Origin of the sequence: Sinobacterium caligoides (assembly GCF_003752585.1) — a bacterium.
In the GTDB taxonomy this organism is placed as follows: domain Bacteria; phylum Pseudomonadota; class Gammaproteobacteria; order Pseudomonadales; family Sinobacteriaceae; genus Sinobacterium; species Sinobacterium caligoides.
Map to the genome: position 1 here is coordinate 1,095,759 of NZ_RKHR01000004.1, position 230,686 is coordinate 1,326,444.

General features: G+C 53.9%; 181 protein-coding genes and 1 tRNA gene (2 of these 182 only partly in view). 88 read left to right on the forward strand and 94 right to left on the reverse strand.

Going from position 1 to position 230,686, the window contains the following annotated elements; translation table 11 throughout:
* On the reverse strand, positions 1 to 325 hold the start of the coding sequence (mtgA, locus tag EDC56_RS11490) for a monofunctional biosynthetic peptidoglycan transglycosylase (RefSeq protein WP_211333660.1). The gene continues 368 nt to the left of window position 1, outside the view; 325 of the gene's 693 nt are visible here — the first part of the coding sequence; its start codon is at positions 323 to 325; its stop codon lies off the left edge, out of view.
* 358 nt (positions 326 to 683) lie between these two features.
* Between mtgA and EDC56_RS11495 the strand changes: the two genes are divergently transcribed.
* On the forward strand, positions 684 to 902 hold the full coding sequence (locus tag EDC56_RS11495) for a hypothetical protein (RefSeq protein WP_123712647.1): 219 nt from the start codon (positions 684 to 686) through the stop codon (positions 900 to 902).
* A 15-nt stretch (positions 903 to 917) separates the two neighbouring features.
* Here the strand turns inward: EDC56_RS11495 and EDC56_RS11500 are convergent, their stop codons facing one another.
* From EDC56_RS11500 to EDC56_RS11510, 3 genes are all read right to left on the reverse strand, one after another.
* Positions 918 to 1,283, reverse strand: coding sequence for a hypothetical protein (locus EDC56_RS11500; protein ID WP_123712648.1), 366 nt, complete (start codon positions 1,281 to 1,283; stop codon positions 918 to 920).
* A 66-nt stretch (positions 1,284 to 1,349) separates the two neighbouring features.
* Positions 1,350 to 3,155 carry a long-chain-acyl-CoA synthetase gene (locus tag EDC56_RS11505; protein WP_123712649.1) on the reverse strand — a complete coding sequence of 602 codons (1,806 nt, stop codon included), beginning with the start codon at positions 3,153 to 3,155 and terminating at the stop codon, positions 1,350 to 1,352.
* 210 nt (positions 3,156 to 3,365) lie between these two features.
* Positions 3,366 to 3,752, reverse strand: coding sequence for a desulfoferrodoxin family protein (locus tag EDC56_RS11510; protein WP_123712650.1), 387 nt, complete (start codon positions 3,750 to 3,752; stop codon positions 3,366 to 3,368).
* A gap of 877 nt (positions 3,753 to 4,629) precedes the next feature.
* On the opposite strand from EDC56_RS11510, the gene EDC56_RS11515 reads away from it, so the two are divergent.
* Positions 4,630 to 5,334, forward strand: a complete 705-nt coding sequence (locus tag EDC56_RS11515; protein ID WP_123712651.1) for a fimbrial biogenesis chaperone — start codon at positions 4,630 to 4,632, stop codon at positions 5,332 to 5,334.
* Here the strand turns inward: EDC56_RS11515 and EDC56_RS11520 are convergent.
* The 7 genes from EDC56_RS11520 to EDC56_RS11555 all read right to left on the reverse strand — a co-directional run bounded on the left by EDC56_RS11520 (position 5,331) and on the right by EDC56_RS11555 (position 13,719).
* Positions 5,331 to 6,233 (reverse strand): hypothetical protein, encoded by a 903-nt coding sequence (locus EDC56_RS11520; RefSeq protein ID WP_123712652.1) that lies wholly within the window; start codon positions 6,231 to 6,233, stop codon positions 5,331 to 5,333. The genes EDC56_RS11515 and EDC56_RS11520 overlap by 4 nt on opposite strands.
* Positions 6,234 to 6,235: 2 nt before the next feature.
* Entirely contained in the window at positions 6,236 to 9,031 is a 2,796-nt protein-coding gene (locus EDC56_RS11525; RefSeq protein ID WP_148059394.1) for a TcfC E-set like domain-containing protein, read from the reverse strand.
* A gap of 30 nt (positions 9,032 to 9,061) precedes the next feature.
* The gene (locus EDC56_RS11535) at positions 9,062 to 9,610 is read right to left on the reverse strand and encodes a hypothetical protein (protein WP_123712655.1); all 549 of its coding nucleotides are present in this window, start codon (positions 9,608 to 9,610) and stop codon (positions 9,062 to 9,064) included.
* 472 nt (positions 9,611 to 10,082) lie between these two features.
* Entirely contained in the window at positions 10,083 to 11,024 is a 942-nt protein-coding gene (locus EDC56_RS11540; protein ID WP_123712656.1) for a hypothetical protein, read from the reverse strand.
* Positions 11,025 to 11,180: 156 nt separating this feature from the next.
* Complete coding sequence (locus EDC56_RS11545; protein WP_123712657.1) at positions 11,181 to 11,459, reverse strand: hypothetical protein; 279 nt, start codon at positions 11,457 to 11,459, stop codon at positions 11,181 to 11,183.
* A gap of 161 nt (positions 11,460 to 11,620) precedes the next feature.
* Positions 11,621 to 12,760: an acyl-CoA dehydrogenase family protein gene (locus EDC56_RS11550; RefSeq protein WP_123712658.1), complete on the reverse strand. Its 1,140-nt coding sequence runs from the start codon at positions 12,758 to 12,760 to the stop codon at positions 11,621 to 11,623.
* A 236-nt stretch (positions 12,761 to 12,996) separates the two neighbouring features.
* On the reverse strand, positions 12,997 to 13,719 hold the full coding sequence (locus EDC56_RS11555; RefSeq protein ID WP_162844167.1) for a TetR/AcrR family transcriptional regulator: 723 nt from the start codon (positions 13,717 to 13,719) through the stop codon (positions 12,997 to 12,999).
* Between the two features lie 238 nt (positions 13,720 to 13,957).
* On the opposite strand from EDC56_RS11555, the gene EDC56_RS11560 reads away from it, so the two are divergent.
* The 5 genes from EDC56_RS11560 to EDC56_RS11580 all read left to right on the forward strand — a co-directional run bounded on the left by EDC56_RS11560 (position 13,958) and on the right by EDC56_RS11580 (position 18,639).
* Complete coding sequence (locus tag EDC56_RS11560) at positions 13,958 to 15,124, forward strand: acyl-CoA dehydrogenase family protein (protein WP_123712900.1); 1,167 nt, start codon at positions 13,958 to 13,960, stop codon at positions 15,122 to 15,124.
* 49 nt (positions 15,125 to 15,173) lie between these two features.
* Positions 15,174 to 16,139 carry a bifunctional MaoC family dehydratase N-terminal/OB-fold nucleic acid binding domain-containing protein gene (locus EDC56_RS11565; RefSeq protein WP_123712660.1) on the forward strand — a complete coding sequence of 322 codons (966 nt, stop codon included), beginning with the start codon at positions 15,174 to 15,176 and terminating at the stop codon, positions 16,137 to 16,139.
* Positions 16,140 to 16,152: 13 nt separating this feature from the next.
* A complete protein-coding gene (locus EDC56_RS11570; RefSeq protein ID WP_123712661.1) occupies positions 16,153 to 16,575 on the forward strand; it encodes a MaoC/PaaZ C-terminal domain-containing protein in 423 nt (140 codons plus the stop codon).
* Positions 16,576 to 16,587: 12 nt separating this feature from the next.
* Positions 16,588 to 17,760, forward strand: coding sequence for a lipid-transfer protein (locus tag EDC56_RS11575; RefSeq protein ID WP_123712662.1), 1,173 nt, complete (start codon positions 16,588 to 16,590; stop codon positions 17,758 to 17,760).
* Between the two features lie 186 nt (positions 17,761 to 17,946).
* On the forward strand, positions 17,947 to 18,639 hold the full coding sequence (locus EDC56_RS11580) for a PaaI family thioesterase (RefSeq protein ID WP_123712663.1): 693 nt from the start codon (positions 17,947 to 17,949) through the stop codon (positions 18,637 to 18,639).
* Between the two features lie 3 nt (positions 18,640 to 18,642).
* On the opposite strand, the gene EDC56_RS11585 is transcribed toward EDC56_RS11580, so the two are convergent.
* Together EDC56_RS11585 and EDC56_RS11590 are read right to left on the reverse strand one after the other, a co-directional pair.
* Positions 18,643 to 20,196, reverse strand: coding sequence for an acyl-CoA synthetase (locus EDC56_RS11585; protein ID WP_123712664.1), 1,554 nt, complete (start codon positions 20,194 to 20,196; stop codon positions 18,643 to 18,645).
* Between the two features lie 156 nt (positions 20,197 to 20,352).
* Positions 20,353 to 20,625 carry a hypothetical protein gene (locus tag EDC56_RS11590; RefSeq protein ID WP_123712665.1) on the reverse strand — a complete coding sequence of 91 codons (273 nt, stop codon included), beginning with the start codon at positions 20,623 to 20,625 and terminating at the stop codon, positions 20,353 to 20,355.
* A gap of 226 nt (positions 20,626 to 20,851) precedes the next feature.
* On the opposite strand from EDC56_RS11590, the gene lnt reads away from it, so the two are divergent.
* A complete protein-coding gene (gene lnt / locus EDC56_RS11595; RefSeq protein ID WP_123712666.1) occupies positions 20,852 to 22,402 on the forward strand; it encodes an apolipoprotein N-acyltransferase in 1,551 nt (516 codons plus the stop codon).
* Here lnt and EDC56_RS11600 read toward each other — a convergent pair.
* On the reverse strand, positions 22,391 to 23,821 hold the full coding sequence (locus EDC56_RS11600; RefSeq protein ID WP_162844168.1) for an ankyrin repeat domain-containing protein: 1,431 nt from the start codon (positions 23,819 to 23,821) through the stop codon (positions 22,391 to 22,393). The genes lnt and EDC56_RS11600 overlap by 12 nt on opposite strands.
* Before the next feature lie 300 nt (positions 23,822 to 24,121).
* On the opposite strand from EDC56_RS11600, the gene EDC56_RS11605 reads away from it, so the two are divergent.
* The gene (locus EDC56_RS11605; protein ID WP_123712668.1) at positions 24,122 to 25,324 is read left to right on the forward strand and encodes a 3-phenylpropionate MFS transporter; all 1,203 of its coding nucleotides are present in this window, start codon (positions 24,122 to 24,124) and stop codon (positions 25,322 to 25,324) included.
* Between the two features lie 133 nt (positions 25,325 to 25,457).
* Here EDC56_RS11605 and EDC56_RS11610 read toward each other — a convergent pair whose 3' ends face one another.
* The 3 genes from EDC56_RS11610 to cbiB all read right to left on the reverse strand — a co-directional run bounded on the left by EDC56_RS11610 (position 25,458) and on the right by cbiB (position 30,145).
* The gene (locus EDC56_RS11610) at positions 25,458 to 27,635 is read right to left on the reverse strand and encodes an FAD-binding protein (RefSeq protein WP_123712669.1); all 2,178 of its coding nucleotides are present in this window, start codon (positions 27,633 to 27,635) and stop codon (positions 25,458 to 25,460) included.
* A 474-nt stretch (positions 27,636 to 28,109) separates the two neighbouring features.
* Positions 28,110 to 29,126 carry a threonine-phosphate decarboxylase CobD gene (cobD, locus tag EDC56_RS11615; RefSeq protein WP_123712670.1) on the reverse strand — a complete coding sequence of 339 codons (1,017 nt, stop codon included), beginning with the start codon at positions 29,124 to 29,126 and terminating at the stop codon, positions 28,110 to 28,112.
* Positions 29,127 to 29,173: 47 nt separating this feature from the next.
* Positions 29,174 to 30,145, reverse strand: coding sequence for an adenosylcobinamide-phosphate synthase CbiB (gene cbiB / locus EDC56_RS11620; protein ID WP_211333661.1), 972 nt, complete (start codon positions 30,143 to 30,145; stop codon positions 29,174 to 29,176).
* Positions 30,146 to 30,376: 231 nt separating this feature from the next.
* On the opposite strand from cbiB, the gene EDC56_RS11625 reads away from it, so the two are divergent.
* Positions 30,377 to 31,636 (forward strand): cytochrome P450, encoded by a 1,260-nt coding sequence (locus tag EDC56_RS11625; protein WP_123712671.1) that lies wholly within the window; start codon positions 30,377 to 30,379, stop codon positions 31,634 to 31,636.
* A 31-nt stretch (positions 31,637 to 31,667) separates the two neighbouring features.
* Here the strand turns inward: EDC56_RS11625 and EDC56_RS11630 are convergent, their stop codons facing one another.
* Positions 31,668 to 32,282 (reverse strand): DsbA family protein, encoded by a 615-nt coding sequence (locus tag EDC56_RS11630; RefSeq protein ID WP_123712902.1) that lies wholly within the window; start codon positions 32,280 to 32,282, stop codon positions 31,668 to 31,670.
* A 182-nt stretch (positions 32,283 to 32,464) separates the two neighbouring features.
* Between EDC56_RS11630 and EDC56_RS11635 the strand changes: the two genes are divergently transcribed.
* The gene (locus EDC56_RS11635; RefSeq protein WP_123712672.1) at positions 32,465 to 32,911 is read left to right on the forward strand and encodes a hypothetical protein; all 447 of its coding nucleotides are present in this window, start codon (positions 32,465 to 32,467) and stop codon (positions 32,909 to 32,911) included.
* 107 nt (positions 32,912 to 33,018) lie between these two features.
* On the opposite strand, the gene EDC56_RS11640 is transcribed toward EDC56_RS11635, so the two are convergent.
* Together EDC56_RS11640 and EDC56_RS11645 are read right to left on the reverse strand one after the other, a co-directional pair.
* Positions 33,019 to 34,098: an NAD-dependent epimerase/dehydratase family protein gene (locus tag EDC56_RS11640; protein ID WP_123712673.1), complete on the reverse strand. Its 1,080-nt coding sequence runs from the start codon at positions 34,096 to 34,098 to the stop codon at positions 33,019 to 33,021.
* Between the two features lie 156 nt (positions 34,099 to 34,254).
* Positions 34,255 to 35,013, reverse strand: coding sequence for a sulfite exporter TauE/SafE family protein (locus EDC56_RS11645; RefSeq protein WP_123712674.1), 759 nt, complete (start codon positions 35,011 to 35,013; stop codon positions 34,255 to 34,257).
* A 189-nt stretch (positions 35,014 to 35,202) separates the two neighbouring features.
* On the opposite strand from EDC56_RS11645, the gene EDC56_RS11650 reads away from it, so the two are divergent.
* Positions 35,203 to 35,538 (forward strand): hypothetical protein, encoded by a 336-nt coding sequence (locus EDC56_RS11650; RefSeq protein WP_123712675.1) that lies wholly within the window; start codon positions 35,203 to 35,205, stop codon positions 35,536 to 35,538.
* A 17-nt stretch (positions 35,539 to 35,555) separates the two neighbouring features.
* Here EDC56_RS11650 and EDC56_RS11655 read toward each other — a convergent pair whose 3' ends face one another.
* The 8 genes from EDC56_RS11655 to bioB all read right to left on the reverse strand — a co-directional run bounded on the left by EDC56_RS11655 (position 35,556) and on the right by bioB (position 44,315).
* Positions 35,556 to 35,738 carry a DUF3094 family protein gene (locus tag EDC56_RS11655; protein ID WP_123712676.1) on the reverse strand — a complete coding sequence of 61 codons (183 nt, stop codon included), beginning with the start codon at positions 35,736 to 35,738 and terminating at the stop codon, positions 35,556 to 35,558.
* A gap of 209 nt (positions 35,739 to 35,947) precedes the next feature.
* On the reverse strand, positions 35,948 to 37,747 hold the full coding sequence (locus EDC56_RS11660; protein WP_123712677.1) for an acyl-CoA dehydrogenase C-terminal domain-containing protein: 1,800 nt from the start codon (positions 37,745 to 37,747) through the stop codon (positions 35,948 to 35,950).
* 359 nt (positions 37,748 to 38,106) lie between these two features.
* Positions 38,107 to 38,352 carry a DUF1145 domain-containing protein gene (locus tag EDC56_RS11665; protein WP_123712678.1) on the reverse strand — a complete coding sequence of 82 codons (246 nt, stop codon included), beginning with the start codon at positions 38,350 to 38,352 and terminating at the stop codon, positions 38,107 to 38,109.
* Between the two features lie 268 nt (positions 38,353 to 38,620).
* Complete coding sequence (locus EDC56_RS11670; RefSeq protein ID WP_123712679.1) at positions 38,621 to 39,655, reverse strand: type I asparaginase; 1,035 nt, start codon at positions 39,653 to 39,655, stop codon at positions 38,621 to 38,623.
* A 124-nt stretch (positions 39,656 to 39,779) separates the two neighbouring features.
* Complete coding sequence (bioD, locus tag EDC56_RS11675; RefSeq protein WP_123712680.1) at positions 39,780 to 40,475, reverse strand: dethiobiotin synthase; 696 nt, start codon at positions 40,473 to 40,475, stop codon at positions 39,780 to 39,782.
* A gap of 12 nt (positions 40,476 to 40,487) precedes the next feature.
* Complete coding sequence (gene bioC, locus EDC56_RS11680) at positions 40,488 to 42,059, reverse strand: malonyl-ACP O-methyltransferase BioC (protein WP_162844169.1); 1,572 nt, start codon at positions 42,057 to 42,059, stop codon at positions 40,488 to 40,490.
* Complete coding sequence (gene bioF, locus EDC56_RS11685; RefSeq protein ID WP_123712682.1) at positions 42,052 to 43,251, reverse strand: 8-amino-7-oxononanoate synthase; 1,200 nt, start codon at positions 43,249 to 43,251, stop codon at positions 42,052 to 42,054. The genes bioC and bioF overlap by 8 nt, the downstream gene beginning before the upstream one ends.
* Positions 43,252 to 43,259: 8 nt before the next feature.
* Positions 43,260 to 44,315, reverse strand: a complete 1,056-nt coding sequence (gene bioB / locus EDC56_RS11690) for a biotin synthase BioB (RefSeq protein WP_123712903.1) — start codon at positions 44,313 to 44,315, stop codon at positions 43,260 to 43,262.
* 110 nt (positions 44,316 to 44,425) lie between these two features.
* On the opposite strand from bioB, the gene EDC56_RS11695 reads away from it, so the two are divergent.
* Positions 44,426 to 45,253: a ComF family protein gene (locus EDC56_RS11695; RefSeq protein WP_148059395.1), complete on the forward strand. Its 828-nt coding sequence runs from the start codon at positions 44,426 to 44,428 to the stop codon at positions 45,251 to 45,253.
* Here EDC56_RS11695 and EDC56_RS11700 read toward each other — a convergent pair.
* Positions 45,250 to 45,675, reverse strand: a complete 426-nt coding sequence (locus EDC56_RS11700) for a hotdog fold thioesterase (protein WP_123712684.1) — start codon at positions 45,673 to 45,675, stop codon at positions 45,250 to 45,252. The two genes, EDC56_RS11695 and EDC56_RS11700, sit on opposite strands and share 4 nt — an antisense overlap.
* Positions 45,676 to 45,805: 130 nt before the next feature.
* Between EDC56_RS11700 and modA the strand changes: the two genes are divergently transcribed.
* The 4 genes from modA to EDC56_RS11720 are packed head-to-tail and all read left to right on the forward strand — an operon-like array spanning position 45,806 to position 49,456.
* Positions 45,806 to 46,558, forward strand: coding sequence for a molybdate ABC transporter substrate-binding protein (gene modA, locus EDC56_RS11705; protein ID WP_123712685.1), 753 nt, complete (start codon positions 45,806 to 45,808; stop codon positions 46,556 to 46,558).
* 26 nt (positions 46,559 to 46,584) lie between these two features.
* Positions 46,585 to 47,268 (forward strand): molybdate ABC transporter permease subunit, encoded by a 684-nt coding sequence (modB, locus tag EDC56_RS11710; RefSeq protein ID WP_425452465.1) that lies wholly within the window; start codon positions 46,585 to 46,587, stop codon positions 47,266 to 47,268.
* Entirely contained in the window at positions 47,259 to 48,374 is a 1,116-nt protein-coding gene (gene modC / locus EDC56_RS11715; RefSeq protein ID WP_123712687.1) for a molybdenum ABC transporter ATP-binding protein, read from the forward strand. Before modB ends, modC begins: the two co-directional genes overlap by 10 nt.
* The gene (locus tag EDC56_RS11720; protein ID WP_123712688.1) at positions 48,371 to 49,456 is read left to right on the forward strand and encodes a serine/threonine protein kinase; all 1,086 of its coding nucleotides are present in this window, start codon (positions 48,371 to 48,373) and stop codon (positions 49,454 to 49,456) included. Before modC ends, EDC56_RS11720 begins: the two co-directional genes overlap by 4 nt.
* Before the next feature lie 456 nt (positions 49,457 to 49,912).
* Here EDC56_RS11720 and EDC56_RS11725 read toward each other — a convergent pair whose 3' ends face one another.
* The gene (locus EDC56_RS11725; protein ID WP_148059396.1) at positions 49,913 to 50,713 is read right to left on the reverse strand and encodes a DapH/DapD/GlmU-related protein; all 801 of its coding nucleotides are present in this window, start codon (positions 50,711 to 50,713) and stop codon (positions 49,913 to 49,915) included.
* An 84-nt stretch (positions 50,714 to 50,797) separates the two neighbouring features.
* On the opposite strand from EDC56_RS11725, the gene trmB reads away from it, so the two are divergent.
* Positions 50,798 to 51,487, forward strand: a complete 690-nt coding sequence (gene trmB / locus EDC56_RS11730; protein ID WP_123712689.1) for a tRNA (guanine(46)-N(7))-methyltransferase TrmB — start codon at positions 50,798 to 50,800, stop codon at positions 51,485 to 51,487.
* Positions 51,488 to 51,565: 78 nt separating this feature from the next.
* Positions 51,566 to 52,351: a serine O-acetyltransferase gene (gene cysE, locus EDC56_RS11735; RefSeq protein WP_211333681.1), complete on the forward strand. Its 786-nt coding sequence runs from the start codon at positions 51,566 to 51,568 to the stop codon at positions 52,349 to 52,351.
* Between the two features lie 23 nt (positions 52,352 to 52,374).
* Here the strand turns inward: cysE and hemE are convergent, their stop codons facing one another.
* Positions 52,375 to 53,442 carry a uroporphyrinogen decarboxylase gene (gene hemE / locus EDC56_RS11740; RefSeq protein ID WP_123712691.1) on the reverse strand — a complete coding sequence of 356 codons (1,068 nt, stop codon included), beginning with the start codon at positions 53,440 to 53,442 and terminating at the stop codon, positions 52,375 to 52,377.
* Positions 53,443 to 53,671: 229 nt separating this feature from the next.
* Between hemE and EDC56_RS11745 the strand changes: the two genes are divergently transcribed.
* On the forward strand, positions 53,672 to 54,031 hold the full coding sequence (locus EDC56_RS11745; protein ID WP_162844170.1) for a YacL family protein: 360 nt from the start codon (positions 53,672 to 53,674) through the stop codon (positions 54,029 to 54,031).
* Positions 54,032 to 54,267: 236 nt separating this feature from the next.
* On the opposite strand, the gene putP is transcribed toward EDC56_RS11745, so the two are convergent.
* The 12 genes from putP to EDC56_RS11805 all read right to left on the reverse strand — a co-directional run bounded on the left by putP (position 54,268) and on the right by EDC56_RS11805 (position 70,631).
* Entirely contained in the window at positions 54,268 to 55,797 is a 1,530-nt protein-coding gene (putP, locus tag EDC56_RS11750; RefSeq protein WP_123712693.1) for a sodium/proline symporter PutP, read from the reverse strand.
* A gap of 147 nt (positions 55,798 to 55,944) precedes the next feature.
* Positions 55,945 to 56,325 (reverse strand): DUF1294 domain-containing protein, encoded by a 381-nt coding sequence (locus EDC56_RS11755; RefSeq protein ID WP_123712694.1) that lies wholly within the window; start codon positions 56,323 to 56,325, stop codon positions 55,945 to 55,947.
* A gap of 145 nt (positions 56,326 to 56,470) precedes the next feature.
* Entirely contained in the window at positions 56,471 to 57,889 is a 1,419-nt protein-coding gene (locus EDC56_RS11760; RefSeq protein ID WP_123712695.1) for an FAD-dependent oxidoreductase, read from the reverse strand.
* Between the two features lie 86 nt (positions 57,890 to 57,975).
* Positions 57,976 to 62,409 carry a glutamate synthase large subunit gene (gene gltB / locus EDC56_RS11765; RefSeq protein WP_123712696.1) on the reverse strand — a complete coding sequence of 1,478 codons (4,434 nt, stop codon included), beginning with the start codon at positions 62,407 to 62,409 and terminating at the stop codon, positions 57,976 to 57,978.
* Between the two features lie 213 nt (positions 62,410 to 62,622).
* Positions 62,623 to 64,050: an SPOR domain-containing protein gene (locus tag EDC56_RS11770; RefSeq protein WP_148059397.1), complete on the reverse strand. Its 1,428-nt coding sequence runs from the start codon at positions 64,048 to 64,050 to the stop codon at positions 62,623 to 62,625.
* 60 nt (positions 64,051 to 64,110) lie between these two features.
* Complete coding sequence (gene aroB / locus EDC56_RS11775) at positions 64,111 to 65,196, reverse strand: 3-dehydroquinate synthase (protein ID WP_123712698.1); 1,086 nt, start codon at positions 65,194 to 65,196, stop codon at positions 64,111 to 64,113.
* Positions 65,197 to 65,232: 36 nt separating this feature from the next.
* Positions 65,233 to 65,742 carry a shikimate kinase AroK gene (aroK, locus tag EDC56_RS19865; protein WP_245980685.1) on the reverse strand — a complete coding sequence of 170 codons (510 nt, stop codon included), beginning with the start codon at positions 65,740 to 65,742 and terminating at the stop codon, positions 65,233 to 65,235.
* A gap of 12 nt (positions 65,743 to 65,754) precedes the next feature.
* Positions 65,755 to 67,848, reverse strand: coding sequence for a type IV pilus secretin PilQ (locus tag EDC56_RS11785; RefSeq protein WP_245980686.1), 2,094 nt, complete (start codon positions 67,846 to 67,848; stop codon positions 65,755 to 65,757).
* Positions 67,849 to 67,861: 13 nt separating this feature from the next.
* Complete coding sequence (locus EDC56_RS11790) at positions 67,862 to 68,386, reverse strand: pilus assembly protein PilP (protein ID WP_123712700.1); 525 nt, start codon at positions 68,384 to 68,386, stop codon at positions 67,862 to 67,864.
* A 12-nt stretch (positions 68,387 to 68,398) separates the two neighbouring features.
* Positions 68,399 to 69,001: a type IV pilus inner membrane component PilO gene (locus EDC56_RS11795; RefSeq protein ID WP_123712701.1), complete on the reverse strand. Its 603-nt coding sequence runs from the start codon at positions 68,999 to 69,001 to the stop codon at positions 68,399 to 68,401.
* On the reverse strand, positions 69,001 to 69,567 hold the full coding sequence (locus EDC56_RS11800) for a PilN domain-containing protein (RefSeq protein ID WP_123712702.1): 567 nt from the start codon (positions 69,565 to 69,567) through the stop codon (positions 69,001 to 69,003). The genes EDC56_RS11795 and EDC56_RS11800 overlap by 1 nt, the downstream gene beginning before the upstream one ends.
* Positions 69,567 to 70,631: a pilus assembly protein PilM gene (locus EDC56_RS11805; protein WP_123712703.1), complete on the reverse strand. Its 1,065-nt coding sequence runs from the start codon at positions 70,629 to 70,631 to the stop codon at positions 69,567 to 69,569. Before EDC56_RS11805 ends, EDC56_RS11800 begins: the two co-directional genes overlap by 1 nt.
* Before the next feature lie 172 nt (positions 70,632 to 70,803).
* On the opposite strand from EDC56_RS11805, the gene EDC56_RS11810 reads away from it, so the two are divergent.
* Both EDC56_RS11810 and EDC56_RS11815 read left to right on the forward strand, forming a co-directional pair.
* Positions 70,804 to 73,269 (forward strand): penicillin-binding protein 1A, encoded by a 2,466-nt coding sequence (locus EDC56_RS11810; RefSeq protein ID WP_123712704.1) that lies wholly within the window; start codon positions 70,804 to 70,806, stop codon positions 73,267 to 73,269.
* 88 nt (positions 73,270 to 73,357) lie between these two features.
* Positions 73,358 to 73,924, forward strand: coding sequence for a hypothetical protein (locus tag EDC56_RS11815; protein ID WP_148059398.1), 567 nt, complete (start codon positions 73,358 to 73,360; stop codon positions 73,922 to 73,924).
* Between the two features lie 15 nt (positions 73,925 to 73,939).
* Here EDC56_RS11815 and ubiD read toward each other — a convergent pair whose 3' ends face one another.
* From ubiD to trxA, 3 genes are all read right to left on the reverse strand, one after another.
* The gene (gene ubiD / locus EDC56_RS11820) at positions 73,940 to 75,403 is read right to left on the reverse strand and encodes a 4-hydroxy-3-polyprenylbenzoate decarboxylase (protein ID WP_123712906.1); all 1,464 of its coding nucleotides are present in this window, start codon (positions 75,401 to 75,403) and stop codon (positions 73,940 to 73,942) included.
* Between the two features lie 109 nt (positions 75,404 to 75,512).
* Positions 75,513 to 76,775, reverse strand: a complete 1,263-nt coding sequence (gene rho, locus EDC56_RS11825) for a transcription termination factor Rho (RefSeq protein WP_123712706.1) — start codon at positions 76,773 to 76,775, stop codon at positions 75,513 to 75,515.
* A 241-nt stretch (positions 76,776 to 77,016) separates the two neighbouring features.
* Positions 77,017 to 77,343, reverse strand: coding sequence for a thioredoxin TrxA (gene trxA, locus EDC56_RS11830; protein ID WP_123712707.1), 327 nt, complete (start codon positions 77,341 to 77,343; stop codon positions 77,017 to 77,019).
* A gap of 162 nt (positions 77,344 to 77,505) precedes the next feature.
* On the opposite strand from trxA, the gene EDC56_RS11835 reads away from it, so the two are divergent.
* Complete coding sequence (locus EDC56_RS11835; RefSeq protein ID WP_123712708.1) at positions 77,506 to 78,405, forward strand: Ppx/GppA phosphatase family protein; 900 nt, start codon at positions 77,506 to 77,508, stop codon at positions 78,403 to 78,405.
* Between the two features lie 12 nt (positions 78,406 to 78,417).
* Here the strand turns inward: EDC56_RS11835 and EDC56_RS11840 are convergent, their stop codons facing one another.
* A complete protein-coding gene (locus EDC56_RS11840; protein ID WP_148059399.1) occupies positions 78,418 to 78,969 on the reverse strand; it encodes a hypothetical protein in 552 nt (183 codons plus the stop codon).
* Positions 78,970 to 79,048: 79 nt separating this feature from the next.
* Positions 79,049 to 80,956, reverse strand: coding sequence for an ABC-F family ATP-binding cassette domain-containing protein (locus EDC56_RS11845; RefSeq protein WP_123712710.1), 1,908 nt, complete (start codon positions 80,954 to 80,956; stop codon positions 79,049 to 79,051).
* Positions 80,957 to 81,031: 75 nt separating this feature from the next.
* On the opposite strand from EDC56_RS11845, the gene EDC56_RS11850 reads away from it, so the two are divergent.
* Positions 81,032 to 81,547, forward strand: coding sequence for a TIGR02444 family protein (locus tag EDC56_RS11850; RefSeq protein WP_123712711.1), 516 nt, complete (start codon positions 81,032 to 81,034; stop codon positions 81,545 to 81,547).
* On the opposite strand, the gene EDC56_RS11855 is transcribed toward EDC56_RS11850, so the two are convergent.
* Complete coding sequence (locus tag EDC56_RS11855; protein ID WP_148059400.1) at positions 81,540 to 82,439, reverse strand: hypothetical protein; 900 nt, start codon at positions 82,437 to 82,439, stop codon at positions 81,540 to 81,542. The genes EDC56_RS11850 and EDC56_RS11855 overlap by 8 nt on opposite strands.
* A 342-nt stretch (positions 82,440 to 82,781) precedes the next feature.
* On the opposite strand from EDC56_RS11855, the gene bamJ reads away from it, so the two are divergent.
* Positions 82,782 to 83,519 carry a BamJ family beta-barrel-assembly machinery protein gene (gene bamJ / locus EDC56_RS11860; protein ID WP_123712713.1) on the forward strand — a complete coding sequence of 246 codons (738 nt, stop codon included), beginning with the start codon at positions 82,782 to 82,784 and terminating at the stop codon, positions 83,517 to 83,519.
* A gap of 75 nt (positions 83,520 to 83,594) precedes the next feature.
* Here bamJ and rsd read toward each other — a convergent pair whose 3' ends face one another.
* The 6 genes from rsd to EDC56_RS11890 all read right to left on the reverse strand — a co-directional run bounded on the left by rsd (position 83,595) and on the right by EDC56_RS11890 (position 88,132).
* The gene (gene rsd / locus EDC56_RS11865; protein ID WP_123712714.1) at positions 83,595 to 84,092 is read right to left on the reverse strand and encodes a sigma D regulator; all 498 of its coding nucleotides are present in this window, start codon (positions 84,090 to 84,092) and stop codon (positions 83,595 to 83,597) included.
* Between the two features lie 302 nt (positions 84,093 to 84,394).
* Positions 84,395 to 85,105, reverse strand: a complete 711-nt coding sequence (locus EDC56_RS11870) for an LrgB family protein (RefSeq protein WP_123712715.1) — start codon at positions 85,103 to 85,105, stop codon at positions 84,395 to 84,397.
* Entirely contained in the window at positions 85,098 to 85,454 is a 357-nt protein-coding gene (locus EDC56_RS11875; protein WP_123712716.1) for a CidA/LrgA family protein, read from the reverse strand. Before EDC56_RS11875 ends, EDC56_RS11870 begins: the two co-directional genes overlap by 8 nt.
* Before the next feature lie 26 nt (positions 85,455 to 85,480).
* Positions 85,481 to 85,990: a disulfide bond formation protein B gene (locus EDC56_RS11880; protein WP_123712717.1), complete on the reverse strand. Its 510-nt coding sequence runs from the start codon at positions 85,988 to 85,990 to the stop codon at positions 85,481 to 85,483.
* Positions 85,991 to 86,113: 123 nt separating this feature from the next.
* Positions 86,114 to 87,709: a glutamate--cysteine ligase gene (gshA, locus tag EDC56_RS11885; protein WP_245980687.1), complete on the reverse strand. Its 1,596-nt coding sequence runs from the start codon at positions 87,707 to 87,709 to the stop codon at positions 86,114 to 86,116.
* A 120-nt stretch (positions 87,710 to 87,829) separates the two neighbouring features.
* Entirely contained in the window at positions 87,830 to 88,132 is a 303-nt protein-coding gene (locus tag EDC56_RS11890; protein ID WP_148059401.1) for a PA3694 family proteiin, read from the reverse strand.
* Between the two features lie 259 nt (positions 88,133 to 88,391).
* Here EDC56_RS11890 and EDC56_RS11895 point away from each other — a divergent pair, with 259 nt between their 5' ends.
* On the forward strand, positions 88,392 to 89,195 hold the full coding sequence (locus EDC56_RS11895) for a universal stress protein (protein WP_123712720.1): 804 nt from the start codon (positions 88,392 to 88,394) through the stop codon (positions 89,193 to 89,195).
* 356 nt (positions 89,196 to 89,551) lie between these two features.
* Here the strand turns inward: EDC56_RS11895 and dtd are convergent, their stop codons facing one another.
* The 4 genes from dtd to typA all read right to left on the reverse strand — a co-directional run bounded on the left by dtd (position 89,552) and on the right by typA (position 94,415).
* On the reverse strand, positions 89,552 to 89,992 hold the full coding sequence (gene dtd, locus EDC56_RS11900; protein WP_123712721.1) for a D-aminoacyl-tRNA deacylase: 441 nt from the start codon (positions 89,990 to 89,992) through the stop codon (positions 89,552 to 89,554).
* Between the two features lie 111 nt (positions 89,993 to 90,103).
* Complete coding sequence (gene pip, locus EDC56_RS11905; RefSeq protein ID WP_123712722.1) at positions 90,104 to 91,072, reverse strand: prolyl aminopeptidase; 969 nt, start codon at positions 91,070 to 91,072, stop codon at positions 90,104 to 90,106.
* Between the two features lie 474 nt (positions 91,073 to 91,546).
* On the reverse strand, positions 91,547 to 92,443 hold the full coding sequence (locus tag EDC56_RS11910) for a Tim44 domain-containing protein (RefSeq protein ID WP_123712723.1): 897 nt from the start codon (positions 92,441 to 92,443) through the stop codon (positions 91,547 to 91,549).
* Positions 92,444 to 92,600: 157 nt separating this feature from the next.
* Positions 92,601 to 94,415: a translational GTPase TypA gene (typA, locus tag EDC56_RS11915; protein ID WP_123712724.1), complete on the reverse strand. Its 1,815-nt coding sequence runs from the start codon at positions 94,413 to 94,415 to the stop codon at positions 92,601 to 92,603.
* A gap of 193 nt (positions 94,416 to 94,608) precedes the next feature.
* On the opposite strand from typA, the gene EDC56_RS11920 reads away from it, so the two are divergent.
* A complete protein-coding gene (locus tag EDC56_RS11920; RefSeq protein WP_211333662.1) occupies positions 94,609 to 95,961 on the forward strand; it encodes a sodium-dependent transporter in 1,353 nt (450 codons plus the stop codon).
* A gap of 189 nt (positions 95,962 to 96,150) precedes the next feature.
* On the opposite strand, the gene EDC56_RS11925 is transcribed toward EDC56_RS11920, so the two are convergent.
* The gene (locus EDC56_RS11925) at positions 96,151 to 97,485 is read right to left on the reverse strand and encodes a BamA/TamA family outer membrane protein (RefSeq protein ID WP_123712725.1); all 1,335 of its coding nucleotides are present in this window, start codon (positions 97,483 to 97,485) and stop codon (positions 96,151 to 96,153) included.
* 153 nt (positions 97,486 to 97,638) lie between these two features.
* The gene (locus tag EDC56_RS11930) at positions 97,639 to 99,231 is read right to left on the reverse strand and encodes a class I adenylate-forming enzyme family protein (protein WP_123712726.1); all 1,593 of its coding nucleotides are present in this window, start codon (positions 99,229 to 99,231) and stop codon (positions 97,639 to 97,641) included.
* Positions 99,232 to 99,525: 294 nt separating this feature from the next.
* Between EDC56_RS11930 and EDC56_RS11935 the strand changes: the two genes are divergently transcribed.
* Positions 99,526 to 100,065 carry a cytochrome b gene (locus EDC56_RS11935; protein WP_123712727.1) on the forward strand — a complete coding sequence of 180 codons (540 nt, stop codon included), beginning with the start codon at positions 99,526 to 99,528 and terminating at the stop codon, positions 100,063 to 100,065.
* Between the two features lie 82 nt (positions 100,066 to 100,147).
* Complete coding sequence (locus EDC56_RS11940; protein ID WP_123712728.1) at positions 100,148 to 100,333, forward strand: hypothetical protein; 186 nt, start codon at positions 100,148 to 100,150, stop codon at positions 100,331 to 100,333.
* A 19-nt stretch (positions 100,334 to 100,352) separates the two neighbouring features.
* Here the strand turns inward: EDC56_RS11940 and EDC56_RS11945 are convergent, their stop codons facing one another.
* Positions 100,353 to 103,469 (reverse strand): efflux RND transporter permease subunit, encoded by a 3,117-nt coding sequence (locus EDC56_RS11945; protein WP_245980688.1) that lies wholly within the window; start codon positions 103,467 to 103,469, stop codon positions 100,353 to 100,355.
* Between the two features lie 39 nt (positions 103,470 to 103,508).
* Positions 103,509 to 104,693 (reverse strand): efflux RND transporter periplasmic adaptor subunit, encoded by a 1,185-nt coding sequence (locus EDC56_RS11950; protein WP_123712729.1) that lies wholly within the window; start codon positions 104,691 to 104,693, stop codon positions 103,509 to 103,511.
* Between the two features lie 275 nt (positions 104,694 to 104,968).
* On the opposite strand from EDC56_RS11950, the gene EDC56_RS11955 reads away from it, so the two are divergent.
* Entirely contained in the window at positions 104,969 to 107,305 is a 2,337-nt protein-coding gene (locus EDC56_RS11955) for a Tex family protein (protein ID WP_123712730.1), read from the forward strand.
* A 60-nt stretch (positions 107,306 to 107,365) separates the two neighbouring features.
* Here EDC56_RS11955 and EDC56_RS11960 read toward each other — a convergent pair whose 3' ends face one another.
* The 6 genes from EDC56_RS11960 to EDC56_RS11985 form a co-directional block, all read right to left on the reverse strand.
* A complete protein-coding gene (locus tag EDC56_RS11960; protein ID WP_123712731.1) occupies positions 107,366 to 108,592 on the reverse strand; it encodes a heme biosynthesis HemY N-terminal domain-containing protein in 1,227 nt (408 codons plus the stop codon).
* Positions 108,589 to 109,833, reverse strand: coding sequence for a uroporphyrinogen-III C-methyltransferase (locus tag EDC56_RS11965; RefSeq protein ID WP_123712732.1), 1,245 nt, complete (start codon positions 109,831 to 109,833; stop codon positions 108,589 to 108,591). Before EDC56_RS11965 ends, EDC56_RS11960 begins: the two co-directional genes overlap by 4 nt.
* 72 nt (positions 109,834 to 109,905) lie before the next feature.
* A complete protein-coding gene (locus EDC56_RS11970; RefSeq protein ID WP_123712733.1) occupies positions 109,906 to 110,658 on the reverse strand; it encodes a uroporphyrinogen-III synthase in 753 nt (250 codons plus the stop codon).
* Positions 110,659 to 110,661: 3 nt separating this feature from the next.
* Entirely contained in the window at positions 110,662 to 111,597 is a 936-nt protein-coding gene (hemC, locus tag EDC56_RS11975) for a hydroxymethylbilane synthase (protein ID WP_123712734.1), read from the reverse strand.
* A gap of 174 nt (positions 111,598 to 111,771) precedes the next feature.
* Complete coding sequence (locus EDC56_RS11980; protein WP_123712735.1) at positions 111,772 to 112,503, reverse strand: LytR/AlgR family response regulator transcription factor; 732 nt, start codon at positions 112,501 to 112,503, stop codon at positions 111,772 to 111,774.
* Positions 112,504 to 112,537: 34 nt separating this feature from the next.
* A complete protein-coding gene (locus EDC56_RS11985; protein WP_123712736.1) occupies positions 112,538 to 113,584 on the reverse strand; it encodes a sensor histidine kinase in 1,047 nt (348 codons plus the stop codon).
* Positions 113,585 to 113,728: 144 nt separating this feature from the next.
* Between EDC56_RS11985 and argH the strand changes: the two genes are divergently transcribed.
* Both argH and EDC56_RS11995 read left to right on the forward strand, forming a co-directional pair.
* Positions 113,729 to 115,123: an argininosuccinate lyase gene (argH, locus tag EDC56_RS11990; RefSeq protein WP_211333663.1), complete on the forward strand. Its 1,395-nt coding sequence runs from the start codon at positions 113,729 to 113,731 to the stop codon at positions 115,121 to 115,123.
* Between the two features lie 206 nt (positions 115,124 to 115,329).
* Positions 115,330 to 116,310 carry a tyrosine-protein phosphatase gene (locus EDC56_RS11995; RefSeq protein ID WP_162844172.1) on the forward strand — a complete coding sequence of 327 codons (981 nt, stop codon included), beginning with the start codon at positions 115,330 to 115,332 and terminating at the stop codon, positions 116,308 to 116,310.
* Here EDC56_RS11995 and EDC56_RS12000 read toward each other — a convergent pair.
* Both EDC56_RS12000 and cyaY read right to left on the reverse strand, forming a co-directional pair.
* Positions 116,295 to 117,320, reverse strand: coding sequence for a DUF3187 family protein (locus EDC56_RS12000; protein WP_123712738.1), 1,026 nt, complete (start codon positions 117,318 to 117,320; stop codon positions 116,295 to 116,297). The genes EDC56_RS11995 and EDC56_RS12000 overlap by 16 nt on opposite strands.
* Before the next feature lie 109 nt (positions 117,321 to 117,429).
* Complete coding sequence (gene cyaY, locus EDC56_RS12005) at positions 117,430 to 117,753, reverse strand: iron donor protein CyaY (protein ID WP_123712739.1); 324 nt, start codon at positions 117,751 to 117,753, stop codon at positions 117,430 to 117,432.
* A gap of 262 nt (positions 117,754 to 118,015) precedes the next feature.
* Between cyaY and lptM the strand changes: the two genes are divergently transcribed.
* The 6 genes from lptM to EDC56_RS12035 all read left to right on the forward strand — a co-directional run bounded on the left by lptM (position 118,016) and on the right by EDC56_RS12035 (position 122,937).
* Positions 118,016 to 118,165, forward strand: a complete 150-nt coding sequence (gene lptM / locus EDC56_RS12010; RefSeq protein ID WP_123712740.1) for an LPS translocon maturation chaperone LptM — start codon at positions 118,016 to 118,018, stop codon at positions 118,163 to 118,165.
* Between the two features lie 64 nt (positions 118,166 to 118,229).
* Positions 118,230 to 119,474: a diaminopimelate decarboxylase gene (gene lysA / locus EDC56_RS12015; RefSeq protein WP_123712741.1), complete on the forward strand. Its 1,245-nt coding sequence runs from the start codon at positions 118,230 to 118,232 to the stop codon at positions 119,472 to 119,474.
* A gap of 15 nt (positions 119,475 to 119,489) precedes the next feature.
* Positions 119,490 to 120,320, forward strand: coding sequence for a diaminopimelate epimerase (dapF, locus tag EDC56_RS12020; RefSeq protein WP_123712742.1), 831 nt, complete (start codon positions 119,490 to 119,492; stop codon positions 120,318 to 120,320).
* 166 nt (positions 120,321 to 120,486) lie between these two features.
* Complete coding sequence (locus tag EDC56_RS12025) at positions 120,487 to 121,194, forward strand: DUF484 family protein (protein ID WP_123712743.1); 708 nt, start codon at positions 120,487 to 120,489, stop codon at positions 121,192 to 121,194.
* 9 nt (positions 121,195 to 121,203) lie between these two features.
* Positions 121,204 to 122,181: a tyrosine recombinase XerC gene (gene xerC, locus EDC56_RS12030; protein WP_123712744.1), complete on the forward strand. Its 978-nt coding sequence runs from the start codon at positions 121,204 to 121,206 to the stop codon at positions 122,179 to 122,181.
* Between the two features lie 36 nt (positions 122,182 to 122,217).
* Entirely contained in the window at positions 122,218 to 122,937 is a 720-nt protein-coding gene (locus tag EDC56_RS12035) for an HAD family hydrolase (protein ID WP_123712745.1), read from the forward strand.
* A 6-nt stretch (positions 122,938 to 122,943) separates the two neighbouring features.
* Here the strand turns inward: EDC56_RS12035 and EDC56_RS19870 are convergent, their stop codons facing one another.
* From EDC56_RS19870 to glnK, 3 genes are all read right to left on the reverse strand, one after another.
* Entirely contained in the window at positions 122,944 to 123,288 is a 345-nt protein-coding gene (locus tag EDC56_RS19870) for a hypothetical protein (RefSeq protein WP_245980689.1), read from the reverse strand.
* A 280-nt stretch (positions 123,289 to 123,568) separates the two neighbouring features.
* Positions 123,569 to 124,804 carry an ammonium transporter gene (locus tag EDC56_RS12045; protein ID WP_123712910.1) on the reverse strand — a complete coding sequence of 412 codons (1,236 nt, stop codon included), beginning with the start codon at positions 124,802 to 124,804 and terminating at the stop codon, positions 123,569 to 123,571.
* Positions 124,805 to 124,915: 111 nt separating this feature from the next.
* The gene (glnK, locus tag EDC56_RS12050; protein ID WP_123712746.1) at positions 124,916 to 125,254 is read right to left on the reverse strand and encodes a P-II family nitrogen regulator; all 339 of its coding nucleotides are present in this window, start codon (positions 125,252 to 125,254) and stop codon (positions 124,916 to 124,918) included.
* 741 nt (positions 125,255 to 125,995) lie between these two features.
* On the opposite strand from glnK, the gene EDC56_RS12055 reads away from it, so the two are divergent.
* The 5 genes from EDC56_RS12055 (at position 125,996) to EDC56_RS12075 (ending at position 132,208) form a co-directional block, all read left to right on the forward strand.
* The gene (locus tag EDC56_RS12055) at positions 125,996 to 126,235 is read left to right on the forward strand and encodes an accessory factor UbiK family protein (RefSeq protein ID WP_123712747.1); all 240 of its coding nucleotides are present in this window, start codon (positions 125,996 to 125,998) and stop codon (positions 126,233 to 126,235) included.
* A 111-nt stretch (positions 126,236 to 126,346) separates the two neighbouring features.
* Complete coding sequence (locus EDC56_RS12060) at positions 126,347 to 127,843, forward strand: YifB family Mg chelatase-like AAA ATPase (protein WP_123712748.1); 1,497 nt, start codon at positions 126,347 to 126,349, stop codon at positions 127,841 to 127,843.
* A 112-nt stretch (positions 127,844 to 127,955) separates the two neighbouring features.
* Positions 127,956 to 129,977 carry a DNA helicase Rep gene (gene rep / locus EDC56_RS12065; RefSeq protein ID WP_123712749.1) on the forward strand — a complete coding sequence of 674 codons (2,022 nt, stop codon included), beginning with the start codon at positions 127,956 to 127,958 and terminating at the stop codon, positions 129,975 to 129,977.
* A 101-nt stretch (positions 129,978 to 130,078) separates the two neighbouring features.
* Entirely contained in the window at positions 130,079 to 130,993 is a 915-nt protein-coding gene (locus EDC56_RS12070) for a LysR family transcriptional regulator (RefSeq protein ID WP_123712750.1), read from the forward strand.
* A 201-nt stretch (positions 130,994 to 131,194) separates the two neighbouring features.
* On the forward strand, positions 131,195 to 132,208 hold the full coding sequence (locus EDC56_RS12075; RefSeq protein ID WP_123712751.1) for a cyclic nucleotide-binding domain-containing protein: 1,014 nt from the start codon (positions 131,195 to 131,197) through the stop codon (positions 132,206 to 132,208).
* A 64-nt stretch (positions 132,209 to 132,272) separates the two neighbouring features.
* Here EDC56_RS12075 and EDC56_RS12080 read toward each other — a convergent pair whose 3' ends face one another.
* Positions 132,273 to 132,698 (reverse strand): c-type cytochrome, encoded by a 426-nt coding sequence (locus EDC56_RS12080; RefSeq protein WP_245980690.1) that lies wholly within the window; start codon positions 132,696 to 132,698, stop codon positions 132,273 to 132,275.
* Positions 132,699 to 132,870: 172 nt separating this feature from the next.
* Positions 132,871 to 133,677 carry an AraC family transcriptional regulator gene (locus EDC56_RS12085; protein ID WP_123712753.1) on the reverse strand — a complete coding sequence of 269 codons (807 nt, stop codon included), beginning with the start codon at positions 133,675 to 133,677 and terminating at the stop codon, positions 132,871 to 132,873.
* A 284-nt stretch (positions 133,678 to 133,961) separates the two neighbouring features.
* Here EDC56_RS12085 and EDC56_RS12095 point away from each other — a divergent pair, with 284 nt between their 5' ends.
* From EDC56_RS12095 to EDC56_RS12130, 7 genes are all read left to right on the forward strand, one after another.
* Positions 133,962 to 134,900, forward strand: a complete 939-nt coding sequence (locus EDC56_RS12095; protein WP_123712755.1) for a lipase family alpha/beta hydrolase — start codon at positions 133,962 to 133,964, stop codon at positions 134,898 to 134,900.
* 1 nt (position 134,901) lies between these two features.
* Positions 134,902 to 135,912, forward strand: coding sequence for a lipase secretion chaperone (locus EDC56_RS12100; RefSeq protein WP_123712756.1), 1,011 nt, complete (start codon positions 134,902 to 134,904; stop codon positions 135,910 to 135,912).
* Between the two features lie 106 nt (positions 135,913 to 136,018).
* Positions 136,019 to 136,095: transfer RNA gene (locus EDC56_RS12105), tRNA-Arg, on the forward strand.
* 216 nt (positions 136,096 to 136,311) lie between these two features.
* Complete coding sequence (locus EDC56_RS12110) at positions 136,312 to 137,565, forward strand: cytochrome P450 (protein WP_123712757.1); 1,254 nt, start codon at positions 136,312 to 136,314, stop codon at positions 137,563 to 137,565.
* A gap of 89 nt (positions 137,566 to 137,654) precedes the next feature.
* On the forward strand, positions 137,655 to 138,503 hold the full coding sequence (locus EDC56_RS12115) for a methylated-DNA--[protein]-cysteine S-methyltransferase (protein ID WP_123712758.1): 849 nt from the start codon (positions 137,655 to 137,657) through the stop codon (positions 138,501 to 138,503).
* Positions 138,504 to 138,963: 460 nt separating this feature from the next.
* The gene (locus EDC56_RS12125; RefSeq protein WP_123712760.1) at positions 138,964 to 141,594 is read left to right on the forward strand and encodes a YncE family protein; all 2,631 of its coding nucleotides are present in this window, start codon (positions 138,964 to 138,966) and stop codon (positions 141,592 to 141,594) included.
* A 576-nt stretch (positions 141,595 to 142,170) separates the two neighbouring features.
* The gene (locus EDC56_RS12130; RefSeq protein ID WP_123712761.1) at positions 142,171 to 144,789 is read left to right on the forward strand and encodes a beta-propeller fold lactonase family protein; all 2,619 of its coding nucleotides are present in this window, start codon (positions 142,171 to 142,173) and stop codon (positions 144,787 to 144,789) included.
* A 94-nt stretch (positions 144,790 to 144,883) separates the two neighbouring features.
* On the opposite strand, the gene EDC56_RS12135 is transcribed toward EDC56_RS12130, so the two are convergent.
* On the reverse strand, positions 144,884 to 145,540 hold the full coding sequence (locus EDC56_RS12135) for an outer membrane beta-barrel protein (protein WP_123712762.1): 657 nt from the start codon (positions 145,538 to 145,540) through the stop codon (positions 144,884 to 144,886).
* 405 nt (positions 145,541 to 145,945) lie between these two features.
* Between EDC56_RS12135 and EDC56_RS12140 the strand changes: the two genes are divergently transcribed.
* Positions 145,946 to 146,374: a glycoside hydrolase family protein gene (locus EDC56_RS12140; RefSeq protein WP_123712763.1), complete on the forward strand. Its 429-nt coding sequence runs from the start codon at positions 145,946 to 145,948 to the stop codon at positions 146,372 to 146,374.
* A gap of 99 nt (positions 146,375 to 146,473) precedes the next feature.
* Here EDC56_RS12140 and EDC56_RS12145 read toward each other — a convergent pair whose 3' ends face one another.
* A complete protein-coding gene (locus EDC56_RS12145) occupies positions 146,474 to 147,097 on the reverse strand; it encodes a LysE family translocator (RefSeq protein ID WP_123712764.1) in 624 nt (207 codons plus the stop codon).
* Between the two features lie 106 nt (positions 147,098 to 147,203).
* On the opposite strand from EDC56_RS12145, the gene EDC56_RS12150 reads away from it, so the two are divergent.
* The 7 genes from EDC56_RS12150 (at position 147,204) to EDC56_RS12180 (ending at position 154,747) form a co-directional block, all read left to right on the forward strand.
* Positions 147,204 to 148,115 (forward strand): LysR family transcriptional regulator, encoded by a 912-nt coding sequence (locus EDC56_RS12150; protein WP_123712765.1) that lies wholly within the window; start codon positions 147,204 to 147,206, stop codon positions 148,113 to 148,115.
* A 604-nt stretch (positions 148,116 to 148,719) separates the two neighbouring features.
* Positions 148,720 to 149,187, forward strand: a complete 468-nt coding sequence (locus tag EDC56_RS12155; RefSeq protein ID WP_123712766.1) for a hypothetical protein — start codon at positions 148,720 to 148,722, stop codon at positions 149,185 to 149,187.
* Positions 149,188 to 149,417: 230 nt separating this feature from the next.
* Positions 149,418 to 149,882, forward strand: a complete 465-nt coding sequence (locus tag EDC56_RS12160; RefSeq protein WP_123712767.1) for a DUF4402 domain-containing protein — start codon at positions 149,418 to 149,420, stop codon at positions 149,880 to 149,882.
* Between the two features lie 58 nt (positions 149,883 to 149,940).
* Positions 149,941 to 150,720 carry a fimbrial biogenesis chaperone gene (locus EDC56_RS12165; RefSeq protein ID WP_123712768.1) on the forward strand — a complete coding sequence of 260 codons (780 nt, stop codon included), beginning with the start codon at positions 149,941 to 149,943 and terminating at the stop codon, positions 150,718 to 150,720.
* A gap of 173 nt (positions 150,721 to 150,893) precedes the next feature.
* Positions 150,894 to 153,425, forward strand: coding sequence for a hypothetical protein (locus EDC56_RS12170; protein ID WP_148059402.1), 2,532 nt, complete (start codon positions 150,894 to 150,896; stop codon positions 153,423 to 153,425).
* Positions 153,426 to 153,553: 128 nt separating this feature from the next.
* Entirely contained in the window at positions 153,554 to 154,105 is a 552-nt protein-coding gene (locus EDC56_RS12175; protein WP_123712770.1) for a GNAT family N-acetyltransferase, read from the forward strand.
* A gap of 78 nt (positions 154,106 to 154,183) precedes the next feature.
* Positions 154,184 to 154,747, forward strand: a complete 564-nt coding sequence (locus EDC56_RS12180) for a dihydrofolate reductase family protein (protein WP_123712771.1) — start codon at positions 154,184 to 154,186, stop codon at positions 154,745 to 154,747.
* 212 nt (positions 154,748 to 154,959) lie between these two features.
* Here the strand turns inward: EDC56_RS12180 and EDC56_RS12185 are convergent, their stop codons facing one another.
* From EDC56_RS12185 to EDC56_RS12220, 8 genes are all read right to left on the reverse strand, one after another.
* The gene (locus EDC56_RS12185) at positions 154,960 to 155,571 is read right to left on the reverse strand and encodes a DUF2238 domain-containing protein (RefSeq protein ID WP_211333664.1); all 612 of its coding nucleotides are present in this window, start codon (positions 155,569 to 155,571) and stop codon (positions 154,960 to 154,962) included.
* Positions 155,572 to 155,724: 153 nt separating this feature from the next.
* Entirely contained in the window at positions 155,725 to 156,858 is a 1,134-nt protein-coding gene (locus EDC56_RS12190) for an acyltransferase family protein (RefSeq protein WP_162844174.1), read from the reverse strand.
* Between the two features lie 23 nt (positions 156,859 to 156,881).
* Complete coding sequence (locus EDC56_RS12195) at positions 156,882 to 184,865, reverse strand: tandem-95 repeat protein (protein WP_123712773.1); 27,984 nt, start codon at positions 184,863 to 184,865, stop codon at positions 156,882 to 156,884.
* Between the two features lie 12 nt (positions 184,866 to 184,877).
* Complete coding sequence (locus tag EDC56_RS12200; protein ID WP_162844175.1) at positions 184,878 to 186,218, reverse strand: HlyD family type I secretion periplasmic adaptor subunit; 1,341 nt, start codon at positions 186,216 to 186,218, stop codon at positions 184,878 to 184,880.
* Between the two features lie 10 nt (positions 186,219 to 186,228).
* A complete protein-coding gene (locus EDC56_RS12205; protein WP_123712775.1) occupies positions 186,229 to 188,367 on the reverse strand; it encodes a peptidase domain-containing ABC transporter in 2,139 nt (712 codons plus the stop codon).
* A gap of 25 nt (positions 188,368 to 188,392) precedes the next feature.
* The gene (locus tag EDC56_RS12210; RefSeq protein ID WP_123712776.1) at positions 188,393 to 189,988 is read right to left on the reverse strand and encodes an ATP-binding cassette domain-containing protein; all 1,596 of its coding nucleotides are present in this window, start codon (positions 189,986 to 189,988) and stop codon (positions 188,393 to 188,395) included.
* Positions 189,989 to 190,141: 153 nt separating this feature from the next.
* Complete coding sequence (locus EDC56_RS12215) at positions 190,142 to 191,440, reverse strand: sigma-54-dependent transcriptional regulator (RefSeq protein ID WP_123712777.1); 1,299 nt, start codon at positions 191,438 to 191,440, stop codon at positions 190,142 to 190,144.
* Positions 191,441 to 191,603: 163 nt separating this feature from the next.
* On the reverse strand, positions 191,604 to 192,344 hold the full coding sequence (locus EDC56_RS12220) for a protein-L-isoaspartate(D-aspartate) O-methyltransferase (protein ID WP_211333665.1): 741 nt from the start codon (positions 192,342 to 192,344) through the stop codon (positions 191,604 to 191,606).
* A gap of 437 nt (positions 192,345 to 192,781) precedes the next feature.
* Here EDC56_RS12220 and EDC56_RS12225 point away from each other — a divergent pair, with 437 nt between their 5' ends.
* Genes EDC56_RS12225 through EDC56_RS12245 form a run of 5 tightly spaced genes read left to right on the forward strand, consistent with a single transcriptional unit; the run spans position 192,782 to position 198,976 of the window.
* Complete coding sequence (locus EDC56_RS12225; RefSeq protein ID WP_123712778.1) at positions 192,782 to 194,368, forward strand: cytochrome ubiquinol oxidase subunit I; 1,587 nt, start codon at positions 192,782 to 192,784, stop codon at positions 194,366 to 194,368.
* A gap of 1 nt (position 194,369) precedes the next feature.
* Complete coding sequence (gene cydB / locus EDC56_RS12230; protein WP_123712779.1) at positions 194,370 to 195,506, forward strand: cytochrome d ubiquinol oxidase subunit II; 1,137 nt, start codon at positions 194,370 to 194,372, stop codon at positions 195,504 to 195,506.
* A gap of 12 nt (positions 195,507 to 195,518) precedes the next feature.
* The gene (gene cydX / locus EDC56_RS12235) at positions 195,519 to 195,629 is read left to right on the forward strand and encodes a cytochrome bd-I oxidase subunit CydX (protein WP_123712780.1); all 111 of its coding nucleotides are present in this window, start codon (positions 195,519 to 195,521) and stop codon (positions 195,627 to 195,629) included.
* 3 nt (positions 195,630 to 195,632) lie between these two features.
* Positions 195,633 to 197,315, forward strand: a complete 1,683-nt coding sequence (gene cydD, locus EDC56_RS12240) for a thiol reductant ABC exporter subunit CydD (protein WP_123712781.1) — start codon at positions 195,633 to 195,635, stop codon at positions 197,313 to 197,315.
* Entirely contained in the window at positions 197,312 to 198,976 is a 1,665-nt protein-coding gene (locus EDC56_RS12245; protein WP_123712782.1) for an amino acid ABC transporter ATP-binding/permease protein, read from the forward strand. The genes cydD and EDC56_RS12245 overlap by 4 nt, the downstream gene beginning before the upstream one ends.
* On the opposite strand, the gene EDC56_RS12250 is transcribed toward EDC56_RS12245, so the two are convergent.
* Positions 198,971 to 201,214, reverse strand: a complete 2,244-nt coding sequence (locus EDC56_RS12250) for a peptidase U32 family protein (RefSeq protein ID WP_123712783.1) — start codon at positions 201,212 to 201,214, stop codon at positions 198,971 to 198,973. The two genes, EDC56_RS12245 and EDC56_RS12250, sit on opposite strands and share 6 nt — an antisense overlap.
* Before the next feature lie 192 nt (positions 201,215 to 201,406).
* On the opposite strand from EDC56_RS12250, the gene EDC56_RS12255 reads away from it, so the two are divergent.
* Positions 201,407 to 202,066 carry a glutathione S-transferase gene (locus EDC56_RS12255; protein WP_123712784.1) on the forward strand — a complete coding sequence of 220 codons (660 nt, stop codon included), beginning with the start codon at positions 201,407 to 201,409 and terminating at the stop codon, positions 202,064 to 202,066.
* A 300-nt stretch (positions 202,067 to 202,366) separates the two neighbouring features.
* Positions 202,367 to 202,852, forward strand: a complete 486-nt coding sequence (locus EDC56_RS12260) for a hypothetical protein (protein WP_148059403.1) — start codon at positions 202,367 to 202,369, stop codon at positions 202,850 to 202,852.
* 115 nt (positions 202,853 to 202,967) lie between these two features.
* Here the strand turns inward: EDC56_RS12260 and EDC56_RS12265 are convergent, their stop codons facing one another.
* Positions 202,968 to 203,318, reverse strand: a complete 351-nt coding sequence (locus EDC56_RS12265; RefSeq protein WP_123712786.1) for a hypothetical protein — start codon at positions 203,316 to 203,318, stop codon at positions 202,968 to 202,970.
* 204 nt (positions 203,319 to 203,522) lie between these two features.
* Positions 203,523 to 205,376, reverse strand: a complete 1,854-nt coding sequence (locus EDC56_RS12270; protein WP_211333666.1) for a PhoX family protein — start codon at positions 205,374 to 205,376, stop codon at positions 203,523 to 203,525.
* Positions 205,377 to 205,663: 287 nt separating this feature from the next.
* Between EDC56_RS12270 and EDC56_RS12275 the strand changes: the two genes are divergently transcribed.
* The 10 genes from EDC56_RS12275 (at position 205,664) to EDC56_RS12320 (ending at position 213,685) form a co-directional block, all read left to right on the forward strand.
* Positions 205,664 to 206,797 (forward strand): saccharopine dehydrogenase family protein, encoded by a 1,134-nt coding sequence (locus tag EDC56_RS12275; protein WP_123712788.1) that lies wholly within the window; start codon positions 205,664 to 205,666, stop codon positions 206,795 to 206,797.
* Positions 206,790 to 207,263, forward strand: coding sequence for a DUF2269 family protein (locus tag EDC56_RS12280; protein WP_123712789.1), 474 nt, complete (start codon positions 206,790 to 206,792; stop codon positions 207,261 to 207,263). The genes EDC56_RS12275 and EDC56_RS12280 overlap by 8 nt, the downstream gene beginning before the upstream one ends.
* An 11-nt stretch (positions 207,264 to 207,274) precedes the next feature.
* Positions 207,275 to 207,658, forward strand: a complete 384-nt coding sequence (locus EDC56_RS12285; RefSeq protein WP_162844176.1) for a DoxX-like family protein — start codon at positions 207,275 to 207,277, stop codon at positions 207,656 to 207,658.
* A 215-nt stretch (positions 207,659 to 207,873) separates the two neighbouring features.
* On the forward strand, positions 207,874 to 208,938 hold the full coding sequence (locus EDC56_RS12290) for a hypothetical protein (RefSeq protein WP_123712790.1): 1,065 nt from the start codon (positions 207,874 to 207,876) through the stop codon (positions 208,936 to 208,938).
* Between the two features lie 106 nt (positions 208,939 to 209,044).
* Positions 209,045 to 209,971, forward strand: a complete 927-nt coding sequence (locus EDC56_RS12295) for a LysR family transcriptional regulator (protein ID WP_123712791.1) — start codon at positions 209,045 to 209,047, stop codon at positions 209,969 to 209,971.
* Between the two features lie 84 nt (positions 209,972 to 210,055).
* Positions 210,056 to 210,670: a LysE family translocator gene (locus tag EDC56_RS12300; protein WP_123712792.1), complete on the forward strand. Its 615-nt coding sequence runs from the start codon at positions 210,056 to 210,058 to the stop codon at positions 210,668 to 210,670.
* Positions 210,671 to 210,828: 158 nt separating this feature from the next.
* Complete coding sequence (locus EDC56_RS12305) at positions 210,829 to 211,707, forward strand: TraB/GumN family protein (protein WP_162844177.1); 879 nt, start codon at positions 210,829 to 210,831, stop codon at positions 211,705 to 211,707.
* A 55-nt stretch (positions 211,708 to 211,762) separates the two neighbouring features.
* The gene (locus tag EDC56_RS12310) at positions 211,763 to 212,242 is read left to right on the forward strand and encodes a GNAT family N-acetyltransferase (protein WP_123712794.1); all 480 of its coding nucleotides are present in this window, start codon (positions 211,763 to 211,765) and stop codon (positions 212,240 to 212,242) included.
* Positions 212,243 to 212,505: 263 nt separating this feature from the next.
* Positions 212,506 to 213,012, forward strand: coding sequence for a hypothetical protein (locus EDC56_RS12315; protein WP_123712795.1), 507 nt, complete (start codon positions 212,506 to 212,508; stop codon positions 213,010 to 213,012).
* Between the two features lie 97 nt (positions 213,013 to 213,109).
* Positions 213,110 to 213,685 carry a GNAT family N-acetyltransferase gene (locus EDC56_RS12320; RefSeq protein WP_123712796.1) on the forward strand — a complete coding sequence of 192 codons (576 nt, stop codon included), beginning with the start codon at positions 213,110 to 213,112 and terminating at the stop codon, positions 213,683 to 213,685.
* 130 nt (positions 213,686 to 213,815) lie between these two features.
* Here EDC56_RS12320 and EDC56_RS12325 read toward each other — a convergent pair whose 3' ends face one another.
* Both EDC56_RS12325 and EDC56_RS12330 read right to left on the reverse strand, forming a co-directional pair.
* The gene (locus EDC56_RS12325; protein ID WP_123712797.1) at positions 213,816 to 214,232 is read right to left on the reverse strand and encodes a hypothetical protein; all 417 of its coding nucleotides are present in this window, start codon (positions 214,230 to 214,232) and stop codon (positions 213,816 to 213,818) included.
* On the reverse strand, positions 214,232 to 214,696 hold the full coding sequence (locus EDC56_RS12330; RefSeq protein WP_123712798.1) for a hypothetical protein: 465 nt from the start codon (positions 214,694 to 214,696) through the stop codon (positions 214,232 to 214,234). The genes EDC56_RS12325 and EDC56_RS12330 overlap by 1 nt, the downstream gene beginning before the upstream one ends.
* Positions 214,697 to 214,865: 169 nt before the next feature.
* Here EDC56_RS12330 and EDC56_RS12335 point away from each other — a divergent pair, with 169 nt between their 5' ends.
* The 8 genes from EDC56_RS12335 (at position 214,866) to EDC56_RS12370 (ending at position 222,893) form a co-directional block, all read left to right on the forward strand.
* A complete protein-coding gene (locus EDC56_RS12335) occupies positions 214,866 to 215,363 on the forward strand; it encodes a DUF3592 domain-containing protein (protein ID WP_123712799.1) in 498 nt (165 codons plus the stop codon).
* A gap of 84 nt (positions 215,364 to 215,447) precedes the next feature.
* The gene (locus EDC56_RS12340; RefSeq protein WP_123712800.1) at positions 215,448 to 216,116 is read left to right on the forward strand and encodes a DUF3313 family protein; all 669 of its coding nucleotides are present in this window, start codon (positions 215,448 to 215,450) and stop codon (positions 216,114 to 216,116) included.
* A 639-nt stretch (positions 216,117 to 216,755) separates the two neighbouring features.
* Positions 216,756 to 217,868 carry an OprO/OprP family phosphate-selective porin gene (locus tag EDC56_RS12345; RefSeq protein WP_123712801.1) on the forward strand — a complete coding sequence of 371 codons (1,113 nt, stop codon included), beginning with the start codon at positions 216,756 to 216,758 and terminating at the stop codon, positions 217,866 to 217,868.
* A gap of 148 nt (positions 217,869 to 218,016) precedes the next feature.
* On the forward strand, positions 218,017 to 218,865 hold the full coding sequence (gene phnD / locus EDC56_RS12350; protein ID WP_123712802.1) for a phosphonate ABC transporter substrate-binding protein: 849 nt from the start codon (positions 218,017 to 218,019) through the stop codon (positions 218,863 to 218,865).
* A 35-nt stretch (positions 218,866 to 218,900) separates the two neighbouring features.
* Positions 218,901 to 219,743, forward strand: coding sequence for a phosphonate ABC transporter ATP-binding protein (gene phnC / locus EDC56_RS12355; RefSeq protein WP_123712803.1), 843 nt, complete (start codon positions 218,901 to 218,903; stop codon positions 219,741 to 219,743).
* Positions 219,736 to 220,536, forward strand: a complete 801-nt coding sequence (gene phnE / locus EDC56_RS12360; RefSeq protein WP_123712913.1) for a phosphonate ABC transporter, permease protein PhnE — start codon at positions 219,736 to 219,738, stop codon at positions 220,534 to 220,536. Before phnC ends, phnE begins: the two co-directional genes overlap by 8 nt.
* A gap of 70 nt (positions 220,537 to 220,606) precedes the next feature.
* A complete protein-coding gene (locus tag EDC56_RS12365) occupies positions 220,607 to 221,734 on the forward strand; it encodes a phosphonoacetaldehyde reductase (protein ID WP_123712804.1) in 1,128 nt (375 codons plus the stop codon).
* Positions 221,735 to 222,005: 271 nt separating this feature from the next.
* Entirely contained in the window at positions 222,006 to 222,893 is an 888-nt protein-coding gene (locus EDC56_RS12370) for a LysR family transcriptional regulator (protein ID WP_148059404.1), read from the forward strand.
* Positions 222,894 to 223,020: 127 nt separating this feature from the next.
* On the opposite strand, the gene EDC56_RS12375 is transcribed toward EDC56_RS12370, so the two are convergent.
* Positions 223,021 to 224,688: a PAN domain-containing protein gene (locus EDC56_RS12375; RefSeq protein ID WP_162844178.1), complete on the reverse strand. Its 1,668-nt coding sequence runs from the start codon at positions 224,686 to 224,688 to the stop codon at positions 223,021 to 223,023.
* A gap of 254 nt (positions 224,689 to 224,942) precedes the next feature.
* On the opposite strand from EDC56_RS12375, the gene EDC56_RS12380 reads away from it, so the two are divergent.
* The 3 genes from EDC56_RS12380 (at position 224,943) to EDC56_RS12390 (ending at position 227,695) form a co-directional block, all read left to right on the forward strand.
* Positions 224,943 to 225,518: an HD domain-containing protein gene (locus EDC56_RS12380; protein ID WP_123712807.1), complete on the forward strand. Its 576-nt coding sequence runs from the start codon at positions 224,943 to 224,945 to the stop codon at positions 225,516 to 225,518.
* Positions 225,519 to 225,693: 175 nt separating this feature from the next.
* Positions 225,694 to 226,128: a GNAT family N-acetyltransferase gene (locus tag EDC56_RS12385; protein ID WP_123712808.1), complete on the forward strand. Its 435-nt coding sequence runs from the start codon at positions 225,694 to 225,696 to the stop codon at positions 226,126 to 226,128.
* A gap of 163 nt (positions 226,129 to 226,291) precedes the next feature.
* Positions 226,292 to 227,695 (forward strand): BspA family leucine-rich repeat surface protein, encoded by a 1,404-nt coding sequence (locus EDC56_RS12390; protein ID WP_123712809.1) that lies wholly within the window; start codon positions 226,292 to 226,294, stop codon positions 227,693 to 227,695.
* Between the two features lie 180 nt (positions 227,696 to 227,875).
* Here the strand turns inward: EDC56_RS12390 and EDC56_RS12395 are convergent, their stop codons facing one another.
* Together EDC56_RS12395 and EDC56_RS12400 are read right to left on the reverse strand one after the other, a co-directional pair.
* A complete protein-coding gene (locus EDC56_RS12395; protein WP_123712810.1) occupies positions 227,876 to 228,265 on the reverse strand; it encodes a MerC domain-containing protein in 390 nt (129 codons plus the stop codon).
* Positions 228,266 to 228,427: 162 nt separating this feature from the next.
* Complete coding sequence (locus tag EDC56_RS12400) at positions 228,428 to 229,156, reverse strand: UTRA domain-containing protein (RefSeq protein ID WP_123712811.1); 729 nt, start codon at positions 229,154 to 229,156, stop codon at positions 228,428 to 228,430.
* A 211-nt stretch (positions 229,157 to 229,367) separates the two neighbouring features.
* On the opposite strand from EDC56_RS12400, the gene EDC56_RS12405 reads away from it, so the two are divergent.
* Complete coding sequence (locus EDC56_RS12405) at positions 229,368 to 230,435, forward strand: ABC transporter substrate-binding protein (protein ID WP_123712812.1); 1,068 nt, start codon at positions 229,368 to 229,370, stop codon at positions 230,433 to 230,435.
* A 109-nt stretch (positions 230,436 to 230,544) separates the two neighbouring features.
* Positions 230,545 to 230,686: the beginning of an alkaline phosphatase family protein gene (locus EDC56_RS12410; protein ID WP_245980699.1), read on the forward strand. It continues 599 nt past the right edge of the window; the window shows 142 of its 741 coding nt (coding positions 1–142); its start codon is at positions 230,545 to 230,547; its stop codon lies beyond the right edge, outside the window.

Consider the following 230,686-nt stretch of genomic DNA (forward strand, 5'->3'; position numbering starts at 1 on the left):
ACGTACTGGCTCCGCGAAAGCGCTCACCGCTCACTACATCCGCCAGCGCCTGCTTGGTCGAAGCAATGTCGATGCCAAAATGATCGGGAAAGGTCTGGTCCTCACCGGCGATCACTGCCAACTGCATCGCCGTGGATATCTGCGACAGCTCCACCCAGCGGTGTTGCACCGTCGCCGGATAACCTGCCGGCGGCGACACGTCGCGCTGTATCTTCCAGGCCCAGGTAGGCGGGTCAACAAAACGCGTAAAGACCACCAATAACAACGAAAACAACAGACAAAACAACACCAAAAGCGCGATCCAACGCACGAGTTTCCCAATCACAACACCCACCTATTTTAAACAGCTTATGTATGCAAGATTAGCAAATCGCCAAGCCGCACAACAACGACCGAGATCAGCAGAACGAATAGATGCTGGGAGGAGCCGCCGTATTAACATGCTAAAATGTGCTTTGTTTATCCTAATATTCAGCACACAGCCTCGCCTTCCAGTCGTTAGCGCTTTAAGATGCTGTGTTATAGATCCGTCTATTCAATGCCGTTTCTCGTGATACGATTTATTTCAATACAACCTAGTTCAATGAAACTTAGCTCAATGAAACTTAGCTCAATGAAACTTATTTGAATACAGCATATCCAATACCACTTATCTCAATACAATGTTTGTAGGAGCATCTGCCATGACGAACAAGAAAACCCTAGTCGCCGCCTGCGCCATCATCATCGGCCTTGCCGGTTGTGCGGAATTCAAAGATGCTGGCCGCTCTATCGGCCATGGTACTCGTGATGCCGCCAAGTCCGTTGGCCATGGTACCCGCGATGCCGCCAAGGCAGTAGGCCATGGCACCGCTAGAGTCTGGGATGAGGCTACCGCTGACGGCGAGGGCGGCGGCGAATAGGCGTCACCCTCGCGGCTAGTACTGGCCGGGCTTCACATAGCCCGAGTTATGGTCGCGAATATTCTCCTCGCCCTCCGTGCCCCAGCGCACACGCTGCGCTTTCTGCTCTCTCTCCACAATCTGCTCCGCATGGTCCAGGCAATATTGCCTGGCCGCGGACTCGTTGCGAAAGCGTTCAGCGAGGGCCACTTCATAGAAGTCATGCCACTCGGCCTGCTCACCTCGCTCTGAGCGGTTGTAGCCATCGCAAACCTGGGCATTAGTCATGCGATTAATTTCACTGCGCTTGGCCTCGATACGCTGCAACTCCGTTGTCGCACAAGCACTCAGCAATAGAGCTAACGATACGACGGCAGAACGCTTAAGAGATGACGGCAACATATTAAGACCTGTGCGATAGAAATTGAGGCCGCTATCATACGACAATCGAAAGACCGTTGCCCGCGATCAATTGGCGCTCTCTGCGATACCGAGCTCTTGCAACAACACGCTGTCCAACGGTCGGTAACAGCCTCGCCGCTCATCGCGAACATAGAGAGGATCCGTCGTCTGCTTGGGGTCGTAGGCCTGCCGCTGCAGGTCGACTTTACGCAGCTTAAACGTCGCCGTCAGATCAGCGCTATCGCTCAGACGCAGAAATAAGGGCGCCGCATAGCGCGGCAGGCGCTGCTCGGTCAATCGGTAGAAGCTTTGCGGGTCAAAGGTTTCTGCTGGCTGCATGACAATGGCCGCCATGCCCGCACGCCCCTCCTGCCCCGGCACTGTCACGCCATAAACATTGATGAGCTCCATGCCCGGATAATCCGCCAACGCCTGCGACACCTCTTGAGTCGAGACATTCTCACTCTTCCAGCGGTAGGTATCACCGATGCGGTCGACGAAGTAGAAGTAGCCCTCTTCATCGCAGCGCATCAGATCACCGCTTGCCCACCAGCTGTCACCCTCACTAAACACACCGCGGTATATTTTCTGCTCCGTCGCTTGCGGATCGGTATAGCCCTCGAAACGCCCCGCGCCAACATCTGGCAGATCCAAGATCATGCCCACCACCTCGCCGACCTCCCCTGGCTGGCAGCAGATCATCTTGCCCTGCTCATCCAAGACATGGCAGCCGCGCTCGATGTCATATTTCACCAACCGCAGATTGGTTTTCTCGGCATAGGCAATACGACCACAAGAGCCTGGCTTATTATCGATATTAATCAACGAGCAATTAGCCTCCGTCGCACTCCAGCCCTCGAAGATATGAGCAATCGCAAAGCGCTGCTGGAACGCCTGCCAAATGTCCGCGCCGAGTCCCGCCCCCATCATCTTACGCAAGCCATGACGACGATCATCTGGCGAGGCTGGCTGATTATTCAGATAGCGACAAACCTCGCCGATATACTGGCAGACCGTCACTCCGTATCGTCTGACCTCCGGCCAAAACTGCGAGGCACTAAAGCGCCGGCGTAACACGATTGAGGCGCCACTGGCGAGCGCCGAAGAGGTCAGCGACATCCCCGCGGCACCATGGTAGAGCGGTAGTACGCAATAAAAAACGTCTCCACTGCTGTATTCCAGCATGTCACGCATGCCATCACCCACACCGAGCCACTTCATATGACTGATTCGCGCCGCCTTCGGCAGGCCGGTGGTGCCGGAGGTAAAGACATAGAGCAAGCTATCCTCACCGACCAAGCCCTGCCGCCATGACCGAGGCGGATTATAATCGGGGGCCTCTGTCAGTTGTAGCTGCAAGCTCTGCAATGTCTTCTGCAGTACCTGCTGCCGCGGCTCCACATCCTCGACCCGATAGCAATCAACGGCCAGCGCCGCCTGCTCCCGACTCGTCAGCGCTGACAAGCATTCATCACCGATAAATAACAGCTTTGCCGAGGCAGCGCTGAGCGCATGGGTCAGCGCCTCCCCACGAGCGTGGATATTGAGCAATGCCGAAGTGACACCAAGCTTAGCGAAAGCGAATAGGATGGCGAAAAAATCTGCACGATTATCCATCATCAAAGCACAGACATCACCACGCACCACCCCCAGATCACGCAGTACATGGGCGAAGCGATTGGCGCGAGCATTCAACTCGCCATAGCTGATCACCGTGTCGTCGGCCAATAAAAAGGCATGCTGGTGGTAGGTTTCTGCCTGCTGCTCTAAGCGATCGGCGACGGTATAGTCCTGCCTCGGCGTATGCGCCATGGTTGCCGCAGACAACTTATCTAACTTCGCCTGGGTTTGCTCTCGACTTACGCTACTCATACTCCGTGTCCTTTCACTGCTAATTAGAGTCTGTGGCCATTAAAACGTGGCACGACTCAAAAACCAATCGAGCAGATGCCGATTATTAGCAAAAACGCCATTAGAGTCTGGAAGATAACAACAAAAGGGGATGCGGCAAGCTGGAGGGGTGAAGCAAGAAAGAAGAGAGGAGAGAGGAAAACGCTACCGCGAGGCGGTAGCGCCAGACGATTACGCTACCTTAACGGCAACAGCATCGCTTTCCCAAAGGCCGTGCTTGGTGCAGTATGCGTGAGCTACGAGCTCAGCATCTTTCTCAAGGACAACATTGAAGGTAACAGTGGTGTTGCCTTTCTTGCCCTGGCCACCCAAAGTACCGGCGAAGAATGTTGCTTCCGCTAGCTTAGTGTCTTTGTTGTAGAGCGCAACAGAAGCAATATAGTGATCAAAATCATCAGGGTGGGTGTAAGCTTCACCGACCTTAACTGTAACGGCAAACATCTCACCTGCAGTCGCAGTAGACTCACAATGTACAAACGCTGAATGACGATCGATGAAGTCTTTCTTTGCTTCGCGTTCTACTTCGTTGATATCGATGTAACGATTAATCTTTGGCACGTTTATATTCTCCCAAGAAACAATATTTATTAACCGTGCGAACTGTACTCTACAGCCCTGCCTTAATCAATAATTGCGCACAACTGAGCCCAATAAGTCGCACGTTAGAGTGATTTTATAGCCTATATGCAGCGTAATGATAATCATTATCATTACAATCCCTTATTAAAAAAACGGGTATTCGCTGTTTTATAAAAATTTAAATAGCGTGATTCACGCTAAACTATCAGCGACTAAAATACCCTATAACGACACCCCATATTAGCGATTGATTCGCCAACCTGAAACAACGAATGCACCACCCACCTCAGGCAGTAAAAGCTTACTGAGGCACCCCGCCGCTGGTAGTCACTCAAACCTACGCCCTAGCACCAACCATTTCGCTGACATTAAAAACTTTAATTTGTCATAGCCCAGCAAAAAGGCAACAAAAAAATTTACAAAATAAACAAGAAATCTCGTCTTCAATTAGAAAAAAATAACACCATCAAGACAGCAAACAAAACAATAGCCAACAAAAAACAACGTAAATATCTCGATATAACTAAAAACAAATACAAAACCAATTATTCCACTATCAGTCGACAGAGATCATAAAAACAAGTATCACAAAGATAGAGGAGAACATTAAAATATGAGAGGATACCTAAGTGGCGAGAAGTCGTCACAACAAAAAAAGATAATAGACTAACTGTATTTTAGTCTTAATAAGACCTAAAGCGAGGCGATAACAAACAGCCTACGATAAGAAACTCAAGCCCGTGTCGCTTTAGCTGCACGGGCTTTGTTATAGCTACGCGACAACGGTGCCGAATACTTCACCCCGAAAGCGCAAACAAGGTATAATTACCGGCAATCATTCAGCGAGCTGCTCCCTATGCGTCTACTCGACAAAGCACCAGCCCTTATTTTCCCCCTGCTATTAGCGTCTCAGCTGAGCTTTGCCGGCATCGCACTCAGCAGTATCATCATCGATATGCCGCCTAGCAGTAAGCCTTATACCGACATTACGGTATTCAATGACGACAAGGCAGCGAACGCCTATGTTATCGTTGAGTTGTATGAGGTGATCAACCCCGGCACAGATCACGAGCAGCGCCGCTTTGTGCAAGACCCGAAATCGGTCAGCCTATTAATTAGCCCGAACAAATTCGTCATCTTACCCGGCGGCCGTAAGCAGGTTCGCATCGTCGATATCAAGGGCCCCGGCGATAGCGACAGAATCTATCGTGCCATTTTCAAGCCCGTCGTTGGCGATACAGAAGCGGCCTCCACTGGCGTCAAGATCATGATTGCTTATGAGACGCTTATTCTGCGTCGGCCAAAGCAGCCTGACTATACCGTTCAGGCTAAGCGCCAAGGCAGGCAGCTGACCTTTACCCACACCGGCAATAGCGCCACTAAACTCGAGTCTGTCTACCACTGCGCCCAGGGGCAAAGCCTAAAGCAACAGAACTGTACCGAGCTAAAAGGTGCCCGACTCTACGCCGACAATAAGCTCACCCTCACCACGCCTGCCGGCGGCGAGGTATTTTACGAATTGGTCACCGCAGACAAACGACTGAAGAATAGCCTACGCTAGTCCGGCCTAACGGTTAATAACAGCGTGCCACGATAGACGCCTGCCTTCGGCGCTATCGGTGTCGTCTCGACCCGCAGGCGCATATTCTCACCACCGCTATTCGCGCAGCCTCTACTGTAATCTCCCTGCCAACCCGGAGACCGCTGCTCATAAGCTAAACTAGCGGCACTAGAGCCACCTGCCGGGGAGTCATCAACGTAGACCTGATAAGGCAAGCTCGCCGCACCGTCCAACAGTTCAAATCCCCCCTCCAGCGAGCTAGCCGTAATGGCGAACTGACTGCCACGGGTCACATAGACGCAGAAGTCATCGCTAGCCGACAGCGTCGGACCACCTCCGGTCAACACCATATCCTCCAGGCCGCTGACCTGCACCAGCTCCGGTATCTCCAGAGTGAAGCGCATTTCCGCCTTATCGTGTCGCGGCCCGCCAACGGCAGGTTTAACCTTAAACACTAACCGACCGACATAGCTTCCCGCCGTCGCAAACTCCAAATCATCGCTGGCGAAACTGACTTGCAAGCTCACATTAGCGCAACCAGAGGCTGCGACCCAATAATTACTGTCTCGATGCCAGACGCCCTCCGCAAGCTCGAAATAGGGATCACTCTGACGAAATGACAGCGTGTAAGGCAGCGCCACCCCCGCCTGTCTCAACTCAAAACGATTGCTGGTCTGCCGCGAGTCACTGCGCACCTGGTAATTCACACTGCCGAAGAGGCTATCCGAGGCGATACAAAAGTCGACTACTACATCATTGCCACTAAAACCACCATCCCAGCTCACACTCTGCTCTGCGGGGTAGCCCTCAATAGACAGCCTGGCGACACAGGGCGAGGCGATCAGACTGCTGAGAAGCAGCCAGCACAGTCGTGGCACAGTCACTAGAGTACAGCTCATCACTAACGCTCCACCGCTGACGGCAGGCACTGTAAATCACCCAGGAAACCCACACCGTTGTTAATCACATAATCGGCGGGCACCTGTACTGAACACCTGCCCGTCGCATAGCGCAACTGTAAAGACTGCTCACCTTGCGGTAACTCTGCCTGAAACAAGCCGTAGCCATCACTCTGTGCCATGCCTACTGCGCCGTGAATAATCGCATTGGCGATAGGTTCGCCCGAGCCATCCAACACCCGACCAAAAACAATATTTAACGTCTGTGCCTGCCACTTCAACTGCACAACATTACCCGGATAAACCGTTACCGTCTCGACCTTGTCGCGGAAGCCTATCGGGTTTTCGCCGCGCGCCTCTAACCTGACATCGTAGGTCTCATAAGGCGTCACCGAGATAACCGCACGCTCACCCACTCGGGTATAACCGCGGCGCTGACCATTGACCATGATATCGAGATAACTATCACCGCTATCTTCGCCCTCAACGTCGACCACGATCGCCGACTCTCTGCCACCATTACCACCGACAGTCGGACGATAGTCACCGCCGATGACGAAGCCGCTGCGTACCGTACCGCTATAACTAGCATCACGATCGCCGTTGGCCTGTCGAGTATTCAGCAGCTGCGCATCAACATCGACGAGGCGCTGTCTATAGCTCAGCGAGTTAGTCAGACTATCGCTACCGTGACCGACATCGAGTTCGTTGCTAATATCTAGATCACCCGGCAACAACTCACGATCGAACCACTGTGAGCGCAGCTTCACCCGCTCATCATAGTCCCGGCGCGTCCCCGCCTGCCCCTCATCGATGCGTCGGGCCTCCACACTCGGCCTAACACTATTAGAGAAGTGCGTGGTGTTATATTGATAAGTAATGCTCAACAGCGCCGAATAATCATCATTCTCACGACTCAGCGTCACGTTCGCACTCACACTGTTGCGACCATCATTAAACACCGAACCATTCCAGGCGACACTATCGAGGCGGTGGCGGTAACCGCCACGCTCCGACACGCTGGCGTTATAAGACAGGCTACCACGAGGTATTTGGTAGCTTAGATTCAGGCTGTGCTGCGTATAGGCGTCGCCCAACAAGGGCTGCGGCGCATCGTAAGTCTCGTCGATATTCAGCGGTTGCGCTGTATCGTAAAAATCATCGATATTCAGTGGTTGAACATTGCGCGTCTCTTCCGTGTATAGCCGACGACTATCGCCATTCAACGAGAACCTTCCACTAACCCACTGCAGGTTTGCCGCGTAGCCATAGTCCTTTTCCTGGCTGGCCAAGAGCGAGCCACTAAAGCGCAGGCCGCGCGAGATCCAAACCATGTTTGGCTCGATCAACGCATTCTCGTTATCCGCCGCCAGCCCCAATCCCATCGCCATTGAGTCTGCCACCCGATAATCGAAGCCGCTGCGCAGCTGCCAGTACTTCGACGAAGCCGTAGGTAGCGTCGAATCAACATCACGACTATCGACCACCTGCCCCATCTCGACATAGTATTCAGGCGCTCCTACTGCAGGCAGACGATAGTCCTTGACGAAATAGCGTCTCTCACGGCTGAGCTCATTGTCACCATCTTTGATCACAATCTCTATGTCATAGCCACCGGAAGGAAAGTCACGAGTATCCAGCAGGTGATTACCCACATCGAGAATTTGCGAGGCGATCAAGCGGTTATCACGGTAGACTTCGACACGGCCCCGCACCGGCATGAACAGCTGGATATCATTACTGCCCTGTGCCTCGTAATCAATGCGGGTCTGACGCGAACTGCCAAAGTGCGCTCCCAGCAGCTGTGGGCTGGAGCTAAAGGTCAAACCATCATTACTGCCGCGTAAAAAGCCGGTACGAGCGACCTTGCCGTCCTTGTCACGCTCCCAGTAGAGGGTATCGACTTTAAAGCTATCCTCATCAGTACTATTCCAGCTACTGCGTATCGACTGCTCACGATAGCTGAGCACACTGCCACCGCTGAGGTTGTAGCTATCATCCCCACCCTCGCTCCCCGAATAACTCAGGCCGAGCTGCTGAACAAAGGTGGGCTTGGTCGAGCTCGACGACGGCAGATAGGTCAAGAAATCCCCGCCGGTCGTCGTCAGCAAGGTGGGACTAACGAACAATTGCAGGCGAAAGGTATCCGGGTTAAAAATGACGGCCAGCGTCTCCGGGTCTAAGCGGCCGCAATCACGCTGTTGCTCAGTGTGGCAGATCTGCTCTAGATTGTTATCCAGCTGCGCCGCCAGTAGCGTCTGCAGCAGCGCCGGTTCACGCACATTTGGAATATGTGATAACAGCGCCGCGGGATCTTCGATACGCACGTGAGCCGGGGTATAGCTCACCAGCGCCTGAGTCACTAAGCGGCCACCATAATAGACGTCGGCCACCGTCGTCTGCTCATCCAAGAGAAATTCGAAACCGGCAGGAACGTCGCTAACAGGTCGCCCCTTCGCGTTCGCGGACGGCACTGTACGACGAAACTTACCGGCAGCATCGCTCGCCGAGATCTTCGGTAAAGGCTGGGGAGTAGTTGCGGGTATCGTCGAGGCGGGTAGCGCCTTGACCGGCGGCAGATCGCCGGGCAGCGTTGCCATCGGTTCAATAGCCATAGAAGGAGATGATTCGATGGCAGGTGCCATCGAATCCGACGACGGCAAGATATGCCGAGCGTCAGTTATAGCGGGGGCAACAACCGGTATCGACACCGGCGAGGACGCTAAATCATGTCCTCCTGTCGCGAGGGAGGCTAGCAGCAGCACTGCTAGCACTGTTGCGACCCGTGAAAACAACACAGCTCACACTCCCCAATCGATAAAGCGGTCTTAAGGTGTTACGACCAAGTACGAGACACCCTGATAAGTGCCTGGCTTCGCAGCCTGCAACTCGGCGGCCGATAAGCTGTACTTAATAGGCGTCGCCGGCGCACAAGGTGTTGCCGACATCTGCTCCGGCGTAATAAGCGTTGATGCACCCGAGGTTACCGTTGCGTTGTCAACCGTCACAGTATATGCCATGGTCTCGGCTAAGCTGTCATGCTTCAGATCAAAGGCGCCACTGGATACCGGCGCGCTTGCCACAGGTGCTGTGCTGCCGTAAACCTGCAGAGTAACATCATCGCTAATGTCGTTGCTCTCGATACAGAAATTGGTCGTTACAGAGTTACCGTTATTCAGATCCAGGCCAGAGGTGAAGTCGAGCTCCTCATCCTGAACCATGACACGAACAACCTCTGGGATAGTCGCCTTCAGCTCGATCGCCGCCTGGCTAGTCGTCCCTACATCGCCGTCATAGCCTGCCGCCATTACAGCACCAGTCATTGATAAAGAGCCTACGACAACGGCCGAACGTACAATTGATAGTTTATTTCTCATTATTAAGACTCCACGTGTTACTAAAATTACACATTATCAGCTTCATTCTTGTCAGCTTCGCTAGCTTCCCCTCACCGAGGTGAGCAAAAGCAAAAACTTGACACTCTGTAAGTATTTATTTGCAAGCCTGATGCCAAGAGCGTGAACTGCCTCACAAAAAATATAAGCCATTGTATTCGTTGGGTCGGACCTAAAGCAGATCGTTTTGATTACAAATCAGACTAAGTACTTATGCCTACAAGTTTAACAAAGTGACAACTTTTGTCACTCTTTAATGACCTTTTATCACAAAATATTCAACCTCAAGCCAACAAGACAACCCTTTGTAATTAAACGATTAATCAAAAACCAAGAAGAATAGATTACGCTTCATTAACACAGCGCAAGGGAATAGGCATATTTACGCATAAGCCCGGCTAAAGCGAGCAATTAGTGAGCCAATCGAGGGTTTTCTATTACTCGGCACGGCGCGCTAGTCCGGCCGCACCGTTAGCGTCAAGGTATCCGTATAATTACCAGCACTGGCATCCAGCACATCGGCACTGACCAATAGATGCATATTATTGCCCTGCTGACAGAGCTTGCTGGTCTCGCCACGCCAGCGCTGGGACGAGACCAGCCCGTCGGTCAGCTGCTCGCTCTGCGAACCATCTTGTCTCGACACCTGCACCCGATAGGGGAGACAGTTACCTGCACCACAGCTGGCCTGACCACTGCGCAGCAGCTTAAAGCCATTCTGCTGACTGGACGCCGTAATCGAGAAATTATTGGCGCCGGTGGCGTAGACACAGAAGTCCTGCTGGTCCGCCAGCATCGTACCGCCGGCGGGCGACAGCGTCATATCCTGCAGGCCGCTGATCTGCACCAGCTTGGGGATTTCGATGCTCAGGTTAATGCTGACCGGGGGATTAGCAAACCACAAAAAATAATTCGTTGCCTCCAACGTCAGCGTGCCGGTATAGAGCCCGGCACTAACTGAGGCGATATCACTCTGCGCAATACCGACACGTAACTCCACCTGACCCACACTACAGTTTTCCGCCTCCTGAAACCTACTGCTATCTTGAGCGTAGTTCAACTGCACGAAGCTGTTGCTGCCTGGATTGCGATTAAAGTAGAGCTTGAACGGCAGCCGATCATCGCCATTATAGAGAAAAAAGCTCCCCCCCAGCATATTACCGGACATCACTGCATTTAAAGTATAATCCGCGTTTGTAGACCACCATCTATCATCTTTCGAGATAAGACAGAACTGCTCCTGTCCAATGATGTCACTGTTGAGGCTGGTATCCTCCCAGGCCGAGAGCCTGATCGCCGAGGGCAGCTGCTCAAAGCGTATTTCCGCAAACACCTGCGCCGACTGCAGGGACAGCCCACAGATCAGCAAACAGCGAAGAACATCCTTTTGTGTCATAAGCTAACTCTAAATAACAACACCAATACATCCCCACACTCTACCGCATCGGCATAATGATGTCTTAATCTTACTCACTGTTAGCACAAACAATAGCGCTCTGATGCTAGTCGGTCCGGCCATCGCACAGGTATACAAGGGCCATGCGGCAGCAACCTAGTGCGCGGCGTCGCGCAAGCCTCGCCCTTGATCGACAAGCCGTACCGGGGAGGCGACAGTGCTGGCGGCGCAGTGCTCGGCATAGTCACAGCCCGGACAGTTCCCCATCGCACTGGCGCACGACGCTAGACACAGGCGCCAGATCTGCTGTTTCGAAGCGGAATTAAGGCAGCGGACATCGGCAGCACACAACAGCCCGCTCTCGAACAGCTGCTGCAACTTATCACTGCCAATTTCCAGCTGAACCGTCGCCAGGCCTCGCTCTCGTTCACTCATATAGCTCACCCTTCATCATCGTCTCAGCTACAAATATAAATGAGAATGATTCTCATCGCAAGATGGCAAGCATGGCGACAGAGACAAAAAAGGCGCCGCCGACCCCGTCGACAACGCCCTCACACAGTAGAAAGACCGAGCCAGTCGGCCTGTTACTGAAGCTATACCGCCAACCAGGTCGCCCCTGTCTGATCGCTACTGGCTAAGAGTTCACCGATAGCGCTGAGCTGAGTCTGCGCCCCACCCAACAAGAATTCATTATTCTTGGCGTGCAGGAAATAACGGTGGATAGGGAACTCGACATCAGAGCCCATGCCGCCGTGTAGGTGCTGACAGGCATGCACGACGCGATGCCCCCCCATACAGGCCCAGTACTTAGCGGCGCGAACTTCGGTCGTCGCCTCCAGCTGCTCAGACAGCCGCCAGGCCGCCTGCCAGAAGGTCGAGCGCATGGCCTCGATATCGATATAGGCATCGGCCGCTCGCATCGCCACCGCCTGAAAAGCCCCTATCGGCGCGCCAAACTGTTTGCGCTCACAGGTGAACTCGGCGGTGCGTTTTAGCGCCTCGTCACACAAACCAACCTGCATCGCGGAAATTGCCGCGTTAGCATATTGCTCAATCCAGCTGACAATCTGCTCACCCTCGCCCTCGTTGCCTAAGAGTTCCGCGACCACGTTCTCTAGACGAACCGTCGCTAAGGTATTGCCGAAGGCCGTCTGCTGGGCCGTCACGCTGACGCCCTCCGCGGCCGTATCGACGAGGAAGACACTGGTGGCACCATTGCCATCAACGGCAGGCACTAAGATGGTATTGGCTTGCGCGCCATAGGGTACCGCCTGTTTTTCACCACTGAGTGTAAACGCAGCGCCGCTCTTGGCAACACTGACCACACTCGCCACCGCATCACTGATCGCCACCTCGGCAATCGCCGCCGTCAGCTGCTTTTCCCCTGAGGCCATCGCCGATAGGTACTGCTGCTGTTGCGCCGAGCTACCAAACTCTGTAATCGGCAGCCCCGCCAACACCAAGTTGCTCAGTAATGGCAGCGGTGCGACCCGACGCCCCCCCTCCTGCAACACCAGCGCCAACTCCATGAAGCCGAGCCCGGAGCCGCCACAACTCTCCGGCACTGCCAAGCCTAACAACCCCTGCTCAGCCAACAACGCCCACAACTTGGTGTCGTAATCATTGTCACCTCGATCATATTCCAGCAGGTACTCATCGGTGAGTTGATCGGTAAAAATTTGATGCGCTAAATCTTGAATCGCTGTTTGGTCTTCGCTAAAAGAGAATTCCATCGTTTCGTCCTCACTGCCGAAAGGCAGTTGCTCAAGCTTGCTTTGCTCCCACGGCTAAACCCGCACCAAGAAAGCATTATTATCATTTTATGCGGCTAGACCGCGGCTCATCGCTTGCTCAAACTCGCTTTATTTTTTAAGTGCGCTCTCTTACCTTCGCACCGTCTTGCCATATCTCAATTAACCGTTTCTCAAAATATTGTCTTTTTTCGACGCTCCTTGCCCGGCTCTATTTTTCAGCTCCGCACCATCGCACGTAGGTTCGCCGTGTAAACTAACTTCTCCGCCGGTGGGTTTTCCAGAAACAGACCGCGGTAAAACGTCACGGTCAGCAGCTCCGCCATCTCCTCAACGCTGAGCGGCTGTTGCACCAACTCATCGTCCTCGTTGATGTAGTAGTCACGCAGTATCGTTTCGCCACTGCCCCCGAGGGTATACACCACCATCAGCGCCTGGTGCTCGCTAAAGCCTGCCTCGGGAAACAGCTTCGGCATCAGCGCCGCCAACCATTTCAATTGCTCGCGCTTAGAGGCACGCCAGCGCCCGGCAAATCCCTCATCCTCATCGGCCATCTGCTGCATGCAGCGCATAATACCGGGATGCTCCGCGTAACTGCGCACCGATAGCAGGTGATGCGCATACATGCGCGCATACCAATCGCCCTTCGGCACCTCACGCTCAATCGTCGCGACATCTTCAAAGCGCGCCAGGAAATCATCCAGCACCTCAAGGGTCAACGACTTCAGGTCGCTGAAGTAGTGATAGAACAAGCCGGCGGCAACACCCGCCTGCTTAGTCACATCGCTGATGCGCATCTTATGAAAGCCCTCGCGCTCTAACACCACCATCGCCGCCAGCTTCAACTTCTCGCGCGCCTTGGCCCCCTTCGCGGTCTTCGCCTTGGCCGTTTTCGTCGGTGCTTTCTTCGCCGCCTTCGCGACCGTCGCTATCTTGGTCATAATCCCCGTTCTAGAGCCTTTGAGCCCGTCATCTACACCCAGAGTTATTACAATATTTATTACAATAGTTGTAAATATACACAGAAAAACTTTGAAATTGAAACCAAATTCAATATTATTATTAACCATAGCTTGGGGCAGCTCGCTTTCACACTCTCTTACATAACGAGGCAGCCCCGCCTATCTAACGATGTGGTTTGCCAAAGATAATAACGATTATAGAACTACGGATAACGCTATGTTTGTTGATTACAGCGAAGATCAAAAGGCTCTCCGCAAAGAGCTACGTGAATATTTTTCTCAGTTGATCACGCCAGAAGTGCGCGAGCAGATTCGCGGCAAGGAGAGCGGTGAACTCTATGACCACCTCATTTCCTCGATGGGACGTGACGGCTGGCTAGCGATCGGCTGGCCCGAGCAGTACGGTGGCCAGGGGCGCTCCGCCGCCGACCAGCTCACCTTCTTCGAGGAGGCCATCCTCGCCGGCGCACCAATCCCCTTCGTCACGCTAAACACCGTCGGCCCGGCGCTGATGGACTACGGTAGTGAAGAGCACAAGCAGAAGTTCCTCCCCGGTATCGCCGCTGGCACCACCCACTTCGCCATCGGCTATACCGAGCCCAATGCCGGTACCGATCTGGCGACCCTAGGCACCAGTGCCGTGAAGGATGGCGAATACTACGTCATCAACGGCACCAAGGTGTTCACCTCCGGCGCCGAGGGTGCCGATTACGTCTGGCTGGCCGCCCGCACCGATAACGATGCCCCCAAGCACAAGGGCATCACCATGTTTATCCTCGACACCAAGAGCGAAGGCTTCAGCTACGCGCCGATCCATACCGTCGGCGGCTTCCGTACTAACATGACTTACTACGAGAACGTTCGCGTCCACGAATCGATGGTCGTCGGCAAGCTCAATCAGGGTTGGCGACTGATTACCGCCCAGCTCAACCACGAGCGTATCGGCCTCGCCGCCTGGGGTATCAACGGCTGGAAACTGTTTCAACGAACCCTCGACTGGGCACGCGAGGACCACAACGGTCGACGCGTCATCGATGATCCCGCGGTACAAAGCAACCTTGCCGAGGTCTACAGCCGCCTCGAGGCGATGCGCCTGATGAACTCACGGATGTCTTGGGATCTCAGCGAAGACCGCTTGCAGCCTGCCCTCGCCTCCGCGGTAAAGGTCTACTCAACCGAGTCTATGATCGAGGTCTGCCGCCAGCTGATGGAGGTGATCGGCCCCAATACCCTCGTACGCTCTGGCTCAGAGGCTACTCAACTACTCGGTGATCTCGAGCACGAGTACCGTCGCTGTCAGATCAACACCTACGGCGGTGGTGTCAACGAGATCCAGCGCGGCCTGGTCGCCAACTTCGGTCTCGGCATGCCGCGTCACCGCTAGTGAACAACCCATTTAACATGCTCAAAAAATAACACGAAGGAAGTGAGAGATGACTCCTGAAGAAACAAAAGCGTTTGAAGAACAAGTACGCGCCTATGTCGGCTTAGAAAACGGCCCACCAAAGCGCGGTAACGACGACGTCAACGAGGCGATGATCCGCCACTGGGCCGAGGTGATGGGCGACGAGCTCACCACTTATACACAGGCAGACGAAGCCGCCAAGACCAGCAAGGAAGGCATCATTGCCCCGCCTGCTATGCTGCAGGCGTGGAGCATGGAAGGCTACCCGATGGCCGGCAACCCCGCCCAGGATGTTCAGCGCCAGCTGCACAACCTCTTCGATCAGCACGGCTATACTGGTGTGTTAGGCACCAACACCTCAACCGAGTTCTTCCGTGACCTACGCCCCGGCGATCAAGTCACCGCCCATACCGTCATCGACAGCATCAGCGAGCAGAAGGCTACCGCGCGTGGCATCGGCTACTTCATCGAAACGGTCACCCGTTTCACCGACCAGCACGGTGAAGACATTGGCCGCCAGGTGTTCCGTGTATTGAAGTTCATCCCCGCCGATGGCGCCAACAGCACCAGCGAAACGAAAGATGATGACACCCCCGAACTACCAACACGTATTACCTCTCCACGCGGCCACGATAACGGCTGGTGGTGGAACGCCTGTGACGAGGGTAAAGTGCTCATTCAGCGCTGCACGGATTGCCAGACCCTTCGTCATCCTCCGCGCCCGATGTGCGGTGAGTGTCAATCAACTGAATGGGATTCGATCGAATCGACGCTAGAAGGTGAGATATACAGTTTCACCACGCTGCACTACCCAAAGATCCCTGGCTACGACTACCCCAATACCATCGGTGTCATCCAGCTATCTGAAGGGACACGCCTCGTCGCCAACATCGTCGACATCGACTATGAAGCGGTCAAGATTGGCCAGAAGGTACAGGGCGCAGTCGAGCAAGTCGACGAGAAGACCATGCTACCTGTATTCCGTGTCGTGTAAGGGAGAGAGAATAATGACAACTGAAACTCTATCGTTCGCCAACGTTAACATCGGCGACAAGCTAGACAGCAAAGAATTACCCATCACCTCCGGCCTTGTCGTCGGCGGCGCTCTCGCTTCTCGTGACTTCACCGCGGTGCACCACGACAAGAAGGCCGCGCAAGCTGCCGGGCTGCCTGACGTATTTATGAACATCCTCACCAGCAACGGCTTGATGGCGAGCTACGTGACCAATTGGGCCGGACCAGACGCCACCGTTAAGAAGATTGACCTCAAGCTCGGCGCACCGAACCTACCCGGTTTCGTGATGACGCTGGTTGGTGAGATCAAGGCCAAGGACGACGCTAACGGCATTATCGATGTCGAAGTAGTCGGCGAAAATAACGTCTGGGGCATGCACATGGCAGGCACCGTCAAAATTCAACTTCCGCAATAAGGAACGCTAACAATGATTAAAGATAAAGCGGCTATTGTCGGTGTTGGTAATACCGAATTCTCAAAAAACTCAGGTCGTTCTGAGCTGCAACTGTCCTGCGAGGCGGTTCGCGCCGCCCTCGACGACGCTGGCCTCAAGCCCTCAGATGTCGACGGCATGACCACCTTTACCATGGACTCCACCGACGAGATAGAACTGGCTCGCGCCGTCGGCATCGGCGACATCAACTTCTACTCACGCGTGCCCCACGGTGGTGGTGCTGCCACCGGCCTGATTCACCAGGCAGTGATGGCTATCGCCTCCGGTATGTGCGAGACCGTGGTCTGTTATCGCGGCCTTAATGGCCGCTCTGGCCACCGTTTCTCCGGCGGCGTCTCAGGTGACATCGTCACTGCCGATGCGATGCACTGGGGCTGGTATATGCCTTCAGGATTGATGACGCCAGCGTCTTGGGTGGCGATGTATACCGAGCGCTATATGCACCTCAACGACGCCGATGCGATCCGCAACGCCCTGTTCGAGGTCGCCTACGCCACGCGCCAACACGGCGCCGCCAACCCCGCAGCGATGTTTGCCGGCCACCCCTTCGACCGTGAAGAGTACGAGGCACAGAAGAAGATTGTCGGTGCATTGAAGCTCTACGATTGCTGCCTAGAGTCAGACGGCGCCTCTGCTGTCGTCATCACCAGCGCCGAGAAGGCCCGTGACGGTAAACACGGCGGTGTTGCCATCAAGGGCGTCGGCCAGGCTGCAGCCAAAAACATGGAATCAATGACCTCGTTTTACCGCGACGAAATTGCTGCAATTCCTTCGATGGATATCGCTGCCCAGACGGCCTACAAACAGTCAGGGCTCACTCCTGATGATATTGATGCCGCCGTTATCTACGATGCCTTCACCCCTATCGTGCTCTGGCAGTTAGAGAGCTGGGGCTTTGCCGATAAGGGCAAGGCGTGTGACTTCGTCAACGCTGGTAGTCTGCGTCTCGACGGCCGTCTCCCCACCAATACCCATGGCGGGCAACTGTCCGAGGCCTATATCCACGGCGTTAACGGTATCGTCGAGGCGACCCGTCTGGTGCGCGGCAGCTCAGTTAATCAGCCCGCCAAAGACGTTAACAACGTCCTCGTCACCTCCGGCGTTGGCATCCCAACCGGTGGCGCCCTGCTCGGCAAGCTCGACTAAAAATAAAAACGGCTCCATGTAAAAAACGCGCCATTACTGGCGCGTTTTTTGTTTGCTGATTTTCTTTCTCCACACTCATTAACGCTATAATATTCTCGCGACTCACGCCCCACCACCTGAACAGATGGTTACTTTCCCCTTCTAATCAATAATAATAAAATAAATTCTCTACACAAGAATGATAAAATGAGCGAGAAATACTTCCCCTTCGATAGCCCTGACCTATACCCTCCCCTCAACGACGAATGGGCCGCCAAACGAAAGCTGGCCGACGCTACCCGTGCGCTGATCGCCAACTTGGTGACCTGCACGAATGACACCGAGGAGATTCTAGCAATCAGCGAGGTGGTGCAGGCGCAGGCCGATAAGTTAGCCAGCAGTCGGCAAATTCTCGGCAGAGCCGAATACGAGGCGCAGGACGAACAACGCTATGGCACGCTCTCCACTATCGCCTACGAACTCAACCCCCTCGACGGAAAGTGTAACCCACTGGCGCCGCCGATCATGGTATGGATGGATGACGAGGCGATTTACGGCAGCGTCAACATGGGCTGGCACTATGAAGGCCCCCCCAATAGCGTGCACGGCGGTTTTGTCGCCGCTCTCTTCGATCAATTCCTCGGCCTTGGCCAAAAAATTACCGGCCAACCCGGCGTCACCGGCTCGCTAACCACACGCTACCATAAGCCCACACCGCTCAATACTGAGCTGAAACTCACTGGCAAGGTCGTCAGCATCGAGGGACGTAAGAATACTTTGCGCGCCGAAATCTGGGCCAATGGCAGCATGACTGCCAGCTGTGAGGGGCTGTTCATCAGTATCGATCGCGAGACCTACATGCGCATGAAACGCATGCAGGAATCTACCCAGAGCCGCTAAAGTTTAGAAGGGCGCCGGGCTGTTATATTGCTGGCGCAACTGTGGCTTCAACAACTTCCCCGAGGCGTTACGTGGCAGCGTCGTCACAAAGGCATAACACTGCGGCACCTTGTATCCCGCCAGATGCTCTCGGCAGTGGCCAATCAGCTCTTCCTCTTCAGCCTCTTCGCCGGGCATCAGTACTACAATCGCCAGCGGTGTCTCGCCCCATTTCTCAGAGGCAATACCGATAACTGCAACTTCCTGTACCTTGCCGTGCCCCGCTAACACATTCTCTAGCTCGGCCGGATAGATGTTTTCCCCCCCCGAGATCAGCATGTCCTTCTTGCGATCGCAGATCGTCACGCAGCCCTCCGCATCGATACGGCAAAGATCACCGGTGTGTAGCCAGCCATCGCGCAGCGCCTCTGCCGTCGCCTCCGGGTTATTCCAATAGCCCAGCATAATATGGTTGCCGGCGAGACATAGCTCGCCAACTTCGTCGCTGCCGGCCGCGATGCGCTTGCCCTGTTCATCGACCACCTTCAATTCGGTGTGCATCTGCGGCCGCCCACACGAGCCCACTTTATCAATCGCATCCTGCGGCAGCAGCAACGTCCCAGGCCCACAGGACTCAGTTAGACCATAAGCCTGATAAATCGCCACTCCCAACGCCTGCCACTGCTCGATCATCGCCACCGGCACCGGCGCCGCCCCCGTAGCAATCCAACGCACCGTCTCCATGCTGTATTGCTCGCGCTCAGGGGTCATCAACATAAACTGCAGTATCATCGGCACCGCCATAAAGATGGTTACCCGCTCCTGCTCGATCGCGCGGAACATTGCCGCCATGTCAAGATCACGGAGAATAATGCCGGTCGCGCCGCGGTGTACCAGCTGCGATACCGGCACTAAGCAGCCGACGTGAAACATCGGCAGCGGCAGCAAGAAGCGATCTCCTGCGCGCATGTCTGCCGTCGTCAAACTGGTCAGCTGAGCCCACATCATATTGTTATGACTGTGCATCGCGCCCTTAGGGCTTCCCGTTGTGCCCGAGGTGTACATAATAAACAGCAAGTCGTCATCGAAGGCGCCGATCGTCGGCTCAGTATTCGCCGACGACGTCACCATCGCCTCGTAATCGAGGCTGTAAGGCGTCGCTGGCAGCTCTGGCACGTTGACCCGCAGCCAGTTTTTTATCGCCGTGGTCTCGCCCCGCACCACCTCATCGATGACACCGTCAAACTCGGCATCGTAGAGCAGCGTCTCAGCACCGCTATCGGCAAAGATATAAGCGACCTCCGCTGCGACTAGCCGCCAATTAACCGGCACCATCACTGCGCCGATCTTGGCGATGGCATAATAGGTCTCGATAAACTCACTGCCATTTTTTAGCAGCGTCGCCACTCGATCGCCAGCCTTGACTCCCTGCGCCAAAAGCATCTGCGCCACTCGATTTGAGCGTTCGTTAAGCTCGGCAAAGGTATAGCGACGCTGCCTTTCGACCTCGACAAAGGCTTCCACCTCCGCACTAATTTCCGCTCTCTTTTTCAGCAGTAAGCCAATATTATTTTTCATCCGTCGCTACTCTTTTATTGTTGTTCATCGATGCAAACCGCAGCATCAGCTCAGCACTTCATCGCATCTATTCATAGTTAATTATAATAAGCTGATTAGCCGTGATAACAATTGACAATCAGGCTCTACAATACTGACAAATTCGCTCACGAAAGGTTATCGGCTCGCGTCGGGATCTTGTTCCCGCAGCAACTTCAAGCGCTGCTCATCAAATTGCAGTGCCGGCTCGACAAACTCTTGCGGCACCACTCGCTGACCGTGCGCATCAGTCTCTAGCAAGCCCTCATTAACGGCCTCGTTAAAGTCGCCCATATCGTCGTCAAGCCATAGCCACTGATCCTGCAGCAGCGGCATACAGAACAAAACGATCAAGACCAGCCAGACGACGACAAGAAAAATTTTCACCGGTAACTTCAACCAAAACATCATCGCCCCTCCGCCACAACTCACTAGAAATCCACGCAGTTGAGTTTTAGCAAATAACGGGCCAGCCTCACTAAACAGCGTAAACTCGATGGACGCTATGCCTCATCGAGATTGCCGTGGCATACTGCGTCTATAAATGCGAATAATAACAATGCTAGAACGGTTCCTGCCTACGAGCCTCGATTACAGGCTGACGCAACCGTAACCTGGCCAAGAGAAGATAACGCCAATGCTGGTCAGCGGAACAAACCTAGTGCGCCTCGGCCTTGTTAGCCTATCAATACTGCTAAGTTGTTTAAGCAACCCAGGAGGACTCGCCGATCTCTCATGGCTCGCCTGGATTAGCCTCGCGCCATTATTTATCGCCGTACGCGGCAGCAGTGCCAAAAGCTGCGCCGGACTGTTCTTTTTCTGGGGTTTCTGTTGGTGGGCCTGGTCAATCGACTGGCTAACGCCTGCGATCGCCGCCTTTACCGGCAGTCAAGCGCTCACCGCCACCGTCGCCTGGCTGTGCCTATCCGCGCTGCTGGCGCTACCTTACGCCGTCATTGGGATCTTCTGGTCGCTAATACAGTTCACCGCTCACAGCGTGATCAACGCCCTGCTAAGCGCCCTGCTGTTCAGCAGTAGCTATATCGCCTTCGCGACGCTAATACCCGGTTCAATCGCCCAGACGCAGTTCGAAAACCTAGCTGTCATTCAACTGGTCGACATCGGCGGTGTCGGTTTACTGTTATTTACGATGGTACTTTTCAATAAAATCATTGCCAATATCTGCTCCACAAACAAACGTAAAAATAACCGCTTACACAACATAGCAGCCGCACTACTACTGACGGGTGGCGTCTTCAGCTACGGTTACTACAGTATCGACAAGTACCGCGCTGAAAATACCACGCAGCAGCTACGCGTAGGCCTCATACAGCCCAATCTGTCCCCACAAGACAATACACTCGCACTGTTTGACCTCAGTAAACAGCTGAGCCAACAACACTCTGGCACTGGTCCAGAGCTGATCGTCTGGCCCGAGTTTCCGCCAGCGTTTTCTTGGCAGGAGAGCCACAATGATCGCCAGAGAGTCACACAACTAATCGAGCAGATTGAAACACCTATCCTGCTCAACTCCGGCTATGTCTATCCAACGAGCAACAGCGCGGGAAACCGCGACGGCTACTACAATGCCAACCAACTCATCTCTGCCGACGGCAAGCTAATCGCCAGCTACCATAAACAGCAGCTAGTGCCGTTTTTCGAGTTTCTGCCGCTACAAAAACAACTACCGATACTATCACGTTGGTTCCCCGAGACACTGAATTACAAGACCGGACCCGCCGCAGACGCCGTCGAAATCACCCCCACAATCCATGCCGCCACACCAATCTGTTATGAAATATTATTTTCCGAGCGCCTGCGCCTGCAAGACTTTAATATTATCATCAACCCCAGTAACGATAGCTGGTTTGACCACCGCAGTAGAGCCTCTATCAGCCACCTCGCACTCGGTACTTTTCGCGCCATCGAATACCGCAGCCCCTGGCTAAGAGTATCTAACGGCGGCATTAGCTTAGCGCTCGACAGCCGTGGAGACGTCGTCGATGGCAGCAGATTAAACGCCAATAGCGTCGCGACAGGAATCGCAACACTGCCAATATTTAACACGCAGACACTGTATCAACGTTACGGCCTGGTACTAAACTATGGCGGCAGCGCGCTGACAATCTTCTGCTTAATTATTGGCTACAACCGCCAGCGAAAATATCTCGAAAAGCTAATCCATTAACATATCGGTGAGCAACGCTAGGCGTTGAGTCTCCTGCAGCTCACCCTGCTGCTGACGCAATTGTTGCAGTACCTGTAACGCCGGCGCTTTCTCTGCGCCGGCGACGATCAGTCGACGCACAATTTGCAGCGGCACATAATCTACCTGCACTGCCTGCGCCAACACCGTCCGCCCAGCCGCGTTGGTCGCATCAAGGTCTGCGCCGGCGGCGAGTAATGCCTCAACCACGCGCAGCTTAGAGGGCCTCGCCATTACCGCCATCATCAACGCCGTCTCGCCATTGTTATCACGCTGATTGATTGCCACCCCATGACGATCGAGCAGTTGCTCAACCAACACATGATGACGTAGAGCAGCTGCCAACATCAGCGCTGTACGCCCATCGGCATCGACGCTATTCACCGCCACTCCCGACGCCAGCAGCTCAACTACAACCTGGGTAACGCCCGATGTTGCCGCAGCGAACAGTGCCGCCTGCTTTTCCTCATCTGATGCCTCATGCAAAAGTCGCTGGAAACTGGGTAATTGACCACTATTAGCGGCAAGAATTAGCGCACTTTCTCCGCGTTGGTTACGCAGCCCTGGCACTACCCCCTTAGCCAACAGATAATCAATCGTCGAGACATCAGCGTTCAACACCAGCCGGTGCAGCAAGCTATTACCATGTCGATCTCGCCAGTGAATATTAGCCTTAGCGGCAAGCAGAAGTTCGGCGATCTCTAGACGATTATCAAGCAGCGCATAATATAGTGGCGGAGCCGCCCCAGGCCTGCCATTTGGCTTCGCGCCTGCCTGCAACAATAGCTCAACCTGATTGAGATGGTTAGCTGAGATCGCAATAGCTAGTACACTCAGGCCGCCACCTTGCAACGCTACCGTCGCGTTCTCGCCCACTACCGCCATGACATTCGCTTTGGCTGCCAACAGCTGTTCTACCGCTTGCTGCTGGTTTTCTGCGACAGCATACATCAGTGCACTACGGCCATCGACATTCTGCCGCTCTAGGTCGGCGCCGCCTGCCAGCAATAGAGCGATATTGTCCTGATGCCCATGTAACGCTGCAACCATTAGCGGTGTCCAACCACCACGACCGGGCTGGTTTACATCGGCACCTTGATCAATAAGCGCCTGTAAAATATGCCGGTAGCCCTTACCACTGGCATAAAAGATCGCCGGGTATTTATTCCCCTGCATTACATTTACATCAATACCGGCCGATAGGAATTGCTTAACTCGATCAAGCTGCCGCAACTTTACCGCGGCAATAAACCCCTGATTATCCTCTGCAGATACTGTCTCAGAGAGCTGAGAGGACACCTTTACTGGCACATCGCGCTTTTCTATAGCGTGAGAGACAGGGCTCGCCAACACATTGAATGCTAGTAAGGCGAAAAGAAAACTCACAGTATTTTTTTTCACAAACCTAAGGTTAACCTGAAGCATAAATATCACTCACCTTTATTTATAAATTATTTTTATTTGTAAACTTTTTTTATTTTCGAGTTTTACTTTATTACAAACCCATTAAAGCTCTAGAAAAAAAATATTATTAGGTAATGACAAGCTACCATAACGGTCCTTAAAAAATATTAACCCCTTAATATCCTCCTATAATAATAGTGCGCCAGATCAGCCTAAAACGAAGTATTCAGAGACGAGCTTGCAATCGAGAATGATTCTCGTTAGCTTTAGCGCCCTCGTCCTCAGAGCTTTCATAAAATGCTTAATTGCCGACCCTCCCTATGGATGTCAACGTATCAGTTTACCTTCTGGTTTGCCTACGGGGTCTATCTACCCTTTCGTGGCTTATGGTTGGAGAAACTAGGCGTCACCGATGCCGATATAGGAATGCTAGTAGGTTTTGGCCTAACCGCACGCTGTATTATCAATATTACTTTCACCCCTCTTTTCCACAAAGTAGAGCATCTAATACCCTTTCTACGTTACTCAATGTTTTTTAGTCTGCTCGGTTTTATTGCCTTTATATGGGTCGGCACAATTGAATCAAACTTTTGGGTTTTAGCCTTTTTACTTATTTTATTTAATTTAGCCATTGGTCCAGCAGTAGCCGTCTCTGATGCAATATCAAACTACTACGCTCGAGATAAACAGCTCGATTATGGTTACACCCGTTTGTGGGGAGCCGTTGCACTAACGCTTGCCTCCTCATGCATGGGCTGGGTCATTAAAAACTATGGCGTTGATATCGTTCCTATTATGGGCGCCGTTGGCTTAGGCGTAACCTTGCTTAGCACGCTAATGAAACCCACTGTTGCTATGACCTATAAACACAACCAAGCCACGACAGGAAAAATCAATATTCTTAAGGTGTTGCGTTGTAAAGATACACTCCTCTTTATAACAATTGCCTCTCTACTTGAGGGCAGTCACGGTGGCTACTACTTCTTTAGTGCCATCTATTGGCAAGACGCCGGCATCGATTCAGATACCATTGGTTACCTCTGGAGCCTATCAACAATATCGGTCATCGTGTTTTACTTTATTAGCCGTAAGGCTTTTTCTAACTGGTCTGTAAAAAATCTGTTTAAGCTTGCCGCCGCTACGGTCGTTGTTCGCTGGGGGCTAATGGCAGTATCAACAGATTTACCGGTATTAATTATTTGTCAAATTCTGCACGGCATTACTTTCTCCGGCACCATTCTCTCTTCAGTACGCTATGTTGAGGAGAATAGGAAGCACAATTACATGGCCTTGCAATCACTTTACCATGCAATTCCTGCAGGCTTTGCATTAGCTCTGGTATCCGCAGCATGTGGTTGGTTAATGCACCACTCTGACATTAATATTTTCTGGTTTATGGCTGCTATGGGTGTACCTTGCTTGTTTCTTAGCGTCAGAACTCCTAACCCTAACAACAACAAACCTGTGCGTTACAGCCCCGAGTCACCAACGACGATTTAGTCGCGAAGCTGGGAGAAATAATAGCGTTCCAATAAATAGCCAAGAATAAAGTGCCGGCAACATGCTGGCACTTTAGAACGCGCTATATCGCTTTCGGTATCGAGGAATATAATTCCACGATCTTAACTAATGATCACCAGTCAGCGGGGTAGTTATACTCAGGGTATTCTATACCGAGGGTCTTCGCTGCACGGTTGGCAAACATACCCTTCGGGTCAAATCGCCCCACTTGCTCACTGAAACGCTGAAAGCGGCTATCATAATCGTAAGAGCCGACTTCCTGTTGCAGCTCAAACAGCCAAGGATCCATCGAGTGCATGTTCTTACCCCAGTGTCCTCGTGCACCATATTTCACCACCAGATTCTCCATAATTTCCTCATAAGGACCCATATAGTTATCAAACTCTTCTGGCGTCAGATTCACCGGCACAAAGATAGGTGTCTCGATATGGGCAGTAATGGTGCCATCTTTAAAGGGGCCACCTGTTCCTGTATAGGCCATCAGCGTCTTATCCTCACTTTTCGAGAAGCGGATAAACATGCCAATCAACGACACAGGAATCTCTCTGCCGCTAATGTTGTCACCGTTGGTCGCATCTTTAAGATATTCCATCGCCGCTTGCAAGTTTTCAGCAGGCACAGATACCTCCCAATCCATTTGAAAAACCTCACGCGGCACAGTATCGATTAGCTTAGCTGAGATCATTCGGTGTACTGGGCCAATGGCATCACTCGTATAGCGCGTCTTGCCACCGATAGTTTTCACCAGTGGCGGCGTCAGATGCCAACCGTTCATCCGCATCTTTGACATCATCTGATGAGCACCACTCTCCGGCTGACAGGCGCCAAGCTGGTATATCTGCATGGTCTGCTGGGCAGACAGCTGCGACAAGTCAATATAGGGGAATAACAGGCGATTTTCCGCTCCATCTTCAGCCTCTTTCGTAGTAAGCTTACCGCAGGTTTTCATGTATTTATTGAGTGTAGGAAACCAATTATAAGTACCGTAATCACAGTCTTTTATATCGTCAAAGATGCTGCCTGCTTTATTCTCAGAAAACAGCTCTCGCTGATTATGAAAAGTGACTTTGACCTGAAGATTCTTTGCGTCCTCTACTGCCACACGCACACCGGTAATGACGCCAAAGAATCCTAAGTGTGTCGTCATCGCCTTCCATAGGTCCGGATCAGTAACGCCTGTGGTACCCGCCGAGAATGTCTCTAACTCGCCCTCAGGATTAACAATATCCATCGCCACAACCCGGTGCGAAACAATACCGTTATGACGTGGTGAGCTACCATGAGCCGAGGTACCAATAGCGCCTGCAATAGACGGGTGGCGCCACCCCAAATGAGTGAAGCCGATGCCACGACCACGCTCATAGAGCCATTCGCCCACCTCATGAAGATTGGTGCCCGCAGGAATATTCACTACCTCCTGCTCCTCATATGTCTCCAATGCCATCTCAAGGCCTGCAGCGTGATGATCGAACTTATCCATACTGATAACTACGCCATCGGTACAAACGATATCACTCGCTGAGCCCGTCGTACCCTTATAGCCGGCACCACCGTTAACCTTTACATGCTGCCCGTTGGCCGCAGCATTTTTTATAATATCCTGAACATCCGCGACACTCTCTGGGTGGTAGACATTCTTAACTTCGTCGCAGAGAGTCTGATAATTAAATGACGACAATCCATAGCTCGAGCAATCAGAAGGACAGCTTTGTTCTGTCTCAATACCATTACACTCAAGGTCGCCACAGGTCGCCATAACCTCTAAGCCAGAGCACGACTGTTCATTGTTATCTTTAATCAACTTTTTAATTGAGTTAAGCGTGAGGAAAGTGCCGATTAAATCATCCGTTACCTTTTCCATATTTTTTTCTTTGCCGCAGAATTCTTTGCCATTATTCTCGGTGCAGACTAAGACCCAAATGGCGCCGGCCTCCATTTTCAAAGCAGATTTAAAGTCATAGGAAATCACCTCGCCATCTCCGCGCACAGGGATATGAGCAAGTTTAGGTGCAAGTGCTATTCCTAACTTATTTCTTTCCGAGTCGCCCCAGTAAACATTGTAATGCGTCACATTACTCTCATCTTCCGCCGGCCAGATTTCAATGCCCTCAAGAATACGTATCGGCATCAACTTCGCGGGATTGGTGTCTGCAGTAAACGTGATATGAACGCGCTCTGCAGAAACCGTTGGTTTAGGTGGCCCACCACCGCCGGCAAAAGTAGCGGCACACAGTGTCGCTGTAATAAAAGCGATCGCCGCTTTTAAAACTCCTTTATTTATCCCCATCATAATTCCCTCTAATATTTTTATTATGTTTTTTATAAAACTGATTATTATTTACAAATACTGAAAGAGCATAAAACTGACAAAAGACTACCCCAGCGAAAAACTGAAATATTGAAAATACTCGACCAAAAAATTGTCGCTTTTATATCTACAAGCAATATTTTTTCATTAGAAAAACAAAAAAACAAAAAACAAAAAAATATCAGCACTCAACATATCGTCACGCATTATGCCAGGCAGCTTATAAAACAACGCTCTTAAGGTAAGCGAACGCAAACACCGCCAACATTATTGGCGATGATCTCAATCTAGCAACTGACTGGAGGAAAAAATGTTAAGTGACGCGAAAGATTAAAAGAATATCGGCAACTTTCTAGTACTGACGTGCAACACCACCCGATCAGGTGTCACTAGTACGAAAAGAAAAACACTCAACAATAACCCGCCAAAATAGGCATGACGATTGCCGGTCAACAGTTAACTCGCTAAGGCTTGGCTCAAACGCAGAAAGTTAGCGCCGTCTTCTCGACGAATAAGGCCAAACCGAACGAAGGCCCAGCGCTTATTATAAACCCCCCAGCGAATAGCAATGCCCCGACGAGCCAGCTTCTCATACAGCGATAGGGCGGCATCATGCTCGAGCCGACACGACAAGAACAACCCGCCATCATCAATCCGCGAAACTAGGTGTTGCCGCAACAAGGCTGCCAACATTTCCTTGGACTCATTAATAGCTTGGCTATTTGCATGCTGCCAGGGCGTATCGGATAGTGCTTCGATCATCAGATACTCCGCCGGGCCACTCACCTGCCACGGCGATAGCTCCTGCTCAACACGACGAAGTAGCGCAGTTTCCGCCAAGACAAAGCCAACACGAATCCCCGCCAAACCAAAGAATTTACCGACGGAACGCAACACCATCAAACCCGCCCTATCGGCGAACGGTGCAACACTCTGCACCGGTGTTAAATCTATAAAAGCTTCGTCGACAATAAGTAGGCCTCCCCGCTCAGCCATTACCCCCGCCCACTGTAAAATTTTCTCAACTGAAATCAGTGCCGTCGTAGGGTTGTTCGGATTGATAATGACAGCTACCTCGACCCCTTCGTCGACAATCAATGCTTCGAGGGTCTCGGGACTATAACCGTCATACCAGCATGGTGTATGCCCCGCCAATTGCCAACGATAGGCATGTTCTTGGTAGCCACTGTCAGGTAAGGCAACCCTTATTGGAGCAATGAGCCGTGGCATTATCTGAATAACCTGCTGCGAGCCACTGCATGCCAGTAAACTCTGGCAACCATAATAACGTCGAGCAGCCTGTAGAAGTGCCTCCTGGCTATCGGGTAGATGCTGAAAGAATACCGCGGGGATATCGCCAATAGGGTAATGGTAAGGGTTAACACCGGTAGACAGGTCTAACCATTGTCCGTGATCGATCTGATAGCGCTCGGCCATCTGGCGAAGATTACCGCCATGCTTTAACTTCTTCATTATCTATCTAAAACCTACTCGCAACAGCAAACACCCAGCCAAAAACCTTAGAGCAGAGCGAAAGGAGCTAATAATAACAGCCAAACAGCAATCGAGCGCAACAGTAAATCGACACTGGCATCAATATCTTGTGCTATCGCCGGTCGCCCCTCGCCCAGCGAAGTGCGCGTCAGGGTGCTACCAAAGTAGGTCGCCTCGCCTCCTACCACAACCCCTATAGCACCAGCACCCGATGCCATCACGGGCCCACCGTTAGGGCTTTTATAATGCTTCGCCTGACGCCACCAACAACGCAGCGCCACCCTCGTCTGCCCGCAAAGGGCATAAGCCAGGGCGCAAAGCCTTGCCGGCAGCAAGTTTGCCACGTCATCTAAGCGTGCTGCGCACCAACCAAAATGACAGTAGCGGTCGTTCTTATAGCCCCACATCGCATCGAGCGTATTAATGACTCGGTAACCCAGCACCCCTGGGATACCCAGCAACAAAAACCAACACAGCGGTGCAATCACTGCATCACTACCATTCTCCAGTACCGATTCAACCGTCCCCGCCGCCACCTCTCGTTCATCGCACTCCGAGGTATCACGGCTGACAATCATCGATAACGCCACTCTCGATGCCTCAAGGTCGCCGACAAGCAACGGCTTAGAGATGGCCTGTGCGTGCTCAACCAGTGAACGACAGCCAACGGCAAAATACACGGCCACAGCGGCGACTAACAGCGAGCACAGTCCATTGCTCGGCAGCAGGTATTGTAGTGCTACAGCCAATGTAATGACGGGCAATAACACGAGCAACACCGCCAGTACCCCACAAGCACGCTGCCAATACTTCGAGGGAGCGACGTAACTGTCTTCGCCACCACGCTGCACCGGTTGCGACCGGCACAGTAAGTGCTCAATCGCACGCACCACGATGCCCAACCCGACGAGAGGATGGTAGCGACGCACCTCACCGAACAGGTAATCCAGTAACAGACCCATTACTACTGCCCATAGTGCCATCGAAAATTCAAACATCACCTGCCCTCAGCGTTCTTATCCGCAAAGATGCTAGCAGATACACGTAACGGATTCGCCCTATATCAACCAGATGACTGACTCTCGCGTGTCGAAAGGTGCTTCGACAGGCCATGACCATACTTTTTGTCCGTGTTTTTATTGACGCAATAAATAAGCTGTGGCAAATTAACTAACAACTAATAGTCTTTAGTTTGAATAATAAACCACGCCATCAAGGAGTCAGATCAGATGAATACATGCCCTTTCTCGAACGCCCTAGACCCCGAAACTTTTGCCGAAGGTATGCCTTACCAAGAGCTAAAAGAGATCCGTGCCGCAGGGCCAATCCTCCGCATGGAAGATCCGATCACCGATATACCCTACTGGCTTGTCACTCAGCGAAAAGAGCTCGACTTTGTCTCGAAAAATCCGAAGCTGTTCTCCTCCGCTGAGAACCTTGCCTTCCCCATGGAGATGGATGACGACATTAAGTTCATGCTGCAGCAGCAGATCATCAACATGGACCCACCCAACCATCAGAAGTATCGCAAGATTATTCGTCGCGCCTTCACCCCCGCCGCCGTTGACTCCTATGAGCCTGCCTTCCGCGCCCACGCCGAGCGCATCCTCGATGCCGTTACCAACAACGGCGAATGTGAGTTCGTCGAAGATGTCGCCGCAGAGCTTCCCCTGATCGCCATACTCGACCTATTAGGCGTACCTGCAGACGACAGGGAGGACTTCTTTCACTGGACCAATACGATGATTTTCGCCGACGATCCTGATATGTCCACCTCGCGCGAAGAGGGTCAAATCGCCGCCTTCGAGGTCATTACCTACGCCAATAACCTCGCCGAACAGCACAAGATCAACCCGAAGAATGATCTTGTCGGCGCACTACTAGACGGTGCCGTGGCAGGCGAAGCACTCAGCCAAGAAGAGTTTTGCTGGTTCTTCGTGCTATTGCTCGTCGGTGGCAATGAATCGACTCGTACCGTCACCGCCCAGGGGATGCGCCTACTGATGGAAAACCCTCTACAATTACAGTACCTCGTCGACAACCCCGACAAAATTGCCGGGGCAACCGAGGAGATACTGCGCTATAGCACCGCCTTCATCACCATGCGTCGCACCGCCATGGAAGACATCGAGCTCGGCGGCCAGCTTATCAAGCAAGGCGACAAGGTGATCTTGCACTATCACAGCGTCAACCATGACGAGAATATATTTGGTAGCGATGCCTGCGAGTTCGACGTCACCCGGCCGGAACGTATGCCCGATCTCTACAACCAGCACCGATCTTTCGGCATCGGTCAACATTTCTGCATCGGTTCACACCTTGCCCGCCTAGAGCTGAGGGTGATGTTCGAAGCCATCATCCCGCGCTTGCGCAACCCAAGGCTCAAGTCAAAGCCGAAGTTTGTTCGCTCCTACTTCGTCAACGCGATGAAGGAGATGCAGATCAGTTTCGATACAAACGGATCTGCAAAGCTACGGGCAGACACCTAATCATCGCTGTAAGCAGCCGGCTTTGCTCGCCCTAATCATCTAGCAACGCTGTAATCTGCTGTAGCGTTAGCTGAGGGTCCTGATAGTTAACCTCGATGTGGTGCAATTGATCGCCAACGAGCAAGACAAGAGAGGGGAAGCCCGGCACCTTCCAGCGTCGCGCCATCGCAATATCATCGAGCAGCCTTATTTCGGTGTCTGCTTCGTCGAGATCTGCGAGAAAAACTGCGACATCGAGCTCCTGCTCTTTCGCCATAGCGACCAACACATCACGATCAGAGGGGTTCCTTGCCTGCAGATAGTAACCACGCTGAATAGCCTCGATCATCGCCTCTGCATAGCCCTGCTTATCGGCGGCAATAACCGCCCTACAAGCTTCGTAAGTCGAGCGACGAGGCGTATTTTTACTCCAAAAGTCGAAATTGAACTCGGTCCCCAGTTGCTGTTGAATTTTACGCCAATAGCCCTGAATATCTTCTTGCAGGTCAACCGGCATAGGCTCATCACTATCCGGCGCCAAGCCGCCCACAACATATTCAACAAGCAGTTCACTCGGTAACAGCTGTTTCAGTTGCTGCCAGGCCGGCCGATAGGCCCAGCACCATGAGCACATCGGGTCGTGTACATAAAATAGCGTCGCCGCCATAGGAGGTTCCTCAATCAACAACATAGAATATGTGGGCAAGTATCGCGTAAAAAAACGAAATAAAACATCAGAAATAATCGTCTTTTCTACGGACATGTCCTTACGGCGCTATTTTTCTCCACTCCTATATTTATCTCAGGAACAGAAAAGATACTTTTTACCGCAAACTAGGGAGTCAATTCATGAGAGCCGCCAACGAACGACTAAAGACAAAGCTGATCGACAAGCTATTAACTTCCACCAACTCTCGTCTGCATAAAAGTATCGCGACACTTCGTCAATCACTCTGCGATCTGCATCTATCCTATGATGACTTACTGCTGATGAGGAGCAACCGACAGCTCGCTGAATCGATGCTGATCATCGTCAGATTGCGCGAGCTACTCGGCGATGAGTTTGATCAACGAGAACCACTGCGTCAGCTCAATGAGGCACTACTCGCCGTTGACGAACTGTTACTCAAATACGCCATCATCGGCGACGCAGATGCTCTGGCGACAGCGTCATTGAAACTTAGTCGCCACCTAGAACTGGGCGATACCCCGCTCGTGGCTGGCTCAGCAGCAGTTTGCACTCAGCTGGAGTGTGAGCTTTGTGAGTCGCAGCAATACTGTTCGGTTAACGCTTAAAAGAACCTGATTTAGCTGCCGAAAATGAGCGATACCCTCACGTAGCAAGCCCCATCGGTGAGAACAAAAAGGGCATCAGCCCTTTTTGTTAGCGCCGTCGTCGGTCATTACTTTCTCAGCGCCGCAAGCATTTGTTGATGAAGCTGATGATAATACGGTAGACACTCTTTCATCGCTTCCTCCGTATTGTATAGTGGCTCATAGCCAAGTTGGTCACGCGCCTTCTCGATACTAAAGTAGTTATCGATACAAATACGTTCGACCGCCAACGGCGGTTGTGGCGGCTCTGGCAGTTTGAACCATTCATGACCCTTCTGCCAGACCGTCAAGATAGCCACAAGAAACTTAAAGGGAATCGTCCGCTTCGGGAACGGGTGGCCCAGCGCCTCGATCACCGGTCGAGAGAAGTCCATCATATTGACCGGCTCGTTATCATTGATAAAGTAGGCCTCGCCAGGTGAGCTGCCACCGTCTTTCAACTGCAGCGCCGCCAACAACTTGCCGTGAATCAAGTTGTGCACATAAGAGTTATCCAGTTTGGCAGAGCCATCCCCCGGCCGCACCTTCAACACCCCTTTAATCAGCTGCTCAATTAACAGTTTAAACATCGTCTGATCGCCCGGCCCCCAGATACCACTCGGTCGAATGGCGCAGGTATACAAACCGTTCTTGCCGTTATTCGCCAACACGAAGCGCTCTGCCTTAGTCTTCGTCTCTGTGTAGAGGTCTCGGTAGTCCTCCACATAGGCCATCGTCTCGTCGCCGTGACTAATCGGCTGACCATTGATCACCACACTGTTCGAACTGGTATAGATAAGGCGCTGCACACCTTGTTGTAGACAACCTGCGACGATATTCTTCGTCCCCCCGAGATTAATATCGTAGGAGAGCTTTCGTACTGACTCAGGCACAGCCTTGGAGGAACGTATTTCGATGATTGCGGCGGTATGAAACACCGTATCGATATCTTTACAGGCTTCGGCGACCAGGGCCTCATCACAGATATTACCCTGAATCTTCTCGAGGTTTTCATGCTCCAGTGGGCAGAGGGCTAAATCGAAGACTCTAACCTTACAGCCGCTATCCAATAATGTTCTCGCGAGGTTCTGCCCGACAAAACCAGCTCCCCCCGTCACCAATACTCGGCCTAACGCTGCGGCATCAGCCACTGTCTTCTGCTTATTCATCTGGCTCACCTTTCACAATAATCATTATTATTTCTGGAGGAAAATCCGCTATCCCTGCCCAGCAATCGCCCCCATTATCACTCCATTGTTACCACATCCGGCTATCGAGACAATCTCTTCAACAGCCTTTTATCATTAACACACCACATCAGGTGACTAGGCAAAAACGGTTCCTATTACACCCTCGTAAAAGAGCTTACCCCCCGCCACCATGAGAAAGAAATAACACAGCCGGTAGACCCATTGCTCATCCACCTTGTGTAACAGGTAGTAGCCAAGCCTAACACCAAGCGGGGCCAGCGGCAGCAGAACCAATGACGTCCATAAATTAGTACTACTGAACTCCCCGAGCCAAGTATAGGGTATCAATTTAACGAAATTCACCACGGCAAAGAATATTGCCATGGTCCCCATCAAACGCCTCTTCTCAAGCTGTAACGGTAACAGGTAAATACTCACAGGCGGCGCTCCCGCATGAATACCGAAGCTCGTGAAACCAGCGACCATGCCCCAAAAACCACCTCGTAGAGCACTGGGTGAACGCTGCTCCGTCGCCGCCCTCGCAAGATAGTAGTTCGCACAGAAACCCAGAGAGATAACTCCAATTAATAGCCGTATCGCCGCCTCCGACAGGTAGTGAAAGCCAAAGCTACCGATCACCACACCCACGATCGCCCCTGGCAATAAGATACGCAGGTTAGTCCGGCTAAATTGCCCACGAAAACTCCACAGCGCCACAATATCCATTGCCACTAGCAAAGGCAGAAGAATCGCCGCGGCGGTCACGGGATCGGTCGCCATTGCCAATAACGGCACCGCGATGACTGAGATACCGCCACCAAAGCCCCCTTTTGCCATGCCGAAGATCAACACTGCCGGAATCGCGTATAGATAAAAAACAGGATCACTAATCATTTATTCCACCGAAGGCTTAATCTGCGACGCAGCCTACCTAATTTGATCGACAACAAATAGTTAACTAAATCACAGTTCGGCCATCTGTAAGATTAATCGACAAGAAAATCAGTTATGCTAAAATAAAACTCGAATAGATTACCTAGAGTCGATAATAGTTAGAATAGTTAGTAAGCGAGTCGAGCAATAATGATAACAACATATAAGCCGAAACGACTTTTACACAGTATTACAGCCTGCCTATTGATGACGCTATCATGGCAATGCTTGGCGGGTGAATCTATAGATAACAAACGGCCAGCTGCACAAGCACTGGATAAAAGATTTAACCATCTTCTGCGTAGCCAACATGTTGACCCTCGTATAGAAGGGCAAGAGCCGATCGCAATTCCCGTGGTCGCACTGATCAAAAGCCTGCAAGATCTCTCATACAGCGGTGAATCACTCTATGTCCCTGAGGCAGAGAATATTAATATCCTGGCAAATGACGAAAGTGTAGAGTTCGGCATTCACTGGGAGTTTTGAACGCACTAACAATGCGCTCAAAAAACACCGCTCCAACGAGCAATCACTATACTCGCGACACTCAGCCCCGTCATCACGATCAGCAAGACAGCCAATAACCGCCACGGGCGGAACGGTTTCCGCTGTGTTCGATTGAAGCCAGAACTCAGATAAACCTCGACGCGACGCTTGTCCCCTGCCGATAATTTATTATCTTCCATTATATTACCCCGCAATCAAACTCTATAGCACTCTTCTTCCTGCCTTCTACCCTATGAACTCGCTAGAGAAAACTCAAGCAATATAACGCGGCGTGATTATTGTGGGCATAAAAAAACGACTGATCACATCGTGATCAGTCGCTGCTATTCACTCTCTGTTGCACGAGGGGCTGAGCAACAGAAGAGCTCTCGGCCATCGTCCCCTAGAACTATAGGCTGAACTCGTCTTCATCCATTTGCATCAGCCACTTAGAGCCTGACAACATGGTTGTCGCCAATGACTCTGTGCGCGGCAAGATACGGTTATAGTAGAACTGAGCCGTCTTGATCTTTGCCTCGTAGTAACGCTGATCGCCCTCTCCCGCTGCCAGCTTGTCCTGCGACACCTTGACCATACGCGCCCAGAAGTAGGCCAACACGGCATAACCAGAGTACATCAGATAATCAACCGAGGCTGAACCGACCTCATCGGCATTCTGTGCGCCTGCCTCACCAATTTTCAGCGTCAGCTCGCCCCACTCTTTGTTGATTGCCTTCAACGGTGCAACAAATTCGGCCATCTGCTCGCCATCGTTCTCCTTACAGAACTGATGCACCACTTTGGTGAAATTCATCAACGACTTACCGCCGGTACCCAATACCTTACGACCGATCAGATCGAGAGCCTGAATGCCGGTAGTGCCTTCATAGAGAGTAGAGATACGGGCATCTCGAGCGATTTGCTCCATGCCGTGCTCACGAATAAAGCCGTGACCACCAAACATCTGAATGCCGATATTGGCATTTTCCAAGCCCGTCTCCGTGGTAAAGGCCTTGGCGATTGGCGTCAAGAAGGCCAGCATACCTTCAGCCTCTTCCTTCACCTCATCGCTGCCGTGCTCAGTCTTATCAACCAATACTGCACAGTAGTAGATTAAGGCGCGCGAGGCCTCGACCAAAGACTTCTGGGTCAGCAACATACGTCGCACATCAGGGTGCACGATAATCGCGTCCGCAGGCCCCTCTGGGTTCTTAGGGCCCGTCAGCGAACGCATCTGCAAACGCTCTTTAGCATAGGCGAGCGAGCCCTGAAAGGCTGCTTCACCATGCGAAAGCCCCTGCGTCGCAGTACCGAGACGAGCCGCATTCATAAAGGTAAACATCTGATGCAGACCAACATTCTCCGGCCCTTCACCGACCAAGAAGCCCTTGGCGCTGTCAAAGTTCATCACGCAGGTAGAGTTACCATGGATGCCCATTTTATGCTCAATAGAGCCACAGCTCACACCGTTACGGTCGAGAAGATTACCCTCTGCATCAACATTAAACTTAGGAACAATAAACAGCGAGATGCCCTTCGTGCCCTTCGGCGCGCCCTCTACCCTCGCAATAACCATATGGACGATGTTCTCGGCCATATCGTGCTCACCACTAGAGATAAAGATCTTGGTACCACTGATTGCATAGCTGCCATCGTCACTTTTGACTGCTTTCGTCCGTAGCAAACCAAGATCCGAGCCACAGTGAGGCTCTGTCAGACACATGGTACCAGTCCAGCTGCCCTCGAGTAGCTTAGGTAGATAAGCAGCCTTCTGTGCATCACTACCGTGATGATCAACGGTAGCAACTGCGCCGTGGCTTAAGCCAGGATACATGGACCAAGCCCAGTTGGCTGAACCGTTCATCTCGTTGATAAAGACAGCAACCGAGCTCGGCAAGCCTTGACCGCCAAACTCTGGGTCACCAGATAGCGAGGGCCAACCGCTTTCAACATACTGCTGATACGCTTCTTTATAACCGGGAGGCGTAGTTACACCCTCAGCCGACCACTGACAACCAATCTCGTCGCCATCGCGATTACAGGGTGCCGCAACACCTTCGGCAAACTGCGCGCCGCCTTCCAAGATAGCACTCAGCAAATCCGGCGTTAATTCCTGCACTCCCTGCAATGACTCATAGTGCTCGTTCACATTGAGCAACTCATTAAGAACAAAGTCAATTTCGCGTAACGGAGCTTTATATTCTGGCATTATTAATCCTCGGTTCAACGGGGCTCAGACTTCGCGCTAAGCCCTTATATAGTCGACTGTTCGCCGGGCAGTAATGCCGCTCAACAATCAATCAGTGTTTATACCGATTACATTAGGTAAAAAGCAATAGGGCTGCAATTACCTCTGAGGTAAGCTCGGCGTACATACAGTATGATCGCGTAGCAAAACAGTCCGTTGATTCCATCTTAGCCCCAAGAAGGCGCTTTCTGCCAGCTAAAACCAAGCCTATCAGCCGTACGCCACAGACCGCATGAAGTAGCTAAATTATAGTCGCTCTACAACAGAAGACAGCTTCAACGCTATGCTGCAGTTACGAGGGAAAGCGAGCTAACGATAAATCATGATACCTTTAGATCCTTAGCGTGGAAATAACCGTACAGTAAAACCAATAGACCATCTTGTAACGGTCTGCCATTGCTGAGGATTCGCTTCGAAAAGACCAGCACCTCTAGGACATGAGCAGCGACTAAGGCTAGCCCTGTATAATGTAGTCCCAGCGCGATATCTTCCGGCAATAACGCAGGTACCAACCAGTTAACAGCAATGGCAATCCAAACCAACAGCGTGAACACTTTAGCGAACATAAAAACTCTCCAACTCGTTTATTATTTTTTTCGATATCGACATCCTCCGAAATGACGCCTTGGGAAAGCAGTATAAGCAAGGCAGGCAGATTTTTTAAGCAAAAAAAACCCCGGCATTGCTGCTGGGGCTCAAATAACCAAACCAAAACAAGACATGAATGTCTCGATCTTCAAAGCCGGTAAGTCTTATCAGATGGCGCTATTATCTCGCCAAGAAATACCCTTGTCGCCCCCTAAAACAGGGGGGGGGAAGACCTACCAGTACAGCCTAGCGCGTCAATTCACCCGCAAGGCTAACGGTGATCTGATGTTTGACCGTCTCAATATCATCGTATTTGGAGAGCAAGTAATACAGCTTAGTCAGCGCCGCCTCTGTGGTCATATCGAAGCCACTGACCACGCCAACATCGCGCAGCGCTACACCGGCCGCATAAAGATCAAGGTTGATATTGCCGATCTGCGGCTGTGTGACTGCAACAAGGACTACCCCCCGGTCTGCCGCCGCCTTAATCTCCGCCATGATTTCCGCATTGCCATCGGGGCCATTACCCGCGCCGTAACACTCTAGCACCATGCCCTGCATCGGTGCCGCTAGCACGGCTCTAACGAAGGCCGGTGTCATACCGGGGTACAGCTTAAACACACCGACCTGTACCGGCCGGGCAATAATATCAGGTAATTCATCGCTGTGATTTTCAACGCGCGACACAAGACTCCACTCTAGGCCTAGGTCACAACCAATCCCCGCCTCACCGACAGGCGACAAGTTTGGCGAGGCAAAGCCCTCGTAGGTCTTAGCACTGACCTTCGTGACACGGTTACCACGCATCAACTTACCGGCAAAACAAAGAAAGACGCCGCTCAGATAGAAACAATACTGCTGCAAGTACAACAGCGTTGCCAATAAGTTTTCGACGCCATCATTGCGGAACTCCTGCATCGGGATCTGCGAGCCGGTGAAGATGACCGGCTTATCCAGCTGCTCCAACAAAAAGGAAGCTGCCGAGCTACTGTAGGCCATCGTATCCGTGCCGTGAATCACCAAGAAACCATCGTAGTCCGCGTAGTTATCATGCACCGTCTGGGCGATTTTCACCCAGTCAGAGGGAGCCATATTGGAACTGTCGAGCAATGGTTTCAGCTCGATGACGGTATATTTTGGCAGATGCTCACCGTTGAGCTCACGTTGATTGGCCATCAGTGATTGCAGGTAGCCAGACTCAGGCATATAGCCCTTCGGCGTCTTCTTCATACCGATGGTGCCACCGGTATAGATCATCAAAATATTGGCTCGCTTAGGCATAATTCACTCTGTCTTCAAATAACAACCGGCCGATATTACCATGGCTTTGTGCCTGCGGTTATCCCTATCTAGCGTCAGACGACAAAGTATGGGCCTCGTTTGATGTTGCGCCGGTTAATTTAGCCTAGCTAACATCAGCGGAAGGCTGATCTGTGGGCAACGTAAGATACTCTGCGACTCGCGGCGCAGAACAATCCGCTAGATGAGGCACGACACCGAGACAGGGCGCCTGCAGCAGTGCATTCAAGGTCATTAAGTTCTCATCCAAACACTCAGTATCGGCATCGATCACATTGCCAACCCAGCCTGCCAACTCGACGCCATCGGCTCTGATCGACTCCGCCGCCAGTAGCGCATGATTGATGCAACCGAGCTTCACCCCCACCACCAGTATGGCAGGTACCTCTAGCTCCTTCGCCAACGCCGACAACATTTCTCGACGATTCAATGGCACCCGCCAGCCGCCTGCTCCCTCAACCAACACCAAATCCGCCGGCGTCATCATCGCCCCACGTACATAGCCTGCCAGCTGGCTGACACTGACATGACGGTTCTGCTTCATCAGCACGATATGCGGGGCAATAGCAGGCTCAAGCGCAACGGGGTTAACAACCTCGTAAGCGAGCACCTCTGTCGACGCTGCCATCAACGCTAGCGCGTCATCATTACGCAAACCCTGTTCCGTCAGTTCACAGCCCGCCGCAATAGGCTTGAGCCCAACACTACGCAAGCCTTGTTGTGCCGCTCGAGCCAACAAACCCGCTGCGACCACCGTCTTGCCGGCATCGGTATCGGTGCCGGTAATAAAATATTTGCTCATGTTACTATCCGCTTACGCCTCGAGGACGCCATAGAGAACTTGATAAGTCGCCGGCAGTAACCCCGCCGCATTACGATGTAGCTCGTAGCCTGCACGCAGCGCCTTGACCCTCGCTCGCCCAGTCAGCCCGCCCGGGCGACCACCGTTAACGTTGTGCGCGCCGATCGCCTTCAACTCCCCCGTCAGCTGTTTGAGCTGAGAGTATTGCAGAACGATCGCGGGCTGCTGCCACTGTACGACAGATAAATCACTGGCAGTGGCGCAGTCACGCCAATGGCGCTCACTGGCGAAGCTATTGACGTGCACATAGTCATCGACCGTCGCCCAGGCCTGCTGCAACTCCGTCAGCGTTCCGTCCACTAACGTAGAGAAATAACAGCGCCCCCCCGGCTTTAGCACACGCTTGAGTTCGGCAAACAGGCTGGGCTGATGCTCACACCACTGCACCGCGAGGCTGCTATAGATAACATCGATACTGTGATCCGCCAATGGCAAGGCCTCCGCATCGGCCGCTAGCCAGCTCATCGGCAGCACTTGCCCAGACTGTTGCCGAGCAAACGTCAGCATGCCTTCCGCAATATCCAAACCGACAAACTTTGCCTGTGGATATCTCCGCGCTAGACGAGCACTGCTGTAGCCAGTACCACAGCCAAGATCGACAACAACCGCCTGCTCGCCCAATGAGTCGACATCGACAAGATTAAATAACTGGTCGGCAATATCCCGCTGCAACTGCGCCGCGCCATCGTAACTCTCGGCGGCACGGCTAAAGGAATCTGCCACCTGTTGCTTACTGCGACTGCAAGGTAGCGACTGAACAAAGTCATTAATCAACGCCTGCAATTCATCTAAACGCCGAAGAAACGGCCGATGACCAGAGCCAATGCGCTTGCACTGCACGTTTGCCCCCAATTGATCCGCCACCGCCACCGGCACCAGCGCATCATGCTCGGCAAAAACGGCCAAGGTAGGCATCAATAACGACGATAGAGCCGCCCCTTGATCGAAGCGCCCGAGCATCGCTAGGCTAGCGCCCAGCGTCTGCTCACTCGCGGGTAATATATGTGCATTCTGGCGGAGCAACTTTAATAACGAGCGCTCATCGTCCTCTCCTTTGAGCTGCAGGGCGAGAAAGCGTCTCAACGTCAATGGGGCATTGGTAGCCAGGGCCGCCTCGAAGTCCGTGAAGACCTCGCTCTCCATCCCCCCTTTACCGTCTCGCGCAACAAAACTCGGATTGGTCGCCACCGTTGCCACCGCCAAGACACGGTGTGGTGCATATTGTGCTAACGAGAGAGCTATATTGCCGCCAAACGACCAACCAATATAAACCGCCTGTTCGGGCAGCACCGCCAATAGCTGCTGACAGAGGGACTGCTCGCTGCGATAATCTGCAGTCCAGTGAACATTACTGCCGTAGCCCGGTAAGTCCAATAGCGAAACACAGTAATGCTCGGCAAGGCACTCCGCGAGAGGCAGGAGATCAGCCTTCAGACAGCCCCACCCCGGCAGTAACACGACCTTAGGCCGGTGTTGCGCCCCTAATATATCGATGACGGGCGTTAAATTCAGCGCATTAGTCATAGGACAACCCTCCCCGTCTATCCAACAGAGAAACATCGGCCAACACCGACAACAAGCGATCGACCTGCTCGGTACTGTGTGAGGCACTGAGCGTAATACGCAACCGCGCACTGCCCGCTGCTACCGTCGGCGGCCGAATCGCCCCCACCCAGATGCCACGCTCCATCAATGCACCGCTATACGCCATAGCGCGTCCAGCATCGCCGATTAACAGCGGCTGAATCGGTGTCGATGAAGCCATCAAGGGCAAACCGAGCTGCTCGGCACCGTGACGAAAACGCTCAATCATAGAATTTAGATGCTGACGCCGCCAAGCCTCACTGGCCAATAACGCAATACTCGCGCGCGATGCGGCGGCCACCATCGGCGGCATCGCCGTGGTATAGATATAGCTGCGCGCAAACTGCACAAGAGTTTCAATTAACGCCTCACTGCCGGCAATAAAGGCGCCGCTGCTGCCCAGTCCCTTACCCAGACCGCCCATCAGAATAGGTAGTTGTGCAGTATTGAGTTCAAAATGTTCCGCACAGCCACCGCCTCGCTCACCCAACACACCCAAGCCATGTGCATCATCGACCATCAAACAGGCGTCGTGACGTGCACAGAGCTCGGTCAGCTCGGTCAGCGGCGCGATATCACCGTCCATGCTGAAGACGCCATCGACGGCCACCAGCTTACGACCTTCGTCGTCACTGCGTGCAAGACGTCGCTCCAGTGCGGCAACATCGTTGTGAAGAAAGCGCTGAAAACGCGCGCCACTGAGCAAACCGCCATCAATCAGCGAGGCATGATTCAACTTATCTTCGAAAACGAAGTCACCCTTGGTGAGCAGGGCGCTGATGGCACCGAGGTTGGCCATATAACCGGTGGAGAATAGTAATGCCCGTGGCCTTCCGGTCAGCGCCGCGAGTTCCTCTTCCAGCGCATGATGCTCACTGGAGTGGCCGCAGACAAGATGGGAGGCACCGCTGCCGACCCCGAAACGCTTAGCCGCAAGTGTCGCCGCCTCCGCAAGTTTGGGGTGACTTGCATGCCCCAAGTAATCATTGCTGCAGAAGTTAATACAGCGACGGCCATCAACATCTACCTCTGCCCCCGGGGCCGAGGTCACCGTAAGACGTCGACGATAGAGCTGCTGCTCCGCCCGCTGCTGTAAGCCCGCCGCTAATGCTCGCTCGAAACTCGCTACCACGAAGCCCCCTAGCTCGCGCTTGCGTCGTAGAACACCTTATCCATGGCTACATCGTTAATCTTCTGCGTCAAACTAGCCGCCACATCTTCTTCGGTATGGTGAGTCGCCTGCTTATCACTATTGATACCCAGGCGATCAAACAGCTGGTGATCATGGTTTTCTGAGGGGTTCTTGCAGGTCAGCAGCTTCTCTCCGTAGAAAATTGAGTTGGCACCGGCCATAAACGTCATCGCCTGCATCTCGTCACTCATGTCTTCGCGGCCCGCCGATAAACGTACCGCCGACTTCGGCATCATGATACGCGCCACGGCGATGGTACGGATAAAATCGAAGGGGTCGAGCTTATCCACCTCGCCAAGATCCGCCAACGGTGTGCCTTCAACCTGCACCAACATATTAATCGGCACGCTATCGGGGTGTTGTGGCAGATTGGCGAGAGACTTCAGCAGGCCACAGCGATCCTTGGCTTCCTCCCCCATACCAACAATGCCACCTGAGCAGACTTTAATTCCCGCACCACGCACATTCGACAGGGTACTTAAACGATCACCATAGGTGCGTGTGGTGATGATGTCCTCATAATATTCTTCAGAAGTATCGAGGTTGTGATTGTAATAATCTAATCCCGCCTCATTAAGCTCTTCAGCCTGTTCGCTGGTCAGCATCCCCAGCGTCATACAAGTCTCTAACTCAAGCTCCTTAACTCCCCGTACCATTGCCGTCACATAGGGCATATCTTTCTTTTTCGGCGAACGCCACGCCGCCCCCATACAGAAACGTGTCGCACCGCTTTCCTTCGCCTTTCGCGCCTCGTTGATGACCAGCTCAACCTCCATCAACTTTTCTTTCTCGAGACCAGTATCGTAACGATTACTCTGTGGACAGTATTTGCAATCTTCAGGACAAGCCCCTGTCTTAATCGACAGCAGCTGGCTAATTTGTACCTGGTTGGGATCAAAGTTTTGTCGATGCACCTGTTGCGCCTGAAACATCAAGTCATTAAAGGGCAGATCAAAAAGCGCCTGAATCTCAGCCAGCGTCCAATCGTGGCGAATGTCTGTCATCGGTGGTACCCCAAGTAGATTGATCAAACTGATATATACATACATTTATAGGGGCCATATTAACGGTCACAGCCGAGTAGTCAACCTGGAGACCTTAATATGGTTGACTGATGAACAAACTATCACCTAGACCGGCTATCACCATCGTTGCCAACAGGGTAAATCGCTGCCAAACTTCCTCCATCAACGCAGCCAAGGATGGCCGTAGAATGGGTAAAAATTGGTGCGACAAGCTCAGCTTCAGTATCTTCCCTGCACGCTGCCTACTCTGCGAGGCAAGCTCGGCACTGTCGGTTGAGTTATGTTATAACTGCCTATCGCTGCTGCGTCGTCAGAGCCCGTACTGCCGCCACTGCGGCCTCAATCTACCCGATACTCACAACGACTGTGGCCGCTGCCTACAGCAACCGCCAGCCTTCGATCGCTGCATCAGTGGCTGTGACTTCCATCGGCTGAGCGCCGCCCTGATCCATCGTTTCAAAGATCACAAGCAACTGCCTCCGCTACGCATCCTCAGCACACTGCTGGCCGATGAAATCTTACAAAGCTATTGCGACGAGACACTACCACAGCTCATCATTCCCGTTCCGCTACACTGGCAGCGGCTGTGGACTAGAGGCTTCAACCAATCGCAATGGATCGCCCACGCGCTATCGCAACAATTAAACATCCCCATTAGCAACCATGGTGTAAAGCGCCTGTATGCCACCCCCCAGCAGCGCAAGCTCAACAAACGCCAACGCCTCGGCAACCTAAAAGACGCCTTCCAAGTCACTGCCGATTACTCTCGCTATCAGCACATTGCCATCGTCGACGACGTCATTACCACAGGCAGCACCGCACAGGGCATGGCCTTACAGCTTAAACAACACGGGGTACCGGTCGTCGACTGCTGGTCACTTGCTCGTACGCCGGAGCCCGGCAGCAGAGACGGCTAATTATCCCCCTTCAGCACCGACATGGTGAGGCGCGATTCACATACCGGCTTGCCCTGCTCGTTGCTAATAGCAATATTCCACACATGCGTCGTACGACCAATATGCACCGGTGTCGCCTTCGCCGTTACGACGCCACTGTGCACCGCGCGAATATGGTTGGCGTTCACATCGAGGCCCACACTGTAATAACCTGGACGATTAGCCATCGCCGAGGCGATACTACCAACACTCTCCGCCAGTACCACTGAGGCACCGCCGTGTAAAATTCCCATAGGCTGGTGATGACGAGCATCGACCGGCATGGTGGCAACAAGGTAGTCCTCACCGATCTCCGTGATCTCAATATCTAACAACCGGCACAGGGTCTTTTCTGTGAGCTGATGTATCTCACTTAACGTAAAAGGGCTTTTCCATAACGGCATAATGATGCACCTAAGGCTGACTGAGTAGCGGGTAATTAGTTGCTATTAATGAGACAATTATCGCCGCATTGCAATACCCCTCATCAGTAGCGGTTACCGATGCCATCAATAATCATCCGAGTAACAGATTATGCGCCCATTTTTAGCTGCGATCATCATCAGCCTTAGCCTCTCGAGCACCCTGGCCAGCGCCGAGCAAATCACCGTCGCTGTTGCTGCCAACTTTAAACCTGCCTTAGCCTCTCTTCTGCCCGCCTTCGAGCAAGAGACCGGACATCAGGTCAAGCTTTCCTCGGCCTCTACCGGCATACTCTATGCACAAATCACCAAGGGCGCGCCTTTTGCGATTTTCTTTGCCGCCGATAGTAAGCGGCCGCTGCGGTTAGAGCAGCAACAACTGATCCGCCCCGGTAGCCGAGCCACCTATGCCTTCGGTCAGATTGCCGTCATCAGCCAACAACCACAGATGAGCCAAGCACAATTAATCGAACAGATGAGGAGCGCTACGCTCGCCATCGCCAACGCCCAGACTGCCCCCTACGGTGTCGCCGCCGAGCAGCTGCTGCATTGCTGGGGCCTAGACGCACGTTTATCTGATGCTGTACGCGCCAACAACATCGCCCAAGTCCTACATTACGCCGCCAGCAAGACCGTCGACGTCGCAGTGATTAGCCAATCACAATGGCCACAGCTACAGGCCAGCGGCAAAGATAATGGCTGGTACCACTACGACGTGCCACACTCTTGTTACCAGCCGATTGAGCAGCAAATGGCCGTACTCGACAGTCAATCAGCCGCCGCTCAAGCCCTCCATGATTACTTGCTGCGCCCGAGCACACAGCAGCAGCTGCGTCACTGGGGCTATCGCGCAGCCAGTAACTAAACCACTCCTACGACCATAGACAGGACATCGCCTTGCTCGCGCTTGCAGACTTTCAGGCCATAGTACTCACCCTTCAACTGGCCATCACCACGACGCTAATCTTGCTGCTTGTCTGCATACCCACGAGCTGGTGGCTGGCCAACAGCAAGAGCCGTTTCAAACCTTTATTTGAAGCCCTTGTGGCGCTACCTCTGGTACTGCCACCGACAGTCATCGGCTTTTATCTGTTGCTGCTGCTAGCACCCGATGGAATCGTCGGCCGTGTCTGGGGCCAGCTCTTCGGCGATACCCTACCGTTTAGCTTTACCGGCCTGTTGATCGGCTCCATGATCTATTCATTGCCCTTTGTCATGCAGCCACTACAAAACGGCTTCGAGCGTCTCCCCAAAGGCCTACTTGACTACGCAAGCACACTCGCTTCCCCCGTCGACCGCTTCACCTCTGTCATTCTACCGCTGTCCAAGACCAGCCTAATTACCGCCGCCTGCATGGGCTTTGCCCATACCATCGGCGAGTTCGGTGTCGTACTGATGATCGGCGGCAATATCCCCGGTGAAACCCAGCTACTCTCTATCGCCCTATTCGACAGAGTCGAGAACCTACAGTACCAACAGGCGCATATCCTCGCAGCGGGACTACTGATTTTTTCTATCAGCATGCTCGCCCTACTTTATAGTCTCAATCGTCGAGGAAATAAGCTGTGGTCATAGCCAATCAACAGCCGCTACTGAGCGCCAAAATCGATTACCCATTAGCATCCTTTCGCCTGCAGGCCGAATTTGATATCGGCCAACGCGGCATCACCGCGCTGTTTGGCCGCTCCGGCTCAGGCAAGAGCAGTCTACTTCGCGTGCTCGCGGGGCTCACCAAGGACAGCCGCAGCGATATCCGTTTCAACGGCCGAGTCTGGCAGGATAAACACGCTTTTCTTGCTAGTCATAAGCGCCACATCGGCTTTGTCTGTCAGCAGCCGCAGCTGCTACCGCACCTAAACGTCAGAGCCAACATAAGCTTCGCCTATCAGCGCCGCTTTAATCAGCACGGCCCTAGCCTCGACGAGCTCAGCCAGTGGCTCGGACTGAGCCAGCTGCTCGATAAATGGCCTCAACAACTCTCCGGTGGTCAGCAACAACGCGTCGCCATCGCTCGCTCGCTGGCTTGCCACCCTGATCTACTGTTAATGGACGAGCCTCTCTCTGCGCTCGACGTCGACAGCCGCGAGGAAATTCTTCACCACCTTGAGCAACTACACCGCAAGCTACCGACACCGATCATCTACGTCAGCCACAACGTCGAAGAGATTCATCGTCTCGCCGATGAGGTGATCGTACTCGATAACGGCCAAATTCGTCAGCGTGGCAGCCTGCTCGAGTTAGCCAACCAACTACATTCACCACTGCACGGCGACCAGCACAGCACTTTGCTCGAGGCATCTGTCAGTCATTACGATCCCCGCTGGCAGCTAACGACGGTCACCTTGGCGGATAAACAAAAGTTACAGCTGGCAGGTCAACCGGGGATGATTGGCAGCCCCTTGCGCATTCGCATCCCCGCTCGTGATGTCAGTCTCACTCTTAGTAAGGCAGATGACACCAGCATCCTCAACTGCCTGCGTGCCACCATCCATCACATCGAGAACGATGCCGGCGCCGGCGCTCTGATACAGATGCATATTGGTCAAGGTAAGCAACCGTTACTAGCCAAGCTCACTCAAAAATCCGTACACCAATTACAATTAACCGTAGGCTGTCAGGTTATCGCCCAGATCAAGGGCGTAGCTATGCTTAGCGACCAACCGAGTAAGACCACCACATGAATAACGACTACGACGACGAGCACGATGCCAACGACGTCAACGGCAACCTAGCCGCCAGTGAAGATGAGTCCATCGAGACGCCCGACACCTTGATCAACAATGATCACCACCCGTTCTACTCGCTGACCCCAGACACCGTCATCGACGCTGTCGAAAGTACCGGTGTGTTCAGCGACTTTCGCATCATCGCCTTGAATAGTTATGAAAATCGCGTCTACCAAGTCGGCATTGAAGATGCTGAGCCGATCATTGCCAAGTTCTATCGTCCCAATCGCTGGAGCGATCCACAAATACTCGAAGAGCATCAATTCACCCAAGAGCTGTTCGATGCAGAACTCCCCGTCGTACCCGCCAACATCGAGCTAAAACAACAAACCACGCTACTCACTCACGGCGATTTCCGTTTCAGCCTCTTCCCTCGCCGCGGTGGTTACGCTCCTGAGCTCGACAACCTCGACCATTTATATCAGCTCGGCCAAAACATCGGACGTATACACGCCATCGCCAGCACTCGAGATTTTCAGCATCGCATCAAGATAGACTTCCCCTTCTATGCCGAAGACAGCGTCACCTTGATCAAAAATCATTTCATTCCCCGCGACCTTAAACCCGCTTACGAGGGAGTAACAGAATTACTACTGGCCGAGCTGAAGCAACAGTGGCGACTCAACGAGGAACTCCGCCAGATCCGTCTACACGGCGACTGCCACCCCGGCAATATTCTCTGGCGCGATGACAGCCCACACTTCGTCGACTTCGACGACTGCTTGATGGGGCCCGCGATCCAAGACCTATGGATGATGCTCAACGGTGATCGCAACAACCAGACCGTACAGCTCTCCGAGATTGTCGACGGTTATAACGAGTTCCATCACTTTGACCCGCGCGAGATTAGGTTGATCGAAGTATTGCGCACCTTCCGTATGCTCTACTACTGCGCCTGGCTGGCCAGGCGCTGGCGTGATCCAGCCTTTCCCATGCACTTCCCCTGGTTCAACACCGAGCGCTACTGGTCACAACACATACTCGAACTGAAGGAACAGCTATCGACACTACAAGAGGAACCACTGCAACTATTCTAACTGACGAGAAGCATGCTGAGCAGTGCGATGGTCCTGCTCCTCTCAAGCAGAAAAGCGACAGAGGTGACACCCAGCTGTTACCTCCCCCCCCTTCCGAACACACCAAAAGTAACAGAACCACAACACCAACTAAATTTTTGCTGATTTACTCAAATAAAGTTTGCACGCTATCATAATCCGTATATAGTCGACAGCAAGTCACCTAAGTACTTACCCTTACAAAGGTCCTAGAGACCACTAATAATAAGCCGAATAAAAACAATAATACGGCAACACTGGGGTAAGTTACTTAACGCGACGCTGAGAGGCACGCGCTTGGCACACAAAATTATCCGCAGAGATAATGGTCCAAACGCGTAAAGCAGCCAAGACAATAACAATAAAAACTGGCCGGCCTCTCTATTGTTTTTTCTTTCCGCACTTCTACCATAGATGCAGCAAGCCAGAGAGAGAGAACTAGTCTCTTACGCTCGGCTTAATTAAAGCGCGCAACCAATTCCACGTGCCATTTTCCTTCAGCACCATCTTATCTACCGCGTCGAAAAATTGCGCCTGCCCGACTGGGTCAGCAAAGTACTCGGCACGTGTCTTAATCACTCTAGCGGGGTCCAGCTGCTTGACCACTTTAGCGGGGTTGCCTGCCACCACGACATTGTCGGGAACATCTCTGGTCACCACACTGCCTGCACCCACCACACTGTTCTCACCAATCGTAACTCCCTTGAGTACCGAGGCGTGGTCCCCTAACCAGACATTATCTTTAATCACCACCGGATAAACCTCGGCATCACGCTCGGTACGATCATAGAGTCCATGCCAATCGCAGTCGGTAATATAGACACCATTAGCCATCATCACACTATCGCCAATACTGATACGATCACTGGCCGAGATCCTACAGCCAGGACTGATCAACACATAGTCACCAATTGTGATCTCACCGGCCATTGGCTCCCGCCCCCAGACCCCAATCTTTACCGGTGCCTGAGGCTCACCAATGATCGTCGCACAACGACCAATAGTAATGTTTGGGCCATCGATACCAACGTACCAAGGCTTCATGATGGTATGATGCGGGCCCAGCTCATCACAGGCCGGTCGCAGAAAATGCTCGGCATACCAATGACGAAAACGCAGATAAAACTTCTTCACCCAGTAGGGCCGACGATCTTGGCGCACGTAGATACTCTCGCTGTTAATTCTTATATGCGTCTCATCATCGCCGCTTAATGAAAGACTGTAAAGACCTGAACACATTAGGCCACGCAAGAGGCTAACTATTGCTGTGCATAAGACGCTATAATCAACCGTTATCCCTTCTTTGCTAAAGAGCTCCAATCAATGGCTACTCCCGCCAACTCCAAGATTGTCACCAGTAATCGCGACAAACTGCATGAAAACCTCGATAAGGTCGTCCGCAAGCACCTCGCCCATCCCTTTCGTAAGCCCTATGCACAACACAGCCAAGATGCCTTTGACGCCATTCGCCAGCAGGTCGAGCAGCACAGCGGCCCCATCGTGCTCGACTCCTGCTGCGGTATTGGTGAAAGCAGCCACAAGCTTGCCGAACAACATGCCGACGCCTTAGTGATTGGGATCGATCAATCCGCGCACCGACTCGATAAGCATGACACGCACTTCCTACCTCGGGATAATTGCTTACTGGTGCGAGCCGATGTCGTCGACTTCTGGCGACTCGCGCTGGAGGCCGGTTGGCGCCCCAGTCACCACTACTTACTCTACCCAAACCCTTGGCCCAAGGCTCATCACTTACAGCGTCGCTGGTATGCACACAGTGTCTTCCCCAGCCTACTTGCTCTCGGTGGGCAACTAGAGTGCCGCAGCAACTGGCCCCTCTACCTGCAGGAGTTCCAGCACAGCCTAGCGGTCGTCGAGACTAGGTCGAGCATTCAATCACTGGTAGCGACCTCGCCGCTCACCCCTTTTGAGCGAAAATACAGCCAGAGCGGACAGACTATCTGGCAGCTCACCGCCTCTCTGCACGATGATTATTCTGATCTTTTAGGGTAGAGTGCCCACTACTATGGAGAGGCAGCTACCGCTGCAATCAGGCCGGCATCGGCTTCACAACCTATAAAAAGAGATTCTATTGTGAGTCAACACGACCCCATATGGGACAATATCCTGACAGAGGCTGCACACGAGGCGGAGCTTGAGCCCATTCTCGCCAGCTTCCTGCACGCCACCATACTGAATCACAAGAGCCTAGAGTCAGCACTCAGCTTCCATCTAGCCAGCAAGCTCGATAGCCCCGCAGCCCCGGCACTGTTAATACGCGAAGTCATCGAACAAGCGCTTAATAATGATGCCGCTCTTCGCAAGGCCATTCGCGCCGACATTGCCGCCTACCGTCAACGCGATTCTGCCTGCCAATCCTGCGCCACCCCCCTGCTCTACTATAAAGGCTATCACGCCTTACAGGCACACCGTATCGCACACTGGCTGTGGCAGCAGAAGCGCAAGCCATTAGCGTTATTTTTCCAGAACCGTATCTCAATTGCCTTTGGCGTCGACATTCATCCCGCCGCAAAGATCGGCTATGGCATCATGCTCGATCACGCCACCGGCATCGTCATCGGCGAGACAGCAACAGTCGGCAACAACGTCTCGATCATGCAGTCGGTGACTCTCGGCGGCACCGGCAAAGACTCCGGCGACCGGCACCCTAAAGTAGCCGACGGTGTATTGATCTCCGCCGGCGCCAAGATATTGGGCAATATCGTGGTCGGTGAAGGTGCGCAGGTTGCTGCAGGCAGTGTCGTGCTAAAGGAAGTTGCGCCACACACGATCGTGTCAGGCATCCCCGCCAAAGTCATCGGCCAGCCCTCCTGCGCCGAGCCGGCCCTCACCATGAACCACTGCCTAGACCGCTAGCTTATAGCGCTAACCAAAGATGGTTAGCCGCGATGGTACTGCGCAGAGAACTCGTGTACCGCTTCAATAAAGACACCGGCATTTTCCGGAGACACCTCTGGAGTGATGCCGTGCCCCAAGTTAAAGACATGACCCTCACCAGTACCGAACTCACTCAAGATAGTCTCAACCTCTTGACGAATTCGCTTCGGTGACGCGTAGAGCATGGTCGGATCCATATTGCCCTGTAGGGCCACTTTCGCACCAACACGCTGTCGTGCCTGGGCAATATTTGTCGTCCAATCCAAGCCTAGTGCATCACAACCTGTATCGGCCATTGCCTCCAACCACTGCCCGCCGTTCTTGGTAAAGAGAATCACCGGCACCCGGCGACCTTCACGCTCACGTATTAAGCCATTGACAATCTTCTGCATATAACTCAATGAGAACTCTTGGTAGGCACGACCACTCAGCGCCCCGCCCCAAGTATCAAAGATTTGTACCGCCTGTGCGCCCGCTTCAATTTGCGCATTCAAGTAGGCAATAACAGAGTCCGCTAGCTTAGTCAGCAGCATGTGCATTACTTCTGGTTCGTTAAAGGCCATAGTCTTGGCGCGACGAAAATCTTTCGAAGATCCGCCTTCAACCATGTAAGTCGCCAACGTCCAAGGACTACCGGAGAAGCCAATCAGCGGCACCGAGCCATTGAGCTCGCGACGAATAGTCTTCACCGCATCGACGACATAAGGTAGATCGGCATGTGGATCAACCACCTCTAGCGCCTCGACCGCCGCGGCATCTTGCACCGGCTTGCGGAAACGTGGCCCTTCGCCCGTCTCAAAGTAAAGCCCCAAGCCCATTGCGTCGGGAATCGTCAATATATCAGAAAACAGGATCGCAGCATCGAGAGGGTAGCGACGCAGCGGCTGCAACGTCACCTCACAGGCAAGCTCGGGGTTCATGCACAGCGACATGAAGTCACCAGCCTGCCCGCGCGACGCACGATATTCGGGTAAGTAGCGTCCAGCTTGGCGCATCATCCATACCGGTGTCACATCAACAGGCTCGCGCAACAAAGCACGCAGGAAACGATCATTTTTAAGTTCTGACATAGTTACTCAACTGTAGGCTGCAAACCACCATACACATTGCATGGCCGCTAGAAAATTATTGCCGCATGATAACGCAAAGCGGAGCGGTTTTCACGAGCAACCTCGCCTCACGCCCCCGATTAACCGCCTCTTCAACCATAATCATGAGGATTTCTACCTAGCGGTAATTGCGCATGGGCCAATAGCGTATGATGCAATAAAATCACCGTATAGTGTCAAAAGGCCCAACATGGATTACAGCTTTAAAAAAGACTTCTATGGCCAATATAGTATCGAACTACCGTCAGAGCAGCAGGCCTTCGGCCCCTGGCTCACTGAAGAGATCGGTACTAACCGTGCGACCCTCGATAAGATTATCGCCGCTACCCAGCAACTACTGAATAAGTGCGGCTGGGATTATCATCACCCCGGCGTTAATTTACGGCTAACCCTCAACAGAGAACAAGCCAGTATTCGCAGCGGTGACGACCTTGGTCAAGACGACGTCGAAGACGGCATGAGCTATTGCGACAACCTACACAGCGCCGACTGCGGCCTGGAGGACTTCGCCCTACTCATCCAAGCATGGCGAGCATTCATCGACGGCTAAAGGACACTTAGCACACCTCCCTAAGACTGGCTTAGCCGTCAGCAAAAGCGAGGTGATTTCATTCACTTGCTCATCAGGAGTACGACATGACTGTATCTGTCATCGCACTATCTATCGTGACCATCGCCCTCGGCATCACCGCCGCTATTCGCGATCAGTAACACATTTTTTTAGCGTTATTTGTTAGGCTTTACAATTTACGGCCAAATAGGAGTGAGCCAGAGTAAGTATTCAGCCTACCCCAGCTGACTGTCCACAACAGAGTCAGCCTGCAACCGCAGCAAACCCTTCACCTCATCAAACTTTGCCCTCACACTCTGACTCGGCCTCCCGCCTAACAGACTCCCGAAAACGATGGCAACAGTCGCGAACACGACTCCCGGAACAATCTCATAGAGTTCAAAAATCCCCCCACTGCCCTGCTTCCAGAACACCACGGTTAAACCACCGACGACAATACCTGCGACGGCACCCAAACGATTCATACGCCGCCAGTACAAACTAAGCAGCACCACCGGTCCAAAGGCCGCACCAAAACCCGCCCAGGCATAAGACACCAAACCCAACACTGTGGAATGCGGGTTCATCGCTAACATCAACGCGATCAACGATAACACCACGACAGCCACACGCCCCACTTTCACCACTTCTTCCGAATTTGCTCCAGGCTTTATAAGGTGACAGTAGAAATCCTCAGCCAACGCCGAGCTAGAGACCAGCAGTTGCGAGTCAGCCGTACTCATGATCGCCGCGAGAATCGCCGCTAATAAGATTCCGGCAATGACCGGGTGAAATAAAGCGCTCACCAGCAGCATAAAAATACGCTCCACATCATCGATTTCGCCGCCCAACTGCTGATCTACATAGACTATCCCCACAAAGCCAACCAGCAGTGCGCCCAGCAGACAAGCCGCCGTCCACAGCAAGGCAATACGGCGTGCACGCGCTACGCCGGCACCGTTTTTAATGGCAGCGAAACGCACCAATATATGCGGCTGACCAAAGTAACCGAGCCCCCAACCCAATAGCGACGCGATAGCCACCCATGACAACGCCTCCCCTTGAGCATTGGTCCAAAGGTTCAGTAACTGTGGGTTATTTGCCTCTATATCGCTCAACACCTGAGCCCCACCACCTGCAACCTGCATTGCCGCAATAGGAACGATCAATAGCGCCGCCGCCATCAGTAAACCCTGCACTAGATCGGTCCATGCCACAGCCAAGAAACCACCCAACAGCGTGTAGGAGATGACACAGGCGGTACCGACAATCACCGCCATGTTGTAGTCTAAACCGAATACCGTCTCAAACAACTTGCCGCCCGCTACCAGGCCTGAACTCGTATAGAAAAGAAAAAATAACAAGATGAAGAAAGCAGAAATCGACTGCATAAGCTTCGAGTTATCGGCAAAGCGCCTAGCAAGAAACTCCGGCAGGGTCAGCGCATCATCGAGCGAGATACTGTAAAGGCGTAACCGCGTTGCCACCAACGTCCAATTCAAATAGGTTCCCAATAGCAGACCTGCAGCCAGCCACAAAGATTCTGCACCCGCAACAAAAGCAAAACCGGGTAACCCCAACAACAACCAGCCACTCATATCGGAGGCCCCAGCCGACAGCGCCGCCGACCAAGGGCCAAGCGCTCGACCACCGAGAAAGTAATCACTTGGAGTTGCCGTGCGGCGATAGGCGAATAGACCAATAGCAAGCATCAGCGCTAAGTAGGCAAAAAACGTCAACATTACAGCCGCATTACTCGCCAGCATAGCTTGAACCCTTTGGTCTGTTTAGCCCGCCACCCCAGCAACACCTGACGATAAAGCAGAGTGGCAACTGACGGCTAACTTAATTGTATAAAAAATAGCCGCGAATCCTAGCACAAAAAATCCCTGTCGTGCAGACAATAGAAACAACTAAGCGGAACCTAAGTATGACAACAGCTTATCAAATAGGGGCAAACGATAGAGCACCAGCCCCCAGGCAAGAGCGTGTAACAGAACGATAGCGCGAACCACCCAGCGATAAGTTTTCTTACGTGTCTTATGGCGAAATCGTCGCTGCGCTAGCAGCGCACCAGGCCAACCTCCTAACAACTCAACAAAATGCAAGCTCCTCTCAGAGAGCCGAGACTGCCTACGCTCCGCCCGGCGCTTATCAAGCCAACACTGCACATAGGCGCAAACGCTCATCACAACATACAAGACTAAGGGGAGACTGTGCTGATCATAGATTATCATCGACAACACAAACGGCAGCAACACCAGAGCATAATGGTTGATCGTCGGCCGCCTCATGCCTGCAGCACCGTTATAGCCCTAAGCCATATGGCTTTTATCATCAACACCGCTACCTTCCTCAAACAATAATCCACACTGATAAAAACAAAAAAGCGAGGCAAATGCCTCGCTTTCTCTACAGTAACCTCAATCACACAAGGCTCTAAACCTCGAGATAGTCGAGAATACCTTCTGCGGCCTGACGTCCTTCCCAAATAGCCGTGACCACCAAGTCTGAGCCTCGCACCATGTCACCGCCGGCAAAGATCTTAGGGTTGCTCGTTTGAAACTTACAGGCCTGCTGCTCTTCCGCGATCACGCCGCCCCAGCTGTTTATCTCGACACCGAAGTCGGCCAACCATGTCGGCGGGTTCGGCTGGAAGCCAAAAGCGACCAGCACAGCATCAGCAGGCAAGATCTCCTCGCTACCCTCAATCACCACAGGACGACGACGACCATTCTCATCCGCCTCACCCAACTCTGTTGAGACAACCTTAATTCCCTCCACCTTTCCGTCACCGACAATCTCAATCGGCTGACGATTAAATAGGAATTCGACGCCCTCTTCCTTGGCGTTTTGCACCTCTTTACGCGAGCCAGGCATATTCTCCTCGTCACGACGATAGGCACACTGCACACTCGCAGCCCCCTGGCGAATAGCGGTTCGATTACAGTCCATAGCGGTATCACCACCACCGAGGACAATAACACGCTGACCACTCAAACCGATGAAGTCTTCTGCCGACTGCTCGAAGCCTAGGTTACGATTAACGTTGGCGATCAGGTAAGGCAAGGCATCGTAGACACCCGATAGGTCCTCACCGGGGAAGCCCCCCTTCATATATTTGTAGGTGCCCATGCCGAGGAATACCGCGTCGTATTCTTCGATCAACTCACTCATCTGTACGTCTTTACCCACTTCGGTACTCAAGACGAATTCAACACCCATCCCTTCGAGAACCTCACGTCGACGCTCCATCACCTCTTTCTCGAGCTTAAACTCGGGAATACCAAACGTGAGCAGGCCGCCAATTTGCGGATGACGGTCATAGACGACAGGGCTGACACCGGCACGCACAAGAATATCAGCACAGCCAATACCCGCCGGGCCAGCACCGATGATCGCGACCTTCTTCCCCGTCGGCTTGACCTTCGACATATCTGGCCGCCAGCCCATCGCCAACGCGGTATCGGTAATATACTTTTCAGTCGCACCGATAGTTACGGCACCAAAACCATCATTTAATGTACAGGCGCCTTCACATAAGCGGTCCTGCGGACACACTCGGCCACAGACCTCAGGTAGGCTATTGGTCTGATGCGACAGCTCCGCCGCCTCAATGATGTTGCCCTCGCTAACCAGCTTTAACCAGTTGGGAATGTAGTTATGTACTGGGCACTTCCACTCACAGTACGGATTGCCACACTCCAAGCAGCGGTGCGACTGATTTTCTACCTCAACTTTTTCAAAGCTCTGATAGATTTCGGCAAACTGTTGCTTACGATCCTCGGCTGCTATTTTTTCAGGGTCTTGTCGCCCTACATCAATAAACTGAAAATCGTTGTTCTTACGTTCTGTCATAATTCTTTCTCGTATCCGGTTACCGCTTGCGCGAACCAAACCGCATTTCTAGTTGAAGCCAAGGGCCGAACTACGGCCCCTTGCTCTTAGAAATCGCGCTTCATCAAGGTATCCAGCATGGACTCTAGCTTTGCCGCCTTCGGCTTCACCAGCCAGAACCTGGTAATATAACTATCGAGGTTGTTGAGGATATCAGCAGCATAGGCGCTGTTAGTATCTTCGATATACTCTCTCAATACATTGCGCAAATGCTCACGATAGGGGCGATGCTCCAGCTCGCTCAGGCGCACCAACTCAATCAACTCTGGGTTGATTTTAGTTTCGAAGTTGTTTGCCTTATCGAGCACATAAGCAAAACCACCAGTCATACCCGCACCGAAGTTATGCCCTGTTTCGCCCAGCACGGTGACGCAACCACCCGTCATATATTCGCAACAGTGGTCGCCCGCACCGGTAATTACGGCGCGCGCGCCGGAGTTACGCACAGCAAAACGCTCACCCGCTTGACCGTGGGCAAACAAGCGCCCGCCCGTAGCACCATAGAGACAAGTATTACCTACAATGGTGGTGTTCTGTGGCTCAAAAACGCTGCCTTTGGGCGGATAGACGACCAGCTTACCGCCAGCCATGCCTTTACCGACATAATCATTAGCATCTCCTTCGAGATACATGTGTAAACCTGCCGCATTCCACACGCCCCAACTCTGACCGGCAGTACCGGTCAAACTCAGTTTCAGCGGGCTTTCTGCCATGCCGTAATTACCGTGTTGTCTCGCGATCTCACCCGATAGACGAGCGCCGATAGAGCGATCACAGTTGGTCAGGTGGTAACTAAACTCGCCGCCCGTCGACTCAGCGATCGCCGTGCTAGTCTCATCGAACATCTGCTCGGCCAAGGCCCCTTCGTCATAGGGGTCGTTCTGCGCGACCTGACAGGTGCGCGGCAGATCATCGCTGGCGCCAGCGTTGGAAAGCATCGCCGATAGATCGAGGTTAGCCGTCTTGTCACTGTGTCCCGACACTTGCACGAGACGCTCGGTACGACCGATCAACTCTTCCAAGCTACGCACACCGATAGAGGCCATGATCTCACGCACCTCTTCTGCGACGAAGGTAAAGAAGTTCATCGCCATCTCGACGGTGCCTATATAGTGCTTATCCCGCAGCTGCTCATTCTGTGTCGCCACACCGGTCGCACAGTTGTTGAGGTGACAGATACGCAAGAATTTACAGCCCAATGCGACCATCGGCGTAGTACCGAAGGCATAACTCTCCGCACCGAGTAGCGCCGCCTTAATGACATCTAGACCGGTTTTCAAACCGCCATCGGTTTGCACTCGTACCTGACCGCGTAAACCGTTGGTGCGCAACGCCTGCTGTGCCTCACTAAGGCCCAACTCCCATGGTGATCCGGCATACTTAATAGAGGTGAGCGGGCTCGCCGCAGTACCACCATCGTAGCCAGAAATAGTCACCAGATCGGCATAAGCCTTCGCCACACCCGCGGCAATGGTGCCAACACCGGGCTCAGATACCAACTTAACCGAGACCAATGCATCAGGGTTCACCTGCTTCAAGTCGTAGATCAGCTGCGCCAAGTCCTCGATTGAGTAGATATCGTGATGCGGCGGCGGTGAAATCAGTGTTACCCCAGGCACCGAGAAGCGCAAGTTGGCAATCAACTCATTCACTTTACCGCCCGGAAGCTGGCCACCTTCGCCGGGCTTCGCTCCCTGGGCGACTTTAATCTGTAGGACCTCTGCATTCACGAGGTAATGTGGAGTTACGCCGAAGCGGCCGGAGGCGATTTGCTTAATCTTTGACACCTTATTGGTGCCGAAGCGCGCGGCATCCTCACCACCCTCGCCAGAGTTTGAGCGTCCACCCAGAGTATTCATCGCCTGAGCGAGGGCTTCGTGCGCCTCCGGGCTCAGGGCACCCAGACTCATCGCTGCCGAATCGAAACGGCGCACGATTGCACTCACCGGCTCAACCTCATCGATACTGATCGGCTCTGCAGCTGTCAGCTCAAGTAGGTCGCGCAACGTCGCTGCGGGGCGCTCATTAACGAGTTTGCTGTACTGTTTATAGGTGCTATAACTTCCCGTCTGTACCGCGTCCTGGATAGTACGTACCACATCGGGGTTAAAGGCATGGTACTCCTCGCCATGCACGTATTTAAGTAAACCGCCCTGCTTAATCGCCTTACGTTCGGTATAGGCGGTACGAGCCAATACCACCAGCTCTGCTTCAAGGTCGGCGAAAGTCGCCCCCTTAATTCGGCTAGCGACACCACGGAAGCAAAGCTCAGTAATCTCATCGGCAAGCCCCACCGCCTCGAACAACTGAGAGCCTCGGTAAGAGGCAATAGTAGAAATCCCCATCTTCGAAAGGATTTTCATCAAGCCCTTATCGATACCCTTGCGGTAATTTATCCGTGCCGTCAGCATATCGACCAATAGTTCGTCGGTAGCAATAAGGTCGTTCAATACACTAAATGCAAGATAGGGGTAGACCGCTGTCGCGCCGAAACCTAACAGGCAGGCGAAGTGATGAGAGTCACGTGCAGTCGCCGTCTCTACCACGATATTAGTGCCACAACGTAGACCTTTACGTACAAGGCGATGATGCGCTGCACCCGTCGCCGCCACCGCTGGCACAGGGAGTAAGCCCTGATCAATACCTCGGTCACTCAACACGATAATAACAGCACCGTCGCGTGAAGCCTGCTCCGCCTGCTCTGCAATATCTCTGACAGCCTGCTCCAGCGTCTTCTCCGCGGGATCAAACAACAAACTGATAACCTGCTGCTTATAACTCGCCTCCGGAAGCTTCTTCATCGCGAGGAATACCGATGGCAACAATACCGGCGACTGCAGAATCGCACGCTTAGCATGCAACGGAGAATCTTCAAAGACATTGCGTTCAGAACCAAGGCAGGTCTCAAGCGACATCACGATGGCTTCGCGCAACGGGTCGATTGGCGGATTGGTCACCTGCGCAAACTTCTGGCGGAAATAGTCAAACATAGAGCGCTGCTGTAACGACAAGACCGCCATGGGAGTGTCATCCCCCATCGAGCCAATCGCCTCCATCGCCGACTCCGCTACTGGTCGAAGTACTTGATCACGCTCCTCGAAGGAGACACCAAATTGCTTCTGATATGGGTCTAACTCTGCCGTTGTGAGTAAGTCGGCATCGACATCATGATCGAGGTTTTCGTCAAGGCGTGTCGCACAACCATCTAACCATTCCTTATAAGGGAAGGCGGTCTTCAGGCGATTATCGATCTCATCGCTAAACTCAATCTTACCTAACGTCGTATCAATCGAGAGCATCTCACCCGGCCCGACACGCCCTTTAGCAATAACAGTCTCCGGCGCATAATCATAGGTGCCGGTCTCTGAGGCGATAGTGATAAAGCCATCGTTAGTCATCACCCAACGTGCAGGCCGTAAACCGTTACGATCCAGCATACAGATGGCCTGACGACCATTAGTCATCACTAGGCCGGCAGGGCCATCCCAAGGCTCCATGTGCATCGAGTTAAACTCGTAGAATGCCTTGAGGTTGTCATCCATGTTGTCATCGTTCTGCCAGGCAGGCGGCACTAGCATACGCATAGCACGATGCAAATCCATTCCGCCTGCGAGCAACAACTCAAGCATGTTGTCTAAACTAGAGGAGTCTGAACCTGTGCGGTTTACCAGCGGCGTCAACTCCTCCATCTGTGGAATCAACGCGGTGTTAAACAGCTTAGTTCGAGCCTCTGCCCAATTACGGTTACCTTCGATGGTGTTAATCTCACCATTGTGCGCCAAGTAACGGAATGGCTGAGCCAGCGGCCACCTCGGTAGGGTGTTAGTCGAAAAACGCTGGTGAAAAACAACGATAGAGGTTTCGAAGCGCTCGTCGGCCAAGTCCAAATAAAAGTTGGACAGATCCACCGGCATCACGAGCCCCTTATAAGAGAGCACGGTGCTACACAGGCTACAAATGTAGAAGTCTTCGTCATCGACGGCCTTCTCGGCGAGACGGCGAGCAGTATATAGCGCCACCTCTGATTCGTAGAAGCTACGACTGAAAGCATCCTCGACAAACACTTGCTCGATTCGAGGAAGCGAGGCATCGGCTATCGGACCACAGTATGAGCGATCAACAGGCACTTCGCGCCACGCCAACACTCGCAACCCCTGGCTGTCCAAGCTCTCTTCTAATGTCCGACGCGCCTTAGCCGCCCTCTCTTCATCTTGGCTGAGGAAAATCTGTCCAACGGCATATTCCTCTGGCAGTTCGACACCCGCAACCGCACGCAAAAATGCATCGGGCTTCCTAAGCAATAGACCACAGCCGTCACCGGTGCGACCATCCGCTGCAATGCCACCACGGTGGGTCATGCAGGTCAGAGATTCAATTGCGGTAGTCAATAAGCGGTGACTCATAGCGCCCTGTACGTGGGCAATAAGTCCAAATCCGCAGTTGTCTCTGAACTCGTCAGGAGTATAAAGACCTGTCTTCATAAAAGCTACCTGCTAAAACTATAATTATATCAGTACGTTACGGCCATGTTGTGTAGTTGTTGGCCATCCACTTATAAGAAGCGGGAGGCCATTTTACACAGAGAAGCCTTCACTCACAAACACAATCAAACAGGTATTCTGCCGATATCAGCATTGAAAAAAACGTCTTTTTATCGATATATCCTGCCAAAACAGGGGTATAGGTACTTTTACCTAGTATTGTTTACGCAGTTGCTGCTGCACTCCCTCCATCCTTCGCAACCAAGGCTTCATATCAACCAGTGATTGCGGCAAGCGACTACGCGCTAATTCAGCCTCGCGACGATTACGATAATTACCACTCACCAATACATACCATGGCCGTCCATTCACCATCGCCTGGACTAAGCGAATATCAAGCGCCTTAGGTAGGCCTCGCCTAAAGCGCTCTATCGCTTCTTTAGAAGACAAGCCCATGATCTGAATAGTATAATTATCTACAGGCTGAGCGAGAAGGAAACGCTCTTCTACCGAGTAACCAGCGCCCTCATCAATCGCTGGCGAGACTTTCTTGGCAACTTTAGCCGTCTCAGCTTTTTCCGCCACAGCAGGTTGTGAGGGCTGCACTGTCGATACGCTAGTTTGCTGCTTGCTCACGGCGACGGCCTCGGGCATAACCACTTCAGCCTCGTGCTGCGGAATTGGCTCCTTACTGGCTTTTTCTCCGACCACCGGTGATACCGGCTCGACAATCGACCGCCCAACAGCAGGCTCAGCCGCCCCTTCTGCCCGCTCTAGCTTCGCTAGTTCCTCATTAACCGTTAGTGACGACGATGGGGCCTCCTCCTCACCCAAGTGCCAGAGGATAAACAGACCAAACACAATGACTACCACGGCCAACAAATGAAATATTGGGAGCTTCTTCTTTTCAGCACTATCAGCAGCGGCAGGGCTCATCAGCCGCTCAAGCAGACCGTTAATTCTTGTGGGAGAACCCTCGCCAGCCTGCAATAGCTTTGCCAGCATAGGCTCGTCAAGCAACCCTTCATCCGCCTCTAAAATTGCCAAGCGATGATACAGGTAGCCACGGCTTGCCCGCTTATCAAACGCAGCCAAAACCGCGGACTGCAGACTAATCACAGCGGGTAATAATTCACTAAGCCGAAGCTCTAAGCCGTCGTCAGAGCTCGAGAGCAGTAACTGCAAGCCGCCAATCGTCGGCAGCTCAAGCAGCTCCCTCTGCAACTCATCTTCGAGCTCATCGGCATCGTCGACCACAACCACAAGAGAGCGGCCATCGATGGCCGCCTCATCACAACAAGAGGCAAGCGTCTCTCGCTTCAAATACTCATCGGTCTCACCAAAAATTGCCGCCTCAGGGTCGAGCTGATCCAACAGACAATCCATCACACCACGCTGCCGCAACGAAGTGACGGACAGGCAGACGACTATCGTCGCATCATCCCTTAACTGGCGTCCCAGCTCCTCTAACAACGCACTTCGCCCAAGGCCCGGGGCGGCAGTCAACAGCATCGCAGAGCCATCACCGCTATAACGACAGAAATACAGCAGCTCATCAATTAAAAGCTGGCGCCCACCTCCAGCGAAAAAGCTGGATTCAGCCGAGAGAAATTGCCCTTCATCACCTGTCGAGTCACTCACCACGCTATCCACAACTACGCTCTCCAGCCCTATTTAGAGTCTTGCCAGCTTACTGACGCGTTAACTCGCGCTATACTGCGCTATTATCGCGCGAATGTCCTCAACCGCTAACGCAGATGTGACGTAAGCATCACCGAGTTGGCGCAATAACACTAAGCGCAAGCTACCATCTAAGACTTTCTTATCGACGGCCATCAACTCTAAGTAGCGCTCCGGCAACATCTTTGCTGGCCCCTGCAATGGGAGATTCGCTCGGCGATGTAGGTCGACAACGAAAGCAACATCATCATCACTAATCATGCCCATCGAGGCTGACAGCGCCGATGCCATGATAGTCCCTGCGGCCACTGCCTCTCCATGTAGCCAGACACCATAACCTTGCTCAGTCTCGATCGCATGACCAAAGGTATGACCTAGGTTCAATATTGCCCGAATGCCACCTTCATGCTCATCCCTTGCGACGACTTGCGCCTTATTACTGCACGAGCGGGTAATCGCCTCCACTAACAGCGCTTTATCTCTCGCCATCAACGCCGACATGTTTTCATCTAACCATTGCAAAAAATCAGTGTCACCAATCAAGCCGTACTTGATCACCTCCGCCATGCCCGCACTAAACTCCCTTGCCGGCAAGGTATCAAGACTATCTGTATCAATAATAACGGCATTCGGCTGGTGGAAGGCACCAATCATATTCTTACCGAGGGCATGGTTAACGCCAGTCTTGCCGCCTACAGAAGAGTCTACCTGTGACAATACCGTCGTGGGAATCTGCATGAAGGCGACACCACGCTGATAGCTCGCGGCGGCAAAACCAGTCATATCGCCGACGACACCACCGCCCAAGGCAATCAAGGTCGTCTTGCGATTATGCTTGCCAGCCAATAAGGCGCTATAGATCATATCGAGGGTAGTCAGGTTTTTATAACACTCACCGTCAGGGAGGATCACCGTATCAACCTGGTAGTCACCGGAGAGTGCATTCACTACCTGCTGCAAATACAGTGGCGCAATGGTTTCATTGGTGACAATCATCACCTGCTTCGCCACGACATGAGGACTGTACAGCTCTTTTTTAGCCAATAACCCACTACCGATGTAGATGGGGTAGCTTCTGTCACCAAGATCAACCACTAACTCTTTCATGTTACCACCGAAAATAACAACTCTGTTAGATCACAATTATTTTAACAAGTCCGCTATGTAAGCAGCCACCACCCTTGGCGGGCGCGAATCCGTTTCCACGATGAAGTCTGCGATCTCATTATAGAGGGGGGCACGTATCGCCATCAGTCGCCTCAGCACACCCTCTGGGTCCTGATCACGTAACAATGGCCGCTTTCTATCCTTAGCCGTGCGCTGCACCTGTTGTTCGACGGAAGTCGACAGGTAAATAACTGTACCTCGCGAAGCCAACATCGTCCTATTCTCGGCCCGCATCACAATACCGCCACCGGTAGCCAATAAAATCTGCGACTCCTGCGACAACACATCTAGAGCCGCCGTTTCACGTATGCGAAACCCCTCCTCACCTTCGACATCGAAGATCCAGGGAATATCGGCACCGCTGCGCTCTTCAATCTCTCGGTCGGAATCCTTAAAGGGCAGTTGCAACTCCTGCGCTAACAGCCGCCCGATCGTTGTCTTGCCAGCCCCCATGGGGCCGACAAGAAACACTCTCTTTGCTTGCATTATTTATCCGAATTAGTCCAACAAATCATCGGATAGTATACGTGGCGTAATAAATATCAACAGTTCTTCTTTGCTATTTTCTTGTACTTGATTGCGGAACAGGCGCCCAATATAGGGAATATCGCCGAAGAATGGCGTCTTCTGAATCGTCGTTTTATCGACCGTTTTGAAGACACCGCCAAGCACTACAGTCTCGCCGTTTTTCACTAAAACTTTCGTCTTAATCTGTCGTGTGTTGATAATCGGAATTAGCGCACCAAACTCACCCTGAATAGAAGACGTCGAGTCATCTTGATTGATTTCAAGCTCCATCAACACCCTGTTATCGGGAGTAATGTACGGCGTCACCTCCAACTTCAGCACAGCTTCCTTGAACGTGACCGTCGTTTCACCGCTCGCCGAGGATTCAAGATAAGGAAGCTCCCTACCCGCCTTGATGACCGCCCTCTGCTTATCGCCGGTGATCACCTTCGGCTCTGCCACCAGCTCACCCCGCCCATTACTTTCCATAGCGCTAATTTCGGCAGAAAGATTCACACTACCGTTGGTATAGCCAACGTTGAAGCCAGATGTCGCCCCCCCAACACCAAGATCTACAACCAGGGGTGTAGTACCATCAGCGCCTTCCCTACCTCCAATATTGAAGTGATCCCACTTCCCCTCCTCAGAGCCTCCCCAGCTAATACCAAGCTCTTCCCTAAAGCTCTTGTCTGCAGCAACAAGCCTCGCTTCAATCAACACCTGACGCACGGGAATGTCGATGGCCGCTAACAACGACCTAAATTCCTCTAGACGCATTGCGGTTTCAGTGATGATCAGCGAGTTAGTTCTCGGGTCAACAATGGCGCGACCACGTGGCGAAAGAATGCTCTTACTACCATCGTCGCCATCATCTTTAAACAACTCAAAGATACCTTCGGCGCTGTGGTAACGAATGCGGAATAACTCCGTACTTAACGGCGCTAGTTCTTCGATCTGTTTGTTGGCCTCGATGCGTTGACGCTCCTGATTAGCCAACTCCTCAGCTGGAGCGATCATCAAGACATTTCCAATCTGACGCTTACCCAGCGCCTTGGTCTTGAGCACTAGATCCAGCGCCTGATCCCAGGGAACGTTTTGCAGGCGCAAAGTTATTTTGCCTGTTACATTATCACTGGCAACGAGATTCAAGCCGGTAAAGTCGGCAATGAGCTGCAGTACCGCCCTGACTTCAATATCCTGAAAGTTCAACGATAGACGGTCTCCGGTATACTGGAACTCCGAACTCTTTGCCTGTACCTCTTCAGGAGTTAAGGGACGCACACTGATGACATAGGTATCCTCGACCTGATAGGCAAGATAATCATACTCCCCCATTGGCTCAAGCGTTACGACTGCCGACTTACCATCACGAGACTCCTTCGCCACTACAGTCTTCACCGGGGTTGCAAAATCAAGTACATCAAAGGTTCGCTCTAGTCCATCTTCGATGCCGGTATTGGCGAAGGTTAGCTTAATCAGCCCCCCTTCTTTCGCCATATCGACATTGACATCCGACGAGCTCAAGCCAAGCAATAGCTTACCTTCGCCATCCTCTCCGCGCTGAAAGTCGAGGCTATTTATCTGCGAAGCCGAGGAGGTTTGGTGATTAAACTTCTTCGTCAGCTGATCGGTAGACTTCTTGATGTAGCTCTGCTGAACCTCGTTGCCGATCTCTAATACCAGCTCCTGGCCCTCTACCCTGCTACTATAATTCGCCAGACGAGACATCCCCACGACCACTCGCGTACGGTCATTCGCACCAAGCACAGTAACGGTATCAGTGACGCCGACATTCAGCAGGTATTTCTTTTTCTCTAAGGCGCTGGTAACACCGGTTAGATCCAGGGAGATCCGCGCAGGACTTTCAATGGTATAAACCTTCGGCTCCGGCGGCACACCATCAAAGCTCATACGAATCTCAACTCGCTCACCCGGCAGAGAGTTAAAATGGATGCCATCCATTACCACTGCCGCCGCCAACGTACTGTATAGCGATACCGCCAACAGCACTAGAGCTCCCAATACCTTTCTCATCACTCGCACACCTTGTTGAATACTTCGAACACCATTCATTACTGTTTTCATTGCGCCGCCCTAATTATTCTTCTTTTAGGTTAATCGTTCGGGGGCGCTCGGCCCATCCATTATTACCGTTAGCAACAATTTCCATCACCGCTATCTGATTCACAGTAATGTCTACCACTCGACCGTGATTCCTGCCCATGTAGCCACCCGCTTTAATATGTGTAACCCCACCGCTACCATCATCTACCAGAGCCCATAACACATCTTTATAGGTCATTGTTCCGACCATCTTTAGGTCGTCAATTGAAAACGACTCAAGCGGCTCCTTCTGACGATTAAAGTCAGGGGCGACATTTTGTCTAGGCAGAGACAAGCGTGCGATGTCTTGTACCGAAACAGGCTTGACGAAAGGGGAGCGTCGTGCCGCAGAACTGTATGTATAGGTCTTATAAGGAGGATAAACGGGTATCGCCTCTATCGCTCCCAACGGTTTGTTTTTTACCTCGGTCATATAAGACTGCAGGTCTGAAAAGTCATCGTTAGCACAGCCACTGATTACGAGTAAAGCTGAAGCTACTGTCAATAATCTTCGTGTCATTACTTCAGCTCCCTATTCCTTGTAGCGGTAAGTTTCCGCCATGATGCTCATCAGCAAGGCGCCACTATCGTTTAGCGGAGTTATTGTGAAGTCCTTCAGTTTGACGATACGCGGTAGGCTTGCCACGCTACCTACAAAGGTACCAAAGTCGTGGTAACTCCCCGTCACCTCGATCTTTATCGGCTGCAGGATATAGAACTCGACCGGTACCTCTGGCTGCAGCTCGATCTTGTTAAACGCTAAGCCATTCTTAATACCCACGCGGGTAATATCCTCAAGCAAGCCTGGTACCTCAGCATCCTTGGGCAGCTGCCCAAGCAAGACGCCAAAGTTTTCTTCAATTTCGACCATTTGAGCCTTGTAGGCCTCAAGGTTTGCGGCCTCATATGCCCGTTTTGCGTAAGTTTTTTTCAGCTCTTGTTCTTTCTTTTCATAACCGGCTAGCTGCGTTTTCATGTCGCTAATGATATAGACATAGCCTACACCCAGTACTAACGCGAAACAGATTGCCCAAGCGATGACTTTAACCGCCGTAGGCCAGCTGCCAATGTTTTCAAAGTCAAGATCATTAAAATCGATATCACGAAACGACTCTAAACTACTCTGTAAAGACATTATGTATCCTCCCCATCTTCTTGGCCGGGGAGCTCGAGCCTAAAAGTCATTTTGAAGTTACTGCCCTGCTCACCAAATGCGCGGTTAGCCTGCACCTCTGTAAGGTTAGGATCCTTAAACCACTCGGACTTCTCCAGCGCCCTCATTAGCGAAGAAACTCGTTGGCTCGACTCCGCAACGCCCTCGACAGAGATAAGCTCGCCCTTGGCAGTCACCTCGCCAAAGTACAAGCCATCAGGAGTACTGCGAACAAGCTCATCAAAGACATGCACGATATATGGACGCGTCCCCTGCAGGTCTTGTACCACCTTCATTCGATCGAGCATTTGCTGACGTTTCTTTTTCAGTTCCTTTATTTCCTTCACCTGCACGTCTAAATCGGAAATATGTCGCTCAATATAACCATTGCGCGCTTGCTGACTCGTTAGTGCATTATTGACGAAGCTATAATAAACCGTCAGAAGCAACCCGGCAGCGACAATACTTAAAACACAGCAAACTAAAAACTCTTTCTTTAACTCTTCACGTCGCTCTTCACGCCAAGGTAATAAATTAATTGTCGCCATTACTCAAACCCCCTCATCGCCAAACCACACGCAACCATCAATGCTGGAGCGTCGGCACTGAGGGCCAACGCGTCGACCCGAGAAGCGACTGCCATTTCTGCGAAAGGGTTTGCTGTCGTGACGCTAACACCGAGACCTTCTTGAACCTTCTCAGCCAAGCCGTCCATTGCAGCCACACCACCCGCCAAAATTGCACAGTCGATATCGTTATATTGGCTGGCAGAGAAGAAGAACTGCAACGCACGAGTGATCTGCTGCACCACAGCCTCACGAAACGGCGCGAGCACTTCGCTCTCGTAATCATCCGGCAGTCCGCCCTGCTTCTTCGCCAGCCCCGCTTCTGCCATCGTCATACTGTAACGACGCTGAATATCCTCCGTTAGCTGCTTGCCGCCGAAGAGTTGTTCTCGCGTATAAACCGATTGACCACGATGAAAGATATTCAGCGTGGTCATTGTCGCGCCGATATCAACAACCGCGACAACCTGCTCGTCACTCAAGTTCTGATTGCTGCGAACCAGTTGATAGCTTCGCTCCATCGCAAAGGCCTCAATATCGACGACTTTAGGCTGTAAACCTGCGCGCTCTAATGCTGACACCCTATTATCAACGTTCTCTTTACGGCAGGCCGCCAACAAAACACTAGCCAAATCCTCATTGCCCTCCACCGTGCCAAGGACATCAAAGTCAATGGCAACTTCGTCGAGCGCATAGGGGATGTATTGATCAGCCTCATGAATAATCTGCTGCTCCATATCATCATCGTTAAGGGCCGCATCCATTTCGATATTTTTCAATATCACCGCAGAGCCGGCAACCGCTACAGCTGCCTGCTTTACTTTCGTTTTGGATAGCTGAGTAGCTTTATCTATTGCAGCGCTTACACCATCGATATCGGTAATATTCTTCTCAACCACAGCCCCCGGCGGAAGTGCTGCCACAGCATAGGACTCGATTTTATACCGTCCCCCGCTACAGCTTACCTCTAACAGTTTTACTGAGGTGGAGCTAATATCAATACCTAACAGCGTCGCTGTCTTATTCTTTCCAAATAGGCCTATCAATTTTTTTTCCCTATTCGTACCGTAACTTACGCATTCTTATAATATTCTTCATTAAATAACAGGTTTCGTGATCAAGCAAATATAACTGAGCATTAAAACACTCTATAATAGCTGATCGCTCCACACCAAGAACCGAAAGTTTAAGTTAAGCTATTAATTTAAAGAGATTTTTATGGTTAGCACACGTTCAATAGCCCGCCTTTTCAGCGGACTCTTTATTACCGCATTCTTTGGTTTAGGCCTTGTGCTGTCTGCCGCATTCATATATTTGTCGCCGCAGCTGCCTTCCCCCGACTCATTAAGAGACGTCGAGTTAAAAACACCACTCCGAGTATACACGATTGACAATAAACTCATCGGGGAATTTGGTGAAGAACGTAGAATGCCCATAAATTATCAACAAATTCCTCCACTTTTCACTAAGGCACTACTTGCCGCAGAAGATGACGGTTTCTACCAACATCATGGCGTAGATGTCAAAGGACTGCTGAGAGCCGCATCACAACTATTGATGACTGGCCACATCCAGTCAGGCGGATCCACTATCACCATGCAGGTCGCCAAGAACTACTTTTTAACGCACAAAAGAACCTTTTCTCGCAAATTCCGTGAGATTTTACTCGCCCTACAAATAGAGCGAGAACTCAGCAAAGATGAGATCCTCGAACTTTACGTCAACAAAATATTCCTCGGCAATAGAGCCTATGGCATCGCCGCAGCGGCACAAGTATATTATGGAAAATCAATAGACGAGCTCAGTATTGCTCAACTCGCCATGATCGCCGGGCTCCCCAAAGCGCCTTCGGCTTACAACCCACTCGCCAACGCCAAGAGAGCACTAAGTCGCCGTAACTGGATTCTTGGACGCATGCACTCTCTTGGCTATATTGATAACGAGCAGTTCGAAGAGGCAAGCAGCGCCCCCATCACTGCGAAATTCCATGGCTCAACGGTAGAGGTTGATAGCCCTTACATTGCCGAAATGGCCCGCCACGAGATGATCAAGCGCTACGGTAAAGAAGCTTACAGCAAGGGGCTGCGAGTTTTCACCACCGTCTCCAGCAAACTACAACTCAAGGCACAGAAAGCACTCGTTAAGGGACTAAAAGCCTACGACCACCGTCACGGCTATCGTGGCCCAGAGGCACACATCGACGTCGATGACATCAACGACATAGAGACATCAATCTCCGCACTCTCCTCCTACCGCACGGTAGCCGGCATGCAAGCCGCACTAGTCACCCACCTCGACGGAGAGCACGCCACAATACTACTCAAAGACCACAGCGAGCACCCTCTGGACTGGGACGACAGTTTTTCATCTCTGCGCCCCCACCTTAGCGCCGATAGCGTCGGGGCAAAACCCAGGAAACTAGCCGACATTATTAGTGAGGGCGATATCATTCGCGTAGCGCGAGACAATGTCGACAGCCCTTACCGCATCAGCCAAATCCCTAAGGTAGAAGGGGCCATCGTCGCCATCTCTCCTCGAAATGGCGCCATCCAGGCCCTCGTTGGCGGCTTCGATTTTCGACAAAGTAACTTTAACCGTGTATTGCAGGCTAAGCGCCAACCCGGATCCAACTTTAAGCCGTTCATCTATTCCGCTGCGCTGAACGCAGGCTACACCCCCGCAACCATCATTAACGACGCCCCTGTTGTTTTTGAGGGCACCAAGCTCGAGGACTCCTGGCGCCCCGTCAACTCTAGCGGTAATTTCTATGGCCCCACACGGCTGCGCAGAGCCCTCTTTACTTCGCGCAACTTGGTCTCTATTCGCCTGCTTCGTAAAATGGGTATCAGTAACGCCATCAACTACATGGGGCGTTTTGGTTTCGACACCAAGAAAATGCCACACGACCTATCCCTCGCCTTAGGCAGCTACGCACTGACGCCACTAAAACTCGTTACCGCCTACGCGACACTGGCCAACGGAGGCTATCGCGTCCATCCCTACCTCATCCAGCGCATCGAGAGTAGCGATGGCAGCGAACTCTTCACCGCCACCCCCGACACCGTTTGCCAAAACTGCGAGCAAATAGCAGCAAAAGCTCACGCCACAAACGACACCTCAACTGTAAAAGAGGAGGCCGCGACCTTGGAAGAGCTTATAGGAGACAAGGAGACCGCCAAGCCTGCCGAACTCATCATGGATCCTAGGGTCGCCTATCTCATCGACTCCATTCTAAAAGATGTCATCAAGCGCGGCACCGGCCGCCGCGCCCTCAGCCTTAAGCGTAACGACATTGCCGGCAAAACCGGCACAACTAACGGCCCTACCGACGCGTGGTTTTCGGGCTACAACGACGACATTGTTACCACCACCTGGGTAGGCTTCGACCGCTACAACAAACTTGGTCGCAGAGAGTACGGCGGCACCGCCGCCCTACCTATCTGGATCGACTTTATGGAAACAGCACTCGAAGATAGTCCCGCACGAATGCGCCAACAACCACCCGGTCTCATCTCTGTACGCATCGATCCCGAGACCGGCGAGCTGGCCTACCCTCAACAATCCAACGCTATCTTCGAGACATTCCGCGCCGAAAACGTCCCAGCCCGTCGCTCACGCTCAGCCGGGCCAAACTCCCAGCAACAAATAGAAAACGACCTGATGCTTGAAGATGAGCTTTTCTAGGCTAGCGACCAGACATCGCGCCCTAACCCTCGGCGCTCTGCTCACCCTCCTTAGTGCTAACGCTTACACCGGGGAGGCTTTCAATGATATGGACCCACGAAACAACTGTGGCTGCAGCTGGCAAGGACCGTTCAGCTGGATAGCCGATAATGTCGACACCATCGCAGTTGTCAGCATCGCCTCACACAGCGGCAACTCCATGGACGTCAATGTTGAACAGCTTCTCAAGGGCAAAACCTACGACAAGGTCGTTCGTATCTGGGGAGACCGCGGCTACGAATGCCGCCCACCAGTAGAGCTGTTTCCTCGCAATAGCCGCTGGCTACTCGCCCTACAAACAATCGATAAACTACCAGCCGATAGCTTTGATCCATTCCACCCTGATAGGAGTTTCGGCCGCATCGGCGACTACCAATTACCAGCCTGCGGCGCATACTGGCTCGCCGTTGAGGGAGACCGTGTCTCCGGCAACATCACCTCGATACTAGACTGGGACTACACGCCCGAGATGGATCCCGTACCCATCGCCGTGATAAAAGCCTTCATCGAGGGAAAGGCCGGCTATGCCGACATTATTGGCTACAGCAACGAGATCACAAGCCCCGAGGCGATGATGCGAAAGTCAAAACTCTGGCTAAAAAATCAGCAAGATTGAGCCCCAACAACCCTTCTATATACCCAGCGTCGACCACAACTCATCGACACGCTCGACGACCTCCTGCTTCATCTCAATCGGCTCACCCCACTCGCGCGTGGTCTCCCCCTCCCACTTATTAGTCGCATCAAAACCCATTTTCGACCCCAAGCCAGAGACCGGCGAGGCAAAATCAAGATAATCAATAGGAGTATTCTCAATCATCACCGTGTCACGCGCAGGATCCATACGGGTCGTCATAGCCCAAATCACATCATTCCAGTCTCGCGCATTCACATCATCATCGGTAACAACAACAAATTTTGTGTACATAAATTGACGCAAAAACGACCACACGCCCAGCATCACACGCTTAGCATGCCCCGGGTACTCCTTCTTAATCGTCACTACCGCCATCCGGTAAGAGCAACCCTCTGGCGGCAAGTAGAAGTCGACCACCTCAGGAAACTGCTTCTGAAAAATAGGTACAAAGACCTCATTCAAAGCCAAGCCAAGAATCGCCGGCTCATCCGGTGGCCTACCGGTATAGGTGCTGTGATAGATCGGCTCCTTCCTATGACTGATCACTTCGACAGTAAAGACAGGGAAGGACTCAACCTCGTTGTAGTAGCCGGTATGATCCCCAAAGGGCCCCTCTTCGGCCAGCTCACCTGGCTCTAAATAACCCTCTAATATAATCTCGGCCGTCGCAGGCACATCAAGATCATTGCTCAGGCTTTTTATCAGCTCCGTCTTCGAACCTCGCAATAGGCCCGCAAAACCGTACTCCGACACATTGTCAGGAACCGGAGTCACAGCCCCCAGTGTTGTTGCTGGATCTGCCCCCAGAGCAATAGAGACAGGGTAGCGTTCACCAGGGTGACGCTGTTGGAATTCCCGGTAATCCAATGCTCCACCACGATGGGACAACCAACGCATAATCAGCTTATTCTTCGCAATTTTCTGCATGCGATAGATGCCTAAGTTTTGCCGCTCCTTATTCGGCCCCCGCGTTATAACTAATGGCCACGTCACTAGCGGCCCTACATCACCAGGCCAGCAAGTCATAATGGGTAAACTGTCGAGATCCACCTCATCACCACGTAGGACAACCTCTTGGCACGGTGCCTTGCGAACCATCTTTGGCGCCATGTTGAGCACCTGTTTAAAGATAGGCGCCTTTGACCAGGCATCGCGCAAACCTTTTGGCGGTTCCGGCTGACGCAGGAAAGCAAGTAATTCACCGACCTCGCGCAGGGCGCTTATATCACGCTCCCCCATCCCCAGCGCGACTCGCCGCTCGGTGCCGAATAAGTTGGCCAATACCGGCATAGAGTGCCCTTTGACATTCTCGAACAACAACGCGGGACCGCCTGCTTTTAAAGTACGATCACAGATTTCTGTGATCTCTAAGTTGGCATCGACTTCGACCTTGACTCGCTTTAACTCACCCTCTTTCTCAAGCTGCGCAATGAACTCTCGAAGATCTGTATACTTCATCATCATACCCAATCACTTAGTCGACCAAGACCACACTAAGCGGCCATAAAAAAAGCCGCTAGAGCACACTCTAGCAGCTTCTTAAGTGCAATCTCTAGCCACTAGAAAGCTATTTACCACCCTTCATCGAAAGGAAGAACTCTTCATTCGTCTTTGTTGTCTTCATACGGTCGAGTAAGAACTCTAACGCAGGCAGATCTTCCATAGAATGCAATAACTTACGCAAAATCCACATACGCTGCAGTTCATCTTCACTGGTCAATAACTCTTCACGACGCGTACCAGAACGACGAATGTTAATCGCCGGGTAAACTCGCTTCTCAGCAATACGGCGATCGAGATGCAGCTCTTGATTACCCGTACCCTTGAACTCCTCATAGATGACCTCATCCATTTTAGAGCCGGTATCAACAAGAGCAGTAGCAATAATGGAGAGGCTACCGCCTTCCTCAATATTACGTGCAGCACCAAAGAAACGCTTTGGGCGCTCTAACGCGTGAGCATCAACACCACCGGTCAGAACCTTGCCCGACGAGGGTACAATCGTGTTATACGCGCGCGCCAATCGAGTAATCGAATCCAACAAGATGATCACATCCTTCTTGTGCTCAACAAGACGCTTGGCCTTCTCGATAACCATCTCTGCTACCTGAACATGGCGAGCAGGCGGCTCATCGAAGGTGGAAGCAACTACTTCGGCGCGCACTGAGCGCTGCATCTCGGTCACTTCCTCTGGACGCTCATCGATCAGCAACACAATGACGTAACACTCAGGATTGTTGCGAATGATAGACTGAGCAATATGCTGCATCATTAATGTCTTACCCGCTTTTGGCGGAGCAACAATCAAGCTGCGCTGCCCCTTACCAATGGGGGCAGCAAGATCAATAATCCGACCCGTAAGGTCTTCTGTAGAGCCATTACCAGCCTCAAGCGCCAAACGGTCATTGGGAAACAGAGGTGTTAAGTTCTCAAACAAGACCTTGTTACGCGACTGCTCAGGCGTACTGAAGTTGATCTCAGAAACTTTTAACAGGGCAAAGTAGCGCTCGCCATCCTTAGGGGGACGAATCTTGCCTGACACCGAATCGCCAGTACGAAGGTTGAATCGGCGAATCTGGCTCGGCGAAACATAAATATCATCAGGGCCAGCAAGGTAAGAGCTATCTGCAGAGCGCAAAAAGCCGAAGCCATCCTGCAATATCTCTAATACGCCATCACCATAAATGTCTTCACCGCTCTTGGCGTGACGCTTCAATATGGCAAAGATAATATCCTGCTTGCGCGAGCGACCGATGTTTTCCAGCCCCTGCTCCTTAGCAATATCCATCAGAGCGGGAATAGGTTGTGTTTTAAGTTCAGTAAGATTCATAGACGTAAGAGTTACAAATAGATTTATTCAGAAGGGGCGCGTGAATCGACCGGACACATCAAAGCGAAAGCTTTCATAGGTGGATCAAAAAATGAATTCAGGAGATACGCGATTGGGGATCGTTAATTTTGTAAATTTCTACAAGTATAAGGCAGTTCAATTACCACGTCCAGTGTGGCCAGCAGCCCCTCTTATTCGAGGGGGCTGATCACCGCTGCCTTAAACAAAGACAGCAGGCTTTTTATAGCGAGCCGTCAATAAATTCTTTTAGCTGCGTCTTGGACAGTGCACCAACCTTAGTCGCATCGGCGTTTCCAGCCTTAAACATAATCAAGGTAGGAATACCACGAACACCAAATTTTGTCGGCGTCTCATTGTTGGCATCAACATCAACCTTCACTATCTTAACCTTGCCAGCATACTCATCCGCCAAGTCCTCTAAAACAGGGGCAATCATCTTACACGGCCCACACCATTCAGCCCAAAAATCAACCAATACTGGGATCTCAGAATTTAGTACATCAGCCTCAAAGCTCGCATCCGTAGCCTGAACTATGTTGTCGCTCATTGATAATCTCTCCGATCATTGTTGTGCACTACAGTGAGTACAAATATAAAAGACGGGTAGTGTACCACCCCTACACAATTAACAAAAACTCCTATGGAGCAAGATAAGCACTCCTGCTAGCATTAGCCCACTATTAGCAAGCTAAACCGACTTAGTAACCACATGCAGACCATCGCCGCCCTTGACCTCGGCTCCAACAGCTTCCACCTCCTTATCGCCACCGTTGACGACGGTGTAGTTACCCCTGCTTATCAATGCGGTAAACGCACACAGCTCGGCCTGGGAATGGTGAATCGAAAAATCCACCCTGACGCCATTACTCGCGGCCTTACTTGTATCCACGAGTATATGTCCATCATCCAGCAATACCGTACTGACATCATTCTCACGGCCGCAACATCCGCACTCAGAATCGCCGACAATAGCGACCATTTCTGCCACGAGGCGGCCAAAATATTACAGTGCGATGTTGATATCATCAGCGGCAAACGGGAAGCCGAGCTGATTTATCAGGGCGTACGATCCACAACGCAGGCATCAGGGCAACAGATGGTAGTAGATATAGGCGGCGGTAGCACTGAATTCATTTTGGGCTACAACCACAAGATTCAACAGGCCCATAGCTTAAACGTCGGTTGCCTCAGCCACTTTCAGGCCTTCTACCCAACCTCTGAGCTTAATCGCAGCATCTTCGAGGCTTCCGTCACTAGCGCCAGACAACAAATCAAAACAATCGCCCACCATTATCAGAGCGCAATAGAGCACAACAGCCTTGGCTGCTCCGGCGTCATCGAAGCTGTTGCAGGCGTACTAAAATATCAACACTGGGGGAGAAATATTACCCTCCCTGGTCTCTATCAGGCGAGAGAATCATTACTCAGGGAGTTCAATAATGTAAACGATGTGCGCTATCCGGGCTTAAACAGTGATAGGCGAGCACTCTACGTTGCAGGCCTAGCTATCACTATTGCCATCTTTGAGGAACTAAAGCTCAGTACAATCACTCATACTCAGTCCGCACTCAAAGAGGGGCTAATTTCAGCCTACCTCCTATCTCACTAACTCATTGAGATACTAAGCTTCGCTCTCCGCGGTAGGTACTACGCGAGGGCGGCGCTTATAAGTAATGACCGCAGCCTTAGCCTGCTTACGCGGCTCTTGCAATACGTCGCTACCACCAGGCGCAGCTCCCCCTACAGGCTGACCAAACTGATTGTGGCGAGGCTGCATATTATACTCGTTACGTGTACGACCACTATTGTAACGATTACCCGAAGCACTGTTGCCATGCTCAGAAAAGCTATTACCACTAGGGCGACCGCTCGACTTAGGTTTGTAATCATAGCTGTTAGGGTGCGCCTGCGTGGCATTGCCTTCCGATCGACGCTGGTCGTGCTGGCGCAGGCCGTGCTGACTGCGACGCTGTCTCGGCTGATAGGAGCCGCCCCCACCCAGACCACCTTGATCCGCGCGACTATCGCGCTGAGGGCGTCCATGATTTTCACGCTGCGGCTGCACATCAACAACAATGGGGCCGTTGTGAGGGTTTCGCTGAAAACCGCATTGGGGGCACTTAACAAGCTGATGCTTCTGTGCATTACATTCTGGGCAAGATTCAAATGCCATATTTTTCACACCATTCATTGGGCTTACTTAATAATTTTATTTAACTAAGCTCGGTCAAACAATAAGTGATTACCGAAGACTAACCTCGGCGTAACTCGCCTTCCTTTTCTTCAAGCTCCTCCTGAGCTTCGAGCCACTCCCCCTCCAACGCCTCAACAGCCTGGGTTAGCTCTGCCTGTCGAAGCAGGCTCGTCTGTAACGAGACTTTATTTACATCCTCATAGATTGCCACGTCCGCAAGGGCCGTCTCAACCCCAACAAGCTCTTGCTGCAAACCATCAAGCTTCTTCTCTAAGCTCTGTGCTTTTTTTCGCAGCGGCGCCAACTGACGACGAAGCTCCGCCTCATACTGTCGCTGCGCTTTTCTATCAACACTTCGCCCAACAGTCTCTTGCTCTGGCGACTGCTTGGCCTGCTGTTTCAACTGCTGCAGCAAGCCATGATAGTCATCAAGCGAGCCATCAAACTCACTCACTCCACCCTCTGCTAGCAACCAGAACTGCTCGACACTATTCTTTAATAGGTGCCGGTCGTGCGAGACAACGATTACCGCACCCTCAAACTGCTGTATCGCCACCGTCAGGGCGTGACACATTTCCAAGTCCAGATGGTTTGTCGGCTCATCCAATATCAATAGATTGGGCTTGCTCCAGGCAACAATAGCGAGGGCGAGACGTGCTTTCTCCCCCCCCGAAAAATTAACAATAGAACCTGTCGCGTCCTCACCATGAAAGTTAAAGCCACCTAGAAAATTCCGTATCTCCTGCTCTCTAGCTTTCGGCGTCAAACGCTGTAAGTGCAATAGCGGACTCGCCGACATGTCGAGCGCTTCAAGCTGGTGCTGAGCAAAATAACCGATATGTAAATGCTCACCAGTCAATCGCTCTCCACCCAGCAGCGCCAAGTCACCAACGAGGCTCTTTAACAGTGTAGATTTACCCGCACCGTTGGCCCCCAAGAGACCAATACGTGAACCGGGATGAAGGCGTAAGCTCTGCGTTTCGACGACAACCTTATCACCATAACCTAAACGCGCATCGGTCAATCCCAACAGAGGGTCCGATGTTTTCCCATGAACTAAAAAATGGAATTTAAAGGGGGAGTCGGCATGTGCAGGAGCAATCAGCTCCATTCGCTCCAATTCTTTAATGCGGCTCTGGGCCTGCTTCGCCTTCGTCGCCTTAGCACGAAAACGTCGCACAAAGTCTTGAATTTCCTCAACTCTACGCTGCTGCTTCTCGAAAGCAGACTGCTGTAGCGCCAAGCGCTCTGCACGCTGGCGCTCATAGGCTGAATAATGCCCTCGATAGAGGTGTAATTGCCGCTGCTCTAACGCCACAATTTCATCGACAACGCTATCGAGAAAGTCACGATCATGCGAAACCAAAACCAGTGTACCATCGTAACGCTTCAACCAGTTTTCCAGCCAAAAGCAAGCATCTAGATCAAGATGGTTAGTAGGCTCATCAAGCAACAATAAATCTGACGGGCACATTAACGCCTGCGCCAAGTTGAGCCTAATACGCCAACCACCTGAAAAATCGGCAACAGAGCGCTCTACTTCATGAGAAGAAAACCCCAGACCGTGTAATAGTCGCTGACCACGGAGCTCGGCATTAAAACCATCGACAGCCTCCATCTGCTCTAGCAAACTAGCGTGCGCCTGATGATCTTCTCGAGCCTGAGCGCTTTCGATCTCACACTGCAGATAGCGTAGCTTCGTATCACCATCCAATACGTAATCTATGGCGCGGCGATTCGAGCTTGCCACTTCTTGAGCCATATGCGCGATACGCCACTGCGGGTTAATAGCGAGCTCGCCTGCATCCAACTCCAGCTCACCTTGCAGCAACTTAAATAATGAACTCTTTCCAGAACCGTTGGCACCGATAAGCCCTACTCGCCGTCCTGGGTGAATAGTTAAGTTGGCTTCGCTCAATAGTGGGCGACCACCGCGCAATAGGCTAACATCTGTCAATCGTATCATGGCGGCGCATTCTAACAGGCCGCAGAATACTTGCCACCCCCCCAACGACAACTAACAGAGTGTTACCTACTTTTAATGCCTACAACTCAATATTCTACCCCGAACTGGTTAAGCAGAGACGAGCTATGGCGATACTCGCTTAAGCTCTACTCAAAAGAGGCGGTACGCGATGCATGCCTGCAGCTACAAGAGTACCGACAGCTCAACATCAACGCACTTTTAACATGTTGTTTTCTCGGAGGAAAAGACCTAAAGCTGACCACCAAGGCAGCTAAGGAACTAAGTTTTAACAGACAGTTTCGCCGATGGAATCAAGAAACCACTCAACCACTTCGAGATATCCGCCGGAGGCTAAAGCAAGCGGGGCCAGCATGCCCAGAACAACTAGAGCTATACCGACAGATCACAATAGCAGAGCTCTCCGCAGAGAGAGTAGAGCAGGCCATTATCGCCGCCATACTTAATCAGCACACACTACCCAACGCCGCCGCCCCCTGCTTAACTAACCTCTCACTTTACTGGCAGAACTATCACCCAATGGCAGCCGACACAGAGCTTTTAACCCTCGCACAACAAGCGAGCACTATTTAACCGGATCAAAAATACTTTTAACCAGCTTACGCTTCGGTTTTGGTTTTGGTTCGCTAGCGCCCATTGGCACCGAAATCACCCGTGCTTTTGACGCCTGCTCAGACTTTTTATCACCTTTCTCCGCCATCATCACATCACTCTTCGTTGTACAAGTTAGCTCAGCCTGCGGCACCACTAACTCCAATGACACCTGTTCAGGCTCAGCAGCACTGCCGATCTCCTTGACTTTCGCCTCTACAGCCTTCGCGCTAGCCTTCGCATCAACAGGCTCCTTGCGAGGACGGCCACGACGCTTTACAGCACCACTCGGGCTCTCGGCGCGTACTGTCAAGGTCTCTGCTGGCTTCGCTTTAAGCGACGCTACTGTCGCGTCGCTACTCTCGGATTGAACCGGTGGCGCTAATTTCTTCACCACGCTTCCCGGAACCGATACAACCGCAGCATTTAGCTTCTCCGAAGGTGACGATTTGCGCACCACAAGGTCCAGGTCAGTAGATACGCGATCGACAATTGCTTGCCGCGCCTTATCGCACTTCTGCTGCCGTTTAGCATCTACCAAGGCAGCCTGAAGCTGTTTTAGCTCAGCTTTCAAGCCCACGATCAAGTCATTTTGCTCACCGAGATTAAGCACTGCCCTCTCCAGCTGTCGCTCAGTCGCCGCCGTAGACTTAAGTTTTTTCTTAGCTTTAACCTCCACCAACTTATTCGCCAGCAATTTCTTTTTCGCTGTTGCCGCTAACTGCTTTTTCTTAAGCTTATCGATATCTTTTTGCAGCTTTATCAATCGCTGCGCCTTCGCTTTTGCCAGCTTCAGCTGTAAGGCCACAAGCTCACCTTCCATTACAGCTAGGTTATCTAACTCTGCTAGGGCCGACCTTTTCTTTAACGCCATAATCCAATCAACCTAAGTAAAAACTCTAAGAAATGCCGGCATTATATATGGCTCGCCTACGTTATACATTAGCCTTTAATGCTTTATTAACCGTTTCTAGTCTCCTATAAAAAATCAATCGATCTCCCGCCCCCTCATGGAACCATCTCTCACAGACATAGTCGAAGGTTATTGTATTAGTACCCAGCCTATATTATCTGCTGCGAGTGATACGCACGACCTTTTCATTAACTGTCTGTTTGTTATCGTTTTCAATCCGTGCATAATACAGACGTCACGCAGCTGTAAGGCTGCAACTACAAATCCTAAAACATTTGACCGTTGTTACCACAGGAATACAACATGAAAAAAAGACTCTTATGTCTCGCCATTGCCGGCATCGTTCTTGTCGGCTGCAAAGAAGAAGCTGCTACAGACGTCGCCACAGCCACACCAACATTTGAAAGTAGCACCAATCAAGCTTCCTACGGCATGGGTCTGCGCGTAGGACAACAGGTTAAAGAGACCAGTATGCCCTTCGATAGCGACAGTTTTGTCGCTGGTTTAACAGACGGTATTAGCGGTGCCGAGCCCAAGGTTCAAGAGGAGCAAATCATCGCCGCAATGCAAAAGCTCGGCGAAGATATGCAGAAAAAGCTGCAGGCTGAGAAGACCGCCGCTGCCGAGAACAACAAAACAGAGGGAGCAACCTTCCTCGCTGCCAACGGCGCTAAAGACGGCGTTGTCACCACCGACAGCGGACTTCAATACAAGGTACTTACCAAGGGCGAAGGCACTAAGCCTAGTGCCACTTCAGTGGTCGAAGTCAACTATCGCGGCACACTAATCGACGGCACTGAGTTTGACAGCTCATACACTCGCGGTGAAACAGCTAAGTTCCCGGTCAACGCCGTTATTGCTGGCTGGACAGAAGCATTGCAACTCATGCCTGTCGGCTCTAAATGGGAACTCTACATTCCATCCGAGCTTGCCTACGGCCCCGCAGGCAGCCCACCTATCGGCCCTAACGCCACCCTTATCTTTGAAGTCGACCTCATCGGCATCGAAGGCGAGAAAGCCGCGACCGACGCAGAGAAATAACCCTCTACTCGCTAATATCTAAAGCGCGAGAAAACAGCCCTAGCCGGGTAGCCTGCTAGGGCTACCCCCTAGTTATTAGGCCACTTGTGATTGATGCCTGTAATGTAACTGCTCCAACAAATTATCCTCTAGGTCAAAGCGAGTAGACATTATTTCACCCAAGGCAGACAGGTCATCCTGCAGCCCCTGCGAACGCAAGCTCCCGCCTGCGCATCCATCATACTGATCGTTAAACGATAAGGCCTTCACCGTGGTACCCTCAAGTTGCGGATAAATATTGGCCGCAAACTCTACGCCACCATCGGCAAACTCCTCCGCTTCACCGAGCAACAGGTCAAACACTTCAAAATGCCCGGCACAAATATAATCCATCAATATCTGACAGAACTGCTCGAGCTCTTTTGCCGCTGGTTTAAGTTTTTTGCCTCCCGAAGCAGAGCCAAGCCCCTCGCTTAAAGTTGCACTAAGGTTGCAGTATTTGACAAGTAACTGGCTCCTCTCTAGCAACCAGTCCGCCACAACAACTTCCACCCCTCCCCAGCGCTCTTGCCTGCTCTTACATTTTTCCAACATAACGCCCCTCCCTATATTAGCTAATGCTCACTCTTTGATGAGCGTTTTATATGCCACCCCTCTCCATCTGTACCTCCCTACTACTCTCACACGTACGGTAAGAACAACGAGAGCGCACTATCAGAAGAGCCTCCTCCATGAGAGGGCTACTAACTATATCTACCCGCAACGAGTTAATAGTTATTATTATTAGAAGACGTTTACGATCTCCAATAGCTTTTTGTTATTAACTTTCCGCTGCTAACAACTATCAGAATGGATGAGGTACGAAAAATAACTAGACAACGACAAAACCAACACCGTTAAGCTAAAAACCATACCGCGACCAACGGCAATACCAACGCAGTAAACAAGCCCGTTAGACCTAACGCCAAACTACTGAAGGCACCCGCTGTCTGCGACAACTCAAAGGCCCTGGCAGTACCAACGCCGTGCGCACTGAGGCCATAGATCACGCCCTTAATACGATCATCGTCGATACCAAACAGTCGAAAGACAAGAGGTGCCGTCACAATGCCCGCTATACCCGTTACGATTACCGCTCCGGCCGCCAACTGTACAACCCCTCCCAACTCATCAGCCAAGCCCATCGCAATAGGTGTCGTAACTGATTTGGGGGCCAACGATATCAACGTCTCAAGCGAGCCCCCTAGGAACCAGGCAATAGCCACTGCAAAACCTGCCGCAACACTTGCCCCGAGCACAATCACGATTGCCAGACGCCACCACAGACTACGAATATGCCGAAACTGCAAATATAACGGCAGAGCCAAGGCAACAGTGGCAGGCCCCAACATATAATACAGCAAGGTATTAGCAGTAAAGTACTGACGGTAGGGGATATCAAGCAGCGAAATAACCAAAGCCACTAATGCCACAGAGACCAGCATCGGGTGCAAGAACAGTAGTTTTCCTGCTCGGTTATAGAGACTTTGACTCAACTGAAAAGCCGCCAGCGTCAACACCAAGGCAAACAGCGGTGAATGCAATAACGAATAACCATCACTAGACATCGGCCACCTCGCTACGAGGCTTCAACAGAGCTTTAAGCAGCACCGCCAAAACCACTTGCGTCAACAAAGTACCAAGCACACAGGCACCGATGATGGCCGGCCACTGATCATCGAAGCGGGACGCCAAGAAAAAGATACCCACTGAGGACGGAAGAAACATCAGCGTCAAGTGACTAATCAATCCCTGACAGACCACCGACACATCATTATCCGCACCTTTAAACAACAGCAATCCAGCAAAGAAAATTATCATGCCGAATACAGGCGCAGGTACCGGCAATGACAGCGCCTCTTTTACGACCTCGCCTATTAGCAAACAACCAAAAACAACCAACAAACCTTTTAACATCAACGCCTACTCACTCAATCACCACACTATAATACCGTGACGGGCTTGTAGCCACGCAGTAGCTGCCATAGCCCCAACATAAACAAACCGGCAAAGGCCACCAACGTCCAACCAGGAATGCTAATCCCCATAAACGTCCAAACCACCTCAGCACAGTTACCATCCCCCTTCAGCATAACCTCCAAAGCTTTCGTGAAGGGAAACGTCTCGAACATATAGTCAATGCTGGGACCACAAGTCGGAGCCAGCTCAGCAGGAAGGCTTTGCAGGTGAAGCTGTCGCATACTAAAGCCACCGCCAATTAAAGCGCTGAGCGCCACCAAGAAAGCGTAAACACGTGTACCAATAAGCGCCGGGCTGTGCAGGTAAGCTAACAGTGCCCAGACCCCCGTTAAGATAATAAACACACGTTGTGTCATACATAACGGACAGGGCTCTAACCCCAACATGTACTGCATAAAATAGCCCACAGCCATGAGGCCACAGCAACCTAAAAAGATCACTAAGTTGGTCTGACGAATCGAAGGGAGCTGCATTGAAAATTCCTCTATTTGGCCTCTGCCGTTTATGGGAGCTCTATTAAGCCCAAAAAGTTTACTGTATGAGAAAGACAACACACTCTACCGCGACGTTCCCTAGGTAGAGTTGCTGTCAGTCAGTTAAATGTCCGCCAAGCTATCATATTGACGGTAATAATCGCTCAGAAAGTCTTTAAACGGCAACTCTTGCTCGCTCTCCACTGTCTGCAAACGCTCGATCGACTGCGTCGCCTGCCGGGCACAAAGATCGGCATCCTTAGCCGCCATAGGCTGCTGGAGGTAGAGTTGTTGCTGACGTTTTGACTGATCCATCGCAAAGTGAAAGTAACCAACTCCAGCCTTAGTCATATCGGCCAAGATTCTCGCCGATGGCGTCTTCTCCGGGTCCTCCAGCTTCTCTCTCTGCTGCTGTAGAGCCTGGCGGTAATCATCACCGTCGAACACTTGATCAAACTGTTCGGCAATGCCGGCCATCTTATCAAGCATCTCCAGCCCCCAGTCTGTAAGCACCTTACACTCACCACAAAAATTTAGCTGCAACCCTGGTCGTCGCCCCTCGTTAACGACCAACTTTAGGTTGGCTGCCGAGGTATGAAACTCACGTTCCGACATCTCTGCATCACTTCCCAGCAGACAGGCTAACAAAAACTGATCGATGAACTTTAATTGGGCAGAATCCATCCCCAATGGCGAATAAGGATCTAGATCAAGACAACGCACCTCAATGTATTCGATACCTCGCTCATAGAGTGCGTTAATAGGGGTCTCACCAGGCTTTGTCACACGCTTGGGGCGAATACTCGAATAAAACTCGTTCTCTATCTGCAATAAGTGTGTCGACAACTGACGGTACTCACCATCATCACCGACGACACCAATCGCCTGATACTCAAGATGCGGTGTCGTTAAGGCCTGGTGCAGCGGCCGAATATAATCTTCTAAGGTGTTATAACTAACAGTCAAATCTTCCTGCGCACTGCTTTGATAACCAAGGTCGCCCATACGCAGCGAAGTACCGAAGGGCGCATAGAAGGTCCCTTGATTAAACTCCTCCAAGCTACCTGCCACCCCTCCAACAAAGCTCTTGCAAAGCGCAGGTGAGGCACCAAACAGATAAACTAACAGCCAACTATAGCGATGGAAATTCCTAATAATGCGCAGGTAGTTCGCATCCTTAAACGCTTGCAGCGTCCTCTTATCACCTTCGGCCTCCTGCAGCGCCAACCAAAAACTATCGGGTAACGAAAAATTATAGTGGATGCCTGCAATAGTTTGCATCGCCTTACCGTAACGGTGTGCCAACCCCTGCCGATAGACAGTCTTCATCTTACCGTTATTACTCGAGCCGTATTGACCTATAGGGATACTATCATCACCTTTCAACACGCAGGGCATACTCGCCACCCACAACAACTCACCCTCCTCTTGGAGCACTTGATAGGTATATTGGTGCAACCTTTCGAGGTCTGCCAGAGCGCTATCCACATCGTGATAGACGGGAGTGATAAATTCGAGTAAAGCTTCACTATAATCAGTAGTGATCGCCTCGTGCGTCAGAGCCGCCCCTAACTCCAGCGGGTGTGGACGCTCAGATAGCCGCCCCTGAGGCGTTACCCGCAGACACTCTTTCTCAATGCCACGACCTATATCCGCTAGTGTTTGCTGGATCTTAGGTTGCGCTAACGTCGCCAGGCGCTGTTGATATTGACTAGACAAACTCATCACTCCTGCCCGCCGAAGGCGAACTTCCTACTATGTTATCGATAGTTAAACTATGCGAAACAAGCTACATTACGAATGTTGTTTTAATTATAAGTCAGATAAAGACACGTGATATTAATTGCTACAAGGTAGACCACGCTTCTTACTGTCCATTAACAAGCTACGTATCTGCTTACCGTCCGGCGTCGTAGTATCAACAACAATAAAATCTTTGATGCACAGCGCGCGATGCTGAGATTTCTTCGGCGACATACGAAACTCCTCGCCCGGCTCCAATATCAATGAACTGTACTCAGCAACTACAGCACCATCCCTACTGTCCGAATGACGAATATAACCATAAAAATCTAGGACAAATACTGTCACTAACACAGTCAATATAGCGGTGAGCACATAATATTTAGGGTCCGACTTCATCGGCATATCTCCTTAACGAATAAGTGCCCTGCATTGTACGAGCCGAACCAAAAATAAGCACCCTAAATCCCCTCCCGCCGATAGATTAATGCACACAATCATTGCGTTATACCAAGCTCTTTGACGCAACCAAAACTATAACGATGCGTAACTACCATCACGAGCCGCAGTCGGCACTAGCAAGTATCAAACGCTGTGGTAACATAACTGAAAATATTAATAATTAGCCTATAAGGCCAAGTCACTGAGGACTCCTAGGATGAACCCTGAAAAAGAGAACAAGATCTTCGTCGTTGTCGATCCCAGCCAGGAGCGGCACTTCGCCCTCGAACGAGCCATTATTACAGCAAGCTTTCGCGAGCCCCGCGCAGCCCTTCACATACTTGTTGCCGTCGACGCAGAACATACCGACACCACTATAAAAAACAACAACCTCTTTCGCACCACAGACTGGTTCTACCAACTAGCCAAGCCTGTTGAGGAAGCTGGTATCGAGTTTGATGTCGAGTTCTGTTGGAGCGGTGATTGGTACGGCTCAATTATCAAGGCCTCAGAAAGCAGCAACAGCAACCTTATCCTTCTGCCTTTAATGCATCGTCCAAGCGACAGCCTTTGGGTTAACGAATCGATCTGGAAACTGCTACGCACCTCAGCCCTGCCAGTACTCATGGTACAGCCTGGGGCAGAAATGCGTCGCAAGACCATTCTTGCAGCTGTCAACTTTCAGGGCAGAAAAGAAAAATACCGATCCCTCAACGATGACATCATCTATCGAGGGCGCTGGATGGCAGAAAAGTATGACGCAGAACTGCATATCGTCAACGCGTACAAAGACTCACTAAGCTACCCAGACCGCTCGGCGCTGGCGCGTGAAACCGGTGTTAACAGCAACCACATTCACGTCGTCAATGGCACTCCCGAAGACGTCATCGCAACAATGTCGAAAGAGCTACAAGCAGACGTCACCATAGTCGGCACACTCAAGCGTAGCAATAGCTGGCGCGGCAACACCTCTGAGAAGGTTATTTCCCGTCTACAAGGCGACATCCTCACGCTCAACTAAAGACCTCCCCTACCCCTCAAAAGCACCTGCCCTTAGATAGGTGCTTTTCCGTACCCGCTCATAATTTACACAGCTGCATTTAATACTTTCACTGCCCCACCCGCCTGGGTGGTTTTTTTTTGACTCACAACAATAGACAGCTCATGCAATATCGTTAGAATGCGCAGCTTCTCGACAAGGATGCGTCGAAGCATGATTGTGACTTGTTGTCTTTTGATAAAGCACAATCTATTTAATAGAGGGTTAATACTTGGTTGAGTTTACTCTCGAGTATTATTACGACCTTCGGCCAGCTTAACAGCTGGCTTTTTTTTACAAAAAATTTAACAAGTCAAAAAAGTACTTGGTAACCCGGCCTATACTTCCAGCAAAAAAGTAACCGGACCATCGTTTAATAACGACACCTGCATATCAGCACCAAACTCGCCCGTCGCCACGCCAGCCGTATGTAAGCAGCCACACTGCGCCACCACATAATCATAAAGCTGCTTCGCCAATTCTGGTGTCGCCGCTGTAGAGAACCCCGGCCGCAAGCCCTTGCGCGTATCCGCGGCGAGGGTAAACTGCGAAACCAACAACACACCTCCGGCTATATCAGTCACACTCAGATTCATTTTGCCTTCTGCATCGGCAAACATACGATAAGCCAACAACTTCTTCAGCAGCTTGTCCGCTTTTGCTTGATCATCTTCACGCTCGACACCCAGCAATACCAACATACCCGAGCCGATCTCACCAATAACATCACCAGCCACTTCAACACGCGCATGGCTCACACGCTGTACCAGCGCTCGCATACTTTACCTCCTGCTATCATCAAGGAAGCGAAAACAACGGGTTCTCGCCTACCTGGGCATACTACACAACTAATCTGCAGAAAAGTAATCGACCGCTAAAGCAAGATAGCCTCAATAATCTTCTTCATCGAGAAAGCGCTGCGAAAGATCCCTACTGGCACGAATCATCGCATCAATAATGCTCGCCTCCCCTCCCGCATGACCAGCATCACGAATTATATTCAGCTGCGACTCAGGCCAAGCACGATGCAGCTCCACCGCAGATTCAAGCGGTGAAACCATATCGTAGCGGCCATGAATAATGATGCCCGGCACGCCGTGTAATTTCTTCGCCGCCTCAATAATTTCATTGTCGGCCAGAAAACCATTATTGAGGAAGTAGTGGGTCTGAATTAACGCTAACGCCATCGCTCTATGTGGCTCAACATATTGCTCTACCACCTTAAGACTTGGCCTCAAGGTAGCGCAACGAGCCAACCACAACGCCCACGACTTGGCGGCAGACATCCTCACCAAATCATTTTCACTATTCATTAGCTGATGGTACGACTGTACACAGTTCTGTTGCTGCGAGGCGCTAAGAGGTTGCAGATAGTCCTCCCAGTAATCAGGGAAAATACGACTTGCCCCTCCTTCCTGATAGAGCCATGCAATGTCTCTCCGACGACAAAGAAACACCCCCCGTAATAGCAACGCCATAACACGAGAGGTAAATTTCTGAGCATATAGCAAGGCTAACGTAGCCCCCCAAGCCCCGCCGCAGACCACCCATCGCTCAATGGCAAAAAAGCATCGAATCGCCTCCATATCTTCGATCAAAGCCTGGGTTGTATTGCCTTCAAGCTCGGCATAGGGGGTGCTACGACCACAACCGCGCTGGTCGAATAAGATAATGCGATATTTATCCGGATCAAACAGCGTACGGTTCTTAGCCACACCCGTCACACCAGGGCCGCCGTGCACAACGAGCACAGGTAGTCCATCGGGGTTACCACATTCTTCTACGTAGAGCTCATGGGGGGCGTCGACCATGACACGGTGGCGGGCGTAGGGCTTAATATCAGGGTAGTGAACTAACATAGGCTGGCCATTGATCAGAGGTTATAAAAAGTGAGTGGCCGATAGGACGCACCAAGTTCACTTCCGATTATAATAGATGATGAGCCAAGAAAACCAATGGATATTTTATATCTTTTTGAAAATACTACTATTTACAACAAAAAACTATAATAGAAGACTCAACCATTCCTGTGTTGATATTGAACCATCGAATTGCAGTAATAGAAGTAACGCAAGCACCGACAAATAAACCAGATACTCAACAGAGCCGCCAACGAGACGTGAGCAACGTCGTGATAAATTCGAAAACTGCGATCTTTTAAAAAGCTTATTCATAATAATCACTTGTCCGGCCCGTTTTAATTTTTGTTCAGACGAATTATTACAAAATGTTATTATTTCCTTAATTGGTAAATATACCTACACGTAAGACAGTTAAAACAAAAAAGGAGGCTAAGCCCCCTTTTTTATTAGAAATTTTACCCCAAAAAAAACTTACTCATTACTGATACCAACGATTATCCATGGCGCGCTCGGGTCACTTAGCTTACGCTCCAAATGCCAGACATCGTTGATCGCCTCCTCCGAGCCGTCACTCAACTCACGGCAACGCCCCGTATATTTCACGCTCAGACAGGCCTCACCAAACACTTGGTCCGCACGCACCAGCTCTGCATTCACGTACAACACCTGAGTCTGCGGATCATCTCCCAAGCTCTTACGTTCACTGACCAAACTCTGGTAAAGCTCCGCACTGACATACTCCTGCACCATCTTGAGGTTATTTTCATTCCACGCTTTCTGAAGTACATTGTAGTGGCCGCGTGCACCCTCGAGAAAAGCCTCTACGTCAAACCCCTGCGGGACATTAAAGGGGATCTCTTCCGCCGCCTGCTCCGCCGTCGACGAGAAACCATGGTTAGAGGTGCCACTCTGCTGCCCAAAAGGCTGCTGTGCCTGACGCTGCTGACCACTAGCAGAGGCCGCTGCAGCAGGCTCTCGCTCAAACGCCGAAAACGGCCCCGCTTGAGCCTGTGGCTGACGACGACGACGACGCAGAAACCAAACAATAGCAAAGGCAATGGCGGCAATAATTAATATATCGCCCATCTGTAGCCCCTCAAAAGCACCGCCAGCAAACAAAGAGGCTAACAACCCTCCGGCCAACAAGCCACCCAACAACCCACCCATCATGCCACGCTTACTAGAGCGCTGCTGTTTCGATGCATCCTGCTGTTTGCGCTGCTGACTCTGCGCACTACTGGGCTGCTTTGGCGCCGTCTTGTATTGCTTACCAAACGAGCCGCCACCAAACCTTTTCTTTGCAAACGCCTCCGGTGCCTGCATGGCTAACACGAGGAACATCGCCATAAAAATCGCTAAATAACGCATCAAATCCCTACCTGATCTCTGTGAATATCGGGTCATCTTAGAGCACCTTTGCGGCAAGTCAATATAAGTTACCCGGCTTAGCGCGATAAATCGCCAGCAACAAAAAAGGCGCCCTAAGGCGCCTTTTTATCTAGCGGTATTATCGATCGCCAGAAAGTTACTTCTTCTTGTTGCGACGACGCTCGTTCTCAGTAAGGAACTTCTTACGAATACGAATCGACTCAGGCGTCACCTCAACCAACTCATCATCTTCGATGAATTCTAGCGCCTGCTCCAATGTCTGCTTGATATAAGGCACCAGGGTAAGCGCCTCGTCAGTACCAGAGGCACGTACGTTAGTCAGCTGCTTCGCCTTAGTAGGGTTTACCGCAAGGTCGTTAGAGCGCGTGTGAATACCAACGATCTGACCTTCATATACTTCAGTATTGGCCGTCACCAGTAGGCGCCCACGATCCTGAAGGAAGTACAAACCATAGGCCAAAGTCTTACCTTTCGCCATTGAGACAAGAACACCGTTCTGACGCTCACCAGCCTCACCACCCTTAACAGGACCGTAGTGATCGAAGATGCTATTCATGATGCCCGAACCAGAGGTCAGCGTCATAAACAAGGTGCGGAAGCCGATCAATCCACGCGCAGGGATAATGTACTCAAGACGAATACGACCCTTGCCGTCTGGCTCCATGTTGGTCAACTCACCTTTACGGTTACCCATTTCCTCCATGATAGAACCCTGATGCGGCTCCTCAACGTCGATGGTAACGTGCTCAAAGGGCTCGCTAAGAACGCCGTCGATAGTCTTCTGAATCACTTCTGGACGAGAGACACCCATCTCGAAGCCTTCACGACGCATAGACTCGATTAGTACCGATAGATGAAGCTCGCCACGACCCGAGACAATAAACTTATCCGGAGTATCACCCTCTTGTACGCGCAGCGCAACATTGTGGATAAGCTCTTGATCCAAGCGGTCTTTGATGTTTCGCGTAGTAACAAACTTACCTTCTTTACCAGCAAAGGGCGAATCGTTTACCTGGAAAGTCATGGTTACCGTCGGCTCATCAACACTCAGCGCCGGCATAGCAACAACATGCTCTGGGTCACAGATAGTATCGGAGATTTTCAGTTCACCAAGACCGGTGATACAAACGATATCACCAGCACTAGCTTCCTGTACCTCAACTCGATCCAGCCCTTGATAACCCATCACGCCGAGCACCTTACCCTTGCGCTGCTTTCCGGGTTCGTTGGCGTTCTCAATTACGACCTGTTGATTAGGCTTAACACGACCGCTGGTAATACGACCAACACCGATAACACCAACATAACTGGAGTAATCTAGGGCAGATATCTGCATCTGTAGCGGGCCTTCAATATCAACCTTAGGCGCCGGCACGTTATCGACAATCATCTGCATCAGCGGCGTCATATCATCAGCCAGGTCGTCAGCTTCCAGGCCAGCAACACCGTTCAGTGCCGAAGCGTAGATAACAGGGAAGTCTAACTGCTCATCTGTCGCACCAAGTTTGTCGAACAGCTCGAACACTTGATCCATGGCGTAATCTGGACGAGCACCTGGACGGTCAACCTTGTTGACAACAACAATTGGGTTCAAGCCCTGCTCGAACGCTTTCTGCGTCACAAAGCGGGTCTGTGGCATCGGTCCATCAACGGCGTCAACCAACAATAGAACAGAATCAACCATCGACATGACGCGCTCAACCTCACCACCGAAGTCGGCGTGGCCCGGTGTGTCGACAATATTGATGCGATAGCCATTCCAGTTGATAGCAGTATTCTTTGCTAAGATGGTAATGCCACGCTCTTTCTCTTGGTCGTTACTATCCATGACGCGCTCGCCGCCCTGGTTACGCTCTAGCGTACCAGATTGCTCGAGTAGCTTGTCTACAAGCGTAGTCTTACCATGGTCAACGTGGGCTATGATGGCGATATTTCTAAGTTTATCTGTCACTACACTGTATTCCTAGCTAGGCGGCCGACGAGAAGTTAGGCTGCGAAAAAAAGTGAGAAATTATACACATTTTTGGCTGAAATCAACACAAGTAGTTACACCTATTTGCCTAAGTAGAGAGTTCATGTTTTATTGTCTGACATGTTGGCCCCTAACTAACTAATAAAATACCATTCATACTCGAGGATCTATCGTGAGCAACAGCGAACAACGCAGCCAGTGGTCTGGCCGATTTGCCTTCATCATGGCTGCCACCGGCTCTGCCGTCGGCCTTGGTAACATCTGGAAATTCCCCTATATCACCGGTGAAAACGGTGGCGGCGCCTTCGTGTTGATGTACCTCGTCTGCATCGCCCTGGTAGGAATCCCCATACTCATGGCCGAAATCATGATCGGCCGTCGCGGACAAAAAAGCCCTGGTGAGTGCTTCGGCGATATTGCCGACAAGGAAAAATCCAGCAAAGCCTGGCGCATCGTCGGCGGCGCCGGCTCATTAACCGCCTACCTCATTCTCACCTTTTATTCCGTCATCGGTGGCTGGACTCTCAACTACCTATCCATGGCAATAAGTAATACCTTTGCCGGCTTACCCCCCGCCTCTATCGAGAACATCTTCGGTGAGATGCTAGCCAATCCACTCGAGATGCTGGCTTGGCACAGCGTATTTATGGTTTCTATTGCCGTCGTGGTTATGCGCGGGCTTAATAAGGGCATCGAACGAGCTGTCGTCGTGCTCATGCCTGCAATGATGATTCTTATCGTCGGCTTAGTGCTCTATGGCGCCTTCGGCACCACCGGCTTCAACCAGAGCATGGACTTCCTCTTTAGCGTCGACTTCAGCAAGATCACCGGTGAAGCCTTCCTTACCGCACTCGGCCACAGCTTCTTCACCCTGAGTCTCGGTATGTCGGTAATGATCGCCTACGGCTCACATCTACCGAAGAACATCTCCATAGCGCGTGCTGCGATTAGCATTAGCGCACTCGACACCATCATTGCACTGCTTGCAGGCCTGGCGATTTTTGCCATCGTCTTCGATAATGGCCAAGACGTCTCTGCCGGCCCTGGCCTCATTTTCCAGAGCCTACCTATCGCCTTCTCTGAGATGAACGGCGGCTTCATTGTCTCCATCGCCTTCTTCTTCCTACTGCTGTTTGCCGCTTGGTCTTCCGCCGTCTCACTTCTCGTCCCACCTGTCGAGCGCATGGAAAGTAAGGGCATCAGCTTGGGCAAATCCACTTGGCTGGTCGCTGGCACCGCCTGGGCTATCGGTATCCTCGCGCTACTATCGTTTAATGTCCTCGGCGACTTCAAACTATTTGGCATGGGCATCTTTGACCTGCTCGACTACCTCACCGGCAAGTTGTTATTACCGCTAGTCGGCCTCATGGTAGCAATCTTTGCGGGCTGGGTGATGTCGTACAACACCACGACCAAAGAGCTTGGCCTGAACGGTCTCGGCTATATCGCTTGGCGCGTACTGACCCGCTTTGTCGCCCCAGCGCTCGTCGTCGTCGTCTTTATCTACGGCCTCGGTATCTTCTAAAGCTACCTCCAAGTAGCCCGGTGAGCGCGTTCGCTTACCGGGTTTTACCACGGTCTGACGACAACAGCCTTCAGCTATTTCTGCGCTACCTCTATCAGCCTCTATCCAGTCAAGCTTGCCCTACTATCTCAAGCCCCACAGACTAGGTTATCAGTGACAAGAAAGGCACTACGCTAAATAGAGGCCGCCCTAAAAGGGATGATTGACCATCACCCAGAGGTTCGTCCCCTCTTCCGAGTGCGCAACATCAGTACGCACCACAATACCGGCCATCATCGCCCGTAAAGAAAAGCCAAAGTCGGTTTTAACCTCTTGTAGCAACTCATCAGCACGATACTCCGCCCCCACTCGCCCCGCCTCAACAAAGGCCACGAGCTGAAACCAATCTATCTTAGCAAACTGCAACCACCGCACATCGGTCGCAGGGTTATAGCGCAGCGTATAGCGATACTCGGCGGTACCGTAGATCGCCGCCTTGTCGTGAAAGCGGTGCTGATCATAACCCCGCATGCGGTAGAAGCCCCCCAGGTTAGCCCCCTCATTAAAAGGCGCACCGCCGGCCACTCGACTGGCCCCAGAGGCATCGTAGTCCAGCTGCCACGAAGGCGAGTAACCCGTCCAAAAGTTCAGCGCGACAATGCGCTGATGTGCATAGCGCGAGCTGCCTAGAGAGAAATATTTACTGGCTTCAAGTTCAACAAAGCTCCAGGAGTGATCAGACTCCAGCCAACCGTAGTCGCGGCTGATGGCAATGTATTGCCGACTCCCCTTTGAAGGGTTGAGCGGAAAATCAGTGTTGTCATAAAGTAAACCTAACTCAACACCGTGCACCGCCCCATCAATTTTGCCGCTCTCCTGCTCATAGCTCTGGTAGCGATTAAACTGGCGCAACATCAGCACGCTAGCACCACTACTCAGCGGGTCCCAACGCTCCCCGCCACTAGGCTCAGAGACCAGTAAACCCTCTCGAGTGTGGTAGTTGACCAGGCCGCGCTCTCGCGTCGCACCGATAGGCAACGCCAACTCCAGCTTCATCTCCCACCAATTCGATGCTCCATCGGCCTGAACATACTGCTGGTCAGTGGAGCTATTAGCACCTGGGCGCGGCATACCGGCAGGAGTATAACTATTGCGGGTGCTCGCATAGGCTCTCTGATCCGGGTAATACCCCTGCATGCCGATTGCACTGAAATACAGTCGATTGGTACCTGGCAGCCGATAGTTCCACACTCCTAAGGCAACAGCCTGACTAACGTCGCCAGCAAAAGCGGTGGCACCTATCGACATCTGCTCCTGATAGTAACCACTGCGCATACCCCCAAGCCCAAGGTTAAGGCCCATCGTATCGGTAGAGAAGGCATAGGGAAGCAGCAAGCTCTCAGCCGCATCGTCGGGCGTCTCCTGCCGATCGATCGAGCTTTTCACGCTGGCGGCTGGCAACGCCTCAACGCTGGCACTAACGAACAGCACAAGCAGAGGAGCAATAAAAAGAGATCTTGAAAAATCAGTGACAAAACAGCCCATAGCACTCTCGTTATGTTTATTAACACAATCGATTGTAATGCCGATGCCGCGATAAAGATATCCTCTCGCTGCTGGTACTGCCCCCCCTAAAAAAGAAAGCCCCGCATATGCGGGGCCTCAGTCAGCAGCAGACATTTCGCTCAGGCTATCTGGCTAAGCCAGCTCGTCTGCCATCTCACGTAGCTTATTCTTAGCGACTTTCTCCAGCGCCGCCCGCGGGAAATCTTCGACTATGTGGATCGCTCGGGGCACTTTGAAGTCGGCGAGATTCGCGGCACAGTGAGCAATGATCTGCTCACAAAATTCTGCATCGCTTTCCGGCGCCCCGAAGCCCTTGATCACAAAGCCTACGGGCACCATATCCAGCATCTCATCGCGACGGGCAACGATGGCGATCTCACCGATGCCCGGCACCTGCATGCAGACCTCTTCGACCTGACGTGCGGAAACATTTTCCCCCCCAACCTTTAACGCGTCCTTATCGCGATCACAGAAGAAGAAGTCCCCCTCCTCGCCGAGACGTACCCTGTCGCCAGTCTTAAACCAACCGTCATCGGTGAATGCCTTATTATTGGCCTCCTCGTTATCGTAATACTCGAGGAATATCTGCACACCGCGCGTCGCCTTCACCCACAACTCGCCGATCTCTCCCTGCTCGCAGATGGCTCCGGTTTCCTCGTTGACGATGGCCAACTGATAGCCCGGAGTGGGCTTGCCAATAGAGTGCTGCGGCCAATCATGAACAAAGTCGGAACGAGTCGCATGAGTCACCGTCTCCGTCATCCCCCAGCTCGCAAAAGGCTCACAACCCAGCCAGCCGCCGATTTCCTTCCAGATGATACCCATCGGAATCACTCGCAGCGTATGCTGCTCAGGCACCGCCTGTGCGCCAATCGCCTTAAACACGAAGGGAATCATCGAGCAGTGGGTGACTTGATGCTTTTCAATCACCTGCCAAAAACGGCTAGCCGAGAACTTCGGCTGCAATATTGCCGTCGCACCGACCCCCATCGCCCCCCAGAAGGCCCAGCTCTGCGCGTTGACATGAAAAAACGGCAGGAAGGCGAGGTACTTGTCATCCTGACGAAGATCCATCGAAGACGCCCCCATCTTACCCGACCACAGCGCGTTAGCATGGGTGTGCACTACCGCCTTCGGCAAACTGGTCGTGCCGGAGGTAAACATGATGCCTGCGGGCAGCATCGGTTCAGCAGGACGCTCAGGGACGACACTCGCATCACCATACAAGGTGTCGAAGAGTGGTAAATCACTCACCTGCTCGGCGCTGGCCGGCTCACCAGAGTTGTCCTCCGTCACCACTAGCCAGCCAATATGCTTGGCATTATCCGCCACCTGTTGCGCATACTGTGGCTGAGTGATGGCACCGACCGCCTTAGTGTGATCCGCAAAGTAGGCTATTTCGCCACCGACACTGCGGGTATTAGTGGTAACACCGATCGCCCCTAACTTGGCGCAGGCATACCAGGCCAGCACCATTTCGGGACAGTTATCGCAGTGCAACAACACTTTGTCGCCCTTCTTAACACCCTTGGCATAAAGGCCGCCCGCTAACTTCGCCACCTCCTCGTCAAAACGCTTGTAGGTCCAGGTCTGATCGTTACCGCTACGCGGCTCCCAGACCAAAAAGGGATGATCAGGCCGGTGCGTCGCCCAGTGCTTAAGTTTCCACGGAATGTCTTGGCCTGCATACTCGAACAATTCGGCCGCTCGGGAGAGATCGGTCATACCTTTGCTCCATCTGAAAATTTCTATTATTTGTTTGCTCATCGCGGCATGGGCTTGCACAGGTCGAGGCAGTCGACGGCGCGGAGCTTAACACTGATTATATTTAGGCGGCATAACAGCGGCTAGGTGATTACCTGCCGCTAGGGGCTGACATTCCTGCTCATTACGATATGAAGAAACCCCCCTTTTCCTTGTCCAGCATCAACAAAGCCGGTTGCAGACGCAAGTCAGTACAGTAGAATCCCCTCCCTCACAAATTGATCATCTCTCAACAGTCTTCGAAGGACCTGTTTTATGGCACTGAAAAATACCCATAGTAGCTTCGGCCTCACCACTAAAATGATCCACTGGGCGATGTTTATCCTCATCCTAATGACGATCGTCGGCGGTTATCAGCTAGATGGCATGCCTGACGGTGACGCAAAGTGGGCCGCCTTCGACGAACACAAGAGCTTTGGTGCCCTCATACTCATCCTCGCACTGGCTCGCCTGGTATGGCGCTTCATCAACGTCGTACCGACCTTTGATAGCTTGACCGCCAGCGAACACCGTAAGGCCGTCGCCATGCAATGGTTGCTATATCTGCTATTCATCGCCCAGCCACTCAGCGGCGTCATCATGAGCCAGGCTGGCGGTCGCCCGGTCAGCTTCTTCGGTCTGTTCAACCTGCCGACTATCGTAGCGGAAAGCAAGGCTATCGGCAGCTTTGCCCACAGCCTTCACCTGTGGGTCTGGATCGCGCTGAGCGTCGCCATCGGTCTACACATCTTGGCAGCGTTACGCCATCAGTTCATCCTCAAGAATGATGTACTAAGCAAGATCACCCACGGTTAATCAAGCCCCGCGGATCAGAGCGCGCAGCGCACGCTTGGATCCGCTATGCTATGACCCTATTCCAAACGAGGAAAGCGTCATCATGAGTAACGTCATTCCCTTCAAGCGCCCCAGCCTCAAAGAACGACACAAGGGTAATACCTTATGTCGTAACAATCACCACAAGTGGCTCGTCGTCAAAGAAAACCAGTTCGATAGCCAGCAGGGAAAGCTCGTCACCTGCTACCGCTGTGAACGCTGCGGCAAGCGCAAGAACAAAGCCCTATAGCTCCCGCACGACTCACCTGTCAGGCCAACCGCCAGCGCTGTCGCCAGCCTCGCAGCAACAGCGCCAGACGCTCACCGGCCAGCAACAGACAGGGGACGAACAGCAGCGTCACCGTACTGGCAAAAAGCACGCCGAACGCCAGGGAAACCACCATCGGAATAAGAAACTGTGCCTGTGAGCTAGTCTCGGTCATGATCGGTAGCAGACCAATAAACGTTGTCACCGACGTCAGCACAATCGCCCTAAAACGATCCACCGCACCCTCGGCAATCGACTCAGCCAACGGCTTGCCCTGCTGATGGAGAGCGTTAACCCGGTCGATCAACACCAGGTTATCGTTGACCACGACACCAGCACAGGCAATGATACCCATCAGCGAAAACATCGAGATATCTATGCCCATGAGCAGGTGACCAATAATCGCCCCCATGAAACCAAACGGCACGGCACTCAACACCACCACCGGCTGCCAATACGATTTAAAGACCACCGACATTAGGCCATAGATAACCAGCATCGACAGCGCCATCAATTTCATCGTCGCACCGACAAACTCCGCCTGCTCCGCCTGCTCACCCTCCAAGCTGAAGCTAACGTCAGGATAGAGGCGCTTCCACTCCGCAAGCTTATCGCCTTCGATCGCCGCGATGATCTCACCCGCGCTGGCGAAACCGTGTTGTAGCTCCGCCGTTACCGTCACACTGCGCTTGCGATCGACGCGCTCAATGGTCTTATAACTCGGTTGATAGTCAATCTGCGCCACCTCTTCGAACGGCACCTCGATTCCCTGACGCGTCCGAATACGCATGTCGCGCAGGTAGTCCTCACTATCTTGTAGGGCCCGCGGATAGCGCAGCATTACCTTGGCGTCCTCGTGACTCAATGGAATCCGCTGCACCTCCTCGCCATAAAAGCCTCGCCGCACCTGACGCGCGATATCGTTTAAGGTGAGCCCCAAGCTCTCGGCCCGCGGTCGCAGACTCAAGACGATCTCCGGCTTGGCGTCTTCCAGCGTTGTACGCACATTGTAGACCCCCTCATACTTGCCCAACTCGGCCTGCAAAGCCTCGCTAACCGCGGCCAAAGAGGTCATCGTCCGAGCCGCAATCTGCATCTCAATCGGCTTACCTAGGTCCTTAAAAGTAAAGCGGATATTATAATCTTTAGCGCGTGAAATAGTGCCGATATAACGCTTCCATTCCGCCACTAGATCCTCCGTGGCAATATTTCTGCCGTCATCGGCGGCCAAGCCCACCACCACTTTCACGCTGCTACCGTAGGCGACACTCTCAATGTGGCGCACCAGCTCTCCCTCTTCGCTTGAGTAAGCCTGCTTCAGGCGATAAGCCGCCTCCTCCAGCTGCCGCATGATCTTCTCGCTGTTAGCGAAGGCCGTGCCATCGGCCAGCTCGACGCTGGCAATGATATAATCGACCGGCACCCGCGGGAAAAAACTAGTCTTTAACCAGCCGCCACTGAGCACCGCCACCGTCATCATGAAAACGACAAGAAAGCAGGACAACGTCAGCCCCTTCCAGCGCATAGTCAAGGCCAAGAAGGGCCGGTAGAGCGCGGTGGCAAAATGCTCCATCCCCCTCGCACAGCGTTGACGCAAACGGCCCAACCACTGACCAAAGCGGCTGCGAGCCGCCTTCTCCGGCTTCATATGGGCAAGGTGCGCCGGCAAAATAAACATGCTCTCGAGCAAGGAAAAAGCCAGCGCTAACAACACGACCTTGGGTATCTCTCGCGGCTCTGGGCTATCGCCCGGCAAAAAGAAGAATGGCAAAAAGAAGATCATCGTACTGATGACGGCAAACCACACCGGAGTAATCACCGCCCGCGTGCCGGCAATGGCGCCCAGCATTCCCGGCTGCCCCCTCGACTGCGCCGCATAGATCGATTCACCGACGATAATCGCATCATCCACCACAATGCCTAAGATCATCAGGAAGGCAAACAACGACACCATGTTAATGCTGGCACCCGTCGCCGGCAGCAACCAAAAAGCACCGAGAAAGGCCACGCCAATACCGGCCGCAACCCAGAAGGCCAGCAGGGGGCGCAGGAACAGCAACAACACGATATAGACGAGGGCCAGACCACCGAGGCCGTTAGTCACCAGAGTATGCACCCGCCCCTTGAACGCCACCGACATGTCGCGCCACACCACCAGCTCCGCACCCTCGGGTAGACGGTCTTGCGCTGCCTCGACAAAGGCGTAGACGCTGGCGCTGGTCTTCAAAACATTCGGGCTGCTGGTCGAGTAGATCTCTAACGACAGCGACGGCTTACCATCGAAACGCGTCAGGCTATCGCTGTCGGCAAAATCTGCCCGTACCTGAGCCACATCACCGACACGCAACACCGTGCCGTCGCTACTGCTACGCACCACCACCGCCTCGAAGTCGGCCGCACTATAACCTTGGCCTCGCGTCTGCAGCTGAATATCGCCGTCGACTGTTTTCAACTTACCGGCGGGGAGGTTCAGCGACGAGCCACGAATGGCCTCGGCAATCTGTTCGAAACGCAAACCGTAACGACGCAGGTCTGCCTCGCTAACCTCGATCAACATCTCGTAGTCTCGCGGCTTACGCAGCTCAACCAGTGAGACGTTAGCGAGCTCTGAGAGTTCGTCGCGCAGCTGAACCCCCAACTCCTTCAAATTAGCCTCGCCAATATCACCGGACAGCGCCAGGCTGATCATTCGCGTCTTCCACTGAATGATGTTGATCTGCGGCTTTTCTGCCTCCACAGGGAAGCTAACAATCGCATCGACCCGCGACTTCACATCGCTCAGCAACGCCTGACCATCATAACCGGGCAGCGCCTCAACGGTGATCGTCGCCATCCCCTCTCGACAGACAGTGCGAATTTTATCGACTCCCGAAAGATCGTGAATCGCCTCCTCAATGCGCTTGCCGAGCTGTTGCTCGACTTCCTTCGGGCTCGCTCCCGGGTAGACCATCGAGATATTGATATCGTTGATCTTACGACTGGGAAAAAACTCCTTATCCAGGCTTTGTAACGTACTCAAGCCGGCGACGACAATCAGTACCATCATTAAGTTTGCGGCAATACTATTACGGATAAACCATTCCGTTAGGCGAGCCATCAGCGGCACCTCCGCAAGCATACGCAGCTACTCGGAAGAACAGCCTCGATACACTGTGTCTTACTCATCGCCAGCCTCCTGCATCGGCTGCGGTAAGACCTCGAGACCTTCGACATAGAAATCCAGTGCAGACACCAACACCCGCACCGCCCCCTCAACGGTCGCACGCACCGCCACCTGTTGACGGGTCGCCTGCAATAACTCGACCGTCAACGCCTGTAAACGATTATCGTCATCGACTAGCCATAGCTTATTACCCGGCTGCAGCGCTCGACGCGGCAGCAGCAACACGTTATCCAGCTCTCGCCCCTCGATCGAGGCTTGGACAAACTGCCCCACCATCAACGGCGGCCGGCGTGTGGCCAGATCACGAGCGAAGGGGTTGGCAACCTCCGCTACCGCATAGACGACGCGGTTTTGCACATCGATACTGGCATCGGTGCGACGAACCTCTGCCCTCCATTGCCACTGCCGAGCCGCGAACTGTGCCGACAGCGTCACCGCCAACGGTGCTGGCTGCTGCCCGATCGACTCTCCCTGATAATGTAACGGCAGGTCCAACAGCGCCACCTGCCGGTCAGTCAGTGGCAGCTTCACCTCCACCCTATCGGTGGCGTATATCCTCGCCACAGGCGTGCCCGGTGCGACATACTGCCCAAGATTGACAAGAGTCTGCTGAATTCTCCCGGCAAAGGGCGTGCTGATGATCGTCCGCGCTAACGCCAACTCGGCCTGCTGCTGCTCAGACTTCGCTGCCTCGAGCCTCGCCTCGGCGGCGCGCAACTGAGGCTCCTTAAGAAACAGTGCGTTAGCCTCCGCATTGCCTAAGTCCCGCCACTCTCTCTTCGCCTGCAACACCATCCCCTTGGTTGTCGCCAGCGCCTCCTGCGCCTCAAAAACCTTGGCGCGCGCCTTCACCAGTGCAAAACGATAATCGGCCTGTTCAATCATCAACAGCTGCTGGCCGACGGGGAAAAACGCCCCATCGAGAAAGTCGGCATCGACCTCAACAACCTTGCCACCAACCTGAGCAACCAGATCAATCTGGCGATGCGGACGAATGCTGCCCTGGCTCTCCACCTGCAGCTGTACTGTCTGTGGCGTGGCAACAAAAGTCTGTACCACAGGGGGCGGACTCACCAGCACCTGCTGTGGCGTAGGTGTTGGTCGGCCGAACATCAAGCCGTAGACGGCGGCGGCACCCAACAATAGGGTCAGCGACGGCAATACAATTTTTTTATTCATCTGTGCAGCATCCAAACTTCGTTATCCACCCACCTCTGACGAGTTCCTGCGGGTGCTTTATCCCACTATCTTACTATGGAATAGTGTTCTCAACAGCCCCCGACAACGGTTTGTTGATCCCGCCCTAGGGGCACCCCTCGCGCGGCCGTGACAATTACTGCATAATGCCAAACCTTAAGCGGAACCGGCCCCACGGAGCTTACTGTTAATCGCTTCACCGGGGCCGCAGCAGCAACCCCGCCATCCTTATCATCGTCAGTCATAAAGCGTTAATTATGAAGAATATTGTTCAACAGATTGCCAGCGAACTCAACATCCAACAGCAGCAGGTCAGCGCCGCTATCGATCTGCTCGACGAGGGCGCCACCGTGCCCTTCATCTCCCGCTATCGCAAAGAGGTCACCGGCGGCCTCGACGACAGCCAGATGCGCTCGCTAGAAGATAGGCTGCGCTACCTACGCGAGCTAGAGGAACGTCGCACCAGCATCATCGCCAGCATCGAAGAGCAAGGCAAGATGACCGCACAATTGCAAAATGCCATCGATAATGCCGACACCAAGAACCGGCTCGAGGATCTTTACCTCCCCTACAAGAAAAAGCGTCGCACCAAGGGCCAGATCGCCATCGAGGCCGGCCTGCTGCCGCTGGCAGAGAGTCTCTATGACGACCCGAACCAGTCACCCGAGCTGCTGGCGATGGACTACCTCGACGCCGACAAAGGCGTCGCCGATATCAAGGCCGCCCTCGATGGCGCCAAGTACATTTTGATGGAGCGTTTCGCCGAAGATGCCGATTTACTGGCCAAATTGCGCGACTTCCTCTATCAGGAGGCCAACATCAGCGCACGCCTAATCGCCGGCAAAGAACAGGAAGGCGCCAAGTTTAGCGACTACTTCGAACACGACGAGCCGCTAAAGAGCGCGCCATCACACCGTGCTCTCGCACTGTTCCGCGCCCGCAACGAAGGCATCGTTTCCCTCGCCCTTGTCGTCGGTGACCCGGACGACAAAACCGCCGCACACCCCTGCGAGGCGATCGTCAGCGGCCACCACCGCATTGAAGATCAGGGCCGCGCCGCCGACCGCTGGCTGCGTGAAGTGGTCAAGTGGACCTGGCGCATTAAGTTGCTCACCCACCTAGAGACCGACCTGATGGGGCAGCTGCGCGAGCGGGCCGAGGTCGACGCCATCGGCGTCTTCGCCTCCAACCTAAAAGATCTGCTACTCGCCGCTCCGGCGGGACAAAAAGCCACCATCGGCCTCGACCCCGGCATGCGTACCGGCGTCAAAGTTGCCGTCGTCGATGCCCAGGGCAAGGTACTGGACCACTGCGCCATCTATCCCACGCCGCCGCGTAACGACATCATCAACTCGGCCAAGGTGATCGTCGAGCTGGCGAAACGTCACAACGCCGAGCTCGTCGCCATCGGCAACGGTACCGCCTCCCGCGAGACCGAGAAATTTATCAAGGATATCATCAAGGCCAAGCCTGAGCTGGGGCTGAAAAGCGTCGTCGTCAACGAGGCCGGCGCCTCCATCTATTCCGCCTCAGAATACGCCTCACAAGAGTACCCCGAGCTCGATGTCACCATTCGTGGCGCCGTCTCTATTGCCCACCGTTTACAGGACCCGTTAGCAGAGCTGGTGAAGATAGACCCCAAGTCGATCGGTGTGGGCCAATACCAACACGATGTCAGCCAAGTCGCCCTAGCTCGTCAACTCGACAGCGTCGTCGAGGACTGCGTTAACGCCGTCGGCGTCGACGTCAACACCGCCTCTAGCGCGCTGCTAGTCAGGGTCTCAGGCCTCAACAAGACCCTCGCCAGCAATATTGTTGCCTTCCGCGATAGTCACGGCGCTTTTAAGAGCCGCAAGCAGCTCAAAGAGGTCCCTCGCTTCGGCGCCAAGACCTTCGAGCAAGCCGCAGGCTTCCTGCGTATTGTCGGTGGCGACAACCCCCTCGACAGCTCGGCGGTACACCCCGAGTCCTACAGCGTGGTAGAAAAGATTGTCACCCGCAGCGAGCGCAAGATCGAGTTGCTACTCGGTGATAGCCGCTTATTACGCTCGCTCAACCCGAGTGACTTCACCAGCGACAGTATCGGTGTCCCCACCGTCACCGATATCATCCACGAGCTCGACAAACCCGGCCGCGACCCACGCCCCGAGTTCAAGACTGCCAGCTTTAAAGAGGGTGTCGAGAAAATCAGCGATCTCAAAGAAGACATGATTCTCGAGGGCACCGTCACCAACGTCACCAACTTTGGTGCCTTTGTCGACGTCGGCGTGCATCAAGACGGCCTGGTACATATCTCGGCCCTCTCTAACAGCTATGTCAGCGATCCCCGCGAAGTCGTCAAGGCCGGCGACATCGTCAAGGTCAAGGTGATGGAGGTCGACGCACCACGACAACGGATCGGCCTCTCGATGCGACTCACCGACAGTGCCAGCGAAGCAGCGGAGAACAAGCGCGGTGGCGGTGAGCGACGCGGCGGGAAAAACAGCGGTAAACGCGGCAATGCCGCCCCCCAGAAGCGGAGTTTCGGCAACGACAAGCCTGCTAAGCAGGGCACCATGGCCGACCTGTTCAATAAGGCGATGCAGAAGAAGTAAACTCGTGAGACAAAAAAAGCCGCGACAGCTAAGCTGTGGCGGCTTTTTTTTGCCTACGCTCTAACGCAGCGATTTGCTCGGCAGCGGCAGCTCTAGCACACTCCCCTGCATGGCGAGACTCTGCAGGTAATAGTCACGACTCTTGTCGGACTCCCCAAGTGCCTCGCTCAGACGAGCCAACTCGACAAAGGCCGCCGAGGTACGCGCGAAACCGAGACTGCGCTGATAATACTCCCTCGCCTTGCCCCAGAGTTCTAGGCGCATGCAGAGCCGCGCCAGAGCCAATAACAAGGTGGCGTTATTATTACGCTCCTTCAACCAACCCTCAGCAACCATCAGCTGCTGTTTCAGATCCGTCGAGACCAACTGCCCATAGACCTCGAGCAGGCGGTCATCCCAGTACTTGCGTAAATGCCCCTGGATCAGCTTAACCGCCCGTTGATCCAGCTTCGCCGACGCCAGCAGAGTGGCATAGCGATAGACCAAATCATTATCATGCTGCCATTTACGCGGCACCTTTTCCCACACCTCCGTCAGCGCCTGTTCGGCCTCCTCCTTGTTTGACGCCGCCACTAACAGCTCTTGATAAGCCAGTACCAACAACTCCTTATAGCGCTCATCAGAGAAGGCCGCGCTACGCTTAATCTCAGGCAACAACTTTTCAATATGACGATAATCCTTCAAGCCGAGATAGATCTTCACCAGTAGGCGCAGCACGTAGGGATGCTGTTTACCGAGACTCTTGCGCAGCCGCAAGATCGTCGCCAACGCCTGCTCGTAGCGACCGGTGCCCAGCTGCATCTCAGCCTGAGTGATGTCGATGGCGACATAGGCATTAGGTGCCTCCTGGTGCGCCATCTGCAGGTATTTCTCAATCCCCTTATCATCGTCCAAGTGATGGCTCGCGCGAGCGCAAACCAGGTAGTGAATCAAGCTATTTTCGCTGCGTCGAGCGGAGCGCTCTAAGGCCTTGCGCGACTTCTCCCAGTGTCCCTCGGCGAAGGCGATTAGGCCCCGGTTAAACAACCCGTTAGCGTTGCGCCCGCCAAAGCGACTAAACCAACGCCGAGTCGCGAAAGGCAGCCTCAGGCTACGGCCAACCAACCAAACAACGGCTAATATTGTCACCAGAGCGAGAAGCTGTAGAAAACCCGCCACCCACAGCGTCATCTCAAACGTCGTCTTCCCGACCGCAATCAACACATAGCCCGGGTAGTTGTGAATCCCCCAGGCGATGGCGAAGGCGGCCAATAGGGCAATCAACACCGCGATCAACAGAGCTCTCATTGAGCCTCTCCTTTCGGCACAGACGGTACATCAGCTGCCGGATCTTGCTTGTTTTCAACCGTCGCAGGCAACTCAGCCTTATCTTTCTTTAAGCCATGTTCCAATTCGATATAGTCTGCGACTGCGCGCTGCGAACGGCTGATATCCGGCAGCTCTGGCGCGATATCCAAGCCCTTGAGCTTCGCCAGCGCCGCTAAAATAGCCGTTGTCTTGGCGTCATGCTCAAGGTAGTTGCGTTCGATGTGCCAACTCAGCCGTTCGATGCTGTGACTAAAAATCTGTTGCTGGCCCAATAGCAGCGAGGATTTGGCCTGCTCGACTAACAACAGCAGGCGCTGTCGCAACAGAATCGCGTCAGCCTCTGAAGGCAGCGGCTTAATCTCGATGTCTCGACTGCGTACCTGCACCAACGAAAAGAGTTTGTCGAAGGCGTTAGAGAAGCGCAGCTTCAGCGTTGCCCACCAGCTCTTCTCAACGGTATCGACAACTTCAGGCTCGGAGATCTCTTTGAAGCGTGGGTCAGCATACAGACGCAGGCCACCAATCTGTTCACTCATCGCCACCAGATCTTGGAAACTTCCCTCAAGATCAAAACGCGGCATCGCCTGTAGGCTAGCGATATCGCGGCGAAAGCTCTGTCGTACGCTATACAGCCCGGCATCATTGAGTTGATACAAGATCTTGTCACCCGCCTGCAGCATCGCCATCGCGCCTGGGACATCGCGCCCCATGTGCAGGCGCTGGTTCGCCAAACGAGCGAGGTATTCTACCTCCGCCATCTTCCAATCACGTGGGTCGGTGGTCGATACCTCACGCAGACGGCGCCCTTGGCTCTGCAGCTGCTCATCAAAACGATCCAACCGCGTCATATTATCGCGACTGGCCTGCGCCTCCGCCGCCGCCTGTTGCTGTAAGCGCTGTGACAGTACATCGGCACGGTTAAAGGCAGACTGCAACTGCTCATCCATACCGGTCAAACGCTGCTCCAGTAACTGCTGCTGATCGGCACTCTGCATGACCACATAACCGCTGCCCACTAGTGCACAGACAGCCAACAGCAACGCCACGAACGGCAAGACACGAGAGGGCTTCGCCGCCTTTTGCTTACTCGCTAGCGGCTGCGATTTATTAGGCTTAAAGTTAGGCTTCTTCGCCTTGTCGCTGACGGCGGCCTGCTGGCCTTTATCAACATCTGGCGCCGCCTCTTGGCTTTGCTTCGGTGTATCGTTCGCATCACTCACTCACATACTCCCACTTTTCCATCAGACCACCCGCCATCAATACTGGGCAGTGAATAATCACAATGTTAGTCTTTAAAATCTTTGTTGTAACGTTTTCAACACCGCATCGGCACTGGCATTTTCCGCTATTAGTACATCGCGAAAACCCGCCTCACGGGCCAGTGCAGCCACCCTCTCACCCGGCACCACCAGCGGCAACGTCAATAAGAAGGCGCGTTTCGAAACGGCCAGATGCAATAGATTGGCCAGCGTCTCACCACTCAACGCCACCGCCGCCGCCAGTTGCGTGGTCAGTAGCGATTGTAACTGCGCGCCGTTTTCATCAGCGCAACGGCGCTGATAGACCTCGGCATAATCCACTTCGGCACCGCGCTGACGCAGCTGTTCAGCAAGGTGCTCTCGACCGCCACAACCGCGAAAGATCAACACCTTCTGGCCGCTCATCTGTTGTAATTCTTCGTTGTTGAGTAGCGCTTCACTGTTGCTAGCGGTAGCGCTCGAAGCCGTGTCGATATCGAAGGCTGCCAGCGCTAGCGCCGTAGCACGACCGATGGCATGCCAGTGAATGCGCACGGGCCACTGCGGCCAGTATTGATCCACCAACGCCATCCCATAGCGAACCGCATTCGTGCTGATAAAGATCACCTGCTGATAATTGTCCAGCGCCAACACCGCATTAGTCGCGGGCCGCAACAAGCGAGCGTCCGTGATCGGTTCGATTGCAAGCGTGGGGACAGCTTCCACGCTAAAACCATTCCCCACCAACGCCTTTTCTAAGCCGTCGCTCTGGCCGCTGGGGCGTGTGATCAGAATACGCGCAGTCATCACTTAATGGTCGTCGTGAACAGCTTGCAGAATATCACCGGCACCACGCGCTAATAGCGCCTCCGCTAGGGCGATACCTAGGGCCTCGGGATCTTTACCGCGCAACTCTTCATAGAGGTATTGCTCACCATCGGGCGAACCCACTAGGCCACGCATCCACAACTGCTCAGTATCAGCCTCATCGGCAATGGCGTAGCAGGCAATAGGCACCTGACAACCGCCGTGTAGATGCTTATTCATCGCCCGCTCCGCCATCACGCAGGCAGCCGTGTAATCGTGCTGCAAAGGCGCCAATAAGGCCAAGGTCTCCGCATCGTCGAGGCGTGCCTCGACGCCCACCGCGCCCTGGCCACCCGCCGGCAAGCTCAACTCTGCTGGTAACGATTGGCGGATGCGAGCCGCCATTTCAAGGCGCTTAAGGCCGGCGCTAGCAAGAATAATCGCGTCATAATCACCCGCGTCAAGTTTGGCCAGTCGTGTGTTGACGTTGCCGCGCAAATCAATGATTTCCAGGTCGGGGCGCTGCCGACGTAGCTGGCACTGACGACGTAAGCTGGAGGTGCCAACGCGAGCCCCTTGTGGCAGCTCTGCAAAGCTAGCGTAGTGGTTCGAAACGAAGGCGTCGGTAGGATCCTCGCGCTCACAGATAACCGCCAGCCCCAGCCCTTCGGGGAACTCCATTGGCACATCTTTCATCGAGTGCACGGCAATATCGGCACGCCCCTCAAGCATGGCGATCTCGAGCTCTTTAACAAATAAGCCCTTGCCACCGACCTTCGCCAGCGGCGTATCGAGGATTTTGTCGCCACGTGTGCTCATCGCCAATAATTCGACTTGCAGGGTCGGGTGAAGAGCCTCAAGCTCGGCCTTAATAAACTCGGCCTGCCACATCGCCAGAGGACTTTTGCGAGTGGCTATACGTAGGGTTTTTGTGCTCATATTTATCTACCGAGATAAGCTGCATGCTGCTGCAGGCGCATAGTAAAATTTTATTGGCCCGTATGATAAGCCAGTCACCGACAAAAGTCGCCGTCTACGCCGCACAACAAGCGGCTTATCAGACACGCATCAACTTAGCAAAAGCCATTACCAACACTGACTTAACGATATAGCTCACAGTGTTTGTAGCAGTTTACGCAAGCTGGCAAGATGACGACGACTGACTTGCGGCCTGAGTTCGACGCCCCTCAGACGCAGCTGATACTGCCCCTGCTCACTGCGTTCAAGGGCATCGATATGCGCCAGCGAAACTAGAGCGTTGCGATGAACGCGATGAAACAAATCGCCAAACTCCGCCTCCAGCTCTTTCAGGGAACCATCGATGAGCGCCTCGCCATGCTCATAGCCCAGCGTCACATATTTTTGATCCGCCACGAAATAACAAATATCAGTCACTGCCACCAGCTCGACGCCATGTGCACGCTTAACACTGATATGACGGCGACACTCCTCTTGCCCAAGACTGTTCAGCTGCGCCTTAGTCAGTTTACAGGCACGCGACAACACATCATGTAAACGCTCGAGCTTCACCGGCTTGAGCAGGTAAGCCGTCGCATTAAAGTCAAAAGCCTCGAGAGCGTGTTCGCCATAGGCGGTACAGAAGATCACTGCTGGCGGCGACGCCTGCTGGCTGAGGTGACGTGCAACAGTGAGACCACAGATACCCGGCATACGGATGTCCAGCAGTACAATGTCAGGGTTATGCCTTTCCACCTGCTCTATCGCTAGGCGACCATTCTCAGCTTCGGCACAAACAGTAAAGCCCTCGCATTTTTCCAGCAACCTGAGTAGCCGCAAACGTGCCAGCGGCTCATCGTCCACGACTAGAATAGATTTATCTACCATCTAAGCACTCTCTCCCACAAACAGCCTCACACCTCTAGAAATCATTCGGCAACACCATCAAGACACTGAAGCGGTCTTTGCCAGAGTTGAGTACGAGTCGTCCTCGCTCACCATAGATAGCCCATAGCCGGCTGCGAATATTCTCTAGCGCCAACTGATTCCCCGAGTGACTGCTGGTACTTTCCCTCGCGACGGGGTTAATCACCTCAATATGGCAACAATCATCCCGGTAATATACCTTGATACGAATACAGCCCCCTTCGGCTATTGGTGCAATGCCATGATATAAGGCGTTTTCAATCAGTGGTTGCAGACTCAGCGACGGCAGCATCGTCGAGGATAGATCCCCCTCCAACTGCCAATCAACCTGTAATCGTTCCCCCATCCTAAATTTTTCGATGCGCAAGTAACCCTGGCACAGTGCAATCTCATCCTGCAACGCGACCCGTACCGACGAGGTATTAAGACTCGCGCGAAAGAGGTCAGATAGGTCTTCTATTGCCTGTTCCGCCGCCGCAGGATCGATGCTAATCAGCGAGGCGATACTGTTCATACTGTTAAATAAAAAGTGCGGACGAATACGCGCCTGCAGCGCCTCGATTTTCGCCAACAACTGTGCCTGCTGCTGTTTTTGTAGTAAAAATTGTAAGTAAAAGTAACGCCAGGCAATCCCCAGCATGACCGCAGCGACTAGCTGATGCTGAAATAATCGCCAATGCGAATCGACATCGGTCAAAAACCCCGTACCAATCCAGACACTCTGTCCCAACACGCTAACCAGCGCGGTCACCAACAACACCAATAGGTAACTCAATATCGCCGCCGACGCCAACGGTAGCCGACAGAGCCACGGCCTGAGCCACTGCAATAAAACCGCCGACAGCAATACCACCCACTGCACAAAAAATGAGATCAGTCCCAGCCACTCCCAGTTAAACTGCTGTAGGCCAGAGTTCAACACCGCCAACACTAGTGCAAATAACTCTGCAACCAGGATCAGTACGGCGACACTAGAGTGGGACTCGAAACTGGGCAGGAAAAAACCGTCGTCTTTTTCTGTATTGCTGCTTACTTTGTTCATCCCGCCAGTTTGCCTCGTTGCCTTGTCCACAGCAAGTTTATTGCCGCCACCAGCGCGCTAATCCCAGCCCTAGCCGGTAGCGTCGACACACTGTTATACTCAAGCAATAACAGTCTTCAGTATATTAATCAGGTCCTAGCTATCATGACAGAACAAAAAACCAATCAGCAGTGGGGTGGCCGTTTCACAGAAGCTACCGATGCCTTTGTAGAACGCTTTACCGCCTCCGTAAGCTTCGATCGACGCCTCTATAACCACGACATCAACGGCTCTCTGGCGCACGCAAAAATGCTCGCCAAGGTCGGCGTCTTAAATGCTGAAGAGCTAGAACAAATTGAAAGCGGTCTCGAGCAGATTCGCAGCGATATCCAGTCCGGCAATTTTAACTGGTCGGTACAACTCGAAGACGTCCACATGAACATCGAGTCGGCACTGACCGCCAAGATCGGCATCACCGGCAAGAAACTACACACCGGTCGCTCGCGCAACGACCAGGTTGCCACCGACATCCGCCTCTACCTACGCGATGAGATCGACCTGATCGCCGCCGAGCTGACTCGTCTGCAGGAAGGACTAATCTTCGTCGCCGAACGCGAGGCTGACACCATTATGCCCGGCTTTACCCATCTACAAACCGCCCAGCCGGTAACCTTTGGTCATCATCTACTGGCATGGTCAGAGATGCTCAGCCGCGACTATAGCCGCCTGCTGGACTGCCGCAAGCGCGTCAATCAATCGCCACTGGGGGCCGCCGCGTTAGCAGGCACCACTTACCCGATCGATCGCGCCTACAGCGCCGAGCTGCTTGGTTTCGAGGCTCCCACCGAAAACTCTCTCGACTCGGTATCAGATCGTGACTTCGCCATTGAATTTAGTGCCTTCAGCGCTCTGTTGATGACCCACCTGTCTCGCTTCAGCGAGGAGCTTGTGCTGTGGACCAGTGCCCAGTTCAACTTCATCGACCTGCCCGATCGTTTCTGCACCGGCTCCAGCATCATGCCACAGAAGAAAAACCCCGACGTACCAGAGCTAGTGCGCGGCAAGAGTGGTCGCGTCACCGGTCACCTGATTAGCCTACTGACCTTAATGAAGTCGCAGCCGCTGGCCTATAACAAGGATAACCAGGAAGACAAGGAACCCCTGTTTGACACTGTTGACACCATCAAGGACTGCCTCAAGGCTTATGCCGATATGATCCCGGCAATTACCGCTAAGAAAGAGAGCATGCGCGAAGCAGCGCGCCGCGGCTTCTCTACCGCCACCGACCTGGCCGACTACCTCGTCCGTGCTGGCATGCCCTTCCGCGATGCCCATGAGGTGGTCGGCAAGTCCGTCGCCTACGGCATCGATACCGGCAAAGACCTCTCCGATATGACGCTAGAGGAGCTACAGCAGTTCTCTGACACCATCGAACAAGATGTCTTTGAGGTGTTGACACTCGAGGGCTCCGTCGCCGCTCGTGACCACATCGGTGGTACCGCCCCCCGCCAGGTCCGCGCCGCGGCACAGCGCGCCAAGCAACTGCTCGCCTCACGCTAATAGAGGCGCTTACGGCTAGCCAAGCGAGTCAATCACTCGACCGGCTAGCCCACCGCACCGCCACAAATGACTCCTCGGTTGTTTTAGCTGTGACCAAAGTTTCACTTGCCGATTATAACTTTCATGCTAAAAATGGTAGATGTATAAAGGCTTTTACCATGGATAGAGTTTTTCACGCCTCGTTAAACTGGACAAGAACTATAACAATGTCTCATACCATTTTTAGTAAGTTATGTAGTGTTGCCGTTATCAGCTGCAGCCTAATCATCGCCAGTAGTCTCAGCGGTTGTAACCATCGAGAAGCTGACCAAGCTCCCATGGAGCGTGTCGTGCCGGCCGAGCTCAACCCCGTAGAGCGCGAGCGTTTTCGTCTGCTGCCCCTGCAGGGCGCCGATAATTTCCGCGATCTCGGCGGCTACCAGACCCGTGACGGTCGCACGGTCAAATGGGGCGTGCTCTATCGCTCAGATGCCCTCAGCGACCTTACCGACGACGACCTTACCTACCTAGGCCGCCTCAAACTGCAACAGATTATCGACTTTCGCTCCGAAGAAGAGCGCCAAGCCGACCCGGATCGTATCCCTGACGGCGCAAAGCTCGAGTTTCTGCCGATTGTCGTCAAGGGTACGGCCATCAAGGAACTGAAAAAGAAGCTACTCAGCGGCAAGCATCAGAGCGAGGACTTCGCACAACTATTACTCGATGCAAATACCGCCTTCGTGAAAGAAAACAGCCCTGTATTTAAGGACTACCTTCACCGCCTCAGCGACAGCGACAACCTGCCTCTCCTCTTCCACTGTACCGCCGGTAAAGATCGCACTGGCTTTGCCGCCGCTATCGCGCTATTAGCCGTCGGCGTACCCGAAGAGACCATCAGGCGTGACTACATGCTCACCAATGTTTATACCGAAGATAAAGTCGACCGTCAGATACTCGGCATTCGTCTCGCCAGCCTACTGCGCACCGATGATGAAGATGTTCGGCCACTGCTCAGTGTCGATCAAAGTTATATAGAGACCGCTCTCACCACGATGAAGATGACCTACGGCAGCGTCGATAACTATCTTGTCGAAGCCCTGGGGATCACCCCGACCATACGTGAGAAGTTGCGCAACAACCTGCTACAGCCAACCAAAGAGCGGCGTCATGCCAACTTAACGCAGCAGCCCGCTCAATCCTGGCGGTAACGTAGCCCCAACTGAAAAACGACATCACTGGCCGAGTCGACGACAATATCCTCGATGACGGCCAGGTCAAGCGCCCAATGGCGGTCGAGGCCCACACTTCCCCCTAGGCTTAACTGCACCGACTCCTGTAACGGTGTCAACTCGCTGTCATAAAGAGCACCATGCGCGTCCAGCTGTAGCTTCAATGCCAACCGCGAAAGACATTGCCAGCTCAAGCTGGCACCACCGTAGGGCACCACCGCCTTGCGTCGCGTCGCCAGCACATCGCCATCGTTAGAAAATAATAGCCCCGCAGAAAGGTGGTAATTAAAGGCATCATCTGTCGGCGACAGCGCGCCACTAAATAGCACGCTCGTAGCCAGCTCGGTGGCGCCGTTACCGGTCAATCGTCGCTCATCACCGGTGGGTAATTTCAGACTCAACGACAGCGCTGCAGCATGCCGCTCACTGCGCAACAGCTGCTTCCCTAAGCTGAGGCGAAGATCGCCAATCCCTGCCGCGTTATCCACTATCGCCACGCTATTGTCGACATCGTCATAGCGATAAGCCAGCTGATCTTGAGCGAAGTCTTCTCGGTCAGCGTTAGGCAGCCCAAAGCTATCGTGCCAGTCCTCAATGAAACTATCGAGGCTGCCGCCACGATGCTGAATGTAAGGGATATCGAGTCCCAACTGCCAGCCCCTGCTGCCCCGTATATCAAAGCCCGTTTGCAGGCTCAATACCGTCCTCGTGGTTTCGCCATCCAGCCACACCGACTCATCCTTCGCTTCATCGTGCGCAAAATTATTACTCAGGGCTGCGCTCAGCGACCACTGGTTTTGGCCCGCCCTGAGTAGCTTGCCCGATGACATCGTCGGCAGACCGCTAATCAGCGCGAAGGGCGAGCCATTCGATTGACTGATCGGCTGGTTCAGCAGTTCATCGCCAACCGCCGAATCAGCCAGCAGTAACAACAGCAGCCCTCGCAGAGCGTTTGACTGCGCAGTACGCACAGGTTGAGTTAGCAACATACTTCACCTTTTATTATCATTATTTATCTTGTCTGGCCGTAATCCTGACGCCAGTTTCTAGCAAACGCTGAAGACAGTTTTACCCCTGCCTAACTAGCTCCTAGGTGCCCTATGAGGGTAGCATCACCGCCGCCCCAGCCTGCTCTGTCGTTACCTTCGCTAGTAATGCCGACAGGCTCTCACCGCTGCGGCTGCAGCACCACTGCCCTACCTTCTCATCGTAAAAAAAGTGATAGCCGCCACTTTTCGCCGCCATCCATAACTCCTTCGTAGCAATCTGGCGCGAAAAGATAATAACGCTACTATTGGCACAGGTTAGCGTCAGCACGCCACCGTTGAGCTCGCAATCAATGTCTTGGCCGCTCTCGTCCACAGCGTCCTCGATCGCCTCGATCGTAGACTCTACGCACTCTTGGTATTCAATCTCATTCATCAACACTCTTCCTCATCGCTTATCCTGACGCCCTGCGCCATCACGCCCCTATATTATACTGCTTACAACTATTTCTACATGCCTGAGCGACAGCGTTCGGTAGCTTGTCATGCCCAGTAAGAAAAATTTACCTCGCTAAGATTAATTTTTATCCTTCTAAGGGTTGGGTTGCGGTTCATCTCACCGCTATAATGAGCCCAACTATGACAAAACGATAACATTGGGCTCGCTCGCTGTTATCCTCAATATGGGAATATGACCGATGCGCACCTTACTCGCGGTAGCCATCCTTAGCCTGTTTATCTCCGGCTGCGGCCAGAAGGGGCCACTGACCCTACCTAGCGACACACCGGCAAAAGATGGTGAACAGCAGGCTCCAAAGCCTCACGTCCCCGACATCTTTGAGTCCTAACCGGAACGTGCCTTAGCACGACAGAGAAGTACAATAATTAACTGTTTAACACTAGAGTAGTACCATGAATTTTTTCGAGCTTCGCACAGGTGAACTTTTCGCCGAAGGTTGTACCGTACAAACCCTCGCCGAGACCTATGGCACACCGCTGTATATATACTCACGCAGCGCCTTAGAAACTGCTTACCAGGCTTATGCCCACGCTCTTGGTGATGACGGCATGATCTGCTACGCCGTCAAAGCCAACTCTAATATCGCCGTGTTAAACGTTCTCGCACGCATGGGCGCCGGCTTCGATATCGTCTCCAAGGGAGAACTGCAGCGTGTTCTAGCTGCCGGCGGCGACCCTCGTCGAGTGGTTTTTTCCGGTCTCGGCAAGACCCGCGATGAGCTGTTGTTCGCCCTGCAATCTGGTGTGCACTGTATCAACCTAGAGTCCGCCGCCGAACTTGAGGCCCTCGCCGAAGTCTGCCTGGAGCATGGTTTCAAGGCCAAAGTGTCGCTGAGGGTAAACCCCGACGTCGACGCCAAGACCCACCCTTATATTTCCACCGGCCTGAAAGAAAATAAGTTTGGTATCGATATCCTGCAGGCCCCTGCGGTCTATCGTCGCGCCAGCAGCTTCGAACAGATAGAAGTCGTTGGCATCGATTGCCATATCGGCTCACAGCTCACCGAGACACGCCCCTTTCTCGACGCCATCGATCGCCTACTCGTACTCATCGACCAACTGGCCGAGGATGGAATCAGCATCCAGCACCTCGACCTGGGCGGCGGCTTGGGCGTGCGCTATCAAGACGAAACCCCACCAACACCGGCCGCCTATATCCAGGCAATCAAGCAGCATCTTGGCGAGCGTAAGCTCAAGTTAATCTTCGAGCCCGGCCGCTCCATCGCCGCCAACGCTGGCATCCTAGTCAGCAAGGTCGAATACCTAAAGCCTAGCGAGCACAAGAACTTTGCCATCATCGATGCCGCCATGAACGATATGATCCGCCCCAGCTTGTATAGCGCTTGGATGGACCTGCAACCCGTTAAGCCTCGCAGCGATGTCGATAGCAAGCTCTGGGACGCCGTCGGACCGGTATGTGAAACCGGCGACTTCCTCGCCAAGGACCGCCAGCTGGCCCTCGCCGCCGGTGACTACTTAGCGCTATTCGGTGCCGGTGCCTATGGTTTCACCATGGCCTCCAATTACAATAGCCGTGGTCGTGCCGCCGAAGTCATGGTCGACGGCGACAGCAGCCACCTCATTCGTCAGCGTGAAGACTTTGAGGACATGATCCGCGGCGAGCAGCTGCTGCCTTAATACGATAGGAACAAGATGTTATTACGTTTTACCAAAATGCACGGCTGTGGCAACGACTTCGTTGTGCTCGACCTCATCACGCAACGCTTCAATATTAGCGAAGAGTTCGTTCGCAACATTGCCGACCGACGTTTCGGTATCGGCTGCGACCAAGTGCTGGTAGTCGAACCGCCGCAACAACCGGAGATCGATTTCCGTTATCGCATCTTTAACTGCGACGGTTCCGAAGTCGAACAGTGCGGTAATGGCGCGCGCTGCTTTGCACGTTTTGTCCTCGATAAGCGCCTCACCGCCAAGAAACGCGTCAGCGTCGAGACCAAGTCCGGCATCATCGAGCTTAGCATCACCGACCACAATCAAGTCGTCGTCGATATGGGCGTGCCGATTCTCAACCCTGCCGAGATCCCCTTCCAGGCGGAGGCACAAGCTGTCGCCTACTCCCTCGATATTGCCGACCACACGATTCAGATCGGTGCTATCTCCATGGGTAACCCACACGCCGTCTTACAAGTGGAAGACATCGACACCGAGCTCGTCGATCACCTTGGCCCTATGCTTGAGATCCACCCTCGCTTTCCAAAGAAGGTGAATGTCGGCTTTATGGAGGTTGTCGATCGCGGACAAATCAATCTGCGCGTCTATGAACGTGGCGTCGGCGAAACACTCGCCTGCGGCACCGGTGCCTGCGCCGCCGTCGTCAGCGGCATCTTACGTGGTCTACTCGATCACCAAGTCACCGTTAACCTACCCGGTGGTAGCTTACATATAGAGTGGTTCGGCGGTGAGGAGTCGGTTTATATGACCGGGCCCGCGGAGACAGTATTTGACGGCCAGATACATCTCTGACAATCTAGTTTCAACAATATCGAGCTGTGCCGTTAACGCTTTCAACGACACAGCGCACAGACATCAGCCTGCTATTAAGCGATGCTAGTGCTAGCAGCGGTGTCATGCGAAACCATCTGGGCCCGCCAGCCACTGGCCTAACGACTCAAGCGGAGAACAGCGACCGATGCAAAAGAACCCTACTGAGTCTCTTTCTGAGGAGCAGGTTGCCAAGTATTTGCAGCAACACCCCGAGTTTTTTACCCAGCGTGACGACTTGCTCAGTCAGCTCACTCTCCCTCACGACAGCGGCGAAGCGAGCTCACTGCTGGAGCGACAGATCGCCCATCAGCGCCAACTCAACAACGACCTACGCAGCCGCCTTAACAACCTACTGGGCGTCGCTCGCGATAACGATCAGCTCTTCAACAAGACTAAGAATTTAGTGCTCTCGTTACTCGACTGCCAGGACCTTGATCACGCCGTCGACATTATCAACTTCAGCCTCACCAAAGATTTCAACGCCGACTATTGTTCACTCACCCTGTTCGGCAACAGCAGCCAATACAGCCACAGTAAAGCGAGGGTCGTCGGCGCCTTTGAGGCACAACAGACTGTCGGCCATCTATTGCGCAGCAGCCGAGCAGTGTGTGGCGTGCTACGACCACAAGAGCTGGAGTTCTTATTTGCTGAGGATGCAGACGCCATCGGTTCTGCGGCCGTCAGCCCGCTCAGCTACGGCCAATTAATCGGTGTACTCGCCATCGGTAGCGCAGACGAAACATACTTCCGTTCCAGTATGGGCACGCTATTCTTAAGCTACGTCAGCGAGGTGCTCAACCGCACCCTGCCTCGTCTGATGACACAGTGCCAAGCCAAAGTTGCCTCCGCCTAAAGGTCAGCCATGCCAGAACAAGCAGATCACTGCACTACGATTGCAGCCATTGTCGAGCGCTATCTCGACTATCTTGCTCATGTTCGGCGCGCCTCACTCCACACTCTTGCCGCCTACCGCCGCGATCTCAGCAAGCTGATTGCGCACTGCCAACAACAGGAAATTAATAGCATCACAGCTATCGATGCAGAGCAATTGCGCCGACTGATCGCCCACCGCCACCGCTTGGGAACCAGCGCCAGCTCCATTCAGCGGATGTTATCGAGCTACCGCAGCTTCTTTAAATACCTCATTCGCAATGAGCTCTGCCAAATCAACCCAGCGCAACTGGTACAGGCACCGAAGGTCGAGCGTAAATTACCTAAACTACTCGATGTCGACGACAGCCAGCGACTGCTGGACAGCCACGAAGAGGACGACCCCCTGCTGATCCGCGACCTCGCCATCGCCGAGCTCCTCTATAGTAGCGGCCTCCGCCTCTCCGAACTCACCCAGCTCAACATCGGCGACCTCGATATCAACAGTAAATTAGTCACGGTTCTCGGCAAGGGGCAAAAAAGCCGCCAGGTACCGGTCGGCAGACTCGCCTGCAAAGCAATTCAACGCTGGCTACAGCACCATCCTCAGGCGGCTATGGAGACTGCTAACACACGGCCCTTGCCACTCTTTACCAGCCGCCGTAATCAACGCATCTCCGCCCGCAGCGTGCAGAGCCGTATTAAGCTATTAGCCGCCAGCCAACACCTGCCCCAGCATCTGCACCCTCATATGCTACGTCACTCTTTCGCGACCCACTTACTTGAATCAAGTGGCGACCTGCGGGCAGTACAAGAGATGCTCGGCCACGCTAACTTAAGTAGCACGCAAATCTATACCCACGTTGACTTTCAACAACTGGCGAAGGTCTACGACCAGGCTCACCCCCGCGCCGAACGGCAGGGCGGCGGCACCACAGCACCGCTTGAAAAGTACAAAAGCGACAAGTAAGCTCAGTTACCCCTCGATCAGTGGATTTTGCTCATTATGCCGACAGCCAATACTCCAACAACCATCAAGGTCATCAGCTTTGACCTCGACGACACCCTCTGGCCGCTCGCAGACACCCTAGCCAAGGCGGAAGAGGCCTACTATCAGTGGCTGTGTGAGCGCTGCCCAGAGGTAGCTGAGCATACTATCGAGAGCCTGCGTCAGCAGCGCCGTGAATACCTTCTCGATCACCCGCAACACCAGCACCAGATCAGCCAGCTACGTGTAGAAGCGACTCAACAACTGCTGCACGGTTATGGTTATGACGATGCCAAGGCGATCAGCGAGGAAGGCTTCAAGCACTTCATTCAGTGGCGTAACGCCGTCACTCCTTACCCCGATACAAAAACCGTATTAGCGCAGCTCAGCGAGACTTATCGCCTCATCGCAATCACTAACGGCAACGTCGATCTACAACAAACCGAGCTCGCCGGCTACTTCGATTTTTGCCTCTCTGCCGAACAGCTCAACGCCAGTAAGCCGATGCCAGAACCCTTTCAAATCGCCCGCCATCGCTGTGCCGTTAACGACAATGAGATTGCTCACGTCGGCGATCATATCGAGCACGATATCAAGGGGGCTAGCAACCAGGGCTGGCGCACTATCTGGCTCGATCACGGCCACTGCGAGCAGGGCGACATCCAACCCGACGCTATCATTAACGATATTGCTCAGCTACCCGCCGCAATTAGCGCCCTCAATAACACCGCTATCTAACAGACGTTAAATTGCTCGCCCACCGTAGTTGCTGCTCGGCTTCTTCGGCGGATCGGCGGTCACATTGGCCGCCACCTGATCGATCGCACCACCGGCAGTAATAAACGCCTCAATATCCTCTTTCACCTTATTACGAATACGCCTTCGTGACTCAATAGTCCGAGCATCTGCCGCCTCATCGCGGCTCCCCATATACTCAAGGTCGGCCTTCGATTCGCCAAGACTACTTTCCTTCGCACTGGCAGCCTCCTGTTTCGCTGTTTGCCCCCGCGGTCTACCGATCTTTCTCTTCTTGGGGACCTCAATCGCATCATCATCTAAGCTCACATCATTCATATTCACATCAACCATGTTTACCCCCCTTTATTGCGCCCCTCGCAACAACACCTCCTGCGTAACGCTAATAACGACTCCAACATTAAGCGACGGCGCACCCACTCCCCACTATTTATAGACCAAGCAGATAGAGCCACACTGCTTCTTTTATATCTTTTTTATATTACCGAGTGACGCATAACTCCTTTATCCACGGCACGAGACTGCCAGTCTTCGGCCAAAAAAAAACCGCAGCCCCGAAAAGGGCTGCGGCTTTTTTTCGAGGCCCCCACCAAGGGCCCCGTGCAACGGCTATTTACTTGCCGGTAAACTCAGGATAAGCCTCCATGCCACACTCGGAGAGATCAACACCTTCGTACTCTTCCTCTTCGCTGACACGCAGACCGATGATCAGCTTGAGCAAGACCCAGACCACGGAAGAGGTAACGAAAACCCAGCCGAAAATGGTCGCAGCACCGATCAACTGACCACTGATTGATGAGTCACTGTTAGTCAGCGGTACCACTAACAGGCCGAATAAACCAACGACACCGTGTACCGAGATCGCACCAACGGGGTCATCAATCTTTAACTTGTCGAGGGTAAGGATCGAGAAGACCACGAGAAGACCACCCACCGCACCGATCAAACTTGCCTGTGCTGCACTCGGCGTGTCGGGGCCGGCAGTAATCGCCACTAAGCCTGCTAACGCGCCGTTAAGCGCCATGGTCAAATCAGCCTTACCAAACAACAAACGCGCCAGAATCAAAGCGGCAACGAGACCGCCGGCGGCGGCGGCGTTAGTGTTAAGAAAGACCATCGCAACAGAATTAGCACTGTCGACAGAAGCCGTCGCTAACACCGAGCCACCGTTGAAGCCGAACCAACCCATCCACAGGATGAAGGTACCGAGCGTCGCCATCGGCAGGTTGGCACCTGGGATCGCGTTGATCGAGCCGTTAGCACCATACTTACCCTTACGCGCACCGAGGAATATGACACCAGAGAGCGCCGCAGCCGCACCGGCCATGTGGACGATACCGGAGCCAGCAAAATCGAGGAAGCCAAGATCACCCAGGTTATAAAGGCCGAAAACATCGTTACCGCCCCAGGTCCAGCTGCCTTCCATGGGGTAGATAAAGCCGGTCATCACCACGGCAAAGGCGAGGAATGCCCATAACTTCATACGCTCGGCAACGGCACCGGAAACGATTGACATCGCCGTCGCGACGAAGACGACCTGGAAGAAGAAGTCGGCAGAGGGCGCGTAAGTCGCGTTCTCTTCTCCGCCCGGCGTATAACCACTGCCTTCAATACCGCTAAGGAAATACTCGCCGCCATACATCAACGCATAGCCACAGACAAAGTACATGATGGAGGAGATCGCGTAGAGCGCGACATTCTTGGTTAAAATTTCAGTCGTATTCTTAGAGCGGACGAGACCGGCCTCGAGCATTGCGAAGCCCGCCGCCATCCACATAACTAGGGCGCCACAAACTAGGAAATAAAAAGTATCCAGCGCATATTGCAATTCTATTAGTGTGTTTTCCATATCTAAGCCTCCACAGCTCAGCAACTTCTCATCAAGGTTATTCAGTTATGAATTCGTACCTGCGAGTGCTCGCCAAGCGGCTGGCACCCCCCCAGGTCAGGCTCGCGCGGATTAAACCGCGTCGTCGCCGGTCTCGCCGGTACGAATTCGAATAGTTTGCTCTAACGAGGTAACAAAGATCTTACCGTCGCCAATCTTGCCGGTATTGGCCGCCTTCGTGATCGCTTCAATGGTCTGCTCTACAACATCGTCGCCTACAGCCACTTCAATTTTCACTTTCGGCAAAAAGTCGACCACATACTCGGCACCGCGATAGAGCTCGGTGTGACCTTTCTGACGTCCAAAACCTTTTACCTCAGTGACGGTAATACCCTGCACACCGATCTCCGATAACGCTTCACGCACGTCATCTAATTTAAAAGGTTTTACAATCGCGGTGATCATTTTCATAACATCGCTTCCTCGGTTAATTAATATTATTGATAAGCCGACTCGCCCCTAATATGACGAGCCTGCACAACAGTTTAACAGCTTTTTACAACTTGGAGGCCAGATCGTAGTTAACGACAAAGGCGCCGCATCTTTCCCCACATCGGCCTCATCAGTGACCGAGATGCCGTTGTCGCCCAAGCTTGGCAACACCAAGGGCACTGACTGCAAGCAAGGGCTTCTCTTAGCACTAGCTCTCCAAAACTCTATTTTGTATTCATATGTTTATATTTATAGTGTTTGGCATTAAAAAAGGCGCAATACACAATGTTATTGTTTGTGATTGCACACTGTGTGCCAATACCAACCATTCAAATGATAACAACAGCTTACGGACACTCAATAGTACTACCCAGCCAGCATAGTGCGGGCTTGCGCACCAAAATAATCCTCACCCAAGAGGTGCGCACCAATATAGGGCAATCTGGTTCTATATTTTTTTTAACACTGCAGAGCCCGGTGCTAACTCACTTTAATAATAGGGTTTTTCAATGCCGTCGACTGAAGAAAGGCGACGCCCCAAAATGGGTATCCTCTTTGTCTACGCCGACACACTGATGCCGCGATGAAGCGGCAAGCAGAGACAATATTCCCCCTGCGAACAGCCATGACAGCTTTGCTTGCCGGCCCACACCCGCTACACTAGCCCCCTTTGAAATACTGCGCACTACGCCCCGGCCGTGCACACCCTCGGAATACATCATGTCGAAAGATCAGTTCATCGAAGAGCTCAGCCAGCAAGTCAGCAAGCTCATCAGCGCCGCGCCACAGCGCGACGACCTTGAAAAAGCTGTCAAAGCCATCAGCCAGTCCGCCTTCAGTAAACTCGAGCTCGTCAGCCGCGATGAGTTCGACGCACAGACTGCCGTCCTACAGCGTAGTCGACAACAACTCGAAGCGCTGGAAAAACAGCTCGCCGAACTCAGCAAGCGCCTGCCCTAACACATTCGCTATTCAGCGCTGACAAGCTATTCTTGAGGTCTGTTAAGTCGATTCCTCTCGCGCCGCCATGGATGGCAGTGCGCATTAACGACGCTCAAGGATGCCGCTATTATGTCACTCGCTATTGTCTACTCTCGCGCCAAATACGGTGTCGAGGCACCACTCGTCACCGTCGAAACCCACCTCTCTAATGGTCTGCCGGGGCTCTCTATAGTCGGCCTCCCCGAGGCGGCGGTTAAGGAGTCGAAGGATCGCGTGCGCAGCGCCATCCTCAACTCCCACTTCGAATTTCCCGCCCGACGTATCACCATCAATCTCGCCCCTGCCGACCTCCCCAAGGAGGGTGGCCGTTTTGATCTGCCCATCGCCCTCGGCATCTTGGCCGCCTCCGGGCAAATCCCCCCCGAATCATTGAGCAGTGGCGAGTTCATCGGCGAACTGGCCCTCACCGGCGAGCTGCGTCCGGTGCTCGGCGCCCTACCCGCAGCGCTACAGAGCAGCAAGGCACAGCGTCAGCTGATCGTACCCGCCGCCAACGCCGACGAGGCCGCACGCCCCAGCGAGGCAGCGATCATTCCCGTCACCCACCTGCTGCAGCTCTGCGCCCACCTACACGGCCGCGAAAAGATCCCCAATCACATTAACGCCAACCCTCTCACGAACGACGAAAACTACCCCGATCTCAGCGATGTTAAGGGACAGCCACAGGCCCGGCGCGCGCTCGAGATCGCCGCCACCGGCCGCCATAACCTGCTCTTCTTCGGTCCGCCGGGCAGTGGCAAGACCATGCTTGCCAGCCGCCTACCCGGCATCCTGCCGGCACTCAGCGAGGCAGAGGCACTCGAGGTCGGTGCCATCTACTCTATCGCCAACGGCGACCACCAACAGTGGTACAAGCGGCCGTTTCGTACCCCTCACCACTCCGCCTCCGCCGTCGCCCTCGTCGGCGGTGGCAGCAATCCTCGCCCCGGCGAGATCAGCCTCGCCCACAATGGCGTGCTGTTTCTCGACGAGTTACCGGAATTTCAGCGCAGTGTACTGGAGGTACTGCGCGAGCCGCTGGAGTCTGGCGCCATCATGATCTCCCGTGCCAGCCGCCAAGTGTTATATCCCGCCCGCTTCCAACTGATTGCCGCCATGAACCCCTGCCCTTGCGGCTACTTTGGCAATGAACTGCGTCAGTGCCACTGCTCCCTCGAGCAGGTTCGACGCTATCGCCACAAACTCTCAGGGCCGCTGCTCGATCGCATCGACATCCAGCTGCCCGTCAAGGCGATCAAGGCGCAGCAGCTCACCAACGGCCTACCCGGCGAACACAGCCAACAGGTGCGCCAGCGTGTCATCGCTGCGCGCGCCATCGCCCTACAGCGCCAAGGTAAGGCCAACGCGCTACTGGATAGCCGACAGGTCGAGGGTTTCTGCCCGCTCAGTCAGGCCGACCTCGTCTTTATGGAGCAGGCGATGGAGCGCCTAAAACTCTCCGCCCGCGCCTATCATCGACTACTCAAGATTGCCCGCAGCATCGCCGATCTCGCCGATTGCCGCGACATCAATCGTCAGCACCTCAGCGAGGCCCTGACCCTACGTGCCTTCGATCGCGGCCAATAAGCTTAAGCGCTTAAATGGGGCGCAGCGCCATCGCTACAGACGGCGAGGACAAAGACGGGCAAAGAGGTTAAGATAGCGCCCCTTTTTCTCGTTTTACTATTGAGCAAGCGCCGTGAGCAAACTAAATCCCCGTCAAGCCGAGGCCGTCAAGTACATCGATGGCCCGCTATTGGTACTCGCCGGCGCCGGCAGTGGCAAGACCAGTGTGATCACGCGAAAAATCGCCTACCTGATCGAGCAGTGTGGCTACAAAGCGCACCATATTGCCGCGCTAACCTTCACCAACAAGGCGGCGAGAGAGATGAAGGAGCGCGCGACCACCCTAGTCAAGGGCAAGGCTGCCCGCGGCCTCACCGTTTCGACTTTCCATAACTTGGGGATGAAGATCATCGCCCAAGAGCACCGAGCCATCGGCTACAAAAAGAACTTCTCCATCTTCGATCAGTCCGACGCCCTCGGCATCATCAAAGAACTGATCCTGCAAGACGGCCTCGAAGGCGAGCTCGATATGGCTGAGATGTACCAGAACACCATCTCCAACTGGAAGAACGAACTGATCATGCCCGGCCACGCGATCAGCTACGCGAAAGACGACGAGACCGCCGCCGCGGCCCGCATCTACGAGGGTTATCAGCGTCTATTGCAGGCCTATAACGCCGTCGATTTCGACGACCTGATCATGGTACCCGCGCTGCTATTTAGCGAACAGCCCGAGGTACTGGCGCGCTGGCACCGCAAGATTCGCTACCTGCTAGTGGACGAATATCAGGACACCAACGGCGCCCAATACCAGCTAGTCAAAATGCTCGTCGGTGACCACGGCAAGCTCACCGTGGTCGGCGACGACGATCAATCGATCTACGCCTGGCGCGGCGCCCGGCCCGAGAACCTGTTTCAGCTACAGGAAGATTATCCCCACCTGAAGCTGGTTAAGCTGGAGCAAAACTACCGCTCCACCGCTCGCATTCTCAAGGCTGCCAACGTCGTCATTGCCAACAACCCACACAAGTTCGAAAAGGCGCTGTGGAGTGAGCTCGGTTATGGCGACACCATTCGTATCCTGCAGACCCGCAACGAGGATGCCGAACTGGAGCGCGTCTGCACCGAGATCATCGATCAGCGCCTGCGCCATCGCCGCGAGTTTCGCGACTTCGCCATCCTCTATCGCGGCAACCATCAGTCGCGCCTATTGGAGCTAAAACTACAGGCCCACCAGATCCCCTACCAGCTCTCCGGCGGCACCTCCTTCTTCAGTCGTCAGGAGGTGAAAGACATCATGGCCTACCTGAAGTTGCTGATTAACCCCGACGACGATAACTCCTTCCTGCGCATCGTCAACGTGCCGCGCCGTAAGCTCGGCGCCTCGACGTTGGAGGCCCTCGGCAACTACGCCAACGAGCAACATGTCAGCATGTTCGCCGCCGCCTGCTCGCCCTATCAAATCCCCGGCCTCAACGAGGCAGCGATCACGCGCCTGGAAGGCTTTGCACACTGGCTGGAGGGGGTTAAGAAAAACATGGTCAGCGGCGACCCGATCGACGCTATCAAGGAGATGATTAGCGACATCGACTACGAGGCCTGGCTACACCAAAACGTCGCCAGCGCCAAGGCCGCCGAGAAGCGCATGGAGAATATCCACTACTTGGTCGACGCCCTTGCCAGCGCGCTGAGCAAAGTCGAAGAGCAAGAAGATGGCGACGCCGATATCGGTGCCGCCATCACCAAGTTGATCCTGCGCGACATGATGGAGCGCCAGGAAGAGGAGGAGGACACCGACCAGGTTCAATTAATGACGTTGCACGCCTCCAAGGGTCTGGAGTTCCCTCATGTCTTCATCATCGGTTGCGAGGAGGAGATACTACCGCACCGTACGAGCATCGAAGAAGACAACATCGAAGAGGAGCGCCGTCTCGCCTATGTGGGCATTACCCGCGCCAAAAAGACCCTGACCCTCTCGTGGGCAAGCAAGCGTAAACAATTCGGCGAAGTCATCGACTGCATCCCCAGCCGCTTCCTCGACGAGCTGCCTCAGGAAGACGTGGTCTGGGAGGGTGGCGAGACCGACCACGAGGCCAGCAAACGCAAGGGCAAAGAAACACTAAAGAGCCTGAAAAATCTCCTCGACGACTTCTAGTTTGACAGCCGGGCCTCTAACAAATGTTCATAGCGTTATCGTCTGCGTTGGTAGTATGATCTAGTCATAATAATCACAACGACTGATGAGGCTCCCTCTGTATGCAAAATCTTTCTCGCCTCGCGGTATTTACTAATGTCGCCCAACACGGCAGCTTCTCCGGTGCCGCCAATGCTCTCAACATCTCTAAGTCTTCCGTCAGCAAACAAGTGACGGCACTGGAGGAACACCTCGGCATTCGTCTATTCCTACGCGGCCCTCGCCATGTACAGCTCACCGACGAGGGCCGCGCACTACTGCAACACGGCGAGACGATCACCGCCGAATATGCCCAGGTACTCGACCTCGCCGCCTCGCTGAAGGGCACGCCGAGCGGTACGGTCTCCGTCAGCATGCCGCGCGTCTTTGGCTTTAGCGTCGTCAAGAAATACCTCGGTGACTTCCTCGCCCAGTACCCACAGCTGAAGCTGCGTCACGGCATCAGCCAAAACAATAGCCAACAACTCTCCCGCGGTGACGATACCGACATCACCATCGTCGTCGGTGAACAGCCCGATAGCTCGCTAATTTGTCGACGCATCGCCAGCCTGCACACCTCCTTATACGCGTCGCGAGAATACCTGCAACAACACCAGGCACCACGCCGCCCCAGCGACCTACAACAGCACAACTGTCTGCCGGTCGACTATCCCAACATTGATAACTTCCGCCTCTGGCGATTGATCGAACAACAGCAAGCGGTCGAAGTCGAAGTCGACGGCAACCTGATCATGACCGATGTTACCCAGGTGATCGAGTTGGTACAGGAGGGCTACGGCATCTCCATGCTACCGGACTATGCCGTCAGAGAAGCCGTCGCCGCAGGCGAGCTGGTACAGCTGTTGCCGCAGTACCACGGCCCCAATATTCCCGCCTACCTGATCTATTCTGAGCGTCGCCACCTCAGTCCCAAACTACGCGTCACCATCGACTTTCTCACCGACTGTTTCAGAACCGAGGGGTTACTCGAGGACTAAGCGCCTAAAAATAGAGGAATAAAACAGCAAAATCACCACAAAACGTCTAGCAGATCACATTTCAAAATTTTGTCACTAGTCGCCCATGAGCGTCAGAATTACAGTAAACGTGTCGATTAGCCGCGCCAATATAACAGCGGTACTCGTGTTTGATTTTCTGCCGACAGACCAAAAATAACCAGCGCCGCCCAGGTAACCACCATGATCACAACTACAGAGTTAAGGGCTTTCAGTCCTTTCGAAAACTTCGATGAAACACAGCTCAGCAGCTTACTCGCAACCGCCACCCTCAAGGAACATAAGGCTGGCGATACGATCATCGGTAAAAACGCCCATGCCGCACTCCGTCACTACCTCATCGAGGGCAGCGCCGAACTGAAACTCTCCTTCTTCGAGCGCTCTATTATCGACACCAGCCAACAGGCCCTCGAAGAATTGACCCCTGCCGACTCGCAGATGATCGCGAATTCCGCCTGCACACTGCTCTGCCTACAAGCGCAAAGTATCGAGCGCTGTCTGCAACAGAATGCCAAGCTTGCACAGCAAGCCAGCAAACAGAGCCAGCAATACCAGTTTGCCGAACCCGAGATCGACTGGATGAACCGCTTTCTCGAGTCGCCACTGGTACAGCAACTCAGTGCCGGCACCATCGGCAAGCTATTCAGCACGTTCACCGATATAGAGATAGAGGCGGGCGACAGCATCTTTAGCGCAGGTGATGAGCCCGATGCGTTTTACGTCATCAAGCAGGGCCGCGCCGAAATTAAAACGCAGAGTTACAGCAGCGATAAAGGCAGCACAATCCCGCTGATTGCCGGCGACTATTTCGGCGAAGAGGCCCTTCTTGGCGGCACCGTGCGCAACGCTACCATCTTCATGCCCAGGGGTGGCGTCGTCGGACGCATGAGCCGCGAAGACTTTCTCGATACCCTCAAGCCGGCGCTGATCCAGCAAGTCGAAGACAATGCCAGCCTTGATTTCGGACCAGATACCGACAATATATTGGTCGATCCCCGCCTGTTCCTCGAATACCAGCTGAGCGCACGCAGCCACAGCGTCAACATCCCCGTCGCTCTGCTGCGGCAAAAGCTACCCGAGCTCGACCCGCACAAAACCTATTATATTGCCCCCGAAGGAGGCGAACGCAGCGAGTTGGCAGCCTACATGATGCGTCACGCCGGCCTCAATACCTACCTCATCCCCTCTAGCAACTGAAATAGCAGACAATAAAAAAGCCGTGTCCAATCGCTTGAACACGGCTTTCTCTCTGGCGCAACAATTACTTGCTGCGACCAACCATATAATCAACCGTCGCCATAATTTCTTCGTCGCTACAGCTCATGCACGTTCCCTTCGCTGGCATAGCGTTAAAGCCTTCGATAGCATGCTTGTGCAGCGTATCCATGCCCTTGGCAATATGCTTCTTCCACTGCTCACTATTACCCACAATCGGCGCGCCGGCAGCACCGGTCGAATGACAAGCAGTACACGTGGTGTTGAAGATTTCCTCGCCTGAGCGACCTGCACTGGCCGCAGGTGCAGCAGCACCGGCCACGTGCACACCTTTACACTCATCACCCTCGACACAGACGCTGGCCGCAGGCTTGAGGCGCTCGGCAATACGCGCATCGTCAGTATTAGCATATGAGCTACTAACGATAAGGCCAGTTAACATCGCGGTTACCGCTATTATTACTTTATTCACTTTCTACTTCCCCGTATTGGCTTAATTGCGATGGCTGACTGCCACTAATAATTAATTGGGGGCATTATATCCACATAAGTAGTCATGGTAAAATGAACGCAGGGCCTGCGATGAGAAATCTGCCCCACAACTGCACGTAGATAAGAATCATTATCGTTTCGCCTGCATTTCCTCAGCCCAAGTCAACTTTTGTAGCGAGATACTGTCGTCGATACTGCCCCGGACTGACACCTACTCGACGCTTGAACTGACGAGAAAAGTGACTCTTATCGCAGAAGCCACAATCAACGGCGATCTTGTCGAGCGTCACCTCCGCCCGAAACAGCATCTCCTTGGCCCGCATCACCTTCAGCTCGGTAAGGTATTGCTGTGGCGACTGACCCAATTGTCGGGTGAAATAACGAATAAAACGACTTTCACTCATGCCCAGCAGCTGCGCAAGTTCTCGATTGCTGCTGCGCTCAGAAAGACACTGCTGCATCCGTTGCAACACCGGCCACAGGATCGGCGCCAGCCGCTTCTCTTGCCACTGCTGTGGGTCAATCGCTCGCAAGCAGTAACTGAGCACATCCATCGCACGCAGCGTCAGCAGCGGGCGATGAGATTCACCGCTATCGATCAGCGGCCAGACAAAGTTAAGAAAGGCCTTGTTAACGGCAAACTCATAAATAGGCTGACGCAAGGTTAATAGCTCCGGAGTGAAGTTAAATAACACGTGAAATTCATCTAACGGCCGCAGCTGGTCACCGGAGAAATTAACACCAGCAGGAATCAGATACAGCCTATCCGGCTGTACGACTACGGCTTGGCCATCATCAAAATAGAGGGTGATACCGGGTTCTGGGTACCAAAACAGACGCCACAGCGGCGCCGCTAGATTCGCCGCCGACCAATACTTAGTACGGCAGAATACCACTCGCTGCAGCTCAAACTTTAAGTTCGAGTAAGCGTGTTTTTCACGACTATAAAAGAAGCTCATCGGTGACCACCGAACCCGTAGATTACTGCGTTATTGTTATTTTTTTATGCAACAAGCAGGGGTATCAACCTGCACCGCCACAGCCGTTGCCCTGCAGAATTATCTAGCGCTTTGCCCGCAACGTACCACAGTTCCGACAGCCCCATACATTGTTATCGATGCTAGCACGCCTAAAATAAATTGCCATGGACTGCGCAGCCCTAAGCTCAAAATACAGCTCTAAAAGACCAACAATAATTCCAAAAAAGTCACTGCCTGTAAAAGTGAAACAAAAGGACTGAATCATGAAAGTTATCCTAAGCACTCTGTGTCTAACTCTATCGTTGATGCTCAGCGTCAGCAGTTACGCCGGCTTCTTCTCCCTCTTCTCCAAGAACTACACCCGAACACAACACCCCATCGTACTCGTGCACGGTCTCTACGGCTTCGACAGCTTGTTAGGCATGGACTACTTCTATCGTGTTCCCGCCGCCCTAGAACGCAGTGGCGCCACCGTTTATATTGTCACCGTCGCCGGTGCCAATGAGACCGAGGTCAGAGGAGAGCAGTTGCTGGAACAGCTAGAAACGCTATCCGCTGTCACTGGCCACGCCAAGTTCAACCTCATCGGTCATAGCCACGGCTCCCCCACCTCGCGCTACGTCGCCTCCATTAGGCCCGATCTCGTCGCCTCCGTCACCGGTATTGGCGGCACTAACAAAGGTTCGCGAACCGCCGACCTGATGCACATCATTCCCGAAGACTCCTTTGCCGAAGACATCGTCGCACTATTCGCCACGACCCTCGCCTCTCTCATCGACGGTGTCAGCGGTGGCGGTTACGAACAAGATGCCGTCGCCTCGTTTCGCGACCTGACGACAGCCGCATCGCACGCCTTCAACGAGATCCACCCCCAGGGCATCCCCACCAGTGCCTGCGGCGAGGGAGATTATGAGGTTAATGGCATACGCTATTACTCATGGAGCGGCACCAAGCCCCTCACCAACGCCCTCGACCTCTCCGACATGCTGCTTGGTTTCACCAGTCTGACCTTCTTCGGTGAAGCCAACGATGGCCTCGTCAGCCGCTGCTCGAGTCACCTCGGCCAAGTCATTCGCGATGACTATCGCATGAATCATCTCGACGAGACTAATCTGTTACTGGGCCTGCATGACATCTTATCCACAGACCCGCTGACGGTTTTTCGCCAGCACGCCAACCGCCTAAAGAAGGCAGGTCTGTAAGATGGCCCGCCCCGTCACCCTAGCTGTCACCTGCCTCGGCCTCGCCGTGGCGGGCTACTTACTGCTCGAGGCCGTACCGGTTCCCCCCTCTGTGACCGCGACGCCAGCTGTGCAGCAGCCGACCACACTGCGCGCTCCACAAGCAACTGAGCAGACGACACAACAGCGACCAATGAAGACCACTGCGCCTGACGCCGGGCCAGCCAATATCATCTTACCCAAGGCGATCGCCGGCCTCGATATCGACGGCAACATCCTACTCGACAGCGAGGGCCGCATCGTCGTCGAGCAGCAGCTACGCGACCTGTTCGAATTCTTCCTTAGCCTGCAAGGCGACTGGAGCCTCGAGGAAATACAGCAGTACTTTCCGCTTGTGCTCGCCCAACAAGGTTTGGATCCAGCCACGCTCGTGCAGGCTGAGCAATTATTCCAACACTACATCGACTACAAAACAGCACTCAGCGACCTCGCCTCGCAAACCCTCGACCCCTGGCAGCTATTACAAGCGAGACAACAGATACAGCTGCAATACTTTCAACCTGAGCAGGCCAGCGCGTTATTCGCCGACGAAAATAACTACATGGCTTACAGCCTCAATAAGTATTATCAACAGGATCTAGACGAAAACTACCGACAGACGATGATCGATGACGATCGACAACAACTCAGCGAGCAGGATAGGCGCAGCATCGACCGCTACCAACAGAGCCAGCAACAGTTGAGCGAACTCAAGGCCCTACAGCAGCTCAACACAACAGAACGACAACAAGCGCGCATTGAACTGGTCGGCGAAGTCGCGACCGGCAGGCTTGAACAGTTAGACCAGCAACGCCTACAGTGGCGAAACAAAATCGAGCAACTGCAGCAACACCAGCAACAACTCGATAATATCGCCGGTCTCGCCGAGCAGGACCGACAGCAGCAACGCGATGATTACATCGCTGAGCACTTCAGCGACAGCGAACAACGACGCTTACAGAGCTGGACAAAAATCAATCAAGCCGCACGCTAGAGCGAAAAACCGTGTTAAGCGTTGAAACCCAGCGACAGGGCGGGTATGATTCTTCGCCTCGACCCCACCGGGGACGAGCACTCGTTGTTCAGCAAGAACACGCCAACCGCCCTTAGCTCAGCTGGATAGAGCGTCGCCCTCCGGAGGCGAAGGTCAGAGGTTCGAATCCTCTAGGGCGGGCCATCTCTAACTCCCCCTTTTCGCTGCCATCACCCTTTATCACCTCATTAGCCGTTTTTTAGCAACATCATAGTGCAGCTAACATTTACCGTTTGTTTCATCTCCCGCGCACGACTAAAAAGACTCTCTCAGCCGATCACCCACACGGGGCAGACACAGCCAAGCAGCGTCGTTAAGATAAGAAAAAATTAATAACAACCAATAAGGAAGGATCCTGCCATGAGTCACACTGCCACGGCGGCGAGCACCGAGCCCTGCCCGTTCGATACCGCCAGCTTCGACCCAATGAGCCTGCAGTACACCACACAGCCAAGCAGCCACTTTGCTGCCATCCATCAATCGACGCCTATTTTTTACTCAGAACGTTATCAGGCCTGGATGGTCTACGACTACCTCGTCGGCAAGGTTGCCGTATCGGACCCACGTTTTTCGCGCAATAAGAAGTTTTGGCAACAAGCACCGCATGAAGAGGCCAGTAAGCGGTGGCCACAGACACAGTTGACACGTGATGATGCCAGCCCTTTTATTAACGAAGACAAACACCGCCGTACTCGCGCCATGTACAGCGACGTCTTTAAACCGCAGGCAATCGCACGAATGGCCGACATCATCAAGGCCACCGTTGAGAGCCACTGCAGCGCGCTGACCACTGCCGACGATGTCGACGTCGTCTCTTTGATTCGCCCCATTCCAAACGCCGTCATCTCACGCATCCTCGGTATCCCCGAAGAAACACAAGCGGAGGCACAGTTTGTTCAAGCGGCCTCCGACTACATGCTAGCCGTCAGCCCCTTCGCCAGCGACGCCAACCGAGATCGCGCAGAGCACGGCATCAAAGTGATCTTTAATATCGTTGGTGGACTCATCGATGCTCGTCGAGCACACCCCGAAGAGGACCTTATCTCTTCGCTACTCAGCAGTGTCGAGTACAGTGCCGAGAGCAAACAAGATATTATTGTCTCTATAGCGACATTACTCAGTGCCGGCACCGACAGCAGCCGTCACTCTATCGCACTCGCCATCAAGACCTTGCTGCAGCATCCGGCACAACTGCAACAGCTACAGCAGAACCCAGAGTTACTGGACAGTGCCTTGTTAGAGCTGATGCGCTTCGACTTCACCGGCAAACTACTGCCGCGCTTTCTCAAGGAAGATGTCGAGCTGCACGGCCATCTTTTCTCTCGCGGGGAGATGGTGCTCACCTCATTACAGGGTTGCGGCTGGGATCCAAAACACTACGACCAGCCAGAACGGCTAGACTTAACACGCGATAATAAACAGTCACTGCTGTTCGGCCACGGTCAACATCATTGCCTAGGCTTCCATCTCGCCAAGCTACAAATCAAGGAGACTCTGCGCTACTTCTGCGCACAACTGCCCGCCAGCCACCACTTCGACAGCGAACAATTACGCTGGGAGGCACCTGACTTTGTCCTACGCGGCCTCGCCAGCCTGCCCCTCACCCTGCGCTAACGAGTCAACGAGAAAAAGCGCAAGAATCGGGTCGCTCTCGCCCACCCACTCACCTAAGATGAGGCTGTTCTCCGTAAAGAAGTGGCGAGATGATTGAGTTAACCAGCGAGCACATCAACTACCAACGCATCAGCAAAGCGATTCGATTTCTCGTTGCAGAGCAGCGCCAGCAGCCGACGCTGCTCGAGCTATCGAGACACGTCGGCGTCAGCGAATATCATCTGCAGCGCACTTTCTCCCAGTGGGCGGGAGTATCTCCGCGACAATTTCTACAATACCTCACCAAAGAAAACGCCAAACAACTGCTACGCCAACACAGCGTCAATGCGAGCGCGCTTGCCTGCGGCCTCAGCGGTAGCAGTCGACTATACGACCTACTGGTCAGCTATGAGAGTGTCACCCCCGGCGAGTATCGCTCAGCCGGCCGCGGCCTCGAATTGCACTACGGTATCCACAGCTCCCCTTTCGGCTACTGCTTCATCGCCATCAGTCATCGCGGCATCTGCAAGCTCGCCTTCTTCGACCACCAGCAACAACGTCACCAGCTACTGGCCGAGCTACAACAAGAGTGGCCCAACGCGCTCATTAGCAGCGCCCCCGAGCGTACAGCAGCTACCTGTAAACAGATCTTCAGCCAGCCAAATAGTGCGTCTCCAGTTTTACAGCTACAACTCAGGGGCAGCCCCTTTCAGCTCAAAGTATGGGAAGCACTGCTGAAAATCCCCGCTGGTCAGCTAACGAGCTATCAACAACTTGCCGCCAGTATTGCGCAGCCGACCGCAAGCCGAGCCGTCGCCTCAGCCGTCGCTCGTAATAACATCGCCCTACTGATTCCCTGTCATCGAGTGATTCGCGGTACCGGCGCACTCAACAACTACCGCTGGGGAGGAAGCCGCAAGGCTGCCATGATTGGCAGAGAGCTCACCGACAAAGAGTAATCCTCCTTACTCACCCTACAACACTCACCCCGTCTAAGTTAACAAACCGTCACCATTATCCTGCCACCTGCAAAAAAAGACGATAATCATTCTCAAAAAAGCCAAAAACGACAATATAAGAAGAATTTAAGCGACAAAACTCAACATACCTAACAGCTACAAACAACCAAAGCAACAACTTAAAAAAAAACAAAAAATAAATAGAAAAAAATACCGACAAAAGGCTAAGAAAACAAAAACAGCATTTAATAAAAACTTAAAAAAAACAAAACAAAAAAATAAAGCCAACAAAAACATCAACAACCAGATATGCAAAGCAGCATAAAACAAACCCCACAAAAACAAAGAAAATAGTACGCTTGTTTTGTTAGCGATAACCATGATTAAATAAAAACGCTATAAAAAACTATAAAGATATAGCGAAAGTCGAACTCACACAAAAACAGAAAAGGAATTTACTATGTCCTCCTGTAGCAAGGAAGTATGGGGCTGTATAACAGCGTCCGCGCTAGCCGTCAGCCTATCCAGTACAGCCATAGCCAGCCCATCAGCACCGTCATCGACGGCGAAGAATTTAATTAGTAAGCCAGTATTCGGCTGTCAACAGACAGACGAGAACCCAAACTTTCTCAACTATGAAAGTGGTCAGGTTCGTCCCCTTGCCCTCTCCGACGATGGCTCATTACTTTTTGTCGCCAACACCCCTGCGAACTGTCTAGAAATTTATTCAACTCAGGAAAAAAAACTACGACGCATTTCAGCCGTACAAGTCGGCTTAGAGCCTGTATCGGTTGCCGTGCGAAACGATCGTGAAGTCTGGGTCGTCAACCACTTATCTGACAGCGTCTCCATCATCGATATTAAGGGAACGCCTCACATCAAGCGCACACTATTAGTGGGTGATGAGCCGCGCGACATTGTCTTTGCCGGTGACGAGGATCGTCGAGCCTTTATTACCACTGCACACCGTGGTCAGAATCACAAAGGCTTTGACTTCGAAGACCTACGCACCCCAGGTATTGGCCGTGCCGATGTCTGGGTTTTTGACAGTAAAAACCTAGGAGATGAGCTAGGCGGCACCCCAGAAACAATGCTTTCTCTATTCTCCGATACTCCACGAGCGTTAACCGTCAGCGAGGATGGCAAGACTGTCTACGCTGCAGCATTCCTCTCAGGTAACCAGACTACCGTAATTCCACCACAGATTGTCGCTGGTAAAAAACCACCACCAAACGAGAATATAGAAGGTATTGAAGCGCCGGAAACGGGCCTCATCGTACGATACAACGGCGAAAAATGGGTTGATGAACTTGGCGCTGACTGGAGCAAGGAAGTACTTTTCAACTTACCGGATCACGACGTTTTTGAAATTGACGCTGATGCCGAAACACCTGTGCTCAAGCGCTCCTACCAACATGTCGGCACCACTCTCTACAACATGGCTGTCAATCCAGTGTCAGGCGCTGTCTACGTCAGTAATATCGACGCGCGCAACGAGGTACGCTTTGAAGGGCCAGGAACTAACAGCACCACCGTACGTGGCCATATTGCCGAAAATCGCATTACCGTTATTAATAACGAAAAAGTCACACCGGTACACATAAACCCACACGTAGACTTCAGCTTACCCATGGGCGAAGCTATTCCGGCAGCAGAAAAGGCTAAATCGCTCGCACAACCAATGAATATGGTGGTGAGTGACGATGGTGAAACTCTACTGATGTCTGCCTTTGGCTCCAACCGTATCGCACTCATCGATGCCAAGGCATTAGACAAGGGGGAATATACCCCTGACGCCAGCAAACAGATCACCGTCCCAGGCGGGCCGACAGGAGTACTGTTAAGCAACAATGGTAAGCGCGCTTATGTCTATTCGCGCTACGACAACGTCGTATCAACCATCAAACTGAAACAGAAAAAAGTTGTCGCAACGACAGCACTATATAACCCCGAACCTGCGATAGTAAAAGACGGCCGCCCGTTTCTGTATGACGCCACTCTGACATCAAGTAACGGTACTGCAAGCTGTGGCTCATGCCATATCTTCGGCGACATGGATGCCCTAGCTTGGGACCTAGGTAACCCCGATGATGTAATGGCCGACAACCTGCTTGATACCACGCCAGGCAATGTCTTGCCACGCAAAGAAACACAGTTCCACCCGATGAAAGGCCCAATGACAACACAGACATTCCGTGGCATCGCCGATAGCGGCCCGATGCATTGGCGAGGCGATCGCCAAGGCTTAGACGCTGCTAATGACGAGACGCAAGAAAAAGCAGCCTTCAAGGAGTTCAGTCATGCCTTTGTCGGCTTAGTTGGCCGTCAAACAGAGCTGGACGAGCACGATCTTGATGCGTTTACAGATTTCGCATTAACCATCACCTCCAGCCCGAACCCGATTCGCAACTTAGATAACAGCCTAACGCCTAACCAGCAAGCAGGGCGAGATACTTTTTTTAATGAGAATCTAGACGGCGGCGTGAGCACCTGTAACTCCTGTCATACGCTAGATGAGTCTGAGCGTAAATTCGGTACCGATGGCTTAATCGCCAATGCTGGTCCCTTTATCTCACAGGACTTCAAGGTTGCCCAACTACGAAACATGTATAACAAAGTTGGCATGTTTGGTACGCCGCAACTCAGCGATATCCATATGGGCGATCAAGTACGCGGCTTCGGTTTTTTGCATGATGGCATGTTCGCATCAATGGATGACTTCCTGATCCTTATTCAGGCCTTCTTCTGGAAGGACGATAATCAGGCTATGCAGGTTAGTGACTTCCTCATGGTGTTCGACACCGAGAACCTCCCTATTGAGGGGCAACAAATAACCATGAGCCGCGACAATCAACGCGCTAGCAGGCCTCGTGTTGAGTTGCTCCTTAGCCAGGCAAAACAGGGCTCATGCTCCTTAGTAGCTTCCGGTTTAATCGGCAAAAAAAGCTACTATGGCACTTACGGCCTAGACGGTAAGTTTCACGCTAAAGGCTTCCCCGCCTACAGCGAGAAAAAACTGCGCCGCCTGAGCAAGAAACCTAAACAGCAGATGACCTACACCTGCCTGCCTAACGCTCTAGCTGCCTCATAAGCCACACCAGCCGAACACCCTGCGCTTTTAAGCGCAGGGTATTAAGTGAAACTAAACATCGCTTTAAACATGCTGAAGAAAGCCCGCTTTTAAACACCCGCCTCTATATTTAAGTCTGCAGATCAATATCAGCTAAAATATTTAAAAACCACTACCAATAATTTCCCCCTCGAAAAACGAAAAAGCCACAGCACCTTATCGACCTACCCACACACCTTTAATACAGACCAGCGCTTACCACTGTAGTAAACAACCTACAGAAGGTAACAACCTACAGGAGGCAACCCAACAGAGGCCAACAAAAAGAAGCTGAGGAACCTAAAAAACGGACAACACCACCAAAACAACAATAGACGAATTTAACAAAAACTTAAAAAACCAACAAAAAAATAATAAAACCTGCAAAAACATCAACGAACACAAATGACACCCAGCACATAACACCAATATACGAAAACAAAAAAACACACCACCATTGTCTTCACAACAGCTTCCATGATTAAATAAAAAAGTTATAAAAAATATAAATATATAACACAAAGTCGAACCAACAAAAAAATAGAAAAGGAATTTACTATGTCCTCCTGTAGCAAGGAAGTGTGGGGCTGCATAGCGGCATCCGTGCTCGCCGCCAGCTTTTCAACTGCCAGCATAGCCAGCCCAGTGACGTCAAAAAAATTAATTAGCAACCCAGTATTCAGCTGTCAACAAACACAAGAGAACGAAAACTTCATCAATTACGAGAGCGGTCAAGTTCGACCGATAGCACTTTCTGCCGATGGTTCCCTGCTGTTTGTAGCAAATACGCCTGCAAACTGCCTTGAAATTTATTCAACCAAAGGCAAAAAACTGAGCCGCATTAGCGCAGTACAGGTCGGCTTAGAACCTGTTTCCGTTGCCGTACGAAATAATCACGAAGTCTGGGTGGTCAACCATCTCTCCGATAGCATCAGTGTTGTCGATATCCAGGGCACCCCGAGAATAAAGAAGACACTACTCGTCGGTGATGAGCCTAGAGATATCGTGTTCGCTGGGCCGAAGAAAAATCGTGCTTTCATCACCACAGCACACCGCGGTCAAAACCACAGCGGTTTTAAACTTGAAGACTTGCGCACACCAGGCATTAGTCGCGCCGACGTTTGGGTTTTTGACGCTAAACACACAGGCAGGGAACTGGGCGGCACACCAGAAACCATCCTGCCTTTATTCGCAGACACCCCGAGAGCCTTAACGGTTAGCGCCGATGGCAACACGGTCTATGCCGCATCATTTTTATCGGGCAATCAAACGGCCGTCGCCCCTACTAGCTACGTCACCGGCAAAAAACCTGAGCCTAATGCCAGTACCGATGGCACCCCTGCACCGGATACCGCCTTGATCGTTAGGTATAACGGCAGCAAGTGGGTTGACGAAGAGAATACCGACTGGTCACATGCTATTGCATTCAACCTTCCCGACAACGATGTTTTTGAGATCGATGCCAGCGCCTCGATCCCCACCCTCAAAAAATCCTATAGCCATGTCGGTACCACCCTGTTTAACATGGCCGTCAACCCTGTTTCCGGCGCCGTCTATGTCTCCAACACCGAGGCGCGTAACGAAGTACGCTTCGAAGGCCCAGGCACGGATAGCACGACAGTGCGCGGTCACTTTGCGGAAAACCGTATCACCGTTATCAAGGATGACACTGTGACTCCGGTGCACTTGAATGCCCATGTTGATTACAGCCTGGCGATGGGCGATGCAATCCCAGCAGAGGAAAAAGCGAAAAGCCTAGCCCAGCCTGTCAATATGGTCGTCAGTAAAGATGGCAAGACACTGATAATGTCGGCCTTTAGCTCCGGCCGCGTTGCCCTTATCGATACAAAACGTCTCGATAAAGGCAAGTATCGAGCCGACGCCAGCAAACAAATCAAGGTTCCCGGCGGCCCTACCGGCCTAGCACTCAGCAACAACGGCAAAAAGCTCTACGTCTACTCTCGTTTCGACAATGTCGTCTCGGTTATCAACCTAGCAAAGCAGAAGGTAAGGTCCACCGTCGCCCTCTACAACCCTGAGCCAGCACACGTTAAAGACGGGCGCCCGATTCTTTACGATGCCGACTACACCTCCAGTAACGGCACCTCGAGCTGCGGTGGCTGCCATATCTATGGCGATGCAGATGCGCTGGCCTGGGATTTAGGTAACCCTAACGAAGAACTGCATGAAAACCTGCTGGAAATTTCTCCAGGCAATAACATATTCCCTCTTAAATCTAACATGTTCCACCCGCTTAAGGGCCCCATGACGACACAGACCTTCCGCGGTATCAGTGATAGCGGCCCGATGCACTGGCGTGGCGACAGACAAGGCCTCAACCCCGTTGCAGGCGAAAGTAGAGAGTCGGCTGCCTTTAAGGAGTTTGGTGGCGCGTTTGTAGCCCTAGTAGGACGTGAAACAGAGCTCCCCAAGGAAGACCTACAGTCCTTCACCGACTTCGTGTTAAGCATTACCTCTAGCCCAAACCCTATCCGCAACCTGGATAACAGCTTAACCGACAGCCAGGCTTCTGGTCGCGATCTGTATTTCAACCGCCCTTCTAGCCAAGGTGTTAGTAGCTGTAATGATTGCCACGAGCTGGATGCCGCAGAGAAACGCTTCGGTACCGACGGCATGGTGACCAACGAAGGCGCTGGCATCTCTCAGGACTTCAAAGTATCCCAGTTGAGGAATATGTATCAGAAGGTCGGTATGTTTGGCTCATCGTTCCTAGGCGCCCCGCATGCAGGCGATCAGATTCGTGGCTTTGGCTACCTACACGATGGCATGGTGGCTACACTCGATGACTTCGTATTATCCGGCGCCTTCGAATGGGAAGATGATCAGCAGGGACGTGATGTGGCCGACTTTGTATTGGCATTCGATACAGAGAACCCACCCATTCATGGCCAGCAGGTGACGCTGTCACAGCGCAACAAGAAGGCGAGCGCTGCACGCGTAGACTTGTTGGTCGAGCAGGCAAAGCAAGGCGTCTGCTCCCTAGCGGCATCGGGTATTATTGCAGGCCACGCCTACTACGGCGTTCTGGCAGCTGACGGTAACTTCCATGCCGAGGGCTTCCCCGCTTTCTCCGATAAGGGCCTGCGCATTATCAGTATGCTGCCAAAACAGCAGATGACGTACACCTGTCTGCCGAAGGGGCTGGTCGCTCTGTAAATAACGACATAAGTAGCAGCCCAGCGCTGCTACCGATCGATACATTAGGGGCATAAGCTATGCTCCTATAGTCAGACCGCTAACTCCCTGTTCACTAAAAGCGATAATGGATACCCAACGCCTTCATATCAACACCTTCTTTCTGCTCGACATTATCAAAGCGCTGCCAGTGCCCACCGATATAATAACGATCGAATAAACGACACTGCACGGCAAAGCCATACAGCAAGCCAAAGCCTTGCTCGCTGCTATCACTACGCACCCCCTCTCCTGCCAACTCAAAACGATGCCGCCAACGATGCGCACCGAGCCGCCCCTGTAGCGACCAACGTCGAGTAATAGGCCAGTCGATAACCGCCGCCAAGGCCAGTGCTTGATAGCTAGACGCTATTGTTCCCTCGAGCACTTCCGTCGATGCCTGCAAGGCGCTAAAGCTGCCCTTGGTCTCACCTAAATCGGCGTAACTTAACTCAACCGCCACATTACGAGAAAATTGGTAACCGCCATAGACTACCGCGGTGTTCGTACCGTCGGGCTCGCCGGCCGCGACCACTGTAACGTCGTCGCCTTGCTCCCGCAGCACCTCAGCAACTTGCGGGCGGCGATCATGGCCGACCACCTCGACCTCACCACTACCGACCAAGAGCCCGAGATAATATGCATTATCGGCCGTAGCCGTAGTGCAGAAAACCAACAAACAGCTGGCAGTCCAGCGGCACTGGTTGATTAGCTTACAAGAATATCCTGCCATTTCCCCCCCGACATACTCATTCCAACGACTAAATAAACCATAGCCGGAATAGCCGTAAACCACCTAGATAATGTTGCCTGCTGACGCAGGGCATCCCACTGCAAGAGCGAAAAAAATTTAAACAAAGAGGATACTGCAAAGGCAGAAAGCAACTACAAAGCCGAAGAAAAACTTACACAAGAAAAACAAACAGCAACATAAACCCGGCATTAACCATCATATTAAGAAAAAAGTAATCAGCCGTTAAGCCAAGAAATATTTTCCAGTTATGGAAATATAGCTAAGCACTTATCGAAAAATTCGAAACAGGCAAGAAGAAAATTGGCAGCGACGCTAAAGCTACCACCTCGCAGCACTATTTTATCGATATACAAAATTACTCTTAGCATAATAGGCAGGCACGCAATGGCACTACTAAGCAACGAAGCAATCCAACTACTCGGTCAACAACTCAAGCGCCACGAAGGCATCGAGTACAAACCTTACCACTGCACGGCAGGCAAGCTCACCATCGGCATCGGTCGCAATATCGACGACCTCGGTATCAGCGAAGACGAGGCCTTCTACTTGCTCAACAACGACATCAAACGAGTTGAACAAGAGGTGAGCAATAACATCAGCTTCCTTGATGAATTAAGCGATAATCGTAAAATAGCCCTATTAAACATGGCATTCAACTTGGGTATCAGCCGACTGATGAAATTTAAAAATATGTTGTCTGCGCTGCAGCAACACGATTACCAAACAGCCGCAAAAGAAATGCTCAACTCACGATGGGCTCGTCAGGTGGGCCGCAGAGCAGAAGAGTTAGCCAAACAAATGGAAGCAGGTTAACGATTAAAATAGGGCAGAAGAACAAGACCGGCCCCTGTACCAGCGCACAGCCGACATTGTCGGTAGCGCTGTTCACCTCATCGACGACGCCCCCGTTAATTAAAACGGCACAGATGAGTGAGCCGCCAACACCACACCGAAGGTCATTAACGCCACACCGCAGGCTTGATTGAGTCTCTTTTTTATCTTCAATAAATGACGCTGAAATTTCTCTGCGGTAAAGAACACGGCAACGGCACTAAACCATAATGCATGCAATAACGCGATGTACAGCCCATACCATAACGCCGTCTGCTGACTCCCCGCATCAGTGCTGAGCAGCTGACTAAACAAGCTGACAAAGAACAACATCGTCTTTGGGTTGAGCGCGTTACAGAGGAAGCCTTGAAAGAAATATTGCCTTGGCTTTAGCGCGTTGGCATCAGCCGCAGCAACCGCTAGCTGCGCATCAGCCGTCAAGATACTCTTCACCCCCAGATAGACCAGATAACCGGCACCGGCGAAGCTGATCATGCTAAATAACAACGGGTTGTGCGAGATAATATAGCTAATGCCGAACATCGAATAAGCGATATGTATGCCGATAGCGAGACCAATGCCCAGCGCCGTCCACACCCCAGCCGCGCGCCCCGAGGTCATACTATTCTTCAACACCAAGACGAAATCAGCGCCCGGGCTGACAACAATGAGTAGGCCGATCAAGAGCAGACTAACGACTTCCATAGGCAGTTCCTGTTAACGAGTCGAGTGATTAAAGGTCAATTGTAACCTCTTTCGAAAGCCTCTATAATCGAATTCGAGGCCAGCAATATGTGAGAAAAATTCACAGATGAAACACCTAAAAGCGTTCCATGTATTCCATGTCGCTGCAACCTCATGCAGCTTCAGCGAAGCGGCAACGAAGCTGTGCATCACCCACGGCGCGGTCAGCAAACAGATTAAAGCGCTAGAGGGCCACCTCGGACAGACACTGTTTCACCGCAGGGGCCGCAACGTCTTCCTCAGTACCGAGGGCGAACTACTCCGCCACTATACCAGTCAAGCCTTTAACGCCCTCGACGACGGTATCCAGCAACTCACCGAACGCAATAACCAATGCCTCGAGGTCTCCTGCGAACCGACCCTAACGATGCGCTGGCTAATGCCTCGCCTAAGCGACTTCTATGCCATACAAACACAGGCGGATATTAGACTATCCACCGCGGGCGGTGCCGTCACCCTCGGCAACAACGGTATAACGCTAGCGATTCGACGCGACGACTTCGACATTAACCCTGCGTACCACAAGACTCCTTTAGTAGAGGAGTGGGTAGGGCCTGTGGTGTCGGCAGCATACTGGGCAAAAATCGAGCAAAAAATACACCGCAGTAAACGCCTACACAGCCTCACACGACCACAGGCCTGGGCCGACTGGTCCGCCGCCAGCGAGCAACAGACCAAGCCGACCAGCGGCTCGGAGCAAAGCTTCCTACACTTCTATTTTTGCCTGCAGGCCGCCGCCGACGGTCTTGGCGCCGCCATGGGCTCCTACCCACTGGTCGCCGATGATTTACAGCGTGGCAACTTAATTGCCCCCCTAGGCTTCATCCCCTCGGGCAAGCGTTACCTGCTGATCGCACAGCAAGAAGCAGAAAGAGGCTCATTAGAGGCGATGTTTTCACTGTGGGTACAGGAACAGCTAGCACTCTGCGTACCTAGAGACGAGGAGCGCGACAGTAGCAGACAGCAAAACAAGACCTAGCGCAGAGATCGCCCCGCCCCCTTCCTTCCCTACCTACCTCCTGCAACACTGACCACTCACAGAGACATAGCGGACTATAGCTGGCAGAGTAAAGGCCTGCTGATATGACACGAAAAATATAATAAGATTGTAATTACAAAGTCAAATAAATCGTAAAAAACCTGCCACAAACGACAACATTCAAAGCAAGCCATATAACAACTCACAAACAAAAAAAAACAGCTCAAAAAAATGCCGCGCAACATAAAACACCAGCAAAACAACCAACAAAAACCACCAGCAACAAAAAAAACAAAAGCAAAAAAACATACAAACAAAAGAAAAACAGTAAAAAAACACCAACTAACCATCACACGAAACATTATCAACAAAAAAACAGCACAAAACAAAAGCTGACACACAAAAATATAAAAACAAAAAACTAAAGACTAACGAAACACCATAGTTTAATACACACAAAGAATCAGTCGATATACATAGATCTGCAAGCAATAACATCGAGGAACCGTTCCCCGGTTGTATTGAGCACGACATTCCATTCACATGTCCGAACTTTCACCGCCAAAACACTGATAAATACAAAAACAACACAGGTAAAAATATAATGAAATTATTCTCAGGCATCCTCATGGATAACCAACTATTTATTGACGAACTGGTAGAGTTCTACGACAACAATAAGGTAACAGTGCTCTCTTGCCTACCCTGGCTAGCGGGCGAGATAGCCGATCAAACCGATTTTTGCCAAATGCTCGTCATCATTAATGACTTCGGGGGTAGAAAAGTCTACATCCCCAAAAAACCCTGCCGATTAGCCAGCAAGTTAGACATCCCCGTTAACGACCTGCTGCACAGAAAGATGCGCCAGGGCTGTGACGATAGAGGTTTTGTCGAGTTCCCTTCACTATGGGGCATCTATGTGGCAGCGAGAAGAGCCGCCATGCTTACCTCGATCAACGAAGGTTGCTCAAAGATAGAGCTGATCGAACGCTACGGTGCCACGGAGAGGGGACTAAGAAACCTAACACCCGGAACCTATAAGGCCCAGACCAGCGAAAGCATTAACATATAGCGAGAACTATCAACTAAAACAGAAAAAGTGTAACGCACTGCAACTGCCGTTCGGCAACGCAGAACATATCTCGAAACATTAAGCCGAAACATAAAAACCGAAACATAGCTAAAACCTAAATACTCAGGGGTACTATTGCGACGGTTTGTTTCAGCCAGAAGTAGTTATTATTTACCCACCTGAACGAAACTCACTTCGTCAGGGTAACTATTAAATATAAGGAAATTACCATGAAAAAAATAAATAAAGCGATTTTCGCCGGATCAGCGATTCTAGCCTCTCTCGTAGCCTTCAACGCCAACGCCGTTGATGAAGCCTTCAAGGCTAACATCGAACTGTTGTCATCAATCACCATCAGCGAAGTACAGGGTCTTACCTTCCCTGCACAAGTTGCCGGTACTGCAGCGACCGTTACAGTTGCTACAAGTGATGCAGGTGCTGCCACATTCAACATCACCGGTATCATCAACGCGCCTGTTGTTGCCTCGGTTTCTGAAGCCTCTATCAACATGACTGACAGTGTTAGTGGCGACGAGATTCTCGTTGATGCCTTCACTGTTGATGCTGGCGCTAGTGCGTTAGACGCCTCTGGTGTGTTGAACGGTATTAAAGTTGGCGCCACTGCCCACGTAGATGCTGCTGACAGCCAGGGTAGCTACGAAGGCGATGCGACCTTCACCGTTGTTTATCTATAAACATAACTAAAATTGCGGGGCCACTGTTGTGACCCCGCTCTAGCAGATGAATATTCCGATGAATAAATTTTACCTAATCGCCTTACTTTCACTCTTTCTAGTCGGTCAAGTTCAGGCCAAGAATTCCTTTCTTGTGGCACCTGCCATCATCAACTTTGATATGGATGAACCACTCACCCAATCTTTCATCATCACTAACGATGGCGACGAGCCGATAAGGCTCAATATTAAACCGGTCTACTACCCAATAGATAGCAACTCACTGCGCCTCGGCAGCCACCTCGATGCAGAGACTGTGACCATCGAAGACATCACTAGCAGCATTCGCCTTAGCCCGAAGCGACTTAGTCTCAAGCCCGGTCAACGTCGCGATATTCGCGTCTCCATCAGGCCGAAAAAAGATCAAGCCGAAGGCACTTATCGCAGCCATATTCTTGTACAAATGCTCGAGACCGCACAAGTGATTCAAACAGTGGCAGAAGGCGGCAGCAGTGTCGACATGCGGCTGAGTATGAAGATGGAAACCGCCGTCGCCGTCTACGGCAACAAGGGGGAGGGCCAACCGCTATTAAACTTTAGTTGCCGTCAGCAAGAAGACTCCGATCAACTATTACTCGAGGTCACCAATTCATCTGTTTGGCGCTTCGATGGCGACATTACCCTGGTCACCAAGGCACAACCCGGAGAGGCCCTGTACGAGGATCGCCTCGTCAGCATGCGCGGCTCGAACAACCCTGTGAAAATTGAAAAGAAATACAATCCGCAGGCAGGCTATCAAGTTATCTACGCCAGCTTCGACCAACCCGAGCTTAAGAACACTGTCGATTGCGCCGCCTAACACAGCCCTCGACGAAACCGTCGGCTGCCTCCGTGCAGCCAAGCACGCACTTTTAACTTCAGCGCCCCATGCCTGCGTTTTTTTTATCGCCTACAAGGCCCCAGCTATCACCATTTAAAACATGGTTATACTTTTTTAGCTTATTTCATCTAACGCTACTACTCAGCATAGAAGTGAAGCCAGCGCATGCCTTTGAAGTCGATGACTTTGTCGAGGAGTTCATCGAAATACGTGTCGGTAAGAGCCGTGGCAGTCACTTCTATCGTGTCATGATGACCGAGGAGGAGATCCCCTATCTCAACGTCGAAGATATTTTCAACAACTGGATGGAGATGCCCGGCGAGTGCGATCTAATCAGAAAATACTGTCAGGCTAGCCTGCCCTGGTCTGACGATATTTACTGGTTCGACCTTCCCAGCCGCGAGGCGGGCAGTAACATCAAAGGAGAGCCGACCTTCTCCTTCGCCAAGGACGATGTAGCCTTCATCGACGACGCCATCTGGGTCAAACACAGCGAGCTTTCACGCTGGCTGCCGATCGAGACTAACTGGACGCTATACCTCTACGCGATGTCGCTGACGACACACTATCTGCCACTGAGTGAGCGCATAAAAAAACGCAAAGTGTTGCGCAAGAACTACTGGCACCAGGTGCAAACCATCAAGCGGTTAGAAGAGGCCGAGGTGATATTCGCACCGGAAGAATATGCCACCGAGATGAAGCTCAGCGCCGATCTGAAAAAGAAAAAAAGCCATGGCCACGACAAGTCGTATTATGTCAGCGCACTCAGTGATCTTTTTCGCGGCACCCTGCGCCTGAACAGCAGTATCGAGGGTGATTTTTCCAGCGTCGACGTCAACAGTTTTCTCTACCAGCAAAGTAATATTCCCGGTCTCTACGCCACCAGACTGGGCAACGTTAGCTCGCTCTCCAGCGCTCTCGTCCCGAGCTATCCGCTCGAAAACGCGATCAGGCTACAGACCGACGCCGACGTTATCGGTGGTGGTAAGTTCAGCTATCAGGAAGTGTTACTGCCGAACACCGAGGTCGATGCTTTTCGTAACGGCTTTATTCTCACTACCCAGACCGTCGACGATAGCGGTCTCTACCAACTCGAAGAAATCGACGCCGCCGGTGGCGATACTCTACAGTTTCGCTACTACTTTCCCGATGGCGCCGAGCGCACCCGCACCATTCTCGTCGCCCCTGACGAGGGCCTGCTACTCGAGCGCGGTGAACAGAGCCACAGCGCAGCCTGGGGCAAGACGCTCGATAACGATGCGTTTTTACAGCTACGCTCACGCTTCGGCCTCGCCAGCCGCCTCAGCGCTGGCGCACACTACTACCAGTACGGGGAGGACGATAGCGCCTACGGCTACGATCTCACCACTCGCCTCGGTAACGCCATCAACGGCCAGTTTGAGCAGCTTAACTACGGCGGCCAGACCTTCCGTGACCTCAGCATCCGCTATACCGGGCTGCGTTACCAAGACCTTAGCTTCACCATCAATAGCGTTGATGGCATCGCCGATAGCGCTACCCCGCTGGTGCGTCAGGACGTCTACGACGGTAGGAAACTACTGCATCACAGCCTATCGATGAATAACTGGAACGTACTCTCCACCCTCAGCCACGGTAACGGCAACACTGCACTGACACAGAGTATCGCCAGCCGCTTCAACCAATACTATGCCTTCAAATTGGACAACAACGCTGTCAAAGCGGCGAACGGCGAGGTGGCATATAGCAATCTATTAACGATTAACGGTGAGTTTGAACGACACCGCATCGGCCTCAATATCGACTTGAATGAAATGGCGGTTAATAGCCAGCTACAACTGCGCGATCCCATACGTCCTGACCGCAACTGGGGCTTCAGTATCGACGTCAGCCGAGACCCCATCGGCGACATTATCGGCACGTTATCCGCAAGCTGGAACCCCTATAAAAACCTCTACCTCTCTGCCGGCCTCGGCGAAAAAGAGTACCTAATGAATATCCGCATCGAGGAGGCCGTCAGCACCGTCAAAGAAGACCTCGCGCCTCAACACCTTGGCACCGGTCGCATCTACGGCCGTATTCTATCGCCACCCGATGAGGAGGGTAATATCGAGCCCATCCCCGGCGTCAAGGTCTATGCCGGTGCCGCCCAGGCAATCAGCAACGATGAGGGCTACTATGTCGCCGACGGTGTCGCGGTAAACAAGAAACAGCTAGTGCGCGTCGATAAGAACACCCTCGACATCAGCTACACCACGGCCGAGGAGTTTCAAGTCGTCTTCCTACGTCCCGGCTCACGCTTGCAGATCGATCCAACCATCACTTACAGCGTCGGTATCGACGGCGTCTTCCTGACTCAGGATGGCATCGACCGTGATGCACAGATCAGCGTCGTCGATCAACAGACCGGGCTGACCATCGGCAGCGCCGCGCTGGAGCAGGATGGTTTCTTCCTCGTCGAACAGCTGAGCCCAGGTGATTATTGGCTGACACTCAGCGGTGTCAAAGCGGCGCCGGAGCGGCAGGCGTTACATATCCCCGTCGGCGTCGAGTGGATTGCCGGCGTTGAGATCGAGGCGGAGAATTTAATCATCCCCGGCGAGACGGAAGAGCCACTCACACCGCAAGCAGCGGATACTGTTCTTAATAGCGAAGCCGAAGCCGAAGCCGAAGCCGAAGCCGAAGCCGAAGCCGAAGCCGAATAAAGCATAACTGAAACCCTCGCCTTCAGCTCTTGCATTACCGCTGCACTACGGTAAGCTCGAAAAAAAATAATCAGCCTCATACGCGAACACGATAATTCACGTATGTTCGGCGAATGCAGGAATCAACAATGAACACCCCCACCCTACACACTGACCGATTGACGCTGCGCGCTTTCACCGAGGCCGACCTGGATACCTTCAGCCAGTATCGCGCACGGCCCGAGGTAGCAAAATATCAGGGCTGGTCTGACTATAGCTACAGCGATGCGTTGTCACTGTTTAACAACACCGACTATGCCAACTTTGCCGTTGCCGGCCAATGGTATCAACTCGCCATTGCCGACTCCGACAGCGATCATCTGTTAGGCGACCTCGCCGTACACTTCATCGATGAGCAGCAGGTTGAGATTGGCTTTACCGTGGCTCCTGAAAATCAGCAAAAACACCTGGCGAGAGAGGCGGTCACCGCCTTGCTTGCCTATCTATTTGGCACACTCAACAGACACCGAGTCACTGCCACTACCGACACTGAAAACACAGCATCTTATCGCCTGCTCGAGAGCCTCGGTTTCAGACGAGAGGCGCATTTTCGTAAAAATATTTTTTTTAAGGGCGCGTGGGGAGATGAGTACCAATATGCCCTACTCAGTACTGAGCAAACAGCGACACAACACGTTTAACCGACGACGTAGCAGGACACGCTGGCTCAGCGGGCCGGCATTATTCACAGACTCGCCCCTCGTAATAAGGACAGTAAAATGAAATTTTCCGTGTACATCGCAACAAGCGCCGATGGCTATATAGCGGACCCAGATGGCGGCGTCGATTGGCTGCACTCCGCAGGTAATGCCGACGCCGAGATGGGCGTCAACGCCGACATGGGGTTTGCTGACTTTATCGATTCGGTCGACTGTATGATCATGGGCCGTCGATGTATGGAGGTGATAGCCAGCTTCAATTTATCACCCGAGCAGTGGCCCTATGGTGATATTCCCATCATAGTCTTAAGCCATACGCTAAAAGAGCCACCGGAGAGCCTACACGGCAAGGTTGAAATCTATGCTGGCGAGATAACAGCGCTTATCAGCGAACTGGAAAAGAGAGAACTAAAACACGCTTATGTGGACGGTGGAACGACCATCACCTCCTTTGTCAATTTAGCCTTAATCAATCAGATGACAATCACCAAAGCTCCCGTATTGCTTGGCGACGGCCTCCCGCTTTTTGGTCGAATCAATCGACAAATTAAGCTTGTGGACGCAGAAGCCGAGGCATTTCCAAACGACTTTATACAAATAAAATACCGCGTCGACTATCAATAAAATATAGACATTGAAACAGCTAAAGCATTGGGATGGATGAAGCCCTCATTAAAAAATACCGCGGCTACCCTGAACAGCATCGTGTCACACTGGACCAGATGGCCAGCGCTAGCACTGATTTTTCTTCGAGTGGCGACTAGCAGCAGGCTAGCTAACGCTACAATTAGTTTTTTAAAAAACCACGCTCGCTGCTGCTTCCGTTCGAACGGACACTACGATAACAACGGCCGCAGCTGGCGATCGTGCAGGCGGGCACACAGTAGCAACGCCAGTGTCGCACCCAACAGCGCCAGCGCCATGTCTGACTGGGTATCCCAAATATAGCCCTGGGTACCCAGGAATGCCTCCGCATCATCGCCCGTGGCGACGGCGACCGCCCACTCGATTAACTCATAACAGGCGCTAAAGGCTAGGCTGATCGAGACCACAAATAAGTTGAGCCAAGCACGCCCATTGACCACCGCCCGACGCAGCAGAATCTCCCGTGCGATCAGCGCCGGCACAAAGCCCTGGAAAAAATGCCCCAGCTTGTCGTAGTTATTGCGTTCACTGCCCATCCATTCGGTGAGATGATCAAACAGCGGCACCTCCGCGTAGGTATAGTGACCGCCGACCATCAGCACGATACAGTGCATTAGAATGAGTACATACAGCAGCGGCGTTAGACGAAAGCGGGAATAACTCAATAACAATATGACGCCGCCAATTATGGCTGGCGCGACCTCAAGCCACCAGGTGAAACGCTCTTTCGGCTCGATACCCGACCACAGCAAAACCGCGCTATAAATAAACAGCCAAAGATACTTAATCGCCCCACCCTCCACATTTATTTTTCGTCAACCCGACGCTAACACGACAGCATAGTAGCACGATGATCGAGTAGTGCGATGGCCTAGTCGCACGTAGTCTAATCGCACGATGATCTAGTCACACAAAAGCACCATCATTGACGCTGTTGCACCGCTGAAAAAGTGCGGTCAGCAGTCCCGCAGCTGCTGCTTGTGTTTTTTCCGCTGCGCCAACAGACGAAATTTGGCCCGCCATGGCCGCTCAATATAACGATAACTGAGCGCCGATAACAGCACGATGGCCAGCACACAGGCGAGGTTAATGAGATCGGCATAGGCAGTATCAAAATATTGAATCGGCCCCTGGTGTGCGCGCTCCACCACCACCAGCGGCCACTGAAACACGTACTGTCCGATGTTTCGCAACAGCGCGAAGAACAACGCGTGAATCATATAAATCGAATAGGACAGCGTTCCTAAAAGAAGCAGCGATTTTCTGTTCAACAAGGTACTCACCAGCCCCCGATCCTGCACAGCAAAGACGCTGATCACCAGCCCGAAGGAAGCCAATACGCAGAGTTGCATAAGCTTATTTTCGGTCGACAGCGTCACCAACCACAGCGCCAACAAGATTGATGACAGCTCAATCACACTGGCCAATAACCTCGACGGCGCCAGCGTCTTCCGCTCTATTTTAATAAAAATAAAAACACCGAGAAAGAAGCCACCTGTGCAACGTAAGATACCGTATTGATAGGTCGACAACAGGCTCTGTTCCGTCAACCAATACAACCAGGCGTAACTTAAAACACTCAACAACAGAAAATAATAGTGCTTGATCCGTCGCGCCAGGAGCCCTACCACAGCAAAGAAAATCAGGTAGGTATAAAACTCCACGCTGATACTCCAGGCTGGATAATTCCAACTGAGATCATCGTCCACCCCCAGCGAGTTAATCAACAGCAAATTGGAGACAAAGGTCGCGAAGTCACCGGCAAAGAAACCACCGGGGCCCATACCCAACTGATGGTGCAACAGCTCCTTCAACACAGCGTAGCCGAGCCACAGCAACAGCATAAACAGATGCAGCGGATAGAGGCGGCCAAAGCGCAGCAGAAAGAACTGCCGGAACGGTAGCCCCGCCTGAATCTTCTCGAGATAGGCGCAGGCCATGACAAAGCCCGAGAGGATGAAGAAGAAATCGACAAACATGATGCCCTGGGCAATCACCGGGTACTGCGAACCACTAACAAAGACCGAATGAAACAGCGCCACCAGCAATGCCGCGATGCCCCTCAGCGATTCTAGCGATGTGTATTTCAAGGTCACTCCCGCTCATCGTCGCATTAGCCGATGAGCGCATCATCGCCCTCACCCATGATCAACTGCTCGTCGCTGTCGGGGTAGAGCACCAGATAACTGCTCTGCTCCATCAGCGCAATGGTTTCGTCGTCCTCGGTCGCTGCGGCCTCGGTCTCGACCAGACTCAACTCGGCCTGGCTATCCTGACTCAGCTTGATGGTCGCGGAGACGTCGAGATCTTCCGCCATCTCCTCCGGCACGGTAATAGTCAGCTCCGCGACCTGCTCGACACTCGCCTGTGGCAGCGTCAGGACGCCGTCGACCCACTCGCCCCCGGAGGCGACCGCCTGCTCTGGCAGGCCTTCGATCTGCAGCGTGTTACCGGGGTTCAACGCCGTGTCTTCCGCCACATAGTGCAGGCCGAGTTCCTCTAAGCTTAGCTCAACCAGGCTCATCGCCGTGTTATCGGCGCTGTACTCGGCGAGATTCTCCACCACGTGCTGCAGCGCCTGCGCGGGTTCGACCGGCTGGAAGCCCTGTTCGAGCAACAACACATTCACCTCGTCCAGCGACAGCAGCGCCAAGTCGGCCTCGTTGAGGGCGAAGGCTTCCCGGGTCTCCGCCTCGATGACAATGCCATCGTCCGGCTGTTCGTTGCTATCGATGGACTGCAGGAAGACCGCCATCTTGGTCAGATAGTCACTGCTCGCCACAGCACCGTTGACGGGCTGCAAGTCGGTCAGGAAGATCGCCCGCCCCGGCACATTGGCCGCCAGTAACTCACCGATCACCACCGCACCGACGCTGAAGCGAATGGTATCGCGCTGCTCAAAGCTGATCATACCGTCGGCATCGGTAACACCGCTGAGGCCTGAGCTGGTCTGGTATTCTAGGCCAACTAAGATGTCATCGATCACCTGCGACACCTGCGTCGTTGCAGTGTCGTTAGAGGCGGTATTGGTCGCGGTGACGCTGGCACTGACCGTCGCCGTCACGTTGGCGGCGTGCTCCACCGTGAGCGAGCGGCTGACACCGGCAGTGACGGCAATATCAAAGTCACTGCCGGTGCTGGTGGCTAAGGTGCTATTACCTTCCAGTAAGACCACGCCGTTCGGGAAGCCGGAGAAGGTAACCGGCGATAACGTCTCGCTGCCGTCGTTGGTCGCCAAGTCAGCGGTGAGCGACAGGCTACGCGTCATCGTCACACTGGCGGCGGTATCATAGAGGACGCTCTCGATATTGTTGTAGATCAGGCTGCCACCGCCGCTAAAGGACACGGTGCCCGAGGTGGTGCCGCTGGCATTGACGCTGTTCACCACCGATGGATTCAACAGCAGCTTATCGCCGCCGCCGCCACCGCCATCAACCGAGAGGTTCTGTGCGCTACCCCAGCCCTGCACATAGACCAAGTCATTGCCTTCACCCATCGACACACTGCCGGCATTATTTTGCGTGCCGGTAATAATCACGTAGTCAGCGGCACCACTGCCCAATACCGTGTTATTCATTTGTATCACGCCATCATGGACGAGACTCAAGTTATCAATAACGATGCTGCCGACGGCAGACAGCTCCTCGGCGCCGAGAGTAAAGCTCAGCGTCGGTGCCTGAGCATCTTGATCGGGGTCGGGGTCGACCTCCGTCTCTATCACCGTGACGGTCAGCGTCCCAGTGGCACTATTAGTGTCGACCTCGCTGCTGTCGCTGTCGAGGTCTTGGTTATTGACCACCACCGTTAGCACGATGTCCCCCGAGTGGCTCACCGCCGGTGTCAGTGTCAGACCACTCAACTGCGCCGCCGTCAGCGTCCAGCTGCCGTCGCCGCCATCGGTACCGGCCGACAACACCGTATCCGCCGGCACGTTGAGCAGCGTAATATTATCAATGGATTCCGAGCCATCGGTATCGGCCAGGGTCGCGGTGATATCCAGCGCCACCGCCGAGCCAGCCGTCGCCGTCGCATTCGTCACTGACAGCAGTGGCGTATCCGCCACGGCTCGCACCTCGATCGTTGCCGTATCGGTCAGCACCGGATATTGCACATTATCGGTATTGACGGTGACGGTGAGATTAAAGTCGCCGTCTGTATTCGACGCCGGCGTCAGCGTCAGGCCGCTCAACTGTGCCTCCGTTAGCGAGTAAGAGCCGCCACCATTGTTCGTGCCCGCCGACAGCGTCGCCCCGGTAGGCACCCCCGTCAGCGTGATGCTCTGTATCGTGCCGGTCTCCGTGGAGCCCTGGCCAATCACAATATTAAGGCTCGCCGACGTGTCCTCGAACGTGCTCACCGCCCCCAGCGAGACCGACAAGCCGCCCTCACAGAGCGCCGTCACGGATACTGTCGCCTCAGCACTGGCCTGAGTGCCGCTCTCGCTGGCGATCGCCGTCACCAGCAGGTCATAGGCGCCGTTGAAACCATCGGCATGGGCAATCTCAAGGGCCGCCAGGTTGAAGCCGGTGAGCACTGCCTGGGCGACGCCATCGATCTCCTCGACAACGGTGCTCGCACCGCCGTCATCGATCACCGTGGAGCCGACCGGCAGATCGTAGAGCACCACTGTTAGCGTCTCCGAACCATCGACGTCGACCAGTGAGGCCTCGGCATTAAGGCCGTAGTTGGCACAGTTCTCGACCACCAACTGAGCGTCGGGCAGCACGTCGACCACAACCGTCGCAGAGGTCTGGTTAGTGCCGTCGGTAATCATCACCTCATAGCTATCGCGACCGATGAAGCCGCCAGTCGGCGTGTAGGTAAAGCTACCGTCACCGTTATCGACGACGCCACCGTTCGCACCCTGGGTGAAGGAGACAATACTCAAGGCATCATTCTCGGCATCGGTCGCGGCACTCAACACATTCTCTGAAGCGACACTGCCCTGGTCTTCGCGCATCGACAACAGCTGGTTTTCTACCGATGGTGCCCAGTTGGTCGGTGCCATCGACAGGGTGAAGTCAGTCCGCGCATTGTGGTTTTGAATACCGATAGAGCCATCGTTCAGCGCCTCACCGAAGTCATAGCTGGTCTTCAACACCCCGTTGACGACAATACTCGCCGTCGTTCCCACCACCTGCAGCGTCATCGGATTAGGGGTGCCGACGGCAATACTCTCAGGCACCTTGGTGTCCGTCGCCAGCTGTGTGTTCTCCACGCCGTTGATGAACTGATTAAACTCCCAGCACTGGGCGCCGACACGCATAAACGCCGCCTTATAGGTAGTGCTATCAACATAATCGAAGATGATCGCACCATTCTTATAGCTGCCAACCTCGATCGCCGTGACACTGGTCTCGAGGGTAAATGACTCGGCCAACGAGCCCTCAAACTGTACCAGTGAGGTCGCCCGTTTATCCGCCGTCGAGCCCGCCATATTGGTCGAGTTAACCGCGAAATCCTTGCCTTCGATCGTCCAAACATGGGTCTCTACCTGTACCGCATGTGGGTTACCATCGAACACCGAGGAGGAGAACTTAAAGTTATCGATACCGGAGAAGTTGACCACGGCGGTATTACCACCGCCGAGGTCGACCGTCGCCGTGCCGTTATTCTGCTTGATCAGCACGTCTTCGGAGACGTAGCTGGAGAAGTCGAGGGTATCGTTACCGCCGCCGGTGGCAATGGTGAAACTATCACCCGCCTCGAGGCTACCGAAGGCATAGGTATCATCACCGCTGCTGCCCACCACCCCATCGAGGTCGTAGTATTCGCCATCGAGGCCGTCGCTGATAATCTGGAACTCGTTGTCGGTCAGATCAATGGTGACTGGGTTGGCGCTCGCACTCATATTGAGCGTGCCGGTCACCGGAGCCGGAGGCTCATCGAGGCTGAAGAAGTCGACAATGTTCATCACTGGCTCATCGGCAATACCGCCCACATCGATAGTACCCGGCAGCGTCACGCTATTACCGTTATTATCGGTCACCGTCATGGTTAGCGGCATCTGGCCATCGAGATGCAGCGTCGGAAGGAAGCTATAGTCGCCGTCACCCACCGCATTAAAGGCACCGCGGGTGCCATCGCTGAGGGCAATGCTATCGATCGAGGCAACAGCGCTATCGACGTCGCTGGGGCTGATGGTCAGCGTGGCGTCCTCATCCACGCTGCTCGCGAACACCGGCAGCACGTTAACGTCGAAGGTCACCGCCGTCGAGTTGTTGGTCACTGTCGCGCTATCGGGATCAGTATCGGCACTCGTCGCCGTCAGGGTGAGGGTGTAGTTGGTCGCATCGCCGGGTGCCGAGGTGAAGGTCAACCCGGCCAACTGCGCCGCCGTCAGGATATAGCTACCATCACCCTGATCGACACCGGCCGACAGCGTCGCCCCTGCCGCCATGCCACTGACGGTGAAGCTCAACGCCTCGGAACCATCAAGGTCGTTCAGCGCGCCGCTCAAATCGAGGGCGATCGCCGTGTCGACCACACCCAGCACATCCGTTGCCGCCGCCGTCGGCGCATCGGCTACCGCATCAACCACCACCGCTGCCGTACCATTGTAGACCTGGCTCGCTGAGCCCTGAGTAAAGGTCACCGCCGTGGTCAGGGTGAAGTCGGTGCCGCTGTCATCCGGTGGCGTGATGGTCAAGCCGTCGAGCTCGGCCGCGGTCACCGTCCAGGTGCCGTCGTTGTTGTTAGTGCCCGCCGACAACACCGCACCGCTTGGCACGGCGCCAATGGTCACGCTGCTAATGGTCTCGGTACTATCGACACCGGTCAACGGTCCCAGCTCGAGATCGACGGCGGTATCCTCCGCTGTCGTGACCGCCGCCGTCAGTGGGTTGCCGTCGGCGCTCGGATCGAGCGGATCGACCGGGTCACTCGGGTCGACCGGATCGACCGGATTGGGGCCGTCAATGACCGGATCAATGGTCACCGTCAGTACCGTCGTCGTACTGCCGGTATCGACCTGAGCGCTGTCATCGGGATCGACGTCTTCATTGTGCACCGTCACCAACAAGACGATATTGGTAATGTGGCCCATCGCCGGAGTGATGGTCAGGCCGCTAATTTGTGCCGGCGTCAGGGTCCAACCACCCGCGCCATTATCCGTGCCCGCCGATAGCGTCGCATCCAGTGGCACGCCGCTGATGGTGTAGCCGGTAATCGACTCGGAGCCATCGTTATCATTCAAGCTGCCGCTGATGTCGAGGGCGATAGCGCTGTGCTCATCACCGGTCACATCGGTGGTCTGAATGTTCGGTGCGTCCGCCACGGCCGCTACCGCTACCACGGCACTGCCGGTGTATTGCTGGCTGATCTCGGTGCCGGCGATCTGCCCCTCGGTGAAGGTCACCGCGGTAGTGAGAGTGAAGTCATTACTGTCGTGCGCCGCGGGGGTAATCATCAAGCCATCTAGATCGGCCGCCGCGACAGTCCAGCTACCATCGTTGTTGTTACTGCCCGCCGAGAGCGTCGCCCCAGCCGGTACCGCACCGATGGTGACGCTGCTGATCGTCTCGCCGCTATCAACGGCGGTCAACGGCCCCAACTCGAGGTCGATCGCAACATCTTCGTTGGTGCTCACCGAGGCGGTCAGCGGGTCGCCATCGGCGCTTGGGTCCAGCGGATCGACGGGGTCAGTGGGGTCGACCGGGTCGACGGGATCCGGGCCATCAATATCGGCATCGATATCGATGGTAAAGGCGGTGCTATTGCTACTGTCGTCGAAGCTCGCGTCATCCGCATCGGTATCGCGGTTCAACGCCATCACCGTCACTGTGACACTGTCGTCGGCCCAGTTAGCCGGCGAGGTATAGGTCAAGCCGACCAGTTGCGCCGGCGTCAACTGCCAACTACCGTCGGCACTGAGCGTACCCGCCGACAGCGTCGACCCCGTAGGTAGGCCCTCGATGTTGTAACCGATAATCGCCTCAGAGCCGTCATTATCTGTCACTCCGCCGCTAATGGTCAGCGCGATCGCGGTATCCTCTTCGCCGCTGACATCGGCTGCGGTGACGGTAGGCGTATCGGCATCGACGGTGACGGTCACCGCCACACTGCCATTATAGGTTTGACTCTCGGCCCCCTGGGTAAAGGTCACCGCCGTGGTCAAGGTGAAGTCATCGGCGTCATCTGACGCGGGCGTGATGCTGAGGCCGTCGAGCTCGGCAGCACTCACCGTCCAAGTGAAGTCGTTGTTGTTGGTACCCGCCGACAGCGTGGCGCCGACCGGTACCGCGCCGATGGTGACACTGCTGATCGTCTCGCCACTGTCGATCGCCGTCAACGGCCCCAATTGAAGGTCGACCATCGTGTCTTCCGCCGTCGTGACCGCCGCCGTCAACGGGTTACCGTCGGCACTCGGGTTCAACGGATCAATCGGGTCAGTCGGATCAACCGGGTCGACCGGGTCTGGGCCATCGATCACCGGATCGAGGGTCACCGTCAGCGTCGTCGTCGCACTGCTGGTGTCAACCTGGCCGCTGTCGTCAGGATCGACATCCTCATTGTGCACGGTCACCGCCAAGACGATATTGGTAATATGCCCCAGGGCCGGGGTGATGGTCAGCCCAGTGACCTGCGCCGGTGTCAGCGTCCAGTTGCCGGCGCCATTATCGGTCCCCGCCGACAGCGTCGCATCCAGCGGCACGCCGCTGATGGTGTAGCCCGTGATCGACTCAGAGCCATCGGTATCGGCCAGGCTGCCACTGATGTCGAGGGCGATGGCGCTGTGCTCATCGCCGGTCACATCGGTGGTCTGGATCGTCGGCACATCGGCCACCGCCGCCACTGCGACAATGGCGCTGCCGGTGTACTCGTGGCTGATCTCGGTGCCGGCTATCTGCCCCTCGGTAAAGGTCACCGCCGTGGTCAGGGTAAAGTCATCGCTGACGTGGGCCGCCGGGGTAATGGTCAAGCCGTCGAGCTCCGCCGCCGTCACGGTCCAGCTACCGTCGTTGTTGTTGCTGCCCGCCGAGAGCGTCGCGCCCGTGGGCACGGCGCCGATGGTGACGCTGCCGATGGTCTCGCCGTCGTCGACGGTGGTCAGCGTGCCCAGCTCGAGGTCGATGGCGACATCCTCATCGGTACTCACCGAGGCGGTCAACGGATTGCCGTCGGCACTTGGGTTCAACGGGTCCACCGGATCACTTGGGTCGACCGGATCAACCGGATCGGGGCCATCGATGTCGGCATCAACATCGATGGTGAAGGTGGTGCTACCGCTGCTGGTGTCGACCGAGCTGTCGTCGGCATCGGTATCTTCGTTATAGGCCGTCACCGTCAGCGTGACGCTATCGTCGCCCCAGTTCTCCGGCGAGGTATAGCTCAGCCCTGCCGAACGCTGCTGTAATGTGATATCCCAGCTGCCGTCACCGTTGAGCGTCCCCTGCGACAGCGTCGCCCCCGTCGGCATGCCGGTGATGTTATAGCCGGTAATCGCCTCCGAACCGTCGGTATCGGTCACCACCGCCGCGATATTCAGCGCGATGGCGGTGTCCTCCTCACCGCTGACATCATCGGCGGTGACGGTGGGCGTGTCGGCATCAGCCGCGACCGCCACCACCACCGAACCGGTGAATGTTTTGCTCACCGCGCCCTCGGTAAACGTCACCGATGTGGTCAGGGTGAAGTCGTCGCCATCGTCGACCGGCGGCGTCACCGTCAGGTTATCAAGCTCAGCGGCGGTCACCGTCCAGGTACCGTCGCTATTATCGGTGCCCGCCGACAGCATCGCCCCTATTGGCACCGCTCCGATAGTGACCGGGCCGATGGTCTCGGCATTATCGATGGCGGTCAACGGCCCCAGTTGCAGGTCGACAGTGACGTCCTCCGTCGTCGCTACCGAGCCGGTCAGTGGGTTACCGTCGGCCCTTGGGTCGTCCGGATCGATCGGGTTCAGCGGATCAACCGGGTCGACCGGATCCGGCCCCTCGATCGTGACCGGTGGCACCGTCACCAACACGCCGGAGTGGGACAGCTCTGAAATCAACTGAGTATCGGGGTCGGTGTCCTTAATATAGGCCGTGACGGTGATCGATACCGGCTCGCTCAGGCTTTCATCGGGTATAAAGATCAGCCCATTGAGCTGGTCGACGGTCAGCGACCAGCGGCCATCCCCGAGGTTGTGTCCCGCCGACAGCGAAGACGCGAGCGGGATATCCGACAGAATCACCTCGCTGACTTGCTCGGAACCGTCAGTGTCGGCAAGGGCGACATCGATCTGCAGCGGAATCTGGCTCTGATCATTCACGTCACCCGAGGCCAGCGTCAGCGTCGGTTCATCCGCATCCGGGTCGACGTAGATGGTCAGCGTCGACTCCGTGAGTTTGGACAACACCACCCCAGTATCCGGGTCTGTATCCTGTGAATGCACACTGAGATTGAGGGTGAAATCACTGCTGCTGTGCAGCGGCGGCGTAATCATCATGGTATTGACGTCGGACCAGCTATTGGTCTCGGCCGTCAACTCCGCACCGCCGGGTATACCGCTGACACTCACCAGCGTCAGCGTTTCCGAGCCGTCGGTATCGAGCAGACCAATATCCATCTGCAGCGGGATGGTGTAATCCTCAAACAAGCGGGTAATATCCGTTTGCAGCAAGACATCATCCACCACCGCGTTGATCTCAACATCGACCGTGCCAGTGAACACCTCGCTGTTGCCACCCTGACTGATGGTCATCGACGTGGCCAACACGATATCCGCACTGCTGTCAGGGGATGGGGTGAAGATCAACCCCTCGACATCGGCCAGCGGCACCGTCCAGTTGCCGAAGCCATTATTGACACCGGCACTCAAGCTCGCCGTCAGCGGTACGTTGCTCACCGTTAACGCCGACATCGTCTCGCCGCTATCCATCAGCATCATCGGCCCCAGCTCGAGTGACGCCGTGGTGTCCTCGTCGAGGCTGATGCTGCTGCTAAGCGGTTCACCCAGTAGGCCATCAATGGTCGTGGCATCGCTGAAATTGACCGCTAAGCTGGCCTCGACATAACTGCTGCTCTGCTCGCCGCTATCGCTGTCCGTATCGGTGTTATTGAGCCGCACCGTCAGTACAAAATCGTCCTCATCATCGAGCGCCGGCTGCAGCATCAAACCGCTGAGCTCGGCCTCCGTCAAGCTGACGCTGCCATCGGCCTGCACGGTGCCCGCCGACAGCGTCGTGCCCGCCGGCAGCCCGGAGATGACAATATTGTCGATCACCTCGGAACCGTCGAGATCGAGCAGCGCCGGGGTAATCGTCAACGCCACCGGTTGATTCATCGGCGTCGCCACTTCGTTGACCGTCAGCAATGGCTGATCAGCCTCGGCGCGCACGTCGACCTCGACACTTTCCGTCAATAACAGGTAATCGGCATCGTCGGTGGTGACCTCAACAGTCAGCGTGAAGTTATCATCCTGGTGCTCGATCGGCGTCAGCGTGAGGCCAACCAACTCGGCCTCGGTCAGCGCCCAAGTGCCGCCACCGTTGTTGATGCCCGCCGACAACAGCACGCCATCCGGCACACCGCTGATGGTAATATCCTGTACCACCGCCGTCTCTTCTGAGCCCTTGGTGATCGTGATGTTTAACGCCATCACCGTATCTTCGACTTCGCTGATACTGCTGGCAGAGACCGACACACCGTGCTCACAGAGAGCCGTTATCGACAGCGTCGTCGACGCGGAGGCCTCGGTACCGCTCTCGCTGGCGACGGCGCTGACTAACAGGTCGTAACTGCCATAGAAGCCATCGGGGTGGGCCACCTCTAAGCTGGTCAAATCGAAGCCGGTCAACAGGGCCTGGGTGACACCATCAATCAAGCTCACCTCGACCGTCAAGGAACCGTCAGTGACCGTCGAACCGACGGGCAGATCGAGCAACATGATCGACAGGGTTTCCGAGCCATCGATGTCGACCAATACCGCCTCGGCATTGAGACCATAGTCGGCGCAGTGCTCAACAATCAGCGCCGCATCCGGCAGCACGTCGACCACCACCGTCGCCACCGACGCGTTGAAGCCATCGCTGATGGTCACCTGATAGCTATCGCGACCGAGGAAGCCTCCCGTCGGCGTGTAGGTAAAGGTGCCGTCGCCGTTATCGACCACCACCCCATTACTGCCCTGAGTAAACGACTGCACCGTGAGCACGTCACTCTCGGCATCCGTCGCCGTGGTAATAATGTTATCGGAGTCGATGCTGCCCTGGTCGACGCGCATCGACTGCTGCTGATCGACCAGCGACGGCGCCCAATTTGACGGTGCCATCGAGACGGTAAAGTCCGACTTGGCATAGTGGTTCTGGATACCGATCGAGCCGTCGTTGAGCAATTCACCGAAGTCGTAGGCTGTCTTCAACACGCCGCCGACCACGATCGATGCGACGCTGCCATTGACCATTAACGTCATCGGGTTCGGCGTACCGACGGCAATCGATTCCGAGACAAAGGTATCGTCGATCACATCCTGATTCTCAACCCCATTCTCGAACTGATTAAACTCCCAGCCCTGCTTACCGACGCGCATATAAGCGGCTTTGTAGTTATTGATATCGACATAATCGAAGATGATGGCGCCGTTTTTATTGGCCCCTGCGTTATAGGCGGTGACCGTGGTATCCAGTTGGAAGGACTCCGCCAAGGTGCCGGCAAAGCCGATCAGCGCCGTCGCTCGAGTCGTGTTACCACCATTGATCGAGTTGACCTCGAAGCTCTTGCCCTCGAACTCCCACTCCTGGGTCTGCACCGCCAGGGTATGCGGATTACCATCAAACACGGCAGACGAGAAACTAAACAGGTCGATGTCGGTGAAGTTCACCGTCGCGCTCTCGCCACCGCCGAGATCGATGGTCGCGACGCCCGCCCCTTGATCAACGGCGACCTGCTCGGAGACATAGGCCGAGAAGTCAAGGGTGTCGTTGCCACCGCCGCTGTCGATGGTAAAACTATCACCATCCGCTAGCTGCCCGAAGGCGTAGATATCGTCACCGGCGCTGCCGATCACCCCATCCAGGTCGTAGTACTCGCCCTCGATGCCGTCGGTGATGATCTGGAACTCATTGTCCGTCAGATCGATGTTAATGGGGGTGGCGCTGCCACTCATGTCGAGGGTGCCGCCGACCGCCTCAGGAGGCTCTTCGAGACTGAAGAAGTCGATGATGTTGACCAGCGGTTGATCGGCAATACCGGCGACGCTTACCAGCCCCGGCACGTCCAGCTGATTACCGTGGTTGTCGGTGATGGTGGCGGTAAAGCTCATCTCACCGTCGAGGTGCAGTGTTGGCTCGAAGCTAAAACTGCCATCGCCGAGGGCTGTAACGGTGGCTTGGCTAGCGTCATCCAGCACCATCGCATCAATTGTCACCACCTCGGTATCGATATCGGCGATCGCAATAGTGAGTATATTGTCCTCGTCAATGTTAGCGCTGATGGGCGGCACCACGTTGACATCGAATTCGGCGACACCGCTGGCCGTCGTCGTCAGCGTCGATTCGGCATCGGTATCTTCGCTCTCAGCCGTCAGCGTCAAGGTGTAGTTGCCGCTATCCGCCGGCGCCGAGGTAAAGCTCAAGCCCACCAGCTGAGCCGCCGTCAACGTGTAGCTGCCATCGCCGAGATCGGTACCGGCCGACAGCGTCGCGCCGTCAGGCAAGCCGCTCAAGGTCAGCGCGCTGAGCAGTTCACTGCCATCCAGGTCGACCAGCGCCGCCGTCAAATTAAGCGCGATCGGCGTATCGACCAGGCCGAGGGCATGATCTGCCGTCACCGTCGGCGCATCGGCCACCGCCTCTACCGCCAACACAAAACTGCTCTGTGTCTGCAGCTGACTGGTCGAGCTGTCATCGCCATCCTGGTCCTCAGTGGTCACCGTTACCGTCAACGTATGGTCGGTGCTATCGTGCGCCACCGGCGTCAGCGTCAAGCCCACCAAGTCGGCAGCGGTGAGGCTCCATTCGCCACCGCCCAAGTCGCTGCCGGCGGATAGTTGCGCACCAACAGGAACGTTCGACAATACAATGGCGGTCACCGTCTCGCCGCTGCCCGCGGTCACTGCCACCGAGATATCCAGCGCAATGGCGCTGTCCTCGCTACCGCTGACATCGTTGGCGACAATCACCGCCGGATCGGCGACATCGTTGACCACTACCGTCAACGTATCGCTCAACTCTGCCTGCGACACCAGACCACTGTCGCCATCGATATCGTCGACAAACGCCGTCACTGTCAGCACAAAATCATCGCTGCTGTGCAGCGGGGGGGTGATGGTTAAAGCGGCCAGATCCGCCGCCGTCAGCTCCCAAACACCGTTACCACGGTCGACACCGGCGCTAAACTGCGCCCCCGTAGGCACCCCGGCAAACTCAAGATAGGCAATGTTCTCCGAACCGTCGCTATCGATCACATCGGCACTGATCGTCAGCGCTATCGCCGTATCCTCATCGCCCTCGGCATCGGCGACGGTCAATACCGGTAAGTCGGCAACAGGGTCGACGTAGACGGTGTGGGTCAATATCTGCTGCACCTCGCTGGTCAGCAGCGTGTCCGGGTCGGTATCAGTCAGGGTAAACTCGAGGCTCAAGACAAAATCATCGCTGCTGTGCTGTGGCGGCATGATCTCCAAGTCTTGCCAGTCGGCGGCGGTCAGCGTCCACACCCCGCCACCATCATCACTGCCCGCCGATAGCGCCGCCCCCGCAGGCACACCGCTGATCGTCACCGCACTCATCGCCTCCGAGCCATCGAGGTCATCGAGCGACACCGCCACCTGCAACGGAATCGCGTAGTCTTCAAATAACCGCGTGATCTCGCCCTCGATAGCCAAGCTATCGACCAGGGCGTTGACTTCGACGTCGAGCGTCGCCGACGCCTGGGCCGTCGTCACCACGCCACTCTCGGCATCGGTATCGGCGCTGGTCACCAGCACTGACAGAGTAAAGTCATGGCTATCGTGTTGCGCCGGGGTGATGGTCAGGCCACTCAACTGGGCCTCGGTTAAGCTCCAGGTGTTATTACCGTTGTCGACACCGGCCGATAGCGTTGCTCCCACCGGCACGTCGCCGATCAGGATCGATTGAATCGTCTCCGAGCCATCGTCGTCGACCAGCGTCGGGGTGATGCTCAGGGCGATCGCCGTGTCCTCGTCACCGCTCGCCGCCGCCGTCGTCAAGCCCGGCTGATCGGCCACCGCATCGACAGTAATGGGGATCACCCCCACCTCGGTATTGTTATCCACAACGCCGGTATCCGGGTCGGTATCCCGTGTCATCTCGCCGTAGATCAACACCACATCGCTACTGTCATGTAACACCGGCATATAGGTCAGCCCAACCAGATCGTCAGCCTCCAGCGTGATGGTGCCGTCGAGCTCCACCTGACCCGCAGACAGGGTCGCTCCGACCGGCATGTTCGACACCATGACAATAAACAACGATTCCGAGCCGTCTTGATCGGGCAGTAAGTTTTCTAAGTTCAGTGCGATCGCCGTATCTTCATCGCCTTGGCTGGCGCTCACCTGCAGCGCCGGCTCGGCCACCGCCAGCACTTCGACGGTAAAGCTGGTCGTGGCACTGATGTGGCTGACCAGGCCAGACTCTGGGTCGACATCTTCCACCGCCACCGTCGCATCGAGGGTGAAGTCGGTACTGTCGTGCGCAGCGGCGGTCACCGTTAAGCCGCTCAGGTCCGCGCAATTGACCAGCCAAACACCCTCGCCATAATCGACACCGGCGGAGAAGCTGGCACCGAGGGGCAGGCCTTCGAAGCGGATACTAGTAATCGACTCCGAGGTGTCGGTATCGACGAGGGTCGCCGTCATATCGATGCTGATCGGCTCATCTTCGTTGCCGCTAATATCGTTCGCTACCAGTACCGGTAGGTCGGCGACGGGATTCACCTCAACCACGTACTGCGCCGTCGTGGTCGACTGGCTGATGACACCGCTCTCCGGGTCCTGATCCTGGTGGGTCAGCGTCAGCTCTAAGGTGAAATCGCTGCTGTCGTGCGGTACTGGCATCAGCGTCAACGTCGCCAGATCAGCGGCCAACACGGTGACCGTGTCATCGCCGTTGACCGTACCATGGCTGAATACCGCGCCAGCCGGCACATTGTCGAAGGTAATGCTGACGATGCTCTCGGAGCCATCTTGATCGGTGAGCAGCGTCGCCAAGTCGAAGCTCAGTGCCGTGTCCTCATCGATCTCGGCCTGGGCGTCGGCGAGCGTCGCCGGATCCACCACGGCGGCAACCTGCACATCGATGGTACCGAGCGCCTCGGCGGTACTGACGACACCGGTGTCAGGATCGGTATCGGCGACGGTGGCCAACACCGACAGGGTAAAGTCGCTGCTGTCGTGCAACGGCGGTGTAATCGTCAAGCCGCTCAACTCGAGCGCCGTCAGCGTCCAGCTGTTGTTGCCATTGTCCACCCCCGCCGACAGCGTCGCCCCGACGGGGACCCCGCTGATTAACACCGACTGCAGAGCCTCGGAACCGTCGGCATCGACCAGCGACGGCATCACATCGATGCCGATCGCGGTATCCTCATCGCCCATCGAGATCGCCGCCAACATCATCGGCGCATCGGCCACGGCGTCCACCTGCACCACGAAGTCCAGCACCGTCACCGACATGTTCCCGATCAGCCCTTCGGGGTCGATATCATCGCTAAACACTTCCACACTGAGACTGACATCGTTACTGTCGTGGGGTGCCGGTGTATAGGTTAGGCCTTCCAGTTCGGCGAGGGTCAACAACACGTTACCGCCTGCATCGGGTATTCCGGCCGACAACGAAGCCATGCTCGGCACGCCGCTGATGACAATACTGCTGAAGCTTTCCGAGCCGTCGGCGTCGGGCTGACTGATACTGAGGTTGAGCGGGATCGCCGTATCCTCGTCGCCCCGCGCCGCCACGGTAATCGTCACAGGCTCCACCAGCGGCAACACTTCCACGACAAAACTGATGCTGTCGCTGGCCTGGCTGACGAGCCCGGACTCGGGGTCGACATCCTCTACCAGGGCGGTCGCGGTCAACGTGAAGTCGTTGCTATCGTGTGCCGGTGACTGCAGCGTTAGGGTGGCCAGGTCGTCGGCGTTGACCAACCACACACCGGCGCCCTGATCGACGCCGGCAGAGAGCGTAGCACCGTCCGGCATGCCCTCGAAACGCACACCGCTAACACTCTCCGAGCCATCGAGATCGGCGAGGTTCATCGTCATATCGATGCTGATCGGCTCATCTTCATTGCCGCTGATATCGTTCGCCGTCAGCAGTGGCAGGTCGGCCACCGGGTTCACCTCGACCACATACTGCGCCGTGCTGGTAGTCTCGGTGATGACACCGCTATCGGGATCTTCGTCCTGATGAGTGAGCGTCAGCTCGAGGGTGAAATTGCTGCTGTCGTGGGGCGTCGGCATCAACGTCAGCGCCTCAAGATCGGCCGCCAATACCGTCACGGTGTCATCGGCGTTGACGGTACCATGGCTGAATACCGCGCCAACGGGCACATTAGCAAAGGTAATGCTGACGACGCTCTCGGAGCCATCTTGATCGGTGAGCAGCGTCGCGAAATCAAAACTCAACGCCGTGTCTTCATCAATCTCGGCATGGCCGTCGGCGAGGCTCGCCGGATCAACCACGGCGGTGACCTGTACCTCGATAGTCGCCAACACCTCGGCAGTACTGACGACACCCGTCTCAGGGTCGGTATCGGCAGTCGCCGCTACCACAGACAGAGTAAAGTCGTTACTGTCGTGCAGTGGCGGCGTAATCGTCAGGCCCGCAAAGTCTGCGCTGGCCACCGTCCAGGTATTGTTGCCATTATCGATGCCGGCTGATAGCGTCGCTCCCACCGGAACATCGGCAATCAGCACCGACTGTATCGTCTCGGAGCCATCGGTATCGACCAGCGCCGGCGCGATATCGAGGGCGATAGCCGTGTCCTCATCGCCCAGCGACAGTGCCGCCAACATCAGTGCCGCGTCGGCCACCGCATCCACCTGCACCACGACCTCTTGGCTGCTGGTATTAACACTATTGCCGACGCCGTCCAAATCAACATCCTGCGTCGTCACTTCAACGGTGAGGGTGATGTCACTGCTATCGTGCAGCGTCGGTGTGTAGGTCAGCCCCACCAACTCCGCCAGTGTCAGCGTATAGTCGCCGCTGCCATCGACGCTACCCGCCGATAGCGAGGCGGTCGCCGGGACACCGCTGATGACAATACTCGTGATCGTCTCTGAGCTATCGGCGTCAGGCTGGCTGACCGCTAAGTTGAGGGCGATCGCCGTGTCCTCGTCACCCCGCGCCGCCGCCGTGATCACCGCCACCTCGGCCACCGGCAACACCTGCACGGCAAAGCTGATGCTGTCGCTGGCGTGGCTGGTGAGGCCGGAATCGGGATCGGTATCCTCCACCAAGGCGGTGGCGGTAAGGGTGAAATCGTCGCTATCATGAGCCGCTGCCTGCAGCGTCAAACCCACCAAATCACTAGCATTAACCAGCCACACGCCGGCGCCATAGTCGACCCCGGCGGAGAAGCTAGCCCCCTCTGGCATGCCCTCAAAGCGCACGGCGGTAATCGCCTCTGAGCCATCGACATCGGCTAAGCTCGCGGTCAACTCGACCGCGATCGGCAGGTCCTCGTTGCCGCTGATGTCGTTGGCAGTCAGTATTGGCAGATCGGCAATCGGGTTCACTTCGACGTGGTACTGAGCAGTCGTCCACGTCGAGGTGCTAATGATGCCACTGTCGGGGTCTTGATCTTGATGAGTCAACGCCATCTCGAGCGTAAAGTCCGTACTGTCGTGCGGCGGCGGCGTCAGCGTGAGTACATCAAGGTCGTCGATACCGACGGTGACACTACCGTCCGCGTTGACCGTGCCTTTGTTGAACGTCGCCCCGCTGGGCACATTCTCAAAGGTGATGCTCACGAGACTCTCAGAGCCGTCGGTGTCCACCAGCATACCCGCAAGATCAAACGTCAGCGCAATGGCGCTATCCTCATCACCTTCAACATAGCCATTGGCGAAATTGGGTACGTCGAGAATCGCATTGACCACCACCAACAGCGTGCCGGCGGTCTCGGCAGTAGTGACAACGCCGGTCTCAGCATCGGTGTCGGCACTAGTGACCACCACCGTCAAGGTGAAATCATGGCTGTCACGCAACGGCGGCTCAATCTCCAGCCCGACCAGCTCAGCCTCGGTCAGCGTCCAGGTGTTGTTACCGTTATCGATCCCCGCCGACAGTGTGGCCCCATCCGGCACAGCGCCAATCAAGATCGATTGAATCACCTCCGAGCCATCGGTGTCGATCAGCGACGGTGTGATCGTCAACGGGATGTAATCGTCTTCTTCACCCGCCGTCGGCGCCGTCACCAAGCCCGGCTGATCGGCGATGGCATCCACCTCGACGATAACCTGCTGGCTGGTCACCCGGCTGTCGCTACCCGACTCGGGGTCGGTGTCCACGCTAGTGACCTCGACCGTCAGCGTCACATCGGTGCCATCGTGGAGGATCGGGGTATAGGTCAATCCCTCCAGCTCGGCGAGGGTCAAGGTGTAGTCACCACTGCCATCGACACTGCCCGCCGATAGCGTGGCACCAGACGGCACGCCCTTGATCACAATAGATGAGATCACCTCCGAGCCATCGGCATCGGGCTGGCTCACCTCGAGATTGAGCGCGATCGCGGTATCCTCATCGCCCCGCGCCGCTGCCGTAATCACCGCCTCCTCGGCGACAGCCCACACCTCGACATCGAAGTTCGCGATGCTGGAGGCGTGGCTCACCACCCCGGAATCGGGGTCAATATCCTCGACCAGTACCGTCGCGCTGAGGCTAAAATCATCACTGCTGTGTGCCGCCGGCAGGATGGTCAAGCCACCCAAATCAGCACCGTTGACCAACCACGTGCCCTCGCCGTAGTCGACACCCGCGGAGAAGCTCGCGCCGCTGGGCACGTCCTCGAAACGCACCGCCGTGATCGACTCCGAACCATCCAAATCAAACAGCGCGGCGATCAAATCAACACTGATCGGGCTGTCCTCATTCCCGCCGACACTGTCACTAATGCCGACCAACGGCAGGTCGGCGACCGGGTTCACCTCGACCACATACTGCGCCGTACTGGTGGTCTCGGTGATCAGGCCGGTATCGGGGTCCTCGTCCTGGTGGGTGAGCGTCAGGTCGAGGGTGAAGTCCGTACTGTCATGGACAGGCGGCATCAGTGTCAGTGTCGCCAGGTCGGCCGCCTCGACGGTGATGCTATTCTCGGCCGTGGCGCTGCCGTGACTAAACACCGCGCCATCAGGCACGTTATCGAAGGTGATGCTAACCAGCGTCTCCGAGCCGTCCTGATCCGTCAGCAGCGTCTCGAGATTGAAGCTCAGCGCGGTATCTTCATCGATCTCGGCAAAGCCGTCGGTGAGCGTCGCCGGGTCGACCACCGCCGCCACCTGCACCTCGAGACTCGATAGCGTCTCAGCGGTACTCACTAGGCCCGTCTCCGGATCGGTATCGACACTGGTCACCAACAGCGACAGGGTGAAGTCGTTACTGTCGTGTAGCGGTGGCGTAATGGTCAAACCGCTGAGCTCGGCGGCGGTCAGCGTCCAGCTATTGTTGCCGTTGTCGACCCCGGCCGACAGTGTCGCGCCGGCAGGGACGTCACCGATCAACACCGATTGAATCAGCTCGGAACCGTCCTCGTCGACCACGGCAACGGTCAACGGAAGATCAATGACTGCGTCTTCATCACCGGCGGCAACCCCAGGCAGCGCCGTCGGCGCATCGGCGACTGCATCCACCTGCACCACGACCTGCTGGCTGCTGGTATTGACGCTATTGCCGACGCCGTCCAAATCGACGTCCTGCGTCGTCACCTCGACGGTGAGGGTGATGTCACTGCTATCATGCAGCGTCGGCGTGTAGGTCAGCCCCACCAGCTCCGCCAACGTCAGCGTATAGTCGCCGCTGCCATCGACGCTGCCCGCCGACAGCGAGGCGGTCGCTGGCACACCGCTGATGACGATGCTGGTGATCGTTTCTGAGCTGTCGGCGTCGGGCTGGCTGACCACTAGGTTGAGGGCGACCGCCGTATCCTCGTCCCCCCGCGCCGCCGCCGTGATCACCGCGACCTCGGCCACCGGCAACACCTGCACGGCAAAGCTGATGCTGTCGCTGGCGTGGCTAGTCAGCCCGGAATCTGGGTCGGTATCATCGACCAGCGCTGTCGCGGTGAGGGTGAAATCGTCGCTATCATGAGCCGCCGCCTGCAGCGTCAAGCCCGCCAAGTCGGCGACGTTGACCAGCCATACGCCCTCACCGTAGTCGACACCGGCGGAGAAGCTGGCGCCGGCCGGCATGCCCTCGAAGCGCACGGCGGTAATCGCCTCGGAGCCATCGACATCAGCTAGGCTCGCCGTCAGTTCGACCGCGATCGGCAAGTCCTCGTTACCGCTAATATCATTCGCCGTCAGCACGGGCAGGTCGGCAATCGGATTGACCTCAATATGGTACTGCGCCGTGCTGGTGGTCTCGGTGATGACACCGCTATCGGGGTCTTCATCTTGATGGGTCAGCGTCAGGTCGAGGGTGAAGTCTGTGCTGTCGTGCAGCGTCGGTGTCAACGTCAGCGCCTCAAGGTCGGCGGCGAGCACCGTCACCGTATCATCGGCGTTAACCGTACCGTGGCTGAATACCGCGCCAGCGGGGACGTTCGCGAAGGTGATGCTGACGACACTCTCGGAGCCATCCTGATCGGCGAACAGTGTCTCGAAGTCGAAGCTCAGCGCCGTATCCTCATCGATCTCGGCATGGCCATCGGCGAGCCCCAGCGGATCGACCACGGCGTTGACTGCCACCTCGATGGTGCCATGGCTAGCCGCGGTACTGACGACACCGGTCTCGGGATCGGTATCGGCACTGGTCACCTGCAGCGACAGAATAAAATCATGACTGTCGTGCAGTGGTGGCGTAATGGTCAGGTCACTGAGCTCCGCCGTGGTCAGCGTCCAGCTGTTATTGCCGTTATCGATTCCAGCCGACAATACCGCGCCGGCGGGGACATCGCCGATCAGTATCGACTGAATCACCTCCGAGCCATCGACATCGACTAAGGCGCTAGTCACGGCGATCGGGATGGCGCTATCTTCATCGCCAATGCTGAGGACGTTCGGCAGCTGTGGCGCATCGGCGACCGCATCGACCTGGACCACAATCTCCTGCTCGGTCATCTTGACGTAGCCCATCACCCCCTCGGGGTCGATGTCGTCGGTCATCACCTTGACGGTGAGGGTGATATCGCCGCTATCGTGCAGTGTTGGCGTGTAGGTGAGGCCCACCAGCTCCGCCGGCGTCAACGTATAGTCGCCGTCACCATCGACGCTGCCCGCCGACAGCGAGGCACCGCTCGGTACGCCGCTGATAACAATGCTATCGATCGTCTCCGAGCCATCGGCATCGGGCTGACTGACGACTAGATTCAACGCTATCGCTGTGTCTTCATCGCCCCGTGCCGCCGCGGTAATCACCGCCACCTCGGCCACCGGCAACACCTCGACCGCGAAGCTGATGCTGTCGCTAGCATGGCTAGTCAGCCCGGAATCGGGGTCGGTATCCTCCACTAGAGCCGTCGCGGTCAAGCTGAAGTCGCTGCTATCGTGCAGCGGCGCCTGCAGAGTCAGATCAGCCAGGTCGGCAACGTTGACCAGCCATACGCCGGCGCCATAGTCGACACCGGCGGAGAAGCTGGCGCCCTCGGGCATGCCCTCGAAACGCACGCCGGTAATCGATTCCGAGCCGTCGACATCGACTAAGCTGGCGGTCAGATCGAGGCTAATCGGCGTGTCTTCGTCGCCGCTGATATCGTTAGCCGTCAACACCGGTAAATCGGCGATCGGGTTAACCTCGACGTGATACTGCGCCGTACTGGTGGTCTCGGTGATCAGACCGCTATTCGGGTCCTCGTCCTGATGAGTCAGCGTCAGGTCCAGCGTAAAATCGCTGCTGTCGTGCAGCGTCGGCGTCAGCGTCAGCGCCTCAAGGTCGGCGGCCAGTACCGTCACCGTATCATCGGCGTTGACGGTACCGTGGCTGAACACCGCGCCAACGGGCACGTTAGCGAAGGTAATACTGACAACGCTCTCGGAGCCATCTTGATCGGTCAGTAGCGTCTCGAAGTCGAAACTCAGCGCCATGTCTTCATCGATCTCGGCCTGACCGTCGGCGAGGCTCGCCGGGTCGACCACGGCGTTGACCTCAACGGAGATCAGCGCCGTCGCCTCTGCCGTCGTCGTCGCCCCGGTCTCTGGATCGGTATCGAGGGTTGTCACCAATACCAGCATCTCAAAGTCATGGCTGTCGTGCAGCGGCGGCGTAATCGTCAGTCCGGCGAGGTCATCGGTGGTCAGCGTCCAGGTGTTGTTGCCGTTATCGACACCCGCCGACAACACCGCTCCTGTAGGTACGTCGCTGATCAATAAGGACTGCACAACCTCAGAGCCATCACCGTCGACGAGGCCGAAGGCGGCACCAATCTCAATCGCGGTATCTTCATCGCCGAGGGTGAAATGCGCCCCCACCATCGGCTCATCGGCCACCGCATCGACCTCGACAACGATCGCTTGCTCAGTGATTTTGGCGTAGCCCATCAACCCCTCGGGATCGAGATCGGTGGTGAACACCTCGACGGTCAACGTCACATCATTGCTATCGTGTAACACCGGCGTATAGGTCAACCCCGCCAGCTCCGCTGGTGTCAGCGTATAATTACCGTCGCCATCCACCGTACCCGCCGACAACAAGCCGCCACTCGGTACACCGCTGATGACGATACTATCGATGCTCTCCGAACCGTCGGCATCGGGCTGAGTCACCGCCAAGTTCAACGCAATGGCCGTATCCTCATCGCCCCGTGCCGCCGACGTGATCAGCACCGCCTCTGCCACCGGCAGTACCTGCACCGCAAAGCTGATGCTGTCACTGGCGTGGCTAGTGAGGCCGGAATCCGGATCGGTATCCTCCACTAGCGCCGTCGCCGTCAAACTGAAGTCGCTACTATCGTGCAGCGGTGCCTGCAGCGTCAAACCCGCCAAGTCCGCAACGTTGACCAGCCACACACCCTCGCCATAATCGACACCGGCAGAGAAGCTGGCGCCCTCGGGCATCCCCTCGAAACGCACGGTGGTAATCGACTCCGAGCCATCGACATCGGCTAGGCTAGCAGTCAGATCGAGGCTAATCGGCGTGTCTTCATCGCCGCTGATGTCATTGGCCGTCAACACCGGTAAATCGGCGATCGGGTTCACCTCGACATGGTACTGCGCCGTACTGGTGGTCTCGGTGATCAGGCCGCTGTCGGGGTCCTCGTCCTGATGGGTCAGCGTCAGGTCGAGGGTAAAATCGGTGCTGTCGTGCAGCGTCGGCGTCAGCGTCAGCGCCTCAAGATCGGCGGCCAGCACCGTCACCGTGTCATCGGCGTTAACGGTGCCGTGGCTGAACACCGCGCCAACAGGCACGTTAGCAAAGGTGATGCTGACGACGCTCTCGGAACCATCTTGATCGGCCAACAGCGTCTCGAAGTCGAAGCTCAGCGCCGTGTCTTCATCAATCTCAGCCTGACCGTCGACGAGAGTCGCCGGGTCGACTACTGCCGCCACCTGAACCTCGAGGCTGGATAGCGATTCGGCAGTACTAACAAGACCTGTCTCCGGATCAGTGTCGACACTGGTCACCAACAGCGACAAGGTAAAATCGTTACTGTCATGCAGCGGCGGCGTAATGGTCAGGCCGCTGAGCTCGGCGGCGGTCAGCGTCCAGCTGTTGTTGCCGTTGTCGATCCCGGCCGACAATATCGCGCCAGCGGGGACATCACCGATCAACACCGACTGAATCAGCTCGGAACCGTCCTCGTCAACCACGGCAACGATCAACGGGATATCGATGGCAGCATCCTCATCGCCGACCGCCACCCCCGGCACCACGGTCGGCGCGTCGGCCACCGCATCCACCTGCAGCACGATGTCTTGACTGCTGGTATTGACACTACTGCCGATGCCGTCGAGATCGACATCCTGCGTCGTCACCTCGACGGTGAGGGTGATGTCACTACTGTCGTGCAGCGTCGGCGTGTAGGTCAGTCCCACCAGCTCCGCCAGCGTCAGCGTGTAGTCGCCGCTGCCATCGACGCTGCCCGCCGACAGCGAGGCGGTCGCCGGCACGCCGCTGATGACGATGCTAGTGATCGTCTCTGAGCTGTCGGCGTCGGGCTGACTAATCGCTAGATTGAGGGCGATCGCCGTGTCCTCATCGCCCCGTGCCGCCGCCGTGATCACCGCGACCTCGGCCATCGGCAATACCTGCACGGCAAAGCTGATGCTGTCGCTAGCATGGCTGGTGAGGCCGGAGTCGGGATCAGTATCATCGACCAGCGCTGTCGCGGTGAGGGTGAAGTCATCGCTATCATGCAGCGGCGCCTGCAACGTCAAGCCCGCTAAGTCCGCAACGTTGACCAACCACACACCCTCGCCGTAGTCGACACCGGCGGAAAAGCTGGCACCCTCGGGCATGCCCTCAAAACGAACCGTGGTAATCGCCTCCGAGCCATCAACATCGGCCAAGCTCGCCGTTAACTCAACCGCGATCGGCAAGTCCTCATTGCCGCTGATATCGTTGGCGCTGAGCAGCGGCAGGTCGGCGATCGGATTGACCTCGACATGGTACTGCGACGTGCTGGTGGTCTCAGTGATCAGGCCGCTGTCGGGATCCTCATCCTGATGGGTCAACGTCAGGTCGAGGGTAAAATCGGTGCTGTCGTGCAGCGTCGGCGTCAGCGTTAACCCCTCAAGATCGGCCGCCAACACCGTCACCGTATCATCGGCGTTGACGGTGCCGTGGCTGAATACCGCGCCAGCGGGGACGTTAGCAAAGGTGATACTAACAACGCTTTCAGAGCCATCTTGATCGATCAATAGCGCCTCGAAGTCGAAGCTCAGCGCCGTATCTTCGTCAATCTCGGCCTGACCGTCGACGAGCCCCCCCGGGTCGACCACGGCGTTGACCTCAACGGAAATCAGCGCGGTGCTCTCGGCGGTGGTGATGGCCCCCGTCTCCGGATCGGTATCGGTGCTGGTAACCAATACCGGTAACTGGAAATCACGACTGTCATGAAGCGGTGGCGTAATCGTCAGCCCGACGAGGTCATCGGTGGTCAGCGTCCAAGTATTATTGCCGTTATCTACCCCGGCCGACAGCACCGCCCCAACAGGCACCTCGGTGATCAACACCGACTCGATGACCTCCGAGCCATCCTCATCGACCACGGCGAACAGCGGTGTAATATCGATGGCAGTATCCTCGTCACCGACCGCAAAATCTGCCCCCACCATCGGCTCATCGGCGACGGCATCGACCTGCAGCACAAACTCCTGCACCGTTATCCGAGTGGAACCCACCTCGCCTTCTGGGTCGGTATCCGTGGTGCCGACCTCAACCGTCAGCGTGACGTCGGTACTATCGTGCAGCACCGGGGTATACATCAGCCCCGTCAGCTCGGCCAGTGTCAGCGTGTAGTTGCCACTGCCATCGACACTGCCCGCCGACAGCGATGCGCCGCTCGGCACACCGCTGATGACGATGCTGTCGATGACCTCGGAGCCATCAGCATCGGGCTGGCTGATCTCGAGGTTGACGGCGATCGCCGTGTCCTCGTCGCCTCGCGCCGCCATGCTGATCAGCGCCTGTTCCGCCACCGGCAACACCTGCACGGCAAAGCTGATGCTGTCACTGGCGTGGCTGGTGAGACCCGAGTCGGGGTCGGTATCCTCGACCAAGGCGGTCGCAGTCAAGGTGAAATCATCGCTATCGTGCAGTGGCGCCTGCAATGTCAGATCAGCCAGGTCGGCGGCGTTGACCAGCCACACCCCCTCGCCATAGTCGACACCGGCAGAGAAGCTGGCACCCTCGGGCATGCCTTCAAAACGCACCGCGGTAATCGCCTCGGAGCCGTCGACATCGGCTAGGCTCGCCGTCAGCTCGATCGCGATCGGCAAGTCCTCGTTGCCGCTGATGTCGTTGGCGCTGAGCAGCGGCAGGTCGGCGATCGGATTGACCTCGACATGGTACTTCGCCGTGCTAGTGGCCTCGCTGATCAGCCCCGTATCGGGATCTTCATCCTGGTGGGTCAGCGTCAAGTCTAAGGTGAAGTCGCTACTGTCGTGCAGCGTCGGTGTCAACGTCAGCGTCGCCAAGTCGGCGGCTAACACCGTCACGCTGTCATCGGCGTTGACCGTGCCGTGGCTGAACACCGCACCAGTCGGCACGCTGTCGAAGGTGATGCTAACGACGCTCTCAGAGCCGTCCTGATCGCTGAGCAGCGTCTCGAAGTCGAAGCTCAGAGGCATATCCTCGTCGATCTCGCCATGGCCGTCGGCAAGACTCGCCGGGTCGACCACCGCGGCGACCTGAACCTCGAGGCTGGATAGCGATTCGGCAGTACTAACAACTCCCGTCTCCGGATCAGTGTCGACACTGGTCACCAACAGCGACAAGGTAAAATCGTTACTGTCATGCAGCGGCGGCGTAATCGTCAGGCCGCTGAGCTCGGCGGCAGTCAGCGTCCAGCTGTTGTTGCCGTTGTCGATCCCGGCCGACAATATCGCGCCGGCGGGAACATCACCAATCAGTATCGACTGGATGCTCTCTGAGCCATCCTCATCGACCACGGCAACCGCTAACGGGATATCAATCGCGAAATCCTCATCGCCGACCGCCACCCCCGGTACCACCGTCGGCGCATCGGCCACCGCATCGACCTGCAGCACAAACTCCTGCACCGTTATCTGGGTAGAGCCCAGCTCTCCCTCAGGGTCGCTATCCGTGGTGCCGACTTCAACCGTCAGCGTGACATCGGTACTGTCATGCAGCACCGGGGTATACGTTAGCCCCGTCAGCTCGGCCAGTGTCAGTGTGTAGTTGCCACTGCCATCGACGCTGCCCGCCGACAGCGACGCGCCGCTCGGCACACCGCTGATGACGATGCTGTCGATGACCTCGGAGCCGTCAGCATCGGGCTGACTAATCTCGAGGTTGACGGCGACCGCCGTATCCTCGTCGCCCCGCGCCGCCGTGGTAATCAGCGCCTGTTCCGCCACCGGCAACACCTGCACGGCAAAGCTAATGCTGTCACTGGCGTGGCTGGTGAGGCCCGAATCTGGGTCAGCGTCCTCGACCAAGGCGGTCGCGGTGAGAGTAAAATCACCGCTATCGTGCAGCGGTGCCTGCAGGGTCAGGTCGACGAGGTCGCCGATGTTAACCAGCCACACACCCTCACCGTAATCGACGCCGGCGGAGAACTTAGCGCCATCCGGCACGCCCTCGAAACGCACGCCGCTGATGCTCTCCGAGTTATCGAGATCGGCCAAGCCGGCCGTCAATTCGATGGCGATCGGCTGATCCTCGTTGCCACTAATGTCGTTGGCACTCAACAACGGCAGGTCGGCGACCGGGTTCACCTCGACATGATACTGCGCCGTGCTACTCGCCTCACTGATACTGCCGCTATCAGCATCCACATCCTGATAGGTCATCGTTAAGTCGAGGGTAAAGTCCGTGCTGTCGTGCAGCGTCGGCGTCAATGTCAGCGACGCCAAATCATCAGCACCAACCGTGACACTGCCGTCGTCGTTGAGCGTGCCGTGGCTGAATTCTGCACCAACGGGGATATTCTCGAAGGTGATGCTGACAATGCTTTCTGAGCCCCCCTTACCGACCAGCATGCTATAGAAATCAAATTCAAACGGGCTGTCTTCATCGACCTCGATATAGCCATCCTTGAGCTCGATCTCATCGACGATGCTGAGTACCGCCACCGATAACGGCACGACCGTTTCCGCCGTGGTTATTTCCCCGGTATCAGGATCGATATCCTCAACGGTCACACGCACCGTCAGGGTGAAGTCATCACTGCTATTTTCCGGCGGCTTGATGCTAAGCCCCACCAGATCCGCCTCAGACAACGTCCAGGTGTTATTGCCATTATCAACCCCCGCCGACAGGCTGGCGCCAAACGGCATGTTGCCGATGACAATCGAATGAATACTCTCCGAGCCATCGGTATCGACTAACGAGGTGGCGATATCGAGCGCAATGACGGTATCTTCGTCACCCTCAGCTGGCGCAGCCGTTAATAATGGCGCATCGGCAATGGCCTCAACCACAATATCGATCACCTTCTCGGTGCTGCCGATCTCCACGATAAACGGGTTGTCCGGATCAGCCAGGCTCTCCTCATAATCCCTAACTTTCACCGTTAGACTGACATCATCACCGCTGTGTAAGCTGGGAAGAAAAGTCAGTTCAGCAAGGTCTTCAGGCAGCAAACTATAGCTGCCATCGCCGTTATCGACGCCCTTCGATAAGCGACTGCCTTCCGGTACACCGCTGATTGTGATCTCGGTTTTTGTTGTTGCCGAAGCTGTATCGCCATGACGAACCGCTAAATCTAACGCAATGCCTCGGTCTTCTTCGCCTGCCAGCTCACCAACCAACAGGTCTAACGTTTTTGCCAATGGGATTGGCTCGCCGGTAAGGTTGGTGGCGCCTCCACCACCGCCATCCCCACCACCATCGGCGCCGCCACCGCCATCCGCACCATCGGCACCGCCATCACCACCTGCGCCATCACCAGCGCCACCATCCGCGCCGGCCGCAGCCGCGCCAGCAGCAGATGAGGCGGTGGCACTAGCCGCCGCAGCCCCGTCGCTGCCTGAACTCGTCACAGACGACGACTCAGACGACGCTTCAGCAGCCGCCGCCTTTGCAGCAGTACTCGCCGAGCTCGTACTCGGGGCTGCGGCCGGGGCGACTCTACCACCAGCGCCCGCTGGCTGCACGATGTTGGTCGTTGAGTCTCCTTCGGATTCCGGCGCCGGCGGCGGGACCGGGCGCTCTGAGTCCTTCGGCAGTAACGGCTCCGCCTCTAACGGCGTAGGCTCCGCCTCCTTCTCGTCGACGCTCTTATCGACATGCTGAATATAGGTCTGATTAGACGTTCCCGAGACCCTGCCCTGGCGAGACGTATTTTGGCCATCGTTAAAGGGTGTGTTACTCATAACCAATCCCCCCTATTTCTCTGTAAAGGCACGCTGCGAGGCTAGGCGCAGTGGTTTTAATAAATATTGAATAACGGACTTTTCACCACTTAAAATATCGGCCTGCACCACCATGCCCGGCAGCAACCGATTCCCCTCTGCCCCGACCCACTGCTCATCGAGCAGTATATTGGCCTTAAAATAAGGCTGTCCGTCCTCGTCTTGGAAACTATTTTTCGAGACCCGCTGCAATTTTCCCGTCACCATACCGTGCTGAGAAAAATCAAACGCAGTGACCTTAACATTGACATCTTGGCCCAGTTTCAAGGCGGAGATATCCTGGGTATCCACCTTGGCCTCTGCCAACACCACGGAATCGTAGGGGATAATTTCCACCAGCGTTGCCCCTGGCGTAACCACCTCACCCACCGCGTCGATAGTCAGACCGGTGACAAACCCCTTGATCGGCGAGCGCACCACAAGATTCTTGAACGAATGTTCAGTACGAGCTAGGGTCTGCGACAGCTCGTGCCGTTCAGACTCAATCGTCGCTAAGCGCATGGTCGCCTTCTCATCGACGGCGGCATAGGTCTCAGCAATCTCATGCTCCGCCTCCATTACCTGCTGGCCCACCGCCGCGATTCGACCGACCACATTACTGATCTTCGACAGCATGTCGTCACGCTCCTGTGAGGCTTGAATCAGCGATAATCGACTCTGGCTACCGCTGTCTTTTAACTCCTTAATCATGGCGACTTTTTCATCAATGGAGGCCAGCTGATTCTGTTCTACTTTAAGCTGTTCCTTTAAGTATTCTTGCTCATGCTGCTTCTGCTTTACCTTGGATTTCAAGCCGTTTATTTTTGACAAGGCGACGGTTTTTTGACTATTAAAAACCACGCTATTGTGTTTCACGACAACAGGATAATTCTCCTCGAAGGCAGAGAAATCAGGCTCTCGACGCTCCATGATGGCGTGTAGTCGCTCCGACTCTATCGACAAGAAGGCATGGCGGGCACGCAACTGCGACAATTCTGAGGCGACCAACACCGGGTCGAGCTTAAACAGCACGTCGCCCTGTTCCACTAAGTCGCCCTCACCCACCTTCACCTCGATCACCTCGGCCGAGCTTTGATGCTGTATTTGCACAATAGAATCCGAGGGTACCAGCTTGCCGTTGGCACGCGTCACCTCGATCACCGGCGCAATAGAGGCCCATAACAACAGCACCAACAAGGTCAATAGAATCAGCTTCGGCACCAGGGTAAACAGCTTGCCGGGGTGCTCCTTATCGAACTCAGAACTATAGAGCAGTGCCTGTTCACTGTTCTTGTCATACGCTCGGCTAATTGACTGATAGACATTCTTTTTCATTGCCATCTCCCTATACAAAACCGTTGCTATCTATGCGTTTAATTTCCTGCACCCGACCATTTTCCATCAGCACATCGTGTTGTGCGCTGCGTCTAATAGCAGGGTGATTCGAGACCATAATCATGGTGACCTGCGACGTTTTCGACTGGATATAGTCGATCAAATAACCCACCGAATACTCGTCGAGATTACGGCTTGGTTCATCGAGCAGGATCAGGCTCGCCTCTTTTAAAAACAGGCGGATTAGCCCTATTTTTTTACTAAAGCTCGCAGGGTACTGGCGGTCACCACCCATCGCCGTATCCAAGCCCTCGGTAAGCAATTCGCCGTCATCAAACAAGCCAATCTTTTCACAGGCCTGCAGTAATCGCTCATCGTCAGCGTTAACCGAGGCAATCAGTAGATTATCCCGCAGTGAGGCTGTCAGTATCTGCGGTTCTTCCGGCAGATAGGCAATCGACGAGCGGTAGTCCGACATGGCATAGCGGCGAATATCTAAGCCACCAATATGTACCGAGCCAGATTGTGGGTGAAAATGTCCGGCAATGACCTTTAATAACGTCGATTTGCCCGAGCCGCTATTGCCAGACACCATGATGTTCGACTTTGCCGGCAGCGACAGCATAGGAATCTGCAGCGCCAATGGATGATCGGGGTGATAGCGAAAGGCGATATTTTGCAACAAAATGAGATGTGACAGCTCGCTCTTAACATAGTCATGATTCGACGACATGCCTTCGGTCGGGCTATTGCAGAGTCGGTTAACAGACCTAATCGCACGCCTCACACCACCGATGAAGTCATAACTCATGGCGATCTGTTTAATTGGCGACAACAAACGCCAAATTAATATCATCGAGGCGATAAGCACACCGAAATTCATTCTTCCCGCCATGATTTCACCGGCACCGATAATCAACACGCCGACACCGGTAATAGAAACCACCAGACTATTAACACCGTTCAATAAAGCCTTGCGTCGCCCCTCCGCGTAGACCGCACGATCGTGATTCAGACAAGCTATTTGATAGCGAGAACGCCAGCGCTCAATCGAGCCAGAGTTCGATAGTTCAGCAAAGCAGTCAACCAGCTCCGCGCTGAGGTCGTTCAACTTTTTATTTTCTCGATTAACGCGCAGACTCAATGACCCTTCGATGCGGCGCAAGCTCCACGCTACGACGACCATCATGGCAATGCCGAGGCAGGCCATCAAACCTAAACCCGGCGATAGCACCGTCAGTAAAATAACGAACAGAACAACGATCGGTATATCGAGAATCGCCTGCGCCGTCGGGTGGGTAATAAAATGGCTAATGGTGTCGACTTCGGCGACGCGCTCTGACTTCGTCGAAAGCTCGCTATTCATCAGATCTATCAGCCGATGACGAACCACCTTGCTCAGTACTTTTGATTTCATAATCGATGAAAAACGGGTCGCCAACTGACAGAGAATACGCCCGCGAATCAAGCGTAATAAAAACTCTGAACTCAACAATATTAAGGCACCAAAGACACTCCCTAACAACACCATATAGGAGCCGGAGGGCAGTACTTGGTCGTAGACCACCATAATGATTAACGGCACCGACAGCGCGAAAAATCCGGTTAACACACTCATCAGCAGCAGATAAACAAAGAGCGGTTTAAAGCGAGAAAACGTCTCCAGCACATAATCGATATGTTGTGCGTCTAAGTGCTCTTTCTCCTCGTCCCGAATAAAGTAGAGCATCCGCTTACCCAGCATCTGATCCGCCTGCATCGCAATATGATCGCGGCCATCAAACACCGAATAATTAAAATAGCGGTCGATCGACTCAACCAACAACAGCTTTTCGCCATCGATCAGAAAATAGGGAAAACGTCGACACTCTGGCTGGTCGTTGAACACGTCATCGTAGTTTCTCAAAAAACCCAGCCGACCCAGTACTTCCGAGATCTGCTCTGTTTTAATAAACTCGTCGCGATAGCCGAGCGAGCGTCTAACGCTTAAACTATCGCCCTTATAGCCCGTGCTCTTGAGGAATTTAACCACCACACTGACACTGTTATGCGTTTCTTTCTCGCTGTCATCGAGGGAGAAACGATGACCATCCCTGCCGCCTGAAGGTGGCTCGAAGCAGTCGATTGCTTGATCGCCATGACTATTCATTACTTCGCCTCTCTACCGTGTTATCTCACACACAAAGATACTTACTGCCTAAATTAATAAACTGCGACTGCTGACTGACAAGAATAATAATATGGTCCTTCTGCCGACGCTTAATTGCCTCTAAAAATAAGTTATTTGACTCCGGATCCATGTCAGAATTAATTTCATCGAACAGTAAGACCGGTGTATCGGAGCAAAGGCACCTTGCGATCGCGATCTTCTGGCGCATACCCTGATGAAACACACCGTAGTCGACGTTTTCTAAATACTCATCGAAGGACTTGGGAAACTTGGCCAAATCCTTGGTCAAACCAATCTCGTTTGAGACATCGTAGGCCGCCGATATCCGGCTCTTATCGTACATGGTGATGTTTTCTAAAAACGAGCCTTTGACGAGTTTTGGTTTTTGTGGACATAGCGAAATATGCGCGGTTAAATCTCTGTTGGAAATTTTTCTCACGTCGATACCACAGTAGCTAATCACCGCCTGATCATGCTCACACAGTCCAGCGAGGGAAAATAGCAGTTTTGATTTTCCCGCGTTATTGGCCCCACTGATCACCAGGATATCGCCCTTGCTCAACTTCATGCCCTCGCCATCGTCATCGTGATGGCCTGGCAACCCTTGAATATTGATATCAATATCACCGGTTAGTTTCACTTCCCCGGGGTTGCTCGCCGCAGAGGAAAATAGGTGACGGAACTGCCGCTTCGACGCATCCCACTCATCACGACTGTGGAAGGTCAGCGCCGTCCTCTGCACCACGGGGATAATACGTCCACTGATAATGGTAATCGCGGCGATGCTACCGATAGAGATCTGGCCGTTAAAATAGGCGATGGCACCAAGCGAGACTGCAGCAATAATAATCAGCTGAGAAAACACGTTGGTGATAGCGGTAAGATCTGCCGATAACATATCGAAGATATGCCGTGATTTTAACGCTGGCTGCGCTAGACGAGCGTACTCGGAGGCTATTTGCTGCTCGGCACCACAGGCCTTGATGGTCTCCACACAGCCCAACGCCTCCCGCGCGATGATGCTAATGCCGTCCTGCTTATCCCCATTTACCTGCTTCGCCTCCGCCTGAATATGCAGGGCCGTGCGCAACACCCAGTAATAAGCCAGCACCACCAACAGCGGTGCCAAAACCACCCAGGAGGCAATGTAGGCGACTAACACAAGGAACAGCACGAGGAAGGGCAGCTCGGTATAGGCAATGATTCTACGCAGTGGCAGTGATATCGAGGGGGCGATATCACTGGCAAGATTCTCTTTCACCGCACTGACATTACAGCCCTCGTTAATATTACGGAAGTTGGTGGTCAGCGCTCGCAGCAAACGATTTTTGTACAGGTAGTCGTTTCTCGAGGTCGAGTAGGCGATCACCGATTCCTGTAGATAGCGTAGAAAACACTCGGCCAGCACCGCGGCGATAACAATGATGGAGAGAAAGACCAGCGACTCAACGGCATTATTGGGAATGATTTTATCGTAAACCACCAACACCGATAGCGGCAGAATCAAGCCAAAAAGCTGAATCAGCGCCGTCGTAATAACAATATCCGCGATAAACTTTCGGGAATAATGGGTCTCATGATAACTGGCAATATAGTCCATGACAGGGTGCTCTCTGACTCGTGTATAAGAGTCAGCAGCAAGTAATAGACCAGATTTTTTTTCTTATTATTTCAGCTTCATAGATAAGTGTTCAACGATTATTGTAACAACGATGTATCATCACTTGTAACAAATGTAACAGCAGCATTAACGCTACAAGTGATGCTCTTTTATCTTCCGCCACAACGTCATGCGACTAATGCCCAGCACATTAGCCGCATCCCCCTTGTTGAAGTCACAGTCTTCGAGGGCGAGAATAATATCGTTTTTGGTAATGCCCTTACCATGCGCCGGATGACGAGACAACGCACCACCGATCGTTAATTTTTGCAGGTAGCTCGGCAAATTATGGCAGCCGATAACTTCATCATCGTACATCGCCACAATGTAGCGGACGACATTTTCTAACTCTCGTACGTTGCCGGGCCAGTCGTAGCTGAGCATAAAGTGTCGCACATCATCGGCCAGCTGCACGCTGCGGCTCAACCGTTCGGCAAAATATTTGAACAACAGAAAAATATCGTCCCGCCGCTCCCTCAGCGGCGGCAGCGTAATGCGCACCACATCCATGCGATACTTTAAATCCGCGCGTAGGCAACCCGCCTTCACCGCCTCATCGACGGGCAGGTTAATCGCCGAGATAATTTCGCCGTCGAAGTCGATCACCGCGTGGTCACCCAGGCGGGAGAATTTGCCGGTCTCCAATACCCGCAATAATTTACCCTGAATTTTCATGTCGAGGGAATTTAACTCATCGAGGAAGATCGTGCCGCCACGCGCCTCTTCAAAAATCCCCGTAATATTGTGGTCGGCACCGGTAAAGGCACCCTTGACCGCGCCAAACAGCTGCGACTCAGCTAACGTCGATACCAAGTTCGGACAACTGCAGACTAAAAACTCGCCTCCCTTACGTACGCTCTGGTCGTGTATTGCCTGCGCAATCAACTCTTTGCCGGTGCCAGTCTCACCGACAATCATCACCGGCAAGCCCGACTTCGCCGCCCGCGGCACCATCTCTAAAACTTTTAACACCGCTTCATTCTTGGTCACAAAGCCGTAATCGAAGACCTCTTGCTGGCCGAGTAGCGTCCGCTTCACCTGGTGGGTAACGTTGAGCAAGTCCTGCGCCGAAATCGGCTTGGAGAGGTAGCGGTCGAGCAGATGGTTATTAAACTCGGCGATCACCTCCGCATAGTCGTCGAAGGAGCTCATCAACACCACGTAGCACCCCGGATGGATCGACTTAACGCGGCGAATCAGCTCTAAGCCGCTCAGCGTCGGCATACGATGGTCGGTCAACAATACTTTGATCTCGTTGTTTTCCGCGTAGCGCAACGCAGAGGTCGATGACGATTCGAAGCGAATATGCCCCTCGTAATCCGACAGCATGACTTTCAAGACCTCGAGGCAGGTCTCGTCATCATCAACGACTAAATACGGTCTTTTGTTCACACCGCCCCCATAATTCTGCGAACATTGCGCCTAACTAGACCCCGCCAGCACGGGCTAATGACGGCTCTATTATGAGCCGCTCCCATCCTTTAGATTAGAACAATCAACCTTAAATTCAACCGTACCGAGACGACTGAAACAGCATCATGCTCGATAGCGCCAGCTAGTGGCGACCTGTCAGCGGCACAAAGCGCACCGGCAACACCGCTCGCTGGCACAGTGTCGCGTCTTGTCTCTTGGTCACTAACAGCAGTTGCTGTGTCTGATGTTCGGCCCCGAGCGGTAACACCATCCGCCCCCCCGGCCTCAACTGGGCCAGCAGCCTAGGCGGGATCGTCGCCACTGCCGCGGTGACGATAATAGCCTCAAAGAGGCAGCCTTCATCCCAGCCACGGTAGCCATCCCCAGTGCAAAAGAGAATGTTGCCATAACCCCAGCGGCGCAGCCGCGCAGCCGCGCGTACCGCCAACTCGGGGATGATCTCAATCGTACAGAGCTGCCCTACCAACGGCGCCAAAACCGCGCTCTGATAACCCGAGCCGGTACCCACCTCCAACACCCGGTCCGTCGCCGATAAATCGAGTAAGTCAGTCATCAGCGCGACAATATAAGGCTGTGAAATAGTCTGCTGACAAGCGATTGGTAGCGCTCGATTGAGATAGCTGTAGGCCGCCTGCGCCGGCTCAACAAAGTGCTCCCTCGGCACGTTGGCGAGTGCGCTCAGCACGGTTTCACTCAACACCGCCCTGCCGGTCTCGTGCCGACAACGCCAGGCATCTTGACGAACCTGCGCCAGCAACGCCAATGCCGCCGAACTCACCCAGGGCTGGCGCCAGCCCGCCGGTGGCGCACCACGCAGCCAGTGACGCGAGCGCTGCAATACCCACGAACCTCTTCGCTCCATCAGCCTCCATCCTCAACAGACACCGCGCTCAACAGCCATCGCGCTCAACAAACATTACACTCAACTCGCTCTCTTCGACCGGGCGAGCGTGCCTGTGAACACATTCGTAAGAAATGTTTAGTATAGTTCTGGCTACGGCAACGGTATCACGATGACCTATATCGCTCAGGAGTGGTAAGTACCCACTACAATTAGCATTACCTCCTCAACAAAACACAGGAATAGTCTATAATTAACTCTATTTTAAACACCTGTTGAGCCAGTCTAACAATCTGTTATTAAACATAAAATAACGGAAAAAAAGGCGAAAAAATGCTTCACTATGACGAGCGTCAATGCATCGAGGACTCGCTGCAGCGACAATCTCCGGTTCAGTAAACGGTTCCTCGCCGCGGAAAAATATTTCTGCCGCTCCACTCTAACGTCAGGTTATCCCTATGGTTTCAGAAACGGTGGTCGACCTCTCCAGGTTACAATTCGCCCTTACCGCGATGTATCACTTTTTGTTTGTCCCCCTCACCATCGGCATGACGTTTATGCTGGCGATCATGGAATCTACTTACGTCATTACCGGTAAGCAGATCTACAAAGATATGACGCGCTTTTGGGGTAAGTTATTCGCCATCAACTTCGCCCTCGGTGTCGCCACCGGCCTCACCATGGAGTTCCAGTTCGGCACCAACTGGTCGTACTACTCTCACTATGTCGGCGACATCTTCGGCGCGCCACTGGCCATTGAGGCGTTGATGGCCTTCTTCCTCGAATCGACGCTAGTCGGCCTCTTCTTCTTCGGCTGGGATCGCATGAGCAAGGTCAGGCACCTCGTCGTCACCTGGCTCGTCGCCCTCGGCTCCAACCTCTCCGCACTGTGGATACTGATCGCCAACGGCTGGATGCAAAACCCCGTCGGTGCCGAGTTCAACTATCAGACCATGCGCATGGAGCTGGTCGACTTTGGTGCCCTCGTCTTCAACCCCGTCGCCCAGGTCAAGTTCGTGCACACCGTCTCGGCTGGCTACGTCACTGCCGCCATGTTCGTGCTCGCAGTTTCCAGCTACTACATGCTGAAGGGCCGCGATCTCGCCTTTGCGCGTCGCTCTTTTGCCATCGCCGCCGCCTTCGGTCTCGCCTCTTGCCTCTCGGTCATCTTGCTCGGTGACGAGTCTGGCTACGAGATCGGCTCCGTGCAGAAAGTGAAGCTAGCCGCCATCGAAGCTGAGTGGGAGACCCAACCAGCCCCCGCTGACTTCACCCTGATCGGCTTCCCCAACCAAGACCTTGAGAAGACCGAGTACGCGATCAAGATTCCCGGCTTGATGGGGCTGATCGCCACCCGCTCCCTCGACACCCAGGTCACCGGCCTGCGCGAGCTGAAAGAACTTAACCGCCAGCGTATCGTCAACGGCATCTACGCCAACCAACTGTTAGCGAAGCTCCGTGACGACACTGCCACCCCCGATGAACACGCCAAGTTCGATCAACTCAAGGGCGACTTGGGCTACGGCTTGCTCGTCATGCGTTATACCGAAGACTTCACTCAGGTCACGCCGGAGATCCTGCAGAAGGCCGTCGATGACACCATTCCCGAGGTGGCGCCGTTATTCTGGGTGTTCCGTCTGATGGTCGGCTGTGGCTTCGCCATGCTGCTGCTGTTCGGCATCGCCTTCTATCAGAACGCCCGCCGCCGCATCGGTCAAAACCCGCTGCTGCTGAAGCTCTTCATCATCGGCCTACCGCTGCCCTGGATCGCCTCCGAAGCCGGCTGGTTCATCTCCGAGTTTGGTCGCCAACCTTGGGCCATTGGTGACATCCTACCGGTGCACATCGCGGTCTCTTCGCTCACCGCGACGGACCTGATCATTTCCCTGGCGCTGATTACCCTACTCTATAGCGTCTTCCTGGTTATCGAGGTCTACCTGATGATCCACTTCGCCAAAAAAGGGCCCTCCAGCCTGCATACCGGTCGCTACGATCTCGAAAACGACCTAGACCAACTCGACACCAGCCGCAAAGAAGAGGTGTAACATGGATTACGAATCACTCAAGTTCATCTGGTGGGTCTTAATAGGCGTACTGTTTACCGGCTTCGCCATCACCGATGGCTTCGACATGGGCGTCGGTGGTCTGTTGCGCATACTCGGCAAAGACAACGACGAACGCCGCATCATGCTTAACAGTATCGCCCCACACTGGGACGGTAACCAGGTCTGGCTGATCACCGCCGGTGGTGCGCTGTTCGCGGTCTGGCCGATGGTCTACGCCGCCTCCTTCTCGGGCTTCTACTTCGCCATGATGCTTACCCTCGTGGCGCTCTGGCTCCGCCCGCTCGGCTTTGACTACCGTTCCAAGATCGACAACGCCAAATGGCGTAACTACTGGGACTGGGCGATCGTCTTTGGCTCCAGCATCCCACCACTGATTTTCGGCGTCGCCTTCGGTAACCTACTACAGGGCGTCCCGTTTCAATACGACGAGATCATGCGCGTCAGCTATACCGGCAGCTTCTTCGGCCTACTTAACCCCTTTGCCCTACTCGCCGGCTTCGTCAGCGTATTGATGATCTTTACTCAGGGCAGCAGCTGGCTGCAGATGAAGACCGAGGGCGAGCTGCAAGCACGCAGCCGCAACCTCACTATCAAGCTCGCCCCCATCACCGCGGTACTGTTCGCCCTCGCCGGCGTCTGGGTCGCTACTGGCATCGAAGGCTATGTGATCAGCAGCCAGGTCGACGGCAACGCCGTACTGACCCCGATGATGAAGACCGTGGCCGTGCAGCCTGGTGGCTGGCTCAACAACTACCTGCAGTACCCTCTGCTAATTGCCGCGCCGATCCTCGGTATTGCCGGCATGTTAGCCGCGGCACTGGCCTCGTACCTGCAGCGCTCTGGCGTCGCCTTCGTCGCCTCATCACTCGCTATTGCCGGTATCATCTTCACCGCCGGCGGTTCGATGTTCCCATTCTTGATGCCATCATCCACCAATCCGGCGACCAGCCTGACCATGTGGGATGCTACATCAAGTGAGTACACGCTGACTCTGGCCACTATCGTCGCCTGCATCTTCGTACCGATCATCCTCAGCTACACCGCCTGGGGCTACTGGACGATGCGCGGCAAGCTCAGCAAGCAACACATCCAAGACAACTCACATTCACTCTACTAAAGGCAATAAGATATGTGGTATTTCACCTGGGCTTTAGGCGTCGTACTTGCCTGTTCACTCGGCATTATCAATGCCATCTGGCTTGAGTTTGAAGGTTATGAGGGTGAGGAAGGCAACGAGTAACTCGTGGCCAACGTCCTTCTCGTCTCCCTACAAAAACAGCAGCGCCGCTACTACGCTGCTGCCGACGGAGCCGCCCTGACCATCGCGCTGTGCGTGGTGGCTCAGGCCGCACTGTTGGCCTCGATCATCTCCGAGATGGTGCTACAGCGCCAGATCACCTCTCTCTACATCTATCTACTGATGGCCGTCTTTGGCCTGCGCTACCTCGCCCACTGGGGCAAAGATCACTGCGGCCTGCGCGCCAGCCTCGCTATCCGCTACCCACTACGTCGACGACTGCTCACTCAACTCGCCAACCTCGGCCCCGGTCGCAAGGCGATTGACCACGACGGCGGTCTCTCCTCCATTGTCTACGAGCAGGTCGACGCCCTCGACGACTACTTCAGCCGTTACATCAGCCAGACCCGCCTCGCACTGTTGGTCCCCCTGGTCAGCATCATCGCCGCCGCCTTTGTCTCCTGGCTAGCGACCGCGGTATTCTTGCTCACGGCACCGCTGGTCATCTATTTCATGATTCTGGTCGGCGAGCGGGCTGCCCGCGCCAACCGACAACAATTCCAGCGTCTCGCGCTGCTCTCCAATCAGTTTGTCGATCTCAGTCGCGGCCTACAGCAGCTAAAGATACTGCGCCAGACCGAGCGTGGTGAGGCTCGCCTGAGAAGCAGCGCCGAGGCTTATCAACAGACCACCATGAAAGTGCTGCGACTGGCTTTCATCTCCACCGCCACCCTCGAGCTCTTCGCCTCGCTGGCGATTGCCATCATCGCCCTCGTGCTAGGGCTCGGCCTGTTGCAGCTATTACCCTGGGCACGGGGAGAAACCTTCCTCGCCCTGCCTCAAGCCCTCTTCCTGTTATTATTGGCACCGGAGTTTTACCAGCCACTACGCCAACTCGGTGCCGACTATCACGCCAAACAGAAGGCGCAGGCCGCCGCCGAGCAAATAGAGCTGATCCTACAGCAGCCATTATCTAACGCACCGACAAGCTCGCCCGTCCAGCACGCGTCACAGCCGCCGCGCATCCGCTTTCACGATGTGCACTGGCAGGTCGGTGAGCGGACGCTGCTGCAAGGCGTCGATCTCGAGGTGAGCAGCGGCGAGACCCTGTGGCTCAGCGGCCACTCCGGCGCCGGCAAGACCAGCATCATCAACCTATTACTCGGCTTCGAGCAACGCTACCGAGGCGACATCCTGGTCGACGGGATCGAGCTGCGCCAAGTCGAGTTAGCGCACTGGCGCCGCCAACTCGCCTGGCTACCACAACAGCCGGAGTGGGTCTCCGGCACGCTGCGACAAAACCTGCTGCTCGGCTGTCCCGCGCTGCCCGATAGCGAGATCGTCGCGGCGCTGCAACAAGCTGAAGCCTGGTCCTTCGTCGACGCCCTGCCACTGCGCCTCGATGCCTCTATTAGCGAGCTCGGCAGCGGCCTCTCCGGCGGCCAGCTACAGCGGTTGTCAATCGCCCGCGCCATCCTCAGCAACGCCCCGCTGTGGTTGCTGGATGAGCCCTGCGCCCACCTCGACACGCAGACCGCCGAGGCCATCCTCGACACCCTGCGTCGGGTCTGCCGCGACAAGACCACGATCATCGTCAGCCACGACACCCAACCCCTGCCCTGGGCGCAACAGCAACTTAGCGTCGCGCAGGGACGGATACGGCAGCTCGATGAGGAGGTCGCACCGTGAAACAGAGAACCCGCCTCAATCGTCGTCGACTGATCAGCCAGCAGCCCTTGCAGCTGCTATTACCGTTGGTGCTCGGCCTACTGGCCAGCCTCGCCGGCATCCTGCTGCTGGGTGTCTCCGGTTGGTTTATCAGCGCCAGCGCCCTCGCCGGTGTCGCCGGTGCCGGCGCCCTGTTCAACTACTTTGCCCCCGGCGCCCTGATCCGCCTGCTGGCCATCAGCCGCACCGTCGGCCGCTACTTCGAGCAGCTCACCGCCCACAATCACCTACTGGCGCTGTTGACCGAACTGCGGCTGTGGGTCTGGCGTCGCATGGCACGACAGCCAGCCGATCGACTGCAACGTGTCGGCGGCCAACTGCAACGGCTGATCGGCGATATCGACCTGATCACCCGCTGGCCACTGCAAGTGTGGATGCCCTGCGTCTACAGTGGCTGTGCCGCGCTACTCTTCCTCGCCGCCTGCCTGTATATCGCACCGAGCCTATTGGTCGCCGTTATTCCCTGTCTGGTCACCGTACTCATCGTCATTCCATTGCTGTTGGCCCGCTATGGCCAGCGCCTGATCAGTCGACAGCAGCTGCAGGCCAGCCAGCGCCGCAGCCGCTTCCTCAACCTTTTTGGCGCCCTTATCACCCTCACCATTCGCGGCCAATGGCAACACTACGGCGAGCGCCTCAACGCCCTAGAGGGACGCCAACAGCGCTGGGAGCAGCGCAGCCAGCAGCTGGCTATCGCCGCCCGCCACGGCATCCAGGCCTGTGTCGCCCTCTGCCTGTGTAGCTGCCTACTGATCGTGCAACCACAGCTGCAGGATCAATCGCTGCAGCCAGTGCTACTGGCAGGCTTGCTATTAGCGCTACTGGGCATGAGCGAGCTGTTTGCCACTGCTGCCAACTGCTTCATCGCCAACGCCCAGACTGGCGTCGGCCTGCACCGCCTCAACCAACTTGGCCAGGACGCCTGCGATACTGCCCCCCCCACCGCGAAGACTGACGACATCAAAGCGCTACAGCTCGTTGAGCTCAGCGGTCGACAGCCCGGTGCGCTCAACGCCAGCCCCGCTGTCAGCTTACAACTGGAGCACGGCGATCGCCTGTGGTTACAGGGGCGCAGCGGCAGCGGTAAATCGACGCTACTCGCCGTGCTGGCCAACCAGCTAGCCCCCGAACACGGTGAGCTGCATTATGGGCAGGCAGCACTCAGCCTCGAACAGCGTCTCGATTATCAGTCACGGATTGGTTATCTCAATCAGGCACCCTATATCTTCAATCAATCCCTCGCCGCCAACCTGCTGTTGGGCGACCCTGAGGCCAGCGACCAACAGCTATGCGCCGTGCTCGCGGCCGTCGGCCTCGAAGACTGGCTGCAACAGCAGCCTCAGGGCTTGCAGACCCTGCTCGGCGAACAGGGCTCACTGGTCTCCGGTGGTCAGGCGCGACGCATCGGCCTCGCCCGCGTGCTGCTGCAGCGACCAACGCTGCTGCTGCTCGACGAGCCCTTTGAGGGGCTGGATCGGCAGACTATCGCCACCATCGAAGAGGCGCTGAATCACGCCTACCGCCCTGCCATGCTCATCATTGCCAGCCACATCGCACCGCAACAGTTAGTGCTCACCCACAGGCTGAGCCTTGAAGCAGAGAGCGAAGCAGCTGCTCTATAGTCCCTGACGATACTGGGCGTTAGTCGACACCGTCACCTGCTCGTGCAGTGCCTCGGCCGCGCCCTCGACCCCGGCCAACAAGCCTTCGAAATGCTGGATCAACTGTACCTTATCCTGCTCCGCCTTCGAGCCGGCACCGATATTGGTCAGGTCGATGAAGAATTCATCGTACAGTTCAGCCAAATCTGCCACCACCTCGACGTTCAAGAACTGTTCGTCGTTATAGATACTCGGGTAGCCGCCCTTCTGCTTATCGACGGCAAACGACACACCCTTGACGTTGGTAATGGTGGTCGCCTTCTCACACTTGAGCATACAGCCGTCTTCGATGCTCGGCTTCTTGCAACCGACGGTCTGCTGGAAGAAACACTGGCGGCTGGTCATCATCAGGATCGGGTGATAGATGCTGTACAGCAGCTTAAAATTCTTCGGTCGAGCGATGTTACGCATCTGCAGGCGATTGATCTCATTAGAGATGAAGGCACCGGAGCAGCCCATCTCCTCCTGCAGCGTCTGCAAGGTGAAGGAGTTAGTGGTGTTGAGCAGCGGCCCGGCGATCCACTCGATACCCAGACTGGTTGCCTTATAGGCAACACCGGTGTTGTTACTGACAATGCGCGATGGCCGCACCTGCTCGAGGATATTCACCGCCTCGATATAATCCTTGCCAATCAACACCGCCGGGAACCACGGAATCAGGCGCGGGTTGGCCTGCAGAATATCGATAAACTTACGGCAGCCCTTCTTAAAACTCTCCGGCAGCTTGAAATAGATATCGGCGTCGGTGACATCACAGAGGTGCAAGTCTTTAACGTCGCTGATCAATAGCGATAGCGTTGGCTTGTCGCTCAGCTTAGGGTGACGCTCCAATACCGGTAACTCCACTGCTGGCAGCTGCGGGCGACCGTCATTAAGCCACGTGGCGAGCTCACTGCGCAGTGTCGTCAGCGCCTGGAAGGGCAGGCTGAGGTTGTCTTGTAGTTGGCTAAAGTCCAGTGGCGCAACATCGTGGTGCCACGGACTGATATTCTTAAAGCGCTTCTCGAGCTGCGGTGCCGTGATATTAGGACGCTCTGAGGTCGCCAGCACAGATTCTGATTGCAGCGTGAAGCGCTGATCACCGGAGATCACCTCAATCACTAACGGCTGCTCGGCGGTGCCAATGAAGTGGATCTGCAACGGCAACTTGTCGATGTGCAGCGACTGTATCTTCTCCGCCAGCTCATCGCCTAAGGCGTTACGATCGGCGTACAACTCTTGCTTCACCTCTTGGATCTGCACCACCGAGATGGCGTCGCTGCTATCGATCGCGTGCTGCACACTATAATCACGCGGGTTATCGATGAACATATCCTTGGTCAGGTTGCCCTTCAAGAACGAGTTGGTGAAGTCGCGGTTAAACACCTTGTGCAGGTTCGAGTCGTCGGCTAACAACTCGCCGCGCTCGACGAAGCTATTCATCTGCTGACGCCAGCTGTCGACGACCGTGTAAACGTAGTGCGCGCCCTTGATACGTCCCTCGATCTTCAGCGAGTCGACACCGGCGGCGACCAACTCGGGTAGGTCGAAGTAGGCTGAGTTATCCTTCAGGTTGAGCGGGAATTTATTACCGGCGGCGGTCTCCTCGTACTCATCACGACAAGCCTGGCTGCAACGCCCCCGGTTACCGGAGTTGCCGACGCTGACCGAACTCGAGTAACACTGCCCCGAGAAGGCGATACACAGTGAGCCGTGTACAAACACCTCCGTCAGTAGGTTGTGCTGATGAGCCACCGCCGTCATCGACTCCACTTCCGCCAAATTCAGCTCACGCGACAGGTTGACCCGCGACGCCCCCAACTTGGCGAGGAGGGGCAGCTGGCCCTCGTTGTGTGTGGTCAACTGCGTCGAGGCGTGGATGTCGAGTGTTGGAAAATACTTCTTCACCAGCGTAAACAGCGCCAAGTCCTGCACAATGATGCCATCGATGCCAAGATTCACCAGCTGACTCAACAACTTAAACAGTGCCTTCAACTCTTGTTCGAGGATCACCACGTTGACCGTGAGAAACACCTCGCACTGATACTGTCGCGCCAAACGCAGCACGCCGGCGAGCTCATCAAAAGAGAGATTGGCAGCACGGTTACGCGCGTTGAAGGTGTCTAGACCACAATAAACGGCGTTGGCGCCGGCAACAATAGCCGCCTTAATCGCCTCCACATCGCCGCCCGGGGCCAATAACTCAATCTTTCTACTCATCGCCGGCTACTCACTCAATACATCGATCATCATTTAGGGCGGCGAATTTTACCCTCATCCGCCACCTATTGCCATGCCGGGCGCACGATGGGCCTAAGCCCCACGATAGCGCTGACGATCACTAGAGACGACACGGCCCGAATCGCGCTACCCTATCTACCCCCTTCTCAGCACCGCTACCGTGGAGAATATATGTCACCAGCGATACTCTACTCACTGCAGCATTGCCCCTATGCGATGCGCGCTCGACTCGGCCTATTGCTCGCCGAACAGACTGTACTGCTGCGCGCCGTCAGCCTCAAAGATAAGCCCCCCGAACTGCTAACCAGCTCCCCAAAAGGCACCGTGCCGGTACTGGTGGTGGATAACACCACGGTCATCGACGAGAGCCTGGAAATCATGCTCTGGGCGCTACACCAAAACGACCCCCACGGGTTGCTGCACAGCGACGATCACGACGCCCTCGTCGACATGCTCAGCGTTATCCACAGCGCCGACCACGTCTTCAAGTCGGCGCTGGAAAGCTATAAGGCGGCCAAGCGCTACCACCGGGACGATAAGCTCAGTCAGCGTCAGGCCTGCGAACATTTCCTGCAACCACTGGAGCAGAACCTTGAGCAGGGCTTTCTGTTCGGCGCACGCGAGAGCCTAGTCGACTACGCCCTGTTGCCCTTCATTCGCCAGTTTTCTCGCGTCGAGCGCCAGTGGTTCCGACAAGCCCCCTACCCCAGACTACAGCAGTGGCTGCACGGGCACTTGCAGAGTCGTCGCTACGCCCAGGCGATGCAACCCTATCCGCTCTGGCTTGAACAGCGCCGAGACTATCTCTTCGGCGCTCAAGCGGCGAAATAACCTAAGTCAGCAACAGTCGCGCTAGACTGCCATTAAATAACCGCCAATACCGCGCCGGTAAAATACTGTCGCGGATTTTCAACAAAAGACGCCAAAGCTCATCCAGAACAAACGGTAAAACAGTTAGAAAAACGAAAGCCAACAGTCTTTACAAACAAACAAAACCAACAACAAGAATAAAAAAGCAAGAAACATAAAGCTCTGCAATCGGCGCATTGCAATAATGGAACGACTGGTATATCGTCAGCTAGCTCAAACATAAAGACGGAACTTTAATGTTAACTAAAAAGGATGTTTATTATGACTAATACTGCATTTTCCAAAACAACAATACTGCTAGCAATACTCGCTCTATTCGCCATCGCTCTCGCCAGCTATTCTGCTACCGCAACCGCGGTGGAAACCTGTGAATGCAGCATCAGCTGTGACGATGGCACCTCGTGTAGCGCCAGTGGCGGCAGCAGCTGCAGCTGTTACTGCTCAGGCTGGACCGGCAACGCCAACTGCACCGGCACCGCTACCGTTGCAGCACTCGGCGATATCGCTATCCTGCTGTTTCCCGAAGACCTCGAAGCCTCGCAACACTTTGTCATATCATTACTGTCAGAGGGCCGCGCCAGCAAGCACATCAACGACGCCCTTGCCGAGGCCAGTAACGCCGTAGAAAAAAAGGACAAGCTAACGCTCGAAACCATTCTCAAAGAGCTCGATACTTACATTCAGTATTCAATTAGTGCGGAGCAAGACCGGAGACTAAGCCGGCTTTTCATTAATCAGGTTGATTAATACAGCCGTGATGGACTGGCGGCTTTGCCGCCAGCAGACACAGTAGCGCAAGAAATTAGCGCTGCCTGTAGATACCCTTCGATAGAAAGCGCCTGCTAACACTCTTCGTTATGGTTCAGGTTTTTTTGTTCACTAACTTCTCAACAAGTTGCTCAACCCTCTCGGCATCGTTTGTGATTAACACGCGGCCTGTTTTCACCAGGGTAGACCCCACCTCAACCCATACCCTCAAGAACAGAAAGCCGAGCAGTAGAGCTGCAAAATGGTAGACGCTCTCTGACACAACGATTGTTGCCTCCCCAATTTTTATGACGCTGTCAGTTTTGTCTGTAGCAACAATATAGTGATGGATAGGGTTATTCGAGAATTCCTGCACATAGTCATTCATATTTATAACGAGAACAACCAACACCACCACGCCAATAACAACGAGAAATACGCCGCTTACCTTTCTAAAGTATTCCAATTTTTATCACTCCATTAACAATCATCAGCTTCATTGCTACGGCCTTTATCAATACCGCCTGCCCAGGCATGCCGCCCTTTATTTTCCACCAACTCTACCCGAGACAACGGCCATTGCAATGTTTAACGCATACAACAAGGACAACCTGCTCTCGCAACAGATTGTCACTTAGTCGTTCGTATTAGCTGCGTTATAACGGAGAAACTAGCTACCAATCGTGCCGCCATCATTCTTGCGAATCATCATCACGCTCGAACGCGGACGCGGGCTGTTGTTAGGGAAGGTTGAATCGCCTGCCTCGCCCGGATGCTGCACATTCACTAACATCGTTTTATCATCAGGTGTCCAGCAAATACCCGTCAGCTCACACGACTTCGGTCCGGTCATGAAGCGACGAATCTCGCCCGTTTCCGGATCGCCGACAAACATCTGATTATTGCCCTGGCCGAGATAATCACCGGTATTGCTGTACTTACCATCGGTTTCAAACCAGATACGACCATCGCGGTCGAAGGCCAAGCCATCCGGCGAGTTAAAGCTGAGCGCCTTAGTGATGTTGCTAGAGCCGTGGCGTGGATCGCTGGGTGGGTAGAGGTTCGGATTGCCGGCGATGAGGAACATATCCCAGCTAAAGCTCAGCGCAGTATGGTCGTCACCCTGCTCACGCCAGCGGATAATCTGACCGTAGAGATTCTTCTCGCGTGGGTTGGCCGCATTGACGGGAAGCTTGTCGCTGCCACGCTTATTGTTGTTGGTTAGGGTGCAGAACACCTGCCCTGTTTTCGGATTAACGGCCACCCACTCCGGGCGATCCATATCGGTGCCGCCAACAATACGTGCCGCCTTACGGGTATGGATACAGATATCGGCCTGTGAGTGGAAACCATTTTTTGGCGTCAAGCCGTTCTGACCAAACACCAGAGGCAGCCACTTGCCGCTCCCCGTATGAGGTTTTTTACCGCCGTCAAACACCGCAACATAGAGTGTGCCATGATCAAGCAGCTGACGATTATGTCGATCGTCACCCTCTTTATAGCGCTCGTCGGAGACAAATTTGTAGATAAACTCACCGCGCTCATCATCGCCCATGTAGACCACCATCTTGCCGTTTTTGGCTAACTGCACGGCGGCATTCTCATGCTTAAAACGACCGAGGGCGGTCCGCTTGATCGGCGTCGATGTCGGATCGAAGGGATCGATCTCTACCACCCAGCCAAAGCGATTAAACTCATTGGGATTTTTCGCCAAGTCGAAGCGTGAGTCGAATTTTTCCCAGCCGTACTGACTCTTCTCTGCAACGCCGTAGAGGGCCATTTCGTCGGTAATTTTATCGCCCGCCTGCGACGAGTAACCGAACATGTCATCGAAGTTTTCCTCGCAGGTCAGGTAGGTTCCCCAGGGCGTTTGACCGTTAGAACAGTTGGCAAACGTGCCCTTGACCACGCTGCCACTGGCGTCCTCTTTCGTCACTAGCTGGGCGTGCCCCTTGGCCGGACCGCTGATCGACATTGGCGTGTTGGCGGTGAGACGTCGGTTGTACTTTGACGCCGTATTGACGCGCCAGCCCTGTTGACTGCGCTGCAGTTCAACGACGCTGATCCCCACCGAGGCCTGTGATTTAAGCGTATCTTCACCACTTGTCACCAGCTCGCCACCGTGTTTATGCAGGTATTGCGCATTCGGTGATTCGTGGTTGACCACTAACAGTAAACGATCATTGTTGATTTCAAATAAGCTCATGCCATCGTTGCTATCGCCGAACTGGCGCTGCTGATCGGCCGCCGTATTACTGCCGTCAGAATGAAACTTGGCACTATCGGCAAACAGCCCATCACCCCAGCTGATCAACACCTCGGCGCTATAGCCCTCGGCGATGGTCACCGCATCACGGGTCGAGTGAGGGATCGATTGAAAGCTTAATAATTTAGAAATTTTAAACGCTTTCTTGTCGCTATTCTTAGCTAGGGCTAACGGACTGATGCCGCCGAGAAATAGCACGCCGGATAGAGCCGCGCTGCGCGCTAAAAAAGATCGTTTGGAGTGGTCAATACTGCTCATTATTTGCCTCATTATCTTCAACGATTTATCTTCGCCTGCATGCTATAGCGCTAATGTTACCGATCTGTGAAAAGAAAATTAATTCTCCGTCAGTATAGACAGCCGCGAGCTGAGCGACGGCCAAATAACGCATCAGATCAGCCCTCAGCGGTACAGCCCAGCTGTTAGATCTCACTCGCTAACCGAGCGATTTACCCTAGCGAACCAAATAGCGAATCACGAATTTGCTTTCAATCGACGGTAAAATCATTATCGTAACGGTGATAAATAATCATAAGAGAGAGCACATGGACGTACGCAGAGTGTTAATCCTCGGCGGCTACGGCAACTTCGGTAAGCGTATTGCAGAAAGCTTATCCAGCTTGCAAGGTATTACCGTTGTCATTGCCGGAAGAGATGCCGAGAAAGCGGCACGACTCTGCGCCGAGTTGTCGGCAAAAAATCTTGCCGCAACACTGGAGGCCGCCGTCGTTGATACCGGCAGCGCGCAGTTCGTTGAGCAGCTACGGGCCTTATCGACCGACCTTGTCATCCATACCGGCGGGCCTTTTCAAGGGCAAGATTATCGCGTCGCCGAAGCCTGTCTTCAGCTCGGCAATCACTACATCGATCTCGCTGACGATCGCCGCTTTGTCTGCGATATTAGCCAGCTGGATAAGCAGGCCCGTGACAAGGGGCTATTACTGGTCTCTGGGGCGAGCTCGGTGCCCGGCCTCTCATCGACCGTGGTCGAGCATTTTATTGACCAGTTCTCCCGGCTCGACGCCATCGACTTCGCCATCGCTCCCGGCAATCAAGCCGAGCGCGGCGAGGCGACAGTCAGCGCCATTCTCTCCTATACCGGCAAACCGTTCTCATGCTTTCAGCAGGGACGCTGGTTCGACCAATACGGCTGGATGTCGCCGAGAAAACTCGACTTTGGCGATGTCGTCGGTCGACGCTGGCTCGCCAATATCGATATCCCCGACTTACAACTCTTCCCCGAATACTACCCATCCGTGCACAGCGTGCGCTTTCAGGCCGGGCTAGAATTACCCTTACTGCATTTTGGCATGGTCCTCATGGCATGGCTCAGCAAGCGAGGCATCGTCAAAGACTGGTCAGCGCATACCCCCGCGATCGTCAAAGCCAGCGAGTGGTTCCTGCGCTTAGGCAGCGACATCGGCGGCATGCGCGTCAACCTCAGCGGTTTGGGCACCGACCACAAGCCCTTAGCGATCGACTGGTTACTTTCAGCCACAGATGGCATGGGCCCCTATATACCGACTATCTCAGCGATTATTCTCGCCAAGAAGCTCATCGCGGGCACCATAGAGCACCGCGGCGCTATGCCTTGTATGGGCCTCTATACGCTGGCGGAGTTTGACCATGAAGCGCTACCGTTAGGCATTGTGCAGCAAACGGAGCAACGCTGTGGATAACTACCTGCTACTGAAGATGATCCATATTTTAAGTGCCGTCATTGTCACCGGCACCGGCGCCGGCATCGCCTTCTTTATGTTCATGGCGAATCGTTCCAACAATATCCAGGCCATCGCGGTGACCGCCCGTCACGTCGTACTCGCCGACTGGTTGTTTACCACCCCCGCTATTGTCGTGCAGTTTGTCACCGGCTTAATGCTGATGATGCGACTTGGCTACACCTTCACTTCGAGCTGGTTTTTACTGGTGATTAGCCTATTTCTGTTCATTGGCGCCTGCTGGGTACCGGTGGTGGTCATTCAGTACCGGCTGCGCAACCTTGCCGACAGTGCCGTCGAGAGTGGCGAACTCGGTGCGCCGTTCAAGCAAATGATGCGCTGGTGGACGGCACTTGGTGTGCCCGCCTTCTGCGCCATCCTCGTGATCTTCTGGCTAATGGTTTTCAAGCCGCTGCCACTGACATAGATGCCACCATCATGAACATTAGCGTTAACCTAGCTGCCAGACTGAGTCTTGCCCTATTGTGGATTTTCACCGCCGCCACCTCTGCGATCTTTGCCCAGGCGTTGAGCTATCAAATTTTAGCCGCAGCCGGCATCGACGGTAGCCTAGCCAGTATCTGCCTATATTCAGGCAGTATCGTGGATCTATTGATCGGCGTCTGGCTACTCTACGGCAGACAACTCCGCCACTGTTATTGGCTTCAGCTCATCATCATCACCCTCTATACCGTGCTGCTGACAGTGATCGATGCCCATTACTGGCTACACCCGTTTGGGCCGCTAACAAAAAACATTCCCCTGTTAGTGATGATTTATTACTTATACCGCCAAGAAAAAGAACTCGAGAAAAACATTTAATGGCTGTCTCAGCAACGACCAGTCGTTCGCTATAATCCACAGCTGGGCCATCCAGCATGACGCCAAAGCGATGATCGATGTCGGCAAAAACGTTGATAAAATTGACGTCAAACAAGCAAAACAAATATCTCATAAGTCGGTTTTCAATTATCGAGAATAACGAACGATTTATAGAATAGTATGAGTATTCAACAAGTCGTCGGGTGGCCAAGCCAATGTTTGATATCAAGAAGCTATTATTGATCTTTTTACTCTCTCCTTTTATTGCTCTGCCCTCGTACGCTGACGACGTGCCATTACCAACAGCCGTTGTCACCGCCCCCAAGATCACCATCACCGGTAAGGACGCACAGCAATATGTCGACAGCAAGACAAAGTCGATAGGGATGAATTATTACCAGTCGATACCACTGAGAATACGCTACGCTTTTTATCAACTAGCCCCGTGGGGGCTTGGCGCCTTCACGGGCGCGGATCTCAGCGTCAAACCCGATGCCAACGATAAGCAGGCATTGCGAGAATTCGCGAAAAAGTCAGAAGCGCAATACGTTATCTTTTTTCCTCAGGTTGTTATTTTCAGCGACCACGGCCAGCTACAGACAAAGCTCAAGGTAAACATATACGACGCACTAAGAAACCAGCTGTTCTTCGACGAGGTATTCGCTGGCAGTGCCGTTGACAAGGCATCGAGCGATCAGTGCGACAAAACAAGCGAAAAAGACGAACGCGCTTACTGCCCTGACAACGGCGCGTTGAATCGGGCGATACCGGCCATTATGCAAGCGATTCGAGATCACGCGATTAACAATGTTGCATGGAACGAGGCGCTAAAAGAAAAGCGTTTTGCCATCCTCAACGAGGTGTATAAGACAGCAAAGCCAGATCCAATAATTCTTGAGACCATCAAGCAGAAGCAACGGAACATCGATGAAAAATCCTTCTATCATGGCTTCATCAGCAAAGATAAGAGGCAGTTTATTGCCTTCTTTACCGGCACCAGACCTAAAGACAGAAAAAAAGGTCAGCGGACATGGACCGTCGGCTATATCATCCTGGGCAGCAAGGGCGACACCGGCTGGACACTACAAACCAGAAATGAAGTCCCCCTCAATGGCTGTATCGATCAGCATGGCCACTATCAATCCTGTAACAGCCTCGGCAGTGCGTCGTTGGAGGGAAAGCGGAAATACTATTTTCTCAATCTAGAAAAATGGGGCTACTTTAAACTCGGCTCAACGGAGAGAGACCCTGATTTCTTAATGCCTGCCAGCAAATCATAATCCTCGTGCGCGCGCCGCTGTGATAAACGTCGCTATAATGAGCGCTAACACGCTCACCTTAATGAAGGCGAATTAAACCCTCGCCGCACAGGAGTTAGTCGACACCATGCCTGGCCACAACTTAAACCTACTGCGGACACTGCAGGTGCTGCTCGTTGAGTGCCATGTCAGCAAGGCCGCAGCACAGCTGCACCTCACCCAGTCGGCGGTGAGCCGCCAACTCGCACAATTGCGCGAGCTGTTCGATGATGCACTGCTGGTACGCCAGGGCAACCAGCTATACCCGACGCCCCGCGCGCTGCAGCTGCAGGAGCAACTCAGCGAGCTGATGACGCAATGCGAGCAACTGTTTGCCCCGCTGCAATTTGCGCCCTCGAGCTGGCAGGGGCAGGTCGTCTTATCCTCCTCCGATTATGTTGCACACTACATCCTGCCGGATATTATCCGCCACCTCTCGCAGCAAGCGCCCCATGTCGATGTAGTCTTCAAGCTGTGGTCGCCCGACTTTCTCACTGGCCTCGGCGACTCGGATATCGACCTGCTGTCGACCACCGCCCCCGCCATCCACGACGGCTTGTGTGGTGCCAGAATCGGCTCGGATAAACCGGTTTGTGTCATGCGCCAAGGCCACCCACTGGCCACAGCCGACAAGCTAACACTCGAGCAGTTTCTCGCCTTTGGCCATGTCACCGTCAGCGGTGGTGGCGATAAGGACGGGTTTGTCGCCGAGCACTTGGCCCAGCAGGGCCAACAGCGGCGTATCCAATGCACCGTGCCATTCTTCACCTCGGCACTCAACACCGTCTGCCAGACCGACCTGCTGCTGGTCATCCCGCGCCACATTGCGGTCAATATGCGACAGTATTTCGCCATTCACTGCACCGACCTGCCGCTCCCTACGCCGCGACAACAGTACTGGCTGCAGTGGCACCCTCGCCACCAGGACGACCCGGCCCACCACTGGTTGCGCGAACGGGTGATGACGATCATGCGCGACTCGATGTATTCGGTGAGCGACACCGGTGATGATTAAAAATCATAGCTATCATTAATTAATATGATTTCAACAAATACCATGGACTTGCTACCGTAGCCTGATCAATCGGGAGATGCTGCTATGGCCTTGAGTATTTGGCTTTCTTTGTTAATGATTTCGCTGCTCGGTGCGATGTCGCCCGGCCCTAGCTTGGCGATGGTGGCCAAGCACAGCTTAACCGGCGGACGCTGGCACGGCATCGCCACCGCCTGGGCTCATGCCTGCGGCGTCGGCCTCTATGCGCTACTGGTGATCTTGGGCTTGGCGACGCTGCTACACCAGTCCCCCACACTGTTCAAGCTGATCAGCTATGCCGGTGCTGCCTACCTCGCCTATCTAGGCATGAACGCCCTACGTTCAAAGGGCGGTATCGCGGATAAACTGGCGACGGGACAGGCCGCCTCGCTGGCAGAGGCTGCCCGTGACGGCATCATGATCTCACTGTTGAACCCCAAGCTAGGCCTCTATTTCATCGCCCTGTTCAGTCAGTTTGTCGCCGCCGGCAGCGACCTATCCAGCCGTGCAATGGTCGTCGCCACACCGTTCATGGTCGACGGCCTATGGTACACCCTCGTGGCCTGTCTACTCTCACAAGCAGGCGTCTTACAGCGGTTGCGACAGCAGGCACAGTGGATCGACCGGCTCTCCGGGGTGGTGCTGATCCTGTTGGCCTGCCGCGTGATCTGGAGTAGCTGAGCCACATCGTCACGCCTCCTGAGTCGACAAAAACGCGGAGAGATCATTAAAGCCGCGTAAAATTAGTGTTAACTTACAGCGCACGAAAAATGATCAAACCGCGCGCGAGGCCAAAACAAAACCTGGCCGTTAGACGAGTAAGAGACAAGGGAACAGCGATGAAGACAAGCAAGATTATCATTATCAGCCTACTGATGAGCCTTAACCTATGGGCACACAACGCGCTGGCAGCGTCTTCTGTATGGAAGGTCAGCAAGGGGCAGGAGTACTTTTATGTTGGCGGTACCGTCCACCTGCTCACAGCTGCCGACCACCCGCTGCCCAAGGAGTTCTACCGCGCGTATCGGGATACCGATAAGCTGGTGATGGAAACCGACATCGCCGCCACCCAACAGCTCGCCTTCCAAGCGCAGCTGATGATGGCCATGAGCTACACCGATGAGCGCGTGCTTGCCAGCGAGCTGAGCCCTGAGGTCTATGCTCGACTGACCGACTTCATGGCAGCGCGCAAACTTCCCCTCGCCGGCTTCGCCAAGTTTCGTCCCTGGGGGCTATCGCTGGCCATCACCATGCTGGAATATCAGCGCCTGGGCATGGTGCCTAACCAGGGCGTCGACTTCTCTTTCAGTAGCCTGGCGCGAGCCGACCATAAGACCATGACCAGCTTAGAGACACCGCAGCAACAGCTGCAGGCCCTTTCCTCGATGGACAAAATCGATCCCAACACAATGATCGACTACACGCTTCGCGACCTGAAAAGCTTGCCTGAGTTTATTCAGCAGATGAAGAGCAGCTGGCGCAGCGGCGACCTCGAAGCGCTGGCCAGCAACCACGTTGTCACGCAGATGAAAAACGAGTTTCCGGAGATCTATCGCGCACTGATCACCGAGCGCAACAATGCCTGGATGCGACAAATTCCCACACTGCTCAGTGATGGTAAAAGACCCTTAATCTTAGTCGGCGCGCTGCACCTAGTCGGTCAAGAAGGGCTACTGAAGCAACTGCAGGCCCAAGGCTTCCAGGTAGAGCAGCTTTAACGTACCATCAAAAAAGAAATATCTATAATTTTAAAAATTACGAGTATAAAAACATATGAGTACATCCCTGCAAGCGATGAGCGAAGAGGACTACTCTCGCTACTTTCAGTCGGCGATTAGTAGCTATGCCAAAGCGAACGTGGACTCGGGCCGCTGGCCTGAGGCCGAGGCCTTGCAGCGCGCCAAGGAGGCACACGACAAGCTGCTGCCCGCAGGGCTAGCCACCGAGGACAACTACTTTTTTCACCTCGTTAGCGCTGAACAGCAACAGCCCGTCGGCCACATCTGGGTGAAGCTAGAGAACAACGTTAACTCAACCTCCGCCTTTATCTATGATATCGAAATCAACCCAAGCTATCGTCGTAGGGGTTACGCCAAATCGGCACTGGCCAATATTGAAAAATTCGTCACCGAGCTGGGTGCCAGCAGCCTCGGCCTACATGTCTTCAACCACAATGCGGCCGCCGTGGCACTGTATCATAGCGTCGGTTACCAGACCGTCAGTCACAATATGCAGAAAAATTTAACGCAGTAACGGCGTCGAAACTGGGCCACCTTAATAGGCGGGGGAGACCCATGTCACCTGTCCCGACCATGAGCTTGGCGATGACAAGACTCCGCGGTTAATTTTATAATCTGCGGTGAGACGCACACAAGAGCATCGCCAAAACGGGCAGAATACGCCGGCAACCAGTAACGCCAGCGCGATAGATAGCCGTTTAACTGAGTCGCACACGCCTAGGCAGCTTTTATCTGGGCGATGATACAGTCAAGCGACTAATTATTAAGGGTTTCATTATGTACGTTCGTGCTTTGCTGATACTTTCGCTAACAGCCTTTAGCGGCTGCGCCACCATCGGCAAGATAGAGAAACCGATCACACAGCCCGCGCAGTCAAGCCAGCCGACTCAGCCAACACAGTTAACAGCCCACGCAGACAACGAGTCATTAAGAAGAAGCTTTGTCGGTGAGTGGGTGGCCAAGCACGCCAACAACCAGGGCGGCTTCCGACAGGTCACCGTCGAGAGAGTCAGTGACGGCCGCTATGTGCTAACACTCGAAGACTATGACGCCAATAAACGCCTACTGAAAACACGCCAGCAATTTGGTTTCTGGGGCGTCTCCGGGGGCATTTATTTCACGCTGAATAGGGCAAAGAACCAGCACGGCAGCCTCACCGAAGCCAACCCCAGCGACGCCGATAACGACAATGCTTACCAAATTTTAACGGCGACATTCAATCAATTAGTGTATCGAAGCTTATCTTCTGAGAAGCTATACACCTTCCAACGAAAACAACAATAACCATAACAACAATAACAATAACAATAACAACAACAAAACAAGCACAAAAAAAACCAAACTGTCGTAAATAGATAAAAATAACAGAGGTACCGGTATTGTGAGTAAGTTTAAAAAAATTGTTGTACGCCAATATGTTGATGGCGATTTTGACCGTGTCAGCGAGATTCATGATCTCGCACGCCCGATCGAACTACAGGGCTCCTGTGATGCCCAGGCCTTTATCACCCTCGCCGATGACCGTGACGGGCTCAGTGATTTTCAGCAATCGCAGAAGCTGGTCGCTGTCGCCGATGACGTTGTCATGGGCTTCGTCGGCATCAGCGGTGCCGAGGTTAGCTGGCTGTATGTAGACCCGACAGCCTTCGGCAGTAGAATCGGCGCCAAACTACTGCTCAACGCCTTCGCCGCGATGGATCATATTCCCATTGCCTACGTCTTGGCCGGCAATGTAACGGCACGCAAATTTTACCACCACTTCGGCTTCCAAGAAGTTACCCAGTTCGACAGCGACAACAACGGCTACCCCTGTCGTGTAATTAAGCTGCAGATGGAGTGCAAGAACGTCTACCCAACGGCGCCGGCCGGACTCAACTCTCAGCGCTACAGAGCGGCTGTTAAGGCGGAGAGAAAAAACGCTCGGGACTGGTCCCGCAGCGTCGGCATCTCTGCCTGAGGCTGTACCAGCGATAGTGGAGCCCACACTAGGGAGGCAGCGGCCTCCTTGCCAAGGTTTTTATTACCGTCAGAGTGCTTGCCAATTAACGACCGGAGTCGCCACCATATTGCGCGGCATACTTTGACCGTTAGGTCTGATCGCTTGCGGGCTTTAAAGCCTCCCTCGCAGCGTCCCGCGCCTGCTCGGTCACCTCTCGCGCAATCAACTTCCGCATTCGTAATAACCAGCCCTGCACCTTCTCATCATCGACGGTGCACTTTTTACAGTCGAGCCTATCGGCGGAAATAAGCTGGATCGTCAGCGATGATCCTGCATCGGTAATCGCCGTGTTTATTGCATAGCCCTTGTAGTTCAGCGTAACCGAGTAAAGACCAGACTTTTGCTCGCTGATCTGCCAACCATTCTTCGTCACCCTCGTCACCAGAGAGCTTACATCGTCAACAAAACCCGCATACTGTATCGGTTTAGCATAGGCGTTCTGCTCGTAAGCGAAGACCTGGAGACTATAGGCAGATAGAAAAAAGATGAAAATAAAGCGTGCCATTATTTACTCCCTAAGTGCTTTTTTACTTGACGGTCGATACTTCTCCGCAGGTTTTTGACGTAATTATAATAGTCTCTGCCACTTCGATAACAAATATCTTCAACGTTATTCTTACAGGCCATATCCCCCCAACCAGAGTGATATTTTAATTGAATAAGTGATTGGTTGAACTCTATTCGCATCACGCTGGTGTCTCCCCGGTAATCAAAACGGGCGAGAATGTAACCGTCCCCCTCTCCCTCGTAGAGCCAGGCATAACCTTTGGTCGTCAACATACCTTCGAGAATGGCCAGCCTTATCTCTGCCGGAGTCAGCCCTTGCACTGGAATCTCACCATGCACATTATAAATATACTTATCTAACGATTTAGGCTTGTTATCACTATCCACTACTAACTTCTTAGGCTCCGCAGCGACTGATGTCGCCACCAACAACGCCAACAGCACTGCCACTTTTCTTATCATTAACTACCACCTGACTAGCCATTATTTTTTTATATGGCGCATGATGACGAAATTTTCTCGCAAAGTATATTATTAGATTTAAAACATAACGGGTATTCTTAGCTTGCAAGACAAACGGTTTCTATCGAATATAAGGCAAGAAAAAATAATCACCAAAGACTCTCAGCCTATGAATATTACTCTAATTATCAACATCATCGCCCTAACGCTATTCTTGATCGGCACTGGCAATGCGATAAAAGTCTTTCTACGTAGGCGCTGGCCGTCGACCGAGGCTAAGATTCTTATTAGTCGCATCAGTCCACTACCACTGGATCAATTTATGGCCTCGAACCCGCGCTTCAACGATGAGGGTGAACTAGAGAGGGCCGTAAGTAATAAGTTATTCACCTTCAAGTCTGGCTATCTGCCTCACCTACTCTATCGCTATCAGGTCGACCAACAGGTGTTATTCAGCCGCAGAATGTATTCCGCACCGCTCTACTTATTCAACGTCTCGCTGCTGCGTTTCTATACCGAAGGCGCCAGCTACCCCGTGCACTACCACCCCAATAAACCACAACAATGTTTCCTTCGGCAATCGAGCTACCTACCCTCGCTGCTAGTCATCACACTCGCGATCGGCGTGCTGTTGCATCAGCCCCTGTTGGCGCTGCTGCCCGGTTAAACTCCGGCTATTGAGCGGCGTCGCCCAATCTTTGCTACACTCGCCCCCGCACTCCCTGCACGATCCTCCTCAAATGGGCGACCTATGAACAAACTCCTTGCCATACTGCTACTGTCTAGCTTACTCAGTGCCTGCGCCTCCGGGCCCGGTCGTCCGATCGACAGCAACGACGGCTTTATCGATGACTTCAGCCGCCTCGAGCAGTTCCAGGGCAAAGAGAACGTGCTCTACTGGCTCAATCCACAGCTGCAGCAGAAACAATACCGCCACATCATCCTCAACCCAGTGATCAACTTGGTCGACAACGCCAAGCACCCAGCACTGGTCAATGATTCCGCCCAATATATCACCGAGCAACTGTGGCGCGAGTTCAAGCAGCAGGGGCTACTCAGTAACAGCCATGCGGACGACACCATCACCCTGTCGATGGCGATCACCCACATCGGCTTAGTACAGAAGGGCTTTTCCGCCTGGGACATCCTCCCCGCCCGATTGTTAATCGACGCCACCAAGAACGCCACCGGCCTCGCCGATGCCGAGCTGGTAGTGATCATCGAAATCAGGGTCACCGATAGCGAAAGCAAACAGGCCGTCGCCGAGGTGGTGATGAACCTGCGGGGCGACAAGACCCATTCCAGCTCCTCGACCGTCACCCTCGAGACCCTCAAGCCAGAGCTCGACCTGTGGATTAAAGAGATCGCCAACAACTTCGAGCAGCCACTACTGCGCCACCAAGCGGCGGCTAAGCCCTAGCGCAACGCTCCCTTATCACGTGCTGATTTAAGCGTAGGCCAAGCTGTGTTAAACTACTGCCGTCTCCGGCGACGGCTGGAGGCAGGGAGTGCAGAGAACAATGGTTTTTCAGTGACCATAATCTGGCTTGTCACGGGTTGTGCCGACTAGACTTGCGGTGACGTTAAGTTTAGACATCGCCGACATGGCGGGGCAAGGTTTGACGGGATTGGAACTGACCCGTCAATGTAGGTATTCCAAAGTCCTACCTCCCACCTTTTTACTGCAGTTGCTTCACGGCGCTATTCTCACTACACAGCTCTCACTACACAGCCCTCACTACACAATCTTCCCACACCATCTTCACTGCATAATTCCCTGCTGAAAAACCTTTGCTGCACAGTTTTTACCGCTACCATTCCATAACACCCTAAGCGCTATTGCACCGCAACTCGCTACGACCAAAAAAATAAAAACACGAAAAGATAAAATAAAAAACGACAATAATGCCTACTCGTTCATCGCCGAATAGTCAGTTCACAACCCGCTAATCAACACTAGCCAGCAATTGACTAGCGTTAACTCCCCTGTCACAAGCAGCCGCCACACTTGCCGCCACTCAAATGAGTGCAGATGGCATAAATAGACGGAGTGACAATAATGAAACAGCCTTTATTCGCAACAACGATTTTACTGTTAGCAATCAATGAAGCCACCGCGGGCACAGTCAGCAGCGCCGGTGACGATCTCATCATTAACACCAAGGGCAATCTCTCGGTTAAAACTGCCGACAACAGCAAGTCTTTCGCCATCGGCGGACGCTTGCAGTGGGATTACGACGCCACCGAATCGAAAGACAACGAGAAAAAAACCGACGATTTCGATGTTCGCCGCGCGCGCATCTACGTCAAAGGGCATGTCAACGACTGGGGCTATAAAGCCCAGTTCAACGTCGCCGAGAGCGATGGCGCCAAGGGCGGCAGCGCCGAAGACCTGTACATCAACTACAGCGGTTTCGGCTCGGCTGCCAACATTAAAGTCGGTAAGCAGAGCGAGCCCTTTGGTCTGGAATCAACCACCAGCTCTAAAGACATCTCGGCGCTAGAGCGCAGCGCGCTAACCGAGTTCTATGCCCCCAGCCGCGCCGCCGGTGTACAGCTACACGGCAAGGGCAGCAACTGGACCTACGGCGTCGGCCTGTTTGAGTCCGATGGCGATGGCAGCAACGACGTCGAGCACACCGCACTGACCGGCCGCGTCACCTTCGCTGCCCTGCACACCGAGCAGGCCCTGCTGCATGTTGGTGCCAGCTTCAGCAGCCGTGATGCCGAGGAGTCCGCCGACGAGGTTGATAGCTATGGCCTTGAGTTCGGCGCTGCTTTCGGACCGCTGCACCTGCAGAGCGAGTACTTTGCCAGCGAGATCGGCTCGCAAGACTACGATGGCTACTATCTACAGGCAGGCTGGATCATCACCGGTGAGTCTCGCCCCTACAAAAACGGCGTATTTAGCCGTGTAAAGCCGAAGGGCCCCCTCGGTGCCTGGGAGTTGGTCGCACGTTATGAAGACGGCGACGGCAAGTACTCGGATATCGGTCTCGAGAGCGAACAGCGCTACAACGGCAAGCAGTACACCGTCGGCCTGAATTACTACGCCACCAAGAATACTCGACTCGGTCTCAGCTACATGGATGGCGAGGCCGATAACGCCGAAAGCGGCGGCACACGCTTCGCGGGTAACGAGTTACGTGGCCGCTTCCAGTTCGCCTTTTAATAGCTAGCGGCGACGAAATTAGCTTAAGCCTAAGTTAATTTATCGCCGGGCGAGCCCTGCTTCATTGTTGTGTCATGTTGGTGACGTAATCTGCAACCATCAACCTGACGCAAGCCAGGGAACAAACATAACAACTGTGGAATCTACAATGAAGCTTATAAAATCGATTGCCGGCGGCCTGTTGGTCGCCACTCTTACCCTCGGCGCACAACTGTCAGTCGCCGCCGAAACGCTAAAGATAGCCTTAATTCCCGCCGAAGACTCACGCGCCATGATCAAAGCCTCTGAAGCCTTGATGAATGAGTTAGAGAAAAAACTCGGCATTGAAGTCGAGGCTTTTGTCGCTACCGATTATAACGGTGTCATCGAGGCGCTACGTGCCAAACATGTCGATGTTGCCTATCTCGGCCCCTTCTCCTACGTCAAAGCGGTAGACATTGCCAATGTTGAAGCGTTTGCCGTTGCCGAAACAAAAAAGAAAGGCAGCGTGGCCTACCACAGCCAGATCATCGCGCAGAAAGATTCAGCGATCAATTCTCTCGATGACTTAAAAGGGCACAGCTTCGCCTTTGTCAGCCCCACCTCAACCTCCGGTTACGTATTCCCGATGGTCGGACTGAAAGAACACGGCATTGAACCGACCAGAGACTTTGCCAACGTCGTCTATACCGGCGCCCACGACGCCAATATTTTGGCGCTGAAAAACCACCGTGTCGATGCGGTCACCGTCGCCGACCGAATCCTCGATGCCGCGCTAGAAAAAGGCCTTATTAGCAAGGACGACTACAAAGTGATCTGGCGTTCTGACGCTATCCCCGAGTCACCGATGGCCTGGCGCAAAGATCTACCCGCCCCTCTAAAAGCAAAAATAAAAGCCGCCTTCCTCAGCATGGAAAACGTTAAATTCGGCGACCAAGGTGCCATCAATCGCTACATTGAAACCAACGATAAAGCCTATGACGTGGTACGCAACGCTGGCAAGATCGCCCGTAAATAATCGCTGCTATTGCTAAAAAAATATAGGTAAAAAAGATGATTGAAGTTAAAAATCTATGCAAGAGTTACCACGCGGAGCAACCGGTTTTACGCGACATTAGCTTTAAGGTCGAGGCCGGTGAATTTGTCGTGGTATTGGGCCCTTCTGGTGCCGGCAAGTCCACCTTGCTACGCTGTATCAATCACCTCACCCTGCCCTCTGGCGGCGCGATTTTGATCAACGGGGAAGACTGCAGCGGCAAAAACCGCCGGGCGCAAAGGCAGCTGAGGCAGCGTGTCGCTATGGTGTTCCAACACCACAACTTGATCGAGCGTTTAAGCGTGATTAAAAATGTGCTGACCGGACGCATGGCCAGAGTGCCATTCTGGGCCTGCCTGCTACAGCTTTTCCCCAGCGCCGACGTCGAGGCCTGCCGCTTGGCAATTAAACAGGTGGGGCTGGAGGAGAAGACGCTGGCGCGCGCCGACAGCTTAAGCGGTGGTCAAAAACAGCGGGTAGGTATCGCCCGAGCCCTCGCCCAAGAGCCGGAGCTGATTCTCGCCGACGAACCGGTCGCCAGCCTCGACCCTAAATCCTCACGGGAAACCCTCTCCTACTTGCGAGAGGTGAGCCAAAAGCGCAACATCGCCGTGCTCTGTAACCTGCACCAGATCGACTACGCGATGGAGTACGCGACCCGTATCATCGGCCTCTCCGACGGCAAGCTGGTGTTTGACGACCTGCCACAGAACTTGACGCCCGAGGTGATCGAAGCCATTTATCCAGGGCTGCGCGATGACAACGTCTCAAAATTGGTACTGAGAATGTCGAAAGCTATCAACAATAAAAACGAAGCCGAAGCTGAAAATTCAGCTCGCAGTGGAGGTCTGTATGCGTAAATATCAATTAATCCTCTCGCCACCTAACGGCCCCCTCGGTTGGTGGGTAATGCTTCCGGCTCTCGCCAGCTGCATCGCACTCTACCTGTGGATTGTCGCCGGCACCCAGAGTAGCTGGTCAGCCCTGCTCGACGGCCTGCCCTGGATCGCCGACTTCGTCGGCCGCATGCTGCCACCCAACCTCAACTATATTGCCGACAGACTCTGGCAGCCGGCGATTCAGACAGTGCAAATTGCCCTGTTAGGCACCTTTTTTTCCATCATCATGGCAGTGCCACTGAGTTTCTTGGCGGCGAAAAACCTCTCCCCCAACCCTGCCACCTACCATTTATCGAGACAGGTTTTGAACCTGTCGCGCGGCATCAACGAGATTATTTTAGCGTTGATCTTTGTCGCCGCAGTTGGCCTCGGCCCCTTCGCAGGCGTGTTAGCACTGGCAGTACACGGCGCGGGTATGGTCGGTAAATTCTTCGCCGAGGCGATAGAAGATATCGACCGCGGTGCCGTCGAGGCAATGGAGGCTGCGAGCTGTTCAAAGCCAAAGATCATCCTCTTCGCCATTTTACCGCAGGTGATGCCGATGTGGATTGGCACCATCCTCTACCGCCTCGAGGCCAACATTCGCATCTCGACTATCTTAGGTATGGTCGGTGCCGGCGGCATTGGTTTCGAACTGATGACGACGATGAAGTTGTTTGAATACGAGAACACCGCCGCCTGTGTCTTAGTCATACTCTGCCTAGTGTTTGGTGCTGATATTTTATCCTCTAAGCTAAGAAGCATGATCAAGTAGCGCAACGATAGCCATCGGCGAAAAAACAAAAAACCTCTAAATGTAAGCGTTAAATTCTCAGGTAAATACTATGTGGAGCTACTCTAACCCCGTGTCGATACACGCGGGGGACGGGGCCTTGTCGGCCCTAAAAAAACTGCTTGGCAACAACAGCTACGGCATTGTCACTTATCGATCCGCCTATTTTTCCAGCCTCTGCGATGAGCTCACAGAGATCATCGGCAGACCGCCCCTGCACATCGTCGACGGCGTCGAGGAAAACCCCAGCGTAAATAACCTGCGCCAGCTGTGTGACGAAATCGCCAGCCTCGAACACAAGCCGCAGATGATGATTGCGCTGGGCGGCGGCTCGGCGATCGACAGCTGTAAAGTGCTCTGTGCCGGCGGCGGCGACTTCGACAAGGTGTATAATTTTATTCGCGGCAGCGGCAGCATTGATCAAGCCATCGAGTTTATCTGCATACCGACCACCGCCGGCACCGGCAGCGAAGTCACCTGCTGGGCGACAGTCTGGGACCCCGAAAACGATAAGAAATATTCGCTATCGGATGCCTCTCTGTACCCCGTAGCGGCCATCTTAGAGCCGCGCCTCACCCACACCCTGCCACTGACCGTCACCGTTAGCTCTGGCCTGGACGCCCTTTCGCACGCCATGGAGAGCCTGTGGAATGTGCACAGAAACCCACTCAGCCGTCTCTACGCCGAGGAGGCGATTCGCGAGCTGATCTGCTACCTGCCGAGACTAGCCAACGATATCAACAACCAAGAAGCGCGTGAGAGGGTGCAGCAAGCATCCATGTTAGCCGGGCTGGCCTTTTCTAATACCAAGACCTCTATCGCCCACAGCATCTCCTATGCCGTGACCCTGGAGAAGGGCTTGGCACACGGTCTCGCCTGTAGCTTCACCCTGCCGACGCTGCTACGGGCCAACGTCGATGACCCCTTCATTCGTCTGTCTATCGAGAAAGCCTTTCTGCTGCCCTGTGAAGAAGCGGCAGAACAGTTAGAAAATATGCTGCAGCAACTCGGCATCTCGACCCTACCCTCGAGCTACGGCTATCGCCAAGATGAGTGGCAGGCACTGGTCGACAACGCCATCGCCGGTGAGCGCGGGAAAAATTATTCCGGCGACAGCGCACAACTGAAAAGCCACTTCGATTTTATCTACCAGCAAACTGACAGTGCACAATGCCTTTAAGTTTGAGCAAAACGGTCTCGGTTATCACTGTTGCCACGTTTTATTAACAGCTTCATTAGCTGCTTAATTAACAGCCTAATTAACAGCTTCGATAGCCGTTTAACATACATCGCTACAATAACCTCCCGCCGCAAAAGTCGATCACGATTTTCATGCGGCGAGGCGGCTTATCGCTGAATATAAGCCCTCTTAGCCTCCCTCTATTCATAAAAACTAAACATAAGTTTGTCATCATAGACTGACGTCACTATGTCGACCATGGAGCCAATAATTGTTAAATAAAAAAACAATCTCCCTGCCTCAGATGCGTTCTTTTTGTGCACTGGCAAAGTATCGCAGCTTTAAACTGGCTGCAGAAAAGCTGCTTATTTCACAACCCTCGCTGGTGAACCAGATCGCCACCATTGAGGAAGTGTTTAATACCAAGTTGTTTATTCGTCAGCGAGAAAATAATCGTTTAACCGAGCTTGGGCTGGAGTTATTACCTTCTTTTCAAGGCGCCTTAAACCACCTGAAAGATGCCGAGTATACTCTGCTCGCCCGCAGCAGCATGCAGGCAGGCGAGATCTCTTTAGCGGCGGTCAGCCCCTATCGGGTCTCCTTATTGATCAAGGAATTTAATCAGCTCTACCCCAACATCAAGGTCAAGGTATCCTTCTCCTCATCGGAGCAGGTGCAAAACCTATTGTCGATGGGCGAGGTCGATGCCGCGTTCCTGGTTCAGGAGCAGAGTGTGCCCGGTCAGCAGGCTTTCTTCTTTTACGAATACAGTCTGGTTGCCATGGTACCCAAATCGCATCCGCTGGCGGTCAAGGAGACACTGTCGATCGACGACTTTGACGGTGCCGCCTATCTCAGCCGAGAGGACGGTTCACTCACGCGAAGTCTCTTCGAGACTGCCCTGCGTGACCGCCAGGTAATCCCTAACAGGCTCTATGAGCTCGGTAGTCGAGAATCCATCCGTGAGGCTGTCGCACAGGGTTTGGGGATTTCTGTCGTCGCCAACTACGAACACGTGCCCCACGACAATATCCGTCTGATCGATTTTTCCGATATCGAACTCACCGCCAAGAGCACTTTGGTGGTACCTAACGAACGCGTCTCCACCCCCTTGATTCGCGCCCTCATCAACGTCGTCGATCACTGCCGTCAAAACTGATCACGGCTGCGTTAATAACGGCAGCACTGATAACGACGCACGAATAACTGACAGCACGAGTCACCCCAAAACGAATGACCACGGAACGGATGCCGCCACGGTGAATGGCGGCCGTTAATGGTCGCCGTTAGTTACCGCAGGCAGGATGTTTGTGACCCTCGATGGGGGCATCAATCGCTAAGAAATCGAGAATATGTGCGGCCGCCCCATCCACCTGTTGTAACGGCTGGTCGCTAAGGTCGCCTTGGCAATAGGAAGCGTCTGCCGTCTTACCGTAACGGTTATTGAGAACAATAAACGTGTTTCGCTCCTCTGCACTCTGGCCACCATGCCCCTTACCCAGCCCGCCGTGATCGGAGGTGACGACGATCAACCAGTCTTCATTGGCGTAGTTAGGGCGATTTTTCAGCGCCGTTAATACCTGGCCCATTTGCGCATCTTCACTTTCAATCGCCGTCTGGTAGGTGCTATTTTCCGGATCGTAGCTGCTGGTATGAATATCGGTATTGTGCAGATAGTAGAATATTGCCGTCGGCGCATGCTGCCAGCTCAACCACTGAATGACTTCGTCAGTCGTCTGCTGCGATTTTTTAGTCGCCGTTTTCACCACATAATCCGCCTGTTTCGGCCTTAGGTTAGTGGTTAAGTTGAGCCAATCCGCGGCCACGCCAACTGTTGCGGTAGGGTAGCTTTGCTTAATCAAGTCAAAAACGTGTGGCTTCTGCAGAGTTAAGTTGGTGCTGTTTGAGGTGACGCCGTGCTGATCCGCCCAGTAGCCGGTGAAGACACTGCTCCAGCCTGGCCCACTGTAGGTACTCTGCTTGCCCCCGGCAACGACATTGTCGTGAAAGGCGCCGCCGGCAATCAGGGCATCAAAGTTCGGTGTATCGGCACAGTTGTCACACTGAATGCTATCACCGCGCAAACCATCAAAGCCGATCAGCAAAATATGTTTATTACCGGGAATGGGACTCTCTACCGGTCGTGGTGTGACGCGAGCGTAATGGTCGTAAGGGCTGCCAGGGTAGTCTCGTTTCAGGCCGCCGACGCTCTCTGCGGTTTGATCACTCAAATCACAGACGCCGTCATTTTTATTGTAGTCAAACGACTGACACCAATAGGCCCGCGTCAAGGCTAAGCAGGCCTCGGCACACTCGTCGGGGCTGACATCGATAAGCTGCTCGACATTAAAACCGGCAATGGCTGCGTCTTCCGTCTGCGCAAAATGCTCCAAGCTGTTCAAGCGACGGCTGTAATGATCGTAGCGTGAGCTACTCACCAGGCCGCCAACATCATCGGCACGCTGACTACTGAGGTCACACTCCTGGGTGTCTTTATAGTAATCAAACGACACACACCACGGCCGTGAATCGTCGTCACATTGGTCGGCACAGTCCCCCTCGGTAACATCGTTCAGGTGCTCCATATTAAAGCCTGAGATGGCCGAGTTTTCGCTGCGCTGGAATTTTTTCAGCGCCTCAGAGTCGAGTGAATAATGGTCGTAGGGATTATCGCTATAATCACGCTTTAAGCCGCCCACATCGGCCGCACGCTTATCGCTTAAGTCGCACTGTTGGCTATCCTTATGGTAGTCAAACGACACACACCAAGTTGAACGCAAACCGTCGAGACAGGCATTGGCACAATCGTCGACGCTCACGGACGTTAAGCGTTCATTGTTATACCCGGCGATTGCCGCATCCGCGGTCAGGGTAAAGTTATCCACAGCTGCCGCCAAGGCGGTTGCCGGCAAGACGAGCGCTACCGCCAGTGCGTTAAACACGTTTTTATTCATTCTATTCATCCACAATGATTGGCTAAAGCCACATTGGAACGTTTTTTTATGACACTTTGATCGCACCAGATTTCATTTTTCAAAACGATGGCTTGCCCCATTAGCGAAAAGCTAAGCCAACACGTTACTATTCTGCTAACAAACACTCAGTGCGGCAGATTGGTAGCGCGATGGTTTAATGCTAAAATTCAACCGCTACGCGATGGCCAACATAACCTTACATACAACGCTTATCGCGCCCTCAGGAGAATGCATTGAAATCTATCGAGAGTGTCCTAGCCTTTATCGTCGAAATTGAGAAACTCAAAGCAGTGCAGAGGAAGACAAGGCCAGTCGGTTTACAGCGCTATGAGAACTCTGCCGAACACAGTTGGCATGTCTGCCTCTCGGCGCTGATGCTGAAAGACTACGCCGACCAGCCTGTCGATATCGACCGGGTGATCAGGATGCTACTGATTCACGACCTCGGCGAGATCGACGCTGGCGACACTATCATCTACGCCAGTGAGACCCCCGAGCTAAAAGAAGAAGAGGAGACCGGACTCAAACGTCTGCTCGCCATCTTGCCCGGCGATACCGACCACTACCTGGCACTGTGGCGTGAGTTCGAACTCGGTGAATCGGCCGACGCCAAATTCGCCAAGGCCATCGATCGCGTACCACCGTTACTGCACAACTTGCACGGCGACGGTCACAGCTGGCGAGACCATCAAGTCCCCAAAGAGAAGGTGTTTGACCTCAACAGCCGTATCGGCGACGGCAGCCAGGCACTGTGGGCGGTGCTGAAAAAACAACTCGACGGTGCCGTCGAGGACGGCCTGCTCAAGTAGCGCGCTCGCTCGATCACCGCCCCTATCATCGGCACTGTCACCAGAACGATCACCAGTACTATCACCAGTACTATCACCAGTACTATCACTAGAGCTGTGCCGCACCGATAGCGATGCCAGACAGGGTTTTAAAATAATATAGCTTACCGACGGCTAACAAAAACAAGGAGGCTTAATGAGTCAGTACAGGATTAGCTGCGATAAAGAGGCGATGGATTGGCACTATATTCACCAGGTCATCGCCGACAGTTACTGGGCGAAGGGCATCAGTCAGACGACGATGTTTAAGGCGCTGGATAACTCGCTGTGTTTTGCCATCTTCGATGCTGCTGGCCAGCAGGTGGGCTTTGCCCGGCTGATCACCGACCGCGCGACGTTTGCCTACCTCGCCGACGTCTTTGTCGATGAGCAACATCAGAAAAAGGGGCTGAGTAAGTTATTGCTGAAGGCCATCATGGGCCATCCAGACCTACAGGGGCTCAGGCGAATCATGCTCGCCACCCGAGACGCCCACGGCCTGTATCAGCAGTTTGGCTTCGAACCAATAGAAAACCCAGAGATGCTGATGCAGGTATGGCAGCCGAACGTTTATCGACAGCTTGCAGAATGAACACCACCATACACAACCAATCATTCCAGTAATGTCGCTGTATACCAAACTACCTTAGTAAGTGGGATTACATATCATCGATAACATCTACCTATAGTCGAAGCAATAAACATACTGTAGCATCAGTCAACACGAATTGAATGACCATGCGGACACCTAGCCTATGAAGCCTTCCTCGCTTATGTTACCGATCGTTCTGACGGCTGCGCTTGTCTCTGGATGTAGCCACGATTCAGATCACAATAGCTCCGACGATAATGGCTCACCTGATCCCTCGCACCTAAAGCACTGGGTCGAGGTAACGGATAACGGCGGCGGTGATGCCTCCCCGAGAGACGCATGGGTAGACGATGGCAAGCAGTTCACAACCACCATTACCCCTGAACATAATTACCGTATTAAAACCGTCAGCGGGGATAATTGCAGCCTGATTCAAGACACCGTCACAGACGGCACTGTTGCCACACACTACCATACCGATGCACTCGATAAAGATTGCACCATCGATGTCGAATTTACGCCAATCACGGCACCCGAACTGTTATTAAAGAGCATCACAGTACATGCCAGTGAGCATGGAACCGCCACCCCCGTTATCAGCTATGCTGAGATTGGCACACGAGCGAGTTTCACATTAACCCCTGACGATAACTACCGTGTTCAGTCCATCAGCGCCTACCCCTGTCATATCACCGCAGCCGCTTTTGATGGTCGCTATACAACAGACGCGATAGAACAGCATTGCGCAATTTACGCAGCGTTCACTTCCGAACAACAGCTAGCATGGCCTGTCACGGTCGAGGGCGACAACGTTCAAGTCGACCCTAGTATTACCTATATCGATAACGGCAAGGTAGCGACCTTTACGATAACGCCAAATAGCAATTATAAGATTACCGAGGTGAGTGGCAGCACTTGTGATGTCTCTTTAATCGATACTGGTGAGTACCAAACAGGGCCCATCTTCGAGCGCTGCGATATCGCTGTTGAAGCCGTCGCCGTCCCAGCTCCGCTTGTATGTAACGGCGAGCCGATGACGAAAATAGACGAAGAGATGTACCAGTTTGCCCTCAATAACCCGGGGACAGTGCTTGTTCTCAACAATGAGACAATCAAAGACACCATTGCCCTCGGCTTGTTACAGCAAGGTTTAGTAACGTTTAATACCGCCTGCGTCACTCACATGGACTCTTTGTTCCGAAGAGCTGACGATGCCTCCCATGGCTATAACAGCGCGACGTTCAACGCTGACATCTCTGGTTGGGATGTGTCACAGGTGACAAGCATGGCCTACATGTTTAACCACGCAGAAAGCTTTAATCAAGATATCTCCGGCTGGGAGGTCAGCAAGGTGACGAACATGCTCGCTATGTTTGACGGCGCAGAAAGCTTCAACCACGATATTTCTAGCTGGGATGTATCCAGCGTTAAAAACATGTCGAGCATGTTTTACGACGCCCTAGATTTCGACCAAGACCTTTCTGGCTGGGAGGTAAGCAACGTGACAATACACACGCGGTTTGCCAATCACCTAAAAAGCGAATACCAACCAAACTTTAGTAACTAAGCTTTAACTAACTAAGCTTTACTAACTAAGCGTATCAAGCTCTCACTATTGGTTAGTTAAAAAGCAACAAAAAGCGCCGCCAAAAGGCGGCGCTGATACCCACGTGAAGACATTGATTACCTTATCAAACACCCGCCCCTATAAGCTGGGGCAGGCTAATATGTTCAACCGATAATCAACTCAATGACAATCGTGGCTGCGACAGCTGCGGAAGTTTTGCACATGGCCCCAGGCAATCACCAGTGAGCCAATCAGGGTAAAGACCTTCTCGCCCAACTCGCCGACCAGGTCGTGGCCAAACAGCGCGGTCAACATGATGATGGTGAGCCCCGTCGCTCCCCACGCCAGTACCTGCCAACGCTTATGCTTCTTACAGCCCAGTGTTAAACCGATGACGCTGATCGGCAGCACCGCCAACACCAACAGTTTGTGGAACAGCTCATCCTGCAGCGGCATTAAAAACAGCAGCGGGAAGATGGATAACGCAATGGGTAACAGCAGGCAGTGCGCGACGCAGAGAAAAGACAGCCCGATAGCCGCCTTATCAAATACATTTTCAAAGGTTTTCATGATGTTATTATTACTCGTAACAAGTCGTTTTAGAGCGGAGCGTTCACTCGCGCCACGTTATTTTGATACATTATAACATTGCATTAAGGCTGCGCAACCACTGCTGTTGCCACCAGCGCTAAGACTGGCAGCCGCCTCACCCTAAATCAGGCTGCGTCACTTTCAGCCCTCGCTATCGATGCGAATGGTCACCGCGTCTGGCCGCCAATACTCCAGCTCACCATCCATCAGCTCGCCATCTTGCTTGTAATTCACCCGGCAAATTTTCAGCACCGGCTGTCCCTCGGCCAAATTTAATGCCTTCGCGACATGGGCCGGCGCCGAGGTGGGCTGCACATCGAAGCGCGAGCGCTGGGTTTCATAACCGTATTTCTGTCGGTAGATCCCCGTCAGCGAATTCGTTAGGTTCTCCGATAAGATGCCTTCGAACAGCGACGCCTTCAGTACATTCTCGACCAGCAACACGGCTCGGCCATCGATATAACGCAGCCGCTCAATAATATGGACCGGCGTCATCTGCACGATCTCGAGCACCTTGGCGTACTCGCCCGTGGCAATCTCGCTGCGCACGTCGATTAATTTAGTGGCGGCCACACGGTGCTGCTGGCAAATCATCTGGTGGAAGTGTGATCGCGATAGTGGGTTGTAGAAAATCCGCTGCGGCGATACATACCAGCCTCGCCGCTCCTCGCGATAGATCAGCCCTTCGGTCTCCAGCGACACCAGCGCGTCTTTAATGGTGATTCGGGTGGTGCTAAACAGCTCGCTCAGCTCTCTCTCCGAAGGCAGCTTCTGCCCCTCAGTCATGATGCCCGCGTGAACCTGCTCTCTCAGGCTGTTTTTAATTTTTCCTAGCTGTGTCGCTAGCTGTCCTGTCGCGGGTGCTCTCATTGCTGGCCTAGTCCAAAAGATAGTTGGCCCACACCATAGAACATTGAGATCACAGGATTATGACAGGGATGAAATGCACAGATATTGTACCGATGACATAAAACCGTCACACAAACACAGCAAAACTGTCATAAAAGCTCAGTCACAGTGTCACATTTCGACAATAGCATAGACGTCAAACGTACTGACCTAGTCCAGAAGGATGTAGAGAATGAAGACTTTGCTAAAACTTTCAACCGCCGTATCAGCGACGCTGCTGGCGGTATCGCTCTCAGCCCCCAGCATGGCCAACGACAGCGCACACGACGCGTTGGTCAGTGCCGCGCAAAAAGAAGGCGCCGTTTACAGTGTCGGCATGCCCGATAGCTGGGCTAACTGGAAAGACACCTGGGCTGACCTGAGCACAAAATACGCCATCAAGCACCAGGACACCGACATGAGCTCGGCTCAGGAAATTGCCAAGTTCGCCGCTGAGAAGAAGAACGCCACCGCCGACATCGGCGATGTGGGTTTCGCCTTTGCCCGTGTCGCGGTAAAGAAGGGCGTCACTCAGCCTTACAAGCCCAGCAACTGGAGCGCCATCCCCGATTGGGCGAAGGACAAAGACGGTCACTGGGCACTGGCCTACACCGGCAGTGTCTCTTTCATCTCCAACAACAACCTAGTGAAAAACCCACCGAAGACCTGGGGCGATCTGCTCAAGGGCGACTACAAGGTCACCGTCGGTGATGTCGGTGTCGCCTCGCAGGCAAACAACGCCGTATTAGCTGCCGCCTTCGCCAATGGTGGTGACGAATCAAACCTCAAGCCAGCGATCAAGTTCTTCGCCGAGCTGGCCAAGCAGGGCCGCCTCTCTTACACCAACCCCAGCATCGCCAACCTCGAGAAAGGCGAGATTGAAGTAGCAATCATGTGGGACTTCAACGCGCTGAACTACCGCGACCAGATCGACCACGATCGCTTCACCGTTAGCATCCCACAGGATGGCTCAGTGATCTCTGGTTACACCACCATCATCAACAAGTTCGCCAAGCACCCCAACGCCGCCAAGCTCGCCCGTGAATACATCTTCAGCGACCAGGGCCAGATTAACCTCGCCGAAGGCTACGCACGCCCAATTCGCAGCGACGTAACCCTGCCGAAGGCCATTCAAGACAAGCTGCTACCAAACGAGCAATACAGCAACGTGCACCCGGTAAAAGACTTCGCCGCCTGGGAAAAGTCAGCACGCAAGCTACCGCGTCAGTGGCAGGAAAACGTGCTGATTCATCAGCAATAAGCACTGCCAATCCTTCCTCTCATTTAGCAATAAGCGAGAAACAATCATGAGCAACAAGGTCATCCTTGTTGTTCTAGATGGACTGAACTACCAGGTAGCCCGCGATTGCATGGGCTACCTCAACGGTCTACTAGAGCAGCAACGCCTCACGCTTTACCCTTTACAGTGCGAACTGCCTTCGATGTCACGCCCGCTCTACGAGTGCATTATCACCGGCGTCCGCCCGGTCGACAGCGGCATCGTCAACAACC

What these genes read in the sequence shown, in the direction of transcription:
- EDC56_RS11495 (WP_123712647.1), top strand. Translation starts at nt 684, where the DNA reads ATGACGAACAAGAAAACCCTAGTCGCCGCCTGCGCCATCATCATCGGC.
- EDC56_RS11500 (WP_123712648.1), bottom strand. Translation starts at nt 1,283, where the DNA reads ATGTTGCCGTCATCTCTTAAGCGTTCTGCCGTCGTATCGTTAGCTCTA.
- EDC56_RS11505 (WP_123712649.1), bottom strand. Translation starts at nt 3,155, where the DNA reads ATGAGTAGCGTAAGTCGAGAGCAAACCCAGGCGAAGTTAGATAAGTTG.
- EDC56_RS11515 (WP_123712651.1), top strand. Translation starts at nt 4,630, where the DNA reads ATGCGTCTACTCGACAAAGCACCAGCCCTTATTTTCCCCCTGCTATTA.
- EDC56_RS11520 (WP_123712652.1), bottom strand. Translation starts at nt 6,233, where the DNA reads ATGAGCTGTACTCTAGTGACTGTGCCACGACTGTGCTGGCTGCTTCTC.
- EDC56_RS11535 (WP_123712655.1), bottom strand. Translation starts at nt 9,610, where the DNA reads ATGAGAAATAAACTATCAATTGTACGTTCGGCCGTTGTCGTAGGCTCT.
- EDC56_RS11540 (WP_123712656.1), bottom strand. Translation starts at nt 11,024, where the DNA reads ATGACACAAAAGGATGTTCTTCGCTGTTTGCTGATCTGTGGGCTGTCC.
- EDC56_RS11545 (WP_123712657.1), bottom strand. Translation starts at nt 11,459, where the DNA reads ATGAGTGAACGAGAGCGAGGCCTGGCGACGGTTCAGCTGGAAATTGGC.
- EDC56_RS11550 (WP_123712658.1), bottom strand. Translation starts at nt 12,760, where the DNA reads ATGGAATTCTCTTTTAGCGAAGACCAAACAGCGATTCAAGATTTAGCG.
- EDC56_RS11555 (WP_162844167.1), bottom strand. Translation starts at nt 13,719, where the DNA reads ATGACCAAGATAGCGACGGTCGCGAAGGCGGCGAAGAAAGCACCGACG.
- EDC56_RS11560 (WP_123712900.1), top strand. Translation starts at nt 13,958, where the DNA reads ATGTTTGTTGATTACAGCGAAGATCAAAAGGCTCTCCGCAAAGAGCTA.
- EDC56_RS11565 (WP_123712660.1), top strand. Translation starts at nt 15,174, where the DNA reads ATGACTCCTGAAGAAACAAAAGCGTTTGAAGAACAAGTACGCGCCTAT.
- EDC56_RS11570 (WP_123712661.1), top strand. Translation starts at nt 16,153, where the DNA reads ATGACAACTGAAACTCTATCGTTCGCCAACGTTAACATCGGCGACAAG.
- EDC56_RS11575 (WP_123712662.1), top strand. Translation starts at nt 16,588, where the DNA reads ATGATTAAAGATAAAGCGGCTATTGTCGGTGTTGGTAATACCGAATTC.
- EDC56_RS11580 (WP_123712663.1), top strand. Translation starts at nt 17,947, where the DNA reads ATGAGCGAGAAATACTTCCCCTTCGATAGCCCTGACCTATACCCTCCC.
- EDC56_RS11585 (WP_123712664.1), bottom strand. Translation starts at nt 20,196, where the DNA reads ATGAAAAATAATATTGGCTTACTGCTGAAAAAGAGAGCGGAAATTAGT.
- EDC56_RS11590 (WP_123712665.1), bottom strand. Translation starts at nt 20,625, where the DNA reads ATGATGTTTTGGTTGAAGTTACCGGTGAAAATTTTTCTTGTCGTCGTC.
- lnt (WP_123712666.1), top strand. Translation starts at nt 20,852, where the DNA reads ATGCTGGTCAGCGGAACAAACCTAGTGCGCCTCGGCCTTGTTAGCCTA.
- EDC56_RS11605 (WP_123712668.1), top strand. Translation starts at nt 24,122, where the DNA reads ATGCTTAATTGCCGACCCTCCCTATGGATGTCAACGTATCAGTTTACC.
- EDC56_RS11610 (WP_123712669.1), bottom strand. Translation starts at nt 27,635, where the DNA reads ATGATGGGGATAAATAAAGGAGTTTTAAAAGCGGCGATCGCTTTTATT.
- cobD (WP_123712670.1), bottom strand. Translation starts at nt 29,126, where the DNA reads ATGAAGAAGTTAAAGCATGGCGGTAATCTTCGCCAGATGGCCGAGCGC.
- cbiB (WP_211333661.1), bottom strand. Translation starts at nt 30,145, where the DNA reads ATGTTTGAATTTTCGATGGCACTATGGGCAGTAGTAATGGGTCTGTTA.
- EDC56_RS11625 (WP_123712671.1), top strand. Translation starts at nt 30,377, where the DNA reads ATGAATACATGCCCTTTCTCGAACGCCCTAGACCCCGAAACTTTTGCC.
- EDC56_RS11630 (WP_123712902.1), bottom strand. Translation starts at nt 32,282, where the DNA reads ATGGCGGCGACGCTATTTTATGTACACGACCCGATGTGCTCATGGTGC.
- EDC56_RS11635 (WP_123712672.1), top strand. Translation starts at nt 32,465, where the DNA reads ATGAGAGCCGCCAACGAACGACTAAAGACAAAGCTGATCGACAAGCTA.
- EDC56_RS11640 (WP_123712673.1), bottom strand. Translation starts at nt 34,098, where the DNA reads ATGAATAAGCAGAAGACAGTGGCTGATGCCGCAGCGTTAGGCCGAGTA.
- EDC56_RS11645 (WP_123712674.1), bottom strand. Translation starts at nt 35,013, where the DNA reads ATGATTAGTGATCCTGTTTTTTATCTATACGCGATTCCGGCAGTGTTG.
- EDC56_RS11650 (WP_123712675.1), top strand. Translation starts at nt 35,203, where the DNA reads ATGATAACAACATATAAGCCGAAACGACTTTTACACAGTATTACAGCC.
- EDC56_RS11655 (WP_123712676.1), bottom strand. Translation starts at nt 35,738, where the DNA reads ATGGAAGATAATAAATTATCGGCAGGGGACAAGCGTCGCGTCGAGGTT.
- EDC56_RS11660 (WP_123712677.1), bottom strand. Translation starts at nt 37,747, where the DNA reads ATGCCAGAATATAAAGCTCCGTTACGCGAAATTGACTTTGTTCTTAAT.
- EDC56_RS11665 (WP_123712678.1), bottom strand. Translation starts at nt 38,352, where the DNA reads ATGTTCGCTAAAGTGTTCACGCTGTTGGTTTGGATTGCCATTGCTGTT.
- EDC56_RS11670 (WP_123712679.1), bottom strand. Translation starts at nt 39,655, where the DNA reads ATGCCTAAGCGAGCCAATATTTTGATGATCTATACCGGTGGCACCATC.
- bioD (WP_123712680.1), bottom strand. Translation starts at nt 40,475, where the DNA reads ATGAGCAAATATTTTATTACCGGCACCGATACCGATGCCGGCAAGACG.
- bioC (WP_162844169.1), bottom strand. Translation starts at nt 42,059, where the DNA reads ATGACTAATGCGCTGAATTTAACGCCCGTCATCGATATATTAGGGGCG.
- bioB (WP_123712903.1), bottom strand. Translation starts at nt 44,315, where the DNA reads ATGACAGACATTCGCCACGATTGGACGCTGGCTGAGATTCAGGCGCTT.
- EDC56_RS11695 (WP_148059395.1), top strand. Translation starts at nt 44,426, where the DNA reads ATGAACAAACTATCACCTAGACCGGCTATCACCATCGTTGCCAACAGG.
- EDC56_RS11700 (WP_123712684.1), bottom strand. Translation starts at nt 45,675, where the DNA reads ATGCCGTTATGGAAAAGCCCTTTTACGTTAAGTGAGATACATCAGCTC.
- modA (WP_123712685.1), top strand. Translation starts at nt 45,806, where the DNA reads ATGCGCCCATTTTTAGCTGCGATCATCATCAGCCTTAGCCTCTCGAGC.
- EDC56_RS11720 (WP_123712688.1), top strand. Translation starts at nt 48,371, where the DNA reads ATGAATAACGACTACGACGACGAGCACGATGCCAACGACGTCAACGGC.
- EDC56_RS11725 (WP_148059396.1), bottom strand. Translation starts at nt 50,713, where the DNA reads ATGTGTTCAGGTCTTTACAGTCTTTCATTAAGCGGCGATGATGAGACG.
- trmB (WP_123712689.1), top strand. Translation starts at nt 50,798, where the DNA reads ATGGCTACTCCCGCCAACTCCAAGATTGTCACCAGTAATCGCGACAAA.
- hemE (WP_123712691.1), bottom strand. Translation starts at nt 53,442, where the DNA reads ATGTCAGAACTTAAAAATGATCGTTTCCTGCGTGCTTTGTTGCGCGAG.
- EDC56_RS11745 (WP_162844170.1), top strand. Translation starts at nt 53,672, where the DNA reads ATGGATTACAGCTTTAAAAAAGACTTCTATGGCCAATATAGTATCGAA.
- putP (WP_123712693.1), bottom strand. Translation starts at nt 55,797, where the DNA reads ATGCTGGCGAGTAATGCGGCTGTAATGTTGACGTTTTTTGCCTACTTA.
- EDC56_RS11755 (WP_123712694.1), bottom strand. Translation starts at nt 56,325, where the DNA reads ATGAGGCGGCCGACGATCAACCATTATGCTCTGGTGTTGCTGCCGTTT.
- EDC56_RS11760 (WP_123712695.1), bottom strand. Translation starts at nt 57,889, where the DNA reads ATGACAGAACGTAAGAACAACGATTTTCAGTTTATTGATGTAGGGCGA.
- gltB (WP_123712696.1), bottom strand. Translation starts at nt 62,409, where the DNA reads ATGAAGACAGGTCTTTATACTCCTGACGAGTTCAGAGACAACTGCGGA.
- aroB (WP_123712698.1), bottom strand. Translation starts at nt 65,196, where the DNA reads ATGAAAGAGTTAGTGGTTGATCTTGGTGACAGAAGCTACCCCATCTAC.
- aroK (WP_245980685.1), bottom strand. Translation starts at nt 65,742, where the DNA reads ATGCAAGCAAAGAGAGTGTTTCTTGTCGGCCCCATGGGGGCTGGCAAG.
- EDC56_RS11785 (WP_245980686.1), bottom strand. Translation starts at nt 67,848, where the DNA reads ATGAAAACAGTAATGAATGGTGTTCGAAGTATTCAACAAGGTGTGCGA.
- EDC56_RS11790 (WP_123712700.1), bottom strand. Translation starts at nt 68,386, where the DNA reads ATGACACGAAGATTATTGACAGTAGCTTCAGCTTTACTCGTAATCAGT.
- EDC56_RS11795 (WP_123712701.1), bottom strand. Translation starts at nt 69,001, where the DNA reads ATGTCTTTACAGAGTAGTTTAGAGTCGTTTCGTGATATCGATTTTAAT.
- EDC56_RS11800 (WP_123712702.1), bottom strand. Translation starts at nt 69,567, where the DNA reads ATGGCGACAATTAATTTATTACCTTGGCGTGAAGAGCGACGTGAAGAG.
- EDC56_RS11810 (WP_123712704.1), top strand. Translation starts at nt 70,804, where the DNA reads ATGGTTAGCACACGTTCAATAGCCCGCCTTTTCAGCGGACTCTTTATT.
- EDC56_RS11815 (WP_148059398.1), top strand. Translation starts at nt 73,358, where the DNA reads ATGGACCCACGAAACAACTGTGGCTGCAGCTGGCAAGGACCGTTCAGC.
- ubiD (WP_123712906.1), bottom strand. Translation starts at nt 75,403, where the DNA reads ATGAAGTATACAGATCTTCGAGAGTTCATTGCGCAGCTTGAGAAAGAG.
- rho (WP_123712706.1), bottom strand. Translation starts at nt 76,775, where the DNA reads ATGAATCTTACTGAACTTAAAACACAACCTATTCCCGCTCTGATGGAT.
- trxA (WP_123712707.1), bottom strand. Translation starts at nt 77,343, where the DNA reads ATGAGCGACAACATAGTTCAGGCTACGGATGCGAGCTTTGAGGCTGAT.
- EDC56_RS11835 (WP_123712708.1), top strand. Translation starts at nt 77,506, where the DNA reads ATGCAGACCATCGCCGCCCTTGACCTCGGCTCCAACAGCTTCCACCTC.
- EDC56_RS11840 (WP_148059399.1), bottom strand. Translation starts at nt 78,969, where the DNA reads ATGGCATTTGAATCTTGCCCAGAATGTAATGCACAGAAGCATCAGCTT.
- EDC56_RS11845 (WP_123712710.1), bottom strand. Translation starts at nt 80,956, where the DNA reads ATGATACGATTGACAGATGTTAGCCTATTGCGCGGTGGTCGCCCACTA.
- EDC56_RS11850 (WP_123712711.1), top strand. Translation starts at nt 81,032, where the DNA reads ATGCCTACAACTCAATATTCTACCCCGAACTGGTTAAGCAGAGACGAG.
- EDC56_RS11855 (WP_148059400.1), bottom strand. Translation starts at nt 82,439, where the DNA reads ATGGCGTTAAAGAAAAGGTCGGCCCTAGCAGAGTTAGATAACCTAGCT.
- bamJ (WP_123712713.1), top strand. Translation starts at nt 82,782, where the DNA reads ATGAAAAAAAGACTCTTATGTCTCGCCATTGCCGGCATCGTTCTTGTC.
- rsd (WP_123712714.1), bottom strand. Translation starts at nt 84,092, where the DNA reads ATGTTGGAAAAATGTAAGAGCAGGCAAGAGCGCTGGGGAGGGGTGGAA.
- EDC56_RS11870 (WP_123712715.1), bottom strand. Translation starts at nt 85,105, where the DNA reads ATGTCTAGTGATGGTTATTCGTTATTGCATTCACCGCTGTTTGCCTTG.
- EDC56_RS11875 (WP_123712716.1), bottom strand. Translation starts at nt 85,454, where the DNA reads ATGTTAAAAGGTTTGTTGGTTGTTTTTGGTTGTTTGCTAATAGGCGAG.
- EDC56_RS11880 (WP_123712717.1), bottom strand. Translation starts at nt 85,990, where the DNA reads ATGCAGCTCCCTTCGATTCGTCAGACCAACTTAGTGATCTTTTTAGGT.
- EDC56_RS11890 (WP_148059401.1), bottom strand. Translation starts at nt 88,132, where the DNA reads ATGAAGTCGGACCCTAAATATTATGTGCTCACCGCTATATTGACTGTG.
- EDC56_RS11895 (WP_123712720.1), top strand. Translation starts at nt 88,392, where the DNA reads ATGAACCCTGAAAAAGAGAACAAGATCTTCGTCGTTGTCGATCCCAGC.
- dtd (WP_123712721.1), bottom strand. Translation starts at nt 89,992, where the DNA reads ATGCGAGCGCTGGTACAGCGTGTGAGCCATGCGCGTGTTGAAGTGGCT.
- pip (WP_123712722.1), bottom strand. Translation starts at nt 91,072, where the DNA reads ATGTTAGTTCACTACCCTGATATTAAGCCCTACGCCCGCCACCGTGTC.
- EDC56_RS11910 (WP_123712723.1), bottom strand. Translation starts at nt 92,443, where the DNA reads ATGCGTTATTTAGCGATTTTTATGGCGATGTTCCTCGTGTTAGCCATG.
- EDC56_RS11925 (WP_123712725.1), bottom strand. Translation starts at nt 97,485, where the DNA reads ATGGGCTGTTTTGTCACTGATTTTTCAAGATCTCTTTTTATTGCTCCT.
- EDC56_RS11930 (WP_123712726.1), bottom strand. Translation starts at nt 99,231, where the DNA reads ATGACCGATCTCTCCCGAGCGGCCGAATTGTTCGAGTATGCAGGCCAA.
- EDC56_RS11935 (WP_123712727.1), top strand. Translation starts at nt 99,526, where the DNA reads ATGGCACTGAAAAATACCCATAGTAGCTTCGGCCTCACCACTAAAATG.
- EDC56_RS11940 (WP_123712728.1), top strand. Translation starts at nt 100,148, where the DNA reads ATGAGTAACGTCATTCCCTTCAAGCGCCCCAGCCTCAAAGAACGACAC.
- EDC56_RS11945 (WP_245980688.1), bottom strand. Translation starts at nt 103,469, where the DNA reads ATGCTTGCGGAGGTGCCGCTGATGGCTCGCCTAACGGAATGGTTTATC.
- EDC56_RS11950 (WP_123712729.1), bottom strand. Translation starts at nt 104,693, where the DNA reads ATGAATAAAAAAATTGTATTGCCGTCGCTGACCCTATTGTTGGGTGCC.
- EDC56_RS11955 (WP_123712730.1), top strand. Translation starts at nt 104,969, where the DNA reads ATGAAGAATATTGTTCAACAGATTGCCAGCGAACTCAACATCCAACAG.
- EDC56_RS11960 (WP_123712731.1), bottom strand. Translation starts at nt 108,592, where the DNA reads ATGAGAGCTCTGTTGATCGCGGTGTTGATTGCCCTATTGGCCGCCTTC.
- EDC56_RS11970 (WP_123712733.1), bottom strand. Translation starts at nt 110,658, where the DNA reads ATGACTGCGCGTATTCTGATCACACGCCCCAGCGGCCAGAGCGACGGC.
- hemC (WP_123712734.1), bottom strand. Translation starts at nt 111,597, where the DNA reads ATGAGCACAAAAACCCTACGTATAGCCACTCGCAAAAGTCCTCTGGCG.
- EDC56_RS11980 (WP_123712735.1), bottom strand. Translation starts at nt 112,503, where the DNA reads ATGGTAGATAAATCTATTCTAGTCGTGGACGATGAGCCGCTGGCACGT.
- EDC56_RS11985 (WP_123712736.1), bottom strand. Translation starts at nt 113,584, where the DNA reads ATGAACAAAGTAAGCAGCAATACAGAAAAAGACGACGGTTTTTTCCTG.
- argH (WP_211333663.1), top strand. Translation starts at nt 113,729, where the DNA reads ATGACAGAACAAAAAACCAATCAGCAGTGGGGTGGCCGTTTCACAGAA.
- EDC56_RS11995 (WP_162844172.1), top strand. Translation starts at nt 115,330, where the DNA reads ATGTCTCATACCATTTTTAGTAAGTTATGTAGTGTTGCCGTTATCAGC.
- EDC56_RS12000 (WP_123712738.1), bottom strand. Translation starts at nt 117,320, where the DNA reads ATGTTGCTAACTCAACCTGTGCGTACTGCGCAGTCAAACGCTCTGCGA.
- cyaY (WP_123712739.1), bottom strand. Translation starts at nt 117,753, where the DNA reads ATGAATGAGATTGAATACCAAGAGTGCGTAGAGTCTACGATCGAGGCG.
- lptM (WP_123712740.1), top strand. Translation starts at nt 118,016, where the DNA reads ATGCGCACCTTACTCGCGGTAGCCATCCTTAGCCTGTTTATCTCCGGC.
- lysA (WP_123712741.1), top strand. Translation starts at nt 118,230, where the DNA reads ATGAATTTTTTCGAGCTTCGCACAGGTGAACTTTTCGCCGAAGGTTGT.
- dapF (WP_123712742.1), top strand. Translation starts at nt 119,490, where the DNA reads ATGTTATTACGTTTTACCAAAATGCACGGCTGTGGCAACGACTTCGTT.
- EDC56_RS12025 (WP_123712743.1), top strand. Translation starts at nt 120,487, where the DNA reads ATGCAAAAGAACCCTACTGAGTCTCTTTCTGAGGAGCAGGTTGCCAAG.
- xerC (WP_123712744.1), top strand. Translation starts at nt 121,204, where the DNA reads ATGCCAGAACAAGCAGATCACTGCACTACGATTGCAGCCATTGTCGAG.
- EDC56_RS12035 (WP_123712745.1), top strand. Translation starts at nt 122,218, where the DNA reads ATGCCGACAGCCAATACTCCAACAACCATCAAGGTCATCAGCTTTGAC.
- EDC56_RS19870 (WP_245980689.1), bottom strand. Translation starts at nt 123,288, where the DNA reads ATGGTTGATGTGAATATGAATGATGTGAGCTTAGATGATGATGCGATT.
- EDC56_RS12045 (WP_123712910.1), bottom strand. Translation starts at nt 124,804, where the DNA reads ATGGAAAACACACTAATAGAATTGCAATATGCGCTGGATACTTTTTAT.
- glnK (WP_123712746.1), bottom strand. Translation starts at nt 125,254, where the DNA reads ATGAAAATGATCACCGCGATTGTAAAACCTTTTAAATTAGATGACGTG.
- EDC56_RS12055 (WP_123712747.1), top strand. Translation starts at nt 125,996, where the DNA reads ATGTCGAAAGATCAGTTCATCGAAGAGCTCAGCCAGCAAGTCAGCAAG.
- EDC56_RS12060 (WP_123712748.1), top strand. Translation starts at nt 126,347, where the DNA reads ATGTCACTCGCTATTGTCTACTCTCGCGCCAAATACGGTGTCGAGGCA.
- EDC56_RS12070 (WP_123712750.1), top strand. Translation starts at nt 130,079, where the DNA reads ATGCAAAATCTTTCTCGCCTCGCGGTATTTACTAATGTCGCCCAACAC.
- EDC56_RS12075 (WP_123712751.1), top strand. Translation starts at nt 131,195, where the DNA reads ATGATCACAACTACAGAGTTAAGGGCTTTCAGTCCTTTCGAAAACTTC.
- EDC56_RS12085 (WP_123712753.1), bottom strand. Translation starts at nt 133,677, where the DNA reads ATGAGCTTCTTTTATAGTCGTGAAAAACACGCTTACTCGAACTTAAAG.
- EDC56_RS12095 (WP_123712755.1), top strand. Translation starts at nt 133,962, where the DNA reads ATGAAAGTTATCCTAAGCACTCTGTGTCTAACTCTATCGTTGATGCTC.
- EDC56_RS12100 (WP_123712756.1), top strand. Translation starts at nt 134,902, where the DNA reads ATGGCCCGCCCCGTCACCCTAGCTGTCACCTGCCTCGGCCTCGCCGTG.
- EDC56_RS12110 (WP_123712757.1), top strand. Translation starts at nt 136,312, where the DNA reads ATGAGTCACACTGCCACGGCGGCGAGCACCGAGCCCTGCCCGTTCGAT.
- EDC56_RS12115 (WP_123712758.1), top strand. Translation starts at nt 137,655, where the DNA reads ATGATTGAGTTAACCAGCGAGCACATCAACTACCAACGCATCAGCAAA.
- EDC56_RS12125 (WP_123712760.1), top strand. Translation starts at nt 138,964, where the DNA reads ATGTCCTCCTGTAGCAAGGAAGTATGGGGCTGTATAACAGCGTCCGCG.
- EDC56_RS12130 (WP_123712761.1), top strand. Translation starts at nt 142,171, where the DNA reads ATGTCCTCCTGTAGCAAGGAAGTGTGGGGCTGCATAGCGGCATCCGTG.
- EDC56_RS12135 (WP_123712762.1), bottom strand. Translation starts at nt 145,540, where the DNA reads ATGGCAGGATATTCTTGTAAGCTAATCAACCAGTGCCGCTGGACTGCC.
- EDC56_RS12140 (WP_123712763.1), top strand. Translation starts at nt 145,946, where the DNA reads ATGGCACTACTAAGCAACGAAGCAATCCAACTACTCGGTCAACAACTC.
- EDC56_RS12145 (WP_123712764.1), bottom strand. Translation starts at nt 147,097, where the DNA reads ATGGAAGTCGTTAGTCTGCTCTTGATCGGCCTACTCATTGTTGTCAGC.
- EDC56_RS12150 (WP_123712765.1), top strand. Translation starts at nt 147,204, where the DNA reads ATGAAACACCTAAAAGCGTTCCATGTATTCCATGTCGCTGCAACCTCA.
- EDC56_RS12155 (WP_123712766.1), top strand. Translation starts at nt 148,720, where the DNA reads ATGAAATTATTCTCAGGCATCCTCATGGATAACCAACTATTTATTGAC.
- EDC56_RS12160 (WP_123712767.1), top strand. Translation starts at nt 149,418, where the DNA reads ATGAAAAAAATAAATAAAGCGATTTTCGCCGGATCAGCGATTCTAGCC.
- EDC56_RS12165 (WP_123712768.1), top strand. Translation starts at nt 149,941, where the DNA reads ATGAATAAATTTTACCTAATCGCCTTACTTTCACTCTTTCTAGTCGGT.
- EDC56_RS12175 (WP_123712770.1), top strand. Translation starts at nt 153,554, where the DNA reads ATGAACACCCCCACCCTACACACTGACCGATTGACGCTGCGCGCTTTC.
- EDC56_RS12180 (WP_123712771.1), top strand. Translation starts at nt 154,184, where the DNA reads ATGAAATTTTCCGTGTACATCGCAACAAGCGCCGATGGCTATATAGCG.
- EDC56_RS12195 (WP_123712773.1), bottom strand. Translation starts at nt 184,865, where the DNA reads ATGAGTAACACACCCTTTAACGATGGCCAAAATACGTCTCGCCAGGGC.
- EDC56_RS12200 (WP_162844175.1), bottom strand. Translation starts at nt 186,218, where the DNA reads ATGAAAAAGAATGTCTATCAGTCAATTAGCCGAGCGTATGACAAGAAC.
- EDC56_RS12205 (WP_123712775.1), bottom strand. Translation starts at nt 188,367, where the DNA reads ATGAATAGTCATGGCGATCAAGCAATCGACTGCTTCGAGCCACCTTCA.
- EDC56_RS12210 (WP_123712776.1), bottom strand. Translation starts at nt 189,988, where the DNA reads ATGGACTATATTGCCAGTTATCATGAGACCCATTATTCCCGAAAGTTT.
- EDC56_RS12220 (WP_211333665.1), bottom strand. Translation starts at nt 192,344, where the DNA reads ATGGAGCGAAGAGGTTCGTGGGTATTGCAGCGCTCGCGTCACTGGCTG.
- EDC56_RS12225 (WP_123712778.1), top strand. Translation starts at nt 192,782, where the DNA reads ATGGTTTCAGAAACGGTGGTCGACCTCTCCAGGTTACAATTCGCCCTT.
- cydB (WP_123712779.1), top strand. Translation starts at nt 194,370, where the DNA reads ATGGATTACGAATCACTCAAGTTCATCTGGTGGGTCTTAATAGGCGTA.
- cydX (WP_123712780.1), top strand. Translation starts at nt 195,519, where the DNA reads ATGTGGTATTTCACCTGGGCTTTAGGCGTCGTACTTGCCTGTTCACTC.
- EDC56_RS12250 (WP_123712783.1), bottom strand. Translation starts at nt 201,214, where the DNA reads ATGAGTAGAAAGATTGAGTTATTGGCCCCGGGCGGCGATGTGGAGGCG.
- EDC56_RS12255 (WP_123712784.1), top strand. Translation starts at nt 201,407, where the DNA reads ATGTCACCAGCGATACTCTACTCACTGCAGCATTGCCCCTATGCGATG.
- EDC56_RS12260 (WP_148059403.1), top strand. Translation starts at nt 202,367, where the DNA reads ATGACTAATACTGCATTTTCCAAAACAACAATACTGCTAGCAATACTC.
- EDC56_RS12270 (WP_211333666.1), bottom strand. Translation starts at nt 205,376, where the DNA reads ATGAGCAGTATTGACCACTCCAAACGATCTTTTTTAGCGCGCAGCGCG.
- EDC56_RS12275 (WP_123712788.1), top strand. Translation starts at nt 205,664, where the DNA reads ATGGACGTACGCAGAGTGTTAATCCTCGGCGGCTACGGCAACTTCGGT.
- EDC56_RS12285 (WP_162844176.1), top strand. Translation starts at nt 207,275, where the DNA reads ATGAACATTAGCGTTAACCTAGCTGCCAGACTGAGTCTTGCCCTATTG.
- EDC56_RS12290 (WP_123712790.1), top strand. Translation starts at nt 207,874, where the DNA reads ATGTTTGATATCAAGAAGCTATTATTGATCTTTTTACTCTCTCCTTTT.
- EDC56_RS12295 (WP_123712791.1), top strand. Translation starts at nt 209,045, where the DNA reads ATGCCTGGCCACAACTTAAACCTACTGCGGACACTGCAGGTGCTGCTC.
- EDC56_RS12300 (WP_123712792.1), top strand. Translation starts at nt 210,056, where the DNA reads ATGGCCTTGAGTATTTGGCTTTCTTTGTTAATGATTTCGCTGCTCGGT.
- EDC56_RS12305 (WP_162844177.1), top strand. Translation starts at nt 210,829, where the DNA reads ATGAAGACAAGCAAGATTATCATTATCAGCCTACTGATGAGCCTTAAC.
- EDC56_RS12310 (WP_123712794.1), top strand. Translation starts at nt 211,763, where the DNA reads ATGAGTACATCCCTGCAAGCGATGAGCGAAGAGGACTACTCTCGCTAC.
- EDC56_RS12315 (WP_123712795.1), top strand. Translation starts at nt 212,506, where the DNA reads ATGTACGTTCGTGCTTTGCTGATACTTTCGCTAACAGCCTTTAGCGGC.
- EDC56_RS12325 (WP_123712797.1), bottom strand. Translation starts at nt 214,232, where the DNA reads ATGGCACGCTTTATTTTCATCTTTTTTCTATCTGCCTATAGTCTCCAG.
- EDC56_RS12330 (WP_123712798.1), bottom strand. Translation starts at nt 214,696, where the DNA reads ATGATAAGAAAAGTGGCAGTGCTGTTGGCGTTGTTGGTGGCGACATCA.
- EDC56_RS12335 (WP_123712799.1), top strand. Translation starts at nt 214,866, where the DNA reads ATGAATATTACTCTAATTATCAACATCATCGCCCTAACGCTATTCTTG.
- EDC56_RS12340 (WP_123712800.1), top strand. Translation starts at nt 215,448, where the DNA reads ATGAACAAACTCCTTGCCATACTGCTACTGTCTAGCTTACTCAGTGCC.
- EDC56_RS12345 (WP_123712801.1), top strand. Translation starts at nt 216,756, where the DNA reads ATGAAACAGCCTTTATTCGCAACAACGATTTTACTGTTAGCAATCAAT.
- phnD (WP_123712802.1), top strand. Translation starts at nt 218,017, where the DNA reads ATGAAGCTTATAAAATCGATTGCCGGCGGCCTGTTGGTCGCCACTCTT.
- phnC (WP_123712803.1), top strand. Translation starts at nt 218,901, where the DNA reads ATGATTGAAGTTAAAAATCTATGCAAGAGTTACCACGCGGAGCAACCG.
- phnE (WP_123712913.1), top strand. Translation starts at nt 219,736, where the DNA reads ATGCGTAAATATCAATTAATCCTCTCGCCACCTAACGGCCCCCTCGGT.
- EDC56_RS12365 (WP_123712804.1), top strand. Translation starts at nt 220,607, where the DNA reads ATGTGGAGCTACTCTAACCCCGTGTCGATACACGCGGGGGACGGGGCC.
- EDC56_RS12375 (WP_162844178.1), bottom strand. Translation starts at nt 224,688, where the DNA reads ATGAATAAAAACGTGTTTAACGCACTGGCGGTAGCGCTCGTCTTGCCG.
- EDC56_RS12385 (WP_123712808.1), top strand. Translation starts at nt 225,694, where the DNA reads ATGAGTCAGTACAGGATTAGCTGCGATAAAGAGGCGATGGATTGGCAC.
- EDC56_RS12390 (WP_123712809.1), top strand. Translation starts at nt 226,292, where the DNA reads ATGAAGCCTTCCTCGCTTATGTTACCGATCGTTCTGACGGCTGCGCTT.
- EDC56_RS12395 (WP_123712810.1), bottom strand. Translation starts at nt 228,265, where the DNA reads ATGAAAACCTTTGAAAATGTATTTGATAAGGCGGCTATCGGGCTGTCT.
- EDC56_RS12400 (WP_123712811.1), bottom strand. Translation starts at nt 229,156, where the DNA reads ATGAGAGCACCCGCGACAGGACAGCTAGCGACACAGCTAGGAAAAATT.
- EDC56_RS12405 (WP_123712812.1), top strand. Translation starts at nt 229,368, where the DNA reads ATGAAGACTTTGCTAAAACTTTCAACCGCCGTATCAGCGACGCTGCTG.